A 230686-nucleotide genomic window follows, 5' to 3' on the forward strand; every position below is an offset into this window, starting at 1 on the left:
TTGATACCTGTAAACCATGTCCCCGGTCTCAAACGTAAAGGATGTACCCGGTCTTTACCCACCCTAACCCTCTCCCGGAGGGAGAGGGGACTGACCGAGGTGTTTGGGTGAGATGCACCAACTTGCAATACCGAGTTGAACTCCGACTTTGAAAAGCCCAAAAATCGGCTCCCTTTCCACTCTCCCTGAGGGAGAGGGCTGGGGTGAGGGGGAAAATCTCGACACCACCCAATAAAAAACGGCCCAAAAAAGGGCCGTTCTTCATCACACCAAAACCTTAAGCCCGCAACGTCCGCGTCATGCGCAACGCCAGCAAACTCCCGCCGACAATCACACCCGCCAGCAGATACAGCGCCGCATCGGTCGAACCGGTGCTGTCCTTGACCCAACCCACCAAGTACGGGCTGAGGAACCCAGCCATTTGCCCCATCGAGTTGATCAACGCCAGACCACCGGCAGCAGCACCGGCACTCAGCATCGCTGTCGGCACCGGCCAGAACATCGGCAAACCGGTCAGCGCGCCCATGGTCGCAATGGTCAGGCCAAGAATCGCAATCGCCGGGTTAGCCGCGAAATTCACCGCAATCACCAGACCGATCGCGCCCATCAGCATTGGCACCACCAAGTGCCAGCGACGTTCTTTGCGCAAGTCCGCCGAGCGACCGACCACCAGCATGAACACCGCTGCTAGCAGATACGGGATCGCGCTCAACCAGCCGATCACCAGGTTATCGCTGAAGCCAAGGTTTTTGATGATCGACGGCAGCCAGAAGTTGATCGCGTACACGCCGCTCTGGATGCAGAAGTAGATCAGGCCGAACGCCCAGATCGCCGGATTCTTGAACACTGCGAGCAACGAGTCGGACGTGGTCTTCGGCTTGTTCGCCAGATCTTCAGCCTGATCCGCCTCAAGCACTGCGCGCTCATGCGGGGTCAGCCACTTGGCGTTGGCGAAGCTGTCGCTCAACAGGAAGTACGCCAGCAAGCCGAGCACCACGGTTGGAATGCCTTGCAGCAGGAACATCCACTGCCAGCCGGCCAGACCACCTTGGCCGGCGGCGAAATGGTTGAGAATCCAGCCGGAGAACGGGCTGCCGAGCAAACCGGAAACCGGGATCGCCGACATGAACAGCGCCATGATCCGGCCGCGACGGAACGTCGGGAACCACTGCGAGAGATACAGCACGACGCCCGGGAAGAACCCGGCTTCGGCCGCACCGGTAAACAGGCGCAGGGTGTAGAACTCGGTAGGTGTGGTGACGAACAACAGGCAGGTCGACAGCGTGCCCCAGGTGATCATCATCACCGCAATCCAGCGCCGCGGACCGAACTTGGTCAGCGCCAGGTTGCTCGGCACGCCGCACAGCACGTAACCGATGAAGAAAATACCGGCACCGAGGCCGTATACGGTTTCACTGAATTTCAGCGCGTCGAGCATCTGCAGTTTGGCAAATCCAACGTTGACCCGGTCGAGGTAGTTGAACAAGTAGCAGATGAAGATGAAGGGGATTAAACGCAGGGTGATGCGTTTATAAACGGCATTTTTATCGTCGTCTTTGGTCTGGGTAGCTGCGGCGCTGTGCGACATAGCGGCTCTCTCTTTATTATGATTTTTTGCGATGCACAGGTTAACGTTGATCGCCCCGAGAGTCTCGGTCACCTGTGGCCGGATTGTCTTTGTGCCTGAGCACAGGGTTTGCCGTCAGACCCTGTGCGGCTGAACAACTGCCAGTGCCAGAAAATAAGGATTGCCGCCGTTATGTTCGAACTCGATCACGACCTTGCCCAGGACATCGTCGACCGGGCCATGGCCATTTTGCCCTACAACGTCAATGTCATGGACAGCCAGGGTCTGATTCTGGGCAGTGGCGAACCGGAGCGCATCAACACTCGTCACGAGGGCGCGCAACTGGTGTTGGCCAATGGTCGCGTGGTCGAAATCGATGCGCAGACGGCGGTGCATCTCAAGGGCGTGCAGCCGGGGATCAACCTGCCGCTGCTGCTCGATCAGCGTTTGATCGGCGTGCTCGGCATCACCGGCGAGCCGGAATTGCTGCGCACTTACGCCGAGTTGGTGCGCATGACCGCGGAAATGCTCGTCGGCCAGCGCAATCAGCAGGCCGAGCAGCAATGGCGGCGTCAGCGTTGTGATGATCTGCTGGCGTTGCTGTTGAGTGAGGCGGGGGATTCGCCGCGTCTGGTGGATGAGGCGCAGCAACTGGGGCTCAAACCGCAATTGACGCGGATACCGTATCTGTTCGAATTGGGTTTGGAGCACGGGCCGGGGCAAACAGTCGAGGCGCTGAGCGCGTGGCTGACCTCGCGCTATCCTGACAGTTGGTGCGTGAGTTCGGCGAAGACCTCGTTGCTGTGGTGTCGGCCGGCGAGCCAGAACGTCGAGCATGATCGCTTGCTGGAAAAACTCGATGGCCTCGGCTGGAAGGTGTTGCGCATTGCGGTCGGTGGGCAGGCGGACGGCCTTGGCGGGTTGCGGCGTTGTTATCGTCGCGTGGGAGATTTGCTGGCTTATGGTCGCGAGGTGTTGCCGCACTCGCGTTTGCTGACGCTCAATCGTTATCGATTGCCGGTGATGTTGTGGCGACACCGCAACGATGATGCGCTGGATGAGTTGCTCAAACCGCTGCGCAAGGTCATCGCCAAGGACGCAAACGGCCAGTTATTGGCGACGTTGCGCAGCTGGTGCGAGCACGACGGGCAGAGTCAGGCCTGTGCGGATGCGCTGGGGATTCATCGCAATAGTCTGCGATATCGAATGGAGCGGATTGCCGAGCTCAGTGGGGTTGATCCGCTGCGGCTGGATGGGATGTTGGCGCTTTATCTTGGGGTGCAGCTGCTTCCCCAAACTGACTCAAACCCTCTGTAGGAGCTGCCGAAGGCTGCGATCTTTTAAAAGCAAAATCAAAAGATCGCAGCCTTCGGCAGCTCCTACACGGGCGTATGCAACCTGCTTTTGTGAAAATGAACAATAAACGCCCGCGCCACTTGTGCAGCGGACAGGCGTCAATGCGCATGCCGACTGGCAGCATGAGGGGCATTGGAACTGGAGAATTCGCATGAAAATCGTCATCGCCCCCGACTCGTTCAAGGACAGCCTGAGTGCCCAAGGCGTCGCCGAGGCCATTGCCCTTGGCCTGGCGCAAGTCTGGCCGCAAGCCACTTTGGTCAAATGCCCGATGGCCGACGGTGGCGAAGGCACGGTCGAGTCGATTCTCGCTGCTTGCGAAGGCGAACTGCGCCGCACCCGCGTGCGTGGCCCGCTGGGCGCGCCGGTTGAGGCGGCGTGGGGCTGGTTGCCGCATAACCACACCGCGATTATCGAAATGGCCGAGGCCAGTGGTTTGCAATTGGTGCCGCCGGGGCAGCGCGATGCGTGCATCAGCAGCACGTTTGGCACCGGTGAATTGATTCGTGCCGCGCTGGATGCCGGCGCGCAACGGGTGATTCTGGCGATTGGCGGCAGTGCGACCAATGACGCGGGTGCCGGTGCGATGCAGGCGTTAGGCGTGAAATTGCTCAATGCGCAAGGACAGGCGTTGGTGCCGGGCGGTTTGGCACTGGCGCAACTGGAGCGACTGGATCTGAGTGACCTTGATCCGCGTCTGGCCGCTGTGCGTTTCGACATTGCCGCCGACGTGAACAATCCGCTGTGCGGCCCGCACGGTGCCTCGGCGATTTTCGGCCCGCAGAAAGGTGCTTCGCCGGCGCAGGTTCAGCAACTGGATCAGGCCCTCGGCCATTTCGCCGTATTGTGCGCGCAGGCATTGGGCAAAGACGTTCGTGATGAACCGGGCAGCGGCGCAGCGGGTGGACTGGGTTTCGCCGCCAAGGCATTTCTTGGTGCGCAGTTTCAGGCAGGCGTGGAGGTGGTGGCCGAACTGGTTGGTCTCGCCGAAGCAGTGAAAGGTGCGGATCTGGTGATCACCGGGGAAGGGCGTTTCGATGCGCAGACCTTGCGCGGCAAAACCCCGTTTGGCGTGGCGCGGATTGCCAAGCAGCACAGCGTACCGGTGATCGTGATCGCTGGCACCTTGGGCGAGGGCTATCAGGAACTCTACGGTCACGGCATCGATGCCGCATTTGCCGTGACCAGCGGCCCGATGACGCTGGAGCAAGCGTGCGCCGAAGCGCCGCGTTTGCTGCGTGAACGCGCGACCGATATCGCGCGCGTCTGGCAGATGGCTCACCGTAATTTCTAAACCGCAAAGAGAACCCCTGTGGCGAGGGGATTTATCCCCGTTCGGCTGCGCAGCAGTCGCAATACCTGTACGCGCGGTTTACCTGACAGATTGCTGGGGGCCGCATCGCAGCCCAACGGGGATAAATCCCCTCGCCACAGGGGTTGCGTTGGTGTTTCATTGCTGTAACACCCTGAAAAATATTTGCGCTTTACCCGCAACCTTCCTCAAGCCTGGCCGATATAGCTATCAGGCGAGCACAAGAATTCTAAAACAGTGACGCCGGACTGAAGCCCACCCCACGGGCCAGTGATCAGAGCATGGACGCTCGTCGCTTCTATCATCCGAGAGTCCAACTATGTCCTTGCGCAACTTGAACATCGCCCCGCGTGCTTTCCTCGGTTTTGCTTTTATCGCTTTGTTGGTGATCGTGCTCGGCGTGTTCGCCGTCAATCGCATGTCGATCATCCGTCAGGCCTCGGTCGACATGGACTCGACGCAGCTACCCAGCGTGACTCAACTCAGTGTGGTGACCGAAAACGTCCTGCGCCTGCGCATTCTGTCGTTCCGCGTATTGGTCAATCGCGAACCCAGCGGTTTGCAGGAAGCGCAAACGCGCATCGCGACACTGGTGGACAAGGTTCGTACCGCGCAGGCGAATTACGCCGCGTTGCCTGCCGGCGCCGAAGAACGTGCGTTGTATCAGACGTTCGCGACCACGCTCGACAACTACCTGCAAGCGCAGAACCAGATGATGGAGTTATCGCGTCAGGACAAACTCGATGAGATGCGCACCCTGATCAACACGCGAATCAAGGACGGCACCGATCAGATGGGCGAGCAGCTCAACAAATTGATCGCGATCAACGCGGCCGACGCCAAAGCTGCGGCGGTGCAGGCCGGTGAGTATTACGACAACGCCATCACGGGCATCGTCATCGTCGCCGTCGTGTCAGCCATGGCCACCATTTTGCTGGCGTTACTGTTGACCCGCAGCATCGTCACTCCGCTGAACCGTGCCGTTGCTGCCGCGCAAACCATTGCCAGTGGCGACCTCACCAAAGCCATCGAAGTCGACGGCAACGACGAATCCGCGCGGTTGCTCGAAGCCCTCGCGCTCATGCAAACCAACCTGCGCAAAACCATCGAACAGATCGCCGGATCCGCCACGCAACTGGGTGCGGCCGCCGAAGAACTCAGCGCGGTCACCGAAGAAGCCTCCCGTGGCCTGCAGCAGCAAAACAACGAAATCGAACAAGCCGCCACTGCTGTCAACGAGATGACCGCCGCCGTCGAAGAAGTCGCGCGCAACGCCGTCTCGACCTCCGAAGCCTCGAACCAGTCGACGCAAGCCGCCCGCGAAGGTCGCGATCAAGTGGTGAAAACCGTCGACGCGATTCAGACCATGACCCACGACGTGCAGAACACCGCGCACATGATCGAAGGCCTGGCCACGCAAGGACGCGACATCGGCAAAGTGCTCGACGTGATCCGCGCCATCGCCGAACAGACCAACCTGCTCGCGCTCAACGCCGCCATCGAAGCCGCCCGTGCCGGTGAGGCCGGTCGTGGTTTTGCCGTGGTGGCCGATGAAGTCCGCGCCTTGGCCCATCGCACCGCGCAGTCGACCCAGGAAATTGAAAAAATGGTCGCTGGCATCCAGAACGGCACCGGTGAAGCGGTCTCGTCGATGCAGCAAAGCAACCAGCGTACCCAATCCACCCTGGAAATGGCCCGCGCCGCCGGTGTAGCACTCGAGCAAATCACCCAGTCGATCCACCAGATCAACGAGCGCAATCTGGTCATCGCCAGCGCCTCGGAAGAACAGGCGCAAGTCTCGCGCGAAGTCGATCGCAACCTGGTCAACATCCGCGACCTCGCCACGCAATCGGCAGCCGGGGCCAACCAGACCAGCGCTGCGACGCATGAGCTGTCGCGTCTGGCGGTGGATTTGAATGCGATGGTGGCGCGTTTTGTGATTTAACAACGAAGTCTGTGAAAAAGGCTGAAGTCCGTTTGTGGCTTCAACCTATTTCGCCATTACGCAGTGATTTCAAGACAGGGCAACGACAATAAATTTGCTCTTTGAATTCGGCCCCTGATTATATGCGAGGTCATCCAGACTGTAATAAGTAAGGTGATTGCCGCTGCCTTTTTTACGGATCATTTCTCCAGAGAGGTGGACGGAAGTTGGTATGGTCGAATCGCTGACAGTTACTCGCGAAACTGGACCATCAATGAAGCTGCCAAAATAAAAAAGCACTGCATCACCTTTCCTTTGGTCGGAGTACACCGGAATTTGGACAAGCACTTCGTCGTTGTTTGATTCCAAATATTGGCGGGTAATCCCACCGTTAATGATCGCCTGTGGAAAAATCGGCGACTCTCCTGGCAGATTGCGGTTCGGAGCAGTTTTGTCAATTGTGAATTGATTGTTTGTTGAGTTTTGAGTGTTTCCCGCAATCTCGACCCTGTAGCAAACCTGGTAAACCCCTTCGAGTGCCAGATATTCAGCAGGAATCTCCCCTTTATACGGGAAATAAGTGAAATCCAGAGGCCCGTACAACGTATAGGTAGCAACGTCTATGAGGGGCTGTTGATCTCGGCCAAGACTGATGATCAGGATCATTGGCGCTGCTTTATCCGAGTCTGACCATTGCGGGATCCGTACCTCCATGGGATTCAGGTCAGTGATAGGCATCAGGTTATATTGACTGCCGGGAAAGTTGGGTGTCGCGTAGGGAATACTGGGTGCAGTCAGTTCAAGAATTGTTTCGTTGAGGCTGGTCATTCGGCAACACTCCGTTGTTGTATTTCAATCGTGAAACCTATGGCTGATAGCGACTATTTTATTAGCTACCCAAAGTCCGCGCGAGTCTACTGTCAGGTCTGACAGGTATTCAGCAGTCGATAAAACCGGCAATGTACGAGGTTGCCTGCTGGCGAGTTGGCTGATTTGAGATAGGGTGAAGGCTGGAATCCGCGCCATCAGGAGACGTACATGCGCTATTCAGCCTTGACCCAACGAATCGCCGGGGAGGGAGCCGCTGCCTGGCAGATTCACGACCGCGCGCTGGAGCTGCGCGCCGAGGGGGTCGATGTTTTGTTGTTGAGTGTGGGGGATCCGGATTTCGATACGCCGTTGCCGATCATTCACGGTGCCATCGACAGTTTGTTGGCCGGCGACACGCATTATTCCGAAGTGCGTGGTCGTACGGAGTTGCGCAAGTTGATTGCCGAGCGGCATCGTCGGCGCAGTGGTCAGGCCGTCGATGCTGACAATGTGATCGTCATGCCCGGTGCGCAATGTGCGGTGTATTCGGTGGCGCAATGTTTGCTCGATCCCGGCGACGAGGTGATTGTCGCTGAGCCGATGTACGTGACTTACGAAGGGGTTTTTGGTGCTTGCGGGGCGAAAGTCGTGCCAGTGCCGGTGCGGCCGGAGAATGGTTTTCGCGTGGATCCTGCCGATGTCGCTGCGCGCATTACACCGAAAACCCGCGCCCTGTTGCTCAACAGTCCGAACAATCCCAGCGGCGCGAGCCTGTCATTGCTGATCTGGCAGGAACTGGCGGCGCTGTGTATTCGTCATGATCTGTGGCTGATCAGCGACGAGGTTTACAGCGATCTGCTCTATGAAGGACAGCACGTCAGCCCGGCGAGTTTACCGGGCATGGCTGAGCGCACGGCGACGATCAATAGTCTGTCGAAATCCCATGCGATGACCGGGTGGCGCATCGGTTGGACGATCGGGCCTAAGTCTTTGGCCGAGCATTTGGTCAATTTGTCGTTGAGCATGTTGTTCGGGCTGCCGGACTTTGTGCAGAAAGCGGCAGAGGTAGCGCTGGCGACAGATTTGCCGGAGGTGACGCAGATGCGTGAGGAGTATCGCTTGCGCCGGGATCTGGTTTGCGATCGCTTGCGCGGATGCCCGGGTTTGCACCCGATCCGGCCGGATGGCGGGATGTTTGTGATGGTCGATGTGCGCCAGACCGGGTTGGGCGCGCAGGCGTTTGCTTCGCAGTTGCTCGAGGGTTATGGGGTTTCGGTGTTGGCCGGTGAAGCGTTCGGGCCGAGTGCGGCGGGGCATATTCGCATTGGGTTGGTGGTCGATCGGGTGAAACTGGCGGATGCCTGTGCGCGGATTGCGTTGTGTGCGGCGCAGCTTTTACAGGTGCGCAGTGCCTGATGGATGTGTGTGGTTTTTTCCGGCCTATTCGCGAGCAAGCTTTGCTCCTACAGGTGCAATGCTGATCTGCTTTTGTAGGAGCAGAGCTTGCTCGCGAAGGCGGCCTTGAAAACGCTACAAAACCTCAGCCCTGCCAGGCTGTTGGATTCACCCGCTGTTGCAGGTGCGCAGTGCCTGATGGATGTGTGTTGTTTTTTCCGGCCTATTCGCGAGCAAGCTTTGCTCCTACAGGTGCAATGCTGATCTGCTTTTGTAGGAGCAGAGCTTGCTCGCGAAGGCGGCTTTGAAAGCGCTACAAAACCTCAGCCCTGCCAGGCAGTTGGATTCACCAGATTCGCCGGTTTCTGCCCAGCCAATGCCGCGAGCAGATTCTCCACCGCACACCGCGCCATCGCTTCGCGCGTCTCATGCGTGGCTGAACCCATGTGCGGCGTTGCCACCACATTACTGAGCTGCAACAACGGCGAATCATGATTGAGCGGCTCACGCTCAAACACATCCAGCCCCGCCGCACGAATGCGGTTGTTGCGCAGCGCATCAATCATCGCCGTCTCATCAACCACCTTGCCCCGCGAGATGTTGATGAAAATGCTCTCTGGCCGCATCAACGCAAACTGCTCAGCACCGATCAAACCTTCGGTCTGCGCCGTCAGCGGCAAGGTCAGGCAAATGAAATCGGCTTGCTGCAACAAGTCTTCAAGGCTTCGATACTGCGCAGCAAATCGCGCCTCAACTGCCGGTTTACGTGAATTGCTGTGATAGATCACCGGCATGCCAAAACCGAAATGCCCGCGCTGCGCCAACGCTTCACCGATGCGGCCCATGCCGATAATCCCCAGCGTCTTGCCATGCACATCGGTGCCGAAATGCGCCGGGCCGATGTTGCGGCTCCATTGACCACCGCGCACCATGTTCGCCAGTTCCACCACGCGGCGGGCAGCGGCGAGGATCAGGGCGAAACCGGTGTCGGCGGTGGTTTCGGTGAGGACATCCGGGGTGTTGGTCAGCAGGATCTTTCGTTGGCTCAGGTAATCGATGTCGTAGTTGTCGACGCCCACCGAAACACTGGCGATGGCCTCCAGTTGCGGCGCCAGATCAAGCAGCGCCGCATCCAGTTTCAGACTGGCGCCGAGCAAACCCTGGGCGCGGGGCAGGGCATCGCGCAGTTGCATGAGGCCGTCGGCATCAAGGCTGTTGATCAGCGTCACTTCGCACTGTTCTTGCAGGCGCGCCATCAGCGCGGGCGACAGTTTTTTGTACAAGACGACGTGTTTTTTCATGGCAGAAATCTCTTCAGGAATGAGCCGGCACGGCGCGCGTGGCCACGGCTTTGGCGACGACGCGATCACTGGCGCCGGGCTTGAGGAAAATGGTCAGCACCACCGACAGCAGCAACGCGCCGCTCATCAATAGGTAGGAAGCGCCGGGCGAACCGGTGGAGCTGTTCAGGTAACCGACCAGGTACGAGCCGCCGAAAGAGCCGAGCGCACCCATGCTGTTGATCAACGCCATCGCGCCGCCCGCAACGTTGGCCGGCAGAATCTCTGGAACGATTGCGAAGAAAGGCCCGTAAGGCGCGTACATGCAGGCGCCGGCGATCACCAGCAATGTGTACGACCACCAGAAATGTTCCGCGCCCAAGGCGTAGGAACCGTAGAACGCAATGGAGGCAATCAGCAGCGGCGGCCAGACGAAACGTTTGCGCTTTTGCAGTTTGTCCGAGCCCCACGACACCACCAGCATGCCGATCACCGCGGCCAGATATGGCAGCGCCGACAGCCAGCCGGCCTCGATCATGTCCATTTCTGCGCCAGCCTTGAGGATCGACGGCAGCCACAACACAAAACCGTAGACGCCAATGCTCCAGCAGAAAAACTGCAGCGCGAGAATGATGACTTTTGGCGAACGGAACGCTTCGGCGTAGTTTTTCACCGCTTTGATGCCGACCTGTTCGGCGGCGAGGGCGCTTTCCAGATCGTGCTTTTCCTGGTCGCTGAGCCACTTGGCCTGGGACGGACGATCATCGGCCAGACGCCACCAGATAAATGCCCAAAGCACCGCCGGCAGACCTTCGATGATGAACATCCAGCGCCAGCTGAAATGCTGCACCAGATAGCCCGACACCACCGACATCCACAGCATGGTCACCGGGTTGCCGAGGATCAGGAAGGTGTTGGCGCGCGAGCGTTCGGCGCGGGTGAACCAGTGGCACAGGTAGACCAGCATCGCCGGCATGACAGCGGCTTCGACCACGCCGAGCATGAAGCGGATGACGATCAGCCAGTAAGCGTTGGAGACCACACCGGTCAACGTGGCGAGGCCGCCCCAGAGGATCAGGCTGACGAAAATCAGCTTCTTCACGCTGTGTTTTTGCGCGTAGATCGCGCCCGGCACCTGGAAGAAAAAGTAGCCGAGGAAGAACAGTGCGCCGAGCAGGGAGGACAGGCCCGGGGTGATCATCAGGTCAGCGGCCATGCCCGAGGCAGCGGCAAAACCGTAGTTGGCGCGATCGAGGTACGCCAGGCTATAGGTGATGAACACGATGGGCATGATGTACCACCAGCGGCGGGCGGCGAGGGTTGCGGTTTTCATGGCGTTGCTCCTGAGCTTGTTGTTTTTGTCGCAGCAGGTTCAAATTTATGTAGCGCTTATGCGGGCCTCTTCGCGAGCAGGCTCGCTCCCACAGGGGTTATGTGTTTGCCACAGTATTTGTGAGTAGCGCCGATCCCATGTGGGAGCGAGCCTGCTCGCGAATGGCGGTTTCAAATTCGACAGATAACTCCAGGCGTGTCGGCAAACCCTCCATATCCCCGCGACTCTGCACCGCTCGACTGCCAATCCAGTTCGCACGCTGCACTGCCTCGGCAAAACTCTGATGCTCGAGCAAAGCGCTGATCATCCCGACCGCAAAACCGTCACCGGCGCCGACCGTATCGACCACCTGAGCCACCGGCACACCGTCGACAAAACCCTGAGTCTGCTGCGTGCGGTAATAGGCACCCTGCGGGCCGAGTTTGATCGCTACAGCTTCTGCACCCTGATCGAGATAGAACGCGGCAATGTCCGCCGGATCATCAAACCCGGTGAGCAAACGGCCTTCGCTCAACCCCGGCAGCACCCAGTGGGCAAGGGTGGCGAGACGGTTGATCTCGCTGATCATCTCGCGCTCGCTGGCCCACAGGCTTGGGCGCAGGTTGGGATCGAACGACACGCTGCGCCCCGCATTGCGCATGCGCGTCATCAGTTCGAAGGACATTTCCCGTGCCGTGGCGGACAGCGCTGGCGGAATGCCGGTGGCGTGCAGATGGCGGGCACTGAGCAGCGTTTCGTTGATCGAACGCGGCGATAAGTGACTGGCCGCCGAACCGCGACGGAAGTACTCGACCTGCGGATCGCTGCCATCGTCACTGCGCGACTTGAACTGAAACCCGGTCGGGTGGTGCGGATCGACCGCGACATGGCTGCAATCCAGCCCTTCATTGGCCAGCGTCTGCACCACGAAGCGACCGAGCGAATCATCGCCGACACGGCTCAGCCACGCGACGTTGAAACCCAGCCGCGACAGGCCGATGGCGACGTTACTGTCGGCGCCGGCAATGCGCTTGTGAAACTGTTCGACGGTGGCCAGATCACCGCTCTGCTCAGCGACCAGCATCGCCATGGTTTCGCCGAACGAGAGAATATCGATCTCAGACATGAGCAGGCTCCAGACGGGATTGGCCGAGGCGGGCGAGGGCGGCGACGTGTTCAGTGGTCAGTTGCACCAGGTCTTCGCCTTGCAGCGGGTATTCAGCGGCGCGCATAACGCCTTGGGCCATGTGCCGCAGCAGTTGTTCCCACACGTTCAGGTCGGTGGCAGCGGGCGGCACGGCGACCAGTTTGCCGTCGGCGCGGCGGGCCACGGCTTTGCAATGCACGTAACCGACGTGGCGCCCGAGCAGACGCGCGGCGCTGGCGGCGGACTGGTCTTGCCACTGCCAGTTGCCGATGTCGAAGGTCATCTTGATCGGTAGGTTGTGCTGTTCGACGGCGGTGAAAAAACGTTGAAACGGCTCGATGCGACCGCCGTGCAGGGTTTGATCGTTTTCGACCAGCAGTTGCACCGGACTCTGTTGCAGGCGCTGGGCCAAGGCTTGCAGGTCGTTGGTGTCGGTGAAGTAACCGAGGGAGACCTTCAGCCATTTCGAACCGAACGCTTCGGCGTGTTGCAGCGCGTTGATCAGCTCCGGGTTGGGCTGCGCGTGGCCGGCGAGCCACAGTTCGGTCGGCGAGGAATAGATGCTTTGCAGACCTTGCGCCTGAGTGGCTTCGGCGAGTTGCGCGGGGTCTTCGCGGGTGAGCAATTCCTCGCGCCATTCGATGCGATCGGCACCAGCGGCGGCCAGAACGTCGATGAAAAAGTCTTGTCCGCGCTGGCGCACGAGCTCGGCACCGTAGCTGGACAGGCTGATGGAAACGGCGGAGTTATTCATTGTTATTGCCTCTGAAACCGGTTTCATTTTTGTTCAAAAAAAATATCAGGTGGTTTTTGTGCTGAGCCTTTAGGGCCTCTTCGCGAGCAAGCCCGCTCCCACATTTGAAATGCGATCCCCTGTGGGAGCGGGCTTGCTCGCGAAGGGGCCATCACATTCACCGCAAATCCCCTCGGGTCGACCCACGCTCAACCAGCACCGGCGCAAAATCCAGCACCCGCGCCGCCGCATCATCCCCACGCAAGCGCTTGAGCAAACAGTCAAACGCCCGCGCGCCAATCTCTTCAGTGGGCTGGGCCAGCGCAGTAATCCCGCTGCCCACCAACGGATACCAATCCAGATCATCCAGCGCGATCAGCCCGACATCCTCAAACAAGCGGCAGCCGATTTCCTTCAACGCGCGGGTGCTGGCCAACGCCGCCACGCCATTGGCGCAGAACAGCGCTTTAGGGCCGGCAGATGAAGTTTTCAAAAAGGTTTGCAGTTCGGCGGCAAGGTCGTCGGAGGTCTCCAGCACTGCGCCATTCAGCTTCGAGCGCTGGGCGATCTGTTGCTGAAAACTGCTGACTCGCTCGATCCGCGAACTGGTGCCGTCGTACGGCTCAGTCACCAGCAGCACCTCTTGATAGCCGCGTTGCTCAAGGTGGGTGAGGGCCATTTCCACGGCGTGCGGGTTGTTCAGGCCGACCATATCGCTGTCGAGCCCGTCGACTTTGCGATCCACCAGCACCATCGGCATTTCACGGTGCAGTTCGTGCAATTCGTCGCGATGATGACCCAGGGTGTTCACGATCAAACCTTCGATGTTGTAAGAGCGCAGCAGCGCCAGGTGCTGGCGTTCCTGCTCGTCATCGCGGTCGGTGTTGCACACCACCAGGCTGTAGCCGTGCGCACGGCAGGCGGTTTCCACCCCGTGCATCACGGCAATTGAATAAGGGTTGCGGATATCGGCGACGAGCATGCCGATCAGGCGTGTGCGTCCACGTTTCAGGCCGCGTGCCATTTGATTCGGGCGATAGCCGAGTTCGTCGATTGCCTGTTCGATGCGCAGGGCAATGGCATCTGAGAGCAGGGCCCGATCTTCGCCAATGAAGCGCGAGACACTGGCCTTGGAAACACCAGCGCGCTCGGCAACGTCAAGCATGGTCACGCGGCTGCGCTGGGCGGCGGAAAAGTCGTTCACGGTCTGAAACCTTGTTATTGGATTTATAGGTTCAGTCGCTGTGAGAGGCGCTGAAACCGGTTTCAGGAAACACCAGAATCAAATCGTCCGTCAAGTAAATGATCGCCGCGCGGTGTATGAGCACCGACGAGCGGCGCTTAAATCAACACGCTCAGCCATGCCGAACAGAGCAGCAGAACCGCCATCAAACGGTTGAACCGTTGCAACGCGCGCGGTGAGCGCAACCAACGTGCACTGCCTGCTCCAAGTAATGCCCAGACGCTCATACAAGGTAACGAGACCAGGAAAAACACCAGCGACAGGGTCAGCACATGCGTCAGTCGAGCCTCACCATCACCGGCAAATACACCGACCACTGCCAGCGCCATCATCCAGGTTTTCGGGTTGATCAGTTGCAGACTGGCGGCACTCGCCGCGCCCAATCGCGCACCTGTTTGTTGCGCATTCAATTCGACGGCGGGCGCACGAAATATCTGCCAGGCCAAGTAACTCAGCCAGGCCACGCCAATCCATTGCATGGCTTTTTGTACGCCGGGTAATTCAGTCAACGCCGAACCGGCGCCACTGCCGACCACCAACACCAGCAACGCCGCCGCTGCACAGGCGCCGAAAATGATTGGCAATGCGGCAACGAGACCGTAACGGGCGCTGTTGCTCAGCACCAGAATATTGGTCGGGCCTGGGGTGATCGAGGCGACAAACGCGAACAGCAAAAAGGGCAGTAACGTCGGGAAAGTAGAGAGCATCGCAGGCAAACTCCGTTGAAGATCGATAAGCCGATCTTCAGTGCTTGCCCGCTGCCATGTCTGGAAGATTTGAGCAGCGATTGCGATACATCGCCGGGGTCAGGCCGTAAGCGCGAACGAACCAGCGACCGAGATGGCTTTGATCAGAAAAACCCAGTTCCACCGCCACCGCAGCCGGTTGTTCGCCGCTGGCTAGCAGGCGCCGTGCCTTGGCCAGACGCAGTTGCACCAGATAGGCGTGGGGCGCCAGTCCATACGCAGCCTTGAAGGCGCGGGTCAGGCGAAAGCGGTCAACACCGGTAGCGGCCGCCACTTGCTCCAGGCCAATGTCCTGATGCGCATGGGCGTGCAGATAGTCGCGAGCCTTTTGCGCCACCAGCGGCAAGCGCGGGTCAGCGCCGTAACGCGTGCGCCAGTGCAAATGGCGGGTGAGTTGGCCAAGCAGATTGTCCAGCGCAGTCTGGCGGACAATTTTCAGTTCGCCACCGTGCAGCGTCTGGAAGGCCATTTGCGTGGCCTGCATCAGTTGCGGATCGGTGATCAAGGTATTGGCGAAACTCAACTGGCTGTTAAGCGGCGCATCCTGGAACAGGGCACTGAGTTCACGCGCCATCCACGCCGGATCAAGGTAAAGCATGCGATAGGTGAAGCCGCCCTCGGTAGGCGCATCGCCGTCATGGATATCGCCCGGCTCTAGCAGAAACACTTTGCCCGGCGTGCTCTGGTGCTTCGTGCGCCGACAGTTGAATTGCTGCACGCCTTGTTCGGTGATGCCGACCAGATAGCTGTCATGCCAATGCGGATCGTAGGCATGGCCCTTGAAATGCGCGCGCAGAGTCTCGATGCCTGTGTCGGCATCCTGGGCCAGATCGATCCAGTTTTGAGAGTCCATGCCGCACCTGTCGGGCAAAGTTTCGGGCAATTTAGCGTTGCTGTTGGCGAGTCGCCTAGAAGATTTGTGCAGCGCTCAACCAAACAGACCGGCAGCAATGTTGATCGAGAAACCCAGAATCGCTGTGTTGAACACGAAACCGAGTAACGATTGCAACAGCACGATCTTGCGCAACTGCCGGGTGGCCACGCCGACATCAGAGGTTTGCACAGCCACGCCGATGGTGAATGAGAAGTACAGAAAGTCCCAATAGTTGGGCGTGGTCAGCCCCTCGGCAAAGCGTAATGCCGGCTCCTTGTCTTTGCAGGTGTAATACAGGCGCGCGTAATGCACACAGAAAATCACCCCGATCAGCAGCCACGAACCGATCACCGTCAGCGCGGTGAAGGCGTAGTGAATTAACTTGCGGTTGGTTTCCAGATCCTTGCTGCCCGCCAGTTCGAAGGTGATGGTGGCAAGGCTGGCCATGGCGGCGATACACACGACGAACAACACCAGCGCGGCGTTCTCGTCTTCGACTTCGGCGATGCGCTGGACGTCAGGCGCTTTCGCACGGATTGTCAGCCAGAGCATCAGAACCAGATACGTCCAGACGCCGGCGTTCCAGCCGATAAGGATTTTACTGACGATGGAATCGGCGGGGGCCAGAAGTCCGGTAGCGAGACCGACCAGTGCGGCGGCGGACAGGCGAGGGTGGGTGCGGGCAAGAAAGCGCATGAGGACTCACGTTAGCGAACTGTCCCAGCACCATAGCGCACGCCAGAGGGCTTTTGTAGGAGCTGCCGCAGGATGCGATCTTTTGATCTTTAAAACCAAAGTCAAAAGATCGCAGCCTGCGGCAGCTCCTACAGGGGGTGCATTATTTTTTGGAGCGGTGTACGAGCTTCATGACGACAACGAAGAACACCGGCACGAAAATCACCGCCAACGTCGCCGTAATCATCCCGCCAATCACACCCGTCCCGATCGCCTGCTGACTCGCCGAACTGGCGCCGGTCGCAATCGCCAACGGCACAACACCGAGAATGAACGCTAGCGAGGTCATCACGATCGGTCGCAGACGCAGGCGTGCGGCCTGCAAGGTCGCGTCGATCAGGTCATGGCCATCGTCGTACAGGCTCTTGGCGAACTCGATGATCAGGATCGCGTTCTTCGCCGACAGACCAATAATGGTGATCAGACCGACCTTGAAGAACACATCGTTGGGCATGCCGCGCAACGTGACCGCCAGTACCGCGCCGAGCACGCCGAGTGGCACCACGAGCAACACCGAAGTCGGAATCGACCAGCTCTCGTAAAGCGCCGCCAGACACAGGAACACAATCAGCAGCGACAACCCGAGCAGTATCGGCGCCTGACTGCCAGACAAGCGCTCCTGCAACGACAGCCCCGTCCACTCCTGCCCCAAGCCTTTCGGCCCTTGCGCGACCAGGCGCTCAATCTCAGCCATGGCCTCACCGGTGCTGTGCCCCGGTGTCGGTTCGCCGGAAATCGCAATCGCCGGATAACCGTTGTAACGCGTCAACTGCGCCGGGCCCTGAATCCATTTGGCCTGGACGAATGCCGACAACGGCACCATTTTTCCGGCGTTGTTACGCACGTGCATTTTCAGCAGATCATCAACCTGACTGCGTTGATCACCTTCGGCCTGTACCACCACACGCTGCATACGCCCCTGATTGGGGAAGTCATTGATGTACGAGGAACCGACCGCCGTGGAAAGCACGTTGCCGATGTCGGCAAACGACACACCCAAGGCATTCGCCTGTTTACGGTCTACTTCAAGCTGCACTTGCGGAGCCTCGGCCAGTGCGCTTTCACGCACGTTCATCAGCACCGGACTTTTTTCCGCAGCAGCGAGCAACTCTGTCCGCGCCTGCATCAGTGTCGCGTGGCCGAGACCGCCGCGATCCTGCAGGCGGAATTCGAAACCGCTGGAGGTGCCCAAGCCATCAATTGGCGGCGGTAACACGGCAAACGCCATCGCATCCTTGATCTGGCTAAGGGCGGCGTTGGCGCGGTCGGCAATCGAACTGGCCGAGTCATCGCGGCCACGTTCAGACCAGTCCTTGAGTGTGCTGAACGCCAGCGCGGCGTTCTGCCCGCTACCAGAGAAACTGAAGCCGAGAATCACCACGCTGTCGCTGATCCCGGGCTCGCCGGCGTTGTGCGCCTCGAACTGCTCGGCCACTTGCACCGTACGGTTTTTGGTCGCGCCCGGCGGCAACTGGATGTCAGTAATGGTGTAACCCTGATCCTCAACCGGCAGGAACGAGGAGGGCAGGCGCATAAAGCACAGGCCCAGACCGACCAGCAGCACTACATAAATCAACAGATAACGACCGGTACGCTTGAGCGCATAGCCGACCCAGCCCTGATAACGCTCGGTCAGTTGCTCGAAGCGGCGATTGAACCAGCCGAAGAATCCGCTTTTCTCGTGATGCTCGCCCTTGGCAATCGGCTTGAGCAAGGTCGCGCACAACGCCGGGGTCAGGGTCAGGGCAAGAAACGCCGAGAACAGAATCGAGGTCGCCATCGACAGCGAGAACTGCTGGTAAATCACCCCGACCGAGCCCTGCATAAAGGCCATCGGAATAAACACAGCGACCAGCACCAGCGTAATGCCGATGATCGCGCCGGTGATCTGCGTCATCGCTTTGCGTGTGGCTTCCTTGGGCGATAAACCCTCGGTGGCCATGATCCGCTCGACGTTCTCCACCACCACAATGGCATCGTCGACCAGAATGCCGATGGCCAGCACCATGCCGAACATGGTCAGTACGTTGATCGAGAAACCCAGCGCCAACATGGTCGCAAAGGTGCCCATCAGCGCCACCGGCACCACCAGCGTCGGGATCAGCGTGTAGCGGATGTTTTGCAGAAACAGGAACATCACCGCAAACACCAGCAGCATCGCCTCGCCCAAGGTGTAAACCACTTTGGTGATCGAGACCTTTACGAACGGCGACGTGTCGTAGGGAATCTTGTATTCAACTCCGGCCGGGAAGTAGCGCGACAGCTCATCCATTTTCGCTCGCACCAGTGTTGCGGTGGCGAGCGCATTGGCGCCCGGCGACAACTGCACGCCGACAGCGGTGGACGGTTTGCCATTGAGGCGCGTGCCGAACTGGTATTCCTGACTGCCGATCTCGACCCGCGCCACATCGCCGATACGCACAGTGGAACCGTCCGGATTGGCCTTGAGCACGATGTCGGCAAATTCTTCCGGCGTCGACAATTGGCCTTTGACCAGAATCGTCGCGGTGATTTCCTGGCTCGACGGGTTCGGCAAATCACCAATGCTGCCAGCGGAGACCTGAGCGTTTTGCGCGGTGATCGCGGCGTTGACGTCCGCTGGGGTCAGGTTGAAGCCGATCAGTTTCTGCGGATCGACCCAGATGCGCATCGCGCGTTCGGCGCCATACAACTGCGCCTTGCCGACGCCGTCGAGACGCTTGATCTCGTTCATCACGTTGCGCGCGAGGTAATCGCTGAGCGCTACGTCATCGAGCTTGCCGTCGCTGGACGTCAGGGTGATCAACAGCAGGAAGCCTGAGGAAACCTTCTCCACCTGCAAGCCTTGCTGATTCACCGCTTGCGGCAGACGCGACTCGACCACTTTCAAGCGATTCTGCACGTCAACCTGTGCCAGCTCGGGATTAGTCCCCGGCTGGAACGTGGCTTTGATCGTCGCGCTGCCGAGGCTGCTCTGCGATTCGAAGTACAACAGGTGATCGGCACCGTTGAGTTCTTCTTCGATCAGGCTGACCACGCTTTCATCGACGGTCTGCGCCGAGGCGCCGGGGTACACGGCATAGATTTCGATCTGTGGCGGTGCGACGTCGGGGTACTGCGCCACCGGTAATTGCGGGATGGCCAGCGCGCCGGCCAAGAGGATGAACAACGCGACCACCCAGGCAAACACCGGGCGGTCGATAAAGAACTGCGGCATATGAAAGCGTCCTGCTTACTGACCAGAGGTCTGGGCAAGTGGAAGAGGGGTGTCGTCGATCTGCACTTTCTCGCCGGGACGGGCGTGCTGCAGGCCTTCGACGACGATGCGGTCGCCAGGCTTGAGGCCGCCGGTGACGATCCAGCGGTCGTTCTGCACCGCGCCCAGTTGCACCGGTTGCAAGGCGACGCGCATTTGCTCGTCAACCGTCAGCACCTGAGCGATACCGGCGCTGTCACGTTGCACCGCGCGTTGCGGCACGGTCAGGCCATTGGCAATGGTTGCCTGCTCCAGACGCACGCGGACAAAACTGCCCGGCAGCAAATCGAGATCCGGGTTAGGGAATTCGCTGCGCAGGATGATCTGGCCAGTGCCCGGGTCGACGGTGATGTCAGCAAACAGCAATTTGCCCGGCAGCGGATAAAGACTGCCGTCGTCCTGAATCAGCGTGGCTTTGACCTGATCCTGACCGACCTGCTGCAATTGCCCGGAGCGGAACGCACGGCGCAGTTCATTGAGTTCACGGGTCGACTGGGTGACGTCGGCGTGAATCGGGTTGAGCTGCTGAATCAGCGCCAATGGCGTGGTTTCGTTCTGCCCGACCAACGCGCCTTCAGTCACCAGCGCCCGGCCAATACGACCGGAGATTGGCGCAGTGACGGTGGCGTAACCCAGGCTCAGTTTCGCCCGCTCGACCGCTGCCTTGTTGGCGGCAACGTCAGCGGCGGTTTGTCGGGCCGTGGCGCGGGCGTTGTCGTAATCCTGAGCACTGATGGCCTTGTCGCCGATCAGCTGCGCATAACGCTGTTCCTGCAACTTGGCCTGAAACGCATTGGCCTCGGCCTTGCGCAGCGCGGCTTCGGCGCTGTCGAGGTCAGCCTTGAACGGCGCCGGGTCGATGCGGAACAGCACCTGACCTTTTTTGACGTCGCTGCCTTCGCGGAAGGTGCGCTCCAGTACCACGCCTGCCACCCGTGCACGCACCTCGGCGATACGCGGCGCGGCGATGCGGCCACTGAGTTCGCTGCTCAGGGTCAACGGGCGGGCTTCGAGGGTTTCGATGCGCACCGTGGCCGGCGGCGCCTGTTCTTCGGCGTTCGAAGATGAATCACACGCGCTCAGCGTCAGCGCCAATGCGATCAGGCCGAGCCCGGCCAGCAGTTTGTTCGACATGTACTACCCCCAATATTGATGCCCGCATCCTACGGACAGTCGCCGAGAGTAGCGGTGAAGCTTTGTAGGCGCTGTGTGAAATTGTGTAAGGGTTTTACTCAGGGACGGGTGAGGGCGTATATCCTTTAGCCCTTGAAATTTATTGCGACAGATGAACCGCCATCGCGAGCAGGCTCACTCCTACACTGTTCTGTGTTGACCACAAATCACTTGTAGGAGTGAGCCTGCTCGCGATTGGGATTTATCAGTCGCCACAGCACTTTTCTGGAACACCCATGCCCAACATCCTCCTGGTCGAAGACGACACCGCCCTCGCCGAACTGATTTCCAGCTACCTCGAACGCAATGGCTATAGCGTCAGCGTCATTGGCCGTGGCGATCACGTGCGTGAACGGGCGCGGATCAATCCGCCGGATCTGGTGATTCTCGACCTGATGCTGCCGGGGCTTGATGGCTTACAGGTCTGTCGCCTGCTGCGCGCCGACTCGGCGACGCTGCCGATCTTGATGCTCACCGCGCGCGATGACAGCCACGATCAAGTGCTCGGCCTGGAAATGGGCGCTGACGATTACGTCACTAAACCGTGCGAGCCGCGAGTCTTGCTCGCCCGCGTCCGTACGTTGTTACGGCGCAGCAGCCTCGGCGAACCGGTGACCGCCAACGACCGTATCTTGATGGGCAATCTGTGCATCGACCTGTCCGAGCGCACCGTGACCTGGCGCGATCAACCGGTGGAACTGTCCAGCGGCGAGTACAACCTGTTGGTGGTGCTGGCCCGGCATGCCGGCGAAGTGCTCAGCCGTGATCAGATCCTGCAACGCCTGCGCGGCATCGAATTCAACGGCACCGATCGCTCGGTGGACGTGGCGATTTCCAAGTTGCGTCGCAAGTTCGATGACCACGCCGGCGAGGCGCGCAAGATCAAAACCGTGTGGGGCAAGGGTTACCTGTTCAGCCGTTCGGAATGGGAATGCTGAGCTGATGTTTCGCATCCTGTTTCGCCTGTATCTGGTGACGATCATCTCGTACAGCGCGGCGATTTATCTGGTGCCGGATCTGGTGGTGATGGCGTTCCGCGAACGCTTTGTCACCTACAACCTCGATTATTCCCGTGGTCTGCAATCGTTGATCACCAAACAGTTCCGCGCCGTACCGCAAGATCAGTGGCCGGCGCTGGCGCAGTCGATGGACAAAGACTTTCAGCCGCTGCACATCGTCCTCGCCCGTATCGACAGCGCCGACTTCACCGCCATCGAGCAGGAACGCCTGCGCCGTGGCGAAAACGTCGTGCGCATCGGTGATTGGGGCTGGCGCACGCTGGCGGTAGCACCGCTCAATGACGACGTTGCGGTGCAAATGGTGGTGCCGCCGGATCCGATGGACGTCAACTTGTTGTACTGGAGCATCAACGTGCTGATCGGCGCGTCGTTGCTCGCGTGTCTGTTGCTGTGGTTGCGCCCGCACTGGCGCGATCTCGAGCGCCTCAAAGGCACCGCCGAACGTTTCGGCAAGGGCCACTTGAGCGAGCGCACGAAGATCGCCCGCAGCTCGAACATCGGCAGTCTCGCCAATGTTTTCGACACCATGGCTGGCGACATCGAAAACCTGCTCAATCAGCAACGCGATCTGCTCAATGCGGTGTCCCATGAGCTGCGCACACCGCTGACGCGTCTGGATTTCGGCCTTGCGTTGGCCTTGTCCGATGATTTGCCGGCAGCCAGCCGCGAACGTCTGCAAGGGCTGGTCGCGCACATTCGTGAACTTGATGAACTTGTGCTGGAGTTGCTCTCCTACAGCCGCTTGCAGAACCCGGCGCAGTTGCCGGAACAGGTCGAAGTCTCGCTGGATGAGTTTATCGACAGCATTCTGGGCAGTGTTGATGAAGAACTGGAATCGCCGGAAATCGTCATCGACGTGTTGTTGCACGGGCAGCTTGAGCGTTTTTCGCTGGATCCGCGCCTGACTGCCAGGGCGATCCAGAACCTGCTGCGCAACGCCATGCGTTATTGCGAGAAACGTATTCAGATTGGCGTGCAGGTCAAGGATGAAGGTTGTGAAATCTGGGTCGACGATGACGGTATCGGGATTCCGGATGACGAGCGTGAGCGGATTTTCGAGCCGTTCTATCGCCTCGACCGCAGTCGTGATCGCGCCACCGGCGGGTTCGGTTTGGGGCTGGCGATCAGTCGCCGGGCATTGGAAGCGCAGGGCGGCACGTTGACGGTTGAAGGCTCACCGTTGGGTGGTGCGCGGTTCAGGCTGTGGTTACCAAGTCTGGCGTGATTCCGATCAGTGGTAGCGATTCCGTCCTATACCTGTCAGGTCTGACAGTATCACTTCACTTGTCGACTCAGTTTAATGATGCATCGATGCAATGCGTTAGTGACTGCATCGATTAATTCAATAACTTGTGAGGACAAGAAAATGGATAAAAAAGAACTTAAAATCGAGACTGCCCCCTATCCAGCTATAAAGCCTATCAAAGGAACGGTCACGGAGATTTATAAACTGGTGATGGATGGGACTGATAATGTGCAGGTCGTTGTGAAGCTGGATGAAGGAGGCGGGACAAGAGAGTTTTCGGCCTCTAAAGACAAATATTCTGTTGGCGACAGAGTCGGTGATTAGTAACCAGAACCATGTCATCGCCGACCAATGCCCGCCAGTTATTCGATTTTGGCTAACGTCACTCAAGTGATTTTTTTTTGGGGGTTGACCGCTGGGTTTTTGAACACCCTGTCAGATCTGACAGTTGCGGCCTTCGGTGTTACGGGATTTGATACAGGGGACAGGTTCCTGCCCTGATCAATCCCGTCTCCTCGCAAAGGACTGAAGCCGATGGCCGCGCCAACTCTCGACAAGCCTATTGTTCCCGGAATGAAAGAGCCGGTGACCGCACCGCAACCGGTTGACGGCGCGGTGCAGCTTGCGTTGACTCAGCTCGATCCCCAAGGGGTCAAGGTTTTTATTGCCCCTTCAGCGAGTACTGCGGCGGGCGACAAGTTGGTGCTCCGCCTCAATGGTGTGGTGGTTGACACTAAAGTCATTGGTGCAGGGGAGGAAAGCCAGCAAGCGACGCTGTTTGTGCCGGCGAAGCAGTGGCAGGATGGCGTCAACACGCTTGAATATGGTTTTGAACGGGCCGGCGTCGAAAACGAAACCTCTCACCCACTGCCGTTGTGGTTCCACCGCATGCGTCCGGGTGGGGTGGACATGCTTCCTGGCAACGAGGGCCACTCGGAGTTGGCTCTGCAGATCGCGCAGTCGATCCGCGATCAAGGGGTCAATGCCGATCGAGCGCGCGATGGGGTTGAGGTCAGTGTGTCGTATCCGTTGATGAGGCCTTTCGACACGATCCTGCTCAATTGCAACGGCGTGATCTTGACCCACGTCGTCACCAAGGCCGAAGCCGACAGTGGCCTGCCCGTGGTCATGACCATCGATGAAGCGACATTCATTGCAGCGGGCGACGATCCGGATTTCCCGCTGAGTTACACCGTGTACGACTGTGCCGGCAATGGCCCGGACACCAACAATCCCCATTCAGCGGTTCAACACATCTATGTGAATCTCAAGGGCAATTGGTACGACCAGCCGATTGTCAGTGAGGATGCCAACGACGCCGAAGACGATCCCGATATCCTTGACCTCGACAAACTCGATGGCGCGCCGGCCATCGCGCAAATTTATGTGCCCCGCAGTTGGTTGAAGGGTGACGAAATTCATCTGACCTGCCGTTTCCGGGGGGCTAGTGGTGGCGAAGCGACTTTGATGCTGACCGATACGGTAAAAAACGCGCCGTTCCTGTACAAACTCCCGGTGCCGAACGATGCCCTTTCCGCCGCGACGGGGGGAACGGCCGTTTTTTTCTACACTCGGGTCAGTGGTGGCGTGCCACTGGAGCGCTCGGAAGCAACAACGGTCAGCATCGTGGGTGCCGCGACTTCCGATCTTCTGCCACCGACATTGGTCGGCAGTGGTGATGAACTTGATCCGCTGGACTTTCCTGAAGGGCTCATCGCTCGCATCGAGTATGCGGATGCACGGGATGGCGATCAGGCCAAGCTGCTGCTCGAAGGGGGGGCGGGGCTGGGCTCACCGGCCTACTCGCCGATCGACTTTACGGCGAGTCAGCGCGCCGACTTTCTGCTGACCCCGGCTGTACTCGCGGCCAACCACGGAAAAACATTGCGGTTGTCGTGGCAATTGTTGCGCGCTGGAGACGATCGCTTGTCGGACGAACGAGAGATCATCGTGCAGCCTATTAAACTCGCTGATTGGCGACTGCCAATCCCGGACATTCCTCAGGCGTTGGTCACTGCGTTGGATCTTAGTGTTTTTGACGGCGACGCCCAGGTCATCTGTAAACCCTGGCCGGCGATAGCGGTAGGGCAGAAGCGCTGGTTACGCGTACATGGCGTGGATCATGATGATGATCCGTATGAAATTATCGTCGCCAATGGCGCTCCGGTTACCGAATTTGAGAAAAACAATGGACTCGACAACACGTTGCCGCGAGACCTGTTAAAAAACTTCAAATCGGGTACGCCGTTGCACATCGAGTTGAAAGTGGCGTTTGATGGTGCCGCTGTCGTGCCCGCTGCGGTTGCTTTCAAAGTTCGTGATTATGAGGTGCTGAATTCGCCTTCCACACTGCTGGAAGACTTTGCCGAGGAACCCTATCAGTCCGTGAAAAAGGGCGGAGTGATGGAGACCAAGGCTCTAAAGATCACCTTCCAGAAGGGTGATGGCGAATGCGCGATCATGCCTCGCGAAGAAATCGGCGAATCGTTTCCCGGGCGGGTTGACGGGCCGGTGTTAAGCATCAGCCGCGATGCCTTTGGGGTCGAGCCGGTTATCGTCGAGCTGGAGCTAAAACGTACCTGTTCGCGAGTGAGTTTCTGGCAGGTCAGCGTTAACTACGAGGACTGCGCGGTGGAATATCTGTCTGCTGACAGAACATCGCTCGGCAGTCAGGTGCTGGGGGCTTCCCTCGATTTACCGGTGAATGTGGTATTTGCGGGAGCGGTGATCAAATTTCTGATCATCACGTGTCCGAAGGCCGACTGGTTCTCCCTGGACAACATCAGAGTTGATGACTGATCAGCGTCTGCGCCATGCCTTCGAGCTCGGAGGACGGGTTGTAACCGATGAGCATCCAGGCATGTTCGCGTTCGGTCCAATAGACGACGTTCATGTTGTGCCGGTGTTCCTGCGTGATTGGCCGACTGCCGCTGTTTGATCGCGTCACACACAGCGCCAGCGGCCCGTATCTGGCGTCTAGATAGACGATCTGCGCGATCGGCACGCCGTCGTATTCGAGCACTTGCGCGCGCCTGAATTCGGCACCGGACAGTTTCAGTTTTGCCGTTGAAAGGTTCAGACCCAATCGCTTGCCCACGGTCTGCAGTTGCGCCCGTTGCGTGGCGTCGTCGATGGGCAGGTGCGCGAGCGTTTGCGGCACGTACAGCGCCATGTAGTCACTGACCAGTTCACGCCAGTTGTGCGATTGTTTCGCTTGCCAACCGAGCACCAGGCGGTCAGCCAGTACGCCTGCGCCGACAAGCGCTGCCGCCGCCGCGCCGATGAACCAGCGTCGACTTATTCCCGGACGTTCTGGCGACGCGATCGCATCAAGCCGCGCCTGCAAACGCTCCGTCGGTGCTTGTTGTGCGAGTTCGTCGTAGGCGTTTTTGTACGGCAGGTTGCTGCGGGCGAGCCATTGCACGCGCAGATTGAGTAGCGGGTCGTTGGCGATAGCGTCGTCGAGTTGGCGCCGGTAGTCCGCGTCGAGTTCATCGTCCAGATAGGCGACGAGTTGCTCATCCGAAGGCGTGTTCATGGGCGATCTCCTTCGGTGGCTTTCGGTACGGCTTGCAGCGGCGGATATTCGGCGAGTTTCAGCCGCGCGGTGGCGAGGCGGCTCATCACCGTGCCAATCGGCACTTGCAGGATCTCGGCGACTTCGCGGTAAGACAAGCCTTCGACGTAGGCCAGATACACGGTTTCGCGCTGGGTTTCGGGCAACGCATCTACGCGGCGAATCACTTGCGCAGCCATCACATGCGTCTGCGCCGCGTACTCGCCATCAAACGCCAGTTGACCGTCGGCATCGACCTGGCCGGCGCCGTTGCGCACCCGACGCGCGCGCACTTCATTGAGCCAGATCGAATGCAGAATGCTCAGCAGCCAGCGATCCATGCGCGTGCCCGCCGCGTATTGAGCAGAACGCTCCAGTGCCCGCACACACGTTGCCTGCACCAGATCCTCGGCGACATGCCGATTGCGCGACAGCAGCAAACCGTAGCGCCACAATCGCGCCAGATGCTGTCCGAGTTCCGCTCTGAATGCCTGATCGCTGACGATGATGGCCTCCGCTTTGATAGGTCAGGTTTTTGATGAGTCGTTGATGGCTTGCGCCAGATCCTGATATTCCTCGCAAGACGTGCCGCAAATCGATTTGATCTGCTGCAACTGTTCTTGCGCCAGGTCGACGCGGCCTTTGATCACATAGGCTTCGCCGAGGTATTCGCGCACTTGCGCGTACTGCGGATCGAGTTTCACCGATTGCAGGTAATAGCTGATGCCTTCGTCGGTGCGCCCCAATTTGCGCGTGGCGTAACCGCGATAATTGAGGGCTTTGGCGGTGTTCGGTTGTTGCAGTGTGTCGAGCAGTGCCAGCGCTTCTTCGTAGCGCCCGTCCTTGGCCAGTCGATAGGCGTAGTCGGTGCGATCGGCGTCCGGCAACAGGCTGCTGGTTTGCAGCGCGCATTTCTGCGATTTGCTGTCCCAGACCTGGCCTTTCGGGCATTCGGGCTTCTTCACCGGCTCGTCTTCATCACCGTTGGCGAAGGCCAAATGGCTGGACATCGCGGCGACCAGCAGCAACGGGGCGGCGAACATAACGGAACGGATAGTCATGGGCAAGGCTCCACAGGAGGTTATGTTTCACTTTGAACACCACAGCGTGAAATTTTATTCATTGCTTTGTCAGTGACTGTTCAAGTGAGGCACAAATTCCGGCGCTATGCTCGTGAGCGTCTGCCGTTGATCCGAAGCTCTGCCATATAGGGGAACTGCCATGAACGATCAGCTCCATCACGCCACTGGCGGCTACAAAACCGCTGCCGATACCTACGTCAAAGGACGCCCGGATTACCCGCCTCAAGTCAGCGCCTGGCTGAGCGCAACGTTGGGGCTGGATAATCACCAAACCGTGATCGATCTGGGCGCCGGTACCGGCAAGTTCACTGGCCGGTTGCTAGCGACGGGCGCGCAGGTGATTGCCGTTGAACCGGTGGCGCAGATGCTGGAAAAACTCGCCGATGCCTGGCCGCAGGTGCTGGCCGTGCACGGCACGGCGACGGATTTGCCCTTGCCGGATGCGTCGGTGGATGTGGTGGTCTGTGCGCAGGCGTTTCATTGGTTTGCCAGTGCAGAGGCGCTGACGGAAATCGCTCGGGTACTTAAGCCCGGCGGCAGGCTCGGGTTGATCTGGAACCTGCGTGATACGCGAGTCAGTTGGGTGCCGAAGCTGGACGCCATTGTTAATGCGCTGGAGGGTGATACGCCGCGTTACTACACCGGTGAATGGCGCAAGGCGTTTCCGCATCCGGCGTTTGGGCCGTTGCAGGTGCAACAGTTTCACAATGGTCATACCGGGGCGGCGGAGGATGTGCTGTTCAACCGGGTGCGTTCGACCAGTTTTATTGCCTCGCTGCCAGAGGCGCAGCGGGCGAGGGTGGATGAGCAAATTCGCGCGTTGATTCAGTCTGAGCCGGAGCTGCGGGGCAGGAATGTGGTGACGGTGCCCTACGAAACCGCAGCCTTCGTGACACGAAAATCCCTGTAGGAGCTGCCGCAGGCTGCGATCTTTTGATGTTGTTTTTAAAAAGACAAGATCAAAAGATCGCAGCCTGCGGCAGCTCCTACAGGGTGGGGTGTTGCAGTACATTCCTTCAAGTCAGTCCCGCATTTGTCCGAACCGCCACCGTGATGCCTTGTTATAGTTCGGGCCTCATTTTCTGCCCGGTAAAGGATCACTGCCATGACTCAATACTCCGCCTTCAGCGTCGAACTGGCCGACAACATCGCCCATGTGCAGATCAATCGCCCGGAAAAGATCAACTCGATGAACGCGGCGTTCTGGAGCGAGATCGTCGAGATCCTCCAGTGGATCGACGACACCGACGAAGTGCGCGTGGTGGTGCTCAGCGGCAACGGTAAACATTTCTCCTCGGGCATCGATTTGATGATGCTCGCCGGCGTCGCCAATGAACTGGGCAAGGACGTCGGCCGCAACGCGCGCCTGCTGCGCCGCAAAATCCTCACCCTGCAAGCCTCGTTCAACGCCGTCGACAACTGCCGCAAACCGGTGCTCGCGGCGATTCAGGGTTACTGCCTGGGCGGTGCGATCGACCTGATCGCTGCCTGCGACATGCGTTACGCCGCCGAAGACGCGCAATTCTCGATCAAGGAAATCGATATCGGCATGGCCGCCGATGTTGGCACTTTGCAACGGTTGCCACGGATCATCGGTGACGGCATGCTGCGTGAGCTGGCTTACACCGGTCGTACCTTCGGCGCTGACGAGGCGCGCAGCATTGGCCTGGTCAATCGCGTCTACAGCGACAAAGACACGTTGCTCGAAGGCGTGCTCGACATCGCTCGCGAAATCGCCTCGAAGTCGCCGATTGCGGTCACCGGCACCAAGGAAATGATCAGCTACATGCGCGACCATCGCATCGACGACGGCCTCGAATACGTTGCCACCTGGAATGCCGCCATGCTGCAATCCACCGATTTGCGCGTGGCCATGGCCGCCCATATGAGCAAACAGAAACCCGAATTCCTGGACTGAGAAACCATGACAGCTCGCTGGACCACTGCAGTACTCGACACCGATCAACCGGGCGGCTGGGCCGTCGCGCGCAGCCCGGAAGGCTTTCTGTTCGATGACAACGGCGCGCTGTTCCCCCGGGAATGGCTCAAGCGTCAGGACTTGTCAGTCCTCACCGAGCACGGCATTGGCCATCTCGACGGCGAGCCGGTGTATCTGTTGGAGTTGCGCAGCGCCAGCGAGGTGCCGGGGTGCATCTGGAAAGGTCTGCGGGCGTTCATGCTCGAGGGCGATCACACGATCTACAAAGTGCTGGGTTACGCCGCGCAGATTGGCACCTGGGCGCGCGAGCATCGTTTCTGCGGCAACTGCGGACAGGCGATGACGCAAGTGCCGCGCGAGCGGGCGATGTATTGCCAGCCGTGCGACCTGCGCAGTTATCCGCGTATTTCGCCGAGCATGATCGTGCTGATCACTCGCGGCGACGAGATTCTGCTGGCGCGCTCACCGCGTTTCGTCAGCGGGGTTTACAGCACGCTGGCCGGGTTTGCCGAGCCGGGCGAGTCTGCCGAGGAATGCCTGATTCGGGAAGTGCGCGAAGAAGTGCAGATCGAGGTGAAGAACATCGAGTATCTGGGCAGCCAGTGCTGGCCGTTCCCGCATTCGATGATGCTCGGCTTCCATGCCGAATACGCGGGGGGCGAGATTGTCTGTCAGGAAGACGAGATCGAAGACGCCCAGTGGTTCAACGTGCACGACCTGCCGCCGTTGCCGGCGTCCAAGTCGATTGCCCGTTACCTGATCGACGTCTACGTGGCGCGGCGCTTAGGCCACGCTGAACCAGTGCTGCCAGGCTAGGCGCACGGTCAAACCGAGCACCACGGTTATGAACACCGGGCGAATGAACTTGGCGCCACCGCTGATCGCGGTGCGCGCGCCAAAGAACGCGCCGACCATCACCGACAGGCCCATGCTCAGGCCGATGATCCAGTCCACCTGCCCGGAAAACACGAACACCGACAGCGCCGCAATGTTGCTGACGAAGTTCATGCTGCGCGCCACGCCGCTGGCCTTGACCAGATCGATGGGGTACAGCAGCAGGCTGCTCACCGTCCAGAATGCGCCGGTACCGGGGCCGGCGACACCGTCGTAGAAACCGAGGCTGAAGCCTTGGGTCGATTGCCATTTCTTTTTGATCGGTGCATCGCTGTCCAGTGGCGCTTTTGGCGTGCCGCCGAACAACAGATACAGGCCGCAGGCAAAGACGATGACCGGGAGCATTTTGTTCAGCCATTCAGCCGGCAGGTAATGGGCGACGACGGCACCGGTCAATGCGCCGACCAGTGTGCCGACAATGGCGTGTACCCATTGCCGTGGATGGAACAACTTGCGGCGGTAGAAGGTGAAACTCGCGGTCGCCGAGCCGAATGTTGAACTGAGTTTGTTGGTGCCCAGCACCAAGTGTGGCGGCAGGCCAGCGGTCAGCAGCGCGGGTGTGGTCAACAGACCGCCACCGCCGGCGATGGCGTCGATGAAACCGGCAACGAAAGCGACAAGGGCGAGAATTGCCAGGGTGGTGAGGTCAACGCTGAGTTCGAAAGGCATGGAATCGGCTTATTCGGCAGGGCGCAGAACGGGAGCTGCGGGGAGGGCGGTTATGTTACCTGTATCCAACTGTTGCGGCGACCCATCGGACGCCTTCGCGAGCAGGCTCGCTCCCACATTTTGAAATGCACTCCACCCTGTGGGAGCGAGCCTGCTCGCGAAGGCATTCTTCATGCCGGCCCCAAACCAACTGTTGGCCACACAACAACCCACCAACAAATCCCCTTCCACAAAACATCTGCACAACCGATAAACCCAACAAAACCGGGCATTTTCAGGCTGGCACACTTGCTGCTCTACCTCTCCCATCTCCCAAAACATCCCGAGGACACGCCAATGAGCCAGCAACCCGTCAAATTTGCCTACTGGGTGCCGAACGTCAGCGGTGGGCTGGTGGTCAGCAAGATCGAACAGCGCACCGATTGGGGCATCGACTACAACCGCAAACTCGCGCAGATCGCAGAAGCCGCCGGGTTTGAATACGCGCTGACGCAGATCCGCTTCACCGCCGGTTACGGCGCCGAGTTCCAGCATGAGTCGGTTGCGTTCAGTCATGCACTGCTGGCCGCGACGACCAAGCTCAAAGTCATCGCCGCGCTCCTGCCCGGCCCGTGGCAACCGGCGCTCGCGGCCAAGCAACTGGCGACCATCGATCAACTCACCAACGGCCGCATCGCGGTGAACATCGTCAGCGGCTGGTTCAAAGGCGAGTTTCAGGCGATTGGCGAGCACTGGCTGGAGCACGACGAGCGTTATCGCCGTTCCGAAGAATTCATTCGCTGCCTGCGCGGTGTATGGAGTCAGGACAACTTCACCTTTCGCGGCGACTTCTACCGTTTCGACCATTACAGCCTGAAACCGAAACCGCTGGGGCGGCCGGAAATTTTTCAGGGCGGCAGTTCCCGCGCCGCGCGAGACATGGCCGCGCGGGTGTCGGACTGGTATTTCACCAACGGCAACAGCGTCGAAGGGATCAAGGCGCAGGTTGACGATATTCGTGCCAAGTCAGCGGCGAATAATCATTCGGTGAAGATTGGCGTCAATGCGTTCGTGATTGCCCGCGACACCGAAGAAGAAGCGCGAGCGGTGTTGGCGCAGATCATCGATCAGGCCGATCCGCAAGCGGTGAACGCGTTTGGCGATGCGGCGAAACAGGCGGGCAGGGCGTCGCCGGAGGGTGAAGGCAACTGGGCGAAATCAACCTTTGAGGATCTGGTGCAGTACAACGATGGCTTCAAGACCAATTTGATTGGTACGCCGTTACAAATCGCCGAGCGGATTGTGGCGTTGAAAGCGGTAGGCGTGGATCTGGTGCTGGCGGGGTTTCTGCACTTTCAGGAAGAAGTGGAATATTTCGGTGAGCGGGTGTTGCCCCTAGTTCGGGAACTTGAGGCTGAAACACAATCCACTGTGGGAGCGGGCTTGCTCGCGAAGGCGGTGTGACAGTGACATAAGGGTTAGCTGATACGACGCCTTCGCGAGCAAGCCCGCTCCCACATTTGGAACGGTGTTGGCTACAAGCCCAGGTCGGACAGGCCTGGGTGATCATCCGGGCGGCGGCCCAGTGGCCAGTGGAATTTGCGTTCGCTCTCTTTGATCGGCAGGTCATTGATGCACGCATAGCGCTGGAACATCAGGCCTTGCTCATCAAACTCCCAGTTCTCGTTGCCGTAAGAACGGAACCAGTTGCCCGAATCGTCGTGCCATTCATAGGCGTAACGCACCGCGATGCGCGTGTCGGAGTAGGCCCAGAGTTCTTTGATCAAGCGGTAATCCAGCTCTTTCGCCCACTTGCGCGTCAGAAAGGCTTTGGCTTCTTCGCGGTTGTTGGCGAACTCGGCGCGGTTGCGCCATTTGGTGTCGAGGGTGTAGGCCAGCGAAACCTTTTCCGGATCGCGGGAATTCCAGCCATCTTCGGCCAGACGCACTTTCTCGATCGCCGACTCGCGGTTGAAGGGTGGCAATGGCGGACGTACTTGCGCTGCAGTAGACATATCAGACTCCCGATAGGGTTTGCGGTTTAACAACAAGTCCGGCTTATAAAGGCATTACAGATCCAACAACTTTCGCGCCATGTTTTGCGCGTTATCGGCGGCACCGTGATCGCCCATCACCCGCGCGACGGTAATGGCGCCGTCAATCAGGATCAGCAGCTGTCTGGCCAGTTGCTGCGGATCCGCGACGCCCTGTTCGTTACATAGCTCAACCACGTAGTCGAGGAGCTTCTGTTTGTGTTCCTTGGCGATCAGACGCACCGGATTCTGTGGATCGCCCGTCTCGCCGCTGGTGTTGATGAAGGCGCAACCACGGAAACCTTCCGAGGCGAACCACTCCTTGAGCACGGTAAACAGGTTGAGCAGGCGATCGGCCGGGGTTTCGGCTTGATCAACGGCGTTTCGGTACCAGTGCATCCAGCGAATGTCGCGGCGTTGCAGAGCGGCGGCGACCAGTTGGTCTTTGTCCGCAAAATAACGGTAGATGCTTTTTCTCGAGACGCCGGCGGTTTTCACCAGGAGATCCATGCTGGTGGCAGCGATGCCACTTTTGTAGATCAGTTTTTCGGTGACGTCGAGGATGATGTCGCGGGTTTCGGTATTGATTGGTTCGTTCATGTGGCCGACAGTAGAACGGGCGTTCTCCTTTTGCAATTGTTTTTTAAGATCAAAAGATCGCAGCCTTCGGCAGCTGCTACACGGGCCAATGTAGGAGCTGCCGAAGGCTGCGATCTTTTGATCTGTTTGAGGGCTCTAACAAGACCCGAAGGATGCGATGGTGTAAGCTCTCGGGTTCTTCGGATTCGACCCATTGCGAGCCCTATGCCGTTGCTTTTCAAACGTTCCTTGCTGCCTAAACTGCGCAGCTTCCCGCTGACCGCCGAGGCCGTGACCATTCTGTCCGGCGCCGCCGAGTTCCGTCGTTGCCTGCTGGAAAAAATCGCCACGGCGACCCAGCGCATCTACATCGTCGCGCTGTATCTGCAGCAAGACGAAGCCGGTCAGGAAATTCTCGATGCTCTCCACGCCGCCAAGCTCAAACGTCCTGAGCTGGAAATCGCCGTGGTCGTCGACTGGCTGCGCGCGCAGCGCGGGCTGATCGGTGCCGGCAAGCAGCCGGGCAATTCCGCGTGGTACCAGGAAATGACCCGCACGCACCAGAGCGAAGTGCCGGTGTACGGCGTGCCGGTGCAGACCCGCGAGTTGTTCGGGGTGCTGCATTTGAAGGGCTTCGTGATCGACGATTGCGTGGTCTACAGCGGTGCAAGCCTGAATAACGTTTACCTGCATAAGTTCGACAAGTACCGTTTCGACCGTTATCACGTGCTGCAAAGCCATGAACTGGCTGACTCTATGCATCATCTGGTCAAGCATGGCCTGATCGAATCCAAAGCCGTGCATCGCCTCGATCTGCCGAACCTGCCGACTACGCGCAGCCTGCGCAACGACATTGGCGATCTGCGCAGCCGCCTCAAATATGCAACGTACGACACGGCCACTGGCAGCACCGCCAGAGACGGTCTGTCGGTGACACCGTTGCTCGGCGTCGGCAAGAACAACCCGCTGAACCGGGCGATTCTCGAACTGATCGCCAGCGCGCAAAAACAGCTGACCATCTGCACGCCATACTTCAACTTGCCGCTGGGCGTGATCCGCGAGATCAACCGCGCATTGGCGCGGGGTGTGAAGATCGACATCGTGGTCGGCGACAAGACCGCCAACGACTTCTACATCCCGCCGAGCGAGCCGTTCAAGGTCATCGCCGCGCTGCCGTATCTGTACGAGATCAGCCTGCGCCGCTTTGCCAAGCGGCATCAGCGCAATATCGACAGCGGCCAGTTGAACCTGCACCTGTGGCGTGATGGCGATAACACCTATCACCTCAAGGGTATGTGGGTTGATCAGCGTTATACGTTGTTGACCGGCAACAACCTTAATCCACGGGCGTTCCGTCTGGATCTGGAAAACGCGCTGCTGATTGAAGACCCGAAAGGCGAGTGGCTGGAACCACGGGCGAAGGAGCTGGAAGAGATTTTCCGCCATACCACGCGGATAGACAGCTTTCAGAATCTTGAGACGTTGCCGGAGTATCCGGGCGCGGTGGCGAAGTTTCTCAAGCGCGTGAGTCGGGTGCGGATTGAGCGGTTGCTGTACCGGATTCTCTAATCGGAATTATGTATTGCGGCTGATGTAGCCTTCGCGAGCAAGCCCGCTCCCACAGTTGGAATGCATTCCCCTGTGGGAGCGGGCTTGCTCGCGAAGGGGCCCGCCCAGACGCTACAAAGTCTTAGTTCAGACCCAACTTCCCACGCAACGTGGACAGGTCTTCAGCCAACGTATTCACCGGCCCGACCAGCGCTTTACGATCGTTATCCTTCACCTTGTCATACGTCTCGAATCCACCGTCCTTGGTCTTGTACTTGGCCAGAATCTTGTCGACCGTGGCGAAGTTCTTGTCGACCTTCGCGACAAATGCCTTGTCCTGCTTCTCGATCTGCGGACGGAACAAATCGACAATTTTCTTCGCGCCGTCGATGTTGCCCTGGAAGTCATACAGGTCGGTGTGGCTGTAACGATCTTCTTCGCCGGAGATCTTGGTTGCAGCGACTTCTTCCAGCAGCGCAGCCGCGCCACCGACTACTTTCTCAGGCGGGAAGGTCAGGCCGGCGACGCGGGTTTGCAGGTCTTTGACGTCGCTGTTGAGCTTGTCTGCCAGCTCGTTCAGGCCCTGGGTGCTTTTCTCCGAGAACAGCGTGTACTCGATGCGGTGAAAACCGGTGAAGTCATCAGCCTTCACGCCTTTCTCGTGGTCGTCGACGCGGGAGTCGATGGACGCATCGAGGTCACTGAACAGCTCGGCAATCGGCTCGATCGACTCGTAGTAAACGCGGGTCGGCGCGTAGAGCTTTTGCGCGGTGGCCAGGTCGCCTTTCTTCACGGCGTCGGTGAACTGTTGGGTGTGGCTGCCCAGTTCATCGAGTTGCTCAGTGACGTAAATCTTGTAGTCAGACACCGGCCCGACCAGATCCAGCGGCGCTGTCGCGGCGAACGCCGACAGCGGGGTGTTGAGCAAACCAAGGGTCAGCAATAACGCGAGTGGCGTCTTCTTCATGGGGGCGGCTCCAGTGTTGAATGTTGTTTTTAGGCAGCGGTTTTGGGTTGTGTGGCGTTGAGCAGCGAGCGACCGATGAAATCCTTGTCGCCCGTAACACCCGGAAGGGTGAAGAAGTAACCGCCGCCGACCGGTTTGAGGTATTCCTCAAGCGGTTCGCCGTTAAGGCGGGTTTGCACGGTGATGAAGCCTTTTTCCAGATCGGCCTGGTAACAGATGAATAGCAGGCCCATGTCGAGCTGGCCGTTCTTGTTGACGCCATTCGAATAGTTGAACGGCCGACGCAGGATCAGGTTGGCCTGGCTCGCGGCGGTGCGCGGGTTGGCCAGGCGAATGTGCGCGTCGAGTTTGGTCAGCTTGCCTTCCGGGTCTTTGTGATAGTCCGGGACTTCAGTTTCGTGTTTGCCACCGATAGGCGCGCCGGAGGTTTTCACCCGGCCAAGGATGCTTTCCTGTTCCTGCAACGGCGTGCGATCCCAGCGCTCGACGAAGTTGCGGATGATCCGCACCGCTTGGTAACTGCCATGCGCAGCCCAGGCCGGTTCGTCGCTGCCCGGTTGCACCCAGACGATGTTGTCCATGGCTTTCGCATCGTTGGAATTCGGGTTGGCCGAGCCGTCGCGAAAACCAAGAAAGTTACGCGCCGATTGCGCCGGCACACCGGGTTTCGCCGGGGCTTGCGGCGGCACGCTGCCTTCCTGTTTCCAACGCACCAGCAGCAGGTCGGGCAGGTTTTTGACGATGTCGCGCAAGGCGTGAATGTTGGTGTCGGTGGTGTTCGAGCAGAACTGCAAACTCAGGTCGCCGTGGCAGCAGTCAGCTTCCAGCGCATCGTTGGGGAAACCGACCATGCGTTGCAGGCGCTTGGGTTTGGCGTCGGCCAGACCGAAGCGCTCGTCGAACAGCGATTCGCCGACGGAAACGGTGATGGTCAGGTTGTCCGGCGTTACGCTGGGGCCGAGGATGCCGGAGTCCGGTGGCGGCAATTTCGGATCGATTTGCTCAACCGGGCCGCCCTTCATCAGGAAGGCGATGCGCTCGTTGAGGGTGCGGAACAGTCGCTCAAGGTCTTCGCGATCACTGGCCAACACGTCGAACGAAACGAGCATGCCCGACGCCGGGCGCGGGGTGACGATGCCGGTTTGATGCACGCCGTGGAAATCGTGGCGGTCTTCGGTTTTGTCGCTGCTCGGTGCTTCGGTGACTTGCGCCGGCGCGGCAGCCATGGCCGGGCAGCTCAGGGCTGATCCGGCGAGGGCGACACCGGCGGCGCCCATGCCCATCAGGACACGGCGACGTTGCAGGTTGAGGGTTTCCAAATCTTTCATCGCGAATTCGTCTTCTGCTTACAGGCCGGAGAGGCCAAGGGCGGGATCAATGCCATCAAGCGCGTCGGCCAGAGCCTGGGCCTTGTCGGCGATCTGCTTGCGTTGTTCGCCGCTGACGGAGTCGTAGCTGGCGTAGCCGTCCTTGATCTTGTAGCTGTTGAGTTGTGTGTCGAAGTCCGCCAGTGCCTTGTCGATTTTCGGCAGCAGGTCAGCGGCTGACTTGCTCAGCATTGGCCGCAGCAGATCGACGACTTTGTGCGCGGTTTCAGCATTCGCAGCAAAACCGTTGAGATCGCTGTGGCTGTAGCGTTCCTCTTCACCGCTGGCGGCGCGCACGTCGGCCAAGGTGTTGAGGTTGCGCACGACGATGTTCACCAGTTGCTCCGGTGGCAGCGATTGTGCGAGCAGTTGCTGTTTGAGCGTGGTGACGTCGCTGAGCAGGCGTTGGCCAATCGGCGTCAGTTCATCGAGTTTGCGCTGCTGGAAAAGGCCGAATTCGAGGCGATGGAAGCCGACGAAGGCCGGATCCTGTTCGCGTTTTTCGAAATAATCGGCGCGGGCATTGATGCTGTTGTCCAGCTCGGCCAAACGCTGCGCCGCCGGGGCCAGACGCTGATAAGCGGCACGCGCCGGCAGGTACAACGCCTGAGCCTGACTCAAATCACCGCTTTCAATCGCTTGATTGAGCGCGGTCACGGCTTTGATCAGCGCGCTGCTCTGGCTGGCCAGATAAACGCGGAATTCCGACAACGGCCCGACGAAAGCCACCATCGACGGCTTGGCTTTGGCGGCCGCATCAGACGCGGCAGTTGGCGTGACGTGCAAGGTGCCGCGCGGGTTGCTCAGCAGGCCGCAGGTAATCGCGTAATCGCCGGGTTGCAGATTGGCGTTGATCACCTGGCTCAGGCCCGGCGCGATGTTTTCGCGTTCTTCAACAACCAGCACGCCGTCGAGGATTTCCCATTCCACCGCGCGGTCGGAGCGGTTGACGATACGGAAGCTGGCGCGGCCGGCCGGCACGGTCAGCGCATTCGGTTCGCAACTGCCCGGATGGATATTCACCACCACTTCATCGTGATTGTGCTGGCGCTTGGCCGCAGCCATTTTCGAGGCGTACCAGAACAGGCCACCGGCGGCGATCATGATGACCACCGAACCGGCCACCGCCCAGCGCAAGGCGCGGGGAGGGGAGGCCTGAGGAGTATTAGGCTTTGACATGGATGCCCTTATTGGCTGGAAACGGAAGACGATTGCGCGGTGGGTTTGGGCGCGGGAGCCGGAACCGGGTAAAAGAACATCACCAGCGCCACCAGCAGATAAAGCAGATAGGCACCGAGGGTGCTGACGGTCGGTGCATCCTGATAACCGAACATGCCGGCCAGCACCGAGCCCAACGGGCCATCCATCGGCAGCGTCGCGCTGAAGTCGAACAGCACGGTTTGCAGGTGATTCCACAGCCCGGCTTCATGCAGCGCCTGCACCGAGTTGGCGAGAATCCCGGCGGCAACCACCAGAATGAACAGGCCGGTCCACTTGAAAAACGCCGAAAGATTGAGGCGCATGCTGCCGCTGTAGATCAGGAAGCCAACGATGATCGCCAGGATCAGGCCGAGCAGGGCACCGATCGGCGCGCCCGGGCCTTCGCTCTGCTGGAACACCGCGAGCAGGAAGAACACCGTTTCCAGACCTTCGCGGGCCACGGCAAAGAAGACCATGGCGATCAGCGCAATGACCTGATGCTTCGAAGAAGTCAGCGCGTGATCGAGTGAGGCTTGCAGCGAATGTTTGATCGAGCGCGCGACTTTGCGCATCCAGAACACCATCGAACTGAGAATCCCCACGGCGACCAGCCCGACGATGCCTTCAAACAGTTCCTGCTGCTTTTGCGGGAATTCGGCGCTGACCAGCTCCAGACCGCCACCAACCAACAGGGCGAGGGCGGCGGCGAGGAAAACGCCGATCCACACGGCAGGCATCCACTGGCCACGGCCGGTTTGCTGGAGGTAACTGGCGATGATGCCAACGATCAGCGCGGCTTCAATGCCTTCGCGCAGCATGATCAGAAAGGGAACGAGCATTAGGTGTCCAAGGAATCATTCTGAGGGGTTACAAGTTGTAACATAATGACAACCATTCTCACATGACAATCATTGACACAAACCTGAACAGAAGCTGAACAACCTCAATTTTCGCCTCACACAGATCACTGTGGGAGCGGGCTTGCTCGCGAAAGCGGTGGATCAGTAAAAGAGATTTTGGCTGACCCACCGCTTTCGCGAGCAAGCCCGCTCCCACAGGGGATTCGTCTTGAATTCAGATCCTGCGGTAAGATGCCGGTCACTCAAAAACAACAAGGTCTACCGCGTTCCATGTCGGAAAAAGACACCATCGCCGTTCAACTGGTGCGTGAAGCGCTGCTGCAAAGTTGCGCCCCGGGTGTGCCCACGGAGGAGGTCTTGAACAAGGTCGGGATTGATCCGGCGCTGCTGCAAACCGACAACGGTCGGGTGCCGGCCTCGCAGTACGCCAAACTCTGGCGCTTGCTGGCCCGGCGCGGTGACGACGAATTTTTTGGCATGGATCCGCGCCGGCTCAAGTCCGGCAGTCTGGAGTTCCTCTGCCGCAGCGCCATGGCGCAACCCACGCTGGCAGCGGGTTTGAGTACGGGTTTGAGTTTTCTCTCGCTGATGCTGGAGCGCATGCCGGCGCAGTTGGTGCACCAGCAGAGCCTTGCCGAAATCGTTCTGCTTGAGGATGACCCCGAACCGCGTCGCGCCTTCACCTATTTCACCTATTGGATGATCGTCCACGGCGTCGCCTGTTGGCTGGCCGGGCGGCGGATTCCGATTCTGGCGATCGAATTGCGTTGCGCTGAGCCGGATTTCACCGATGACTATCGGGTGATGTTTTCCGAGAACCTGCGTTTCGATCGACCACGCACGCGGATGATCTTCTCGGCGGATTGCCTCGATCTGCCGATCAAGCGGTCTGCCGAAGAGTTGAAACGCTTTCTGGCCCATGCGCCGGCGAACATTCTGGTGAAGTATCGCGACCCGGAGAGCCTGGCGAGTCGGATCAAGCAGGATCTGCGAGAGTTGCCGGCCGAGCAGTGGCCGGAAACCGAGGCCCTGGCGCAGCAATTGTGCATGTCGGCCTCGACCTTGCGCCGGCGCTTGGCGGAGGAAGGGCAGACGTATCAGGGGCTCAAGGACAGCGTGCGCAAGGAGTTGGCGATTGTTTGGCTGGCGGAGCCTTCGATCAGTTTTGTCGAGATTGCGGCGCGGTTGGGGTTTGCCGATGCGAGTTCGTTTTATAAGGCGTTTCGGAAGTGGTCGGGGTCGAATCCGGGGCATTACCGGACGCTGATTTTGAATGAGGTTGTCTGACCCGGCCTCTTCGCGAGCAGGCTCGCTCCCACAGGGGAATGCATTTCAAATTGTGGGAGCGAGCCTGCTCGCGAAAGCGCCAGTCCATGATGATCGTTCCCACGCTCCGCGTGGGAATGCCTCTAGGGACGCTCCGCGTTCCGGTTCTGAAGTGGACGCAGAGCGTCCGCGGCCGCATTCCCACGCAGAGCGTGGGAGCGATCGGTGTAGCAAGGCATGGCCAAACCAGTCAGCCACTTTGATGGCTTTGACCATTGCCCCATCCCCCGCACAGCGCGACTATCCCTCTGTTGTTTACGGTTCCCAGCCTAATAAAAACACAGAGGGATTCTGGCAATGCGCGATTACTTGTCTGCCACCGAACAGTTCAACTATCAGCACACCGTGGAAGCCGCGCTCAGCGGTACGCTGGAGGCGCTCAACGCCTGCGTCGAATGCTGCGACCGCCACGCCTTGCCCGGGCGCATTGCGCTGTTCTGGGAAGGTCGCGACGGCGCCAGTGCGACGTACACCTTCAGCGACCTGCAGGACAAAGCCGCGCGTTTCGCCAATTTCCTTCTCGCTCAGGGCGTGCAGAAAGGTGACAAGGTCGCCGGCCTGCTGCCGCGCAACATCGAATTGCTCATCACCGTGCTCGCCACCTGGCGCATCGGCGCGGTCTATCAACCGCTGTTCACCGCGTTCGGCCCGAAAGCCCTCGAACATCGCCTGAACAGCTCCGGGGCCAAAGTCGTGGTCACCGATGCGGTCAACCGTCCGAAACTCGCTGAAGTCGCCGATTGCCCAACCCTAGTCACCGTCGGCGGCGCCAAAGGCCAAGGCATCGTCCGTGGCGATTTCAGTTTCTGGGCCGAGCTGGCCAACTATTCCAACCTCTGCGAGCCAGTGCTGCTGACCGGCGAAGACCCGTTTCTGCTGATGTTCACTTCGGGCACCACTGGCCCGTCGAAAGCGCTGTCGGTGCCAGTCAAAGCCATCGTCGCGTTCCAGAGCTACACCCGCGATGCCGTCGATCTGCGCCCGGAAGATGCATTCTGGAACGTTGCCGATCCGGGCTGGGCCTACGGCATTTATTTCGGCGTCACCGGCCCATTGTCGATGGGCCACCCGATCACCTTTTACGATGGCCCCTTCACCCTCGAAAGCACCTGCCGGGTGATCAATAAATACAGCATCACCAACCTCACCGGTTCGCCGACGGCCTATCGTCTGCTGATTGCTGGCGGTGACGAGTTCGCCAAGTCGATCAAAGGCAAATTGCGCATCGTCAGCAGCGCCGGCGAGCCGCTGAACCCGGAGGTGATCCGCTGGTTCGCCGACAACCTCGGCGTGGTTATTCACGATCACTACGGCCAGACCGAATTGGGCATGGTGCTGTGCAACCACCACGGCCTCGACCACGCGGTACACATCGGCGCCGCCGGTTTCGCCTCGCCGGGCCATCGCATCGTCGTACTCGATGATCAGTACAACGAACTCGGTGTCGGCCAGCCCGGCATCCTCGCCATCGACCGCGCGCAATCGCCGATGTGCTGGTTCGGCGGCTACGAAGGCGCGCCGACCAAGGCCTTCGTCGGCGATTACTACTTGAGCGGCGACACCGTGGAATGGAACCCGGATGGCAGCATCAGTTTCGTCGGCCGCAGCGATGACGTGATTACCACCTCCGGCTACCGCGTCGGCCCGTTCGACGTCGAAAGCGCACTGATCGAACATCCTGCAGTGGTCGAAGCGGCGGTCGTCGGCAAACCGGATCCGGAGCGCACCGAGCTGGTCAAAGCCTTTGTCGTGCTGAGTGCGCAATACCGCGCCGCGCCGGAGCTGGCCGAAGAACTGCGGCAACACGTGCGCAAGCGTCTGGCGGCGCATTCGTACCCGCGTGAAATCGAATTCGTCAGCGAATTGCCGAAAACCCCAAGCGGCAAATTGCAGCGCTTTATCTTGCGCAACCAGGAAATCGCCAAGGCTCAAGAGGCCGCGGCGCATAACGTTTCAGCTTGAATCAGGAAAGACAGTCATGCAGATCGAGAACAAGGTTTTTATTGTCACCGGCGGCGCATCCGGCCTCGGTGCGGCCACCGCTGAATTGCTGGTGAATGCCGGCGCCAAAGTGATGCTGGTGGACATGAACGCCGAAGCGGTGGCCGCACAGGCTCAGCGTCTCGGTGCGCAAAGTGTGGTGGCCGACATCAGCAACGAGGCCGCCGCCGAAGCTGCTGTGCAAGCGACCGTTGCTGCATTTGGCAGCCTCAATGGTCTGGTCAACTGCGCCGGTATCGTGCGAGGCGAGAAGATCCTCGGCAAGAACGGCCCGCATGCGTTGAGCAGCTTCGCCCAGGTGATCAACGTCAACTTGATCGGTAGCTTCAACATGCTGCGTCTGGCCGCTGCGGCGATTGCCGAATCCGAAGCCAATGCCGACGGCGAACGCGGCGTGATCATCAACACTGCCTCGGTCGCAGCGTTCGACGGCCAGATCGGTCAGGCAGCTTACGCCGCATCCAAAGGTGCGATCGCCAGCCTGACTCTGCCCGCCGCCCGTGAACTGGCGCGTTTCGGCATCCGCGTGATGACCATCGCCCCGGGCATTTTCGAAACCCCGATGATGGCCGGCATGACCCCGGAAGTCCGCGACTCGCTGGCCGCCGGCGTACCGTTCCCGCCGCGTCTGGGCAAGCCTGCCGAATACGCTGCACTGGTTCGGCATATCATCGAAAACAGCATGCTCAACGGCGAGGTGATCCGTCTCGACGGCGCCTTGCGCATGGCCGCCAAGTAAGGAGGATTTGTCATGACTATTTCCAACGATCCGATTGTTATCGTCAGCGCTGTGCGCACGCCAATGGGCGGTTTTCAGGGCGAACTGAAAAGTCTCACCGCGCCGCAACTTGGCGCTGCGGCGATCAAGGCTGCGGTTGAACGCGCCGGTGTTGCCAGTGATTCGGTTGATGAAGTGCTGTTCGGTTGCGTGTTGCCCGCAGGTCTCGGCCAAGCGCCGGCACGTCAGGCTGCTCTGGGCGCGGGGCTGGATAAATCGACCCGCTGCACCACCGTCAACAAGATGTGCGGTTCGGGCATGGAAACCACCATTCTTGCGCACGACATGCTGGTCGCCGGCAGTGCCGATGTGGTGATTGCGGGTGGCATGGAGAGCATGTCCAACTCGCCGTATCTGCTGGATCGCGCTCGCGCCGGCTACCGCATGGGCCATGGTCGCGTGCTCGACTCGATGTTCCTTGATGGCCTCGAAGACGCTTACGACAAGGGCCGCTTGATGGGCACCTTCGCCGAGGATTGCGCCGAGACCAATAACTTCAGTCGCGAGGCGCAGGACGCTTTTGCCATCGCCTCGACCACTCGCGCGCAACAGGCGATTCAGGACGGCAGCTTCAAGGACGAAATCGTCCCTCTGACAGTGACCGTCGGCAAAGAACAGGTGCTGATCAGCAACGACGAACAGCCACCGAAAGCCAAACTGGACAAGATCGCCTCGCTGAAACCGGCGTTCCGTGAAGGCGGCACGGTGACGGCGGCGAACTCCAGCTCGATTTCTGATGGCGCGGCGGCGTTGGTGCTGATGCGTCAATCGCAAGCGCAGAAGCTGGGGTTGAAACCGCTGGCGGTGATTCATGGTCATGCTGCATTCGCTGACACCCCCGGTCTGTTCCCGGTGGCGCCGATCGGGGCGATCAAGAAGCTGATCAAGAAAACCGGTTGGTCGCTGGGTGATGTCGATTTGTTCGAAGTGAACGAAGCGTTTGCTGTGGTTGGCATGGCGGCGATGACGCATCTGGAAATCCCGCATGACAAGTTGAACGTGCATGGCGGTGCGTGTGCGCTGGGCCATCCGATCGGTGCTTCCGGTGCGCGGATTCTGGTGACGTTGCTGTCGGCCCTGCGCCAGCGACACCTCAAACGCGGTATCGCCGCGATCTGCATCGGCGGCGGCGAAGCCACGGCCATGGCCGTGGAATGCCTCTACTAAAACACCCACATCGCCAACTGTGGGAGCGGGCTTGCTCGCGAAGGCGTCGTATCAGACAACATTTACGGTACTGACCCACCGCTTTCGCGAGCAAGCCCGCTCCCACAGGGGGCAGGCGGTGTTACTTGAATTAAGGATTCACCATGATTCCCAACGAAGACCAGACCCAGATCCGCGACATGGCCCGGCAGTTCGCCGAGGAACGCCTCAAGCCGTTCGCCGCCGAGTGGGATCGCGAGCACCGTTTCCCCAAGGAAGCCATCGGCGAAATGGCCGAGCTGGGCTTCTTCGGCATGCTCGTGCCGGAGCAGTGGGGCGGTTGCGACACCGGCTACCTGGCGTACGCCATGGCTCTGGAAGAAATCGCTGCCGGTGACGGCGCCTGCTCGACGATCATGAGCGTGCACAACTCAGTCGGCTGCGTGCCGATCCTCAAGTTCGGCAACGACGATCAGCGCGAGCGTTTTCTCAAACCGCTGGCCAGCGGCGCCATACTCGGTGCCTTCGCGCTGACCGAACCGCAGGCCGGTTCCGACGCCAGCAGCCTGAAAACCCGCGCGCGTCTGGACGGCGATCACTACGTGCTGAACGGCTGCAAACAGTTCATCACGTCCGGGCAGAACGCCGGGATCGTCATCGTCTTTGCCGTGACCGATCCGAGCGCCGGCAAGCGCGGCATCAGCGCGTTTATCGTGCCGACCGATTCGCCGGGCTACAAAGTCGCGCGGGTCGAAGACAAGCTCGGCCAGCACGCCTCCGACACCTGCCAGATTCTCTTCGAAGACGTGAAAGTGCCGGTGGCCAACCGTTTGGGCGAGGAGGGCGAGGGCTACAAAATCGCTCTGGCCAACCTTGAAGGTGGCCGCGTCGGCATCGCTTCGCAATCGGTGGGCATGGCGCGTGCGGCGTTCGAAGCAGCGCGCGATTACGCCCGTGAGCGTGACACCTTCGGCAAGCCGATCATCGAGCATCAAGCCGTCGCATTCCGCCTCGCTGACATGGCCACGCAAATTGCCGTCGCCCGGCAGATGGTGCATTACGCGGCGGCCCTGCGTGACAGCGGCCAGCCGGCACTGGTCGAGGCGTCGATGGCCAAACTGTTCGCTTCGGAGATGGCCGAGAATGTCTGCTCGATGGCATTGCAAACCCTCGGCGGTTACGGTTATCTCAACGATTTCCCGCTGGAACGCATATACCGCGACGTGCGCGTCTGCCAGATCTACGAAGGCACCAGCGACATTCAGCGCATGGTGATCTCCCGTAATCTATAAACCCCACCCCGTGTGTAGGAGCTGACGAGTGCAACGAGGCTGCGATCTTTTGATCTTGAAAGCCAAAGTCAAAAGATCGCAGCCTGCGGCAGCTCCTACACAGGGAATGAATTGAGGAGTTATGTAATGAGCTACGAAACGATTCTGCTGGAAAACCACGGCCGCGTTGGCCTGATCACCCTCAACCGTCCGCAGGCGCTGAACGCCCTGAACGCGCAACTGGTCAGCGAAGTGAACCAGGCGCTGGATACGCTGGAAGCGGACGCGAACATCGGTTGCATCGTCATCACCGGTTCGAAAAAAGCTTTCGCCGCCGGTGCCGACATCAAGGAAATGGCTGAGCTGACCTACCCGCAGATCTACATGGACGACCTGTTCAGCGACAGCGATCGCGTGGCCAACCGCCGCAAGCCGATCATCGCTGCGGTGAATGGTTTTGCCCTCGGCGGTGGCTGTGAACTGGCGCTGATGTGCGACTTCATTCTGGCCGGCGACAACGCCAGGTTCGGTCAACCGGAAATCAACCTCGGCGTGCTGCCGGGCATGGGCGGCACCCAGCGTTTGACCCGCGCCGTGGGCAAAGCCAAGGCCATGGAAATGTGCCTGAGCGGGCGCTTGATTGACGCGGTGGAAGCGGAGCGTTGCGGGATTGTCGCGCGGATTGTGCCGAGTGATGAGCTGCTGGATGAAGCGCTGAAAGTCGCTGCGGTGATTGCGAGCAAGTCGTTGCCGATTGCGATGATGGTCAAGGAGAGTGTGAATCGTGCGTTTGAAGTGAACCTGACGGAAGGCGTGCGGTTTGAGCGTCGGGTGTTCCATGCGGCGTTTGCGACGCAGGATCAGAAAGAAGGGATGGCGGCGTTTGTGGCCAAGCGTGCGCCGGAGTTCAAGGGCAAGTGATTTGAATCGAGCTCAAAAGCCCCTCACCCTAACCCTCTCCCGGAGGGAGAGGGACTGAATGGGGGATGCCTGGGAGGTACGGCGACCTGCGCGAGGTTTGCTGAATCCATAATCGAGCTCTATCTCCCTCCGGGACAGAGCTGAGGGAAAGGCAAACGCAGGGCACACTATTGGCGGACTCGAGGGTGGCGGTCTAGGCTGAACTTTCAGGCGTGCGGGTCATGGCGGAATATGCCTGAACCGCCGTTGTGAAAATCTTCCGGGAGCGAAGGTCCGAGCGGGCCAGGAGTGGGATCCATGAAAGCCGGAACACCTGTTTTGTGCTTGTTCTTCAGCCTGATCCTCAGCCCCGTGGTGCACGCCGACGATCCGCCGGCAACCGACGACAGCCCGCCGGTCAACCCGCAGGTGGTCGACAAGCTCATCGACATGGGCAATTACCTGCGCAGCCTGCCGAAGTTTCAGGTCGATGCCGATGTGTCGCGGGACACCGTTCTGGAGTCCGGGCAGAAAATAAAAACCGAGTCGTCCAATACCCTGAAGGTCGTCGGCCATGACCGTATGTACGCCAAAACCGAAGGCGACGTGCGCACTCGCGAGTTTTTCTACAACGGCAAAAAACTCACTCAGTATTCGCCGTACCTCAAGTACTACACCACCGTCGATGCGCCGCCGAAGGTCGCCGAGGCGCTGCACATGATCGAGGATCACTACGGCGTGCAAGTGCCGATGGAAGATCTGTTTTTGTTCGGCAGCGACCAGTCGCAGATTGATGCGCTGAAAGCGGCGTTGTACGTCGGCCCGTCGACGATTAAGGGGCAACTGTGCGATCACCTGGCGTTTCGGCAGGAGGGCATTGACTGGCAACTGTGGATCACCCGCTCCGACAAGCCGTTGCCGTGCAAACTGGTGATTACCACCACCGACGACAAAAGCTCACCTGAATACAGCGCCGTGTACCGCTGGAATCTCAAGCCGACGATCGCGGATTCGATCTTCACCTTCAAACCAGCCAAGGGCGACGTGGCGATCGCGATGAAGAAAGCCAGCGATCAGGGAGGGCAGTGACATGATCAAGTCAATGTCGTGGAGTTTGTGCATCTCACTGGCGACCGCTGCGTTGCTGACTGCCGGCCTGATCGCTGAAGCGGACGCCAGACCCATGCGCGCCCAAGGGCATGCGCGAGCATCGGTCAACCGCGCACCTGCGCCGAATGTACATCGCGCGCAACGGATCAACCCGCCGCAGCGGGCGAATGTGAACGCCGGCAATCGGGCGCACGCGGGTAATCGGGTCAACTCGGGCAACCGGGTCAATGCCGGTAACAATGTCGGCAATCGCAATTACGTCAACAACAGCACACGCAATGTGAACGTCAATAACCACCGTGACGTCGACATCGACGTGGATGGCCACGGTCGCTACGGCTACGACGACCATTACCACCCGATAGCAACCGCCGCAGCGGTGACGGCCACCGTCGCGGTGACGGCAGCGGTAGTCGGTTCCATTTTTACCCCCGCGCAAATGCCCAGCAGTTGTACGCAGGTCATCCGTTACAACGTCGCCTACATGCAATGCGGCTCAACCTGGTATCAACCGCAGTATCAGGGCAGCGACGTGACCTACGTGGTGGTCAACGCGCCATAACCCATGCAAGAGCAAAGCGTGCCCGCAAAAAAACCGCCGTCCCGATCAAACGGAACGACGGTTTTTTAGCAGAAGCCCCTTCAACCCCCGTAGGAGCTGCCGAAGGCTGCGATCTTTTGATTTTAGAAAGCAAAGATCAAAAGATCGCAGCCTTCGGCAGCTCCTACAGACATCAAAAACGTCTACTACTCGATGCAAATTGGGCAGGCCATGACGGCCTCTTCGCGAGCAAGCCCGCTCCCACAGGTTTTGAGTACACCAAAAAACTTGATGTCCACCGCAAAACCACTGTGGGAGCGGGCTTGCTCGCGAAGGGGCCGGTTCATTCAGCGTCGATGTTGAATGACCGGATGCGTTCGCGAGCAAGCTATTTATGGAGGGCGGTATAGGACTGGCTCAAATCGCTGGCCCAGCCATCGAGCACCACTTTGATGTCATCGGCCTTGAGGATTTGCTTGTCATTGTCCAGCGGCACCCCGGTGCCTTTGCGCACGACTTCGGCAACCACTTCACCGGTCGAGCCGTCCTCAAACGACACTTCGGTGCTGATTTCACTGTCCTGATCGCGGATCCCGGTGGCTGTGCTCACGCCAGCGGCGACCAGAGTCACCGGCAACCATTCATAGAAGCGCAAACCCTGGGTGCTGGTCGCCACCCGGGTGATGGCGGGTCTGACAATTAACGTGTTCGGGCCGGGTTTGTTGACGATGTGCAGCACCTTGCCCAATTCGAGCCTGAGCGCCGCGTCGTAGTAATCGGTGACGCCGGCCAGCGTGCTGAGGGGTATCCGTTCAGTCGGGACGGCGTTGGGGTAAAACTGGCTCGGCGCCAGATAGACCTGGGTATAGCGCGCTCTGGCCAACGCCGGGCTGACCCAGCCCAGCACCGGTTGACCCGAAGGCGAGTGGCGTTCGGTCAGCACGCTGTAGCTCTGCAGAAATCCGCTTTTCGGTTCAACTTTGTTATTGCTGCAGGCTGACAGGCTCAGGGTGGTCGCCATGACCAGCGACAGTGAGCGAATGCGCATCATCAACGTGCTTCCTTTTGGTGAGGCGGGGTGTTGTCCGAGCACTCGATGTGCAGATGTCCGTGGCTCATGACCCACTCGATAAGGTCCGCGGTGGAAATGCTGTGAACGTACTCAACCCAGTGCGCATTGGTCGGGCTGAAGTGCTCGAAATAACGACGCAGGACGACCCGGGTCTGATCGTTGGAAACCCCCAGGCATGACTCCTGAAAAACGATCGGCGTATCGGGCCCGAGCGCGCCGGTGCGCTGGCTCAGGATCAATGGGTGATTGGCGTTGTGCTGCTTGGTGCTGTGGCTGCTGTTGAAGTCCGTCATGGCAAACCCCTTTGGTGGAATACGTGCAGATTGCCCGAGGGTTTTTGCCGGACGATGTCCGCTTGATGTCGCTCAAGACGAAATGTTGCTCGATTGAAATAAATGACCCGCAGCGGCAAATGGCTTTAGATTGGCGGCTTTCGGTCCATGGATTTTGCAACCGTGAGCAAATTGCTGTTCGTCGACGATGATGTGGAAATCCTCTCCTTGTTGAAGAAGTTCTTCACCCAGCACGGCTATGACGTCGACGTGGCGGAGAACGGTGAAGCCATGTGGGCGGCGATTGCGCTGGGGCGTCCGGACACGCTCATTCTCGACGTGATGATGCCCGGCGAAGGCGGCCTCAGCCTGTGCCAGAAAGTGCGGGCGCAGATGGGCATTCCGATCATCATGCTCACGGCGATGGCCGAACTGAGCGATCGCATCGTCGGCCTCGAACTGGGCGCCGATGATTACCTGACCAAACCGTTCGCCCCGCAGGAATTGCTTGCTCGTGTCCGCGCATTGCAACGTCGTGCCGGCGAACAGGCCAGCCCGGTTGAGCCGTCGCGACCGGTGATTGCCTTTGCCGGTTGGCATCTGGACATCACTTGCCGCGAATTGCGCTCACCCGAAAACGTGATGATTCCGCTGTCCGGCGGCGAGTTCGATCTGTTGGTGGTGTTCCTCGATCATCCGCAACGCATCCTCACGCGCGAACAATTGATCGACCTTACGCACGGCCAGGGTCACGATGCCTTTGATCGCAGTATCGATGTCCAGGTCAGCCGTTTGCGCCGCAAGATCGAGCCCGACTGCAAGCGTCCGGATCTGATCCGTACGGTGCGCAATGGCGGCTATATGTTCACTGCCAAGGTCAGCCGCACGTGATCGGGCGGCTACTGCGCGGCGACACGCTGCGGCGACGAATCGCCCTGACCATCGTCGCCGCGATGTTGGCATCGGTGGCGTTGAATGCTTTGTTTATTCAAGTCGCCGGCATCTGGGCGCGTCCGCCCATCGAACGCACCGGCCTGCTCGAGCAGATCGCGGTCACCTCGCGGCTGATCGAGGTCGCGCCCGCTGACTTGCGCCCGCAACTGGCGCAAGCCGCCAGCAGCGACATGCTGCAAGTCGTGTGGAAGGCGCAGCGCGCCGATTTTGGTTTGCCCAACGACGGCGCCCGCGTTGAAGCGAGTCGGGTGCCGGTGCTGGAGCAGTTGTTGGGGGGAGATCGAAACATCGAAGCGTTCAACCCCGGTGACTGGACGCGGGACAATCCTCAAGCGCATTACGCGGCGTTGGTGCAACTGGTCGATGGCAGCTGGTTGTCCTTCACTCCGCCTGAAAGGAGTTGGGGCCTGGAAATCGGCACGCGAATCGCGATCATCATCGCGCTAGGTTTGATCGCAACGTTTCTTGTTGCCTGGGTCGCTACCCGCCAATTGGCTAACCCACTGCAGCGCTTTGCCACTGCCGCGAGACGCTTCGGCACGGATTTGCGCGCACCGCCGATCAAGGTCGAAGGGCCGCACGAGATTCGTCAGGCCATCGTCGCCTTCAACACCATGCAGGCGCAGATTCAGCATTTCATTGCCGAGCGCACGCACATGCTCGCTTCGATTTCCCACGACTTGCGTGCGCCACTGACGCGCATGCGTCTGCGCAGCGAATTCATGGAAGACCTCGACCATCAGCGCAAACTGATCCGCGATGTCGAAGAGATGCAATCGATGATCAACGCGGCGCTGGAGTTCTTCCGCGAGGACACCCATCGCGAGGCGACAACGGCGTTCGATCTGTCGGAGTTGCTGCAAACCATCGTCGACGACTATCGCGACCAACACATTGATGTCGACTTCGACGGCCCGGCGCATCTGGTTTACAACGGCCGGCCGCTGGGCATCAAACGAGTGATCGTCAATCTGCTGGAAAACGCCGTGAAATACGCGCGCAACCCGCGCATCACTTTGAACCGTGATGATTACGCGATTCGCATCGAGGTCAGCGACGAAGGGCCGGGCATTCCGGAAGAGGCGCTGGAAAAGGTCTTCGACCCGTTCTTCCGTCTGGAGACTTCGCGCAACCGCAGCACCGGTGGCGTCGGCCTAGGACTGTCGGCGGCGCGAGCGATCATTCGCGAGCAGGGCGGTGATCTGACGTTGCGCAATCAGCGCCGCAAAGGCTTGGTGGCGTGCGTCGAGCTGGCCGTCGCGCCGACGCTATTGGGCTAACCACTCCAGCGCGATGCCGACGCGGGAGGATTGCCGGCGATCTAACGGCTCAGGTGCGTCGGTCTGGTTGCGATAGCCATTCGGGCTGGTTGCCAGATGCTTTTGGAAGGTGCGGCGCATGCGTTCCTCTCGGCCAAAACCGACGGTTTCGGCGATTCGCTTGATCGGTTCATGGCTGGTTTTCAGCAATCGGCAGGCCGCCTCAAGACGCAATTGTTCGACCGCTTGCGCCGGTGTCTGCCCGGTCGCGGCGACATAGGCGCGGGCGAAGTGCCGAGGACTCATGCCGAATTGCTCGGCCAGTCGTTCCACGCGCAAATCTTCGTTGAGGTGCCCGGCAATCCACGCGTGCAGCCGCGCCACACGCACGTCCGGATCGGTGCGCAAGGCACTCGATTGCGCATTGAGTGACGCGCTTAGCTGCGGTTGTTCCGCGCCGCGCCAGAGGAACACCGTGAAATAACGCGCCAGTGACAACGCCGCTTGCGCGCCCAAATCCTGTTCAACCAGCCCCAATGCCAAATCGATGCCCGCCGTCGCGCCGCCACACGTCCACAGATTGTCGTCGTGCAGGTACAGCGCGTCGGTCTGGCAGCGCACCGCCGGATAACGCGCCTGCAATTCAGCGGCGAATTTCCAGTGCGTCACCACTTGGCGCCCGTCGAGCAATCCGGCAGCCGCGAGGGCAAAGGTGCCGGTGCCAATCGAGCAGAGCCGGCGGATGTTTGCAGAGCGAATACGCAACCAGTCGCAAGCACGTTCGTCAGCCTCAAGTGCCGCCATGCCCGGGCCGCCGGCGACAATCAACGTGTCGATCTGCGGCGCCATTTGATCGATTTGCTCAAGCGAGCACGTGCTCACGCTGATCCCCGAAATCGACATCACCTGCCCACCCTGCGCTGAGGCGATCAACAGTCGGTAGGGCGGGCTGTCGATGAACGCTCCGCCGAGCACGCGCGGAATCGCCGCAAACACTTCCAGTGGCCCGGCCGCGTTAAGCAACAGCAAATCATCGAACGCCAACACCACCACGGTACGCACGGGCTGCGGCGCGATGTCCGGGATGGCAGGAAAGGAGGGGTGTTTGGCATGGAGCGGCACGGCGGGCCTCGACATACTGAATTCAACGCAAAAATGAGAGCACGACAATGCCGGTAAAACCTTCTGCTGCCAAGCCATCGCTCACTCTGAAAGCGCTGTTGTGCTGCGCTGCGTTGTTGATCGCACATCCGCTTTGGGCGGCGAACGACGGGCTGAAAGTCGGCGACCAGAGCGGTCTGACTCAGGCGCTGCTGCACGCCGCCGGCGAAGATGAGGGCATCACGTATTCGCTGTCGTGGCATCCGTTTCTCGCCGGCACGACGATGCTTGAAGCTCTGAGTGCCGGGGCCATCGACGTCGGCGTGGTCGGCAATGCGCCGCCGGTATTCGCTCAGGCCGGCGGCTACGATGTGCGCATCGTTGGTGTGGCGAGCGGCGCACAGAACAACAACGCGTTGCTGGTGCCGGAAGGCTCAACCGTCACGCAAGTCGCCGATCTCAAAGGTCAGCGCGTGGCCGTGGCCAAAGGCAGTAGCGGCCATTACTTGTTACTCGCGGCCCTGCAGCGTGCCGGGCTGACGTCGCGTGATGTAAACATTGCTTACGTCAGCCCGGTGGATGCGCAAAACGCTTTCGCCAGCGGCAAACTCGATGGCTGGGCGGTGTGGTATCCGTTTGTGGGGCAGGCCACTTCGCGCGGCGCCCGCGTGTTGGTCGACGGCAGTGGCTGGCCGGAAACCGGTCTGAACTTCACCGTCGCCGGGCTGCAAACGCTGAACGATCCGCAACGGGCAGCGCATCTTGGCGACCTGCTGGGCAGATTTGCCCGCGCTCAAGCCTGGGCCACCGCGCATCCGCAAGCGTGGGCTGAGGTGTTCGCGCAAACCACACGCCTGCCGGTCGCGCTGGTGCAAGAGATGCTTGCGCATCAGGATCTGCGTTATGTGCCGATTGAGAAAACCGTCATCAATTCGCAGCAGCATCTGGCCGACATGTTCGCCGCCGAGCGCTTGATTCCGCGACCGCTACAGGTCGAACAAATCTTCGACGACCGCTTTAACCGCTTGCTGCCCAACCCTCAATAACCCTTTGAACTGACCGTGCCGCGTTGCTCGCGGCCGGGATTTACTCGCCTGGAGAAAAGTCATGCCTCAACTGCATCCCACCACACTCAAGCGTCGCAAAACCGGCCTCATCGCCGTGGATCACGCCCGCAGCGCCGGCGGTTACACGCTGTTCGCACCGCAAACGGCGGACGGCAATGTGTTCCTCATCGACCTCGACGGCGAAGTCGTGCACCGCTGGAAACTCCCGCAACGCCCCGGTCGCGACGCGGTGATCTTGCGCAACGGCAACCTCGGCTACAACGGCAATCACCCGGATTCGCCGGATCTGTTCCCGGGCTGGTCGGTGTGGCACGGCGGCGCGTTCAGCGAAGTCACCCCGGACGGCGAAGTGGTCTGGCAGCACACCGATCTGCTGCATCACCACGATGCGCAATGGCTGGATAACGGCCATCTGCTCTACACCACCGCCGAGCCGTTGCCGCCGGAACTGGCGAAGCGCGTGGTCGGCGGCATTCCCGGCAGCGAGGCGCCGGGCGGGGTGATTTATGCCGACGTGGTCAAGGAAGTCGATCGCCAAGGCAACACGGTGTGGGAATGGCGCAGCTGGGAACACCTGCAACCCGAAGACTATCCGCTGCACGAAGCCTTCGAGCGGCATCACTGGCCGATGACCAACGCGGTGACGCCGGGCCGTGACGGCAAGGTGATTCTCAGCCTGCGCAGCGTGTCTTCGGTGATCGCTGTGCAACGTGGCAGCGGCGAGGTGTTGTGGCGTCTGGGCCACGATCTGGTTGCCCAGCAACATTGCCCGAGTGAATTGGAAAACGGCAACGTGCTGGTGTTCGACAACGGCATCTTCCGCCCGCATGTGAGCATGCCGCACTCGCGCATCCTCGAAATCAATCCGTCGACTCAGCGCATCGAATGGCAATACGCCGACACCCCCGGTTATGCGTTTTTCACCCCGTTCATGGGCGGCGCGCAGCGGTTGCATAACGGCAACACGCTGGTCACCGAGGCCAACTTCGGTCGGTTGTTTGAAGTGACACCGTCCGGTGAAGTGGTCTGGGAGTTCGTCAATCCACACTTCGCCACGTACCCCGATGCTGCCTCGCGCCGCTATCTGCCGGGGGAAAACAACGCGATCTTCCGTGCTCACCGCTATCAGCGCGAAGACCTGCCATGGCTGCGCGACTGAAAACCCATAAACCTCAACCGCAACGATCACGCTCACGCAGGCCACGCGCAGCGAAGTATCGATTCCTCTCAAAGAGCTGCTTGATGCAGCTCCAGGAACCACTGATGAATCTTCTTTATTCGCGCAATTTTTCTGCGAGCGCTCTGGGCTTGTGTTCGTTAATGCCGCTGCTGCCGGCGATCGCCAATGATTTACCCGGCAACAGCGATGTCTTGCAAACGGTAACGGTCGAGTCCCGTCGCCGTAGCGAAGACGCGCAACGAGTGCCCACGGCAATGAGCGTGCTCGGCGCGCAAACCCTTGAGGAACAACGTCTGTATCGCCTGCAGGATTTGCAGCAGGCGATGCCGAGCGTCAACGTCGCGTTTATGCACGCTCGGCAGTCGAGCCTGTCGATTCGTGGCTTGGGCAATAACCCGGCGAGCGATGGTCTGGAAGGCAGCGCCGGGATCTATCTGGACAACGTCTATCTCGGCCGCCCCGGCATGGCCGTGTTCGACTTGCTCGATGTCGAGCAGATCGAATTGCTGCGCGGCCCGCAAGGCACCTTGTTCGGCAAGAACACCACGGCGGGCGTGCTCAACATCACCACGCGCCGCCCCTCAGCGACTCCGCAAGGCACCCTCGCGACGTCGGTCGGCGAGGACGGTTACTCGCAGACTCAAGCGAGTTTTTCCGGGCCGTTGAATGACACGCTCACCGGGCGCATCGCCGCCTACAAGACCCATGAAAATGGCTACGTGAAAAACGAGTACGACGGCCATGAACTCGGCGGGGGCATGCGCCAAGGTGTTCGTGGTCAACTGCTGTTTCAGCCCAACGAGGAGTTCAATCTGCGCTGGCTGGCCGATTATCACGAGGAAGATTCCAGCGCCGGCACGCGTTCGCTGTTCAGCACCGGGCCGGTGATCAACGGCGTCAACCGTTACCAACAGCGTGCAGCGGCGGTCGGCGCGACGCTGGTGGACGGCCGTCGGGTCAATCTGGATGCCGATCAGAACGTCACGGTGTTTCAGGGGGGCACCTCGCTGGAAGCCAACTGGAATCTGGCCGGGGATTACACACTGACCTCGATCAGCGCCTATCGCTGGTGGGATTTCACCCCGCGCAATGATGATGAACTGAACGTCGACGTGATGCACAACGTCGGGCAATCCGCGCGCGACAAACAGTATTCGCAAGAGATTCGTCTGGCCTCACCGGTGGGTGAACATTTCGACTACGTGCTCGGCGCCTATTACTTCCGCCAGGAAATGAGCAACACCGTGTTCACCGATTACGGCCCGTTGGCGGACACGTGGAACGGTACCCCGCAGGGCGCGCTGAACAACGTCACCAGCGTCGGCCATGGCGAAGTCGACACCGACAGTTACGCCACGTTTGCCCAAGGCACCTGGCACTTGACGCCAACCGTGGATTTCAGCCTGGGCGTGCGCGGCACCTATGAACGCAAACTCGCAGAGGTGACCCGCAACGCGCCGCTCGGTGGCGATGCGGCCAGCGCCGCTGCATTGCGCGTCAGAGATGCGAGGGTCGGTGCTTACGATTCCGGCGACTTGAGCCTCTACAGTTTCAGCCCCTCGGCGCTGGCCAGTCTGGCCTGGCATGTCAGCGATCAAGTGCTGGCGTACGGCTCGTTGTCGCACGGCGAGAAATCCGGCGGCGTCAATCTCGGCGTGGCCAGCGCCCCCGTCGCAGGTGCCGACTCGTTGTTGATCGGCAGCGAACGCGCCAACGACGCCGAACTGGGCATCAAAACCACGCTGCTCGACCAGCGCTTGCTGCTCAATGCCAATCTGTTCTGGACGGTGGTGCATGGCTACCAGACCAACGCCTATGACGATGTCTCGCTCACCAGTTATCTGACCAACGCCGGCACGGTGCGCAGTCGAGGCCTGGAACTCGACAGCAGCTGGCGGCCGGTATCGGGTCTGACGATCAACGCCAACGGCTCGTTCAACGATGTGCGTTACCTGTCTTACGACGATGCACCGTGTCCCGCCGAAGTGGCTTTGCGTCCCGGCGCCCCGGCATCCTGCGACCTCAGTGGCCACGCGGTGGCGGGCGCGTCGAAATGGATCTTCAACACCAACGCCAGTTATCAATGGAATCTGGAGGGCGGCCTGCAACCCTACGTCAACGGTAACTACGCCTGGCGCTCGCATGCGGTCGGCACCGTTGATGATTCCAGTGAAGCGCAGTTGCCGGGTTATGGATTGGTCAACCTGTCCACCGGCGTGCGCGGTGATTGGGGCAAGGGTCAGTGGGACGTGTCGTTGTGGCTGAAAAATGCCTTCGACAAGACTTACTACACCACGCTGTGGAACTCGCCGAATGGCGCTTATACCGGGGTGTTGGGCACGCCGAGGACGATGGGGATGACGGCGCGTTACGATTTTTGAACCGGATAGCGTCACGTCGCCGACTACACTGCGAGCTATCACCGCAGGGACGCGCATCCGATGGCAACGCTTATGAAGCAAACGCTCAACTCAAACACACCGATTTTGGCGGTCGTTGATGCTCGACGTCTTCTGGTCAGAACGGTCAATTATTGCCGAACGCAGATCGACGATGCGGCAGAAGTGCGAGTGGATCGTCAGCTGCATGACGCTGGCGGCCGTGCGGTGAAACAGTGGGATCCGCGATTGTGGGCGTTGGCGGAGTCTGATGCAGAGACGCCGGCAAACCAGTCGACGGTTTGCTCTTTATCCGGTCAGGACTTGGCCAGCAGCAACGTCGACGCCGGCTGGCGGGTCAATCTGGTAAACGATTCCGGGCAGACGATCTGTCGTTGGGACGGCCGCAAAAATCAATCGCGCTTTGAGTACGACTTGCTCTTGCGGCCGGTCGCGGTGTTTGAACAAGTCCACGGCGAAAGCGAGCGTTGTGTCGAGCGTTTGCGTTATGCAGGCACTGAAGCATCCGCGAGCAATTTGTGCGGACAGTTGATGCGTCACGACGATCCTGCTGGTTCATTGCATATTCATGAGGCCAGCCTGCAAGGTGCAGTTTTGCGGCAATCACAGCACTTTTTGGCGCTGGCATCTGCTCCGGATTGGCCGAAGTCTGTGGCGCAATGCGATGCGTTACTGGAGCCAGGAGGCGGCGCAGTCACCCTTCAGCATTACAACGCACTGAATGATCTTCTTAGCCTGACCGATGCGCGGGGACATTGCCGCCGTTCTGCCTATGACGTGGCGGGTCAATTGCACCGAAGCAGTTTGCAACTGGCGGGTCAGGCTGAGGCGGTGTTGCTGTCAACGATCAGTTACAACACCTCTGGCCAGATCGAGCGGGAAGTCGCTGGCGATGCGGCCATCACCACGGCACGTTATTCGCCAATCAATGGTCGTCTGGAACAATTGCTCGCATTGAAGCCCGACGGCACTCGCCTTCAAGATCTGACCTACACCAATGACCCGGTGGGCAATATCCTGAGCATTGAGGACGGTGTACAAGCGGTGCGCTATTTCAATAACCAACGGATCGATTCCGTCAGTACCTACCGCTATGACAGCTTGTCCCAACTCATCGAAGCCAGCGGGCGAGAGGCTGCGGCATCCAGCCCCGATCAGTTCGCCAATTACACCCAACGCTACAACTACGATGCCGGCGGCAACCTGGTTCGGCTGCAGCATGTCGGCGCGCACTCCCATACCCGCGAGATGCAGATTGCGGCGTTCAGCAATCGCGGTGTCGTAAAAAATCAGGGTGAGCCAGACGCAGCGTTCGATGCCAACGGCAATTTGCAGCAATTACAACCGGGTCAGGCATTGGCTTGGGATCTGCGTAACCAGTTGCGGCAAGTCACACCGGTCAAGCGAACCGAGGCAGCCAACGACACCGAACGGTATGCCTATGACAGTGCAGGTCAGCGCGTTCGTAAAACTCGCTTTACCCAGGCTCGTAACAGAACTCACCAGGCCGAAGTGCGCTATTTGCCGGGCCTGGAACTGCGCACTAATACCGCGACTGGCGAAGTCCTGCATGTCATCAGCATCTCTGCCGGGCGCAGCGGGGTGAGGGTATTGCACTGGGAGAGTGAGCCGCCCGCCGAGATGACCAATGATCGATTGAGCTACAGCTTGAGCGACCATTTGGGCAGCAGCAGTCTGGAGCTGGACGGGGCAGGGCGATTGATCAGTCAGGAAGGTTATTACCCTGACGGCGCAACCGCTTGGTGGGCGAGTCGCAGCGAGGTCGAGACGTCGTATAAGACCGTTCGTTATTCGGGCAAGGAACGTGATGCGACAGGGCTGTATTACTTCGGATTCCGGTATTACGCGCCGTGGTTGAATCGCTGGATCAATCCGGATCCGGCGGGTGTTGTTGATGGTTTGAATCTGTTTCGGATGGTCAGGAATAATCCGCTGCGGTACCGGGATGGGGATGGGCGCCTGCCGGAGGAGTATTCAGAATATGCGCCCAGTGCGATGGTTTCGGGGTATCACCTGAATCCGAAAACATTCAGACGTCGTGACGTAACTGAGCAGACAGCAGCAGTGCGTGAGAAAGCAGTGGAGGACGGCTTCTCCCATAACATTCCATACGACGCGCACAGAATCGTCACTGACGAGGCCATTCGCTCCATACCTTATGGTTATTTTGAAAATGAGTATTTGCCGGGACGTTGGAGGATGCTTGAAAATTTTCGCAGTGCCGGCAATGGGCCCAATGCGACCGATGTGACTTGGTATCAATACAAGCAGGTTTCTAAACTAAATAATTTTTACGGGGTGATGCCGAAGGTCATCCTGCGTTGGAACGTGATCAATGAGGACGCTCTACGCGCTACCGAAAAACCAGAAGGCATACGCGAGCGTTTTTTGGCCAGTAAAGGAAATGGTCGATCAACACAGAGAATCATGGACGCGTTCGGCTTGCAGGCAACCAGAGTCGAGAGAGTAAATATTGAGCTTCCCGAGCCTATGAATGACAGAGTCCTTATTGCTGTGCATGTCGAGCCAAAACCTGAATATCGGGACTTGGCCTATGAAGCCTTGCATGCAAAGGTCGAGAAAGAACTGCGACGAGCAAGCCGCAACCCGATATCACGAGCCGCGCACGCGGTATGGCGAACCGCTAAACGGGCTGTATTGCCTGCACACTCCAATACGGGACACGGGTAGTCGCGGGCAACGCTAACAGTGAACGCAGATCACCTCCGAGACCCAGCGGTTTGACGGCTGCGGGTTGCTGATATGAAATTAATTCTGTAGATTTTCATGAAATTATAAAAAGATAATTTCATGAGGTCGCGAATGTTTCAGCAATCCACGCAGCACGTCGACAGCTATTACGCCCACAGTTGCGCCGATATTTTGCGTGAGCGATCTGCGCTGGAAGGTGAGCAGCACACCGACGTGGTCATCATCGGCGCCGGTTTCAGTGGGCTGCACACTGCGTTGCGTCTGGCCTTGGCCGGTAAACGCGTGACGTTGCTGGAAGCCAGTCGGGTGGCGTGGGCGGCTTCGGGGCGTAATGGCGGGCAGGCGATTCTTGGCTGGTCGTGCGACATGCCGCCGCTGGAAGCCGCGCTCGGCCATGAACGCGCCAAACGTCTGTGGGACGGTATGCGTTGGGCGGCGCAGGAGTTGCGTGAATTGCCGGGTCGTCATGGTTTCGATTGTGACTATCGGCCCGGCCATTTGTGGACGTCGGTGATGCCGCGCCGGGTTGGATTGCTGACCGAATGGCAACACGAGGCCAGCCACAAATGGGGCCACGATGCTTTGCAGTTCATTCCGCGTGAACAGTTGCCCGAGTGGGTGGCCAGCGATCGCTATCAGGCCGGGCTCTATGACCCGGAAGGCGCACACCTCAATCCTCTGAAATTGGCCCTCGGCCTTGCCGCCGCGATAGAACGCGCCGGCGGCCACATCTACGAACAAAGCAAAGCGCTGAGTTATCAGGAGGAGGGCGCAGGTTTTCGGGTCAACACTGCGCGCGGATCAGTTCGCGCTGATGTGTTGATCCTGGCCTGCAACGCTTATCTCGATGAACTCGATCCACAACTGGCCGCCTGCATTTTGCCGGTCGGCACTTATCAGGTCGCCACCGCGCCGCTGACGCCCGAGCAAGCCACGGCATTGCTGCCGAGCAACGTCTGCGTGACCGACAACCAATTCGTCCTCGATTACTTCCGCCGCACACCGGACAACCGTTTGTTGTTCGGCGGTGGCTGCACGTATCTGGGCGGCATGCCCAAGGATATTGCGGCGGCCACTCGGCCGTTTCTGCAGCGAGTGTTCCCGCAACTCAAAGGCGTCGAGGTGGAATTTGCCTGGGGCGGCCATATCGATCTGACGTTGAAACGCACGCCGGATGTCGGCGGCGAGGGCAACCGTTATTGGCTTCAGGGTTACTCGGGGCACGGCGTGTTGCCGACACTGGCCGCCGCCCGCGCGGTGTCCGATGCGATCCTCGGTCAGAGCGATGAATTGGCGTTGTACCAAGGCCTGAGCAACGGTCGTTTCCCCGGCGGTAAACATTTTGCCGCGCCGCTGGAAGCCATCGGCAAGGCCTGGTATCGACTGCGTGACAGCGTCTGATGCGTCACTTTCCGGAAGTTGAATCATGAACAAGCAAGAAGAAATCGCCGCACTGGCGATCCTCATCCATGACCTGCGCAAGCACAAGAAGTGGACCTTGAAGGAGTTGGCCGACAAGATCGGCCGCTCGGTGGGTTTTCTCTCGCAGGTCGAGCGCGGCCTGTCGCGGCCAACCGTGGCAGACCTCACCGCGATCAGCGAAACCTTTGGCGTGCCGACCACGTATTTCTACAGTTTGCCCAAGCCCAAAGAGCTGCCGTGGGTCACGCGCCCGGACGAGCGCCGTACTTTGTATTACGCCAACGGCATCACCGATATTCTGGTGTCGCCGCAGATGCGCGCCTCGTTCTCCATGCTTGAAAGTCATCTGGAAGCGGGCGCCAGCAGCGGCGATCGGCATATGACGGACAGCTCGGAGCAGGGCGGTTACGTGCTCGAAGGCGAGCTGACGTTATGGCTGGGCGACGACGAAGAGCCGGCAACGCTCAAGGCCGGCGACAGTTTCCAGTTCGACAGCCACACCGTTTGCCGCTACGGCAATCTCACCGATCAGCTCACACGCGTGCTGTGGGTCTACACCTGATAACAACAAATAAAGGATGAACACGATGGACGCTGTCTGCGCCGACCTGTTGGCTGAAGTGCGCGCGTTTCGCCAACAACACCCCGAAGTGCGTTATGTCGACCTGATATCTCTGGATATTCCGGGGCACTTTTATGGCAAGCGCTACCCGATCGACATGCTCGAAAAAGTCGCGGCGGGCAGCGCGCTCAAGTTGCCGCAAAACTGCGTGCTGCTGGGCGTGCAGGGCGGGTTGTTCAAAATTGGTGATTACTGCTTTAACGATGGCGATCCGGATGCCGTACGGCGTTTGGTGCCGGGCACTTTGAAGCCGGTGACCTGGGAAGCGCAGCCGCTGGGGCAGATGTTGATTACCTCGGACGGCACTGAAAAACCCATCGAATTCGAACCCCGTGAAGTGCTGGCGCAGGTGCTTGATCGACTGGCGCGTAAAGGCATTCACCCGGTGGTGGCGTTCGAACTGGAGTTCTATCTGTTCGATAAAAAGCTGCGCGACGGCCTCCCGCAATTCCCTCGTGATGACCTGACCGACGATGCCGATGATCAGCCGAACATGCACATCGAGCGCTTGTCGCGGTTTGCGCCTGTGCTCGATGAAATGGTTGAAGCGACGCGCGCTCAAGGCATCGACGCCACGGTGATCACCGCAGAACTCGGCCCCGGTCAGTTTGAAATCAACTTCGGCCATCTCGACGATGGATTGCGTGCTGCCGATTGGGCGGCGCTGTTCTGCCGCAGCACCCGTGGCGTGGCGCTCAAGCACGGTTACCGCGCCAGTTTCATGGCCAAACCGTATTTGCAGCACCCGGGCAGTGGCATGCATGTGCACGTCAGTTTGTACGATGCTGACGGCAATAATCTGCTGGCGGCGAATCAGCAACAGCCGTTGCGTCATGCGGTGGCGGGGTGTCTGGAATTGCTGCCGCACAGCATGCCGATCTTCGCCCCGAACCAGAATGCGATGCGCCGCTTGGGCGGTACGGTAAACACGGCGACCAAGGCAAGCTGGGGTTTTGAGGATCGTGATGCATGTTTGCGCATTCCTGAATCGGACGCGAAAAACCTGCGCATTGAATATCGACTGGCCGGCGCGGATGCCAATCCGTATCTGGTGTTGGCAGCGATTCTGGTGGGACTGGAACACGGCCTGGCAGCGGGCAAGGAACCCATCGCACCGCTGAATGAAGACCGTGACAGCGGTATCGGTTTCCCCACTGAAATGTTTGAAGCGGTAAAAACCATGCAGCAGCAGCCGCAATTGCGTGAAGGGCTGGGCGCCGAGTTTGTGGATGTGTATTGCGAGAACAAACGTCAGGATCATTTGGCGTTTATGCAAGAGATCAGCGCGCGGGAGTATCGTTGGTATTTGTGAAGATTTTTATGAATCCAGAAACATTCTGAAACATTCGCTCGATGGCAGGGGTCAACAGAGCACATCCCCTGCCAGAAGTCCCCATGAAAACACCCCGTCCCTCCGCACGCCTGGAAACCCTTTCGCAACTGCGAAATTTCAAGATGGCGAGGTCAGCGCATGCTTATGTTCGCGGCAGCACGGTGCAATTTTATGAATGGCTGCACAGCCAACCCGGCCGGCGCCTTCCCCACGGGCCTGCCGTGTGGATCTGTGGCGATTGCCACGCCGGCAATCTCGGGCCGACCGGGGATCTGAAAGGGCAGATCGACATCCATATCCGCGACCTCGATCAGACCGTTATCGGCAATCCCGCGCACGATCTGGTCAGGCTGGCCCTGTCATTGGCCACGGCGGCACGCGGTTCCGATCTGCCCGGTGTCGCAACCGCGCGCATGCTCGAAGAAATGATGCGCGGCTACGAGCAAGCCTTTGTCGACGACGTCGATAAAGAACCGCCACGCCCGGCGCAGGTCAAGGCGGGCATGCGCAGTGCGGTGCAGCGCACGTGGAAGCATCTGGCGCAGGAGCGTATCGAGAACACCAAACCGACGATTCCCTTGGGCAAACACTTTTGGTCGCTTTCGCGGGCAGAGCGTACGGCGCTGAAAACCCTGTGCGCGACCGACGATATTCATACGTTGGTGACGTCGTTGAAGGGCCGGTCGAAGGATGACCGGGTCAAACTGCTCGACTCGGCGTATTGGGTCAAAGGCTGCAGCTCGCTCGGATTGAAGCGTTACGCGGTGTTGTTGGGTGTGGGCGAGGGCGATGATCAGGACTTCTGCCTGCTCGATGTCAAAGAAGCGGTAACGGCTGCAGCACCGCGTGCGGCCAGGTCTTCGATGCCGCGCGATAACGGTAAACGTGTCGTAGAAGGCGCGCGGTTTCTATCGCCGGGGTTGGGTAACCGCATGATTGCGACGCGCGTGCTTGATCATGGCTTTTTTGTCCGCGAATTGTTGCCGCAGGACATGAAGCTGGAGCTCGATCAGTTGAGTCAGCGTGATGCGATGTTGGCGGCGGGGTATCTGGCACGAGTGGTGGGGATTGCCCACGCACGGCAGATGGATCTGGCGACGCGGTCAGCGTGGATCAGCGAGTTGCAAAACTGCCGCTCGAAGACGCTGGATGCGCCGTCTTGGCTTTGGTCGAGTGTTGTGCAGTTGGTTGGCAGTCATGAGAAAGGCTATCTCGAACACTGTCGCCGCTACGCCCTGCAACACTAAACCCCTTACACACTGCAACGCTGAATCTATTACACATACAACGCTGAACACTTGTAGGAGCTGCCGCAGGCTGCGATCTTTTGATCTTAAAAAACAACGTCAAAAGATCGCAGCCTGCGGCAGCTCCTACAAGGCGTGGTGTTAGAGCGAGGCTTTTACTTGCAGGCCCACGACCAGTGCGTTGTCGATGTCTTGCCCGGAAAACGCGCCTGGTTCGATGATGTATTGCACATTCGGGCGCAGCGTCAGCCATGGCGTGGCTTGATAGCCGTAACCCAGTTCGATCAATTGCTCGGCGCTGTCCAGATTCGGGAATGCGGTGCCATTGGCCAGTGCGGCGTTTTGCTGCACATCACGGCTGCGCGGGTTAGGCACGGCGCGACCGTAACCCAGCGCGACGGTGTCATGCGGGCGGCTGTCGAACGGTTTGTACAACACCACGCCAGTGCCATACCACTTGCTGAACGGCGAGGCCGCGTCGCTGGCCGCTGAATATTGGCCGAACGCATGCAGGCTGCGGCCGGTGGAAGTTTGCGAAGCCCACACCGCTTGATCAACCAGCAAATAATGACCGCCGCGACCGGACACTTCATCGTCGCTGCCGATGCGTTTCACGTCGGAGCTGTCGTAGTAGTAACCAACCTTGTATTCGCCAGGCAATTCGCCGCCGTGCTTGTACACCAGCTCAATCGGCACCACGGTACCGGTGGTGTGTTTCGGCCCAAGGTGCCAGGCGCGACTGGAGTTGCCGTTGCTTTGCGGGTCGACGTTGAACGCCGCCACGCGCAATTGCCAGGAGGACGACAGGTCGTGTTTCACCCGCACGCCCAAATGCGCGTTGGGGTAGTTGGTCCAGCCGCTGCCGCCGGACATGTTCAACGGATGACCGCAGAAACCGGCGTTCATGAAGTTGCAGAGAATGCCGCTGTCGAGGCCACCGAGGTCGTTGCCCATCGCCATGTAGCCGAGTTTCACATTGAGCGCCGGGGTAAACAGGCTGCGCTCGTAACTCAGTTCGGTCAGGCGCGTGTACAGGCCTCCGTAGTTTTCCTGAATCGGCAAACGGTTGCCGACAAGGTCTTCCGAAGCGCTGTTGCCGCGGCGGTCGTTGATGGTCAATTGCACTTTGCCGGCGTTGTCGACGCCGTACAGTTTGCTCAGATCGAACTGCACGCCGAGCTTGATGTTCTGCGAGTAACGCGCCGAACGGTGCAAGCCGCCGTCAGCGTTGTAAGCGGTTTCGCCGCTGTAATCGCCGGTGAATTTGACGCCTTGTTCATCCATCTGATGCCGCAATCCGCCCCAGTCGCCGGTGAGCGTGCTGCGGGTCAACAGATCGGATTCGCCGGCGGCCAGCGCGGGCAGGGCAGTGGTGCAGGAAAGGCCGATCAACAGGCCTTTGAACAGGTCGGAACGAGAAAAACGAACAGCCGATTGCATGTGAATCTTCCTGCTGGAATCTTGGGCAATGGAGCAAAGCAGCGCGGCACCCTAAGGTGCCGCGCTTGACTGGATGAGGTGACGACGGCTTACGGCAACGCGTAGGCCATGACGAGGTCACCACGATCGGTCGACTGACGAGCGCCGCCCGCGGTGATGACGATGTACTGCTTGCCGGTTTTCGGCGAGACGTAAGTCATCGGGCCGCCCTGGCTGCCCACCGGCAGACGCGCTTTCCAGACTTCTTCACCGTTGCCGCTGTTGAACGCGCGCAGGTAGAAATCCTGCGTGCCAGCGATGAAGATCAGGCCACCCTGGGTCGACAGCGTGCCGCCGAGGGTTGGCAGACCGATCTTGATCGGCAGGTGCATTCGGATACCCAACGGACCGGTGTCTTCAACCGTGCCGACTGGAACCTGCCAGGCGATTTTCTGCGTCTTCATGTCGATTGCGGTCAGGGTGCCGAACGGCGGTGCCTGGCATGGAATGCCGGCCACCGACAGGAAGCGGTTTTTGTTCACCGCGTAAGGCGTGCCCTTCAGCGGAACGGCGCCCATACCGGTGTTCAGTGCTTCGCCGCCGGACGTCGCCTGGCCTTTGTTCTGCGAAGGAATCATCTGAATCCACAGACCCAGACGCATGTCGTTGACGAAGATGAAACCGTGTACCGGGTCAGTCGAGATGCTGCCCCAGTTCATGCCGCCCAGCGAACCCGGGAAGCTCAACGATTTATCCATGCCCGGCGCAGTGTACAAACCGTCGTAACGCATGCCTTTGAAGTCGATGCGGCAGAGCAACTGATCGTACGGGGTGGCGCCCCACATGTCGGATTCGGTCAGGTGCTGCGCACCGATCTGCGGCATGCCCACCGATTTCGGCTGGGTAGGGGAGTACGGTTCGTTCGGGATGTTCGCCGCTTTGACCGGCACTTCTTTTACGTCGGTCAGCGGTTTGCCGGTGGCACGGTCGAGCACGTAGATCTGCCCGGCCTTGGTGCCGATGACCAGCGCCGGAACGGTTTTGCCGTCCTTGGTGAAGTCGATCAGGCTCGGCTGCATTGGCAGGTCGAAGTCCCAGAGATCATTGTGCACGGTCTGGAACACCCAGCGCTCTTCACCGCTTGTAGCGTCCAGCGCGAGAATCGAAGCACCGTAGGTGTGATCGAGTTTGCTGCGCTCGACACCATAAATGTCGGTGGACGAACTGCCCATCGGCAGGAAGACCGTGTTGGTCGCCGGGTCATACGACATCGGCGCCCAGCTGTTCGGCGTGCTGCGCACGTAGGTGCTGCCGTCTGCCGGCGCGTTACGATCCTGCGGGTTGCCCGGGTCGAACGCCCAGCGCATGGCGCCGGTCATCACGTCGAAACCACGGATCACGCCGCCCGGCATGTCGGTTTGCACGTTGTCAGCCACGCGACCGCCGACCACGACAGTGGTGCCGGCCATCAACGGTGCGGAGGACAACTGATAGTAGCTGTCCGGGACGTTACCCAGACCGGCCTTCAGATCGACCTGACCGTTGTTGCCGAAACCCTGACAGAACTCGCCAGTGTCGGCATCGACCGCGATCAGGCGAGCATCAATGGTGTTGGTCAGCAGACGACGCTGGCAATTGGCGGCCGGCACCGGTTTGGCTTCGATGATGCTCGAATTGCTCGGCTGGGCAATGGCGGCAGTCGCATCGAAATAAGCCATGCCACGGCAACGCTGCCAGACTTTCGACTGGGCGTTGATCGAGTTCTTCCACAGCTCTTTGCCGGTGTCGGCATCGAGGGCGATCAGGTTGTTGTGCGGGGTGCAGATGAACACTTTGTTGCCGATTTGCAGCGGGGTGAGCTGGTCTTCGGCGCCGTTGCCATCGCTCTCGGCAATGTCGCCGGTGTGATAGGTCCACGCGACTTTGAGCTTGTCGACGTTGTTGCGATTGATCTGATCCAGCGCAGCGAAGCGGCTGCCACCTTCGGTATTACCGTAGTGCGCCCAATCCTTCTGCGCCTTGTCCGGCTCAACCGGAGTGAGGCCCGGGCCAGTGCCGGTGGCGGCAACGGTCGGATGCGCGACAAACATGTTGCCGGCAGCGACGGCCAAACCGACCGCCAATACAGCGGCAACGCCGTAAGCGCCGCGACCCGCAACGCCACCGTTGGCGCGCTTGAGCATCGGGTAGACCAAGGCCACCACCAAGCCGATCGCGCTGAACATGAACAGTCGCGAGAACACCGGCCAGAACACCAGACCGGCATCACTGACCGCCCAGATCGCCGTCCCGACCAGGAACGCGGCGAACAACCAGGCACCGCTCAGCTTGAAGCGCGCGATCAACAGACCGGAAACGGCCATGATCAAGCCACCCACCAGGAAGTACCACGAGCCTCCCAGGCTGACCAACTTCACGCCGCCCGCAGCCAGCGCCAAGCCGAGCAGGGCGATGACGACGCCCAGCCCGACCAGAATGAATTTTGATATGCCCGAGAGGCGTTGACTCTGCTTCACGTTGAGTGTCCCGTTGAAATGAGGCGCGCATTATATAGTTAGGTAACTACCTAGTTAAATCACAAATTTCACCGTGAAGCGTAGTTCGCGGTTTTGGCTCATGCCTGAGGTGAAGCTTAGACGCTGAAATGTCTGTCGAAATATGCAAAAAAACGCTGTTATGTCAGCTCGATTGTGATTTGTGACAGACACTGAATGTCGCGCCGCAAGGCGTAAATCATTTGCGCCAGGTTGTAAATGCGACGAATAACCACCCGGTAGCCCGATCCAGAGCCGTCGGCGGACGCGTCGAGCTATATGGATATGCTTTTTTAATCTTGGAATTCCGATTCTTTTACCGCTCAACTGGCGCCTTTTTGATCGGTGACTATTTATGTCCGAGCGATGTGAGGTGCTGGTTTTAGGCTTGGGCGCGATGGGCGCCGCCACGGTTTACCAGTTGGCGAAAGCGGGGGTGAACGTCGTCGGAATTGACCGTCATCACCCGCCGCATAACCTCGGCTCCAGTCATGGCGATACCCGAATCACAAGGCTTTCGGTTGGCGAGGGCGCGCAATATGTGCCGATCGTGCGTAATTCGCATCGCATTTGGCGTGAGCTTGAGGCGTTGTCGGATGAGTCACTGTTCGAGCAGTCCGGGTTGCTGGTGCTGACGTCGAGCGCCGAGTTCGATCCTGCAGATCAGAACGACTTCACCTTGCGCACCATCGGTCTGGCGCAGACCTACGGCATCGAGCACGAAGTCTTGTCCGCCGAGCAGATTCGCCAGCGCTTTCCTCAATTCGCCAACGTGCACGACTCGGCCATCGGTTATTTCGAACCCGGTGGCGGCTTCGTGCGTCCGGAGCGCTGCATCGATGTGCAGCTCAAACTGGCCGAGCAGCACGGGGCGACGCTTTATAAAGGCGAGACCGTCACCGCAATCACCTCGGACGCGGACGGTGTCACCGTTACCACCGACCGCCGCACGCTGTTTGCCAACAAACTGGTGATCAGCGCAGGCAACTGGAGCGGCGAGTTGCTCGGCAAACCGTTTGAAAATCTGCTCAGTGTGTACCGGCAGAAACTGTTCTGGTTCGAACTGGCAGAGAACGCCGGACTGGTGGGCCATTCACCTACGTTTATCCTGACCCACGGCCGTGGCGACGACAAAATCAACTACGGCTTCCCCGCATTACCCGGCGAGGGCAGTTTGAAAATCGCCACCGCGCAGTACCACACCGCATCGGCGCCGCAGGCCATCGACCGCACGGTTTCAGCAGCCGAAGCGCAGGACATGTACGAGCAGCAAGTACACAAGCGCATCGCCGGCGTGACCGCAAAGGTCAGCAAGTCCGCCGTCTGCGCCTACACCGTCACGCCGGATCGCCACTTCATCATCGACGAGCATCCGTCGCTGCAACACACGCTGTTCGTGTCGGCGTGTTCGGGCCATGGCTTCAAGCATTCCGCGGCACTGGGCGAGGCGTTTGCACAGTGGTGCATGCGCGGCTCGACCGACCTGGATCTGTCCTCTTTCTCCCTGAAACGCTTCGAAGGAAAACTATCGTGAAACGTGTCGCGCTCTCCGTCGCACTGCTGGTCGCCGCCATGGGTTCTTTCTTAAACCTCAGCTTGCCAAAGAAGCGTGACATTCGACGTCAAAGTTTTCTCTGACGACATTCAGCCCGACCGGTGAAGCAGTTCATTCTTGAGCGTTATCACGGCGATGTAGTGCCGGCGTTCTGACCACGTCAGGCCGTCACGTTCGATTCGGCAAAATGCACTTCAGTGGCTGCGCGCCCCGCCAGCCACGCGAATACGGACGCGACGACCAGCACGGCAGCGCTCAGCTCGAAGGTGGCTTTGTAGCCGCTCAGATCAAAGGCCAGACCGCCGACGATGGCGCCGCCGGCGATCGCCAGTTGAACTATCGCCACCAGCATGCCGCCACCGGCTTCCGCATCATCCGGCAGCGTCTGCGCCAGCCATGTCCACCAGCCGACCGGCGCGGCCGTGGCGACCAATCCCCACAGTCCGAGCAGCACGGCCGTCAGCATTGCCGACTCGCCGAAGTTCACCAGCGCCAACGCGATGCCGGCCATGATCAACGGGATAACCGTGAGCGTGCGGTAGAGGCCGCGGCCCATGAATCTTTCGATCAGAAAGGTGCCGATAAACCCTGCGAGTCCCAGCCCCAACAGCATCAAAGACAGTGTTGAAACACTGACGCCGGTGACGCCCTCAAGGAACGGGCGCAGGTAAGTGAACAACATGAACTGGCCCATGAAAAACACGCTGACGGCGATCATGCCCAAGGCCACGGGCGGCTGACGCATCAGTTGCAGGGCGTTGGCGCCGCCGGCCCTGCGTTCGGCCTTGAAGGACGGAAGGCTGATCATCAACCACACCGCGGCCAGCGCTGCCACCGGCACCACACAGAAAAACGCACCGCGCCAGCCGATCAACGAACCGAGGAAGGCGCCCGCCGGGGCGGCGATCACCGTTGCGAGCGCGTTGCCACCGTTGACCATGGCCAGTGCGCGCGATACTTGATCAGGCGCCACCAGACGCATGGCGGTCGCCGCCGACAATGACCAGAAACCACCGATGGCGATGCCGATCAAGGCACGTCCGATCATGAATGACGGGTAGCCCGGCGCGAGCGCGACGATCGTGCCTGACACGATCATCAGCAAGGTCAGACTCAACAGCAATTTCTTGCGTTCAACGCGGGCAGCGATGCTTGCAATCAGCAGGCTGGTGATCAACGCGAACGCACCGGACACGGAAATGCCCTGACCCGCCTGGCCTTCGGTGATGTGCAAATCGGCGGCAATCGGCGTCAGCAGGCTGACCGGCATGAATTCTGAAGCGACCAGAGCGAACGCGGCCAGGGACATGGCCAGCACGGCGCTCCAGCCGCTTTTCTTTGTAAAAGGATCGGTAAGAGGGTTTGTCATGGAAACTACCTGTGTTGCGCGAAAAGCGTAGGAGGTGATGCGCAGGGGGTGAAGCGATGGATGCCTGCAAGGGCATGCCCCTGTAACAGTTCGACACATTCTCCCGGTCGATCCGCCGCTGCTCTAGTGCATTCCTCTTGAATGCTTGCCTGATCCTCTGAGGATGCAGGGTTGTGGATAGGAAAGCTCGGTTGCGCGGACTACAGTTCGGTCAACAGGAGTGACCGACCATGATCCACATCCCCCATCGCCATGAATCGCCGTTAGCGTTGCAGATTGACCCGCGCATCAGCGCACCGGGTGACTTCGCGACCTGCATACCCGGGCTGTCGCTGTTTCGCCGCGACCAGCCAGCGCCACCTGCCGTGTGCATGATCGAACCGAGCCTGATTCTGGTCGGCCGTGGCGAGAAACGCTTGTGGGTCGGCGGGGAGGGTTATCGTTACGACCCTTCGCGGTTTCTGGTCACGTCGCTGGATTTGCCCGCCAACTCCGAAGTGCTGCTCGCCAGCCCTGAGCAGCCTTGTGTCGGTCTGGTGTTGAAACTGGACATCGGCATGCTCGCCGAGGTCATCACCAAAAGTGGCTTGCCCGCCAAGCGGCAGCCATCCACAGGCACCGGCGCCGGCATTGGCAATGTGTCCTCGGCGCTGGAAGGCGCGCTTGATCGGCTGTTGGCCCTGCTTGATGAACCCGAGGCGATCCCGGTGCTGGCGCCGCTGATCCTGCGCGAAATCCATTACCGGCTCCTCAATACCGATCAAGGTTCACGCCTGCGGCAGATCACTGCGGTGGATGGTCAGGGCTATCGCATCGCCAAAGCCATCGACTGGCTGAAACTCAACTACACCGTTGCACTGCGCATCGACGATCTGGCCGCGCGGGTGCAGATGAGTGCGCCGACTTTTCACCTGCATTTCCGCCAACTGACCGGCATGAGCCCGCTGCAGTACCAGAAGTGGCTGCGGCTCAACGAGGCGCGTCGGCTGATGCTGGTCGAGCGTCTGGACGTTTCGCGCGCGGCGTTTGCGGTCGGTTACGAAAGTCCTTCGCAGTTCAGCCGTGAATATGGCCGCCTGTTCGGTACCGCGCCCAGTCGCGACATGGCGCTGCTGCGCGGGCAACCAATCGAAGCAGAAGCGGCAAGTTAAACCACAGACACGCTTTACCGGGGATGCGCCTCGCCGCGCGTCACCGTTCATAACAATGCACGTCAACCGATGATAGAGCGGGTGAGCCATGGAATTACGAATCAACCAGAAGACCTATCAGGTCGATGCCGACGCCGATACGCCCTTGCTGTGGGTGATCCGCGATGACCTCGGCATGACCGGCACCAAGTACGGCTGCGGACTGGCGCAGTGCGGCGCCTGTTCCGTGCTGGTCGACGGCAATGTGGTGCGTTCGTGCGTGACGCCGGTGGCCGGCGTGGTCGGCCGCGAAATCACCACCATTGAAGCCATCGAGGCTGACGAAGTCGGCAAACGGGTGGTCGCGACCTGGGTCGATCTCCAGGTGGCCCAGTGTGGTTACTGTCAGTCGGGGCAGGTCATGGCCGCCACGGCGTTGCTCAAGCAAAACCCGCAGCCAAGTGACGCGCAAATCGACGCGGCGATGGTCAATCTGTGCCGCTGCGGCACCTACAACGCCATTCATGCCGCCGTGCATGAGCTGGCCGGCAAGAGGGACGCCTGATGAGCATCCGTATCGATCCGTCCAGTGAGGCATCCGCGTTCGCGCTGCACGAGCCGATCAATGTCTCGCGCCGACGTTTTCTGACCGGTACCGCCGTCGGTGCGTTGGTGCTTGGCTTCGGTCTGCCGCTCGGTTCGACCCGCGTGCAGGCCGCAACGGCTGCGGCGACTGCCGAGCGTGGCACGCAGGTCCCGGCGTTTCTGGAAATTCGCCCGGACAACCGCGTGCGTCTGCTGTGTCCGTTCATGGAGGGCGGGCAGGGCACGTTCACCGCGATGGCGCAAATTGTCGGAGAAGAACTCGATGCCGCCCCGGCGACCTTCCTCGTCGAAGCCGCACCGCCCGGTGAAGCCTACGTGGTTTTGGAGAACGGCATGCGCATCACCGGCGGCAGCATGTCGGTGCGCATGAGTTACCCGGTGATGCGCCGCCTCGGCGCACTGGCCCGCGCCATGCTGTTGCAGGCCGGCGCGGAAAAACTCGGCGTGCCGGTCGGCGAGCTGACGACCGAACCCGGTAAAGTCCTGCATGCCGCGTCGGGCCGGTCGTTGACCTACGGCGAATTGGCCGGGCGTGCGATGGATCTGCCGGTTCCCGATCCCGCCTCAATAACACTACGAGATCCGAGCCAGTTCCGCTGGATCGGCAAACCGGTGAAGCGCCTTGATGCCTATGACAAGTCCACAGGCAAGGCTGTGTACTGCATCGATCTGAAGGTCGACGACATGCTGCACGCCGCCGTTCAGCATGCCCCGCGTTTGGGCATGACGGTGGGCAACCTGCGCAACGAAGACCAGGTCAAGGCGATGAAAGGCGTGCATTCCGTGCACCTTCTGCCGGGCGCCGTGGCGGTTGTTGCAGAGCGCTGGTGGCACGCGAAACGCGCGGTCGAGGCGATTCAGGTCGACTGGCAAGAACCATCAGCCGACAGCAAAGTCCGGCCGATGCCCGCCGACTTTTCCAGCGATGCCTGGCTCAAGCGCCTCGCTGAAGATAAAAGCCCCGCCAAAGATGATGAACATGAAGGCGACGTGGCGGGGATACTCAACGAGGCCAAGACGCGGATCGACGCCACTTACCACAATCAATACCTGAACCACGGTCAGTTGGAGCCGCCCTCGGCGCTGGCCAGATTCAATCCGGACGGTTCGCTGGAGGTCTGGTTGCCCAATCAGGCGCCGGACATGTTCCGCGCGGACATCGCCAAGCGCACCGGCCTGGATCCGTCGCGCATCACCTTGCATTCGCCGCTGCTGGGGGGCTTCTTCGGTCGGCATTTTCTCTACGATTCTGCCAGTCCTTATCCGCAGGCGATCGAGTTGGCCAAAGCGGTGGGTCGCCCGGTCAAACTGATCTGGAGTCGCGAGGAAGAGTTTCTGCGTGACGTGCTCCGCCCCGTCGCGGCGGTGAATTTCCGCGCCGCGCTGGACAAGGACGGCTGGCCGCTGGCAATCGAGGCGATCAGTGCCACCGAAGGCCCGACCGAGGCCCTCGCTGGCAAACAGGGCGAAAAACTCGACCCTACCGCGCTTGAAGGGTTGTCGGGCAAATCCTATGCAATCGCCAACAAGCGCATCGCGCAGATCTATGTCAAAGGCCCGGCGATGCTCGGTTATTGGCGTTCCGTGGGCAATTCCCTCAACGACTTCTTCTACGAATCGTTCCTTGATGAACTGGCCGATAAGGGCGGCAAAGACCCGTTCGAACTGCGCCTGCATTTGCTGCGCGACAACAAACGTTTGACCACCTTGCTGCAAGCGGCGGGTGAGTTATCGGGTGGCTGGAAGCGCGGCCCGTTTACCGCCGAGGACGGCAGTCGCCGTGCGCGTGGCGTGGCAATGGCTTCGCCGTTCGGTACGCACACGGCGGTGATCGCCGAGGTGTCGATCGAAAACGGCCAGGTCAAAGTGCATGACATCTGGCAGGCGATTGACCCGGGCAGCATCGTCAATCCGGCGATTGTCGAGGCGCAGGTCAATGGCGCCGTGGCGTTGGGGTTATCGCAGACACTGGTGGAAGAGGCCGTTTGGCTGGATGGCAAACCACGCGCGCGCAACTACGATTTGTACCCGATCCTGCCGCCTGCGCGGATGGCGCGGGTGCATGTGCGGGTTGTCGAGAGCGGGGAAAAAATGGGCGGCATCGGCGAACCACCATTGCCCGCCGTCGCGCCAGCCGTGGCGAACGCAGTGGCAACCCTGACCGGGCAACGGGTTCGCAGCCTGCCCATGAGCCGACACACCTTCACTTGATCAGCGCCGGAGCGTCCATGAATAACAGCCGATTCGCAAGAACCGCTGGCTGGCTGGCAGTGCCGTGCCTGGTCGCGGCAGGCCTGCTGGCCTGGTATGTCACCCGCGAGCCTGTCTCGCCTTTTGAAGATCACACGATCACTGCCGCCGACGTCGACCCGGCGCTGCTGGCTCGGGGCGAATACGTCGCCAGGCTCAGCGATTGCGTGGCTTGCCACAGCGTACCGGGCGCGGCACCGTTCGCCGGCGGCCTGGAAATGGCCACGCCGCTGGGCGCGATTCACGCGACCAACATCACCCCGGATCCTCAAACCGGGATTGGTCGTTACAGCCTGGCCGACTTCGACCGTGCCGTGCGTCACGGCGTGGCACCTGACAGTCGCCGTTTGTACCCGGCGATGCCTTATCCGTCGTACGCCAAGCTCAGTGACGACGATGTGCGTGCGCTGTATGCGTTCTTCATGAAAGGCGTGGCGCCGGTCAAACAAGCGAACATCCCGAGCACGATTCCCTGGCCGCTGAACCTGCGCTGGCCGATTGCCGTGTGGAACGGTGTGTTTGTCGACAGCGGATCCTACGAACCCAACTCGTCGCAGGATGAAGTATGGAATCGCGGCGCTTACCTGGTGCAGGGTGCCGGCCACTGCGGCAGTTGCCATACGCCTCGCGGTCTGGCGTTCAACGAAAAGGCACTGGATGAATCCGCTGCGCCGTTCCTCGCGGGCGCCTTGCTGGATGGCTGGTACGCGCCGAGTCTGCGTGATGACCACAACACCGGGCTGGGCCGATGGAGCGAGGCGGAAATCGTCCAGTTCCTCAAAACCGGTCGCAATCGCCACGCGGTGGTCTACGGCTCAATGACCGAGGCGTTCAACAACTCCACGCAGTTCATGAGCGATGAAGATCTGACGGCCATCGCCCGCTATCTCAAATCGTTGCCTGGCGACCCGCAGCGCGACGGCCAGCCATGGCAATACCAGGCAGTTTCGGCAGCGACGCGTCTGGATTCTCCGGGCGGGCACACCTACGTCACGCGCTGTGCCTCGTGCCACGGCCTCGACGGCAAGGGTCAAGCGCAATGGATGCCGCCGCTGGCAGGCGCCACTTCTGCACTGGCCAAAGAGAGCGCCTCGGCAATCAACATCACCTTGAACGGCTCGCAGCGCATCGTCGCTGCCGGTGTACCGGACGCCTACCGCATGCCGGCATTCCGTGAGCAGTTGTCGGATCAGCAGATCGCCGAAGTGCTGACATTCATGCGCAGCACATGGGGCAATCAGGCCAGCGCTGTTGATGCACAAGCCGTTGGCAAGCTGCGTGAACACACTGATCCAGCCAGCAGCAGCCCGATCATTTTGCACATGCGCTAGAGGAGTCAAACGTAGAACTCGCCGTCAGGCCAGCGGCACCTTCACCAAAAAAGTGGTGCCGTGCTCGGTGTTGGAGACAACCTCGATTGTTCCTTGATGTGATGCGACGATCTCGGAAGCTATGAACAGCCCCAGACCCAGCCCCTCTGAAGGCGGGTGATCAACGACCGAGCGTTGGGAAAAACGCCCCATGGGATTGAAAATAAACGGCAGTACATCCTCGGCAATAGGCTCTCCGCGGTTGTGCACGGTAAAGATTGCCGAGCGATCAGAGACCGCCAGATGCACTTCAATGGGCGTCTGAACATCGCCATGCTGGACAGCGTTGCCGATGATGTTGGAGAACACCTGCTCCATACGCGGCCCATCAAATTTGCCTGCAACCGGTGATTCCGCCGTGAAAACAACGTTGGCGTCAGGGTGAAACGCTCGTATTTCATCGACGATGCGTCCACACAGCGGCGCTAGATCCAACGCCGTTTTTTTAACAGGAATGCCTGGCCCCATCTGGCAACGGGTCAAGTCCAGCAAGTCGTCCACAATCTGATTCGCGCGTCTCACGCTGGTGAAAATCTGGTTCGCCAGTCGGGTACCGCGTTCTCCGACATCGGCAGACCGGCGCAGGCTGTCCGCACCCAGCAGAATGGCGCCTAACGGTGTGCGCAAATCATGGCCGAGGATGCCCAGAAAGATATTGCGCGACGCGTCCACGGCTCTTGAATAACTGGCAATGGATTCGGCGAGCGCCTGATCGATGGCTTCGTGGAAGCGGTTCATGTCGTCCGCATCGAAGGGCGTGCCGGACTTCACTTTGACCATCCACTGATTGAGCACGCTGGTTCTCAACGCCCGGTATTCCGACACCATCTGATCGATGGTAAACCCCGCCATCAACCGTGTGACGGCGTGGGTTTCGGCGGGCGTCTCTTCAGCGCTGCTGGGTCCATGCCCCAGAGATTTTGCGATTTGTTCCGAGCGTGTCTGTTGGGTGCGTAGATCTATAACGATGGCTTCGAGCATCTGGCCGGCATGATCGCGCAAGGCTTCACGATCCAGCGCCGCGCCGGGCGTCTCGATGGTTCTGGCGAAATCCTCCCACGCCTGAAGAATAGGCTCGATATGTTCAATGATGAAATCGGGGAGGCGCATGTCGGGAATCCTGGTGAGGGCTTATGAAAAGTCGCCGAGCGTTCGTTTCACAGCATGAACGATCCAGTATGCTCACTTTCGTCCGACACTGCGCACTCCGATCGCAGCATCCATCAGTCGGGTTTGATCCTGCTACTTTTCCAGGAACCGTTTCATGCGCTATCGACGACTCGATCTGAATCTTTTAGTGGCGCTGGACGCTTTGTTAAGTGAGTGCAGCGTCAGCCGCGCGGCTGAGCGATTACATCTCGGGCAGTCGGCGACCAGCTCGGCACTCGGGCGCTTGCGCGAGCATTTCAATGACCCATTGTTGGTGCAGGTGGGGCGGCGTTTGGAGCCTACTGCGCTCGGCTTGCAATTGTTGCCCAAAGTTCGCGAAGCATTGGCGCTGACGCGTGAGATTGTCGATGCCCCGGTGGAATTCGACCCCGCGACCTGTACGCGGCAATTCACGCTGGTGGCTTCTGATTACGTGATCGGCGTGCTGATGCCGGCGGTCAGTCGCGAACTTGCGCGCATCGCGCCCGGCGTACGGTTGAATCTGCGTGATTTGCCAGCACCGCGCGATGACGACGTTGTCAGCGAGGCGCTCGATTATCGGCGTAGCGATTGGGTGATCGTGCCCGAGCGGCGCCGAAACCCGGCTTATCCGCACGAAGCCATCCTTAGCGACCGGTTGTGCTGCATTGTCTGTGCGCAGCATTCGCGGTTTGTCGAAAGCCTGAACCTCGACGACTACCGCTCGGCCGAACATGTGGTGCGAGCCTTCGCCGACGGCCGAAACCTGTCGATGGACTCAGCTCACTTGCAGGAACAGGGCATTGAGCGGCACATCGCGGTATCGGTTGAAAGCTTTGCGCTGATCCCCGAATTCATCGTCGGCACGGCGCGGGTCGCTACCGTGTTTCGGCGTCAGGCGCAGCGTTTCGCTCAGCGCTATCACTTGCGCATCCTCGCCGCACCGCTGGTATTTCCCGAAGCAGTACAGGTGCTGCAGTGGCATCCTTATCAGGATCTTGATCCGGCAATGAGGTGGTTTCGCAGCCTGATATTGGAACAGGCCGCGTTACTCGATCAGCCTGTCACACAATCCCCGGTGTCGGCTTCAAGTCCTGCCTGAACGATCGCTTGCACGGCGCAGTGCTCATCATTGTCCGAGGTGTCGCCACTGATGCCGAGGGCGCCGAGGAGCTCGCCGTCGGCATTGCGAATCAGCACGCCGCCGGCCACAGGAATCACTTCACCGTCGGTGAGGCTGTTGATTGCAGCAAAAAACGCTGGCATCGCTTGCGCCCGCCGTGCCAGCTCACGACCGCCAAACCCCATGCCCAGACAACCACGGGCCTTGCCTGTGGCGATCTGTGGGCGCAGAAAACTGGCGTGCTGATCACGCAGCACTGCCAGCGGATGTCCTGCCACGTCGAGGACAGCGGCCGCCATGGGTTTGAATCCGGCTTGCCGGGCGATCTCGATGGCGTGGCTGGCGATAAGCGTGGCGGTGGTCAGGTCGATTGCTTGCATGTCGATCGTCCTCACAGGGTCCATTTGCCCAGTTGGGAAACGCGGTCTCGGGTATACAGGTCGGTCCATTTCAACGAGTTGAAATCTGACACTTGCTTGGGGTTGTAGGGACTTCGTTCCATGCGCATCGGCTGACCTGCCTTGTACACGGCTTTGAGACGCGAGCGATCCTGGAGGATGCGGATGTCCTGCAGCGGTGAGCCATCGAGCAACAGAAAATCCGCCTGTTTGCCCACCTCCAATGTGCCGAGGGTTTCGCCACGCGGCATGCAGCGCGCGCCGACGGCCGTGGCCGCATGCAGTGCTTCGGCCGGGGTAAAGCCGAGACGGGTCACCAACAGCTCCAGTTCGCGAGCGTGCCATTCACCATAAGGTGTCACCGCAAAACCGCTGTCACTGCCGCAGGCGAACGGTACTCCTGCAGCTTTGGCGCGCTTGAGTACCGCCGAACCGACCTCCAGCGTGCGTGCGCAATAACCCGCGTAACCGGTGGTAATCGCCGGGTCGTGGGGCTGGCAAAAGTCCACGGTGTTCTGTGGAAAGGTCATTGTCGGCGCCAGAATGCTGCCAGCTTCGAGCAACGCTTCGATGCAGGCGTCATCCATGTAAAAGCCGTGAAAGACCAGATCAACCTTGGCCAGCGCGGCGTACATCACCGCTTCGCGACCGTAGGCATGGGTGGCGACTTTGCAGCCGAGTCGATGCGCCTCGTCGACCATTTCGCGGGTTTCATCGGCGGTGAATGCAGCGATGATTTCACCATCGGGCCGGCGATGCGTGCCGTCCATGGCAATCTTGATCAGGTCGACGCCGTCCTTGGCCTGCTTGCGGATTTCCGCCAGCGCTTCACTGCGACTGGTGACGAGGCGGGCGGTGAAAAACTCCGGTGCGCCCATGCGACTCGGAAACCAGTCGTTGAGGCTCTGCCGATTGGTGATGACCCGGCTACTGGCGGCAATCCGTGGCCCTTCAAACAAACCGGCGCCGATCGCATTGCGCACGGCGATGCTCAGTTGGCCGCTGTCGCCGGGGCAGACCATGCTGGTGACGCCCGCCGCAAGGACATGCTGGGCGAAGAACATGCCCCGCAGCGCGCGAAATTCGTCGCTGGTCCAGATGTCGATGTCCTCTTCGCTTTGCGCATTGCCGAAGGCCAGATGGGTGTGCACATCCACCAGCCCGGGCATGACAAAAGCGTCTGCGGCATCCACCACGTTGTCGCCGGCGCGAGGCTGCGGCGCTGAAACGCTAGGGCCGACGTAGCTGAACAAGCCGTTCTCGACAATCAGCGTCTGCTGCTGGCGCGTGTCGCGGCCAGTGCCGTCGAACAAGGTCTGACATTTGAGGTGCAGGCTGCTCATGGTGATTTCACTTTGTTGTGTTTGTACCGACGAGGCTAGGGCGGGGGAGGTCGGCAGACCAACAGATTGCATCGATGGCCGGGTATTGATGGCGTCGATGATTTAACGGGGAATGGCGTTGGGCGGGACGCAAAAACGCCGGAGCAGCGCAAGGCTGTCCGGCGTTTCGGGTGAGCTTTGAAAACGTGTCAGGCCGTGCGACCACTGAGGGTTTCAGCAACCCAGTCAGCAATGTATTGCCCGGCATTGATGCTGTTGTCGAAGCTCGAATGCTGCACGCCACCTTCACGTTCGGTGAAGATTTTCAGTTCGCATTTTGGGCTGTTGACCAGTTGTTCGTAGGTGCGATGCGCCCACTTCAATGGGATCTGTGAATCCTGCTCACCATGGGTCACGAGGAAGGGCACCTTGATCCGGTCGAGCACGCCATCGAGGTGCACGTTTTCGGCGATGGTCATGAACTCTTCGACGTCCTTGGCGCCCCACACCCAGCAGACATGCGCCCAATAATGCGGCACCGGGAAGCTGCCTTCCTTTTCCAGTCGACGTTTTTGCACATCACGCCAGTCATGGTTGGCGCCCCACACGACGCCGCACGCGAAGCGCGGTTCGAATGCAACGGCACGCGGGCAGTAATAACCGCCCAACGAGACACCTTCCAGACCGATACGTTTGGCATCAACGTCGCTTCGGGTTTCCAGCCAGTCAACCACGCGACTGGCCCAGTGCTCACTGTCGAATCGTGCGGTCAGGCCATGCAGGCGCAGCGCTTCGCCGGTGCCGGGCTGGTCGATGATCAGCGAAGAGATGCCGCGTTTCGCCAGCCATGCTGGCAGGCCCACGCGGTATTTCATTTCTTTGGTCGAGTCCAGACCGTTGACCTGCACCAGAATCGGCGCAGGCCCCTCGACGCCTTCGGCGCGCACGAGCAAGCCGGAAAGATGTTTGCCCTCGTAAGGGATTTCCACCCGTTCGCAGTTTTCCCGCGACAGTTCGATGCCGCGCTTGAAGGTTTGCAGGAAGCGTTGATAGAGCTCGGTACGCCCCGGAGCGCCGTGGGCTTGCAGGCGCTCGCAGGTCAAATAATAGGTGGCGGCGCGGTTGTATTTTTCGCCAGCCGAGAGCATCCGGCCGTTGCCTTCGTCTTCTTCGGCCAGACCGCAGAGCTTGTCGGCCATTTTCGCCCAGGTTTCGCGAAAGGCACGGGTGCCGGCCGCGTCTGGCTGTTTCGCAGCCTCTTGCAGCGGGGCGCACATCTCTTCGATTTCACCCATGCGGGCGCCCATTTCAATGGCCAGGTCGACAGAGAGATTCCAAACGTAGTTGGTCGGGAAATAGCGAAACATGATTATTGTTGTCCTTATGGTTGCCTTGGCATTCCCAAGGCACGTTAAGGATCACCCGACTAATTGGCCAATCGTGACGGCGGATACGAGGTATCGCGAGATACGATGGGCACGTGTTGCAGATGCTGGATGGATTCGCTGATGCGTTCGCGCAGCCAGCGGTGCATCGGGTCGCCGTCAACGCTGCGGTGCCACAACATGTACTCGCGCATGACCGGAATTTTCACCGGCGGCGGCAGGATGCGCAGCGGCAGATAGTGCGCGTAGAGGTTCGCCAGACGCTGGTGCATCGTGGCGATGCGCTGCGTGCCGACAATCAGTTGCGGCAGGGTATTGAAGTCGCTGGTGATCACTTCAATGCGCCGATTGAAACCGTATTGATTCATGAACCATTCTTCGATGCTCATGTGCCGGGTACGGCCAAAGCCCACCGAGACATGGCCCATCTGCATGTACTGCTCAAGGGTCAGGGTGTCGCCGACTTGCGTATTGCCTTGCCACACTACGCACACATGTTCCTCCTCAAAGAGCAGGCGCGAAGGGTGGCCGTCAATGATGTAGCGCTCGGGAACAATCATCAGGTCGACTTCGCCACGCACCAGCAGTTCGCCGGAATTGTCGCTGGGGCCAAGCATTTCGAAGGTGATATTGGGTGCTTCCTGGTGAATGTTCTGGATCACCTGGGCGAACAGCACGCTGATCAGATAGTCCGAGGTCACCAAACGAAAATGTCGCTTGCTGGTGGTCGGGTCGAACACTGGTTTGGCGGTGATTGAGGACTGGATCGTCAGCAGGACTTCACGCACCGGTTTTGCCAGTTCTGTGGCATAGGGCGTGGGCTGCATCTTGCGTCCGACCTGGACCAGCAGCTCATCCTCAAAGTAGGTGCGCAATCGCGCGAGCACGCCGCTGGTGGCGGATTGGGTCATGTGCAGGCGTTCAGCCGCGCGGGTGATGTTCTGCTCTTCGAGCAATACATCGAGCGCGACCAGCAGGTTCAGATCCAGATGGTTGAAACGCATGGGCAGGTCCGTTCTTGTATTTATTTTCGCAATACATTCGAACGAATCCATCGGCACGTCAACCTTCGTCGCAGGTATCGCGTTTGCCGATAGGTCGCATCCCGACTCGCGATTAGTCAGGTGTCAGCCCTTGCGCCAATCTTCGCCGCAGTCGGCCCTGCAGCCGACACCACCACCGGTTTCCAGTCAGGCCCGGCGCGCTGTAAGGCGTCCATGGCGACAGTCACCGGATCATAATTTCAATGGAGTGGTAAGCCATGAACATCATTGGCCTTGATGCCCTGATTTTTGGCGTCGATGACATTCAAGCCTGCACCGATTGCCTGCGCGACTACGGCCTTGCGCCGGTCGGCGTTGACAGCAACGGCGGGCGTTTCGAAGCGCTGGACGGCACCGCCGTGATTATCCGTCGAGCCGACGACCCTGATTTGCCGGCGGCGATCGGCCCGGCGCCGTCGATTCGCGAGACGGTCTACGGGGTCGCTGCGATCAGCGATCTGGATGCCATCGAAGATGAGCTGGCCAGTGACCGCTCCGTCCGCCGCGATCAGCACGGCGTGTTGCACAGCGTTGACGACATGGGTTTCGCCATCGCTTTTCAGGTCAGCGTGCGCAAGCCATACAGCGCGCCGGATGACCTGACCAACGCCGCCGGCCATGCGCCACAGCGGCCACTTAACCAGCCTGGCATTACCCTCGATATGGGCGCCGTCCCGCGCACTTTGTCGCACGTGGTGTATTTCGTACCCGATGCGGCGAAAGCGGAAGCCTTTTACGCCGAGCGTCTGGGTTTTCGCACCACCGACACCTTCATTGGCGCCGGGCCGTTCATGCGCCCGGCCGGCTCTGACGATCACCATTGCCTGTTCATGATCCAGACCCCGCCGCACATGAAAGGCTGCGAACACTTCACCTTCCACATGGGCAGTGGCACCGAAGTGCTGCTGGCCGGGACGCGTTTCGAGCAAAAAGGCTGGACCAGTTTCTGGGGGCCGGGCCGTCACCTGTTTGGCTCCAACTGGTTCTGGTACTTCAACAGTCCGTTGGGCTGCCACATCGAATATGACGCTGACATGGACAAGCACGATGACGCCTGGGAGGCCCGTCGCGCGCCACTGTCGGCGGATAACTCGCAGCTGTTCCTGTTCAGCGCCAAAGAAAAATGGGCCCCCGGTGGGCCGCCACCGAAACTCGGTTGAGGCCGGCGCTGATCATGAGCGCTATTGCGCAGCCACTGTGTCGGCTGGACGAACTGGAGGAGGGCCGGGCGCGCGGGTTCGATCCGTTGGCGCAGGGCCGCGACAGCGTGTTTGCCCTGCGTCATGACCATCAGGTGCGGGTCTATCGCAACCGTTGTCCGCATCTGGACGTGCGCCTTGAGTATCGCAAGGACAAGTTCCTGTCCGCCGATGGCCAGTTGATCGTCTGCTACGCCCACGGTGCGCAATTTCTGCCGGCGACCGGCGAGTGCATCTACGGCCCGTGCCTGGGCCACACGCTGGAGGCGCTGCCGTTCTGCGAAAAGGACGGCTGGCTGCTGGTGCAAATGCCTGAAGGGGTGCCGCTGCCGGGATAAATCGAGGTATCGCGTACGGCGATACATCGCATCCTTACTCGCGATTAGTCAAATCCCTGCTTTGCCGGGAAGCTTCATCCAACGATGCCCTGCCCGACGCAGCATCGATCACAAGAATAAAAAGAGAGAACACCATGAGTGCAGTGAACAACGTTCTGATCGTGGGCGGTGGTATCGGCGGCTTGTGTGCGGCCATCGCCTTGCGGCGTAAAGGTATCGAGGTCGACCTGATCGAGCTCAAGTCCGAATGGACAGTCTATGGCGTCGGGATTATTCAGCAGAGCAACGTCGTCCGTGAAATGGCCAAGCTCGGCGTTCTCGACGGTTATCTGGACGCCGCTTATGCCTTCGAAGACGTCGCCATCTACGGCCCCGGCGGGCAGCAACTGGCGCGCATTCCGGGCCAGCGACTGGCCGGCCCGCAGTACCCCGCCAACGTCGGCATTTCTCGCCTGGCGCTGCACAAAGTCCTCAGCGAAACCGCGCTGCAACTCGGTGCCAACGTGCGTTTGGGCCTGAGCGTGGAAACGCTGGACGACAACGGCGCAGAGGTCGACGTGTTGTTTACCGACGGCAGTCGCGGCCGCTACGACTTGGTGGTTGGTGCCGACGGACTGTTCTCGAAAGTGCGCAGCCTGGTCTTTGGCGATGTCTACACCCCGCGTTTCACTGGCCAGTCGGTGTGGCGCTACAACTTTCCCCGAGCGCCACAGATTGACCATCTGGCCAACTATCAAAGCGCTGACGGCAACGCCGGGCTGGTGCCGCTGGCCGGCGACTTGATGTACCTGTTTCTGACGTCCCACGAGCCCTCCAATCCGTGGATGGATCCTGCCGATCTGGCCGCGCAGATGCGCCAGCGCCTGCAAGGCTTTACCGGGCTGATCGGCGAACTGCGCGAGCAAATCACTGACAACAGCCAGGTCGTCTACAAGCCGATGGAAGTGGTGTTCGTCGATGAGCCTTGGCATCGCGGACGCGTCCTGCTGATCGGCGATGCGGCCCACGCCACCACGCCGCACCTCGGTCAAGGCGCCGGCATGGCCATTGAAGACGCGATTGTGCTCAGCGAAGAACTGACTCACGAGCAGTCCGCGACCACCAGCGTCGAGCAGCAGTTGCAGCGCTTCATGGCGCGGCGCTTCGAACGTTGCAAGTACATCAGCGAAAGCTCGGTGCTGGCCGGCGACAAGGAGATGCAACACGACCGCGGCTTCGATCGCATTGGCCTGGTCAAGCAAATGCTCGCGCGCACTGCCGAGCCAATCTAAGCCCCACCGGCGACTCATCCACAGCAGTTACCACTATAAAAACAAGAGGTTAACGCGATGGTTAGTTCTACGACTGCGGCGCTCGCGCGTCGCCCGGTCTGCTCGTCTGCACCCTTTGGTTTGAGCGTCGCTGCGCTGCTGGTGCTGTGCAGCCAGGCCGCTTTCGCTTTCGACATCGATACCGGCAACCCGGATTTCAAGCTGCGCTGGGACAATACGATCAAGTACAGCGCTGCCTGGCGCACGCAGAATCCGAGCAGCAAGTTGACCGAGGGTCAGGTCGCGCTCAATCAGGACGACGGCGATCGTGCGTTCAAAAAAGGCCTGATCTCCAATCGCACCGACATCCTCTCGGAGCTGGATCTGTCGTTTCAGGATTTCGGCGCACGCTTGAGCGGTGCAGCGTGGTACGACAGCGAGTACCAGGGCAACAACGACAATAACGATCCATCCCGCGCCAACGCACGTTCGGTGGGCTACGACGAGTTCACCGATGACACCCGTCATTTGCACGGTGGTGACGGCGAAATTCTCGACGCGTTCGTCTACTGGAACGGTGAACTGGCCGACCGCGCAACATCGGTGCGCGCCGGCCGTCATGGCCTGATCTGGGGTGAAAGCCTGTTCTTCGGCGCCAACGGCATTGCCGGTGGCATGGCCCCGGTGGACGTGGTCAAGGCGCAGTCGGTGCCGAACACGCAGTTCAAGGAAATCACCCGTCCGGTCAATCAATTGTCGGGCACCTTCCAAGTGACCGATGACGTATCCCTCGGTGCGTTTTACCAACTGGAATGGGAAGAAACACGCTTGCCTGGCGCAGGCAGTTACTTCTCCACCAGCGACACCATCGGTGAAGGCAATGAACGTCTGATTGTCGGCGCGCCGTTTCCGGCGTTTCTGGGTGGCAACGCCAGCAGTCCGGCGGCGTTTTTCCATGGCAAAGACAAAGATGCCAAAGATTCGGGGCAGGGTGGCCTGCAACTGAAATACAGCGCAGAGACCGTGGAGTACGGTCTCTATGCCATTCAGTACCACGACAAGACCCCCAAGCTGTACCTCAGGCCTTCCACTGGCGCACCCAACTTCAGCACGGGCCAAATCGGCGATTACTACTGGGTTTATCCGGAAGACATCCGCGCGCTGGGTGCCAGTTTCTCCACCACCGTCGATGCCTACAGCTTTGCCGGTGAAGCCTCGATGCGCTGGAACATGCCACTGGTGTCCAACGGCGTCACGGTGCTACCGGGGGTTGCTGCCGACAACGACGACGATGCGCTTTATGCCGTCGGGCGCACCGCGCACATCAACCTCAACGTGATCGCTTCGTTCGGACCGAACTTCATTGCCAAGGAGTCCGGATTCGTCGGTGAGGTCGCCTGGAACCGTCTGCTCAGCGTCACAAAAAACCGTGCCGCACTAGACCCCAACGCCACCGATGATGGTCTCGGCTTCAAGATGGTTTACACCCCGACTTATCGGCAGTTTTTCCCCGGCGTGGATATCAGCATTCCGGTTGGCCTGAGCTATTTCCCGCTGGGCAAGTCGGCGGTTGTCAGTTCGTTCGGCGCGGATAACGGCGGTGACATGAATATCGGTATTACCGCGACCTACCTCGACCGTGTGACCGCCGGCCTGACATACACGCATTACTACGGCCCCGAGAACACCAACCTCAACGCGACCAGCCAATTCAATTTCCAGCAATCGCTGAAGGATCGGGATTACCTCGCCTTCTCCGTCAAGACCACGTTTTAAGAGGACTTGCGCATGACCTATAACAACAAAAATGCCGCGTTCACACCCAAAGCCTTGTGCTTCGCGTTGCTCGCAAGCCTGGCGATATTGAGTCAGGGTGTCGCAGCAGCCACGGCTGACGAAGCGGCGAAATTGAACAAGTCGCTGACGCCGTTCGGTGCCGAGCGCGCCGGCAATGCCGACGGCTCGATTCCAGCCTGGGACGGCGGCTACACCAAGGTCGATCCGGCCTTCAAGGAGGGCGGCAAACGTAGCGATCCGTTTGCGGCCGACAAGCCGCTGTTCAGCATCACCTCGAAAAATCTGGCGCAATACGCCGCCAAGCTCAGCGATGGCACCAAGGAAATGTTCAAGCGTTTTCCTGACACCTATCGCATCGACGTCTATCCGACCCGTCGCACGGCCGCCGCACCGCAGTGGGTGTACGACAACACTCTGAAAAACGCGACCCGCGCCAAGCTGGTCGACAGCAGCGCCGGACCGGTGCCCGAAGGTGCGTTTGGCGGTATTCCATTCCCGATTCCGCATAACGGCGCCGAAGCCATGTGGAACCACATCCTGAACTGGCGCGGCACGTCACTGGCCATGCATTTTCGCCATTACCTGATGACCGCAGACGGCAAACAGGTGATGACCACCGACGGCCAGGCGATTCAGGACATGCCGTATTACTACCAGGACGGCACGCCGGAAAGCTTCGCCGGTGATTACTGGCTGTTCCGCCTGCTGAACGTCGGCCCGCCGTTGCGTGCCGGTGAGCAAATCATGGGGCGCACCAATATCAACGGCGACAAGTCCCAGGCCCACGTCTATCTGACCGGCCAGCGCCGCGTGCGCAAGTTGCCGAATGCCTGCTGCGACACGCCGACGCCGGCCACCGCCGGGGTGATGTCGTTCGATGAATTGAGCGTGTTCCAGGGACGCATCGATCGCTTCGACTGGAAACTGGTCGGCAAGCAGGAAATGTACATCCCTTACAACACCAACAAAGTCCTGACGGCCGGCAAACCGGAAGACCTGTTTCTGGCTCACCACATGAATCCTGATTACGTGCGCTGGGAATTGCATCGCGTGTGGGTGGTGGACGCCGAACTCGCGCCGGGCAAGCGTCACCAATTGCCGAAGGGCCGTTACTACCTCGACGAAGACACCTGGCAGGCCATGCTCGGCGATCGCTGGGACGCCAACGGCCAACTCGCCAAAACCTTGTGGTCGCTGCCAGCCGTGCTGCCGGATCTGCCAGCGCAGGCGCAGCTGTCTTCGGGTTTCTACGACCTGACCTCCGGCGCCTGGTTTATCCAGAACGTCTACACCGGCCTGCCTGAGCAATACGGCGTGGTCGATCGCTACAAGGCGTCGGAATTCTCGCCGGCGGCGATGGCGGGTGCCGGGGTTCGTTGAATCGGGCCGGATCGCGACACGGTGTGGCGATCCGGTTTCACAGGTGGTTTCGAGGTCGGTATGAACAGAATCTGTCAGGTGCTCGGGCGGTTGTTAGCGCTGCTGGCGCTGCCTTGCGTATTACCCGTGAGCCAGGCTCAGGCCGCTGCCGTCGGTGATGTATTGAACACCCCGGCGATGCGCGCGCCGCAGGCCCGGCAAGCGGTCTTGCTTGATCTGGCGCGGGCAGGTGCGCGGTTGGTGGCAGTCGGCGAACGCGGCATCGTCTTGCTCTCCGATGACAACGGTATCGGTTGGCGGCAGGCGCAGGTGCCGGTGTCCGTCAGCCTTACCGCGGTGCAGTTTGTCGATGCGAACACGGGCTGGGCGGTCGGCCATGCCGGTGCGGTGCTGGTCTCCCACGACGGCGGTGAAAACTGGGCGTTGCAACTGGACGGCAATCGCGCGGCGCAACTGGAATTGCACGCCGCACAAGAGCAACTGCCGACTGCCACTGACCCCGACGCAGCGGCGGCACGCGTGCAAACCGCCGAACGGATGGTCAGCGAAGGCGCGGACAAACCGTTTCTCAGTCTCAAGTTCACCGATGCGCGTCACGGCCTGATCGTCGGCGCCTACGGCCTCGCGTTCACCACCGAGGACGGCGGCGTGAGCTGGCAGTCGCTGATGGGCCAGATCGACAATCCGATGGGCGCGCACCTGTATGCCATCGCGCAACACGGCGAGCGTTGGTTCATCGCTGGCGAGCAAGGCTATGTGGCCCGTTCCGAGGACGGTGGACAATCTTTCGTCGCGCTCGATAGCCCGTACAGCGGCAGTTTCTTCGCCCTGCAACTGCGCGATGACGGCGCGCTGCTGGCGGCAGGATTGAAAGGCAACGCGTTCATTTCTACCGACGACGGCAACAGCTTCGTGCCTGCGCCCGTACCGATGCCAGTGTCCTTCAGTGAAGCGATTCGCACCGCTGACGGCCAGCTGTTGGTGGTCAATCAGGCGGGCGCGATGTTTCGCACCACGGGCGACGCAACAACCCTGCAGCCTTTCGGCAAACCGCTGGGCAAACCGATTGCCAGCGTCGTGCAGGCCGCCGATGGCAGCCTGGTGCTGGCCGGTTTTACCGGGTTGACGCGCCTGGCGTCGCCCACCGCTACAGCTTCGGAGTGAGGTTATGAAACCATTCGACAACGCCACGGCCAGCCTGGCGAGTTTCGACCCGCGCTCCGGCTCGGTCGTGGAACGCACTTTGTTCAACCACCGGTTGTGGGTGTTGCTGGTGTGCCTGGTGACCACGCTCTTTTTGGGCTATCAGGCCACGCGCGTCGAGCTGAACGCCAGTTTCGAAAAGATGATCCCCACGCAACAACCTTACATCGCCAATTATCTGCAACATCAAAAGCAACTCAGCGGTCTGGGCAACTCTCTGCGCATCGTCGTCGCCAATCGCCAGGGTGATATCTACGACGCTGAGTATCTGAAAACCTTGCAGGCCTTGAGCGACAAGCTTTACCTGCTGCCCGGCGTCGATCGCGCCTACATGAAGTCGCTGTGGACGCCCGCAACCCGTTGGGTCGCAGTGACTGAAGACGGACTGGATGGCGGCCCGGTGATTCCGGACGATTATGCCGGCACACCGGCGAGTCTCGAGGCCTTGCGCCGCAACGTGCAGCGCTCCAACGAGCTCGGCCAACTGGTAGCGTTCGATCAAACCTCGAGCATCATTTACGTGCCGCTGCTGGCCACGACTGCCGACGGTCAGGCGCTGAATTACTCAGTGCTGTCCGAGCAACTGGAGGCGTTGCGCAGCCAGTATCAGAACGACAAGATCGACATTCACATCACCGGTTTCGCGAAAAAGGTCGGCGACCTGATCGCCGGGCTCAAGCAGATCTTGCTGTTTTTTGCCGTGGCAATCCTGATCACCACCGCCGTGCTGTTCTGGTACACGCGCTGCCTGCGCAGCACGTTGCTCGTGGTGTACTGTTCGCTGGTGGCGGTGGTCTGGCAGCTGGGTCTGTTGCCGTTGCTCGACTATCAACTGGATCCGTACTCGGTGCTGGTGCCGTTTCTGGTGTTCGCCATCGGCATGAGCCACGGCGCGCAGAAAATGAACGGCATCATGCAGGACATCGGTCGCGGCATGCACCGGGTGGTGGCCGCGCGCTTCACCTTTCGACGGCTGTTTCTGGCCGGGCTGACGGCTTTGCTGTGCGACGCAGTGGGTTTTGCCGTGCTGATGCTGATCAAGATCCAGGTGATTCAGGATCTGGCCGTGATCGCCAGTATCGGTGTGGCGGTGCTGATTTTCACCAACCTGATTCTGCTGCCGGTGTTGCTGTCCTATGTCGGGGTAACGCCGCGTGCGGCGCAATTGAGTCTGAAGAGCGAGCAGAACGATCAGGCCGGCGCGCGGCGTCATGGCTTCTGGCGTTTTCTTGATCTGTTTACCCAACGTCGCTGGGCCAGCCTGTGCATTGTCATCAGCCTGGCGCTGGCGGCATTGGGCTTTGTGGTCAGCCTGCAATTGAAGATCGGTGATCTGGATGCCGGCGCGCCGGAGCTGCGGGCCGACTCACGCTACAACCAGGACGATGCGTTTCTGACCCGGCATTACGGCGCCAGCAGCGATTTGTTCGCGGTGATGGTCAAAACCCCGGCCGGGCAATGTGCGCGTTACGACATCCTTGCCAAGGTTGATGCGCTGGACTGGCAACTGCGTGCGCTGCCGGGGGTGGATTCGACCAACTCGCTGGCCTTGCTCAACCGGCGCATGCTGGTTGGCCTCAGCGAAGGCAGCGCCAAGTGGTACGAGCTGCAGAACAATCAGGCGATGCTCAATATGATCACCGCCAGTGCGCCACGCGGTTTGTACAACGAGGATTGCAGCCTGCTGACGCTGTACGCCTACCTCACCGACCACAAGGCTGAAACGCTGACGCGGCTGGTCGAGCACGTCGAGCAATTCGCCGCTGCCAATAACAACGATGATGTGCAGTTTCTGCTGGCAGCGGGTAATGCCGGCATCGAAGCAGCGACCAATATCGTGGTTAAGCAGGCCAATCGCGAGATGCTGTTCTGGGTCTACGGGGCGGTGATCGTCCTGTGCCTGATCACCTTCCGTTCGTGGCGTGCCACGCTGTGCGCGGTGATTCCGCTGATGGTCACCTCGATCCTCTGCGAAGCATTGATGGTCTGGCTGAACATCGGCGTGAAGGTCGCGACGTTGCCGGTCATCGCGTTAGGTGTCGGCATTGGCGTCGACTATGCGTTGTACGTGATGAGCATCCTGCTAGGTCATCTGCGCCAGGGCGCGAGCCTGTCAGAAGCCTATTACCGCGCGCTGGTGTCCACCGGCAAAGTGGTGATGCTCACCGGCATCACGCTCGCCATTGGCGTGGCCACGTGGATCTTCTCGCCGATCAAATTCCAGGCTGACATGGGCGTGCTGCTGGCGTTCATGTTCGTCTGGAACATGGTCGGCGCACTGGTGTTGTTGCCAGCGCTGGCGTACTTCCTGCTGCCTGCACGGCGCACGAACACCGACGCAGAAATGCCGGCGGAGGCAGTCGATGTGGCCGTGCCGTCGCGAGCCGTGGCGGTAGATATTCACCAAGCGCGCCACCGGGAGACCTGTCATGGCCGTTGAGTCTTCACTTGAAAACAGCGGCCGTCGCGCCGGTTTGACGCAATCGTTGCTATTGCTGCTCGGCAGCTGTCTGCCAGTGCTCGGCGCGGTATTGCTCGCACCGGTATTACCGCGCATGCAGGCACATTTTGCCGAGGTCGCCGGCAGCACCGTGCTGGTGCCGATCGTGCTAACCCTGCCGGCATTGATGATTGCACTACTGGCGCCGTTTGCCGGGGTCATCGCCGACCGGCTCGGGCGCAAACCGCTGTTGTTGGCGAGCATGGCCCTGTACACGCTCTGCGGTGTGTTGCCGCTGTGGCTGGATTCGCTGCCGGCGATTGTCGCCAGCCGCGCCGGTATCGGTCTGGCGGAGGCGGGGATCATGACCTGCTGCACAACGCTGATGGGCGACTACTACAGCGGCGCCCGACGCGAGCGCTTGTTCGCCTTGCAGATGGTCGCGACGTCGCTCTCTGCTGCGGTGTTTATCGCGCTGGGTGGTTTTCTCGGCCAGGACGACTGGCGCACACCGTTTGCGCTGTACGCGGTCGGGCTGATTTTCCTGCCGCTGATGGCGTGGAAACTCTGGGAGCCGCAACCGCGCGTGCAACCGACAGCAACATTGCCGGTGCCAGCCCTGCGTGCTTTTCCGTGGCGCGCACTGACGCCCCTGTATGCGTTGTCGCTGCTCGCGGGCCTGAGCCTGTTCATCGTGCCGGTGCAGGCCGGCTACTTGCTCAACTTGTTACACGTGGATGCGCCGCAGCAGATCGGCATGACCATGGGCGCCAATCAACTCGGTGTGCTCGCCGGGGCCTTGAGTTTTCGTCTGTTGAGCGGTCTGCGCAGCCAGCATGTGCTGCTGATTGCCTATGGCCTCGCGGGTATCGGCGGCCTGTTGATGGCCGCTGCCGGCAGCCACGCGCAAGTGGTGGTCGCGGTCTTGGTCAACGGGCTGGGCATCGGCCTGATGTTGCCGACGTTGATCACCTGGATCATGGCGCAAGTCGGTTTTGCTCAGCGTGGGCGAGCGGCGGGGTGTTTCACCGCGGCGATTTTCGCCGGCGAGTTCATCAGCCCGCTGGTGGTACTCGCCATCACTTCCGGGGCTTCCACGGCGTTGCCTCAAGCACTGGCCATGATCGGTTGGCTGCAACTGGTTGTGGCGCTGTTTTGTCTGTCCGTGCCGAGGCTCGGTGGACTGTTGACCCGCACCCATGTCGGCGGTCACGACTCCATCGGCAACGGCCATTGAACGAGGATATTCCATGCAAGCGCTTCCCCCATTCAAACGCGTGGTCACCGGGCATGATGCCCAAGGCCGTGCGGTCGTCGCCAGTCTCGGAGCAACCGCTAACGTCTTCGCACTGCAAGCGGTGCCTGGCACGGTGTTTCATGAGATATGGAACAGCAGCGGCAGTCCGGCCCTGCTCGACAATGCCGATGATCCAACCAGCAAACCCTTACAACTGAGCCCCGGCCCGCTAGGCAGTGTGATTCGTGTCGTCGACATTCCGCCGGACAGCGTGCAGAACCAGGTCAGCGCTGCCGATGCAGCGGCCGCATTTGCCGAAATTGGTCAGGCGCATGCCGGTACCGGTCAGGCGAACTCGCGGCACAAACTGATGCACCGCACCGAAACCCTCGATTACGGCATCGTCACCGAAGGCGAAGTCTGGCTGGTGCTCGACGATACAGAAGTCCACCTCAAACGCGGCGATGTAGTGGTTCAGCGTGGCACCAATCACGCGTGGAGCAACCGTACCGAGGCCATGGCGCGCATGGTGTTTATTCTGCTGGACGGGCGTTTCGCCGCTGAACTGCAGGACTGCCCGGGAGAAAAAGCATGAAGCTCGCAACCCTGAAAAACGGCAGCCGTGACGGCCAACTGGTGGTGGTTTCACGTGACATGGCCCGGGCTATCGACGCCCGTTTGGTGGCGCCGACCTTGCAGCAAGCCATCGAAAACTGGGCTGAAGCCGAGCCGCGGTTGCAGGCCCTGGCGCGTGAGCTTGAAAACCACGATTGCCGCGAAGCCTTTGCCTTCGACCCCGCGCAGGCGATGGCACCGTTGCCGCGTGCTTATCAATGGTGCGATGGCTCGGCGTTTCTCAGTCACGGCGCGCTGATGCAGAAGGCGTTCAACCTCGACCCGATCGAAGGCGCTGACCGTACGCCGTTGATGTATCAGGGCGCCGGTGATGACTTCATCGGCGCACACGATGACATCGAACTGCCGAGCGAAAGCCAGGGCATCGATTTCGAAGGCGAATTTGTCGTGCTGGTCGATGATGTGCCGATGGGCTGTTCGGCCGAAAACGCGTTGCAGCACATCAAACTGATCCTGCAGATCAACGATGTCAGCCTGCGTGCGCTGGCACCGCGGGAAATGCGCACCGGGTTCGGTTTCCTGCAAGCCAAACCGTCCTCCAGTTTTGCCCCGCTGGCGATTACCCCGGACGAACTCGGCGAAGCCTGGCGCGATGGCCGCGTGAATTTGCCCCTGCAAGTGCAGTGGAACGGCGAGTGGTTTGGCCAGCCGCAGGGCGAGCAGATGAACTTTCACTTTGGCCAACTGATTGCCCACGCAGCGTTAACCCGACGCTTGCGCGCCGGCACCCTGATCGGTTCCGGCACGGTGTCGAACGCCGAGCGCAACGTCGGCTCGGCGTGCATCGCCGAACGTCGGGCCATTGAGATGATCGAGCAGGGCGCTCCGGTGACGGGTTTTATGCGTTTCGGTGATCGCGTGCGCATGGACGTTACCGGTAGCGATGGTCAGTCGCTGTTCGGCGCGATCGACCAGCGCGTCGTCAAGGCCCACGGCTGAGGAACGCCCATGCGTGTACTGATTACCGGAGCCAATGGCTTTGTCGGCCGCGAACTGCTGCGTTGTCTGCTTGCGCGCGGCAGTTTGCGCGGGCAAGTCATTCGTTCGTTGCTGGTGCTGGACACTGATGTCCAAGGCCTGCCAGACGATCCGCGCCTGCGTCGGCACAGTGGCAGCGTGACGGATGCGGCGTTGATGCGCCGGGTCTTGGCTGATGGCATCGATGTGGTGTTTCACTTGGTCAGCATCCCCGGTGGGGCGGCGGAGGCGCATTACGAATCGGGTTATCAGGTCAACCTGCTGGCCAGCCTTGAACTGCTCGATCAACTGCGCAACAAGGCGCGACCACCGGTGTTGGTGTATGCCAGCAGCGTAGCGGTGTACGGCGCGAATCTGCCGGCGAAGATGAACGAGCAGGCTGAATTGCATCCGCAACTGTCGTACGGCACACACAAGTTGATGGTCGAGCGCGCGTTGATCGATCTGGGTCGGCGCGCTGAAGTCGACAGCCGCGCGGTGCGCCTGCCGGGCATTGTCGCGCGCCCGCGTGAACCCAACGGTTTGCGCTCGGCCTTCATGAGCGACTTGATGCGTGCTTTTGCCGAGGGCGCTGACTATTGCTGCCCGGTGTCGCCGCAAGCAACAGCGTGGTGGATGTCGGCACGCTGTTGCGTGAACAACCTGATCCACGCCGCCGAACTGGACGACGCCGCCGCGCAACAGCGGGTCTGGCAACTGCCGGTGCTGCATTTGTCCATCGCCCAGGTCATCGATGCGCTGGCGGCAACTTACGGCGAGCAACGCCGTGGGCTGATCAGTTTCGCCGCTGACCTTGACCTCGAAACCCTGTTCGGGCGCATGCCGCCCTTGAAAACCCCGCAGGCCCGCGCTGCCGGTTTCTGCCATGACGGCAACGTCGCCACGCTTATTCGCAACGCTCTCAACCCAGCCCCTTATCGGCATCTGCCGTTGAACGGAGACACGCCTCATGTCACAGCCCATCCAGCGTAAACGTCGTCTGGTCGACCTTTCGGTGACCCTCGATAACAACCCGTATACAGACCCGCCGCCGCTGTTGCCGAAAATCGATTACATGGATCACCAGCAAGGCTGGCCCGAGATGGCGGCGATGTTTCCGGGTTTGCAGCTTGAGCAGATGCCCGGCAATGAATCCTGGGCTGCCGAGCGCTTGCAGATCACCACCCACAGCGGCACGCACATGGATGCGCCGTGGCATTACGCCTCGACCACCGATGGCGGCGAGCCGGCATTTGGCATCGATGAGTTGCCACTGGACTGGTGCTTGCAGCCGGGGGTCAAACTGGATTTTCGCCATTTGCCCGACGGTCACGTGGTGACGGCAGAAGAGGTTGAAGCGGAACTGGCGCGTATTGAATACGCGTTGCAGCCGCTGGATATCGTGCTGGTCAACACACGCGCCGGGGCGTTGTTTGGCCAGCCGGGGTATCTCGATGCCGGCATCGGCATGGGCCGCGAAGCGACGATGTATCTGCTGGAGCGTGGCGTGCGCGTGGTCGGCACGGATGCCTGGAGCTGGGATGCACCGTTCAAATACACCCGTGAGCGTTTTGCCGCCAGCGGCGACGCCTCGATCATCTGGGAAGGGCATAAGGCCGGGCGCGATATCGGCTATGGGCAAATGGAAAAACTGGCCAACCTCGAATCCCTGCCAGCGAGCGGCTTCACCGTCTCGTGCTTTCCCTACAAGATCCGGCATGCGTCTGCAGGTTTTGTGCGCGCGGTGGCTATTTTCGACGAGTGATCGGGCTGTTCGAGGCATTCCTTCAACGACAATAAGAGAAAACCGATGGCTCTATCGCGATTACCGCTGACGGCACTTTTCTGCGCCCTGACTCTGGCCAGCGGCGTGACCCTGGCGGCCAGCCAACCGAATATTCTGCTGATCGTGGCGGACGATCTCGGCTACTCGGATCTGGGCAGCTATGGCGGCGAGATTCACACGCCCAGACTGGATGAACTGGCGCAACAGGGCGTGCAATTTACCAGCATGTACGCGGCGCCGACCTGTTCCATCACCCGCTCGATGTTGCTGTCCGGCACTGACAATCACCTTGTCGGGCTGGGCACCATGGCCGAAGCATTGCAACCGTTTCAACGGGGTAAACCGGGGTATGAAGGGTATCTGAACGGGCGCGCCTACTCGGTTGCCGAACTGCTCAAAGCGGGCGGATACAACACACTGATGGTGGGCAAATGGCACTTGGGTCTGGAGGCCGATCAGGGCCCGGATCGGCGTGGTTTCGAGCAGTCGTTCACGTTGCTGGAAGGCGGGGCGACGCACTTCAAACCCGCCAGCGTTGCACCGACGCCGTTGGAGCAAGTGCATTACCGTGAAAACGGCCAGTCGGTAGAGGTTCCCGAGACGTTCTACTCGACAGACTTTTACACCGACAAGCTGATTGGCTATCTGCAAAACACCCAACGTGAGGGCAAACCGTTTTTTGCCTATGCCGCCTACACGTCACCGCACTGGCCGTTGCAAGCGCCCAAGGAATACCTCGACAAATACCGCGGCCGCTTCGATCAGGGCTACGACACCGTGCGCTCGTCGCGCATTGACCGGCTGAAAAAACTTGGGCTGGTGGACAAGGACTTTCAGCCAGCGCAACCGTTGCCTGTGAACCCACGGCTGCCCGGTTGGCAGCAACTCACGGCCGAGCAGCAGAAAGTCGAAGCGCGCAAAATGGAGATCTACGCGGCAATGGTCGACAACCTCGATCACAACATTGGCCGGGTCATCGACTACCTGCGCCAAAGCGGCCAGTACGACAACACGGTGATCGTGTTCATGTCCGACAACGGCGCGGCGGCGGAAAACCACGCGCAGTTCTATCCACCCGGCGCGAACACGGATAACAGCCTGGCCAATCTGGGCCAGCCCGGCTCGCAGATCGACTATGGTTTGCGCTGGGCGGAAGTCAGTGCCGCGCCTTTTCATTTGTTCAAGGGCACCACGGCTGAAGGCGGAATCAGTGTGCCGGCGATCATCCAACTGCCCAATACACTGCGGCGTCAGGGTGTGGAAAGAGGCGTCGCGCGGGTGGATGATCTGGCGCCGACATTCCTTGATTTGGCGGGTATCGCTTTGCCGAGCGAAGCGGACAAACACCCGATTACCGGCCGATCCATCCTGCCAATGCTTGTAGGCAAGGGCAGCCCTCATGACGCTGAAAGTCTGGCCGGAGAGTTGTTCGGCAATGCTTATTATCGTGAGGGCAATCTCAAATTGTTGGGCATGCGCCCGCCAGCAGGTTTCGCCGATAACACGCAGCCGCCGCAATGGCAGTTGTTTGATGTTGCCCAGGATCGTGGTGAAACCCATGACCTGGCGGCGGCTCAACCGCAGACGGTTCAACGGCTTAAAGCCGCGTGGCTCAAATATGCCGAGCGGGTCGGCGTCGCTTTTCCGCCGCGCTAGCACAGCAGAGGCTTTGAACCCAGTGGACGGCGTTTGCCGCCGCCACTGTGTTGCGCCCATCAACTTGTCGGATTGCGCAGTCGCTCGATGATTCTGCGGGCACGATTGGCACCGACGTCGACATGAATATCAATCATCGGGCGCGTACCGAACCGGCATATGTTCTGGTACTGCGCTTCGATCACCACTTTGTCTTCGTCGAACGTCAATCGCGTCTGATGCAGAACTTTGGCTGTGACGGCCTCGGGATCATGCTCAGGGTTGGTCGCCATGGTCCAGAAATAGTGGCTTGTGGTGTCTGTTTCCGGCGTCACACCGTGAAAGCCGCGCATGTGGAAACCACCTCGATCCGGGTTATGCAGATCGTCCGTGCCTGCGTCTATCGCGCCGGTCCAGATACGCAGGTGATTGAAGTGAAATTCGATCTCCTGCCAGCGGTCGATGTTGCCTTTGAACGGGTAGGCGGCGGTGTAGGTCGGCGGCGGGACGGAATCGGGCATGTGTCGAACCACGCGAACCATCGAGTCATCGCCGTCCACGCTCATCTGCGCGTTCATGTGAATGCTGGCGTTGCCGCCAATGGTGTGCAGATGGACGTAACCCAGATGACTGAGATCCATCAGGTTGTCGTGGATGAGTTGATAGGGCGCGTCGTAGTGGTAGACATCACCGTCGAACAGGTACTTACCGCTGCTGTGCACGTCGTAGACCGGTGGCGCGAATGTCGGCTCTGGATGCTCTGCGCTGCCGAACCAGATCCAGATGATCTGATCCTGCTCCCGGACAGGGTAAGCAGGGACTTTGGCTTTGCTCGGGATCTTGTCCTGGCCCGGAATTTCGATGCATTTACCGCCCTCATTAAATAGCAGGCCGTGGTAACCGCAGCGCAAGCCGCGTTCCTCCACCGTGCCACCGGACAGCGGCAGTGCGCGATGGCAGCAGCGGTCTTCCAGCGCGGCGACCTGGTTATCCGCCGTGCGAAAAAGCACCACCGGTTTATTCAGCAACGTGCGGCCAAGGGGCTGGTCTTTCAGTTCCCGGCTCAAGGCCGCGACGTACCATTGATCGAGTGGGAAACTTGGCACATTGGCCGGGGCAATTTCGTGTGCGAGGGGTTGGGCAGCGGTCGTCATGATGTTCTCCGGCGAGCGGTCAAGGCTCGGTTCAGGTCAAAGGTCCAATACCAGGCGGGGCGATTTGGCACGTGAGCAGCAGGGCGTGAAACGGTCATTGGCCGCGTGTTCGGCGGCGGTCATGAACTGGTCGCGGTGATCGCCAATGCCTTCGAGCAAGCCCGTGACACAGGTGCCGCAGACGCCTTGCTCGCAGGATGATTCGATGGCAATCCCGGCCTCATCGAGCACTTCGAAAACAGTGCGATCGGCGGGGATGTAATAAATCCGTCCCGTGCTCGCCAGCTGAACTTCGAAAGGCGAATCAGCGCTTGCATCGACAGCTGCGGCGGCGAAGAACTCTCTGTGCACGCGATCTTCAGGCCAGCCAGCGATCTGCGCGGTGTCGAGGATGAAATTCATGAAACCGGCCGGGCCACAGACGTAGAGGTGAGTCACGTTGTCTGGCGCGGCGGCGAGGAGGGCGGGCGCATCGAGCTTCTGTGCGGGCGATCCGCTGTCGTCATGCAAATGCACGTGGCTGGCGAAGGGTGCTTGCCGCAGGTATTGGATAAATGCGGCGCGTTCGCTGGATCGAAAGCTGTAATGCAGCTCGAAATCCGCGCCTTGGTGATGAAGTTCGTGGGCCATTGCCAGCATCGGCGTAATGCCGATGCCGCCGCCAAACAGCAGGTGGCGCTTGGCTGAATCAGCGAGTGGGAAGAGGTTGCGCGGCTCGCTGATGCTGAGTTTCTGGCCCTCGCTGACGGTGTCGTGCATCGCGGTAGAACCGCCGCGGGAGGCAGGATCCTTCAGCACACTGATCACGTAGCGATGACGCTCTTTGGAGTCATTGCACAGCGAGTATTGCCGGGTGAGGCCGCCGCCAATGTGGATGTCGATGTGAGCACCGGCGTTGAACGGTGGTAACGGGCTACCGTCTGCTGCGCACAACTCGAAACTGCAAATACCCTCGGCCTCAACGACTTTGCGGGTGACGTTGACTTCAAGCATGACTTCTCCCTCCACATTGAAGTGGCTGCTGAAAAACGAACGGAAAAAAGGCTGCGAGCGAGTGACGAATCAGCCGGGCGCGAGGAAATAGAGTGGATCGGTAAGCACGGGTACCAGGGACGGGCACGACTGGCGGAGGTTCATAAGCAAGACCTGATAATTATTTTTTTGAGGTTGTGCTACGGCGTATCATGCGGCGCATTGTCCGCAATGGTTGGCTGAGTGAATCCTCAGATAAATTGGTTGCGGTGTCAACCAAATTGCCAGATCTTCGATCTACGGTGTTTTCTCGATGGCTACCGATACACAACTGAACCTGTCGCGTTATGTACCTGGCCTGGTGACATTCCTGGCGAACAAACTCGCCACCGGAGCCTCCCAGTGCTACCGCAAACACTTCGGCATCGGCGTGGTTGAATGGCGGATGCTGTCAATGCTCGCGGTTGAATCCGACATCACCGCCAACCGAATCTGCCAGGCGATCGGGCTCGACAAGAGCGCTGTCAGTCGTTCATTGCAAACGCTGGAAGCGGCGGGGCGGATCACCAGTCAGCTGGATCCCAAGGACGCGCGGCGTTACACCGTGCGATTGACGGCCAGCGGCAAGGAGCTGCATGACCGTGTGCTTAAAGTGGCACTGGAGCGCGAGTCGCGTCTGCTCAGCGGATTGACCCCGGGCGAGGTCGACACGCTGGTTGACCTGCTTGGGCGCCTGCATCTGCAGGTGCCCAATGTGAACAGTTATGACCCGAGTGACGATCAAGTCTGACCACCGCTGGCACACGCAGCGATCGGCGGGTCGCACTTATATCGCAGGTTTCATATCGCGCTCGTTCCGCCCGGTGAACGTCAGCCAGAACAAAATAAACACCGCGATGGCGAAGGCTGCCGGAAACAGCCAGATGCTTCGCCAGTCGTGAACGCCCGCTGTCGAAAAGTGGTCGGTCACCTGACCCGCTACCCAGAATCCGATCAGCATGCCAAAGCCGTAGGTGGCCAGTGTAATGAGTCCCTGCGCGGAACTGCGAAAGCGTTCGGAGGCTTTGGCGTCGGTGTAGATTTGCCCTGAGACGAAAAAGAAGTCATAGCAGACGCCGTGCAAGGCGATGCCGGCCAGCAGCATCATGGCTTGATCACCGTTACTGCCATAGGCGAACAGCAAATACCGCAATGCCCACGCCGACATCCCGATCAACAGTGCGATTTTGATGCCGAAACGATGGATGAACAGCGGCAGCAGCAACATGAAAAGCACTTCGGACACCTGCCCGATAGCCATTTTTGCGGTGGGGTTTTCGACACCGATTTCGGACAGAAACGGATTGGCGTTCTGGTAGTAAAACGCCAGAGGAATACAGATCAGAATCGAGGCGATGAAGAAGATCAGGTAGCCTCGATCCTTCAGCAAACCTAGAGCCTCCACCCCCAGCAGCTGTTTGAGCCCACCGGTATTTTCACCGTGCTCGAGCGGCGCGGTCGCGGGCAAAGTGAAGCTGTAGAGACCAAGGATCAACGAGGCGACGGCGGACATCAGAAACGTGTTGCGCAGCGCTCCCTGCGCGATTGCCTGTTGAGAGTCCCAGGCAAAGCCGAAGCTGATCACCAGCCCGGCGATAATCCAGCCGATCGTTCCCCAAACGCGAATCCGCGAAAACTCCAGCGCGGGATCTTTCATTTGCCTGAACGCGACGGCATTGACCAATGCCAGGGTCGGCATATAGACCATCATGTAGGCGAGGACGTAAGGGTAAAACGCGCTGAAATCATCAGCGAGATAGAGCTGATAGAGCAGGGCGGCGCCCAGTAGATGCAGCACCGCCAGAATGCGTTCCGCGTTGAAAAAGCGATCAGCAATCAGGCCAATCACGAACGGGGCGAAAATCGCTCCCCACGATTGCGTGGAGAAGGCCATGCCCACCTGACCGCCGCTGGCAGCCAGCGTCGTGGTGAGGAACGTCCCGAGGGTGACGAACCAGCCACCCCAGATAAAAAATTGCAGAAACATCATCGCGCTCAGTCGCGCGTTAATTCCAGGCATGTCAGTCACCCTATTATTCTTATTGGATAGACGTTATTGGATAGACGTTAGTGGCCAGCCGCTGTGGCGTCAGTCAGCGCCCAGGCCGAGCAGTCGTCGGTTGGATTGCTGATCGGCCGTCACACGGGCGAAATCGTCGAAAGCCTTGTCGGTCTTCTTGATCATGTGTTGCTCAATGAACGCCGCGCCTTCTGCGGCGCCCTGGGCGGCGTCCTTCAGGCAGCATTCCCATTCCAGCACGGCCCAGCCGCAGAAATCGTATTGGGTCAATTTGCTGAAGATCGACTTGAAATCGATCTGGCCATCGCCCAGCGATCTGAATCTGCCGGGCCGATCCATCCAGCCCTGATACCCGCCGTACACGCCAGAGCGGGCGTCGGGACGGAACTCGGCATCCTTGACGTGGAACATGCGGATGCGCTCGTGATAGCGATCGATGAAACCCAAGTAGTCCATTTGTTGTAAAAGCAGATGGCTTGGATCGTAGAGAATCGCCGCGCGCGGGTGATGATTCACCGCTTCGAGAAAGCGTTCGAACGAGGCCCCATCGTGCAGATCTTCCCCAGGATGGATCTCGTAGCAGAGATCAACGCCCGCTGCTTCAAAGCAATCGAGGATCGGTAACCAGCGCCGCGCCAACTCGGCAAACCCCTCATCGACAAGCCCGGCCGGGCGTTGTGGCCACGGGTACAGAAACGGCCAGAGCAAGGCGCCGGAGAATGTCGCGTGAGCCGTCAAGCCTAAGCGTTGACTGGCGCGGGCGGCGAGTTTGAGCTGGGAAATTGCCCACTCTGTGCGAGCCTTGGGCTGGCCGCGTAAATGTTCAGGGGCGAAGTCGTCGAAGACGGCGTCGAACGCGGGATGCACGGCGACCAACTGGCCTTGCAGGTGCGTCGACAGTTCGCTGATCACCACGCCGGCTCGCGCACAGGTGGCGATGAGTTCGTCGCAGTAATCCTGACTCTCGGCTGCTCGCTCAAGGTCGATGAATTGCGTGCCGAGGGTCGGTATCTGGATCGCCTTGTAGCCTTGGGAAGCGGCCCATTGCGCGATCTCGGATAACGTATGGAACGGGCTCTCGCTGGACATGAACTGGGCGAGAAAAATACCCGGCCCGCGCATGCCTTTGGTCTGTCGCAACTCAGCGTTCATCTGAGGACTCTCCTGCGGTGTAGGTGTCGGGGATTTCGCTCCACTTGGCGTCACCCCGATGGTTGGCGATGGCCGTCTCGATGAACGCCATGCCGCGTAAACCAACGTTGATTCCGGGAACGCCCGGCGCATCGTGGCCAGGCACTTTGTGCAAAATCGATTGCGCCAGTGCGCGATAAAGATTGGCCATGGCTTCGAGATAACCCTCCGGATGCCCGGCGGGCAGGCGCATCCGCGTTAAGGCGTCGGCGCACAACCAGGGTTGCCCGACGCCTGAGCGCAACAGGCGGATCGGCTGGTCAATCGAGCGATGGATCAGGCTGGCCGGGTCTTCCTGACGCCACTCCAGCCCGCCTTTGTCACCGTAGAGGCGGATCTTCAGCGGGTTTTCCTCTCCCGCGCAGACCTGGCTGGCGATCAACACGCCGCTGGCGCCATCGGCCATTTTGAACAGCATCGAGGCGTCGTCATCCAACTGACGGTTATCGAAGTGAGCGCTGAGCATTGCGCTGACGTACTGAATTTTCTGGTCGGCGACAAACTCCGCGAGAGAGAAGGCGTGAGTGCCGATATCACCGATGCAGCCACCGATGCCGGACTGCGCGGGATCATCTCGCCAGTCCGCCTGTTTATTGCCGCGTCCGGAGACATCTTCGCTGAGCCAGCCTTGAGGATATTCGACCAGCACCTTGCGCAGGCGGCCGATCACACCGCTGCGAACCATTTCGCGGGCCTGCCAGACCATCGCATAGCCGAGGTAGGTGTGAGCCAGCCCGTAGATTCGATCGCTGTGGATGACGTCGTGTCGGAGCGACTGCAGTTCAGCAAGATCCAGCGCAGCAGGTTTTTCACTGAATACATGGAAACCGGCGCGCAGCGCTTTACTGGCAATCGGTGCATGCAGATGGTTTGGCGTGACGATCACCAGCAATTCCATGCGCTGCTCAGGCGCAAGCACACTTTCGGCGTCGAGCATCGTCTGCCAGGTGTCGTAACAGCGTTGGGCAGGCACACCCAGTGCTGCAGCGGTGCGCTGGTTATTTTCAGGCGTGCGACTGAAGGCACCACAGACCAGCTCGAACTGGCCATCCAGGCGTGCCGCCTGCCGATGCGCCTGAGCAATGAAGGCGCCTTCACCGCCGCCGACAAAACCCATTCTTATTTTTCGACCTGCTGAACTCATGTCACTCGTCTCGGTGGGGTAATTGTTCACTATGCTTGAGTGGTGATGTAACCGGTTACATCTGCCCGGAAATTTAGGCTTCAATTCCGGCAGTGTCAAATCCTGCGACGATGTGGAGTGGACATTTCCGCCTGTCGCGACGTGCGGTAAGCTGCCGCACTCGATCTTCCGAACACGCGAGGCGTTTGTGTCAAATATCCGTGAGGTGGCTCGACTGGCAGGTGTATCCGTGGCGACGGTGTCCAGAACACTGAAATCACCGGAGAGGGTGCTCCCCGAAACCCGCGACAAGGTCAACGCTGCCGTCGAACAAGCCAACTACCGGCCGAACCTGATGGCCGTGCAGTTTCGCTCGCGAAAAACCGGCAACCTGGTGATCCTCGTTCCGGCAATCGCCAATACATTTTTCGCACGGGTGATCAGTGGGGCGCAGAAGGCGGCGCAGGCGGCCGGGTATCGGCTGCTGCTTTGCGATACTCAAGGGCAAGAAGCCGTCGAGCGGCAATTCGCCGAACTGGTGTATGCCCACCAGGCGGATGGCGTGATTCAACTGCGCGCGTTTGATCCCTTTGATACCGCGGCTTCGAGCGCGGATCTGCCGCCGATCGTCAATGCCTGCGAAGTCATCAGTGACGGGCGTCACGCCACCATCAGCCTGGATAATTTCGCGGCCGCCAAGGCAATGACGCAACACCTTATCGCGCTGGGACATCAGCGGATCGGGCTGATCAAAGGCTCAAGAAGCAGTCCTCTGACACGCGACCGACTGGCCGGGTATCAGGCCGCTTTGCGCGAAGCCGGAATCGGTTTCGACGAGGAATTGGTCTGCCATGGCGATTTCACTCTGAATGCCGGGTTCGTCGGCGCCTCGAAAATGCTCACGATGGCCACGAAGCCAACTGCGCTTTTCTGTGAAAACGACGAGATGGCCATCGGTGCCTTGAAACGCATCAAGCAAGCGGGTTTGCGCGTGCCTGAGGACATTTCGCTGGTGGGCTTCGACGATATTTCGATGGCCGCCTACTGCGATCCACCCCTGACGACCATCTCGCAACCCGCTGAGGCGTTCGGTGAGAAAGCCGTGCAAATGCTGATCATGCTGATCGATAAGAAACCTCTGCCCAAGCGCCACGTCGTGCTGCCGTTCGAGTTCACCGGCCGCGCCAGTTCAGGCCCTTGCGCGGCTAGCAAAACGCAGCCGGTTTAAGAAGGCTTCAAGCAATTTCACCGTGCCGGCGCACGTCGCCCAACGAATCGCGTTGCATCGACTGCAGGTTTTTCTCGATGGTTTCGCACAACGCTTCCATCTGAATCTGATGCTCGCTGTGGCGAAACGGACTTTGCAGATCGGTGCCAATCCGCTCGATGGCCAGCAACATAAACCCGACCACGGTCGAAGCCAGCGGCGTGAACCAGCCCAGCGACTCCACCAGGCCCACCGGCACGATCAGGCAGAACAACGAGATAAACAGCCGCGGAAAATACACATAAGGGTAGGGCAGCGGCGTATTCGCGATCCGCTCCATACCGCCCTGACTGTTCGATAGATCCACCAGCGTCGACTCCAGCCGCGCCAGACGAATGCTGTCCAGACGCCCGGCCTTGTATTCCCGCGCCAACAGCGCAGCGGAGCCGGTGAGAATGTCGTTGGCGAAGTTATTGGTCGTGCCGCTGCGGGCGAATTCGTCAGCAGGAATAAATGCCCGGACTTCCTCAGGGCAAGGCAAACCTTGCAGATGCGCCGCCAAGCAATTCACGTAAGCAACGTGACGACGCAGCAACGTCGACTTGACCGGATTCACCTCGGTGCCGGGATCATCCAGCAACGTCAGCACCTGCCGGGCAAAACTGCGCGAACTGTTGATCATCGAACCCCACAGCGTCCGCGCTTCCCACCAGCGGTTGTAAGCGCTGCTGTTACGGAAACTGATCAACACGATCAATGCCGAACCCAATAACGTCAGGGGCATCAGCGGCAAATTCAGCTTGGCGTTGAGAAACAGCATGAAGTCGACCGTGACGGCGATGTCCCACAACAACAGCCAGAACAAGGCCCAGCCGACATAGCCCAGGGTCTTGATGATCAAACGGTATTTTTTGACGATGGCAGCTTTCAAACGGAAACCTCGTGGCGAGCGGGAAGCATTGATGCCTTAGCTCGGACGGTGTTTTCGCTGCAAGGTTCGATGAGGGCGGCGGGGGGCATCATGGAGAGTGGAAGGCAGGATCAGCGGGCTACGTTTTTTTACCGTTTACCCGCCTTGGGGACGTCCGGACATGGCGCTGTTCAAGTTCACCGAAGCGATCCTCGGCGGCCTGCGGATTGATATTTACAACCATGGCCAGATGGCGCGGGACTTCACCTACGTCGATGACATTGTCGAAAGCATCGCCCGACTGTGTCCAAAGCCGCCGTTGCCAGCCAAGGACGCCGCAGGCGTCAACCGTATTTTCAATATTGGGCGCGGCAGCCCGGTCGCGTTGCTGGACTTCGTCGATTGCCTGGAGAGGGCCTTGGGCAGAAAAGCTCAGCGCAACTTTTTGCCGATGCAGGCGGGCGATGTCGTCAAGACCTGGGCTGATGTTTCGGCACTGGCCGAGTGGATCGGCTTTTCTCCGCAGGTGGAAGTCGAGGCGGGCGTGGGGGAGTTTGTCAGGTGGTATCGCCAGTTTTATAAGGTTTGAGTCTTGGCGGTGATGCTGTTCATTAGCGGTCGTACGCTTAATGCAGCGACTGTTCCTCGAGGCAGGCGCGATGTTTCAAGGCGAACGCTCCTGTTCGCCAGTCGCGTTATGTTTGATGATGTCCATGACGGCAGCGGTCATGATTGCCGTGGAAACACCGAACATAAGAATGCCATTAGCCGCCTCCAGCGGGCTGAGCAAGCGCCATTGCGGGCTCAGAACCACATCGCCATAGCCCAACGTGGAGAAGGTCACGCCAGAAAAATACAGCGCGCTGGTGAAGTCTTTGAACTCGCCTAGCAGCAGGAACAGCAAGGCCCACAGGGCTATTTGCACATAGTTGCCGATGAGCATCACCACCATGACCATCGACAACAAACGCACGTCATCTGTCTTGGAGTGGCACAGCTTCATCTTGCGCCGCTGCGACGCATAACGCCGCGCACACAGGGCCAGGAACACCGCCTGCAAAACCACGCAGAGCACGATCACCGGCAGGCCCACGAGGAAATTGATCAGCATGTGCGATCCTCTGTAGAGGTTGGGTTAGAGGCGTTGCGACGTTGCCGGCGATTATCAAGCAGATAAACCATCGCACAGGCATACAGCGTGACCAGAATGAACAGCCCCATGCGGATCGCGAAGGCGGTATAGACATCCTTGCCGGCGGCGCTGTCCTGCACCGACTGGCCGAGCAGAATGATCATGGTCATCAGGCTGTTGAGCCAGAAACCCGGCGTGTAGCGGCCAGGGCTCAGCCCATAGAGTTTTCGGGCCAGTAGCAGCCCGAACAGCAGCATCCACAGGAAGAACATCCACAGATTGACGAACAGGCCCAGGGCGAACCAGAAGACAATCGCCAGCAGGCCGCCGAGCAGGGTTGAGCCGAGCAGTTCCCGCCCGGCAGATCGCGCGCTGGTAACGGTGCTCTGTTGGCCGAGGTTGACCGACTTCATGATGATCGGCATGTAGCTGGCCGGATCGATCAGCGCCAACAGGAAGGCAGGCATCACCACCAGCGCGGCGCGCAACGCCAGCCAGTTGACCTCATCTGCCGACAGGGTCGGTGCGGGGGCGGGTGGTCGTGTATCGATGGGATCCGGGAACAGCCAGTGGCTGATCGACACCGCCGTGAGCGCCAGCAGCATGCCTTTGACCAACGAGACCACCACCTGCAGGGCCAGGTCGAAGTCGGTGGCGCCGGCCGCGCTGATCATCGTCAAGCCAACCACCATGAAGGTGGCGACCAGCGCGCTGCCGCCTCGCATGCCATAGCGGAACACCAGAAACAGGCCCAGGCAAACCAGCATCACGCCGACCGCCGCGTAATACTGCAACAACGGTATCAGCAGCAAGCCGCTGCCGGTGGTGATCATCAGCACCAGGGCCAGGCCCAGGCTGGCCTTGAACGGCAGCGGTCGGTTCATCGCCGCCAGGATCGTCAGCGCCAGCATCGGTGCGATAAAAGGGATAGGGAGTGCCAGACCGAAGCTTGCGGCCAGGCAAAGCGCCGAACCCGTGGCCAGGCGCAGGGCACGCCGGGCGCGGATCTGTTGCTCAGTAGGCATACGACATCCAGCTCATCACACGCAGAAACAGGCGACCGAGAACGTTCAGCGGATTGCCCTCGTTGGGAAACGCCATCACCTCGGCCTGGCCACCGACACGGATGCCACTGATATCGCTCAACTGGCCTGGCTCAAGCTCAATGATCACCGGAAAGCGCTGGGCCGGGCGCAGCCAGTCACGGCTGTTCTGCACCGTGGGCAAGGTGCCGGCTGGCGTGCTCTGACCCGTACTGACGCCATAACCGACGCTGCGCACATGGCCTTCGAATACGCTGCCGGGCAGTGCGTCCAGCACGATGCGCACCGGGGTGCCGGGCCTTACCTGCCCGAGGTTGTTCTCCGTCATATCCGCCGAGACCCACGCGTCGTGGATGGCGATCAAAGTCATCAAGGGCGCTCCAGCGGTGGCGAACTGGCCGACATCGGTGCGCAGGTCGGTGACCAGACCGTTGGAGCGGGCCCGCACGACGCTGTTGGCCAGATCCAGTTCGGCCTTGTCCACCGTGGCGATTGCGCTGAGCAACAGCGCATTTTTTTCGTCGCCGCCCCCTTGGGTTTCGCGGGCGCGTTCGACCTCTGCCCGCGCCGCCGCGACATGGGCGACGGCCGCATCCAGAGTGGAACGGGAAACCTCCAATCGACGCAGAGAGATGGTTCCGGCGTCTTCCTTGTATAAACGCTCAAGGCGTTGCAGATCCTGGCGGGACATGACTTCGTTAGCCTGGGCCGCTTTCAGCGACGCCGTCTTGGAGTCGATGCCAGCAGTGTTGGCGCCGATCTGCCTGCGGGTGGTCTGTAAGTCAGCACGCGCCCGGTCGACAGCGATCTGGTATTGCTGCGGGTTCACCTCGAACAACACGTCGCCAGCCTTGACCTCCTGGTTGTTGCGCACGTTGACCTTGGTGACCCGGCCTGCGACTTCCGCCGCCACCGGAACCACAAACGTCTGTACCCGTGCCTGCTGCGTATAAGGTGTGTAGCGGTCGGCCATCAGGTACCAGACCAGGCTCAGGAGAATGAGCGCGGCAACAGCGCTGACAGCTTTTTTTGCCGGATCCGCCGCGGGCGCGGGCACGGCTTGTACTATCTCGTTTTGGCGGTCACTCAATTGACACCTTCCTTCCCTTCATCAAGCAAGTTGCCCCAGTCGGTGCGTTGTTCCATCTGTTGGCGGGTGGCGGGATCGATCAGCGGACGGTCGCTGTACCAACCGCCGCCGACGGCCTTGTACAGCGCGATCAGGCTGTTGATGGCCGTGTTGCGATTGACCAGGTAGTTATCCTGTTGGGCGAAGAGGGCGGCCTGGGCATCGAGTACCCGCTGGAAATCCGAATAGCCTTCGCGGTACTGGGTATTGGCCAGAGACACCGAACGCCTGGCTGCAATCGACGCTTCGCTGAGGATCCGGTCGCGCTCCAGCGCCTTGATCAGGCCGGTCGCCGCATCGTCGGCCTCGCGCGCCGCCTGGCGAACGCTGTCCTGATAGACGACGATCAACTGCTGCAGACGGGCATCCTGAACGCGCACGTTGTTGGTGATCTGGCCATGGTCAAACACGTTCCAGCGCAGGCTCGGGCCGCCGATCAGATCCAGTGTATTGGACGTGCTGTCCAGGGAATTCGCGGACCAGACGATGCTGCCGAACAGGCTGATAGAAGGATAAAGGTCGGCCTCGGCGACACCGATCAGCGCCGACTGGGCCGCGACCTGGGCTTCTGCGCTACGGACATCCGGACGACGCAATAACAGGTCAACCGGCACGTCTTGCAGCACAGCACGATCAACCAAAGGCACCACGCCAGTGTTGGACTGCAGTTCAGCCATTGCGCCCGGTGGGCGACCGATCAGGGTGGCCAAGGCATTGCGTGTGCTGGCGACTTGCGCTTCGAAATCGGGAATGGTGCTGAGGGTCGCGAGGTACTGGGTTTTGGCCTGTTGCAGATCAAGTTCGGCATTGTTGCCGCTGAGAAACAGGCGCTCGGTAATCTCATAGCTGCGCTTCTGCAGTGTGGCGTTGTTCTTGGCGATCAGCAGGCGCGCCTCGGCGGTACGCAGTGCGTAATAGGTCTGCGCCAATTGCGCGTGCAGCAGCACCAGCGCGTTTTCATAATTGCTCTGCGCGGCGAACCAGGCCGCATCAGCCGACTCGATGGCGCGGCTGAACCGGCCCCAGAAATCCAGTTCCCAGCCGACGTCGAACCCCGCACTGTGTTGCCACAGATGGCTGTCCTGCGGATTGTCGCCGCCCCATTGGCGACGCTTGACATAAGCGCTGTCGGCGCTGACCTGTTGCACTTGCGGGTAGCGACCACTTAGCGCGATGCCCAACTGCGCGCGCGCCTCCATCACCCGCAGGCCGGCGATTTCGAGGTCGGCGTTGTGGGCGTCCGCCTCGGCGATCAAGTGGTCGAGCACCGGGTCGCTAAACACGTGCCACCACTGCCGGCTATCAGGTTGCGTCTGTTGCTGGCTGGCAACCGCCAAGGCCGGCGTATTCCAGTGCTCGACCCAAGGCTGGGTCGGTGACTGGAAGTCCGGGCCCAAGCGCACACAGCCACTCAGGCCCACGGCGGCACACAGCAGTAACCGGGCAGGATATGCCTTCAAGCGCATGCGCCTCAGACCGGCGGGAGCTCGTTCGCTGACCCACGTTGCGGTGGCTCAACGCTCAATAGTTCATCCAGGACCTCGATGTGCGGCTGGTCGTCGATCCACTGCCAGAACAGTTGATAGGCGACCGCCAGCATCACCGGCCCAATGAACAGACCGATAAACCCGCCGCTGACCATACCGCCCAGCGCACCGATCAGAATCACCGGCATCGGCACGTCGACGCCGCGACCGAGCATCAATGGCTTGAGGACGTTGTCGGACATGCCGGCGATCAGGCTGTAAATGCAAAACACGACGGTACCGAGTGTGGTGCCGTCAGTGGCGAAGACATAGGCGATTACCGGCACCGTCACGAGGATTACCGGCAACTGCATGATCCCCATCAACAGCGCAACCATGGCGAGCAGTCCGGCACCGGGCACCCCCATAAGCACGAAGCCGACGCCCACCAGCAGCATCTGGATAAAGGCGATACCCACCACGCCCTGAGCTACCGCGCGGATGGTCGCGGTGCACAGTGTCGCAATGCGTCGGCCGCGTTCCGGGCCGGAAAGGCGGGTGGCGATGGCGATGGCGCTGCGTTCGCCGTTGTCGCCGTAGGCCATCAGCACACCGGCGATGATCAGGGCACCGATAAACAACAGAAAGCCCACGCCAACCCCAGCCATCTTGCCCAGCAAGGTCAAGCCGATTGTTTTAATGTACGGCATCAACTTCATCACCACGCTGCTCATGTCGGTCGCCGACTGCAACCAGAAGGCATAGAGCCGTTCGCCAATGAGCGGCAGGGTGGCAATTTTTTCGTTGGGCAGCGGAATGGTCACGGTGTCGGACTTGAGAATTGCCAGGGCGCCTTCGACCGATTCAGTGATTGAGGTGCCCAGCAGATAAATCGGTACCATCAGCAAGGCCAGGGCGACCACGACGATCAGCGTGGCGGCGCGGCCATCTTTACTGCCCAATTTGCGCTTAAGCAGGGTGTGCAGCGGGTACAGGGTGATCGCCAGGATCACTGCCCAAAGCATCAGGTTGAGGAAGGGTTCAAAGATCTGAAAGCAGAACAGCACCAGTACCGTGATCAGTCCGGCGCGAATCAACACATCGAGCAAACCACCGGATAGCGCCCTTGCAGAAATGTTTGTGTTTAACATTGCCTAATCCCTTGCTGTTCGTCGCGTGGAAGCAGTATAGACGCTGATTTTTCGAAGGTTGGGCGATCAGAAAACCATCCCCATGACCGCAGATTTGAAAACCGCCGGGGGGATCGCTTGAGTGTTTTTTTAAAGGAATACCGCAGACCTTATGCCCCCTCATAGCGGGGTGATCCCGCTACTGAACGTTTTGGAGGCTCATACCCGTGTTTCGCTACGAGGGCCTTTTATTGCCCAGATGATCAGGCCGATCACTGGCAGAAGCGCGACCAGCGCCACCCATAAAACTTTCTTCGGTGTTTCTGCCGAGCTTTTCACCACATTGATGATTGCCCAGATATCCAGAACGAAAATGACGAAGGCGATAAGGTCGTACAAGAAAGAGCCCATGCATGCAGTCCTGCGAGTGAAGTTACGCTTCAAGATAGGCCATAAAACGCAACGAAGTGTCGGGCCTGCAAAAAAAACGGGTCAAGCTTTTTGCTTCTCGCGTAAATGGGCATGACAGACCTGCGCGGCTCTGCTTCTGGCCGAAAACAGCCGCGAATAAGTAGGTGCTTTCGGCGAATGGGTTCCTTTACTTCATCAAACCGACCTTCAAATCACTAACTGGCAATTACAGTTTTTCTGGTTACGCTTACCGGCAAGAATGGCGTAAATCCGCCCGTTCAATAATTGTCTGGCAAGGGAGCCAACAACCATGGATAGCACTCAGGGCGTTTATCCATCAGCGACCGTGCTGGTGGTCGACGATACCCCCGACAACCTGATGTTGATCGCCGAGTTGCTGAAGGACAAATATCGGGTCAAGGCCGCCAATAGCGGCGAGAAGGCCTTGCGTCTTCTGCAGGCGGATCCACTGCCCGACCTGATCCTGCTGGACATCATGATGCCGGGCCTGTCCGGTTATGACGTTGCCGAGCAGCTCAAACGTGATGCGCGCATTCGCCACATACCGATCATTTTCCTTACCTCTATGGCCGCCACGGAGGACGAGATTCGCGGCCTGAGCCTAGGGGCTGCGGATTACATTACCAAACCGATCATTCCCCCCGTGCTCATGGCCAGGGTCGAGACGCAGATCAAGCTCAAGTCCGTTGCCGATTTCCTGCGCAATCAGAACGAATTTCTCGAGCAGGAAGTGCAGCGCCGCACCCGGGAGGTGATCGCCATCCAGGATGTCACGATCCACGCCATGGCCTCGCTGGCGGAAACCCGTGACAACGAAACCGGCAACCACATTCGTCGAACCCAGCACTATGTGAAACGGCTGGCTGAACTGTTGCGCAATCACCCGCGCTTCCGGCACTTCCTTGACGACGAGACCATCAAACTGCTGTTCAAATCGGCGCCGCTGCACGATATCGGCAAGATTGGTATTCCCGATCGCATTCTGCTCAAACCGGGACGCCTGACCCCGGAAGAATTCGAGGTCATGAAGACCCACACCACGTTAGGGCGCGACGCCATCCAGCATGCTGAGGATCAATTAGGTATCAACGTCGACTTCCTTCATTTGGCCAAGGAAATTGCCTACGGCCATCAGGAAAAGTGGGACGGCAGTGGCTATCCGCAAGGCGTGGCCACCGACGACATCCCGATCAGCGCCAGGTTGATGGCGGTGGCAGATGTCTACGATGCACTGATCAGCCGCCGCGTGTACAAGCCCGGCATGTCCCATGAGCAAGCGGTGGCAATCATCCGCGAAGGCCGGGGCTCGCACTTTGATCCGGACATCTGCGACGCGTTTCTCGCCAATGCCGAGCAGTTCCGCACCATTGCCGAACAATTTGCCGACAGCGACCAGGACATGGCCAGGCAGTTAGCCCTGCTTGAGCAGATCGCCGACCGTCCCTGAGCCCCACGCATCCGTTTGCACATTCCGTTGAAAGAGGCCGTTTATGAACAGACTGTTCGAGATGCTCGAGCGCCTGTCTCTGCGCAGTAAATTGATCATCGGCTTCGCTGCGCTGCTGATATTGATCCTGATATTGGGTGTGCAAAGCCTGCGCACTCAGTATTCGCTCAAAAATGAAATGCAGCAGTTGTACCAGCAGGATCTGGTGGGTATTCAGCATGTGCAGGAAGTTCGGGTGCAGTTGCCGCATCTGTTGCTCGCCATGCAACGTGCAATCGCTACCAACAACGCGGACATCCGTATCAGCGCCAGAGCCCAGATGGATATCGCCCAACAGCGACTGCATGAAGCGCTCGAGCAGGTTCGTCCGACACTGCGCCGACAGAGCAGCATCAGCAGCCTGGTGGAATTCGAAGTGTTATTACAGCGTCTGCAAAAAAATGGCGATGAGGCACTGGAACTGGCCGGCAAGGGCTCCTTGGGACAGGCCTTGATGTTGCTCAACAGTAAGGATTTTCTTGCGCTGGAGCAGGGCGGCGACGGGCTGCTCTCGCAGATCGAGAAAAACAAGGAAACCGACATCCACGATACGGCGAAGAACCTGGCGGAATACGCAGAGCGCAGTACTGCGATCACGTACATTTTGCTGCTGGGTGGTTCGGCGCTGGCCTTGCTGTTGACCTGGCTGGTCAGTTATTCGATTCGCGTGCCGTTGAATCGCGTCCGCGTGGCGGTGGACGAATTGGCGTCCGGCAAGCTGGACGGCCAGATCCCGCACACCGATCTTCGCAACGAAACCGGAGACCTGGCGCGTGCTATCGCCACGCTGCAGCTGGAAGCTTGTCAGCTTGAGCGCCAGCGTTGGGTGAAAAACCACACCTCACTTCTGCAAGTGGGCCTGCAACAGGCGGAGACGCCGCAGCAGTTGGCCCAGGCTTTTTTCAGCCACATCGCGCCGCAGTTGGGCATGTGCCAGGGAGCGCTTTACGTTCTCTATGAAGGCGCGGCACGCCTGCGCCTGGTGGGCGGTTATGCGGTGGACAGTGCTCACCCGCTACCCACAGAACTCGATCTCGGGGAAGGGTTGCTCGGCCAGTGCGCGCTGGATCGCCAACCTCGTCAGCTTGAGGGTCTACCCGAACCGTTTTGGCATGTGCGCACGCCGTTGGGCGCAGCGCCCGCCAGCGTCCTGTTGGTTCAGCCCGTGTTGCGTGGCGAACGCCTGCTCGGGGTTATGGAAATGGCCGGTTTTCGTCAACTGGAAGAGAACGAAGCGCTGCTGCTGCAAGAAGTCCTGCCCAGACTGGCCGGTGCCATGGCCATTATGGAGCGCAGTGAGGCAGCCCAGGCGCTGCTCATGGAAACTCGCCGTCAGGCAGACGAAATGGGCGCGCAAGCCTTGCAACTGGAACATCAGGCCAGCGAGCTGGAGGCCCAGCAGGCCGCACTGCGCGCCACCGAGGCCTGGTATCGCGGCATCATCGAGGCCGCACCGGACGGCATGCTGGTGCTGGGCGCCGATGGCCGCATCCTGATGACCAACCCGCAAATGGACACCTTGTTTGGCTACGCCCCCGGCGAGCTGATTGGCGCCAGCATTGAGCGTCTGGTACCGCAGGCTGCCCGCGAGCGGCATGTCAAGTTACGCGACGGCTTCATTGCCAGCGGCGGAACCCGGCAGATGGGCGGCGATCTGGACGATCTGAGCGGCGTGCGCAAGGACGGCAGCCTGTTCTCCGTGGAAATCGGCCTTTCCCACTTGCCCCGTCTGGAGGGGCGTGGCGTCTGCGTGTGCGCCTCGGTGCGCGATGTCAGTGAGCGCAGGGCGATGGAAGCCAAGTTGCGTACTGCCAGCGATCGCCTGAACCTGGCACAGGAGTCGGGTGACATCGGTCTGTTCGACGTCGATCTGGTCAGCGGCACAAACTATTGGACTCCCCAACTCGAAACCCTGTTTGGTCTGGAGCCTGGTGGCTTCGGTGGCACGCTGGCGCACTGGCAGGCGCTGGTGCATCCCGACGATGTCGCACGGGTCAGCAGCACCTTCGAAAGTGCCGTCCAGAGTGGCGATGATCGGGCCGAATTCGACTTTCGCATCGTGCGCAAAAATGATGGTCGGGTGCGCACGTTCCGCTCGCTCAACCGTTTTTCACGCACGCCGGACGGCAAGCCATTGCGCGCAACCGGGATCAACATCGACGTGACGGCTCTGGCGGAGGCTCGAGCAGCGGCCGAAGAGGCCACTCAAGCGAAGAGTGAGTTCCTTGCCAACATGAGTCATGAGATCCGCACGCCGATGAACGCCATCATCGGGATGAGCCATCTGGCGCTGCGTACTTCGCTGGACAATCGCCAGCGCAATTACATTGAAAAAGTCCATCGCTCGGCGGAGAACCTGCTGGGCATCATCAACGACATTCTCGACTTCTCAAAGATCGAAGCCGCCAGGATGAGTCTCGAACAGATCCCGTTCCGTCTGGAAGATGTACTCGACAGCTTCGCTGCCATGATCGGCCTGAAGACCGAGGACAAGGGTCTGGAATTGTTGTTTCAGATCCCGCCTGACCTGCCCACAGCACTGCTTGGCGATCCCCTGAGACTGGGGCAAGTGCTGATCAATCTGGGCAACAACGCGGCCAAGTTCACCGAACACGGTGACATCGTGGTCGGCGTTGAAGAAATGGCTTCTGACAACGAACACGTGCAGCTGCACTTCTGGGTGCGCGACACGGGCATCGGCATGACCGTCGAGCAGTGTTCACGTTTGTTCCAGTCGTTTAGTCAGGCTGACAGTTCGATCACGCGCAAGTACGGAGGCACCGGGCTGGGATTGTCTATCTCGAAGAAGCTGGTGGAACTGATGGCCGGCCGAATCTGGGTTGAAAGCCAACCGGGAGTCGGCTCCACGTTCCATTTCCAGGTGCAACTCGGCGTGCAGCAAGGCCTGCAACCGCGTCGTATGTTCAAGGCCGGCGAACTGCTCGGCATGCGGGTTCTGGTCGTGGATGACAACGCAAGTGCCCGTGAAATTCTCTCGGGCATGGCGCGCAGCTTTGGCCTGGAAGTGGATGTCGCGCAGAGCGGTAGCACGGCGCTGCGCATGCTGGCCGACGCCGAGCATAAGGCGCTGCCTTACGATCTGGTTTTGATGGACTGGCGGATGCCGGGCATGGATGGCATGGAAGCCGTGAGCAGAATGCATTCTGCGAGTCTGATGCGCACACCATCGGTGATCATGATTACCGCTTTCGGCCGCGAAGAAGCCCGCGAAGAAGCCGAACGCCAGGGCATCCAGTTACCGGTGGTACTGACCAAACCGGTCACGCCGTCTTCATTACTCGAAGCCATCGGTGTCGTTCTGGGCAGAGACACCCACAGCGATACGCGGGCTGGCGAACGCTCACAACAGAATGCCAGTACCGTTGCCAGTCTCAACGGCGCCCGGCTGCTTTTGGTCGAAGACAATGAGCTGAATCAGGAACTGGCCAGCGAGCTGCTGGAAAGTGTCGGCATCCGCTTGCGACTCGCCACGCACGGCCAGGAGGCCCTGGATATCCTCGCCGAGGATGGCGACTTTGATGGCGTGCTGATGGATTGCCAGATGCCGGTGATGGATGGCTACACGGCCACGCGGAAAATTCGCCAGCAACCGCGCTTCAGTACGCTGCCAGTGATCGCCATGACCGCCAACGCAATGGACGGCGACCGCGAGCGCGCGCTCGAATGCGGGATGAACGACCATATCTCCAAGCCGCTCAATGTCGAAAGCATGTTCGCCACAATGGCAAAGTGGATCAAACCTAGAGCGGCTAAACCATCGTTGAACGCAGGTTCCGTCGATGGATTGCCAGACCGTCTTGAGGGCATTGACTTGGCTGCGGGGCTCGCCACCTGCATGGGGCGGCGGGATCTCTACTTACGTCTGCTCTGCAAGTTTCGCGACACGCAGACAGACTTTGCCGAGCAATTCCAGGCCGCACAAACCGATCCGGATCCTGCCGCCGCCGTACGACTGGCGCACAGTTTGCGCGGCACCGCCGGCAACATCGGCGCCAAGGACGTGGCGCATGCCAGCGCTTTACTCGAGCAGGCCTGCCAGGACGGCGAGCCCGCTACGGTGCTGAAGACGCTGGCGATGCAGGTCGAGCATTGCTTGCTCCCGACCTTGGCGGCTCTGGCCGACCTTAAGGCGGACACAGTGGCCTCCACTGAGGGTTACCTGCCGGACGACTCGGCAATCGGCGAGCAACTGAATAGGCTGATCAGACTATTGGAGGAGGGGGATACGACGGCTTTGGACGTACTGGCGGCACTGCGCAATATGCCACTTGATCGCGCCTTGGCAGAACGTCTGACACTCGCCGCGGCGCAGGTGGAATTGTTCGACTTTGATCGCGCCTTGAAGCTGCTTCAGTAAATATGAGTTGGGTTAGCAGAGCGTGCCATTTTTAGATTTTTCTTTCGGCTGGGTGTCGGGCTTCGACAGCCACCTCTGTCGCATCGTGCCCACAAAGCCACGCAATAGAGGAGCAACCATGTACTTCAGGAAAAACAAAGAGATCAACCAACTCGTGCAAGAACTGATTCAGTTTGGCTGGAGCTACGCTAAAGGCCGGCAGTACAAGGTCTTTCCACACGATAGCCGCGGCATGTTTATCGTGACCGGCACGCTTGGGGATCGACATGCTTTTCAGAATTTCCGCCGCGATATGGGACAGCGCCTACGCGGCTTTGCTGAGCGATATCGGGACGCTCGCCAGGAGCTGATGCCATGAGGCCGGTAATCTTGATTTCACTGGATTGGCGTCGACCACAAGACGGTAAAACTGGATTAGGTATCGCATCTATAGCTGCGGCTTTGCGCGCAGCAGATGTGCCATTTCAGATTATCGACGCACAAGTTAATAGCCCGGGTTTCTTACTAGAACACGTGCTCGCTAGTTTGCTGCAGGCGATCAAGCAGGCTGGCCCTGGCTGTCTGGTTGGCTTCGGTACTTTTGTATGGAATGACTCTGAGGTTCGCATTCTGATTCACTTGATTCAGGGCACCGGTGCAGTGGTTGTTCTTGGCGGGCCGCAAATCTCTTATATGGCCAAGGGTCAACTCGAAAACACTTACCCGCAAGCGAAGTATTTCGTTCGTGGCCAGGGCGAGATGGCCATGGTTGCACTGGCCTGCGGTACCACATCCGATGACTGCGGCATCCATGTCGCCGGCACTCCCGATAATGGCAGCAAAGCTGATCACGATCTGCTGACCTTGCCCTCACCTTACCTGTATGAAACAGCTGAATTGCAGAGCAACATCCGCTGGGAAACTCAACGCGGATGCCCTTTCAAGTGTTCCTTTTGTCAGCACCGTGAGCCAGGGAAGCGCCTCAAACATCAGTGGTTTGATGGTCGTCGTCTGGAAAAAGAACTGGACATGTTTGCCGCAGCGAAGGTGAAACGCATATCTGTGCTGGATCCGATTTTCCATACTGATGCAGAGCGCGCCATTCAAATCCTGAATAGCATTAAAGCGGCGGGTGTAACGGCGCATCTTTCTTTGCAATGCCGCTTCGAGACCTGTAGCCCGGACTTTCTGGATGAGCTTGAGGGGCTCAATGTCACGCTGGAGTTCGGACTGCAGACCACAGTAGAGGCTGAATACCTGGCAATCAAAAGACCCAACCATCTGGATATCATTTGCAGCCGCATTCGTCAGTTACATGAACGGCAAATAGACTTTGAGGTTTCACTGATTTACGGCCTGCCCAATCAAACACTGGACAGCTTCCGTAGCAGCGTTGAATGGTGTGTGCAGCGGCGAGTGCCTCGCCTAAGAGCCTGGCCACTGATGCTCCTGAGGGGGACGCCTCTATACGAGCAGAAACAGCTCTATGGCTTCAAGGAAAGCGACGATCAGGCTATTCCTATTGTGGTCTCCAGCAATAGTTTTTCTAAAACGGAGTATGCCGAAATGGCTCGCATCGCTACGTTGCTGGAGGAGAACTGAAATGGCGGGATTTGTTGCTATTGAGGGCCTCGACGGCGTAGGAAAATCCACGGTGCTGAACAAGCTGGCCGAACGCTTCTCCGGCCACGCACTGAGTACCCCTGGGACAGCACTGAGTAGCAGCCGCCCAGCCATATTAGAGGCCTTTGCCCATGATGAGCTTGCCAAGGCGCTGTTCTATACGGCAAGCGTTTCCAGCCAAGGAAGGCATGCACGCAGCCTGGTTGAACGTGGCGAGTGGGTATTTATGGATCGCTATTGGGCCTCGACACTGGCTTATGCAAAAGCTCGCGGTGTATCGGCCGAGCTGGCGCTTTTGGGCCAAAGCCTGATCAAGCCGGACATAACTATATTGCTTCTGCTTGACGAGCCTGACCGCCAACAACGCCTTCTTGCTCGTGGCCCAACAGCAGAGGATAAGGAAACGTTTGATCCCGTCTTTCGCGGGTGCGTAATGGACGAGCTAATGGCGCATGCAGACATCTCACTGAACACAACTCACTTTACCGCGGACGCTTTGGCTATTGAGCTGGAGCAGATGATAAGACGCCCGTCCTGTAGTTGACCAAACATGGTCGTGGCCGGATCGCTGATCATCAGTAAACACAGGGCATGCCAAGCAAATCTTTCGGTGAACTGCTGCCAGCCCCTCTTGGGAAAACTTCAGTCGCGCCACCCATAGAAAACTGACTGGATGGACTCAAAGCAGCTCACCCAAGGCGTGAACCCACCCGAATTTAGTAGGCACTCTTATTGATCCACTTTTGGCCGGAAACGGCCGCTCTGAGCGACCGCTTTATTCTGCAATGGATACGTGCTGCGAGACCGATGAAGTCTCAATCAACCATCACCTCATCCAGCGCCTGCTCAAGCGTGCTCACCGTACGCTCGATATTGTGCAGCTTCTCCAGCCCGAACAACCCGATGCGGAAGGTTTGAAAGTCGGCCGGCTCGTCGCATTGCAACGGCACGCCGGCGGCGATCTGCAGACCGTGGTTGGCAAATTTCTTGCCGTTTTTGATGTCGGAATCGTCGGTGTAACTCACCACCACGCCCGGGGCCTGAAAGCCTTCAGCGGCCACGCTTTTGAAGCCTTTGCCGGTCAACATCGCGCGTACCCGATCGCCCAGCGCCTGTTGCTCGTCGCGAATCTTGTCGAAACCGTAGGCCTTGGTTTCTTTCATCACGTCGTTAAACCGCGCGAGGGAATCGCTGGGCATGGTCGCGTGGTAGGCGTGGCCGCCCTGTTCGTAGGCTTGCATGATTTGCAGCCACTTTTTCAGATCGCAGGCGAAGCTGCTGCTTTGCGTGTGCTCGATGCGCTCAAGGGCCAAAGGGCTGAACATCACCAGTGCGCAGCAAGGGGAGGCGCTCCAGCCTTTCTGCGGGGCGCTGATCAGCAGGTCGACGGCGCATTTGTGCATATCAACCCAAAGCGTGCCCGAGGCGATGCAGTCCAGCACGAACAGACCACCCACCGCATGCACGGCGTCGCCGACGGCCCGCAGGTACTCGTCGGGCAGGATAATCCCGGAGGACGTTTCAACGTGGGGAGCGAAGACTATCTTCGGCTTCTGCGCGGCGATCGCTGCCAGCACTTCGTCCAGCGGCGGCGGGGCGTACGCAGCCTGGTGACCGGCATCGACGGGGCGAGCTTTGAGCACCGTGGTGGCCGCCGGGATGTTGCCCATTTCAAGGATCTGGCTCCAGCGATAACTGAACCAGCCATTGCGTATCACCAGGCATTGCTGGCCAGTCGCAAACTGCCGCGCCACCGCTTCCATACCAAAGGTGCCGCTGCCCGGCACCACGGCAACGCCTTGGGCGTTGTAGACCTGCTTGAGGGTCTGGGAAATGTTCTTCATCACCGCTTGAAAGGACTGCGACATGTGGTTCAGCGAGCGGTCGGTGTAGACCACGGAGTACTCGACCAACCCCTCGGGATCGATACTGGGATAGAGCTTCGACATGGCGTAATTCCTTTGGCAGAGATGTCAGTGGATTCGACCGTGCCTCAAGTGTTGGTAAATGACAAGATTGCCTTGGCTAGAATCGCGACTTCGGTCGATTGGCTGGCATTACCTATGGGCGGCGAGGGACTTTAACGAGGCAGAGCTTTCACAAATGTCATTCGTTATCCAAAATCAGCTCTAGGCTGTGAATCCATACCTCAGAGGCTGAGTACTTCGCGTAATAATGGCTTCTTTCCGCCGGGTTAAGTGTTGAAAAGAATGGAAAGAAGTAATTGTCATTGTAGAAACCTTGAGCCCCCTGCATGTCACCACCCCACCAAGACGCCTCGTACCCTTCGAAGACAACCCATGGAGGAGGAACTGCAAATTTTGTTTCACTCAACAGACTTAAGATTTCCGAGCTATTGGTGACTAGCCGAATCGTTGCGCAGTTAAATTCCTTGTCAGAAACACAAAATAGAAGGTGTTCATTTTTATTTCGATGTTGAAAGTGAGTGACGGTTAGCTCATTGAAAAGCCTTTCATCTAGCATTAGCAAACGTTCATCAATCATCCGTTGCAGAAAAACAACATCGGCCTTGTCCATAATGAAGCACGAGTAATAAGCCTGAATGCCAGCAGGTTCCAATATTGAAACAGGAGGGTAGTCCAATTGTTGTTTGATTGGAGGAAGCTCAGCGCCTCCGAACATAGTGTTTAGCTCTGAAGGTGAATAGCCTAGAACTTGCTCATTAGGGGCGTTTCTAAAAAAACTGTTTACGCGGTCAAGTGAGCGCATGTGTTTTCTCACTTTTGCAGGTAATGCAGGACGCAGGATCGGTAATGCGAGCGGCTGGTTTGCCTGACATCTTAAACATCCTTGTAAAATTAGAATCGGCTGAAGTTTGGCATAAAAGGCAAGCCGCCAACCATACACGCACGGATTCAGGCAGAACGCCTGTTTCAAAAGTAGCCGATACGGAGGTTGGGCCGTAGCTCGATAAGCGTCTGGCCAATTCATCCCATTTGGCAAGGAAGTGTATGCACACATCAATACGGTTAAAGTGCTCACCAATGTCTCCACCAACGTGTGAACGATGAATCCCGCGCTGTTTATTTCTCTCGATGGCCCCAAAGGCACCGGCAAAACCACATTGTTGGAAGCCGTGACGGCAGCCCTGAGGGCCGACAACAAGAAAGTCATTCGCCTGTGCGAGAGAAAAAACGATCCAGACAGGGCTGGCACCATGGCCCTCGTCAATCAACTCGCGAGAGACCCCTCCACGGATCTGGAGTGGGCTATTTGTCAGCGTCTGGCGGATAGCCGCAGCTGGATTTCACAGCAGGTGCTGCCCAAGCAACCGCTGGACAGCATCGTCCTGATTGACCGTTGGTACCCGTCAGACGCGGCGTTTCGCCGAACCGTCCCGTTCGCGGAGATTCTCCAACTGAACATGACGCGAGACGTGCGCGTACCGGATCTGCATGTCGGCGTCGTGACCGATCCTGATATTTCCTGGGCAAGGGCGGCGGCACGCTCCCGGGGGCTGGGCAGCACGGTGATCCACAAGCGCGAAGAACACGTGGCGTGTACCGAGGCGTTCGCGCGAGCGGTGGCGGATCAGGGTTGGGTGTTGTGCCGCAATGAAGGGACGATTGAAGAGGCCGTGGCGCAGGTGGTTGGCGAGATCTATCGGGTTCTTCGGCAGCGCTCCGAGCAGTAGCGCACTTGCTCCCAGCAGCGCGCCCATTTCTTTCTCCAAGTGAACGGAAGGCCGCAGGTCACGCAGGTTTTGACCGGCATCTCGCTCTTTTTCACAACGACTCACCTTGATCGAGTTTGGCGAGCAAGAACTCGCCGCGTTGCCACAGCGCCTGCTGCTTGGCGTCAGGCATGCGGTCGAGGTTTTTATAGAGCATGCCCATGCGCTGATTGCCGCGCAGAAGGTCGCCGTGGCGCATGAGGAAGTGCCAATACAAAGAATTGAAAGGGCAGGCGTCGTCGGTAATGCTTTCGCTCACTTTGTAGGCGCAACCACGACAATAGTCAGACATGCGCTTGATGTACTGGCCGCTCGCACAATAGGGTTTTGAACCCAGATAACCACCATCGGCGTGCATGACCATGCCCAGTGTATTGGGCAGTTCCACCCAGTCGAAGGCATCCATGTAGATCGCCAGATACCAGTCGCATATCTGGCTGGGCGCGATACCCGCGAGCAGGGCGAAATTGCCGGTGACCATCAGCCTTTGGATGTGGTGCGCGTAGGCATGTTCCAGGCTCTGTCCGATGGCCTGGCGCATGCAGTTCATCTGCGTTTTGCCGGTCCAGTAAAACTCTGGAAGCACGCGGGTGTTGCCGAAGACATTGCCTTGCGCGTAGTCGGGCATCTTCAGCCAGTAGACGCCATGGACGTACTCGCGCCAGCCGATCAGTTGCCGAATAAAACCTTCAGCCGCGTTGAGCGGAATGCCGCCCGACCAATAGGCTGATTCGACATCGCTGCAAATCTGCCGAAGATCCAGCAGACCAATATTGAGCGCGGCGCTGATCCGCGCGTGGAACAGAAAGGGTTCGTTGCTGGCCATGGCGTCTTGATAATCGCCGAACGCGGCCAGACCCCAATCGAGAAAGTACTCCCACAATGCCTGTGCGTCGGCGTGCGTCACCGGGTAATCGAACGTCTCGAGCGCGCCGTAGTGGCTGGCGAAGTGTTCGGCCACCAACGCAAGCACCTCTTGGGTAACGGCGTCGGGTTTGAAGCGCACGGGAGGAGGGGGCCGAACGCCCTTGGGCAAGGCTTTGCGATTGTCGGCGTCGTAGTTCCAGGCGCCTCCGACCGGGCTGCCGTCACCGTTGAGTAACAGCCTGCTTTTGCGGCGCATCTCACGGTAAAAGAACTCCATGCGCAGCTGCTTTTTGCCCTGCGCCCAGTCGGAAAATTCGCTCCGTGTGCAAAGAAAGCGAGCATCGCTGTGCCACTGGATGGGCAAGCCGCAATCCTTGATCGATTGCTCGAGGCGCCAGTCACCGCACTCTGTCAGGTGAATCTCACTGGGATTAAGCAGTGCGTGCCAGCGCTGTAATTCGTTCGGCACCGATCCGCTGTTGTCCGGATCCGTCAGCGTGACGTAGTGCACGCGAACGCCACGCTGACGCAAAGCCTCGGCGAAATGCCGCATGGCACTGAAGATCAGCACGATTTTTTGCGGATGGTGGGGGACATGGCTGGCTTCCTCCATCACCTCGACCAGCAGCACTGCATCGTGATCCTGATCGAGGCCTTGCAGGGAGGCGAGGTCGAAAGACAATTGGTCGCCCAAGACCAGGCACAAGCGCCGCGTCGCATTCATCAATCGGAGTCCGTTAAGTTCGAGGTCATCGCCAGGCCGGCAATAAGTTATACAAGGGTAGTCTTCTGTATAGGTATTTGCGAGTCCAGCACGAGGTCAGCAAACAGTGGTTTTCGGCTGCTGAAGCTCATCTCGATGGAACCAATCACCACGCCCGTTCCCCTAATGCTCTGCAGATAGCCTCTCGGCACACGCTCAGGTCGATTCTGAACTCTCCACTTACAGACGAAGGTTTGATGAATTATGAAAAGTGAACAAGTTGAAGGCGTTGCAGAAAAACTTGCTGGCAAGGCGCAGAGCGCAGTCGGGAAATTGATCGGTGATTCAAGGCTGGACGCTGAAGGCGCTGCACGTCAGGCCTCGGGCCAACTGACTAAAACCTACGGCGACACGTTGGACAACGTCTCGACGTTTGTTAAAGAAAAACCAGTGGCTGCACTCGCCATCGGTGCGGCAGTGCTGCTGTTGGTCAACCGCTTTCTGCGTCGTTGAATCACGTAAGGCAGACATAGCGGCTCTTCGGAGCCGCTTTCGTTTTATGATCTCAGCTAACCGAATTGACGGAATCACCCGCGCCCCATGCTCACGAACCTCTGGTATGTCGTTCTGCCCTCGTCGCAATTGACTGGAGGATTGATCCCGGTGCAATTGCTCGGGCAACCGTTTGTGGCGTTCCGTGATGAGGCGGGCGTCGCGCATCTGCTTTCAGATGTGTGCGTGCATCGCGGCGGTTCGCTGTCGGCCGGCAGTAAGGTTGGCAACAGCGTGCAGTGTCCGTATCACGGCTGGCGGTTTGGCGCGGACGGGATCTGCACGCACATACCCGCGCAGCCAGACCTGCGGATTCCGGCGAAGGCTCGCGTCGACGCCTATCCAACGCTGGAACGCTATGGCTGGATCTGGGCGTTTTTAGGTGATCTTCCAGAAGCGGAACGTCCGCCTCTACCAACGCTCGACTGGATCGACGATCCGGCCATTCGGGTGGTCAGTGGTCATTTCGATTGGCAGGCCAGTTGGGATCGAATTATCGAAAACGGCCTTGACTTCGCCCACGCTCCCTTTGTGCATGGCTCGACCTTCGGTGATCCCGATCATCCCGAGATTGAATCGTTCGATGTCGACAGCAACGCGTGGAGCGGCAGCGCACAAATGCTCATGCGCAGGCCCGCGCGCAAGGGGCTGTTGAGGCGCAAATCTTCCACCGAGTTTGTCAGTGTGGTCACTGTTCCGGGTTTTCATTTGTCCGGGCCGTGCACAACGCTGGAGCTCGAATTGCCCAATGGCTGGCGGATCTACATCGTCTCGGCGCACGTGCCGACTGATGCCAACCGCACGCGAACCTGGTGGATGATGGGCAGAACATTCCTGCGCTCGAGGCTGCTGGATCGCCGGTTTATTGCCAGCAATATTCGAATCTTCGAACAAGATCATGCGGTGCTGAAAAACGTACGGCCCGAGCGCGTGCCGGACTCCTTTCAGCAAGAGGTCTCGTTGAAATCCGACGCGCTGCAAATCGCCTTTCGTAAAGACGTGCAGGCACTGGAGCAGCGCGGCTGGCGCATTGATGAAGAACGTCTCGCGCGAATATTTACCGGGCGCAAGGCTTGTGCGGTACCGAGCCCCGAGCGTCGTCAAATCCGCGCCTGGGCAATCGAGCCGATCCCGCTGGTGGACATTACCCACGAGCAGGAATAGCGACTCCTGAAGGCATACATCTTGCTTTGCTAGCAATCAACATAACGATCACTAGCAAAGAGAGAGCCCGCCACCATGATCGCAACCTCCAGCCGTGCGGTGATCTGTACGCCTCATGCCGATGCCAGCGCCGCCGGCCTGCGGATTCTCGACGCGGGCGGCACGGCCATTGATGCCATGCTCGCCGCCAGTGCGATGCTTGCTGCGGTTTTTCCGCACATGACCGGTCTGGGTGGCGATGCCCTATGGATGATCCACGACAGTCAGGTGCGCACCATCGTGGGGATTGGCCAGGCCGGGCAACGTTTGCCCGAGGGCGGAATCATCACCGTGCGCGGCCCGGCGTCGGTCGCCAGCACGGCGGGCGCGATGGCCAGTTGGCAGACGGCGGCGAACATCAGTCGGCATGAATGGGGCTCGCGGCTCGGCTGGGCTGATCTGTTAAGTGACGCCGCGAGCGTAGCCGATGCCGGTGTGCAGGTGTCGCGCTCGCAGCTGTTCTGGCAAACCCTGCGCCAACCCCTGATCGAGCAATTGCCGGATCTGCATCGCCTGTGCAAACACGAAGGACACTGGTTACGCGAGGGCGATACGTTGCGCCAGCCCGAGTTGGCCAACACCCTGCGGCATCTGGCGAAACACGGCGTCGAGGATTTCTACCACGGCGAACTGGCCGAGGCGTTCGGGGCTGCGTTTGATCGCTTGGGCTGCGGTTTGACGACGGCCGATCTGGCGGCAACTCGCGCACCCGAAGTCGCACCGATTTCGGTACGTTATCGCGATGGTCGGCTCTACAACGTCGCACCACCAAGCCAGGGGTTGTACACGCTGCAAGCCATGGCCGCGCTGCAACACAAACCACTGGCGGACGTCGGTAATGGCAGCGCGCTTTACTATCACTATCTGGTCGAAGCGATCAAACAGGGCCTGCTGCGACGCAATGCGCAGTTGTGCGATCCGCTGAGCCAAGCGTGGGATTTCGCCGCCAGTCTTGAAGATGCGCAGATTAAAGCTTATGCCGATGCCATCGACGATCAGCGCGCGGCGCCGTGGAACGAGCCGGGACGCCCGGCCGATACCATCTGGATGGCCGCGACCGATGCGCAGGGCCGTACGGCTTGCCTGATTCAGAGTCTGTTCCATGACTTCGGGTCGGGCTGCATCCTCGGTGACACCGGCGTGCTGTGGCAAAACCGCGCGGCCGGATTTAACGCCAATCCCCAACACGTCAACGGCTGGGCACCGGGCAAGCGTCCGGCGCACACGCTCAACCCGTCCTGCTATCTGGCTGACGATGGCCGCCGCTGGTTCTTCGGCACGCAGGGTGGCGATGGTCAACCGCAAACGCAGATGGTGCTGGCGACGCAACTGATCGACTATCAGCAACCGATTGATCAGGCGTTGCACGCGCCGCGCTTTCTGTTGGGCCGCAGCTTTTTCGACAGCACGGATAACCTCAAACTCGAAGGCGATATGGCTGCGACCACGATTGAAGGCCTCGGCATGCTGGGCCATGAGGTGGAAATCATTCCAGTGCGCAGCCCCATGACCGGCCACGCCGGGATTATTGCGATTGACGCCGAGGGTCGGCGCAGCGCCATGCACGATCCACGGGGGGAGGGCACCGGGCTCGGTCAACCGGACTGATCCTTGCAGCGCACATTTGCCGGGCTCGGGCGGCTGGCGGATAATGCCGCCGATTGCCCGCCAGACACATTGTTGTGGATTGGCCTGCGGCGTTCTGAAAAACAGAGGAAAGGATGGGCTTGAGCACTGTCACCGCCAAACAGCTTGAGGTGCAACGGATCGTCGATGCGCTGTTCAAGGCTATCGCCCAGCATCGCCTGCCGCCCGGCACGCGATTGATCGAAGCGCATATCGTCGAAACCCTGCAAGCCAACCGCAATCATGTGCAGGTGGCGTTGCAGCGTCTGGCGATGCAAAAAGTGGTGACCATCGAAGCCAATCGCGGCGCCATGGTTGCCCAGCCGACGGCACGCGAAGCGCGGGATATTTTCAGCGCCCGGCGCGCCATCGAGCGCGCAATTGTCGAGGCGATCACGCCGCAAACCATGCGCACGCAGCGTCAGCGTATCGCCCAACACATGAACAACGAACGCAAAGCCACCAACGACACCGATCGCCGCGCCATCGTCCGCGAGCTGAGCGAGTTTCACCTGCTGCTCGGCGAGATCAGTGGCAACACGGTGCTCAGCGACATCCTCGCCAATCTGATGGTGCGCAGCTCATTGATCGTCGCGCTGTATCAGCGCAATGACGTGCCGTCGTGTGCGTCCGATGAGCACCAGGAGATCATCACCGCGCTGGAAAATGGCGATAACGCCAAAGCCGTGGCGGTGATGATCGAGCATCTGGATGAACTGGAAGCGCAGCTGGCGCTGGAAGAAACTGCGCCCGCCGAGTTCAACCTCAAGCAGGCGCTGATTGATTAACGCGGTTTGATCAACGTTGCTACTGGGCGACTGAACGTCTGGCGCCCGCCCTTGAAGCCCATCAACGGCGCGCTTATTTCAGCGATCACCGCCGCTGGCGAGGGCGCGTCGAACACGATGAAATCGGCGCGGCAACCTGGCCGCAAGCCGTAATCCTGCAATCGCAGCATCACCGCCGACTCGCTGGAGACCCACGCCAGGCATTGCAGCAGTTCCGCCACCGTGCCCATCTGACTGACGTTGGCGAACAGGTTGGCCTGACGAATCAACGACGCATCGCCATACGGCGTAAACGGGTTACCGATGTTGTTGGTCGAGACCGAGCAGGTCACGCCGCACGCATGCAAATGCGCGAGTGGCGCCAAGCCTCTGGGTTTGTTGTGGAACGCCTCGCGGCCGAGCAAAAACAGATCGGTGCTCGGCAGGCAAGTCACCTGCACGCCTGCTTTGGCCAGATGCAGAGCCAGCACCGTCAGTGGCTCACGGGGCAGCGTCGACAACTTGGTCGCGTGCCCGACGGTGACGCGTCCGCCCCAGCCGTGCAGCTGCGTGCAGCGTGCGACTTCCATGACGGTCATGCCTTCGGTGTTCAGGTCGAAATCCAGGTGCAGATCGAGGTCGCAGTCGTAACGCACCGCCAGCTCAAACAGACGCTGGATCTGCCCATGAGGGTCGCTGTCCATGTACGGGCAGCCGCCAAGCACGGTTGCGCCGCTTTCCAGTGCCTGACACAACAGCGCCTCAGTCCCCGGATTGTTCAGCAGACCCTCCTGGGGAAACACGCAGATTTCCAGACTGATGGCCCAGGCGTAATCAGCCTGCAAACGGCGAATCGCGTTGAACCCGGTCAGACCGATCTGCGGATCCAGCTCGACGTGGGTGCGCATGTGCGTCGTGCCTTGCACGATTGCTTTGTCCAGCACCTGCGCACCACGCTGATAAACATCGTCTTCAGTGAATTCGGCTTTCGCCGCGCGGGTTTGCGTGACGGCTTCAGCCAGGGTGCCTTCCTGCAAATGACAGCGCTGCATGATGCAGGCCTTGTCCAGATGGATATGGGTTTCGATCAGCCCCGGCATCATCATTTGACCGTGCAGATCAAGGATTTCCCAGTGGCTCGCATTCGGACTGAAGCCGTCGACAAAGTAACCGTTCTCAACGTAGAACTCGCTCACGCGGTGATCGCTTCCGAGCCGTGCATTGATGATTTTCAGGGCGCTCATGCGCTGGCCCCTTCACCCAGATAAGCCGCAGCCAGCGCTTTGTCGGCGCGCAGTTCTGCGGAGCCGGCGGCTTTGACGATGATGCCGGTTTCGAGAACGTAAGCACGATCCGCCACTTGCAGCGCGAGGTTGGCCATTTGATCCACGAGCAGGATGGTCACGCCTTCGTCGCGCAGCGCCGCCAGTGCGTCGTACAACTCGCCGATCATCGCGGGCGAAAGACCCAGTGACGGCTCATCGAGCAGCAGGATTTTTGGCTTGGCCATCAGGCCACGGCCCACAGCGACCATTTGTTGTTCGCCGCCGGAAAGCAGCCCGGCAGGGTTGTCGATGCGATCTCGCAGGCGCGGGAAGCGCTTGAGGATGGCCTCGATTTCAGCCTCGGCATCGAAGCTGTCGCGGCGCGAATAGCCGCCGAGCAACAGGTTGTCGCGCACACTCAGATACGGGAAAACCTGACGGCCCTCCGGCACCAGTGCCAGACCTTTCGCGGCGATGGTGCTGGCGTTGGCCAGTTCGATGTTTTCGTTGTCCAGCAAAATACTGCCGCCGCTGGCGCGATGCAGTCCGGCCAGACATTGCAGGATGCTCGATTTGCCCGCGCCGTTCGCGCCAAGAATTGCCACCAGTTCGCCCGGATTAACCAGCAAATTGACCTTGTCGACCACGGCTGACGCGCCGTAATCGATGAGCAGATCCTTGACGTACAAACGCGCATCGCGGCTGCCATTCCACACCTGCTCGCGAGGCGTGGCTTGATACTCGGTACCGCCCAGATAAGCAGCGATGACTTGCGGGTTTTGTCGAATTTCAGCCGGCGGCCCCGAGGCGATAGGCTTGCCGGCGTCGAGCACCAGCAGATGTTCGGACACCGACATGACCAGCGCCATGTCGTGCTCGACCAGAATCACTGTCAGGCCAAAGTCCGCCAGTTTGCGCAGCAGTACCGCCAGATCATCCGTATCACGACGACTGAGGCCCGCGGCCGGTTCATCCAGCAATAACACCGCAGGCGCCGTCGCCAGCGCCCGGGCAATTTCCACCAGACGCCGATCCACATGCGGCAGATCTTCGGCGGAAATATTCACTTCACCGCGATAGCCGACCAGTGCCAACAGATCCAGCGCCAGACTGCGCTGCTCGACTGTGGAAAGGCTGAACGGCAGGCCCATGCGACCCTGCTGCATCGCCACCAGAAGGTTGTCCAACACCGACATTTCGCCGAACAGCAGAGTGGTCTGATACGTGCGGGCAATTCCGGCCCGGGCGCTTTTCCAGGCAGGCAGCCCGGCGAGCGGCTGTTGCAGTTCAATCTGTCCAGAGTCCGGCACATAGAAGCCGCTGATCATATTGAGCACAGTGGTTTTGCCCGCGCCGTTAGGGCCGATGATGCTGGTGATGCTGCCGGCGGGGGCATACAAACTGACGTGTTGCGCGGCCTGTACGCCGCCGAAACGAATACCGATGTCAGTTACCCGCAAGCCTGAGTTCACGCCACGGCTGCGCAGATGCGCGGCGATACGTTGCTCATTGAACTGCGTGGGCGGCAGCAAACGCGTGGGTATGATCCAGCGCCGGGCGAGGGCGCCCAGCAGGCCATTCGGTGCGATCCACAGCACCAACAGCAGCAACGTGGAAAAAATCAGCAACCGATATTCGGCGAAATCCGAGAGCAGTTCCGGCACCAGCACAATCAACAACGCGCCAATCAGCGGCCCGAAGAGCATGCCGCTGCCGCCGACGATCACTGCCAGCACAAACAAAATCGACTGCGAAAACGGAAAGGATTCCGGGTTGATGAACATCAGCAACGGCGCGAGCAAACCACCCGCCAACCCGGTCAACGCCGCCGACAAAGCAAAGGCGAGGGTTTTGCTGATGACCGGATTGAAGCCCAGCGAGCGCGCAGCGATTTCTGAAGCTTTCACCGCGCGCATGGCTTTGCCCCAGCGGCTTTGGCTGAGGCGCTGATAGAAGAGCAGGGCGCCAATCATCAACGCGGCAGCCAACAGGGCAAGCAAAACTGACGGATCAAGCCCGGCGAATTCCGGCATCGGAATGCCCATCAAACCGTTTGAGCCGCCCGTGACGTCACGCCATTCGATCAAACTGTGATGCACGACAAACGCAAAGGCGATGGTGATCATCGCCAAATATGGGCCGCTAACCCGAAGGGCAGGAATCGCCAACAGCGCGCCAATCACCCCAGCCGCGACACCGGCGAGCGGCAGGGCCAGCCATAACGGCCAACCCGCCAAGGTCAGCAGTGCCGACACATAGGCACCGAACGCGTAGAAGGCAATGTGGCCAAAGGAAATCTGCCCGCTCAGGCCGATCAGAATATTCAGGCTCACGCCAACCACTGTCGCCAGCGCGCACAGGGTGAAAACCAGCAGGGAATAGCTGTCCAGCGTGAACGCCATGACCCCAGAAACGACCGCGAGGACGGCGATCAGCAAGGAGGAAAGGTTCTTCATACTTTCACCAATGCCCGGCTGCCGAACAGACCGTTGGGACGAATCGCCAGTGCGACAATCACCAGCGCAAACGTGAATATCTGGGTAAAAGCCGAGCCGAAATACATGGTGATCAGCGCTTCCGTCAGACCAAACAGCAACCCCGCCGTGAACACGCCGCCAGCGCTGGTGATGCCGCCAAGAATCGCCACCGCAAAGGCTTTCAGACCAAACAACATGCCCATTTCCGCGTTGACGCTGAACAGCGGCGCAATCAACAAACCGGCGACGGCGGCAAACACTGTCGAGATCGCAAAAGCGATGGCGACCACACGATTGACGTTGATGCCCATCAGCATCGCTGCACGAGGATTCTGCACGCAGGCTTCCAGCACTTTGCCCAGCCGGGTGTAACGCCGCACCAGATACAACGCCAGCGCAATCGCCGCGCCCGCCAGCGGAATCAGCAATTGCAGGGCACCGACGTTGCTGCCAAACAACTCGACATTCAGATTGGCGAGGCTGCTTTCAAACTGCCGAGGTTCCTTGCCGAAGGTGAACAACGCCAGGTTATCGACCAGAATCCCGCCGGCCACCGTCGCCATCAGCCACGCCTGTGAGCCGCGACTGTGAAACGGCCGCACCAGCCAGCGCTCGATGGCCAAGCCATACAGCGCACAGAGCATCAACGTCAGCGGCAGCGCAAACCACAGCGACCAGCCCCAGTTGATGCAAAAGGTGTAGCCCAACACCGCGCCGACCATCATGGCGCTGCCCTGAGCAAAGTTGACGGTGCGCGAGACGACGTAGGTCAGGTGAAACCCTAACGCCAGCAACGCGTACATGCTGCCGAGGCCCAGCCCGGAGATGATGGCGGCGGTGTACATGGCTTACTCCTTAGGCGCGAGCGGGACGATTTGATCGTTGACGAAATGCGTGAACAGGTAATCGTCCGGCCCTAACGCGTCATGCTTGGTCGGGGTAAACGGTTGCTTGTAGTCCTTGATCAAACCGTCGTATTCGCTGATGGCGTAAAAGCCGTCGCGGATCGCTTTGCCGTCGGTGCTATCGGCTTTTTTGATCGCTTCAACGGCGAGGTGCAGCCCGTCATAAGCATTGGCGATGCCCACCGCCGGGGTGACGTCAGCCAGGGTTTTGATCTGCGGGTAGGCGGTTTTCAATGCGGCCAACAAGGCATCGCCCTTGGCGCTGTTGTGCTCGGTGAACACGTAGGTCTGGATGAAATGCACGCGCCCGGCGTTCGGCCCCGCGAGTTCGCCGAAGCGGCCACCGGCCGGGCCCCAGTGCGAAACGACCGGCACGTCCCAGCCCATGCGATCCAGAGACTTCACGACTTGCGCGGAAGGGCTGACATTACCGACGAGGAGGAGGGTGTCGGCACCGGCGTTTTTCAAGCGAGTGAGTTGCGGAACGACGTCGAGATCGCTGTCCTGAATCCGCTCGACACCGGCGTTGGCCATGCCGCGTTTTTCCAGCGCAAGCTTGAAGCCCGCCTCGTTGGACTCGCCCCACGGATTGTTGATGAGGATCATCCCCGGCTTCTTCATGCCGTGGTCGACGCCATATTTCACCAGCGCCTCATCCACCAGTTCATCGACAGCGGAAACCCGGAACACATAGTTATCGGCCGCGCCGTTCTCAGTGATTTTCGTACCCGCTGCCCAGATGCCCATGAACGGCACTTTCATCTGATTAACCAGCGGCACTATCGCCAGCGAAACCGGCGTATCGAGACCACCAAACAGTACGGCGACTTTCTCGCGCTGCACCAGTTCGCGCGCGGCGAGGATGCCCTTCGACGGATTGCTTTCATCGTCGCGACGCACCAATTCCAGCGGACGGCCGAGCACGCCGCCGCTGGCATTGACCTCATTGATCGCCATGGTCAAACCCCGGGTCAGGGCTTCACCGGATTTGGCCGACTGCCCGGAAAGGGCGGCGACCAAACCGACCTTGATCGGCGGCTCGGCCGCTTGCGCGCCACCGAACATTGCCATATTGAGCGTGACTGCCGCAGCCACGGGAAACAGCAGACGTTGCAGGTTTTGAAACCGAGTTGCCATGGGTGATTCTCCTGATTGCTAGCAGTTACGGATTTATTGCTAGCAAGGAGGGTGCCACTCGGATTTTCCTTGGAAACTACAATGTTTACGGGGTGCTCACGGAGTGATTGCGCTCCAAATGAAGGCGAATTGCACCATGGCGAGGCGCCGGGCCATTTGGCTATTTGATTTTTCCGACCTGTCTGGGGGATCGAGGCGCCTTCGCCAAGACCAATGCAACGAAATCCACCTCCGGGCCTCATACATAAATGAATCGGGCGGTGTCGCTGTGCTGGATGCAAGGCCCGATCGCAGGCTCACTCCAATGAGAGGCAATGGTTTTCATGACGACGGCTGAACAGAACCAAGTGGCGTGGTTGGTCGAACAATCCATGCTTCATGCCGCAAGGCAGCGGGCCAAACTCTATTCGGGACAGGGCCGCTTGTGGCAGCAGCCCTACGCCCATACCCGGCCTCGGGACGCTTCGGCTTTGGCTTCGGTCTGGTTTACCGCGTATCCGGCCTCCATCGTCACCCGTGAAAACGGCACCGTGCTGGAGGCCTTGGGCGATGAAGTTTTGTGGCACCTGCTCTCGAAAATCGGCATTCAGGGCATCCATAACGGGCCGCTGAAAAAGTCCGGGGGCCTGCGGGGCACTGAGCACACGCCGACCATCGACGGCAATTTCGACCGCATCAGTTTCGACATCGACCCGCAACTGGGCACCGAGGCGCAGCTGCAGGCGCTGACCCGCATGGCCGCTGCGCACAACGCCGTAGTCATCGATGATGTGATCCCGTCGCATACCGGCAAGGGCGCGGATTTTCGTCTGGCTGAGATGGCCTATGAAGATTATCCGGGCCTCTATCACATGGTCGAAATCCGTGAGGAGGACTGGCCGCTGCTGCCTGATGTGGCAGAGGGGCGTGACGCGCAAAACCTCAGCCCGCAGCAGGTTGATGCGCTGCGCGACAAGCATTACATCGTCGGCCAGTTGCAACGGGTGATCTTCTTCGAACCGGGAGTCAAGGAAACCGACTGGAGCGCGACGTCGATCGTCATGGGTGTCGATGGCAAGCCGCGCCGCTGGGTGTACTTGCATTATTTCAAGGAAGGCCAGCCGTCGTTGAACTGGCTGGATCCGACCTTTGCCGCGCAGCAGATGATCATCGGCGATGCGCTGCACGCCATCGACGTGATGGGCGCGAAAATCCTCCGTCTCGATGCCAACGGTTTTCTCGGTGTGGAGCGCAAGCTCGACGGCACTGCGTGGTCGGAAAGCCATCCGCTGTCGATCACCGGCAACCAATTGCTGGGCGGGGCGATTCGCAAGGCCGGCGGCTTCAGCTTTCAGGAATTGAATTTGACGGTTGACGACATCGCTGCCATGTCTCACGGCGGCGCCGATCTCTCCTACGATTTCATCACCCGGCCGGCCTACCAGCACGCGTTGCTGATGGGCGATACCGAATTCCTGCGCCTGATGCTGCGCCAGATGCACACACTCGGCATCGACCCGGGCTCGCTGATCCATGCCTTGCAGAACCATGACGAACTGACGCTGGAACTGGTGCATTTCTGGACGTTGCATGCCCACGACACCTATCTGTTCCAGGGCCAGACATTCCCCGGCAACATCTTGCGCGAACACATCCGTGAACAGATGTACGAACGCCTGACCGGCGAACACGCCCCCTACAATCACAAGTTCGTGACCAACGGCGTGTCCTGCACCACCGCCAGTATCATCACCGCCGCCCTTGGCATTCGCGACCTCGATGCAATCACCGCTGCGGATATTCAGCAGATCAAACAAATCCATTTGCTGCTGGTGATGTACAACGCGATGCAACCCGGGGTGTTCGCGTTGTCGGGGTGGGATCTTGTCGGTGCACTACCTTTGCCGGCAGAGCAGGTCGAGCATCTGATGGGCGATGGCGATACCCGCTGGATTCATCGTGGTGCCTACGATCTGGTGGATCTGAACCCGGAGGCGTCGCTGTCAGCGGGGCTCATGCCGCGTTCGAAATCCTTGTACGGCAGCCTGCCTGCGCAAATGCAGGATCCGGATTCGTTTGCCTCGCAACTGCAGCGAATTCTCTCGGCGCGCCGGGCCTACGATATTGCCGCCAGTCGGCAGATTCTGGTTCCGGACGTTGAACACCCGGGGTTGCTGATCATGGTTCACGAACTGCCTGCGGGCAAAGGCACGCAGATCACCGCCCTGAACTTCGGCGCGACACCGATTACTGAAACCCTGCACTTGCCCAACATTGCCCCGGGGCCGGTGGTCGACATCATCAACGAGCGGGTCGAAGGTGACCTTACGCCCGAGGGTGAATTCACCATTGTTCTCGATGCCTATGAAGGCTTGGCGCTGCGGGTCGTTAGTAGTTCGCCGATGATCTAGGACTTTGCCGCTAGCGGGTGTTGTCGGGTGTTCGGCAACACCCGCCGGCTATCGGGCCTTGACCGTCCACAGCTGATTGACCTTGGTCGTGTAGCTTTGGCTCATCAGGTCTCGACGCATCCCCCAGTCAGGCGCGGCGGGCACACTGGCCACCCGAAGGACTCCCTTGCCCCAGCGGCCATTGATCTCATCGAGAACGCTCATGACCTTGTCAGCCATCACCGGTTGCGAATGGGCGAACAGGTCATCCGTGAATTCACCCGGCTGCCGCAAATCCATCAGCAGCACTTCGGCCTTGCTGTATCTGAAACCCGGGCGAAACAGCCGATTGACCGCTTCCGTGGCCGCCTTCGTCATCAGGCGCACATCGTTGGTTGGGTAGGGCAATTCCACCAGCGCGCCATTGGCATATTTCGCCTCTTCAGGATTGAACATGCCGGTGCGAATGCTCACGCGGATCTTCTTGCACAGCGAGTTTTGCGCGCGGAGTTTTTCGGCCGCACGCTGGGTGTAGGTCGCGACGGCTTCCTTGATCGGCTCGATCTGCGTGAGTCGGGTGCCGAACATTCGGCTGCAGCAGATTTCCTGCTTCGGCGGGTCAGCTTCTCCCAGTTCGAGGCATGACGTGCCGGCGAGCTCGCGTGCGGTCTTCTCGATCACCACGCTGAATTTCTGCCGAAGCATCCACGGGTCGGCCTTCGCCAAGTCCATGGCAGTGTTGATGCCCATGACTTCCAGGTGAGCTTTCATACGCCTGCCGATGCCCCAGACCTCGCCGACATCGGTATTGCGCAGCGTCCAGTCACGTTTGAACGGATCGCAGAGATCGACCACGCCGCCGGTGATGTCCAGCAGCCTTTTGGCGGTATGGTTGGCGAGCTTGGCCAAGGTTTTGGTGCGGGCAATGCCCACACCGACAGGAATGCCCGTACGTTTGAGCAGTGCAGAACGCATCTGCCGACCAAACGCGGACAAGTCACCGGCAATGCCCGTCAGATCGGCAAACGCCTCGTCAATGCTGTAGACCTCAAGCGCAGGCACCAGCGATTCGATGATGGTCATGACGCGCTCGCTCATGTCGCCATATAACGCGTAATTACTGCTGAACGCGACGATGCCGTTACGGCGCAGATGATCCTTGATCTGGAAGTACGGCTGGCCCATTTTCACAAACGGTTTGGCGTCGTAGCTGCGCGCAATCACGCAGCCATCGTTGTTGGACAGCACCACGATGGGCGTCTTCGCCAGGTCGGGCCGGAAAACCCGCTCGCAACTCGCATAAAACGAGTTGCAATCAATCAGGGCGAAGACCGGTTCAGGTGTTGTCATGATCGCGCACGCTGTATTTCACCACACCCCAGATCACCAACTCGTCGCCCTCCATGACATGTCTTGCCGGGTATTTCGGGTTCTCCGACAAAAGCATCACGGCGTTCTCGCGCAGCAGCAGACGCTTGCAGAAGGGTTCGGAGTTCAACGCGGCGATGACGATATCGCCGCTGACCGCATCAATACTTCGATCAACGACCACCAGATCCCCTGAATAGATGCCGGCGCCCTGCATGCTGTCGCCGTCAATCCTCACCAGGTACACGTGCGGCGCGCGGATGTCGAACAGCTCATCGAGGGAAATGTGCTTTTCGATGTGATCAGCCGCCGGGGAAGGGAAGCCCGCTGGCACCCGGGATGAGTAGAGGGGCAGCTTCTGGCCGCCGGTCGCGAGTGGGCCGAGGAGGGTGATGCTCATGATGCAAGCCTTATCAGATTAACTGTACATGCATACAGTTAACGATTTGCTTGGCTTTTGGTCAATCTCAGGACAAGGCAATTCGACGGGTGACCGTATTGGCGGGGGCTAGTCAGTTCCTTTGCAGAGCGTTTCATACCATTGCGCGTAAGGCGTATTGGAAACTTGATGCCTGTTTAGATCAGGACTGCCATCGTCCCACCACACCGGGCCTCGTTCTCCGAGTGCAACTTTTGCAGCATGGACGCGTGCTCTTACTGCTTTCAATTGCTGCGGATCACTGGCGGCTTTTGCAACTTTTACGTCCCGTCGGGCGGCCATGAGTTCGTTTACAAGTTGCTGTCGCAGATCTTCTTGCAGCGAGGGATTGGTGCATCGCCATAGCTGCCCTTTGACAACAAAGTAGCGACCGTCAGGCGTCACTGGGTGCATTGCTCATCTCCGATCGTCCAAAGAATGCTCGATGGACGATTGTCGAAGTATCGGGAACAGGAGGGCGGTTCGTAGTTAATTCCTGAAGATCTACTGGCTGGAAACGCCCGGCACGTCCATGTTGATCTTGCGCCAGCACGCTTCAGAAAAACTGTAGACCGAAAAGGCAATCAGCCCCAAGGCCATCACCATCAAAATCAGCCATCCTGCGGGCAGATTTTGCAGCGCGTCCAAGGCCTCTTTCATTCCGGGAGGATCCATCGCCTGATAAGCGGAACCGCTGACGACCAGCAGCAATGCGATCTCTATAAACACCACGCCACGGGCAATCAGACCAAATCGGGACACCGGGCGGACATAGCGCATGACGTCTTCGTCGGCCTCGAAATACTTTTCAAACGAGGCCTTCCAGCCCTTGATGATGTGAGCAATACCAACACCCAACGGAATAAGCGCGATCAGGTAAACCAATAAATTCGAGTATTCCCACGACAACAGGTGCGCCAGCCAGTCTTTGGTTTGCCCTCCGGAACTGCCCGAACTTTTGATCCCGCTCACAAGCAGGCTCAAGGCAAATAGCGCGAGCGCGCCATTGACCAAACCGCCCGCCAAAAGACCCGCGCGAATTACCAAACCTTTGAGTTGGGTGCCGTGGTGATCAACATCACGCGCGGCTTGCAGTACACGCCAGGCTGCGAACGCGAGCAGACCTGCCACCACAAGTCCTACTAAAAAATAGCCAAATGGCTGGGCCAACAAAGCTTCGAGACTTTTGTGACTGTCTTTGGGTTTGGTTGAATCATGGGCGGCGAGTAACGCGAAGATACCGATGATCAAATAGAGCACGCCTCGAGCGGCGTATCCACCTCGAGCGAGTATTACAAGGCTACGGTGCGCGGACATCGGATCAATTCCTGAGAGTAATAAGGAACAGACCGTTGCGGTTCGGAGGGGTTCTACTGCAATTTACTGGGTGGGGAATCCAGGTTTAGAGGCGCTAGTTGCCCAGAGAGGCGGAGCACTAAGGCTCCGCACAGGCACTTCAGACTTTATTAGCGTTGAGCTTGCGCAGCTCTTCGTAAGTCGCCGACTGGACGAACCAGAAACCGGAAACGATGCACCAAACCAACGTGCCGGCCACGAAAATCCCCAGCGCAGGCAAGAAACCGGCGGTGAACAGGGACACGATAGCGACCAGCCAGATAACGGCCAGGGAAACGTAGAGGACGAGGTTGTTGACGCTGATGACGAAGTCTTTCACAGGGCGTGTTCCTTACGGGAAGTGATAAAGCCCCCAATCCGGGGGGTGCGCATGCTATCACCAGCCGCCATGACTTTGAACAACAAGGCCCGTTGAAAGAGCGTGATCATCTGAAACGAATTTATCGAAGCCGTGATGCAGAGAGCTAGTGAGCACCATTCCGTAATACATGATTTAACATAATATACATTACACGTAACAAAGTATTACGAAGTTGGGGTGGTTGGTTGCGCACAGCATTTTAATCTCCAGCATAGCCATCTGAATCTCTAGCGCTCTGAAGTAAAAGTTTGAAATTTTGGGAAGTAAATGTTTGAAACGATGGTTTCGTCTCCATTAAAAAAAATTACTTCCTCGTGGTCTAGCCCGCGCATTTAGCATTCTATCTGATGAGTTTAGGGTCAGTACGATCGCCCGATGATCTGCACTGGTTCTCCATACCGTGTTCATTTTTGTCTCCATTAATACTCGCGGTCTCCGTTTAAAGGTTTTACTTGCTGGGCCCGCGCGGGTCTATTTCCCAAAACGACGCTGCGTGAAATCTGAAGCCTGCAGCGCAGAGTTGATGCTCGGATTTCACCGGTTGTCTCTCGTGGTAAGGATCAACGGCTGAGACATTCCATTCAGTTAAGGTCATAGAGCTAGTGCGATTACCTGGCAGCCTAGGGGCTGCAATGCTTACGACACATCCCCACCTGCAATCACGTCGCTGTGTGAAATCTGTAGCGTTCAGCATGGAGTTGGTGCGCTGGTTTCAAGGGCAGCCACTACCGGTATGGGGAAAAGGCAAACGTCGGCCGAATTACATGCAGATACGGAGGGTTTTGCGGTGTTCACCTTGCGCTTGAGGGTTGTGCAGCTTTCCTGCCACCAAATATCCTGGAAGCTCGCCAGAATTCGGCAGATTCAAAAGCTCAGCAAATTGATAGTCCCGTACCGCTGTAAACCACAATTTTGACTTGTTAACTACCGTAGTTAACAAGTCAAAAAACGAGTTAACAGAATGGTTCTGAGCCTGCGTACAAGCGTTGATTTGCCTAGCGCCGCTGGGGTTTCAATGCTCTGTATCGCTGCTCGAACTTTTGGGGTTCGCGTTGAGATGGTTAGATCTATTATTGCTTTTGATGCACTGTCGATGATGACCGTAATCATCGGTTTCGGTAGGTGTTGTCCCTCTTCATCGACCATTAAAATATCAAGGAGAAACGTATCAATCACTACGGATTTTTCCAGTTTTGCTACTCCGCAAGATTAGGTTGATGCCACATCAGAGCACATAGCGCAAGTTGCCTGATGGGTGATTTTTGCTCTTGAAGCTAGACTATGTACTACCAGTCGTGATGCCTTCCTAACAACCTCAATGGTAAAGTCATTTGCCAACTCAACTAAACATCTATTTAGTGTAGTTAAGTATCTCGCCATCCCCAGACGCTCTCTCCAACTGAATTCAGGCAAAAAAAACCTCACAAAAGGGAGGCGAAGAATGAGAAGAGCCACAAGTCAACGTCCAATAGACTGGCTGCACACGCTAAGCGTACGCAGTGCCCGAATCTGTAGGCTATTTCCGTAACGGTTTGTATTTCTCAACCCTTCACCCTCACTGAGGTGATGTGTAATTTTCGGCGTTGATCCTTCTCTATGGGTTGCCATCTACCTTAAAGACAAGGATTTACCATGAATTCTCCCGCCCTCCTTCGCCTGCTCTCGAACGACTTTGAAATCAAGTTGATGCGCTGGGCTTTAATACTGATCTTCGCGATATTTGGCTATGCCAAATGGTTTCCCTATGAAGCTGAGGGTTTGGTGCCTTTGCTCAGTAACAGCGCAATCCTCGGCTGGATGCACAGTGCGTTCGGGATACAAGGTGCCAGCTACGCCTTGGGTGTGGCGGAATGGATCATCGGCCTGGGTCTGATTCTGGGTATCTGGTTCCCACGAATTTCGGTGCTGGCATCCGCCGGTTCGGTGATCACTTACCTGACCACCCTCACCCTGATTTTCACCACACCGGGCGCCTGGGAAGCGTCGGCTGGCGGCTTTCCGGCGATGGGCGGTGCGACCAGTTTTCTGATCAAGGATGCGGTGTTGCTGGCCGGCTCGGTGGTGTTGCTCAAGCACAGCCTGCTGACGGTGTTGAGAAACTCAAAAGGCAACGTCGCCTGCCAGAACCCGCTGGCCCCGGTTGAAGAGCACAGCGGACTTTGAATCTATTCTGATCAGAACAATCATGCGCCCGGTTATACCGGGCGTTTTCATATCAGAAATCCACAGTGGCCGAGAGCAAATAAGTCCGTGGCGTCGACAGCGTCAACCCCGGTTCACTGTCATCTGACGCTCCTGCCGAACTCCAATAACGCTTATCCAGCACGTTCTCGATATTGCCGCGCAAGGTGATGGTCTTTTCATCCAGCTTGAACGTGTATCGCGTGCCGACATCGAAGCGCTCCCAGGAGTCGATCTCCTTCTGGTTTGACTGATCCAGATACTGCGAGCTCGAATAGATCCCGCGTCCAGTCAGCGTCAGCCCCTGCACAGTTGGCACATCCCACTCTGCCCCCAGATTGACGTTGTACTTCGGCGTCGCCGGCGCACGATTGCCGTCAAACGTGCCGTTGGTGGTTTCAGTCAACTCGCTGTCGATGTACATCACACCGCCGAGCAAGCGGAAGCCTTTCAGCGGTTCGCCAAACACGCTGAGCTCAACACCATTGTTCTCGCGTTTGCCATTGGGCCCGAACACGCGCGTGGTGGCGTTGGTCTCATAAGCCGGTTGCTTGATGCGGAAAACCGCAGCGGTCAGCGCGTAGGCGCCGGCATCGTACTTGGCGCCGACTTCGACCTGACGGCTAATGAACGGCGGGAAAATCTCATCCTCGTTCACCGACGTCGACGGCGCGATCTTGCCTTGGCTCAGGCCTTCCATATAGTTGGCGTACAGCGACAGTTTGTCGGTCGCCTTGAACAGAATGCCGCCGGATGGCGAAACTTTTTCCTCGTCATACGCGGTGTCGCCCTTCACGTCATCGCTCCAGTCATCGACTTTGACCCGCTGCCAGCGCGCACCGAGGGTCAGCAGTAAACGATCATCGAAGAAACCCAAGGTGTCCGAGAGCGCCACGCCGCTGAAACGGTTTTCGGTATAAACCTTGGCGTCGTAGCGCGTCGGCGTTCCGGGTTTCGCCGTTTCCACCGGGTTATAGAGGTTGCTGCGCCCTGCCGCATAACGCGCGCCGCCGTTCTCGAAATCCATGTAGAAGTAGCTGGCCGCGAGGTTGACCTCGTGGCTCACCGGCCCGGTGTGGAACCAGTTGCGCACGCCCGCCGTCGCCGTGCGCACGTTTTCGTCGCGGGTGAAGTCGCGCGGCAGAACGCTGAAATCACCGGCATCGTTGGTCACGGAAACGGCGTGACGCAGGAAGTCATGATTACTTTTGCGCGCGCCGACGCCGCCGTACAGCATCGCCGAATCATTGACGTCGAATTCGGCGTTGACCGTACCAAACGTGTCCTCGGTTTTCGCCTGGCTCCACGGTTGCGCGTAGTTGCGATGCACGTCGTTGGCGCTCGGCACCTTCGCATTGGCGGCGACTTGCACGCGTTCCTGCGGCGCATCGGTATCGCGTTCGGTGTGGCCGACATCGGTGGAAAGCCGCAAGCGCTCACCGCGAAAATCCAGCCCCAGTACCGACATGTCGCGGTCGACACTCTGATGATCCCATTCAGTGTCGCCGGACTGTTTGACGCCGTTGAAGCGCAGACCGAATTTATTGTCCTCACCGAAACGCCGGCCGACATCCACCGCGCCGCCAAGCTGATTGTTCGAAGCGTAATTGGCGGTCAGCGAAGTGACCGGTTGGTCGGTAGCATGCTTGGGCACGATGTTGATCCCGCCGCCGACACTGCCGCGTGGCGAGATCCCGTTGATCAGTTGGCTCGGGCCTTTGAGGATGTCGACGCGATCGGCCATTTCCATGTCGATGGTGTACGTCGGCAACACACCGTAGAGCCCGTTGTACGAAACGTCGCTGTTGAACAAGCTGAAACCACGGATGGTGAATTGCTCATAGCGGCCACCGGCAGGGTTGGTCGCGCGCACCGAGGGGTCGCTGGAAATCAGATCGCCCAAGGTGCGCGCTTGCTGATTCTTCACCGCCTCGCTGGTGTACGTGGTCATGCTGAACGGCGTTTCCATAAAGTCTTTCGACCCCAGCAAGCCCTGCGAGCCACGCCGAGCAACCTGGCCGCCAGCAAACACATCGGCATCGCTCGATCCGGTGGCGCCGAGAATCGAGGTCGGCGCCAGTTGCAGGCTGCTGCCATCGGCCGCCGGAATCAGCGTATAAGCGTGATCGCCCACCGGTTGCAGTTGCAGACCAGAGCCCAGCAACAAACGGTTGAAGCCCTCCTCCACGCCAAATTCGCCGGACAAACCGTTGCTGTTGCGGCCACTGACCAGCGCCGGATCCACCGACAGATTGACCCCGGCCAACCCGGCAAAGCGAGTCAGCGCAGCACTCAAACTGCCGGCGGGCACCGAATAACTGCGGCGGGCCGCGTCATCGGCCCAACTGGATTGAATCAACACAGGGCTGGCACTCAGGCTCAGCAGGAGGCTCAACTGCAACAACGGACGCAAACGACTTGGGAATACTGCGGGCATTGGAAGAAGCTCTCGATTTTGTTCACTTACCTGCAATGACCGGTGAGGCGAATAAAAGGGACAGGCTTCAGACGATATTTTTTCGCGGCATCAACGTGACCCAGAAACGCGTGCGCGAATGCACCTCCAGCGGCAGGCTCGCGGCAAGCAATGCGAGCACTTTATCGGTATTGTCGAGGCGGAAACTGCCGGTGATGCGCAGGTTTTCCAGTGCAGGATCCCAGCGCAGCAAACCCGGGCGATAGCGGCTCAACTCACGCAGGAAGTCGCCTAGTGGCTGGTTTTGCGCCATCAACACACCGTCGCGCCAACCGGGCATTTTCGTGTCGTAAGGCGTGACCAAACCGGCGCCTGAGGCTTGCAGGTTAATCTGTTGCCCGGCATTCAGTTGCAGCAAAGGCCCGCGCAACGGCTGCAATTGCACCGAACCGCTGAGCACCGATACGTTGCAATCACGCTCGTTAAGACGCACGCAGACTTCGCTGCGGCTGACGATGATCCGGCCGTAAGGCGCATTGATCGTCAACGCCGCGCCGCCACGGACGTTGAGCGCCATTTCGCCGCGTACCAAGGTCAGTTCACGGCTGGTGAGATCGACATTCACCGCACTCGCCGTGTTCAGCTGCAAGGTGCTGCCATCGGCCAGCAGCGTCTGTTTGTGTTCGCCGGTGCTGGTGTGCAAATCGGCGCGCCAGACGTCCAACGGTAATTGGCGACTGATCAGCCACGCCGTCGGCACCAATGCGGCCAGAGCCAGCGCCCGTTTCAGTGCCGCACGCCGCGCCAGATCCGGTCGATCGAGGGTGGCCATGGCCAACTCTGTGGGCAGATTGGAAAATCGCTGGCGTAATAACTGAATCTTCTGCCAGGCGTTTTCGTGGCGGCTGTCGCTTTCACGCCAGGTCTTAAGCCGTGAGTGATCGGCTTCGCTGGCCTCACCGGACTCGAGCAACGCCAGCCATTGCGCGGCAGCCCGCGCCACTTCCCGCGCTTCATTACCGGGCGCTATTCTCATCATAGATCTAGCATCAAACAATGCTCGTAAGCCGTTGCCATATAACGTTTTATGGTTCGCTCAGAGACTTGCAAGCGCTCGGCAATCTCGCGATAACCCAGGCCTTCGAGCTGACTCCATAAAAACGCCTTACGCACCGCTCGCGGCAAGCCGTCGAGTAATTCGTCCAGCGCTTGCAGTGTTTCCAGCAGCAGCCAACGCTGCTCAGGCGACGGCACGCACTCTTCGGGCAATTGCGCGAGGGCTTCGAGGTAGGCTTTTTCGAGACTGCGGCGAGTGTAGAAATTGCTCAGCAGACGTTTGCCGACCGTAAGCAAATAGGCCCGCGGCTCACGCATGTCGACGATGGGTTGCGCGCTGCACAGCACGCGCATGAAGGTGTCCTGACTGAGATCCGCCGCATCCCAGGCATTGCCCATGCGCCGCCGCAACCAGGTTTCGAGGAAGCCACGATGGTCGCGGTACAGCTCGTGCAGGTGCTGCTGCGATGGCGTCGCTGCTTCAGTCATCTCGAGAGGCCCTGCGCGAAGTAAGAATTCAAATGAGACTGATTCTAATTAACTTCACTCAGGAGACAAAGGTCTTTTTCGCCGCTACAGCATTCATTAACGCTTGAGCGTCTCGCTCGGCAACTCGTTAAACAACGCCCGATAACTGCTGGAAAACCGCCCCAAATGCCAGAACGACCACTGCATGGCCACCTCGGCCACCGTGGTTTCCGTGGGTCTGCGCTTGAGCAATTCGCGGTGGGCACTGTTCAACCGGCGCAAACGCAACCAGTGGCTGGGCGTCATGCCGGTGTAAGCCTTGAATGCTTGCTGCAATTGTCGCAACGACACGCCGGCAACATTAGAAAGCTCGAGCAGATTGACGGTGTCTTCCGGTGAATCTGCGGCCCACTCCCCTACCCGTTTCATGATGCTTCGCTCTTCGGCGCGGCGCTGCAATCCGCCGCCGTCGAGACACACGCGTGCGTTGTCGAGGATGAACAAGCAGTCCTCAAGCAGCTGTTTTGTCAGTACGTCTTTTTCATCTATATCAAGCGGTTGCGTCAACTTCGTGAGAGTTGAGCTTAACCAGCGACTGAACAGGGCGTTCTGTCCGCAGTTGAGCTGGGTCATGAACAAACCTTCGAGTTTCGCCACGTCCAGACCGTGCTGACGGACAAACTCAGGGCCGAACACCACGGCGATTTCCTGGTAATTCTCCGGGGTGATCCAAATGTTGCGGCTGTCTTCGTTGAGCAGGTACAGCGCGTTATCACTGCGATCAAAACAAAACGCCAAAGCACCCGACGGTGCGCTGAAATTCTGCTCGACGCGGGTGTTCATCTGCTCTTCGTAAACCTCGACACCCTGCAGATCCAGATAGCGAATCTGCCCGGCGAAATGGCCCGGCGACATCTGTTGGTAATGCTGTACCCAGCCCGGCGTGGCGCGGACTTGCTCGGCCACGTCGGCGGTGTTGAACGCTTGAACCTGGAGCGGATTGCACGTTGTCATGGGATGACCTTGCGCACTCTTTTGGTGCGCTTTGGTGCTGCTTAAAGTGGATAGATGGAACTGCAAGGCTCGCCCAAGATAGTCGTCAACGCGCCACAGGGGAAGGGGCGGAAGATGAAACCCGCCCTCCCCGGCGTCTATAAAACCAATAACGAGGTCTTTATGAATGCCCCTTTCGATCAGCTGTTCACGTGGCTGAAAGATCACAAGATTACCGAAGTTGAATGTGTGGTCAGTGACCTGACCGGCATTGCCCGCGGCAAGATCGCACCGACCAACAAGTTCCTGCATGAGCGAGGCATGCGCCTGCCGGAAAGTGTGCTGCTGCAAACGGTAACCGGGGATTTTGTCGACGACGACATCTACTACGACCTGCTCGATCCTGCCGATATCGACATGGTCTGCAAGCCAGTGGCTGACGCGGTCTACGTGATTCCATGGGCGATCGAACCGACCGCCATCGTCATCCACGACACCTTCGACAAGTTCGGCAACCCGATCGAACTGTCGCCGCGCAACGTTCTCAAGAAAGTCTTGCAGCTCTACACCGACAAAGGCTGGAAGCCGATCGTTGCGCCGGAAATGGAGTTCTACCTGACTCAACGCTGCGAAGACCCGGACTTGCCGCTCAAGGCACCGCTGGGCCGTTCGGGCCGTGCGGAGAGCGGTCGTCAGTCGTTCTCCATCGATGCCGCCAACGAATTCGATCCGCTGTTCGAAGACGTCTACGACTGGTGCGAACTGCAAGGTCTGGATCTCGACACGCTGATCCATGAGGACGGCCCGGCGCAGATGGAAATCAACTTCCGTCACGGCGATGCACTGGATCTGGCTGACCAGATCACCGTGTTCAAACGCACCATGCGTGAGGCTGCGCTCAAGCACAACGTCGCCGCGACGTTCATGGCCAAGCCGATTGGTGATGAGCCCGGCAGCGCCATGCACATTCACCAGAGCGTGGTTGAAATCGCCACCGGCAAACCGATCTTCGCCAATGAAGACGGGCAGATGAGCGAGCTATTCCTCAATTACATCGGCGGTTTACAGAAGTACATCCCGAAAGTGCTGCCGATGTTCGCGCCCAACGTCAACTCGTTCCGCCGTTTCCTGCCGGATACCTCGGCACCGGTCAACGTCGAATGGGGCGAAGAAAACCGCACCGTCGGCCTGCGTGTGCCGACCTCCAGCCCTGAAGCGATGCGTGTGGAAAACCGTTTGCCGGGCGCCGATGCCAACCCGTATCTGGCCATCGCCGCGAGTTTGCTCTGCGGTTACATCGGCATGGTCGACAAGGTGCAGCCGAGCGCTGCCGTGGAAGGTCGCGCTTATGAACGCCGCAACCTGCGCCTGCCGATCACCATCGAAGAAGCGCTGACGCAAATGGAAGAGTGCGAAACCGTTGCGCAATACCTCGGCGACAAATTCGTGCGTGGCTACGTCGCGGTGAAACGCGCCGAGCATGAAAACTTCAAGCGCGTGATCAGCTCGTGGGAGCGCGAGTTCCTGCTGCTGAGCGTTTAACCCCAAACCTGCACAAATCCCTGTGGGAGGGGGCTTGCTCCCGAAAGCGTCGGCACAATCACTATGGATGTCGACTGATACACCGCTTTCGGGAGCAAGCCCCCCTCCCACAAGGGAAATAGCGAAACGCCTGAAAAATCCAATAAATTTAAGAGGTGTCGATATGCGTCTGTTGAAATCCGTAATCCCGGTGGCCCTGAGCGTTCTGTTCAGTGCCGTAGCCCACGCCCAGCCCACCGTCAGCGTCTACAACTGGACCGACTACATCGGCGAAACCACCCTCGCCGACTTCCAGGCCAAAACCGGGATCAAGGTGATCTACGACGTTTTCGACTCCAACGAAACACTTGAAGGCAAACTCCTCGCCGGCCGTACCGGCTATGACGTGGTCGTGCCGTCGAACCACTTCCTCGCCCGTCAGGTAAAGGCCGGCGCGTTCCTAAAACTGGACCGCGAGCAACTGCCGAACTTCAAGAACCTCGACCCGAAACTGCTTGAACTGCTGCAGAAAAACGACCCGGGCAACGAGCACTCGGTGCCGTACCTGTGGGGCACCAACGGCATCGGTTACAACGTCGACAAGGTCAAGCAAGTGCTGGGCATTGATCACATCGATTCCTGGGCCGTCCTGTTCGAGCCTGAAAACCTGAAAAAACTCACCCAGTGCGGCGTGTCGATGATGGACTCCGCCGACGAAGTCTTCCCCGCGGTGCTCAACTACATGGGCATGGACCCGCGCAGCGAAAACCCGGAAGACTATAAGAAAGCAGAAGCCAAACTGCTGAGCATCCGTCCGTACATCACCTACTTCCATTCCTCGAAATACGTGTCGGATCTGGCCAACGGCGACATCTGCGTAGCCTTCGGTTATTCCGGCGACGTGTTCCAGGCCGCCAACCGCGCCAAGGAAGCGAAAAACGGTGTGAACATCGCTTACGCCATCCCGAAAGAAGGCGCCAACCTCTGGTTCGACCTGCTGGCGATTCCGGCCGATGCGAGCAACACCAAAGAAGCCCACGCCTTCATCAATTACCTGCTCGATCCGCAAGTGATCGCCAAGGTCAGCGCTTCGGTCGGTTACGCCAACCCGAACCCGGCCGCCAAGCAGTTCATGGATCCGGAGCTGGTCAACAATCCTGAGGTGTATCCGCCACAGGAAGTGCTCGACAAGCTCTACATTTCTACCACCCCGCCCCAGGCGATCATGCGTCTGATGACCCGCTCCTGGAGCAAAGTGAAGTCGAACAAATGAATCAGTACACCCAAGAACACGCCCGATCCTATTACGCCGCTTCGGCTCGGGCGACTGCACCTTATCCGCAATTGGAAGGTGATCTGAGCGCCGATGTCTGTGTGATCGGCGGCGGGTTCACCGGGGTGAACACCGCCATTGAACTGGCGCAGCGCGGGCTCTCGGTGATTCTGATCGAGGGCCGGCGAATCGGCTGGGGCGCCAGCGGGCGCAATGGCGGCCAGTTGATCCGTGGCATCGGCCATGACGTCGACGGGTTCGCCAAATACGTCGGTCAGGAAGGCGTGCGTTATTTGCAGCGCGCCGGCATCGATTCGGTGGAGCTGGTGCGCAATCGCATCGGCGACAACGGCATCGAGTGCGACCTGCGCTGGGGTTTCTGTGATCTGGCCAACACGACCGCGCAGTTCGATGCCTTCAAGGACGAACTGCTCGACCTCGCCGAACTGGGCTATGCCCACGAAACCCGTCTCATCGGCCCGGAGCAGATTCGCCAGCAAGTGGTTAACTCCGACATCTATGCCGGCGGACTGGTGGACATGGGCTCAGGCCACCTGCATCCGTTGGATCTGGTGCAAGGCGAAGCACGGTTGGCGGCTTCGCTCGGCGTGCGGATTTTCGAGCAAAGCCAGGTACTGGAGATCATCCACGGCGCCACCGTTCAAGTGCGTTGCGCCAATGGCAGTGTGCGTGCAGGCAGTCTGGTGTTGGGTTGCAACGCGCATCTGGATGAACTCGAACAGCAACTCAGTGGCAAAGTGCTGCCGGCCGGCAGTTACATCATCGCCACCGAACCGTTGTCCGAGGAACGCGCCGCGCAATTGATTCCGCAGAATCTGGCGGTGTGCGACCAGAAAGTCGGCCTCGATTATTACCGGCTCTCGGCGGATCGGCGTTTGCTGTTTGGCGGGGCCTGTCACTACTCCGGACGCGATCCGGCCGACATCGCCGCTTATATGCGGCCGAAAATGCTCAAGGTCTTCCCGCAACTGGCCGATGTGAAAATCGATTACCAGTGGGGTGGCAAGATCGGCATCACGGCCAACCGTTTCCCGCAGGTCGGGCGCCTCAAACAGCATCCGAATGTGTTCTATGCGCAGGGTTATTCCGGCCATGGCCTGAACGTCACGCATTGGTGCGCAAAACTGCTCGGCGAAGCGATTCACGCCGGCCACAGCCAAGGCATGGACGTGTTCAGCGGTGTGCCGCACATGACCTTCCCCGGCGGCCCGGCGCTGCGCTCGCCGTTATTGGCTCTGGGCATGTTCTGGTATCGCCTGCGCGAACTCATCGGCTAACATCCCTCCCCTGTAGGAGCTGCCGAAGGCTGCGATCTTTTGATTCTGTTTTTAAGATCAAAAGATCGCAGCCTTCGGCAGCTCCTACATTTTCAATGACATATGGGTTGTTCACATTTGCTCTATCGCGAAGCACCTCTATATTAATGAGGTGCTTTTGCGTTACTGACGCTCAGTGCCCAATAAACCGAGGAGGACATGGATGAAGTCGTCAGCCGTCGACGAGCCGCGAACACCAGGCCAGGCACCGATCAAGACCCGCCGTTTTGGCGTGTCATTGGTCTGGATTGTGCCGATTGTTGCTGTATTGGTGGGTATTTCGCTGGTCGTGCACAACATCATGCAGGAAGGTCCGACCATTACGGTCACCTTCAAAACCGGTGACGGTCTCACCGCCAACAAGACTGAAGTTCGCTACCGCAATGTGGTCATCGGCCATGTATCGGACGTGGAGTTGAGTGACGATCAGAAGAACGTCAACGCCACCATCAAACTGGCCAAACAGGCCGAGACCTTCACCCGCGAAGACTCGCAATTCTGGGTCGTGCGTCCGCGTATCGGCGCTGGCGGCGTGTCGGGCATCGATACCCTGTTGTCGGGCGATTACATCGGTGCCGACATCGGCCAGTCGAACACCCGTGCAAAGAATTTCAAAGGCCTGGAGAACCCGCCGCCAATCACCTATGGCGAGCCGGGCAAGCGCTTCAGCCTGCACACTCAAGACCTCGGTTCGCTGGACATCGGTTCACCGGTTTACTACCGCAAGATCCCGGTGGGCCAAGTTGTGGCCTATGAGCTGGACAAGGATGGCAAAGGCGTGAACATCGAAGTGTTCATCCATGCCCCCAACGATGCTTACGTGACCGAAAACACCCGTTTCTGGAACGCCAGCGGCATTGACGTCAACGTCGGCGCCAACGGTTTTGCGGTGAAAACCGAATCGCTGTCGACCCTGTTGGTCGGCGGTATCGCCTTCCGTGCTCCGGAATACAGTCCCAACGACACGGTCGCCGCTGATGACCGTAATTTCGAACTGTTCGACGATCAACAGTCCGCCCTCGCCCCGCCCAACGGCAAGGCGCAGTACCTGAGTCTGCGTTTCGAACAGCCTATGCGCGGCCTTAAGGTCGATGCGCCGGTGGAGTTTTCCGGCATTGAGATCGGGAAAGTCGTGGCGATCAATCTCGACTTCGATGCGAAGAAACAAACCTTTCCGGTCAATGTCGGCATCGTCATCTACCCGCAGCGTCTTGGCCAGGCTCACGCCAAAGTGCTGAAAGCCTTCAACCACAACCCCGACGACGAAGCCGCCGGCGTGCGCCTGATCGGCACCTTCGTCGAGAATGGTTTGCGCGCGCAGGCACGCAGCGGCAACTTGCTCACCGGCCAGTTGTACATCGGTCTGGATTTCTACCCGAAAGCGCCGAAAGTACCGTTCGACGTCAGTGCACGACCGGTCAGCATACCGACCATTCCGGGCAGCCTCGAACAGTTGCAGGAAAAACTCGAAGCGATGCTCAACAAGATCAACGCGCTACCGGTGGAACGTATCGCCAGCAATCTCGATGGCAACCTGATCGAGTTGCGCAAAGGCCTGACGCAGTTCAATGCGAAGACTTTGCCGGGCGTGCAAAAAACCCTCGGCGATGTCAGCAAAACGCTGGAGTCGGCCAATTCAACGTTGGCCGAAGATTCGCCACAACGCGAAAAACTCGGCGAAACGCTCGAAGAACTCGGACGCATGTCACGCTCGCTGCGTGAGTTGTCGGATTACCTGGGCCGTCATCCGGAATCGCTGATTCGCGGTCGCCCCGATAACGCCGCACCACTGGACCTTAAAGGCCCGCCACGCAATTGAGCACAGGAGCTGAAACCATGGCATTACCGTTGAAGACCACCGTGCTCGCTGCGTGCTTGTTGCTCGGCGCCTGCCGCAGCGACCCGATCAGCTTCCACACCCTGACGCCGGTGCAGCCCGGTGCCGGCCGCAGTGGCGCAGACATTGCCATCGAAGGCATTACCGTACCGCCGCAAGTCGATCGAGCGCAAATCGTCATTCGCGAAGGCAACAGTGGTCTGGCAATTCTGGAAACCGAATGGTGGGGCGCTAGCCTCGCCGATGAATTGCGCAGTGCGCTGGTCGATCAACTGAGCAGCGCGGCCGGGCAACAGCGGTCATCGGTGCGGATTGAAGTGCAACGTTTCGATTCGATTCCGGGCCAGTACGGCTTGATCGACGTGAAATGGCGCTTGCGTCCGCTGGGGGCAACCGACAGTGGCTTGCTGACGTGCCGTTCAGTTCTGCAAACGCCATCCGGGCCGAGCATCGACGAACTGGTGGCCGCGCAGCAAAACAACGTCAAACGCCTCGCGGCGCAAATCACCCAGGCTGCCGGCAGCTCACGCGGCTGCCCACCCTCCTCCTGACCCCCACTCGCCCTGATTAGAGGTCGAAGCGATCCACGGCGCGGCGACGTTCATTGTCGTCGCGCACGTCGTAATTGGCAGTGGTTTGAATGTTGCTGTGATGCGCCAGTTTCTGCGCGATCGACAGATCATGCTCCTCGATCACCCGCGTAATGAACGAGCGACGGAAGTCGTGGGGCATGATCTTCACCCCAACCTGTGTGCCGCGCTGACGGGCGATGTAATAGATCGCGTGTTTGGTGATGCGCTCGCGGGTGATGTGGCTACCACGACGGATGCGATTGAACAGAAACGCATCATCGCTCTCGCCTTCCTTGAGCTGCTCGCGACGGAATTCCAGCCAGGCATTGAGCTTGGCGAACGCCCAGGTCGGCGCGTACTTGATCAGTTGTTTATTGCCCTTGCCGGTAACGGTCAGGCTGCGCTCGCGGAAGTCGACCTGGTTTAAATCCAGATCCACGGACTCCGACTTGCGCATGCCGGTGCCATACAACAAGGCAATCACGGCAGCATCACGCAGACCCTGCGGGCGTGGATCCGCAGCGCAGACTTCCATCAACTCGTGAATCAATGTGCGTTTGAGATTGCGGCCCTGCGATAACCGCGTGCCAGCGATGCCTTTGACCGAACGCATCTTCAACAGATGATCCTGCGTGATCAGGCTCATGCGCCACGCTTCGTTCATCACACCGCGCACGGCATTCACATACAGCGAAGACGTATTCGGTGCGTAGTTGTCGGCGCGCAATGCTGCCACCAACGCGATGACATCCTCAGGCTGCAGTGCATGCCAAGGGATTTCCTCGATGTTCACTTCTTCGAAACCGAGGCGGTCAGCCGCATCTTGCAAAACATAACGCATGGTCAACTGGCTGGAAGGCGCCAGCCGTGCCAGATACAACGTCAGCGGATTAGTGTTGGACGGGGTGGATTCAATACTCGACAAGTCAATCAAACGAAACGGCCTTGAATAGAAAACGGTTCAACAAAACAACTTAAAAGTGCAAAGAGACTTATATAAGGAACGACTCTTCCGTAGGACTTTTCTATTAAAAGTGCCGATGAATGGAAGAAGTCTGAACGGCGGCTGTACGGCTCAAAGATAGACGATTTGCCGACCGCTTTTTGATGTTCCTTTCACAAAAACCGGCATAACCTTAATTACAACAGGTTGCCCCGAAAGGCCTACAACCTGCCGTCCGTGGGCATAAAAGTCAATCAGGCATTCCCCGGACGGTCTTCCAAACCATTGAAATCCCGTGTTTTTCAGACAATTGGCTGAAGGATGGCTGTCGCCTCGAGGTTCTTATGAGTCAAGCGTTTCTGCCGTTTTCGCGTCCGAGTATCGGTGAAGAAGAAATAGCCGCCGTCGAACAAGTATTACGTTCGGGCTGGATAACCACCGGGCCTGAAAACCAGGCTTTGGAAGAACAGTTCGCAGACTATGTCGGTTGCCGTCACGCCGTTGCACTTTCCTCGGCCACGGGTGGCATGCACATCGCTTTACTCGCGTTAGGCATCGGCCCGGGTGATGAAGTGATTACGCCTTCGCAAACCTGGGTGTCGACCGCCAACATGATTTCGTTGATTGGCGCCAAACCGGTGTTTGTCGACGTCGACCGCGACACGCTGATGACCGACGCCGCGCGCATCGAAGCCGCCATCACCCCGCGCACCAAAGCAATCATCCCGGTGCATTACGCCGGCGCCGCATTCGATCTCGATCCGCTGTACGCCCTGGCTGAAAAGCATGGCATCGCGGTCATTGAAGACGCCGCCCACGCGGCGGGCACTCGCTACAAAGGTCGTCATGTCGGCTCGCACGGCACAGCGATTTTCTCCTTTCACGCGATCAAGAACATGACCTGTGCCGAAGGCGCGATGTTCGTCACCGACGACGAAGCGTTGGCCAGCCGCGTGCGCATGCTCAAGTTCCACGGTCTGGGCGTTGACGCCTACGATCGCCTGACCGGTGGCCGCAAGCCGCAGGCACAAGTGATGGAGCCGGGTTTCAAATACAACCTCGCCGACATCAACGCCGCGATTGCGCTGGTACAGCTGCAACGGCTGGACGAAATCAATGCACGACGCACTGAACTCGCTGCGGCTTACCGGCAAAAACTCGAAGGCCTGCCGGTGCAGCCACTGGCCCTGCCCACTTACGCACAACAGCACGCCTGGCACCTGTTCATCCTGCGCATCGACAGCGAGCGCTGCAGCATGGATCGCGAAGCCTTTATGAAGGGCTTGCAGGATCAGGGCATCGGCACCGGCATCCATTTCGTCGCCACCCATCTGCACACCTGGTATCGCCAGCGTGACCCTGATTTGTACCTGCCCAACACCGAATGGAACTCGGCACGGCTGTGCTCGATTCCGCTGTTCCCCGACATGAGCGATCAAGACCTTGATCGCGTGGTCGGGGCCATCGCCACCCTCATGGATAAACGCCTGTGAAACCCTATTCGATTCGCTGCGTGTCGATCGTCATCCCGGTCTACAACGAACAGGACAGCCTCCCGGAACTGCTGCGCCGCACCGAAGCGGCGTGCCGGATGCTGCGTCACGACTACGAAATCGTTCTCGTCGACGACGGTAGCCGGGACGAATCCGCCAACATTCTTGAGGAAGCCGCGACCCGCGAAGACAGCCCGTTCGTGGCGGTCATTCTCAACCGCAACTACGGCCAGCACGCGGCAATCATGGCCGGCTTCGAACAATGCAAAGGCGATGTGGTGATCACCCTCGACGCCGACTTGCAGAATCCGCCGGAAGAAATTCCGCGTCTGGTCGCCGAGGCGGAAAAAGGTTACGACGTGGTCGGCACCGTGCGCGGTAATCGTCAGGATTCGGCATTGCGCCGCTACCCCTCGAAGCTGATCAACCTCGCCGTGCAGCGCTCCACCGGCGTCGCCATGAGCGACTACGGCTGCATGCTCCGCGCTTACCGCCGCACGATCATCGACGCGATGCTCGCCTGCCGTGAACGCAGCACGTTCATCCCGATTCTGGCCAACAGCTTCGCCCGCCACACCACCGAAATCGTCGTCGCCCACGCCGAGCGTGAACACGGTGATTCGAAATACAGCCCTATGCGTTTGATCAACCTGATGTTCGACTTGATCACCTGCATGACCACCACCCCGCTGCGCCTGTTGAGCATTGTCGGTTTCGCCATGGCCGGTCTCGGCGTGGCGTTCGCCGCTGCATTGATCGTGTTGCGTCTGGTGTTCGGTGCCGGATGGGCCGGGGACGGCATGTTCGTGCTGTTCGCGGTGCTGTTCGTGTTCACCGGTGGCCAGTTCATCGGCATGGGCCTGCTCGGCGAATACCTGGGGCGCATGTACAGCGACGTGCGCGCCCGCCCGCGTTTCTTCATTGAAAAAGTCCTGCGCGGCCAACCGGCCATGCCGCCGCGCGCCATCACCGTCGACGGTCTCTCCTCCTCCAACGATCAGGTTCTCTCATGAGCGCAAAAACTGTTGTATTCGCTTATCACGATATCGGCTGCGCCGGCATTCAAGTCCTGTTCGACAGCGGCTACGACATTGCCGCCGTGTTCACTCACGCTGACGACCCGAAAGAGAACGCTTTCTACGCCTCGGTCGCGCAACTGTGCGCCAGCAAAGGCATCCCGGTGCATGCGCCGGAAGATGTTAACCACCCACTGTGGATCGAGCGGATTGCCAAGCTCAACCCTGAGTACATTTTCTCCTTCTACTACCGCAACCTGCTGAGCGAGCAACTGCTGGCCACCGCGAAAAAAGGTGCGTTCAACCTGCACGGTTCGTTGCTGCCAAGCTACCGTGGCCGCGCCCCGGCGAACTGGGTGCTGGTCAATGGCGAAAGCGAAACCGGCGTCACCCTGCACCGCATGGTCAAACGTGCCGATGCCGGTGCGATCGTCGCGCAACAACGCGTGGCCATCGAGCGCAGCGACACCGCGCTGAGCCTGCACGGCAAACTGCGTATCGCCGCGACCGATCTGTTGCGTGACACCCTGCCAGCGATGCTGCAAGGCAAGACCAGCGAAACCGCGCAGGACGAATCGCAAGCCACGGTATTCGGTCGTCGCACGGCGGCGGACGGCAAACTGGTCTGGGCCAAACCTGCTGAGCAACTGTTCAACCTGGTACGCGCCGTCACTCAGCCATACCCAGGCGCGTTCTGCGCCGTGGGCGAGCACAAGCTGATCGTCTGGAGTGCCGAAGTCGTCAAAGGCAACGACGGTCAGGCGCCGGGCCGGGTGATCAGTGTCGATCCGCTGCGCATTGCTTGCGGTGAAGACTCGCTGGTGATTCTCTCCGGCCAGCGCAACGACAACGGCCTGTTCCTCAGCGGCCCGCAGCTGGCCAGTGAGTTGGGTCTGGTCGACGGTTCGCTGCTGCGCGGCGCTGAATCCGGTCGTGCGCCACGTCGCACGCGCGTGCTGATCCTTGGGGTCAACGGCTTTATCGGCAATCACTTGTCCGAACGTCTGCTGCGTGATGATCGCTACGAAGTCTATGGTCTGGACATCGGTTCCGACGCCATCGATCGTCTGCGCAGCCACCCGCATTTCCACTACGTCGAAGGCGACATCAGCATTCACTCCGAGTGGATCGAGTACCACATCAAGAAGTGCGACGTGGTCTTGCCGCTGGTGGCCATCGCCACGCCGATCGAATACACCCGCAACCCGCTGCGCGTGTTCGAGCTCGACTTTGAAGAAAACCTGAAACTGGTGCGCTACTGCGTCAAGTACAACAAGCGCGTGATCTTCCCGTCGACCTCGGAAGTCTATGGCATGTGCCAGGACAAGCATTTCGACGAAGACACCTCGAACCTGGTGGTCGGCCCGATCAACAAGCAGCGCTGGATCTACTCCGTGTCCAAGCAACTGCTCGACCGCGTGATCTGGGCGTACGGCGCCAAGGGTTTGAATTTCACCCTGTTCCGTCCTTTCAACTGGATGGGCCCGCGCCTTGATCGTCTGGACTCGGCACGTATCGGCAGCTCCCGCGCCATCACCCAATTGATCCTCAACCTGGTCGAAGGCACGCCGATTCGTCTGTTCGACGGTGGCGAGCAAAAACGCTGCTTCACCGACATCGCTGACGGCGTCGAAGCACTGGCGCGGATCATCGATAACGACAACGACGTCTGCAACGGCCAGATCATCAACATCGGCAACCCGCACAACGAAGCGAGTATTCGCCAGTTGGGTGAAGAGTTGTTGCGCCAGTTTGAAGCGCATCCGCTGCGTTCCAACTTCCCGCCGTTCGCCGGTTTCCGCGACGTCGAGAGCAAGGCGTTCTACGGCGCCGGTTATCAGGACGTCGAGCACCGCAAGCCAAGCATCGCCAACGCCAAGCGCCTGCTCGACTGGACGCCAACCGTGGAAATGCGCGAGACCATCGGCAATACACTGGATTTCTTCTTGCGTGAAGCCATGCTCGAAATCGCGGACAAGCATTGATGCAGGCCGGTCTACGCATCGACGTCGACACCTTTCGCGGCACCCGTGAAGGTGTGCCGCGCTTGCTGGAAATGCTCGACGAAGCGCAGATCAAGGCAACGTTTTTCTTCAGTGTCGGCCCGGACAACATGGGCCGGCATCTGTGGCGCCTGATCCGCCCGCAGTTCCTCTGGAAGATGCTGCGTTCCAATGCCGCCGGCCTGTATGGCTGGGACATTCTGCTGGCCGGCACCGCGTGGCCGGGCAAACCGATTGGCCGCGAACTCGGGCACCTGATGCGTCAGGCCCGCGACGCCGGGCATGAAGTTGGTCTGCACGCGTGGGATCACCACGGCTGGCAAGCGAATGCCGGGCGCTGGAGCGACGCGCAACTGGCCGAGCAGATTCGTCAGGGCGTCGACACCTTGAGCGACATTCTTGGCGAGAAAATCACCTGTTCGGCCGCCGCCGGTTGGCGTGCGGATGAGCGCGTGATCGAAGCCAAGCAAGCGTTCGGCTTTCGCTACAACAGCGATTGCCGGGGTTCGCAGCTGTTCCGTCCGTTGTTGGCGGATGGCACGCCCGGCACGCCGCAGATACCGGTGGATCTGCCGACCTTCGATGAGGTGGTCGGCCCCATCGTTGCCGCGCAGGATTTCAACGCGTTCATCCTTGAGCGGTTTCGCCCGGAAATGCTCAACGTCTACACCATTCATGCCGAAGTGGAAGGGATTCTGATGGCTGAGGATTTTCGTCACTTGCTGGCCGATGCGCGCCAGCGAGGTATCGACTTCAAACCGCTGGGCGACTTGCTGCCCGAGTTCTTCAACACCTTGCCCGTGGGTCGCGTACAGCGCGGCACTCTCGATGGCCGTGAAGGCTGGCTGGGAGTGCAAGGCGCATGACTAAACGCTGGGCATTGCCGCTGCTGTTGTTGGGAATCTGCTTGCTGGCGTATCTGCTGCCATTGGGCTCGCACGGTTTGTGGATTCCCGATGAGACGCGCTATGCGCAAATCAGTCAGGACATGTTGCTGAGCGGCAACTGGGTGTCGCCGCATTTTATGAGCCTGCGCTATTTCGAGAAGCCGATTGCCGGCTACTGGATGATCGCGCTCGCACAGAATGTGTTCGGACAGAACCTGTTCGGCGTGCGTTTCGTTTCGGCGCTGAGCACCGGGTTGAGCGTGTTGCTCTGTTATCTGATCGCTCGGCGTTTGTGGAATGAACCACGCAAAAGCTTCGCCTGCGCCCTGCTCTACATGAGTTTCACCATCGTTGCCGGCCAGGCGGGATACGCCAACCTCGACCCGCAGTTCACCTTTTGGGTCAACCTGAGTCTGGTGGCGTTGTGGTTTGCCGTCGACAGCAAAACCAGCGGTAAACGCATGCTGGCCTGGGCAGTGCTGGGGCTGGCGTGCGGCATGGGTTTTATGACCAAGGGTTTTCTCGCGTGGTTGTTGCCGGTGTTGATCGCCCTGCCGTGGATCCTCTGGCAAAAGCGCTGGCGGGAACTGCTGACATACGGCCCGGTGGCGATTGCCATCGCGATCCTCATCAGTTTGCCGTGGGTGCTCTCGGTGCATGCGCAAGAGCCCGACTTCTGGCGGTTCTTCTTCTGGCATGAACACATCCGCCGTTTTGCCAGTGACGACGCCCAGCACGATGCGCCGTGGTGGTTTTACCTGCCGCTGCTGCTGGCGTTCAGTCTGCCGTGGGCCGGGTTGATCCCTACAGCGTTCAAGCAGACATGGCACGCGCGCGCCCAGCCCCCCGTGGTGTTTCTGTTGCTGTGGCTGCTGATGCCGCTGCTGTTTTTCAGCCTGAGCAACGGCAAGTTGCCGACCTACATTCTGCCGTGCCTGCTGCCGATGGCGCTGTTGTTGGGCAATGCGTTGGCCGACCGTTTGCGGCTGGAACAGGGTCGAGCATTGGGTCTCAATGGCCTGCTCAATCTGCTGCTAGGCATCGTCACGCTGATCGCGCTGGTGTACCTGCAACTGAACCGGCCGCTGTACGACCACGAACTGCACAGTCTGGTGCTGGTGTTTATCGGGCTGATCGGCTGGATCATCGCCAACCTGCTGCAAGCCTTTCTACCGCTGCAATGTTGGGCCGCGCCGGCGTTCGGCAGCCTGTTGCTGATCGCGCTACTGCCGGCGGCGCTGCCGAAATCGGTGGTCGCCAACAAGATGCCTGATCAATTTATTCGTCATCACGTCAGCGAACTGGCCGAAACCACGCACCTGTTGAGCAATGATCTTGGCGCTGCGTCGGCGCTGGCCTGGCGTCTGAAAACCCCGCAAGTCGCGTTGTACAACACGATAGGCGAATTGAAATATGGCCTTGCCTATCCTGACGGCATTCAACAACGGGTCGATCCCGATCAAGTGCAACAGTGGATGCGCGAGGCGCGCCGCAGCGGTTCGGTCGGCGTGGTGATGCGCGTCAAGGGGCAGGACGAACTGGACGAAATCGACAGATTGCCAAAGGACGGCGTCCGCTACGAACAGGGCAACCTGGTGATCATGATTCTGCCCAAGGAGGCGTCATGAGCCTGTTGCTGCTGTTGGCCGCGTGCCTGCTGACCTGTCTGGGACAGGTCGCGCAAAAGTACGCCGTGGAGAGTTGGCGCGGCGTCGACGCTTCGTTGACCGCCAAACTGCGCTCGCCGTGGTTATGGCTGGCCCTGCTCGCCCTCGGCTCGGGCCTGTTGGTCTGGCTGCTGGTGTTGCAGCGCCTGGAAGTGGGCATCGCTTACCCGATGCTCAGCTTCAACTTCGTGCTGATCACCCTGATCGCCCGCTTCGTCTTCCGCGAACCCATCGACCGCCAGCATTGGTTGGGCGTGGCGTTGGTGATCGGCGGGGTGGTGTTGTTGGGGCAACAATCATGAACGCGCGTCGCGGAATCACCTTCGCCCTCGGCAGCGTTTTGCTGGTCAGCGCCGCGCAACTGGCAATGCGCTGGAGCATGACGCGCCTGCCCGTGCCCAAACAATGGCTGGCATTCGACAACCTCGACCTGCGTGCCCTGGCCGTAGTTGTCGCAGCGATCTTTGCCTACGCCTTCTCGATGTTGTGCTGGCTGCTCGCCTTGCGCGACTTGCCGCTGGGCCGCGCCTATTCGCTGCTGAGCATCAGCTACGCGCTGGTGTATCTGTTGGCGGCCAGTCTGCCGCTGTTCAACGAATCCTTCAGTTTCACTAAATCGCTGGGCGTGGCGTTGGTCATGCTCGGGGTCATCACCATCAACACGCGTCCGGCTCGTGCGCCTGCACTCAGGAGTGCTCCATGAAAATCACAGTATTTGGCAGCGGTTACGTCGGTCTGGTGCAAGCGGCGGTATTGGCCGAGGTTGGCCATGATGTCGTATGCATGGACGTCGACCAGAAGAAGGTCGATCTGTTGCGTCAGGGCCACGTGAGTATTTTCGAACCGGGGCTGGCCAGCCTGGTGCGCGAAGGCCTCGATTCCAAACGCCTGCTATTTACCACCGATGAGAAACTCGCGGTGCAGCACGGTCGGGTGGCGTTCATTGCCGTGGGAACGCCGTCCCGCGAGGACGGCTCGGCGGATCTGCGTTACGTGCTCTCGGTGGGCGATGCGATTGCCCGGCACCGTGAGCAGCCGCTGATTCTGGTGGAGAAATCCACAGTACCGGTGGGCACCGGCGATACCTTGCGCGCGCACATCGAGAAGGCGCTGATCAAGGTCGGTCGGCTGCTGCAGTTCGATATCGTTTCCAACCCTGAGTTTTTGAAGGAAGGCTCGGCGGTTGCTGACTGCCGCCGCCCGGATCGCATCGTCATCGGCTGTGAAGGTGATGACGTACGCGACGTGATGCGCGATCTGTACGCGCCGTTCAACCGCAACCATGACCGCATCATGTTTATGGATCTGCGCAGCGCCGAGCTGACCAAATACGCCGCCAACTGCATGCTGGCGACCAAGATCAGCTTCATCAACCAGATCGCTGAACTCGCCGAACACTTAGGCGCCGACATTGAGTCGGTGCGTCAAGGCATCGGTGCCGACACGCGCATCGGTTATCACTTCATCTATCCGGGTTGCGGTTATGGCGGTTCGTGCTTCCCGAAAGACATGCGCGCACTGATCCACAGCGCCGATGAAGCGCATTGCTCCAGCGATTTGCTGCAAGCGGTCGAGGCGATCAATCAGCGGCAGAAACACAAGTTGTTCGAACGCATCAATGCGTTCTATCAAGGCGAACTGCGCGGCAAGACGTTCGCCCTGTGGGGCCTGGCGTTCAAACCGAACACCGACGACATGCGCGATGCGCCGAGCCGTGTGTTGCTGGAGGAATTGTGGGCGGCTGGCGCCAGCGTGCGCGCGTTCGACCCGGAAGCCATGCAGGAGACCCAGAACCTTTACCCTGACGAATCGAAACTGATGCTGATGGGCACCCCGGAATCGGTATTGCCGGGCGCCGACGCACTGATCATCTGCACCGAATGGCAGCAGTTCAAGGCGCCGGATTTCGACCTGATCAAACAGCGTCTGAACAATCCGGTGATCTTCGATGGTCGCAACCTGTACGACGCCGAGCGTCTGGAGCGCAACGGCATCCAATACTTCCCGATGGGCCGTGGCGAATCGCGCAAATTGCCGATCCCGTTTTCAGCGGTAGCTTTCACCAACCCGATGAGATCCTGCAATACATGAACCCCTTGCAGGAGCTGCCGCAGGCTGCGATCTTTTGGCTTTCTTTACAATCCAGATCAAAAGATCGCAGCCTGCGGCAGCTCCTACATGTCCCTAACGTTTACTGTGCGTCGTGCCGTATTGGCTGACGCGGCCGCCCTTCCCGCTATTGAACGCTCGGCTGCCGAGTTGTTTCGGCTTGATCCTTCGTTGGGTTGGTTGGCCGAAACCGAGGTGCCGGAGGCTGCTCAGCATCTGCTGGCGATAGAGCATGCATTCGTCTGGGTCGCTGAAAACAGTGATCAAGAAGTGGTCGGGTTTCTTCGCGCGTTGGAAATCGACCAGCAACTGCACATTGAAGAGCTCTCCGTCAGTCAGCTTTGTCAGGGGCAAGGGCTTGGCCGTGCTTTGGTGCTGGTCGCTATAGAACACGCACGTCAACAGACCTTGCGCGCCGTGACGCTAACGACCTTCCGCGACCTGCCGTGGAATGCGCCGTTCTATCAGCGTCTGGGATTTAACGTGCTGGACGCTACCCCAATCGATCAACACCTGATTGAGGCACTGCAAGCCGAAATCGCCATCGGCTTCCCCGGCGAACGCCGCTGTGCCATGCGCCTGCCAATTCCCTGAAACTACCACAAGCCCCTGTGGGAGCGGGCTTGCTCGCGAAGCTTTTGACAATTTCGAGACCGATGAAGTTTTAGCCCGCATTCACCACCGTAACACCTATTTCTGTCATCCACGGACTGTTGGGCTTGGGACTCAGCACTTGCCATGCGGTCACCCTGATAAAGCGCAGCGGCAGATTTTGAGTCACTGCCTCCCAATACCCCTTCTTGTTAACCACTGCCTCACACAGGACGAAATTACCATTTGTAACGTCGCGCACTTGAATCTTGGCCTCGGGGAATCCACGACCGTGCATCGTCGTCAGTGGCGCGATCTGTTCGCCATTTAAATGACTTTCGAGAGTCGGCGCAGGCAATGCATCCACCACCGTCACCGTGACACCCGAGCTGAATTTAGAGTTCTGTCCATCCAGCGTTTGCCTTACCGTATAAGTGAAGTTTCCGAGGGGCACTGACTGAGCCATGCATAACTGAAAATCACCGTAGGGGTCGACGATTACTGTGCCGTACAAAATGTTGCCGTTATTGAAGTTGCGGACCTCCACTTCGGCACCGGGCATCCCCTTCCCCTTGATCCAGAAACGAGTATCCACCGTTTCACCGGCCGCCGGACTGACCACCGTAGGCGCATCAAATTGGTCGATGACTTGAATCACCTTAAACGTCGGAGGCGTTGCGTCCTCAGACCAGTACCCATGACGGGCCTGAACCACTCGCAGCGTCGTCGGTCCCAACGCAAGCTCGGGAAGAGGCGCAGCCCAGCATCCGTTCGCACCAACCAGGGCCTGACACAACTCCTTGCCACCAAAAAATATATAAACCACCGCACCGACTACGCCGATCCCCGCCAGCCAGGGTTTACGGCCTACCTGCGCTCCCGGATAGGGGCGTAGGACATACGGCCGCATGAAACCGCTAAGCGGCGACTCAACCATGAATCGACCGCTGCGTACCCAAGGTGACTTTTTGCCGTCCTTGCTTTGCTGCGCCACCACCCAGTGTGGTCCTTTGGTAAAGTCTTTATAGCTGAGAGTTGACCACTTACCGTTTTCATCCACGATTGCATTGGGTGCGAGCGCATTCTGCGGATTGAACGCATCAGTTATCCAAATCGTCGCACCTGGAATGCCCCAGCCACTGAACAGCATAGTCGAGATGTGTACGAGCCCCGCGAAGGGATACACAAACCTGGGCACCGCCAGATCTTGCAGATTAATGACTTTCGTGGCGCTATGGTCTCCTCCAATAGGACCTCGACCGCTGTAGGCGTAAACCGGAAATTGCGTATCGCCTTCTAATGTTTTTATATGCATCGACCACTGCTGATCTTCATTCACGACCGTTGAACCGAGGTTCTCATGGGTGTCCGCGCGACGAATGAAAACGGTATCGTCGGGGTGACCATGCCCGGCGAAGAATGCGTTCCGGGGATCGACCCAAGCGCCGCTCTCAGGGCTTTCAACGTCGGGTGCGTTGGGTCCTGTAATAAAAGTAGTTTCATCAGTTTTGCGTGTGCCCCCCGCGTAAGTCTGGCTAATTTGAAGCGTTTTTACACCCACCTCCGATTGATAGACCGCGACTTTCCAATTGCCATTCTCGTCAACCACAACATCCTCTGGCGTTTCATAAATGGCCCCATTAATAATCAGTTTCACCACAGCCCCGACGAGCCCTTTACCCTCGAACTCACTGTATCGGGCGTAGTAATTTTTGCCCGAAGGAGTGAGCGTCGGCACCGGGACCATCACGTTAAACCGTACAGAAACACTGCGCTCGGAGGCCTGTGTTTTGAAAGTCTGCAGGGTATAAATATCCTGCTCTCCCAAGGCCAGCTCATTGACAAGCTCTACTATCCAATCACCCGATTCGGGCACGATAGTTTCGCCTAGCGCCGGACCTGTCACCTTGCTGTCGAACACTGCGACGGTGGCGCCCGGGTAACCGTTGTTCCCTTTGATTTCGGGGCGGAAGTCTGTTTCCTGTTGATTGACTGGAGAGGTGATCTTGGGTTTTGGTGTGGCAATGTTGAATGGAACCGGGCCAGCATGTGGAGATGTTTGTTCAGAAAAAGTCTGGGTAACCGTAACGTTGTAGCCACCCGGCTGCGGTGCAACGGTCGATCTCCATTTACCTTCCGCAGTACTGGATGCCGGAATCGCAACCTCGAGGTCGCCGGGTTTTAATAGAAGCAATAGTGAAGCACCTGGCCAGCAACTCCCGGAAACTTCTGCGGACAGACCATTGGGTACCGCAAGGACGTTTGCCGGTGCCAATGGCTTAATGATCAAAGAGTCTTTCAATTCGATAGGTAACGAATAAACACCGTTCATCAATTGCAAAACGGTCACTTTATAGCTTCCCGGAGCAATCGCCTGACTGGCTTTTAGTAACCACGTGCCGTTGCTGGCCACTGAGATTCTCGGCAATGCGCTGTGAGTTGCACCATCGAGCCGAATCTCAATCTGAGCGTCGGCATGACCTGTCCAAACATGGCCTGTACCGCCGAAGCTAGGTCTTTGTGCATCCGGTATTGGCGAGTTAGCGACAGGAACGGGGGTTGGCATTTTGAAAGACGGAGCATCGCGGTGGTACAACGAATCAATTTTTCCGCCAGCACCGTCTGAAATGAACTGGCGAGCCCCCCAACCTGCACCGGTTCTGCCCGGGAGCAACATGATGGGTCCCGTTTGGAATTTGCCGTCGGCACCTACCACCCCAGTCGCATTGGGAGAACCTGAACCTGGGTGAATCTGAACCGTGGCAGACGGATGTCCTATGCCGTTGAATACAATGTACGCGCCTCTGTATTCAACTGTTTGAATGACAGGCGGGGCTGTGCGAATGTGCAGCGTAATACTCGGACCGCGGACTGACAAATTATTGTAGTAGTTTAGAAGGGGCTGCACTTTATGAGCGCCCGGCTGTAGAACGTTGTTAATCGTCCCGGTCCAACCATTCGGCCCAGTAGTGCCACCACCTACTTTGGTAGTGTCCAAGTCTCTGTAGATATCAACTTGAATGCCCGACACCCCTGTAGAGTGTGTGCCGTTGATAGGAGACAATACATCTACAACGCCGGGCTGGTTTATCGAAGGCGGTGACAGTTGTGCAAACAATTTACTGTCCGCCCAGACCGACTGGACATTTTGCATCACTTGTCGGCATGTCAAGTAAATTGGATTCCTTGGCAAAGGCTTGTCAAGCACAACAGCCCAGGCACCACTGGGGGTTACAAATGCCTTACCATATACTGTGCTGCCATCATTGTTCTCATGTATTCGAATTTCTGCTCCGGGGCAGCCACCGGTGCCGCGGATAGTGAGTGTGTTTCCGAAAATAATACCGTCCTGCGGTCGGGTGATAATTACCTTGCCCAGTAAATACAACGTATGGGTTGCGGTTGAGTGACTGGAAGTAATTCCATTTGAGGTTTGTTGGGTTACAAAGGGGAGGATTCTGTTCGTCCGGTTGGTGATGGTCACATTCCAGAAACCATTACCGTCGGCCGGAATGTTTTGCTTTACCTCTTCGCCGCCGGGGATATGAAGATGAACCAGCGCATTTGGCAAAGCTTTGCCACTGATAACAAAACCTGGTGAAGTCACCACGGAATTGTTAGCAGGCGATGTAACTGTGGGAGGCCAACTCACATCCAGCATAATATCAGGCGAACGACTTTCTACTTGCCAATACTGCCCAGAGCCTGCCAGATAAGCGCCGTAGGTACCGAAGGGAAGTCTCAATGGCATAACCCACGTGCCGTTATCCTGTACAGTTACCCAGTCGCTTAAATTGGTATTGTCAGAGGCGCGACGGAGTTGCACTGTAGAGTTAAATCCAACATCTCCTGTACCAGAAAAATCTTTATTGACTCGTATGACGGCGCTATCCCCTGCTGGGTACGTGAGCGCAGGCCCTTTGGCGACCCAGTAATAGCCTGAGTTATACCAATCGCTTTTACTCATATTGGGTCGTCTATAGCGCCAAACTGCCGCATTTCGACCCAGAGGGGTATTAGACGGCATCGGAACGTCGACAACGCTACCACTCATAGAGTGAACCGGCGTCGCATACTCACTTTGCGAGTTATAAAACTTGAATTCCACCTGATTCGCACTTTCCTCAAGTTGCCTTCTGATTCTGGAGCCACGTGGTACAACGAGGTTTTCCCTAGGCGGATTGAATTCATGCTTTTCCAGTAACACGCCCTTATCTTTTTGGTTTTTTTTTGTCTTTTTCGAAGACTTTGGATGCTGAATCGGAAAGTCGTCTTCGGTCATATCGTGTTCCTTTCGCGATGATTTGGAGTAAGTTTTTATTCAAGCGCCAATCCAATCCCGCTGCCTACCTGTAAAATCTGACAGTCCCGACAAACGGTCGCAGTCTTCGGTGTATCACTGACACCCTTCAATGACATCTCAAACTTGACCGCTGGCTATTGCCCATTGAGGATGAACTCCGCCCGCGCCGCCGAAATCAAGGAAATTCCCCGCCGTGCCCACCTACTCCCCCCTCATCCGCCGGCTAATGATCGCGTCCCTGACCGTCGTCATCAGCCGCGCCCTTATCAGCCCTTTACTCACGCTCTTCCTCAGCAACAAACTCGGCCTCAACCCCCAGGACGTCGGACTTCTGCTGGGCATCGCCGTATTCAGCGCCACACTCCTGTCGCTCTACGGCGGCTACGTCATCGACCGCCTCGACAAGCGTCAGCTGCTGATCCTGACCATGCTCTCCAGCGGCATCGGTCTGATGCTTTTGACCTTCGCGCAGAACCTTTATCTGGTCACCTTGGTGCTGATCATCAGCGAAACCGCGTCAGCACTGTTCCTGATTTGCTCCAAGGCGATGCTCAGCGAAAACCTGCCGGTGGGCCAACGGGTCAAGGCGTTTTCGCTGAACTACACGCTGACTAATATCGGCTACGCGGTTGGTCCGATGCTGGGCGTGGTCATTGCCGGCGTTCAGCCGTCGGCGCCGTTTATCGTTGCCGGAGCGATTGCCATCGGCAGTATTTTTCTGCTGCTGGGTGCCAGAAAGGAGGCAAGCACGGAGACTTCCGCCAGCCCGCCGCAAAGTTTTTTAAACACCCTGATGATCCTGAAAAACGACCGGACGATGATCCTCTTCACCCTTGGCTGCCTGCTCAGCACATTGGTGCACGGGCGCTTCACCCTGTACCTGTCGCAATACCTGCTCGTGACGCACACCCAACAGCAGACGCTCGATACGATGGCCGCCCTGCTCGCTTGCAACGCGATCACAGTGATTTTGCTGCAGTACCAGATCGGCCGATTCCTCAAGCGCGAACACCTGCGTCACTGGATAGCCGGGGGCACGGCGCTGTTCATCGTCGGGTTGATCGGTTTCAGCCTCGCCGACAGCCTGGTGGGCTGGTGCATAGCGATGTTTATCTTCACTTTGGGCGAGATGATTATTTACCCGGCGGATTTCCTCTTCGTCGATACCCTCGCCCCGGAAGAACTGCGCGGCAGCTATTACGGCGCGCAGAATCTGGCGGCACTCGGTGGCGCGGCGAGTCCAGTGATGTGCGGGTTTCTGCTGATGCACACGCCAGCACCGAGCATGTTCTACGCGTTGAGCGCATTGGCAGCGCTGGGTGGTTATTTGTGTGTAATCAGCGGACGTCGTGTCGCTTCAGTTCAAAAGTAATGCACTGAAACTGCATTTATATGAATTTGTCAGCATCGAAATAGAACGGCACACTGTGCGCGTTCCTCCCCCAATGTTGGAACACTTCGAGGGCTTTCCGGATTGCCGGACGAGTCCTTTTTTTTGCCCGCAATTTGTAGAAGGATCGGTTTTACATGCTCGCTCGCTGGTTGCCCGCCGCCATCAATACCCGCCCCACCGAATGGAGCCGCGCCGCGATCGGCATGGCGCTCGGCACGCTGTTCAGTGTGTGGCTGTGCGCGCAGGTGTTTGGTCATGAAGTCGCTTATCACTTGATCGGCCCGTTGGGTGCTTCGGCGGTGTTGCTGTTTGCCGTATCTTCCGGCGCCCTCGCCCAGCCTTGGTCGATTCTCGGCGGTTATTTCTCTGCCGGCGTTGTCGCTTTACTGGTGGCTCATGTACTCGGGCGAACCCTCGGCAGTGCGTGCCTGGCAGCGGGCATGGCGCTGATTCTGATGTGCTGGCTGCGTTGCCTGCATCCACCGGCGGGTGCGTTGGCGTTGACGTTGGTGCTGGCCGATCCCGCAACGATCGCCTTGGACTGGAAAGCCATGGAGCCGGTGATGCTCGGCGCCGCGTGCATGCTGCTGAGCGCGTTGGCCTACAACAATCTGACACGGATCCGTTACCCGAAACGCCCGGCGGAACCGGCGCCGCTGGTTGCCCCCGTCGACACCCAGGCAATCACCGCCGCAGACCTGAAACTGGCGCTGGCCGACATGGAAGCCTTCATCGACATCACCCCCGAAGACCTCGAACAACTGATCCACGCCAGCGAACTGCACGCCAAGCGCCGCAGCATCACCGCGACCTTCAAATGACCCCCTGTAGGAGCAAAGCTTGCTCGCGAAGACGTCTGTACATTCAACATCTTCATTGACTGAACCACCGCTTTCGCGAGCAAGCTTTGCTCCTACGGATCTCTCGCCGGTACACGAAACTTCGCACTGCCCTACCACTGCAAATGCAGAATTAAGGCAAAAACGCAGACAGCCCCTGCACATATCCCCGTTGTACACGGCAAATTTGCACTGTTACGATCCGGTAACGCTCGCGCGCGAGCTTCTCGAATAAAGACAATAAAAGCAGGGAGTTACTGATGACAGCTCAGGCTTCATCCCCGCGGACTCAGTCCATGGATGCCACGCAAAACGAAGTGCTGGCCGAGGTTCGCAACCACATCGGGCACCTGACCCTCAACCGCCCCGCCGGCCTCAACGCCATCACCCTCGACATGGTGCGCCTGCTGCAACAGCAGCTCGACGCCTGGGCGACCGATGCCGACGTCCACGCCGTTGTCCTGCGCGGTGCCGGCGAAAAAGCCTTCTGCGCCGGCGGCGATATTCGTTCCCTGTACGACAGTTTCAAAAGCGGCGACACGCTGCACGAAGATTTCTTCGTCGAGGAATACGCCCTCGACCTGACGATTCATCACTACCGCAAACCGGTGCTGGCCTTGATGGACGGTTTTGTCCTCGGCGGCGGCATGGGCCTGGTGCAAGGCGCGGATCTGCGCGTGGTCACCGAGAAGAGCCGTCTGGCGATGCCGGAAGTGGCGATAGGTTATTTCCCGGACGTCGGCGGCAGCTATTTCCTGCCTCGGATTCCCGGTGAACTGGGGATTTATCTGGGCGTCAGCGGCGTGCAGATTCGCGCCGCCGATGCGCTGTATTGCGGCTTGGCTGACTGGTATCTGGACAGCAGCAAACTCGCACTCCTCGACGAAAAACTCGACGCGATGGAATGGCAGGACACGCCGCTCAAATCGCTGCAAAACCTGCTGGCGAAACACGGCGTGCAAACCCTGCCCGACGCACCACTCGAAAAATTGCGTCCAGCCATCGACCATTTCTTCGCCCTGCCGGACGTGCCGAGCATGGTCGAGCAATTGCGCGCAGTGACCGTTGCCGACAGCCACGAGTGGGCAGCCACCACGGCTGATCTGCTGGAAACCCGCTCGCCGCTGGCCATGGCCGTCACCCTGGAAATGCTCCGTCGCGGTCGCCACCTGAGCCTGGAAAACTGCTTCGCCCTGGAGCTGCATCTCGATCGTCAATGGTTCGCTCGCGGCGACCTGATCGAAGGCGTGCGCGCCCTGCTGATCGACAAAGACAAGTCCCCACGCTGGAACCCGCCGACCTTCGCCGCGCTGGACGCTGCGCACGTTGCGAGTTTCTTCCACGGTTTTGATGAGAGCGGGAGCTGAGCCATGCACGATCTCGAACTGACTGAAGAACAAGTGATGATCCGCGACATGGCCCGGGACTTTGCCCGTGGCGAAATCGCGCCGCACGCACAAGCGTGGGAAAAGGCAGGCTGGATCGACGATGCGCTCGTGGCGAAGATGGGCGAGCTCGGTTTGCTCGGCATGGTCGTTCCCGAAGAATGGGGCGGCACCTACGTCGACTACGTCGCTTATGCCTTGGCGGTGGAAGAGATTTCCGCTGGTGACGGCGCGACCGGCGCATTCATGAGCATCCACAACTCGGTCGGCTGCGGCCCGGTGCTCAATTACGGCAGCGAAGCACAAAAGCAAACCTGGCTGGCGGATCTGGCCAGTGGCAAAACCATCGGCTGCTTCTGCCTGACCGAACCGCAGGCCGGCTCCGAAGCGCACAACCTGCGCACCCGCGCCGAACTGCGCGACGGCCAATGGGTGATCAACGGTTCCAAGCAATTTGTCAGCAACGGCAAGCGGGCGAAACTGGCGATTGTGTTTGCGGTGACGGATCCAGAGCTGGGCAAGAAAGGCATCTCGGCGTTTCTGGTGCCGACCGATACCGCTGGTTTTATCGTGGATCGCACTGAACACAAGATGGGCATTCGTGCGTCGGACACCTGCGCGGTGACGCTGAACAACTGCAGCATTCCCGAGGCCAATCTCCTCGGGGAGCGTGGCAAAGGTTTGGCGATTGCCCTGTCCAATCTCGAAGGTGGACGTATCGGCATCGCGGCTCAGGCATTGGGCATTGCCCGAGCGGCGTTTGAAGCGGCGCTGGCGTATTCGAAGGATCGCGTGCAGTTTGACAAGCCGATCATCGAGCACCAGAGCATCGCCAATATGCTCGCCGACATGCACATGCAAATTAACGCGGCACGGCTGCTGATCTTGCACGCTGCGCGGCTGCGTTCGGCGGGCAAACCGTGTTTATCGGAAGCTTCGCAGGCCAAGTTGTTTGCTTCGGAAATGGCCGAGAAGGTGTGTTCGTCGGCGATTCAGATTCATGGCGGCTATGGTTATCTGGAAGATTATCCCGTGGAGAAATACTACCGCGACGCGCGGATTACCCAGATTTATGAAGGGTCAAGCGAGATTCAGCGGATGGTGATTGCGCGGGATTTGAAGAACTATCAGTTGTAACTTTGTTGGCCCCTTTTCCCTCACCACAGCCCTTCTTTGGAGGGAGATGGGGCCGATCGAGCGCACGCCGTTCATTGTTTCAACCCGAAGTGTGTATCCCGGCCGACTTCAGAAATTCAAGCTGACTCACCTGAACCTCATGCGAAAGCTCTGAGAGTTCGTTGTAAGACGCATTGATTTTGGTCAGCAACTTAACCCCATCAAAGTTGCCCCTCTTCTGGATATAGCGCTTCACCCATAAATAATAAGCCGCTTCCGTCTCGTAGTAGTGCACCAGCGCCTGGGAAAACCCTCTGGCGTGCGCACTGCGCGGAATGTTGTCGATACCGGCCATGGCTTCCCGCGCTGCATCGCTCAAACGTTGCATCTTGCGATATTTCAGCGAGTAGTAATCGAAGGTGAACTCTCCGCTTTCGACACTTTGCTGTACGTCATCCACCTTGGCCCGGTGGGCGAGGTATTGCGTCATGACGTGTTCGTTGTACGCGAAATCTTCATCGCCGCTGCAACCCGCCAGCATTACAAAAAGCAAGGCAGCGAGAAGTCGAGCCCCCATCAAAACCATTTCCTGCGGCATGCCATCTTAACGTTCACTCCTGTAAAGCCCTGCTGCTGATATCCGAAATTCTCCGAATGCGTTTGTTGCGCGCGCCTGACCCTACACACCCGCCAACGACTTGGCCAACCCAATCCGCCTCTGCACCGGGGCCAAATTCGACAAACTGGAAAATCGCAAGAAAGCCCCTACGCTGAATCTGTTCGTAATGGACTTGATACGAACTAATTTCTGACCACGCAGTTAGAGGTATGGAAACGATGCAAGAGTCACCACGTTCGCAGTTTGGCGCGCATTTACGGCCTCAACGTCAGGCACTTGCATTGGAGCCACGGATTCTCTTTGACGGCGCCGCCGCGTCTGCGGCTGTCGACCAGCATCACAGCGACCCGGCCGCACCGCCGGCGGCAGTTGATGCGCAAGTCCCCCACGCCACGCCCACCGAAGCCCGCGCCACGCCGGAACAGGCGCCTTCTGCCGCGCGCAGCCTGTTGGTGATCGACAGTCGAATCGAAAACCGCGACCAACTGCTGGCGCAATTGCCCGGCAATGTCACGGCGATTGTGGTCAACGTCGGCGAGGACGGTCTCGCCGCCATTTCTGCCGCTTTGGCGCAACTGGGCAAGGTCGACTCAATACAAGTGATGTCCCACGGCGCATCCGGCCAGTTCACCCTCGGCAATCGCACCATTACCTCGGACAACGTCGACTCCCTCAGCAAAACCCTCGAACAATGGCGCGGCAACCTGACCCAGGGCGCGGACATTCAACTGTACGGCTGCGACGTTGGTGCCGGTGCTGCCGGGCAAACCCTGGTCACCGAACTGGCGCGCTGGACCGGTGCCGACGTCGGCGCCTCCAGCAATGACACCGGCAGTGCCAAGGCTGGCGGCGACTGGACGCTGGAAACCAAAGTCGGCGACATCGACAAGAGCATCGCCATCAGCGGCCTGGCCATGAGCCACTTCGATGGCTTGCTGGCCGACGCTGCGCCCACTGCGACCGTCACCACCGCCGGCACCGATGTACTGATCGGCGAGCGGTTTACCTTTACCGTGAATTTCAGCAACACCTCGGGCCAGACCGGTTTCGCGCCCTTCATCAACCTGGCCATGCCGGCCACCGGCAAGGATGGCGATGACGGCGTCAACTTCATTTCCGCCACGTTCCTTGGTCAGAACCTGACCGCCCAAGTGTTGACGTTTGACGCTAATGGCAACGCGACCCACCCGCTGGCAAAAGACGCCAGCGGCAACTTTCTGATCATCAATGCCGCCAGCTACGGCATGCGCGCCGGCGACAAACTGGTGGTGATCGAACTGCCGTTTGCCAGTGTTACCAACCAGCAACCGCTGATCAGCGTGCAGGTCACCGCCAGCCTGAGTAATCTGGCTGACACCTCGTTTTCCAACGGCACGCCTGACCTGACTTTACGCGCGAGCGGTGGCTTCGAGTTCGGTAACGATGCGCTGGACAATCCGACCAACGACCCAAGCCTGATTCAGGCCGGTACCGCAGCGTTTGTCGTGCATCCGACGGTCATCACCGTCAGTGAAATCATCAATGCTCCCGAAGGCGAAACGGTCAGCGGCCCCAACTACGCGCGCACGCTGACGTTGTCCGCCACACCCGCACCGGGGCAGACCCTGACCAATGTGGTCATCACCCAACCGCTGCCGGACAACATTCAGGTCAATTCGATTACCCCCGGTGCCGGTGGCCGTCTCGCGTCGATCACCCTGCACGACGGCACCGTGGTCAGCAATCCTGCGCAAATTGCCGTGTTGCTGGCCGCGAACGACGTGTACATCAATTCGTTCACCGTCGAGTACGCCACCCTCACCGGCAAGACCGACACCGTGGTCGCGTTTTACGTGCCAGAAGTCGATGCCAACGGTCAGCCAGTGATCAACCCGGTCACGGGTGATGCTGTGACGATCACCATGGGCCCTCCCACCGCTTCCGGGCAATGGACGCCGCTTGATCCGCGTGACGTGACCGCACCGAACACCACCATTGATTTCAGCGGCACCGGCCTGGGCACACAGTTTGTGGCCAAGTCGATCACGCTGCTGAAAACCGTGTCGATGCAAACCGATATCGGTCACGTCGGCATCAGCCCCGGCGACACGCTGCAATACAGCCTCAATGTGGCGATTTCCGACTACTTCGCCTTTGGCAAGGACTTCTTCAACGAAGGCCAACTCGTGGTGCGCGATCAACTCAGCGACGGCCAGACCCTGAGCGGCACGCCGACCGTCACCGTGACCATCAATGGCGTTGCGCAAACCATTAACCTAGTGACCACGCCAGTGGCCAACGCTGACGGCAGCACCTCGATCGTGTTCGACATCGGCCAGTCGCTGCGTAATTCATCGAATAATATTCGCGGCTGGCTCAACGGCGATCTGGCCTTCGACGACACGCTGCAAGGCGCCGTGCTCGCGGTGTTGAGCTATTCAGCCGTGGTCGGTCAGACCTACAAGCCACCGTCGGGCAACCCGCAACCGGACATCAATGAAGGCGATGAGCTGGGCAACACGGCCACTGTCGATGGCACGTTGCTGGTGGATCAGTTCAACCTGACCGGTCAAAGCGAAACCGACGGTTCCTCGACGACTAGCGTGATTCCGACCAGTACCGTCGACATCAGTCTGGTCGAGGTCAATAACGGCACACCACCCGGCAACGGCGAACTGCGTCCGGGCGATGAAGTCACGTTCGAGTTGAGCTATGACCTGGTCACCGGCGACTACGAGCAATTCAAACTCACCGCGTATCTGCCATTGCCGCTGTTCAATGTAAACGGCGTGACCTGGGGCAGCGGCAGCGATGTCGGCCAGTGGCAACTGGGCCCGGGCAATACCAACGCCGGCGGCGTCGTCAGCGTGACCAGCGCCAATGGCAATTCCGTGGTGTTCGACTTCGGCAGTTTTGCCACCAACACCACCACCGGCAGCCGCATCGTCATTCGCTTTACCGTGCGCGTCGGCGATCAACCTTTTGCCGACCAGCGTTCGCTGGATGTACTGGCGCAATCGACCCAGCAAACCACCCTCACCGACCGCACGTTGATTTCCTCGGACGTGGTGGCGATCGTCTCCGTCGCAGAGCCAGTGTTGAACATCAAACACGGCGTGGTTTCAGGCACCAACGGCACCGTCACCGGCACCACCGGCAGCTGGAATCCACCGGGCAGCACCGGCGTACCGTTCAATGGCAGCGTCACCGATCTGAGCGCCGTGGATGGCAACATCAGCAACATTGACGGCGCTGATCGCCTGCGCCTGGTCACCGCGATTGAAAACACCGGTGGCGGCGGCGCGTTCGATGTCGGCACCAGCATCACCCTGCCCACGGGGCTGAGTTTTGTTGGCGGCAGTCTGGCCGCGGCCAATCTGCAGATTTATCGCGGTGACGGCACCCTGTTGGTTCTTGGCACCGATTACAGCGTCAGCGGCAACCAGATTACCTTCCTCGATGCCGGCGGGCAGGCGACTCTGCTCGCCGGACGCGCCGGCACCGCCGCTGACACCAGCGGCGCCAACGTCGTGGTGATCAGTTATGACGTGGTGGTCAGCAGCACCATCGAAGCCAATCGCACCCTGCAATCGAGTGCGACCCTGAACAACTACGCGAGCGTCAACAATGGCACCGATTTCACCCCGACCGATCTGACCGATCTGGCCAACCAGCAAGTCGCCGCGCCAGTGATCAAAAAAGGCTTCGCCGACGGTTCCCTCGACAACGGCGATTCCAGCGCCACACACACCACCGGCAGCGATCTGGTGGTCGGCGAAAGCATGCGTTACGACATCGTCATCAGCCTGCCCGAAGGCACTACGCAGAACCTGCGCATTCAGGATCTGATTCCACCGGGCATGCGTCTGGACACCAGCTTCAACGGCGGCCTCGGTTATCAGATCATCACCACCCGCGCCGGCAGCGGCGCACTTGGAGCCGATTTTGCCGGTAGCGTGTTGATCAGCGGATTCGCCGGTGTCGGCGGCGCATTGGGCGCTGACGGTGTCGATGCGCGCTGGACGTTCAGCGTATCGAGCGTTTCGGCCGACAACGTGACTGGCAACAACACCTTTGTGATTCGCCTGCAACTGGTGGCCAATAACGTCATCGCCAACCAGGCCAACGTCTCCCTGCAAAACAATGCGCAACTGACCTACAGCGACCCTGATGGCAGCACGCCGAATGGCACGGTCGCGCAGGATCGTAACGTCGCGCTCACTGGTGGCCAGCCCACTGTGACCGTGCGCGAACCAACGCTGCAGATCAACCAGGTGATCACCTCGACCTCTGGCCTCGGTGGTTACGATCAGGGCGATACGGTGACATTCACCATTACCATCAGCAATGGGAATGGCAGCAACGATTTCACCGCGTTCGATATCAGTTTCCTCGACAACCTGCCGACCCAATTGAGTAACGTGACGCTGGTGGGCGTGTTGTATCAGAACGGCGCCACCAACAACGGCGGCGTCGATTTCCAGATCATCAATGGCCAGTTGGTGACCGCCAACGGCGCCAATATCGACATCGCCAAGGGTGGCAGCATCGTCTTGCGCCTGTCGGGCGTCGTCAACGCCAGCGCTGCCGCGCAATCGAATATCGCCAACGTCGCCAGCGTGCAGTGGACCAGCCTTGATGGCGCCAATGCCGGCGAGCGCACCGGTGTCGACGGCACACTCAATGGCGGCACACTCAACGATTACCGCAACCTCTCGACATTGATTATCCCTGTGGCCCAGGCCATCGAGATTTCCCGGGTCGGCGGTCTGCCGGACACCGCCGCACCTTCGCCGACCACGGCAATCGTCGAGCAAGTGACGGTCGGCGAAGTCATCCGCTACCGTGTCGTGGTGGTCGTGCCCGAGGGTGACAACCCCAATTACCAGATACAGATCACCCTGGCCAACGGCTTGCAATTCATCTCCCCGGACGCCTTGGTCAATGCGCTGCGCATCGCCTTTATTTCCAACGGTGGGCTCAGCAGTGATGCCAACCTGATCGTCGGGGGCACGCTGAATATCGATGGCAACGAAAACAGCCCGGAAGCCCTGCCGATTACCGCCAACCTTTCAGGTGCCGCCCCGCAAGGCATGTTCGACCCGAGCCGCGTGACCGTGATCACCAATCCCGACGGCAGCCAGGTGGTGACGTTCAACCTTGGCAACGTGGTCAACGCCGGCGACGACGATGACCTGGAAGGTATTTCCATCGAGTTCAACGTACGCGTGACTAACATTGCCGCCAACGTCGCCGGCGTGCAATTAGGGGCGACCGCGCGGGAAATCGTCAACGGCGGCGGACGGGCCGTCAGCGATACGGTGCTGGAGCGCATCGTCGAGCCAAGCTTCAGTGGCCTCGACAAACAGATCGTTGCGTTCGACCCCAATCCGACCGCCACCACCGGCAACGCCACGGTGCAACTGAGTTTCACCCAGAACGGCGGCCTGCCGGCATTCGACGCGCAAGTCAGCGACAGCTTTGCCGGCGGCAGCAACTACACGCTGGTGAGTATCAGCATTAACGGCGTGACCTACGGCCCGGGTAATTTGCCGGCCGGTGTGAGCTTCAGCACCAGCGGCGGTTTGAGCGTGAATTTCGACCAGCTCGACGTCGGCGCGCAGATTCAAGTGCGCTATCAGGTCACCCTGCCCAACTCGACCATCGTCGCCAGCAGCAACGCAACGCTGACCTGGAGCAGCCTGCCGGAAGATTTCACCAGTTGGGGCGGCAACAGCGTCGGCGTTGACGGCACCACCACTGGCGAACGCACCGGCAGCACGGTTGGCCCGAACCAATACATCCTGCGCGACAACGCCGGGCTCGGCGTGATCAGCGGCACCTTGTGGAACGACACCGCCAGCCCGACCACCAGCGCCACACCGGACGGCGCAGGCCTCGCCGGACAAACCGTGACCCTGACGTGGGCCGGTGCCGACGGCAATCTGGCGACCACTGCCGACAACCTGATTTTCTCCACCCTCACCGATGCCAACGGTCAGTACCGTTTCGGCGTGCTGCCGCTGGGCGTATTCCGCATTGATGTGCCGGCCGGTCTGGTCAGCTACCCGCAACCGATCGGTGATTTGCGCGTGCGTGTCGACAGTGATGCCGGCACTCTTGGTCAGATCACCATCAGCCTCGGCGATGCTGCCGCGCAAAGCGCCAATGCCGGTTATGTCGAACAGAACGACGCGCCGGTCAACACCCTGCCTGGCACGCAAAACGGTCAGGAAGATATCGTGCTGGCGATCGGCGGCATCAGCGTTGCCGACGTCGACGCCAACCGCGATCCGAACGTCAACGACCGTGCGATCAGCGTGACCCTGCAAGTCACCCAAGGCACCTTGTTCCTCGGTGCAACCGTGCCGGGCGTGACCGTCACTGGCGCCAACACCGCCAACCTGACCCTGACCGGCAACCTCGCCGACATCAACACCGCGCTGGCCGGTTTGCGTTATCTGGGCAACGCCAACTTCAACGGCATCGACACCCTCACCGTGATCAGTAATGACCGTGGCAATTACGGCGATGCGGATGGCGACGGTATTCCCGGTACAGCAGCGGATGCGCTGACCGACACCGACACTCTGCAAATCGTCCTCGCTGCGGTCAACGACAACCCGGTCGGTGTCAACGACAGCGCCACAGCCGTCGAGGCCGGCGGCACCAATAACGCCTCGGCCGGCGTCGACCCGCGCGGCAATGTGCTGGACAACGACATCGACGTCGACATCGCCACCAACGCCGATTCACTGCAGGTAGTGTCGGTTGGCCCCGGCGCCGGGATCCCGATACCGAGCAACGGCGTGGTAGTCGTCAACGGTCTGTACGGCCAATTGCTCATCGGTAGCAACGGTTCCTACGAGTATGTCGTCGATAACAACAATGCCACCGTGCAGGCGCTGCGGCTGTCCGGCCAGACCCTGCAAGACACCTTCAATTACGTGCTTGCCGACCTTGCCGGGGCGACGTCAACCGCCGTGTTGACCGTAACCCTTCAGGGCGCCAACGACACGCCGCTGGGCATCAATGACGACGGCGTGGCGGTTGAGGCTGGCGGCATCAACAACGGTACCCCCGGCAGCCCTGCCGCCGGCAATGTGTTGACCAACGATCAGGACGTCGACAGCGTGGCCAATGGCGAAACCCGCACCGTGACGGGTATCCGTGCGGCGGCCGAAGCGGGCTCGGGTGATTTCACCGCGGTCAGCGGGCCGACCAATATCATCGGCGCGTACGGCACGTTGACCATCAACCCCAATGGCACTTACACCTACGTGATCAACAACGCCAACACCACCGTGCAGCGCCTGAGTGCCGGCGAACAACTGATCGAATTCTTCAGCTACCGCCTCACCGACACCGGCGGTCTGGATGATGTCGCGCAACTGCGCATCACGATTCAGGGTGCTAATGACAACCCGGTGGCCAGCGATGATGCTGCCGAAGCGCAAGCGGCATCGACCAACCCCAACTCCGCGGAGAGCAATCCGAGCGGCAACGTCATTCTTTTTCCAAGTCGTCCCGGCACCATCAATCAGCCCGGCGGCAACGGCGTCGACCAGGACGTTGATGACAACGATCGTCCTAGCAGCCAGTTAATTGTCAATGGCGTCATCAACAAAAGTGAAGCCAGCTACAACCCCGCCGTCGACGTACTGAGTACCGTGAGCACCGGCACCACGTCGGCCAACGGTACTGTGGTCGTCGGGCTCTACGGCACGCTGACCATCGGCGCGGACGGCTCGTATTTCTACGATGTCGACAGCACCAACGCAGCGGTTCAGGCCTTGGGCCCCGGCCAGACGCTGACTGAATTTTTCACCTATCGCATCACCGACACCACCAGCCTGACCGATACCGCGCAACTGGTGATTACCGTGCGCGGCATCAACGACCCACCCGTAGCACAGAACGTCGTGGCCATCGCCACTGAGGCCGGCGGTATTGCCAACCAGACACCGGGGGGCAATCCGAATGGAGATGCAACGGCCAACGACTTCGATCCTGACGGAGACCCTCTGACCGTCACGCTGATCAAGGCAGGCCCCGAAGGCAGTGCGGGCATTGATCAGGCTGTCGATGCTAGTGGCACTGAGATCCTCGGCCAATACGGCACGCTGACGATTTTCCCGGACGGTAGCTACGTTTACGAACTGGACAACAGCAACCCTGACGTTCAGGCATTGCGCCGGGGCGTCGATCTACTGCTGGAGCGCTTCACCTACACCATCAGCGATGGCGTCGGCGCGACCCCGGAAACCGACTCGGCGGAAATCATCGTGTTGATCCGTGGGCAAAACGACAACCCGGTAGCGAACGATGAAAGCGGTCTGGCCATCGAGGCCGGTGGCGTCAACAACTCGCTTCCAGGCCAGGATCCGGTCGGCAACGTGCTGGACAACGACACCGACGTTGACGGCGGCGAAGTGCCTGGCGATCTGCCCAACCATGACTATGGCGAAACCAAAGCGGTCGCCTCGGTGCGCACCGGCAGCGAACTCGACACCGGCACCGCCGGCGCCTTGGGCACCGAACTGCGCGGCACTTATGGCTGGCTGACCCTGAATGCCGACGGCAGCTACAGCTATCGCCTCGACAACAACATGGCTGAAGTCCAGGCCTTGCGGGCTGGCAACAGCCTCCTCGACTCGTTCAGCTACGAGGTCGTCGACAGGACAGGCGCCACTGATCGCGCCACGCTGAATATCAATATTCAGGGGCGCAACGACGCGCCGGTGGCGCAGAACGATACCGCCACGGCCGTCGAAGCCGGAGGATTGAACAACGCCACGCCGGGCGTCAACCCGACCGGCAACGTATTGACCAACGACACCGATGTGGATGGCAACGGTGAAGTCATTAGCGTGATCGGCTTCAATCAGGGCAGCTCGGTGGGCCTGGTCGGCAGTGCCTTGAATGGCACCTTCGGCAGACTGACCTTGAATGCCGACGGCAGTTACAGCTATCTGGTCGACAACTTCAATCCGCAGGTTCAGGCACTGCGCAGTAACGCCGACACCCTCAGCGAAACGTTCACCTACCAGATCCGCGACCTCGCCGGCGCTACCAGCACCGCGTCGCTGACCATCACCATTCGCGGTGCCAACGACAACCCGCTGGCAACCGATGACAGCACCGTTTCGGTCGAGGCCGGTGGCACGTTCAATGGCACGCCGGGGGTGAATCCAACCGGCAATGTGCTGACCAATGACAACGATGTCGATGCCAACGACGCGATGCTGGTCACTGGCATTCGCAGTGGTACCGAAGCGGCGGGCGGGACGTTCACCACCATTGGCGTCACGCAATCGTTCGCCGGTTTGTACGGCACCCTGACCATCAACGCCAACGGCACTTACAGTTACGTGCTAGATAACAATCTGGCGGCGGTTCAAGCATTGAAGGCTGGCGATTCGCTGGTGGAAACCTTCACTTACCGCATGCGCGACATCGCCGGTGCCACTGATACCGCACAACTTAGCATTCGTATCGACGGCGCATGGGATGCACCGGTCGCGGCAGACGATCTGGCTGTCGCCGTGGCCGATAATGGCAATGACAACGGGGTCAACCCGAGCGGCAACGTGCTGCCCAACGACACCGATGTCGATCAGGGTGACAGCAAAACCGTCACCGGTATCCGCTTCGGTGCTGAAGGGGCCAACGGCACCCTGACCGACGTCAATGCCGAGACCGACAACAGCAACGGCACGTTGATCAACGGCCTCTACGGTCAGTTGATCATCGGCGCTGACGGCAGCTACACCTACAACCTCGACTCCAGTAACCCGACCGTTCTGGCGCTGGGGCCACTGCAATTTCTCAACGAGCGTTTCACTTATCAGGTCACCGACAGTGGCGGGCAGAATGATCTGGCGGAAATCCAAATCATCATTCGCGGGCGCAACTCGGCACCGGTGGCCAATGGCGACACAGCGACGGCGGTCGAGGCCGGCGGCGTCAATAACGGCCAACCCGGGGTCAACCCGAGCGGCAACGTCCTCAACAACGACACCGATGCTGAAAGCGATCCGCTGACTGTGATCGGCATCCATACCGGCACCACCAGCGACATCGGCACGGTCGGCACTGTGGGCACAACCTTGCAAGGACAGTACGGCACACTGTTGCTCAACGCCGATGGCGGCTACACCTATACCGTCAATAACAGCCTCGCCGCCGTGCAAGCCTTGCGTCAAAGTGGCCAGACGCTGTCGGAGGTGTTCACTTACACCATCGTCGACAAGTGGGGTGAAACCAGCACCGCCGAATTGCGCGTGACGGTGGATGGTCGCAACGACACGCCGACTGCCGTCGATGATGGATCCGTGGCCGTCGAAGCCGGCGGCGTCAACAACGGTACTCCAGGCAGCAACGCCACTGGCAACGTGCTCGACAACGACAGCGATGTCGACAGCGTCGCCAATGGCGAAAGCAAACACGTCTTGAGCGTCAGCAATCAGGCCGGTCAGTCAGCAGGCGCCGGGCAGGTATTGATGGGCCTTTATGGGCAACTGACGATCAATGCCGACGGCAGCTACACCTACGTCATCGACAACAACAATCCGCTGGTTCAAGCCCTGCGCACGGCCGGTGAAACCCTCAGCGAAACCTTCACCTACCGCATGGTCGACACCGCCGGTGCAACTGCCGACGCGCGTTTGACCGTGGTCATTCAGGGTGCCAACGATGCGCCGATCGCGCGCAACGACAGCGGCTTCGCCAGCGATCAGATCGCCGGGCCACAAACCACTGGCAACGTGCTGCCCAACGATGGTGACATCGATGCCAATGACAGCTTGGTCGTGGTTGGCGTACGCACCGGCGCCGAAGCGGGTTCAGGCGCGGACGGTGTGATCGGTCAACCGATCAAAGGCCTCTACGGCACGCTCGTACTCAACGCCGACGGCAGCTACACCTACACCATCGATCAGAGCAACCCGGACGTGCTCGCCGCAGCCGGACTCGGCCGGGTACTGCGTGACGTGTTCACCTACACCATCAATGACCGCGCCGGTGCCAGCGATCAGGCCGAACTGGTGATAACCCTGGACATCGCCACGCCGTTCATTCCGGCACCGGATGGCGGCAACCGTTTCAGTCGCGACAGTGATCTGGATTCCAGCGATTTCCTGATCCCCGATCCGCAACCAGCAATCTTCATCACCCCGGTGGTCGAGCGTTACGCCGAGGTCAACGAGCTGACCAGCTACGGTGTCGATGGCAGTAATTTGCGTCTGGCCTCGGTGGGGGAATTCGAGGTTGATTCGTTGGGTAACGGCTTGGGTCTGGTGCCGGGGCAATTCGTGGCGCAAGCGGTGCGCGAAAGTCGCCGCGCGAGCGAGTTCGACCAGCTCTGGGTGCAAGGTCGGCAGGGTCGCACCAATTTGAGTGCCGACGGTTTGCTCAGTGATCCATCGTTGTTTGCGCTCGATCCGGCAAACATGACGAAACACCCGATCCACGCGGAAAAACCCGCAGAAACGCGTCACGGCAAAGGCTTCTCGGCGCAGCTGCGACACGCGGCCAAGCGCTTGCATACCAGCAATCCCAGCGGTAACAGCAGCAGATCCGAATAAATTCCAAGAATGCAAAGGAATGAACATGCGTAAAAACGCGACCCGGCTTCTCAGTACCGCCATCGCCTCCGCACTGCTGCTCAGTGCCTGTTCGTCGACGGAACCAAAACCTTCCACCGACGAGGAAAACCGCCAACGCATCATTGCCGATCAGTCGCGCATGTACTCCGGGCAGGAACCGGTCACAGCGCCGATCACCTTTTACGACGCAGCAGCCCGAGCGCTGAAATACAACCTCGACTATCGACTGAAACTGATGGAGAGCGCGCTGGCCTCAGACCTGCGTGATGTGTCCAGCCATGAAATGCTGCCAAAACTGGTGGCCTCGGCCGGTTATGCCGGACGAAACAACGACTCCGGCGGCACCTCGATCGGCATCGAGGATCGTCAGGTCAGCTTGCGGCCATCGACGTCAGAGGAACGCTACCGCGAAGTCTACGGCCTCGGTCTGAGCTGGAGCCTGCTGGACTTCGGCGTCGCCTATTACCGCACGCAACAGAAATCCGACCAGATTCTGATGGCCGAAGAACGCCGGCGCAAAGTCGCGCAAAACGTCCTGCAGGATGTGCGCAACGCGTACTGGCGAGCACTCGGCGCGCAACGTTTGATGCCGGAAGTCGACAAGCTGTTGATGCGCACCCACACCGCGCTGACCTCCGCGCGTGAAGCGGAAACCCGGGGCCTGTTGCCGCGTCAGGAGATCCTCGCCTATCAGCGCGCCCTCCTCGACTCGATCTACCTGCTGACCGTGCGCCGTCAGGATCTGGAGTTCGCCCAGGCCGAATTGTCGGCGCTGATGTCGCTGCCACCGGGCTCGAAAATGGTGCTGGCTGACGTGCCCGATCCACCGCTGCCGGAAGTGCGTCAGAGCATGGCGCAGCTTGAACAGCTGTCGCTGGAGAACCGCCCGGAAATCATGGAAGAGTGGTACCGCAAACGCGTCAACCAGAAGGATCTGGAGATTGCCAAGGCGCAGTTGTGGCCGAACGTCAGCGTCGATTTCGGCTACAAGTACGACTCGAACAAATACCTCTACAACAACGACTGGATGAGCACCGGCCTGCAAGTGTCGACCAACCTGCTGCGCCTGCTGCAACTGCCATCGCTCAACGCTGCGGAAAAATCCCAGAGCGAAACCGATGACACCCGCCGCGTGGCGCTGTCGATGGCGATTCTCACGCAAGTGCGCGTTGGCACCCTGCGCTATCAACTGGCGCGTCAGGAAGTGGAGTTTGCTGAAGACAGCCTGCGCGTCGACCGCAGCCTGCTCGACTATGCGCAAGCCGCAAAGACCGGCGCACTTGGCTCGGAGCTGGAAGTGATCCGCTCCGAGGGCCGTTATCTGCTCTCGCGTTATCAGCGTGAAGCGGCGTTCTCCAGTGCCCAAGCGGCGTGGGGTCGCATGTACAACTCGGTCGGCCTCGATGTACTGCCGAAGGAAATCCAACAACACGACATCAAAACCCTGTCGCGGGAAATCCAGCGCACCCTGAACCAACAAGAACAGCAACGCCTGCTCGTCACTTCGCAAGGAACGCCGAATGCGCAAAATCGCCCTTGAGCCCCGTTTCGGGGTTCTGTTGTTGGCCAGTCTGATCCTCAATGCCCACGCCGAAGACGCACCTTCGGCACCGTCCCTGGAAAGCGCGAGCGCCATTCGTGTGTTGCTCGCTTCGGAGCTGGAAACCACGCTGTCGAGCCAAATGAGCGGCACCCTCGGTGAACTGAAAGCCGGGTTCGGCGAACAGGTCGGCAAGTCCGAACTGCTCGCCCGCTTTAACTGCAACGAGGCCGAAGCACGGGCCAAAGTCGCGGCGGCAGAACTGGCCATGGCCAAACAGAATCTGGAGGCAAAAAAACAACTGCGCCAACTCAATGCCGTTGGCGATATCGAAGTGTCGATGGCCAACACCGAAGTGCAAAAAGCCGACGGCGCGCGGGCCATGGGTGCGGCGCAAAGCAGTTATTGCCAAGTGCTCGCACCGTTTTCCGGGCGTGTGGCCAAGGTGTACGTCAAGCCGTACCAGACCGTCACCGCCGGTACGCCATTGTTTGATCTGGTCAGCGATGGCGCGCTAAAAGTGCGTTTGAACGTGCCGTCCAATCTGCTGAAAAATCTGAAAACCGGCCTGCCGCTGCAAGTCAGCATTCATGAGACCGGCAAGACCTATCCCGCGCATGTCAGCGGGATCAACTCGCGCGTCGATGCGGTGGCACAAACCGTCGAACTCGAAGCGCGTCTCGACAACAAATATCCCGACCTGATGGCGGGCATGAGCGGCACGGCGCAATTTGATCAAGCTGCGCAACCATGACCATGAACGAGCAACTGCCGCACCCTCACCTGCTGCTCGAACTCGACGCGCTGCGCGACAAGGCCATGGCGGCCGACTCGCTCAACGCGTTGGCATTCAGCATGGCCAACGACTTGTATCCGTTGTTGCAATTTCATCAGGCGCTGGTGTTTGCCCAGCGTGAATCATCACTGGAGTTGTTGAACGTCTCGGGATTGTCCCGGCCCAGTGAAGACTCGCCGTACCTGGTGTGGCTGCGCCGCGCCAGTCGCTGGATCGCCACGCAAGTCCCTGCTGGCGAACCGGTGTGGCTGACACAGGAAACGGTCGACGCACCGGCCGACATCGCCGAAGGCTGGGGCGAATGGTGGCCGTCGGGCGTCTGGTGCGTGCCGATTCAGGATCGCGATGAGCAGCGCCTCGGTTTGCTGCTGTTGCTCCTGGAGCAGGAACCGCCGGCGGTGTTGTGGCAGCACCTTAAAGGTCTGGTCGGTACCTGGGCGTATTGCTGGGCGGCGCTGACCAAGCGCAAGCGTTTCAATCGCTGGCGGCCCAGTCGCAAGCAATTGCTGCTGACCGCGATTGTGCTCGGTGCCCTGCTGCTGTTGCCGGTGCGGCAAACCGCGCTGGCGCCGACCGAAATCGTCTCGCGCCAGGCACAGATCATCAGTTCGCCCATCGATGGCGTGATCGAGAAGATCGAGGTTCGCCCCAATCAACCGGTCGATGCTGGCACGCTGCTGTTTTCCCTCGACGAAACCACGTTGCGCAGTCGCGCCGAAGTGCTCGGCAAGGAAGTCGCGGTGGCCGATGCCGAGTTGCAGGCGGCCAGTCAACGCGCGTTCGACAACCCGCAAAGCAAAAGCGAATTGACCCTGCTCGAAGGCCGTTCGCAACAACGTCGCGCAGAACTGGCGGCGGTCACCGCGCAGTTGAAGCGCACCAAAGTCCTGTCGCCTCGAGGCGGCGTTGCGGTGTTCAGCGATCCCAACGATTGGCTGGGCAAACCGGTGGTGACCGGCGAACGCATCATGCAAGTCGCTGATCCGACGCAACCGGCGATGCTGATTCAACTGGCCGTAGCCGACGCGATTGCGCTGGAGCCAGGCGCCGAAGTGACGCTGTTTTTGACCGCTTACCCACTGACGCCGCTCAAGGGCAAAATTCTCGAAACCAGTTATCAGGCGCGGCCGAGTGACGAAGGCGTGGTCGCCTATCGCTTGTTGGCGAGCATCGACGGCGCACCGGAACACGCGCGACTGGGCTTGCACGGCACCGCGAAACTCTACGGCGGTCGAGTGATGCTCGGTTATTACTTGCTGCGTCGACCACTGGCGACAATGCGGGCGTGGAGTGGCTGGTAATGCTCGATCCGGCCGATCTGCCCCTGCCCCCGCTGCGTGAAGACCTGCGCCTGAGCGAGGCTGCCGATGGCAGCAACGGTGAACCGGCGTGGGTGATTCAAGACACGGTGATCAATCGTTTCTACCGCATCGGCTGGCTGGAATTCGAGTGCCTGCTGCGCTGGGGCCAATCACCCCGGCAGATCAGCGAGCAGATAGCTGAAGGCACGGCGCTCAAACCCGACGTCGAACAGATTCTCGATTTCCGCCAGTTTCTTGAACAGCATCAGCTGCTGCGTGCTGGCCCGGCGGCGCTGGAAAAGCTCAAAGCAAAAAGCGAAGAAGGCGGCTGGCTGACCTGGCGCTGGTGGCTGCACCATTACCTGTTTTTCCGCATTCCGCTGCTTCGCCCGCAACAACATTTACAGCATCTGGCGAAGGCGCTGGGCTGGCTGTTTCATCCGCTCACCGGCATGCTCGTGCTCGGTTTGAGCCTGCTCGGCATCGTCCTGGTGTTGCAGCAGTGGGACACGTTTACCAGCGCGGTGGTCGAGTCGTTTTCCACCGAAGGCCTGTTGAGTTTTGCCTTGGCGTTGATCGTCGCCAAGACTCTGCATGAACTCGGCCATGCCTTGGTCGCGACGCGGCTGGGCTTGCGCGTCGGGCACATGGGCATCGCGTTTGTGGTGATGTGGCCGATGCTCTATACCGACACCGGCGAGAGCTGGAAACTCAGCCGTTCGCGGCAGCGTCTGGCGATTGCCTCGGCGGGGATCATCACCGAACTGTCGCTGGCCGGTCTGTCGACGCTGGGCTGGGCGGTGTGCGATCCGGGGGCGCTGCGCAATGCCCTGCTGTATCTGGCGACCACCAGTTGGTTGCTGTCACTGGCGTTGAATGCCAGTCCGTTCATGCGTTTTGACGGCTATTTCATTCTTTCCGATTTGCTTGATTTTCCCAATCTGCACGAGCGTGCATCGGCACTGGCGCGGGTGACGTTGCGGCGCAATCTGCTCGGTTTGCGCGAGGACTGGCCGGAGACGTTTCCGACCGGTCAGCGGCGACTGTTGGTGACGTTTGCGATCTTCACCTGGGTTTATCGTCTGGTGCTGTTTCTGGGGATCGCGCTGGCGGTCTATCTGTTCTTCTTCAAGGTCTTGGGGATTTTCCTGTTCATGGTCGAACTGTCGTGGTTTATCGCCCTGCCTGTCATGCGCGAACTCGGTCACTGGTGGAAACACCGCGCGGCGGTGCCGAGCCGGCGCAAGGTGCAACTGTATCTGGTGTTGCTGGCGATTCTGGCGGGGCTGGCGATCCCTTGGCGCACGCAGATCGATGCGGTGGGCGTGGCGCGGGCCGAGCATCAGATGCGCGTTTACGCGCCCTACCCGGCGCGGCTGCAATCGATTCACGCCGATGGCCCGGTCGAGGCTGGCACCAATCTGGTGGTGCTGGATGAGCCGGACATCGCCTCGCGGGTACGCAGCAGTGAAGCCAATGCACGTAGCTATGAGGCCCGGCTGTCCGGGCTGATCGCCGATCCCGGTGGGTTGGCTGAGGATGCTGTGACCCGTCAACGCCTCAACGTGCAATTCGAAGAAGCCCGCGCGGCGCGTTCGGAAATCGCCAGGCTGAATCTGCAAACACCGTTTGCCGGGGTGTGGCTGGACGTCAACCCGGACTGGAAACCGGGGCAATGGGTCGGTCGTCAAGAATCGCTGGGCATGCTGGTTGACCCGCGCAGCTGGCAGGTGGATGCGTATGTCGCGCAGGATCAAGTGCACCGCATGGCCATCGGCGACCACGTGCGCTTCTACCCCGACGGCCAGACCACGCCACGTAGCGGCCGTGTTTTGCAGGTCGGCAGCACCCGCGCGAGCCAGTTGTCCCACCGCATGCTTTCGTCACGCTTCGGCGGCCCGGTACCCACCACGACTGCCGAGCACTCGTTGATCCCGAGCAGCGCGTTGTTTCAGGTACTGATCCAACTCGACGAACCCATGCCCACCCTTCGCGAAACCCGTGGGCATCTGAAAATCGAAGGCGAACGGCGCAGTTTGCTGGCCGATGGTGCAACGCATGTATTGGCGGTGTTGATGCGCGAAAGTGGCTTCTAACCCCCAAGCTCTCAGTCCATCCCCCTCACCACAAGCAAAGGCTGTCCTCCAGACACACCCCAACCCTTGAGAACACATCCAACCCTGTGGCGAGGGGATTTATCCCCGATGGGCTGCGAAGCAGCCCCAAAACCTACAATTCCAGTACATCAGACACACCGCATGCACTGGATTCACGACTGCTACGCAGCCGAACGGGGATAAATCCCCTCACCACAGGGGAATGGGGGTCACCTCAGAAAACTGCACTTCTGCGAACCCCAACCAGCCATCAACCCCATCCCAACTGACACACCACAAACCCATTCCAACTGACACACCACAAACGCATTCCAACTGACACACTACAAACCCTGTGGCGAGGGGATTTATCCCCGATGGGCTGCGAAGCGGCCCCAAAACCTGCAGTCCCGGTACACCAGACACACCGCATGCAATGGATTTGCGACTGCTACGCAGCCGGTCGGGGATAAATCCCCTCACCACAGTGGAATGGGGGTCACCTCAGAAAATTGCACTTCTGCGAAACCCAGCCAGCCATCAACCCCATTCCAACTGACACACCACAAACCCTGTGGCGAGGGGATTTATCCCCGATGGGCTGCGAAGCAGCCCCAAAACCTGCAATCCCGGCACACCAGACACACCGCATGCAATGGCTTTGCGACTGCTGCGCAGCCGAACGGGGATAAATCCCCTCGCCACAAGGAAAGTGGGTTACCCAGGAAAATCTGCACTTCTGCTGACCCCAGCCAGCCATCAAATCCAATTCCACTGACACACCACAGGGAATGGGGAGCTTCAAGGTGGTGTGTAGGTAGCTCCGGGGAAATTCAGCCCGCCACCACAAAGATGATGATCGGCCCGCACACCGCCAGCAGCACATTGGAAATTGCATAACACACGGTGAAGCCAATCACCGGTGTATTGCTGCCGGACTGCTCAATGATCTTGTTCATCGAAGCCGCCTCTGTCTGTGCCCCAGCCAATGCGCCAAAAAGAATCATCGGGTGCAAGCGCAGCACGTAGCGACCGAAGTACAGTGCCACCAGCGGCGGCACAATCGTTACCACGGCGCCGGACAGCAACAACGCCAGCCCTTGCTCTTTCATCGCCGCAAACGCCGCTGGCCCTGCAAGCAAGCCGACCACCGCGCCAAACGCAGTCAGACCGAATTCGGAAAACGCACATTGTGCCGCCGGCGGCAAGGCGCCGATTTCCGGGTGGCGCGAGTTGTACCAGCCGATCACCAATGCCGCGACCAACACCCCGCCGCCAATACCCAGCTCCACCGGGATCATGCCGATGTGCGTCGACAGCAACCCGATCAACGAGCCCACGACCATCCCCAGCGTGTGCATGGCGATGTCACTTTTGTAATTGTTCTTGCGAATGCGCCCCAGCCGTTTGGCGATCCTTTCGACGCTTGCGGTGCGCCCGGTCAACGTAATCACATCCCCCCGGCGCAACACCGTGTTCGGCAACAGAGGCAAGTCATAGCCCTGACGCGTGATGTTGTTGACGAAGCAGCCCAGGCGCTTTTCATTGGCTAAACGGCTTTTCGCCTGATGAATCGTCTTGCCGGCGAACTCCGCCGAGGTCAGCACAATGTCCACCTCGCGGGTCGGAAACGACAGCGATTCAGGATGATCGATCTCCGGCCCGACCCAGTGGCTCAACGTGCCCACCGCATCGCGCAAGGCATACACACCGACCACATCCCCCGCCATCAACACAAAATTTTCATCGCGCTCGATCACCTGACCGGCCCGCACCACCCGCTCGACCGTCAGCGATTCGTGCAGCTTTTCGATGTCGACAATCCGTTGCCCATCGGCCTGACCATTGCTGGCGACCTGATGCGCACGCACAACGATCCTCGTGTACGGCACGGTGATCGCCTCTTCTTCCTTGGCAATGCCCAGTTCCAGCTCCAGTTCACGCGCGGACTCGCGCAGATTCACACCAAGCAACTTCGGCGCAATGCTGCCGACAAACACGATCAAACCAATGGTGCCGAACAGGTAGGTGATCGCATAGGCAATCGCCATGTGGCTGTTGAGTTTCGCCACGGCTGCCGCGTCGAGATTCAACTCATTGATCGCGCTGGTCGCGGTGCCCATGATCGCCGTATCGGTGAGCGCACCGGCACCGAGTCCGGCGGTGAAACCGGCGTCGAAATCAAACAGCCAATACATCGCCAGAATCGCCACCAATGCCGTCGCGCACAACACCACCGACAACAACACCAGTTTCAGCGTGCCGCGATTGAGGCTGCCGAAAAACTCCGGCCCGCTCTTGAAGCCGACGGCGTAGATGAACATCACAAAGAACACAGACTTCAAACCCGTTGGCACTTCCAGACCGATTTGGCCGATCAGCAAACCCATCAACAGCGCGCCGGCCACCGAGCCCAAATGAAAGCTGCCAATGTGAATGCGCCCGACAAATACGCCCAGCGCGATCGCCAGAAACACGGCGATTTCCGGATCAGCGCGTAATGCGTGGAGGACAAAATCGAGCATGGTGCGGACTCCCTTGCAGCGACGGTCACTGATCCTTCGGTTCTTGCGCCGGCGAGGTGAACCATTTCTCTCGCGGCACCCACTTCTCGCCCTGCGGATCGCCCAGATAATGCGGCGACATGATCTGCACGCCGTACTCGTTGAACACGTCCTGAATATTGGCGTGGAGCATGCTCAACAGCACCGCCCGTGGCCGTGGCTGACTCGGGATCGCCTGCGCCACCAATCGATACTCTGGATAGAAATCCGACAACGCAGTCTGAAACACCTGCGCCGGCGGGTCTTCGAGAATCCCCGGCGTGCGTTTGGCCGCCTCCAGCAACATCGCTTCTACTTGCCGCCACGGCGTGTCGTAGCCGATCGTCACCACCGTGTCGACTACGTAACCCGGGCCTTGCACGGTGCGCGAGTAGTTTTTGGTAACGGTGCCGGTGATCAGCGAATTGGGCAACGTCAGCACCTCGCCCAACCCGGTGCGAATGCGCGTCGTGAACATGCCCAGCTCGGTGACGGTGCCCTCGTATTCTCCAATCTTGACGAACTCGCCCGGTCGCAATGTGCGTGTATAGGTGAGGATCAAACCGGCGGCGGCCTGCCCGACCACGCTGGTCGCACCGAGGGAAATCATCAGACCGATCAACACCGACAAGCCCTTGAACGCATCGGTACCGGCGCCGGGCAGATACGGATAAGCCATCGCCAGGGCGAACAACCAGATCGCCAGCGACGTCAGCCGCTGGGTCGGTTGCAAGGTTTCCTGATTAAGCCAACTGAGCGTGCCCGGCATCGACATGCGCCGCAGCATGCGCCGGGTAAACGCAGTCGCCCCCCGCGCGATAAAGAAAATCGCCAGCGCCACGCCGAGCCCCGGAACGGCACCAACAATGCCCTGCAGCAGATAGTCAGCGAGTTCGAACAGGTAGTTATTGAGGCTTTCTCCCCACGGCCGGGTATAGGGAAAACGCGACAGGACAAAACCCAGCCACTCGTACGTCAGCAGCAAAATCACCAGCCAGCGCAGCAGCCACAACACGCGACTGACCAGCGGATACAGGTAGTTGGCGTCGATCACCTGCACACGGCCGACCTTCAATGCCTTGGTGTGGCGGTCCATCAGTTCGGGGAGTTTTCGCAGCAATCGGCGGCGCATCCACCCCATGGCCCACAACAGCGCGACATAAATCAGCGTCGCCACGGCGGCCACCAGCAGCGACCTGACGATCAGGTCCATGCTGCGGGCCTCGCGCGTTTCGGAGACGACCTGGCGCAATTTTTCGGCGGCCCCTTCGGCGGCTTGCTGCACCGAGGAATATTGCAGGGTGTCGACATCATTGGGTGAAACGATGAACGCGCGCTTATTGCCGAGCAGCACCATGTAACTGTTCTGGATCGAATCGATACTGATGTTCAGTTCGACATCTTCATCGAGCGCCTCACTGATGACCATTTTCGCCCGTTTGACCCGCGATGCCGGCGGCTCGCCCAGAATTGTTGCGCGAAACGTCATGATGCTGCGGTTCGCGACCTTCAGGTCGACCGCTTCACTATCGGTTTGTGCGGGAGCATCGAGCGCCCAGCCAACCCCGCACCAAAGCGTTGCGAAAACCACCATCAATACCGCCAGCAGCCTGCTTCGCATGCGCCTTTTTCCTTACACCACAGAGGTTTGTGAGGGATACGTAAGGCAGCGTAGTTGAGCGATGAACGGTTGTCAGATTTGCGCTGCGGACAGGGTCAACTTGCGGCTACGGTTTGCCGAATCACTGTCAGGAGGAGCGATCTTCAAGTGTTTGCGTCAGCGGCACGGTCGTATTGGCCGAGTGATACACCCAACCGATGAACAGTTCGTAGCCGATGGCCAGAATCACCGGGCCGGTAAACAGGCCGATGATGCCGCTGGTGATCATCCCGCCGAACGCACCGATCAGCACCCCCGGCATCGGCACGGCCACCCCGCGCCCCAACAGCATCGGTTTGAGGACGTTGTCAGACAGCCCGGCGATGATCATCCAGATCGCAAAAATGACTGTGCTGGCACTGACACCGCCCTGCGCAAACGCGTAAACCACCACCGGCAGCGTAATCAGCAGCACCGGCAATTGCATGATGCCCAACAACAGCACCATCAAGGCCAGCACGCCTGCCGCCGGGATGCCCATGATCACCAGCGCCACACCGATCAACAGCATCTGAATAAACGCGATGCCGACCACGCCCTGCGCCACGGCACGAATCAGGATCACCAGCCCGAGAATCACCAGAATCACTGCAGTCCAGCCGTTACGCCCACCCAGCCTGGCGCCGAGCATCTGATTGAGTGGACAGAGCGCGATCTGATTTATCGCCAAGCCAGCCAATCAACCATTACTCGTGACCACGCCTCAGCAACACCCGCGTCACTCGTCGCTCCTCGACGGCCACAACGGTCATCTGCCAGCCCTCATGCTCCAGACGATCGCCGACCATCGGCAAGCGGTCGAGCAGGCTCATCACCAAACCCGCCAAGGTCTGATAGTCCTCGGTGGGCTCGGCACCAAATCCGGTGCGCTGACGTACGCGGGTCAGGTTCAGTGCGCCGCTGACCATAAACCCGCCCTGCTCCTCGACCACGTCCGGGCCTTCGATTTCGCTGGCGTCGGGTAACTCACCGGCAATCGATTCGAGAATGTCGGTCATGGTCAATACACCGACAAAATCACCGAATTCGTTGACCACAAAGGCAATATGCGTCGATGCGGCGCGCATCTGTTCCAGCGCATTGAGAATCGAATAGCTGTCGAGCAGGTTGATCGTTTTACGCGCCAGGTGCTCAAGGTTCGGCTCCTCACCGGCCAGATACACCTTGAGCAACTCCTTTTTGTGCACAAAGCCCAACGGCTCATCCACCGCGCCATCACGGATCAACGGCAAACGCGAGTAGGACGAATGCATCAGGCGCGTGCGAATCGCCTCGGCATTGTCCGCCAGATCAATGCAGTCAACATCGGCACGCACGGTCATCAAGGCGCGGATCGGACGCTCGGCCAGTTGCAGCACGCCGCTGATCATCACGCGCTCGCGACGGTCGAACAATTCCGTGCTCGGCGCTTCACCGTTGTCGAGCAGGTCGGAAATCTCTTCACCCACCTCCTCCACCGCCAGTTTGCGACCGCCCAACAAACGCAGCACCGCATGGGCCGTGCGCTCACGCATCGGGCGCAAACCCTGCATCGAGCGCTTGCGACGCGCACGGGCAATCTGGTTGAACACCTCGATCAGAATCGAGAAGCCGATGGCCGCGTACAGATAGCCTTTCGGGATGTGGAAGCCCAGACCTTCGGCAGTCAGGGCGAAACCGATCATCATCAGAAAGCCCAGACACAGCATGATCACTGTCGGGTGCGCATTGACGAAACGCGTCAGCGGCTTGCTCGCGACAATCATCAGGCCGATCGAGATGATCACGGCGATCATCATGACCGCCAGCTCATCCACCATGCCCACGGCGGTAATCACCGCGTCCAGCGAGAACACCGCGTCGAGCACGACGATCTGTGCAACGATCGGCCAGAACAGCGCATAAGCGGTGTTGGATGTGCGCTCGCCGACATGCCCTTCCAGCCGTTCGTGCAGCTCCATGGTGGCTTTGAACAGCAAGAACACACCGCCGAACAACATGATCAGGTCGCGGCCGGAGAAGCTCTTGTCGAACACCTCGAACAGCGGCTGCGTCAGGGTCACCAGCCAGGAAATACTCGCCAACAGGCCCAGACGCATGATCAGCGCCAGCGACAGGCCGATGATTCGTGCACGGTCACGCTGATGCGGCGGCAGTTTGTCCGCCAGAATCGCGATGAACACCAGGTTGTCGATGCCCAGCACCAGCTCCAGCACGATCAAAGTCAACAAGCCTAACCAGGCCGTGGGATCCGCTAACCATTCCATAAAATATCTCGATCTCTCTTCAGTAAATTCAGGCTGCCGGACACGGCGAAGTGCAACGCGAAAGCTCTGGAGCTGCGTTGTCTACGATACTCAGGTGTCGGTAAACCGGATGCTGCGAGTGCGTCAAGACCGCGCCGAGGCGCAAGGGAAGCGGATAACTGGGAGGCTCCGAGAGGGTGTTCATGTAAATCCTGAATGGAAAAAGGCCTTGAAGCGTACAGGCAGACGCCAGCCTTTCCCCAGCCGCAAAGTATTTCAAAATCTGTAAAGCACAGCTCCAATGGGCTGCCGAAGTCGATCCGGCAGCCGATTTAGTCCACCGATAAACCTAGAATCCGGCCAGCCGTTGCAGCTGTTCCAAAGTGGGTGTCTCCAGTGCGATGCCGTACTTGAGCGACTTCTCGCGCTGCAAATGCCGGCGGTCACCCGGTAGGCGCTTGAGCCCCACGCCGTGCATTTGCCGCACCAATTCATGACTGCGCTCGGCAAAACTCTGCCCCGCGGATTTCGCCGGATCGATGACAATCAGCAACTGACCAGTCCACGGTGTTTTCGCGCCGGGATGATTGTCCCAGTCGAACTCGAAGGAGAAATTGCCGCCGGTCAACGCCGCCGCCAGTAATTCCACCATCATCGACAACGCCGAGCCCTTGTGTCCGCCGAACGGCAACAACGCACCGCCCTCAAGGATGGCTTTCGGGTCCTGCGTGGGCTGCCCGAGGCTGTCGACACCCATGCCCGGCGGCAAACGCTCGCCATTGCGCGCGGCAATTTGCACGTCACCATGAGCGATGGCACTGGTGGCCAGATCGAAGACGATCGGCGCGGCCCCGGCCTGTGGCGCAGCGAACGCAATCGGGTTGGTGCCGAACAAAGGCCGATCCGCGCCATGGGGCACCACGCAGGTCATGCTGTTGACCACACTGATGGCCACCAGACCTTCCTCGGCGAACGGTTCGACATCCGGCCACAGCGCAGCGAAATGATGGGAGTTGCGGATCGCCAGCGCAGCGATTCCGGCGCTGCGGGCCTTCTCCACCAACAACGGACGCGCCGCCGCCAACGCGGGCTGGGCAAACCCGTTGCCGGCATCGACGCGGACAAACCCGCTGGCGACATCCTCCACCTGCGGCACAGCCTGACCATTGACCCAGCCACTTTGCAGGGTCGACACATAACCGGGAATGCGGAACACGCCATGACTGTGGGCGCCATCGCGCTCGGCGCCGGCGCAGTTGGCGGCCAATGAACGAGCCACCTCGGCAGATGTGCCGTGGCGCAAAAAAATCGTTTCGAGCAATTGCGTCAGTTCTTCGAGCGACAGCGTGGACATGACAGCAGCGGACACATGATCGGATGGCGCAGACATCTGAAGCTCCAGATTAATTATTGGAGGGAACAACAGCGTACGAACTCGCGAATCGATTAATCACGCCGCCGAGGCAGCGTGTCAACCCTTGCCGAGGGCAACGGCGTCACAGACTGGCACATTTCCAGACATCCGGTGCGGTAACTATGTACCACCTGCCGCCGCTCTTCGAGCCATAACCTAGAGCCTCATTCCATCGGCGCCTCCATGCGCTCTGTCGAGACTCGTCAATGCCTGCAACCCATTCCCCCTTGTTGTTTCCTGAAACGTTGAAGTCGCCCGGCCTCTGGGGTGAGTTGGGCCGCATTCATGGCTTGTCACGCAAGGATTTCGACTGGCTGGCTCACACCCAATTGGCCACACAGCAACTGCGAAGCCGGCAATCGCCGCCGATGTTGGCGCAGCGTGTACTGCTCAATGCCACGGGTTTGCGCGCCTTGCCGTTGGCGGGCAGTTTTGTGCTCAGCGCCACACCCGATGACCACGGGGAAATTCTCTACACCCCCTACGAAGGCATCAAAAAGCACCACAACCGAGCTGATCTGCTCGAACAACTGGAACATCGCCTGAATACCCCGGCAGATGCCGAACGGTTATTGGCATTCCTGCCGATATACCGACGCAAACAATTGCTGGAAGCAGGCGCCATTCGCGTCAGCCTGGAAACGATTACCGGCGATATTTTCGATGATCAGCAGGCGCTCATCGTCCAGGCTCAACAGCTCAACGGCGAAGCGCTGCTGGTCGAGTTGCAGCAGTTGCCATCGCTTGGCGCGATGATCGACCGTGTCATGGATCAGTTGCTGCAAACTGCGTTTGGCGCGATGCAGCAACGCGACACCCGCGTCAGTTTCTACCTCAGCCCCGATCACGGCGTGACCCACCACTGGCTGGAGTCCATGAGCCTGAGCGATGCCGTGTTGATGTATTACCGCCATCAACGCTGGCCCGCGGGTCAACTGCACGAATTCTCCAATCCGGGTAAAAACCCCCAGCTCGCGGATCAAGTTCATTGGGAGAACGCCGTGATCAGCGCGTCCAGCAAACTGGCGGCGCTGTTGTTCGAGCAGCTTGAAGACTTCTGGCAAGCCCCTTGCGCGGACGGATCGACGCGCCGCGATTTTTTCGCACAAGCGCTGGCAGATCAGGCCCGTGCCGAGCTGCTGCTCAAACGTGAAGCGCACATCATCGACGCCGGGCAGTTTGTCACGCTGCATCAAATGATCGCGCCGCTGCCCTCCGCCCTGCGCTTGCCGACCATCGAAACCGTACGAATGTGGGAGTACCAGGAAAATTACGTGGAGCTGGCCGGCTCGTTGATGATCAGCCACGACAATGCCTACCTCTACACGCCCACTCAGGGCCTGCAAGTGCTCAGGGACTATCAGGATCTCAAGGAAACCCTGCTCAGGAAGTTCAAGCACGCCGGGCACGAAGACGAGCTGTATGGCCTGCTGAACCTGGAAGAACGCAATCGCTTCGTCGGCTACGACCGCCCACAGGTGACGGGAGAAGTTGTTTCGGGCGAAATCTTCCAGGTGCTGTTCGAATTGATCATCACCAAACAGCGGCAAAACGTCGACTATGCCTTGCAAGTGTTTCACCACAGCGACGGCGTCACGGATGTCCATGCGCTGGTCGACAAGGCACTGGACATCCGCACGATGCTGCGCGAGCAGTTGCTCACGCTGGATGCCGGCGGGCGCTGGAGCACACGTCCGGTCCTGATTGGCCGCACACAACCGTCGTGGGTCCTCGCCGATAAAACGACACTGGCGATCAAATCGTTCGCTGATGTCCGGGCCCCTCTCGACGCAGAATTCGCCAACCAGCCGCTCTCGCCCGCGAGCGCCCAGCGCAGCTATCTGCAACAGATGAAACCGGAATTGGCACAGGCGCTGTTTGTGGGGGTGGCCGCCGAAGCAGAGCTGCGGGTTATCCTCGGCACGCTACAGAAGGCGCAACGGGCCATCGTCGATAGCGTATTCAACGCCGATCAGCCGACGCGCAATGACCGTCGCGCGCTCAACGGCTTTCGTCCGGATGCGTGGGCGCTGACCGTCAAATGCGCAGATGAAGCCGAACCGCTGCCACTGGATCAGTGCCTGTTGTTGACCGAGCGCGGCGGCCTCGACGAGGAGCATTCCGGCCGGGTGATGCTGTGGACGCCCGGTTCAGGGCTGGAGGCATTTGACGACCTTGTCAGTGCCCGGAGGACACTGAACCGGCGCCTGCTCGACAGCGTGCAGCGCCTGTCACTGTTGGAAAACCTGCGAGCACCGCAACAGTTGCTCCACCGCCAATACGCGCTGGGCCCTCTGCACCTTATCGAAGCCAACGTGCTGGAAACGTGCATGCAAGCGGCGATCGAGCACCGTCTGGCCCGCTGCGAACAATTGCGTGCACGGCTGAAGGATTCGGCCCGACTGCACACGGCCATGACTTTACTGAGCCAAACCCCGCTGGAAACCAATCTGCAGCGCGCCACTGATGTCGCTCAAGCCATCAGGCAACAGCAAACGCTGCCGGCCTGGCTCGGCATGGCGCCCGTTGCCGAACAACAACTGCACCTTGAGTTATTGGAGCAATGGCGGCACAGCGTGGTCGACGATAAAGACTACCTGCACGGCATCGCGCCGTTATCGCGGTATGTGCACGAGCGGCTGAAAGCCATGCTCGACGCTCGCTTCCCCGGCGCCGCGCTTGATCCTGAGCAAATAGAAATCACGCCCAACCTGGCCCTCGCCGGCCCTGCCCGCAACCTCGCCGAATTCGCTCTGAACCACGTCAATATCGCCCAAGGCACGGGCTTTCGCGGCGCCTTGAAAAGCGCCCGGCCATTGCCGTCGGGACTCAATCAGCAAACGGTTCGTCAGATGCTCACGTCGCTGGCGATCGCCTCTGATTACGCGAAAACGGTTACCACCGAACTCACACAATCCGGCCCCGAGGCGGACTTGCGTAAACAGCGCTTTATTCGCCAGATACCCTGGCAACTGCTGCAACATGCCCATGCCTTGAAACTGCAACAACATCTGTCGGCGAAAGCATTTGATCTGCTGTGTCAGGTGCTGGACATGCCGGATGGCAAGGCTCGCGCGACCGTTCAAGGTGCCCGCGCCACTGTTTTTCCTCTGTCGCTGATCAAGACGCCGCGTGCGGCGCCGGTCGAGACGCTCGGCATGTATGTGATCAGTGCTGACGATGGCCAGCAGGGTCCCTGCGTGCTTTACATGCCCTACGCCGCCGAAGTGTTCCGCGAGTTTGCAAACGACGCAGACCTTATCGCCGCGCTGAACACCCCTGGCAGCTTGCAGGATTTGCTTATCCGACGTTCGCCGGAAAACCAGCAGGCGTCGTTGCGGGGAGTGTTGCAATCGAGTGTGGGTGAAGTCAGCGAAATGACGCTCGCGAGAAACCCGCTCACGGGCAATGTCTTGCACCGACTGTATGACGACAACATCAAATTGCTGCCGCACCTGCTGGCCAGTCAGCTGGAAAGCGCGGCGCAGACTGACTGGGACGCGGCCAGACATCTTTTCGATGGCGGTCTGAAACTGGCCTCTGGCTTGCTGCCGGGCAAGCTCGCTTACGTGTCATTCCTCTGGCAAAGCTACAAAGACTTCAAAGATTCGGCCGAGGACTTGCAGGACCATCACTGGAAACGCGCGGTGCACGCGTTCATTGCCGGTGCGCTGCAAATGATCAGCATGGGCCGTGTATCGATCGAGTCGTCCGCGGAATCGGTGGCGGAATCTGAGGCCGCGCGACAACAAACCTCACTCACTGCCCCGTCCCGCGAGCAGATCCCCCCAACGGCCCCTACTCGCACTGAACTGCGCACTTTCGAATCCACGTCGGTTGCGCTCGAAGACCTTAGCCACGAGCCCCACAGCGGGACTTACATCAACTCCGCCGACAGGCTCAGGTATGCCGCCGTTGCCGGCAAGGTCTACCGCGTCGACAAGCCCGGCGCGGTATGGCGAATGGTCAATGCGGAAACGTTTGGCCCGGCATTGCGTAAAGACGGCACGCAACTGGTGCTCGACCCGGATCGACACACCATTCATTACGGCAAGGCCATGTCGAAAATGTACAACCGCTTCGCGACCCACCGCGAGCGACGTCTGGTGCTGAACATCGAAGCCCACGGCATGGAAGACATTCGCAGCAAACACCCGGAAAAAGCGCGAATACTGGTGCAGGCCGTGGATGTCGCCCGCTATTACGCGTTCAACAGTCTGCATAATCTGGTGCAGCTCAGAAAATCGCTGCCTGGTAGCCGGCTGGACCGTTTCCTCAGAGGTTTTTTTGACGTGAACCAGATCAACGACGCCATGCTCGCCAAGCTCAAAGAAGCGATCGTGCCGCTGTGCACGGCACTGGTAGACCCCACGGAAGACCTGATGAACACCGACCGTTTCATCATTGGTTCGAACAAATACCCCGGCGCGAATCTGATCGCCTTCGTACTGGACGACGACGAACAACGCAAAGTGCACTTCACCGAAAACTTCTTCGCGCAGCAACTGGACTGGTACAAATCCTCTTTGACGGAACCGTTCAACGTTGACGGCCATGCTCAGGCATCCATCCTGATCCACGAATTTGCCCATCAATTTTGTAACGCGGTGGACATTGCTTCGCTGGAAGCGCGGCGACCGTTCAGCGATTTGATCGAGACCATCACCGGTCAAGGCATTGCGATGAAAAACAGCCAGCAAACGTTCCAGCGTGAGGCCTTGTCGCTGGCAACTCCGCGACAAGAGCTGTTTTCGCGCTGGAGTGAAAAGCAGCAGGCGTGGCTCAGCTTCGATCAATTTCCGGACATGGCCGTTGTCAGCCAACAGATTCTGGAGGCCACTGTCAGCCCGACCCTGGAGGCCGCCCGCAATGCGTTTCTCGATCAGCACACCCCGCAAGCGCGGATCGAAACGATATTGCGCAACGCCGATTCGATTGCTTTCCTGATTTGCGAAATGGGCCGGCAGCTTGATCCGGCCCCAGCGGACTCGCCGTAAACAGGCAAAAAAAAGCGCAGGCCTGAGCCTGCGCTTTTGCGAGGGGCGGATCAGTCTTTCTGATCCCGCAACACATTGCCCGACGCACCGTCGATGCGGAATTCGTAAACAACGCCATCGGCTTTGCGACCTTCACCCTTCCAATAACCGTTGTTGTCCGCTTCGATTTCATACACCTCAACGTAACCGGCCTTGGTTTTGACGATTTCGATGGCTTTTTCAATGGTGACCCAGCCCGCGCCAGGTTTATCCGCCAGTGCAGCACCCGCGCTGAGCAAGCTGGAGGTGGCAATCAGGGCGGCTAAAGTTTTTTTGATCATTTTTTCACTCCGTTTGTGGATAGTGCTCATGGGTGTCCTGTTTTTTGGGCGCTTGTGGGAAAAATAAGTTCCACTTTGATGGGTAATTGCCATGACGGATGTTCTCGGCAACTGACCGTCGAGGTTAGAATGTGCGAAATCAGGACGAGTCAATGACCCAAGACACTCTCTCAGAAGCCGAATACGATGCGATCACCGATGCCGCCGCGCATTGGTGCATGCGGTTGCACGCCGCTGATTGCACGGACGAAGAGCGGCGCACGTTCGAACAATGGCACGATGCCCATCCCCTGCACGCGTTCGAATATGAAGCCATGCTGGAAATCTGGGACGTCGCCGAACACTTGCCGCGTCCCGAAGTCGATGTTGGCGTACCGATCAGCCGCCCGCCATCACGCTCGTGGCGGCATTACGCAATAGCCGCTGGCGTCTGTGCTCTCGCGTTACCGTTGGGCGCAATAGCCGGCTGGAACCTCGGCTGGCTGCCAAACAGCTACGAGCATTTCGCCGCCACCGACAGCGTGCGCCAAGTCACCCTCGGCGATGGCAGTCAAATCGAGCTGAACCTCAACACTGACCTGACCTTCAGCAACTACAAGGATGAACGCCGCGTCACCCTGAAAAAGGGTGAGGCGTTCTTCACCGTCAGCCACGACATGCGACACCCGTTCATCGTTCGTGCTGGCGAAGGCAAAATCCGTGTGACCGGTACCCGTTTCAACGTCTGGATGTATGAGGACCAGGTGCGGGTCAACCTGATCGAAGGCTCCGTACTGGTCACCAGCAACACCGCATTGTCGGGCGATGGCTTGCGCCTCGGGCCGTCCATGCAGGCACGCTACAAGCATGGCGACTACATGCCGCAGATCAGCCAGACCTACCCCAACGACACCGCGCTGGCGTGGCGCAGTGGCAAACTGGTGCTCGACAATCTGTCACTCAACGATGCGTTGCCGCTGATCAACCGTTATCTGGACAAGCCGTTGATGCTCAACGATAGCGCCACCGGCTCTATCCGCGTTGGCGGCATCTACAACATCAAAGAAATGCACAACTTGGCAAGCACGCTGCCCAAAGTGCTGCCCGTCTACCTGACGCGCAACCATGAAGGCAATCCCGTCATCAACTCGATGCCGCAACAACCGCCAAAAAGCTGAAGGCCGCCCCCTTGCGGGAAGCGGCCTTCATGTCTGACGCAGTCAATAGCAGCGCTTACTGCGCGGCAACCTTCCCGGCCTTGTCCAACCCTTCGCGAACCGTCTGCACCTGATACTGCGGATCTGCCTGGATCTGCTGTGGGGTAAACGGCAGCACACTCCACTGTTTCTTCGAGAATGCCTGCGTCTGATCCCGCGAGTACTTCGACGCAGGATCGCTGGACAACGAGAACGCCAACAAGCCCTGCGCGTGCGGCCCTTTGTCGTCAAACGTCACCACCTGCAGGTAGCTGGTGCCACTGACAACCTCCAGTTTGCCGTCATCGCGCGGTACGCTTTGAATCGCGTTATAGATGCCCAAGGTGCCCGGCCCGCCATGAATCGGCGTCTGTTGACCACCGCTGCTGACCACCTGAACATCGCCCCAACGTGTATCAGGTTTGAGGCCCATTTTTGTGCTCAGCTCCACGGAAGCCAACATGGCTGCGCGCACTTCCCTGGCAACCGCTGGCTGCTCAATCGCCAATCCCCGCGGGGTGTTTTGCGCATCCTTTGGATCAAACACCACGCGCCAGATATCCGGTGACGCCTGCAGCGTTTGCATGATGTTCTGCAAATGCACCAAACCCATACCCGAATCCAGATTGGCCCGACCGTCCCACGCCTTGAGGCTGACACACACCGGTTTCAGCGCGGCTGCGTCGGTAGCCAATTCGGTTGCGCAGAACTTCAGCAGATCCGGCACCACCTGGCGTGCCGCATACACCTGATCGTCCATCACCATCTGTTGCAAATCCTTAACCGCCACCGTGCCTTTGGTAATCAGGCTGGCGAGGCGATCCAGAGCAAAACGCGAGCGCAGGCCCAACGGTTGACCTTCCTGACTGATCAGCGGCGAGAACCCGGTCAAGGGTTGCGCCGGATTCGCCAGCCATGCCGAATCGTTGGAGTGCTGCACGAAATCCCTGCGCGACAACTGCGGCAACTGGCTGGAAGCAAAGATGCCTTTTTGCGCCGCGCTCGGATCGATGTCCCAGGCACAATCACTATTGGAACCGTCGAGAACAATCATCTGCAGACCGATAAGCGGATCACTGCATTTGGCCAGTTTGTCGGCGCTGACGTTCGGCACCACCGAGAGGTTCATGTACAGCGTCTGCCCTTGGTCATCCACCGCCAGGGTGTTCACCCAAGGGATACCCTGAATTTTGTGCACTGAATCCTGCAAATCCTTGAGGCTGGCCGCTTGATTCATCGCATACCACTGCGTAAGCACTCGATCGTTGTCGAGGTTGGCATCACGCAGGCTGTAAGCGTACTGATTGTCCCAATCGAGCTTGCCCGGCCACTGCACCACCGGGCCGAACTGCGAGCTATAGATGTCGCGCGTGACGGGCACCACTTGGCCATCGGCCTGTTTGACCTGCACAGTCACCGTTTGCTTGCTCATCGGCAAGGATTTGCCGTCGAGCAAGTAATGCGTCGGGTCTTTCGGGTCGAGTTGCAGACGATACAAAGTGAAATGTTTCGACGAGTCGACAGTATGAGTCCAGGCCAGATGCTGGTTGAAGCCGATGTTGATCATCGGCAGGCCGGGCAAAGCCGCACCCATTACGTCGAGTTTTCCGGGAATGGTCAGGTGCATCTGGTAGAAACGCATGCCGCCGACCCAAGGGAAATGTGGGTTGGCCAACAACATGCCGCGACCATTGAACGAGCGCTCGCTGCCCACTGCCACGGCGTTGCTGCCACGATCCAGCGCAAAACGTTGCTGACGCGCGTCAGCCATTTGATAGGCATGGCGATCAGGCGCAATACCTGCGCTGGCCTGCGGCGGAGTGGCCCCGGCCAGCGCTTCGGCGAATTGACCGACGCCACCTTCAACCAACAACCGGCGCGTGAGCTTCACCAGATCTTCAGCAGCAATGTCACGCACCCATTCGCCCTGGCACTGCTGCGGCAGACCTTGTTGACGACGTTCGGCCAGATATTGGTTGTAGCCGGCGGCGTAACCTTTCACCAGATCCTGCACTTGGGACGTCTGCGCCTGCCAGAACGTGTTGACCGCTTCAGGCGTGTTCAGCCAATTGAAGAACACGTCGCTGACACGATTCTCGCGCTCTTCGATGGTGAACTGATCCGGGCCGAAATAGCGTGAGCGCTGGCCATTGACCGTCACGATCTCATTGGCCAGCAGGCACAGATTGTCCTGCGCGTAGGCGTAGCCGATGCCGAAACCCAAGCCGCGTTCGTTCTCGGCGCGAATATGCGGAACACCAAACGCGGTGCGCCGGATGTCAGCGCTCGCGCCGGTGGCGGGACTGAATGCCTGAGCCGAAACACTCAGCCCGAGAAATACCCCGGCAAGGGTCAGTCCGGTTAACTGCCTGGAAATAATCACGCTCGCTCCTGATCGAAATGCCGAAGAGCGGATCAGGCCTGCCCACGAGAAAAGGTTGGCCAAGGATCCGCTCTGAAAACACCCACGCGTCCACGCGCAATGAGCCTTTTCAAGTAACGAAGCCAGGAAAAAAAATTTAGCCCGCCGAACACCGATCTGGAGCCGTGATTACGGAGAAACGACGAATTTCCGACAAAATTTCTACATATTTTCTTTCATGATTTGTCGTGCTGATTCGTCTTGTTTAGAGAGAGCACAAAAACCTTTCCCGATCTGGCTCTGAAAAGGAGTAATCGCATGTACAACTCGCAACTACCATCGGACGGTAGCCAGGCGCCACAAGGGGCTTCCATGAGTTCCCTCACGAGCGATTTCGGGCAGCGCGTCGAACGTCACGGTAACGAACGTATCCGTCTGCTGCTGAAAAGTTTTGGCCTGCGCACCAGCCTGATCCGCCTGAAGGTCATCGACGCCCTGCTGGTCGCGGCACAAACCGATCGTCGTCTGGGCGTTCGCGGTGTCCATAGCCAATTGCTGGATCTGGACATCCCGCTGTCGTTTCTCAGCGTCCGCGAAGTCCTCAAGCGCCTGTGCGCCGAAGGTGTCATCACCTTCAACGCAGACAAAAGTTACAGCCTGCACCCCCAGGCTGCGGCGGTCCTCAACGAGTGAACCGCACAACCATCGCCGTCAGGATCTGACCTTGCGGCGCATCACGGCGTTGATAATCACCACGATCACCGCCACCGCGATTGCAATGTACTGAAACATCTTTTCAGTGATCATCCCGGCGTTTTGCGCCCAGGACAGGCCGAGCATGATCGCCAGTACCGAAACGGCGATCAGAATCGAGTAAATCAAACGTTGCTTATGAGTCATTGCGAGTTCCTGAAACTTTGGAATGTATCCGGTTTGTATCTGTTTGCATGCCATGCACTTACCGTTTCACGGGGATGCGCCGCTGCAATCGGGGTCTCATGTTACAGCCGATGAAGAGTTTTGGCTTCATGACGGCATCACCATGAGGACTTTTCAAATGTTGCGTCGAATCACCTGGCTGATTCCCGTTCTTGCCCTGCTCACCCTGAGTGGTTGCATCATCTTCCCCCACGGCGGCTGGCATGACGATCACCATCGTTACTCCCAGAGTGGTCCTGGTTATTACCCACATCGTTAAAACCACTGCAACCGATGCCCGCGCCCACGCGGGCATTTTTGTTTGCGCCCCTGCGCCCGCCCCTGCGCATTAACACGCCGCAAGAATTTGAAATCTGTTGTCGCAGCAAACCGTTAGGCCACCGGATTTTCTGCGCCTAGGCTTTGAAAATTCTCTCTCGAGTTGCAAACAAGGATGTTTATGCAAAGGACATTAATAACGCTGCGGCGCCGACAAGCGATCGGATTCTGTCTGGCCATCACCGCGTTCGAACTGCTCACCTACATGGCCAGCGACATGATCATGCCCGCCATGCTGGCGGTGGTCACGGAACTCGACGCTGACGTTCGCCATGTGCCGAATGCCTTCAATCTCTATCTGATAGGCGGTGTCTGCCTGCAATGGCTCATCGGGCCATTGTCGGATCAATGGGGACGACGGCCGATGCTGCTGTTCGGTAGTGCCCTGTTCGGTACGTCCTGCGCAGTTGCCTTCATGACCGACAGCATCGAGATGTTCAACCTGTTGCGGCTGGTACAAGGGATGGGCCTCGGCTTTGTGGTGGCGGTCAGCTATCCCGCCCTGCAGGAAGTGTTCTGCGAGGCGGATGCAGTGCGTTTGATGGCGTTGCTCGGCAATGTCGCACTGCTGTCACCGTTGCTCGGGCCACTGCTGGGCAGTCTGCTTCTCGAATGGGTGAACTGGCGCGAAGTGTTTCTCGGTCTCGGCATTGTCGCCGCCCTAGTGTGGCTGGGCCTTTTTACCTGCATGCCCGAGACCGTTGGCGTCGTGCGCCGCGACGGTCAACCGCTGCTGCCCGTGGCATTCTCCTGGGACAACACCCGCCGACGTTATCTGGCACTGCTGACCAATCGCAGGTTTCTCGGCGCGAGTCTCGCGCTGGGCCTGATGAGCCTGCCGCTGATTGCCTGGATCGGGCTCGCCCCTTTGTTGCTGATGCAACTGCAAGGCCTGACCACCTTCGAATATGGCCTTTGGCAGATACCGATTTTCTCGGCCGTCATTCTGGGCAATCTGATCCTTGATCGCCTGTTGCTGACCCACTCCATACCTCAGTTGATTCGTTTGGCGCTCTGGCCATTTTGCCTGGGGCTTCTGACGCTTATCGGCTGCGCAGCGTTTGCTGCAAATACCGGCACCTTGGTCGCCAGCCTTTCGCTATACGCGGTCGGGCTGGGCATGAGCAACGCCGCGTTATATCGATTGGCACTGTTCGCCAGTGATGACAGCAAAGGCTTGGTATCCGCCATGATCGGCATGATTTCGATCGCCGTAATGGGCCTCGGCGGCTCGGTAATCGCCCTCAATGGTGGTGGCACCCGCCTTGAACTCTTCGCCCTGTGGTCAGCCTTCGCCGGCTTGCTGTGCCTGCCTCTGCTCCATGGTTTTTTACGAGACGCGGACACCGCGCTCACCCCACCTCAATAAAGGAATATTGATGCCTTACTTACCCCATAGCGACGCGCTGTGTGCGTTGCCGCACCCCTATTGTCGAAATTCGGCCCCCGCTGAACTGTTCAATCAAGCGATGGCCGAGATCAGCCGCTTTCATTGCCGACACACGCCAGGTTATGAACCTTGGCTGAACAGCAACGGCGTGCACGCCGATGACCTTGACAGCCTTGAAGACTGGTCGCGGCTGCCGCCGATCTTCGCCAGTTACTTCAAACGTCACCTGCTTCTGAGCAGTACCGGTGAGGACGCACTGGAACTGACGTCCTCTGGCACCAGCGGTGAAAAAAGCCGCATGCGTTATGACGAGCGCAGCATGGCCGGCGCCCAGTTCATGGTCGAACGAATATTCGATCATTACGGCTGGAACACGCCTGAGACGCCCTGCAATTACCTGCTGCTGAGCTACGAGCCGCAAGATCGCATCACATTGGGAACCGCTTACACCGACCAGTTCCTGTGTCGCTTCGCGCCGGTCAATCGCGTCGCGTACGCCCTTCGCAACACCGGTGCCGGTCATCAGTTCGATGTATTCGGGGTGATCGCCGCCCTGCAATCCTTCGCTGAAGAAGGTTTGCCAGTACGTATTTTCGGTTTCCCGGCCTTTCTCTGGCAGGCCCTGCAAAGGATGCAAGCCACTGGCGTGGCGGACTTGCAGTTGCCGGCACATTCGTTGGTGTTTTTCGGCGGCGGCTGGAAAACCCAGGCTGCAGAGGAAATTCCGAAAGCGCAGTTGTACGCGCAGATCCACCGACAGTTGGGCATTGAACCGTCGCAGTGCCGCGATGGCTACGGCGCCGTCGAACACGCCGTGCCTTATATCGAATGCGCCGAACATCACTTCCATGTGCCGGTGTATTCCCGAGTTTACGTGCGCGATCCGGGCGATTTCTCCGTTCTGCCCTATGGCCAGCAAGGCTTGCTGGGTTTTGTCTCGCCGTATATCTCGTCCAGCCCGGCCCATGCGGTGGTGATGAGCGATCTGGCCACCTTGCACCCCGGCGCCAGCTGCAACTGTGGATTGGACAGTGACTGGTTTGAATTGCATGGCCGCGCCGGCACCACTGTCGGCCGGAGCTGCGCGATGGCTGCCGCCGAATTACTGGGAGGCCACTGATATGTATTTGATCAATGGACAACTGAGCAACCCTTCCAGCCTGGATGAGGCACTGCACGGCCTCTATCAGGATTTGCCGCAACAGTTGAGCACTCCGCTCTGCGCGACCACGGTGATCAACGCAGCGCTGCAATTCGCGGAAAAACTGCACAGCAACACAGCACTCACGCTGGATGCCGAGCAGCGCCAAGCCCTGTTCGACTTCTGCCAGGCCGATGCGTTGCGTTACAAACTGGCGCGCGAACTTGGCAATCAGCCGACATCGCTGCGGCGCATCGATTATCGCCAATCACGTTTCGAAGGCTGGCGCGCGTTGGGGCTGGTCATACACATCACGCCAGGCAATGCGCCGTTACTGGCGTTTTGCGCGGTCATCGAAGGACTGCTGGCTGGCAACGTCAATTGGCTGCGCCCCAGCAGCAACGATCAAGGACTGACCGCACGCCTGCTCCACGCACTGGTGCAATGCGACGCCAGCGGGCAACTCGCTGGCCACATCGCGGTAATACCGGTAACCACCGCGCAAATCGGTCAATTGTGCAAACGGGCCAACGGCGTCGCCGCCTGGGGTGGCGAAACCGCGCTACACGCCATCCGCCAACAGCTACCGGCCGGTTGCCGCTGGATCGATTGGGGCCATCGCATCAGCTTCGTGTACCTCACACCGCAGGCCGCCTCGGCGCAAGCACTGGATGCGGTCGCCGACGAAGTCTGCCGTCTTGATCAGCAAGCATGCTCCAGTCCGCAATGGTTGCTGGTGGACAGCGACGACCCTGCCGTCCTGCGGGGTATCGGCGCGCGCGTTGCCGAAGCGTTCGAACGCCGGGCCGGGCATTGGCCAGCGTTACAGCCGACGCCGCAAGAAGCCTCGCAAATCACCACACACACGCAGATGACGCGGTTGGCGCAGAGTTTTGCCGGGCAGATCGGCCATGTCTGGCAGGGTTCGGGCTGGCAAGTGACGTGGGCGCATCAGCGGCAATTGAACCCCTCTCCGCTGTTTCGCAGCTTGATGCTGATCCCGGTGCCCAGGGCGCTGCTCAGTCAAACCCTGCTGGACTGGCGCAACGTTTTGCAAAGCTGTGCGCTGGTCTGTGAAGACGCGCAAATCTGCGAACTGACGCAATCGTTGATCAGCGCCGGCGTCACCCGGCTGGCCCCGATCAATGCGATTCACGACGGTTACGACGGTGAGCCCCACGATGGTGTCTATGCGTTGCAGCGGCTCAGTCGCAGAGTGTCGGTCAGCCTCGCCGCCGCCGCGCTGCCCACCCATGCCACTCTCGATCCCCCACCCTTGGCGATCCGACGCAACGATCAGCCGATCATGAGCAAGGAAACCTTCCTCGCCCAGCCGATCAACCCGAGCGCGCAACTGTATTTCCGCTCCGGTGGCAGCAGCGGCACCCCCGCTCTGGCAGGCTTCAGCCATCGCGACTTCGAGCAGCAGATGCGCGCGACCGCGGACGGTATGTTCGCGGCGGGTCTCGACCCGAGTCGCGACCGGGTAATGAACCTGTTTTTCAGCGGCGGCTTGTACGGCGGATTCTTCAGTTTCAGCAAAGTGCTCGAACTGCTTGACGCCACACACCTGCCGATGGGCGCCCCGAACGATGATGACTACGCTGACATCGCGCAATTGATCATTGATCAGCGGGTGAATGTGCTTATCGGCATGCCAAGCACCCTGCACCGTTTGTTCCTTCAACAGAAGGAGCGCCTACAAGCTTACGGCAAGGTCGAAAAAATCTTTCTCGGAGGCGAACACCTCAGCGAACCCAGCCGGCAATTGCTGCAAAGTTGCGGCGTGACCAGTATCCGCTCAGCGCTCTATGGCAGCGTTGACGCCGGTCCGCTGGGGCATGCCTGTAAAGCAAGCGCCGACGGCGTGTTTCATTTGTTGAGCGATGTCCAGCAACTGGAAATTGTCGCGTTCGATAAAGACGTTGCCGTGGTCGCCGACGACGTCGGGCGGCTGATCTTCACCTCCACCGCCCGCGAGGGCCAGGTCGTTCAACGTTACGACATCGGCGACAGCGGTCGCTGGGTACACGGCGCCTGTGCCTGCGGGCTGCAATCGCCGCGGTTCGAGCTGTTGCAACGTCACGGCAAACTGATACGCATCGGCACCGACTTCATTTCCCTGAGCGAATTGGCCGAGCGCCTGCAATGCCCTTGTCAACTACTGCTGGATCACGCGCCCGACGGCATTGAACGCATGCGTCTGCGCTGCGAACTGCCCTCGGCAGACGTACTGACGCGTCTGGCCAACTATTCGACGCTGTCCACATTGGTGCAAAGCGGATTGTTGGTAATTGAGGTTGAAACCTGCGCGCTCGAACACTTTACGCGCCTTCAGCACAGCGGCAAGACGCCTGCACTAATTGACTCGCGGCGTTAATGGCCGATCCAATGACAAGAGAAATCAACGTGAAAACACATCATCAACTGAATGAGCTGCTGACCTTCGCGCGCCAACATTCGGACTATTACAAACAGCTTCTGGTCAATGTCGAGGGCCAGGTCAGTTCCTTGTCCGAGTTGCCTCTGACAGACCCTGCCGAGTACTGGAATCACAGTCATGATCTCGATCAGTGGCCTGTACTTACCGGGCCCGCCGTTAAGGGGATCGTGTTCAAAACCGGCGGATCGACCAGCGCCGGAAAACTCTCCGTTTATGCCCGGGATGAATGGAATGCACTGGTGAGGGATTTTGGTAACAGCCTGACCGCGCAGTTCTCACCGGGAGATCGCATAGCCAATCTGTTTTTTGCCGGCGATTTGTATGCCAGTTTTCTGTTCATTCACGACGCGCTCGCCCATGTCCCGAGCGACATTATCGAGTTCCCTTTTGCTGGCAATGTCGAATCCAGCGCTCTCGCCGAAGGCATCGTGCAGCACCGGATCAACGTTCTGGCCGGAGTTCCAGCGCACCTGCTGACATTTGCCGCCTGGCTGAGCCGCAACGGGCAGGTCCTGGAAAATATCGACACGGTGCTCTTTGGCGGCGAGAGCCTGTTCGCTGCACAACGACAAACACTCGCGCATGTGTTTCCAAATGCCCGCATTGCTTCCATCGGTTACGCCAGCGTCGACGCCGGTTTCATTGGGGCCAGCACCCTCGACTGCGCCGACGGCGAACATCGAACGCCGGATGATCACGCCGTTATCGAGATCATTGATGAGGTATCCGGTGCAGTGATCAGTGATTGTGATCGCCCGGGACTGTTGGTACTGACCAACCTCAATCGCCGCTTGATGCCTTTGCTACGTTACCCGGTAGGTGACCGCGCCAGTTGGCGAGAACCCGTCGGTACCGCCATGCGCAAATTCGTTCTCAAGGGGCGCAGCGCCAGCAGTCAGCGGGTGCGTGTCGGCATACTGTCGCTGATGCCAAGCGAGCTCGGCGACCTCGTTCACCACACCGTCGCCAGTGACGACTGGCAATTGGTGATCGGGCAGACAGCCCTCAAGGATGTGCTCACCCTCAAGTGGGTAGCGTCCGGCAATAGCGCCGAGACGGATGACGCCAGTCAACAGCTGAAAAGGCGACTGATCGAACGCTACCCGCTGATCGAAAAGCTACAAGCAGACCAATTGCTCGACCTGCAGATTCAATGCTGCAGCAGCGAAAACCTGCACCGTCACCCTCGCTCTGGAAAATGCCTGCGTGTGCTTGATCAACGCGTGTATGAACATCCCCTCGCGGAGCCTGCGTGATGGAGCCACTGATTTTACGCAACTACCGCGATACCGATGCGAGCGCGGTCAGTCAACTGTTCAGAGAGGTTTACGGCGACCACTATGTGCAACCTCATGTGTATCTACCGCACATGATCAGTCAGAACCATGCCGATCAACGCTGGCATTCGCTGGTCGCCGAAGTGGATGGACACCTCCTCGGCCACGCCACGCTGTTTCGTGAATCCGACTCGCACAGTGCCGAACTGGCATTGAGCGTTGTGCACCCGCAAACCCGTGGCCAACAGATTGCCACTCGCCTGGGCGATCAGTTGCTGACTCATGCCCAGGCGCTGGGCTGCCGCAACGTGACGATCAAGCAAGTGACGCACCACCCGTACACGCAACGCATGGCCGACAGTTTGGGTTTTCATAACACTGGGCTGCTGCCCGATTACGTGCCATCACCCTTCGGTGCGAGCACGCCGGAGTCGATTGTCATTGGTTGCCGTGTGGTTGCGGGCTACCAACAACCGCTGCCGAATCAACGCTGGCCCGCCAGTTGTGCGGCGTTCATGGCGCATCTGAGCCACGTGTTCGGCGTGCGCGATCAAATGCCGCGCTGGTGCGGCGCGCCAGTGCATTTGGAAAAGCAGGCAAACCGCTATGACCTGTTGCTGAAAAAGATCGGCACGGGGCTGCTCAGGCAGTTGGGCGAGCTGCCGGCACACTGGCTGGTGTCGATAAAACTCAGGCTGTCCAGGCAATTTGCGCTTGATCTGAGCAGGCTCGCCGACATCGGTTTCGTATTTACCGGGTTGGCGCCGGGGCACGGCAACTATGAGGGATGGTTGGCGTTGTTTCATCGAGGAATGTGCCAGCGGCCATTGCAACTGCACTGCCCGCGCATGCAGCGCTTGCATGAAATGACCCAAATACATCCGAACGCACTGATTGATCGTTAGCTGAAGCGATCGCCTGTGGTCTGTGAACCTGCACCAGACCACAGGAATACCGCATTCATGCTTTGGCTGTGACGCCTTTGTCCGAAGGTGGCAGCGGCGCGTTGCCGTCACCGTACGTCTTCAGATTCTGCAGCACATAAATCGCTTTTTTGAATTCGGGAATCAGGCTTTTGCCGTAGAAATTGCCGTTGAGGCTATTGCTCTGGATGGTATCCAGTTGCGTGGCGAAATACTCCAACGCGTTAAAGCGTGCGTCCGGGTCTTTCTGCACACCAAAACGATCGAACTTATCGCCAGCATTGAGCAAGGTAATAGAGGTCACTTCGGAAATCAGTCCTCGGCCACGCAGAAACTCACTCAAATTACCCAATTGCTTTACCGATACGTTGGCCGGATCAAAACCTTTGATCTGCTTGCGTAACCCTTGCTTGTCCATCTCGGCCACATTCAAAGCGTTGGGATCGTTGCCGACCAGCGTGAGCATTTGCTGCACCTTGACGCTCTGAGCCACCTGTTTCTTCGCACCCGTGTCGCGAACCAGGATGCCGGCCTTGCTTTGCCAGGTCCCGGTAATGCCGATAGTCATGCGAAAACTCCTTGAAGAATGACCATGAAATGTCCTTGTTGAGCGACTTGTATGCCCGAGAGTATCGGCCGGCAAACTGATGGCACCAACTTATTTATGGTTTTTTTACATATTCCGTACATTTTCGATACAAACCAGCAAAGCCTTACAAACACTGGGCCGTCTGTACCGCTCAACATTGCGAAACGTAGATTTATTGCTCTAATGAACAGGCTGGTTAGTTTCTGTGTATCACGGCCGATACATACCTTCAGTCGGTTATGCAGACTCTTGTACGAAAGTACCTAAAGCTTCCTTTCGCCGCGACGATACGTAGGGATACCCGCACTGTTTTCCATCCCTGCCCCCACAAAAACAATCGCAGCTCAAGGACCGGTTTCCATGCCCGCATTCCGCACCATTCAGGCTCGCTACACGCTGTTTCTGGTTCTGTTCATTCTGCTGTTGTCAGTGCTGACCGTGGTCGGCATCAGCCAATTGGTCGCGCCCAAATTGCGCCATACCGAAGAGCAAGTCGTGCTCAACCGCATCGCCGAAGTTGCTGAACAGATTCAGGGCGAATTGAACAAAGTTCAGGCACAGCAACGCAGCATCACCCAGACCATTCCCCTGCTCGACAGCGCGGCAATCGACACCGTGTTGCCGGGACTGGTTGACCAGTACGGCGAATTGAAAGTCTTTGGCGGCGGTATCTGGCCGCTGCCCGGCCAACGTGAAGCCGGACGCAACAAGTTCAGCACTTTCTGGCACCGCGACGCCTCGGGAAAACTGGCGGTAAACACCTTCTGGAACAGCGACGCCGCGCCCAATTACTACGACCAGAGCTGGTACAAGGGCGGCATGCAAACCCCGCGCGGCCAGTGCGCCTGGGCCGCTGCCTATAAAGACGACGCCAGTGCCGAACCGCGCACCAATTGCGTCATGGCCATCCAGAAAAACGGCGTAGCGTGGGGCGTGTCGACCATCGACGTGACCCTCGGCTTTTTCAATGATCTGGTGGCGCGCAAGGAAAAAGACCTCAACGCCGAAATGCTCATCGTCGAGGCAGACGGCAAGATCATCAGCAACAGCTCGCGAATCAGCGGCCCGATCGTGCTGAAGAACATCAGCGAACTGGCGGGCAACCTGCCGTTCGCCAAGCAGGTCAACGCTGGTCTGCAAAACCGCGAGCAATCGCAACGCATCGAGTTCGACAACAACGGTCAGGACAGCACCTTCTTTATGCGTCCGATCGAAGGCACGCCGTGGTTCCTCGCCACCGCCCTGCCGACCAAAATGCTCACCGCCCAGCGTGATGACGTGCTCAGCACCTTGAGCCTGTTGCAGATTCCGTTAGTGATTCTGTTGGTGCTGCTGCAGGTCTACGCGATTCGTCAGTTGATCTCGCGCATGAAGGCGTTGAAGGCCAACATTGATTTGCTCTCCAGCGGCGATGCCGACCTGACCAAGCGCATCACCATTCGTGCCGAAGATGAACTCGGCGCGATCGGCCATTCGATCAACACGTTTATCGCGTATCTGCAAAACATGATCGGCGAAGTGACCCACGCGACCGGTGCCATGGCCTCGAGCCTCGACAACCTGCAACGCACCTCGGCGCACACCAGTCAGATCCTGCTGCGCCATGCCTCGGAAACCGATCAGACGGTTACCGCGATCACCGAAATGAGTTCGACCGCCGAAAGCGTCGCGCAAAATGCCGCTGAAACGGCCGCGTTCACCCAAAAAGCCAATGAAAACGCCGACCGCTCGCGGGTGGTGGTCGGTGAAGCGACCAACAGCGTTGTAGCGCTGATCGACGAAGTGGCCAGCGCCACGCACAAAGTTGAAAACATGCAGCAGGACGCTCAACGCATCACCGAGATTCTTGGGGTGATTGGCGCGATTGCCGGCCAGACCAACCTGTTGGCGCTTAACGCTGCGATCGAGGCAGCGCGCGCCGGGGAACAGGGTCGTGGTTTTGCCGTGGTGGCTGACGAAGTCCGCGCCCTCGCTGCTCGCACTCAGGCCAGCACCTCGGAAATCAACGAAATGTTGACTCGCCTTACACAAGGCGTGAGCTCATCGGTTGCGGCGATGGAAAACACCCAGGCCAGTTGCCAGTCGGCGGCCGACGCCACGGCGCGGGTCAACACCGGTCTGGATGAAATGGCCGGTTCGGTCAGCCACATCAACAGCCTCAGCACACAAATCGCCACCGCCGCCGAACAGCAAAGCGCCGTGACCGAAGAGATCAACCGCAGCATGGTGCAAATCCGCCACATGGTTGAGGAACTGGTACACAGCGGACAGGCCAGCGAGTTGAATACCCAGCAATTGCTGGAGGCTAATAGCCGGGTGAGTGCGATTATGGGGCGCTTTAAAGTCAGCTGAACCACCAAAGTGACGCCCCTGTAGGAGCTGCCGCAGGCTGCGATCTTTTGATTTGGCGTTTAAGGGGCAAGATCAAAAGATCGCAGCCTGCGGCAGCTCCTACAGGGAGCGAGGCGTTCCGGTCTTGTAGCAACTGGAAACACTCCGTTGATTTCAGGCAGTAAAAACCGGTCAAAATACGTTCTTTTTCGACCGCCACTCGACTCGAGAACCTGTCATGCGAACCTCTCTGCGTCTGCTCACCCTGAGCGCTCTGTTCATTTCTTCTCTGGCGCAAGCCGCCGATCTGATCCCGATCGAAGTTCACCGCGACGCCAATTGCGGCTGCTGCAAGAAGTGGATCAGCCACCTCGAAGCCAACGGTTTCAAAGTTGAAGACCATGTTGAAAGCGACATGAGCAGCTTCAAACAACAACACGGCGTGCCACCGCGTCTGGCGTCGTGCCACACCGCGATCATCAATGGCAAATTCGTCGAAGGCCATGTGCCGGCCGATCAAGTGCTGGCCCTGACCAAGCGCTATGATCTGCTCGGTGTCGCCGCGCCGGGCATGCCGATGGGCTCGCCGGGGATGGAAATGGATGGCATGAGCGATGCTTATCAAGTGATCGGTTTGAAGAAGAACGGCACTGACGTCGTGGTGGCGGACTACCCGGCTCATTGATGGGTGCAGCATACGTCGGGCTGTTCTTTGCCGCGTTCGGTGCGGCAACGTTATTGCCGTTGCAGTCCGAGGCGTTACTGGTCGGGTTGATCGTCAGCGAACGTTACTGGCTGTGGGGGTTGTTGGCGGTAGCGACGCTGGGCAATGTGCTCGGCTCGCTGGTCAACTGGTGGCTGGGGCGCGGGATCGAGCGCTTTCAGGAGCGCCGCTGGTTTCCGGTCAGCGCCAAACACATGGCCACGGCGCGCAAGCACTATGAGCGTTACGGTCATTGGTCGTTGCTGCTCAGTTGGTTGCCGATTATCGGTGACCCACTGACCCTGATCGCCGGCGTCATGCGCGAACCCCTCGGACGCTTTCTGCTGATCGTCACACTCGCCAAAGGTGCGCGCTATGGCGTGCTGGCCCTGCTGACCCTCGGCTGGCTCGGTTGAACCATCAGCCGCCGACATTGCCTGTGTGTTTAACGTCGCCGTAATGCGGCCACTCCAGCATCGGCCGATTTCCATGGAGTTTGTCCCTATGTCCAACTCGTTAAACCGCTGGTTGCCCGGCCTGTTCCTCAGCGCCGCCCTGCCCCTGTTTGCCCATGCCGCCACTGAAACCGCGCCCGCCGAAGGCCCGGCGTATGGCCCGGAACTGCAGGGCTTCGAATACCCTTACACGCTTAAACACTTCGCTTTCCAGTCCCAAGGCAAATCCCTGCAAATGGGTTACATGGACGTCGCCGCTCACGGCAAGGCCAATGGCCGCACCGTGGTGTTGATGCACGGCAAGAATTTTTGCGGCGCGACCTGGGACAGTTCGATCAAAGCCCTGAGCGAGGCCGGTTACCGGGTGATCGCGCCGGATCAGATTGGTTTCTGCTCCTCCAGCAAACCCGACAACTATCAGTACAGCTTCCAGCAACTGGCGACCAACACCCAGCAACTGCTGAAAGCGCTGGGCATTCAGAAAGCTACGCTGCTCGGCCACTCCACCGGCGGCATGCTGGCCACGCGTTATGCGCTGCTGTTCCCGGAGCAGGTCGATCAACTGGCGCTGGTCAACCCGATCGGTCTGGAGGACTGGAAAGCCCTTGGCGTGCCCTATCGCAGCGTGGATCAGTGGTATGAGCGCGAACTGAAAGTCTCCGCCCAAGGCATTCGCGACTACGAACGAACGACTTATTACGATGGCCGCTGGAAGCCTGAATTTGATCGCTGGGTCGATATGCTCGCCGGCCTGAGCAAAGGCCCGGGCAAGACCCAAGTCGCCTGGAACTCGGCGCTGATCTACGACATGATTTTCACCCAGCCGGTGTACTACGAGTTCAAGAACCTGAAAATGCCGACGCTGTTGTTGATCGGTACCTCCGACACCACGGCCATCGGCAAAGACATTGCGCCACCCGAAGTGAAGGCGAAGATCGGTCACTACGACGTGCTAGGCAAACAAGTGGCGAAACTGATCCCGCAGTCGACGCTGGTGGAATTCCCCGGCATGGGCCACGCGCCACAAATGGAAGAACCCGAGCAGTTCCACAAAGCGCTGCTGGGCTGGCTGAGCAAAACCAATCCCGTTCATTGATGAGGTAAGGCTGATGGCGGTGCAGATTGCGGTAATCGATGACTGGCAAGACGTGGCCCGCGACGTGGTCGACTGGTCTGTGCTGGACGGCATCGGCGAAGTCACGTTTGAACATGATTACCCGGCGGACAACGCCACTTTGGCGCAACGTCTGGGCCGCTATCAGGTGATTTGCGTGATGCGCGAGCGCACGCGTTTCGATGAGGATTTGCTCAAGCGTCTGCCCAATCTGAAGCTGCTGGTCACCGGCGGCATGCGCAATGCGGCGCTGGACATGTCAGCGGCAGCCAAACTCGGGATCAAGGTCTGCGGCACTGATAGCTACAAACACGCAGCACCGGAACTGACCTGGGCGCTGATCATGGCGGCCACACGAAATCTGGTGAACGAAGCCAATTCCCTGCGCGCCGGGCAGTGGCAGCAGGGTCTGGGTGGCGACCTGCATGGCAAGACGCTGGGCATTCTCGGCCTCGGCAGCATTGGCCAGCGTGTCGCGCAATTTGGTCAGGTGTTTGGCATGCGCGTTATCGCTTGGAGCGAGAATCTCACGGCTGAGCGAGCTGAACAGGTCGGCGTGACGTACGTCAGCAAGCAGGCGCTGTTCGAGCAGGCGGATGTGTTGTCGGTGCATCTGGTGCTCAGCGAGCGCAGTCGCGGCTTGGTCGATGCGCAGGCGCTGGGCTGGATGAAACCGACGGCGCTGCTGGTGAACACCGCGCGCGGGCCGATTGTTGATGAAGCGGCGCTGATCAAGGCGTTGCAGAAACAGCAGATTGCCGGGGCGGCGCTGGATGTATATGAGCAGGAGCCGTTGCCGAACATGCACCCATTTCGCACGCTGGATAATGTGCTGGCGACGCCGCATGTCGGGTACGTGAGTCGGCAGAATTATGAGCAGTTCTTTTCGCAGATGATCGAGGATATTCAGGGCTGGGCTGCGGGGGAGCCGATTCGGTTGTTGAATTGAGTCATATCCTGATTGCGATGGTGAAGGTGCCATCGCCTTCGCGAGCAAGCCCGCTCCCACATTTTTGACCGCGTTCCTTCAGATGGAACGCGATCAACCTGTGGGAGCGGGCTTACTCGCGAAGGGGCATTAACTGTCCCTACACCAACAAACTGCCCGCACCACAACAGTGCAACCCCTACCTTCCCCAGCACAAAATTGTGACTGCTCAGTCACCGTTTTAGCCCCCCGCCTCAAAAAAACCTGCACTTCGTCGGTGCGTTTACCCCTGAAAACTCCGGTTACCGATTAAAGCAAACCGATTGTCGAACAATTTACCCATTTGCCCTCGCCCGCTCTAGGATCTGGCCTAGACTGGTTTTCGGGGCACGAAACCGGTTGGTCACATTCCGGAAAAAAAGTCGAAACTTTTGCACGACGCGGCGGGTCATCACAAAGGTAGGGCCGAAGCGGCTGGTGCAATCCTTGCAATAGCCCAAACACCCATTCTGCTTGCGCGTGTTGGGTAGCGTTTGCTCACCGATGCGTGGCGCGTTTGCGCTTGCCGTACGTAGGAGCTGCCGAAGGCTGCGATCTTTTGATCCTTTAAAAGCCAATGATCGCAGCCTTCGGCAGCTCCTACAGAGAGAACACAAGAATCAGATCAACAACACGGGAGATTCATATGATCAGTGCGGCATTGGATATTCAGGGAGAGCGTGCTCACCAATCGATGGGTGAATCGAGCACCATCAGCGTTCCCGGCAGCCGACAGATCAACGTCCCCGGCACCAAAACGCTGACGCCAGTAGCAAGTCAGAATCCCAACAAGAAGAAAGTGTTGTTCGTGACCTCGGAAATCGCCGACCTGGTGAAAACCGGCGGTCTGGGTGACGTGTCTGCCGCCCTGCCCCGTGCCATGGCCCATTTGCACGATGTGCGCGTGTTGATCCCCGGTTACCCGCAAGTCATGCACAGCGAGAACCCGATCCACATCATCGGCGAACTCGGCGGTCATGCTGCGCTGCCTCCGTGCAAGATCGGGCGCATGGACATGCCTGACGGTCTGGTGATCTACGTGTTGATCTGCCCGGAACTGTACGAGCGCGAAGGCTCGCCGTATGGCGCCAACAACGGTCGCGACTGGCCGGACAACCATATCCGCTTCGCCCGTCTCGGTCTGGCCGCTGCCGACATCGCCGCCAACCTCGCACAAATTCACTGGTGCCCGGATCTGGTGCACGCCCACGACTGGCCGGCCGGTCTGGCCCCTGCTTATATGCACTGGCGCGGGCAGCGCACGCCGACCCTGTTCACCATTCACAACCTCGCCTATCAAGGCGTGACCAGCCTCGGCTCGTGCCCTGAACTGGGCATTCCCAACCATGCCCTGCAACAGGAAGGCATGGAGTTTTACGGCAAGATGTCGTTTCTCAAGGCTGGCATGGCCTACTCGAGCCACATCACCACGGTCAGTGCCACCTACGCGCAGGAAATCACCACCCCGGATTTCGGCTGCGGCCTCGACGGTTTTCTCGCCGCCAAGACCCAGCAAGGTTTGCTCAGCGGTATCCCTAACGGTATCGATGAGAGCTGGGACGCCGCAACGGATCCGCACCTGTTCGCGCCGTTCGCCATTGGTGACTGGGAAGGCAAAGCCGTCAATGCCGCCCACGTTCGCGAGCTGTTTGAACTGAATGACTCCGAAGGCCCGCTGTTCGCCGTGGTGTCGCGCCTGGTGTATCAAAAAGGTCTGGATCTGACTGAAGCGGTGTCCGAGTACATCGTGCAGAACGGCGGCCAGATCGCAATCATTGGTCGTGGCGAGCCGGAAGAAGAGCAAGCCATGCGCGAACTGGCCTTGCGCTTCCCGGGCCAGATCGGTGTGCGCATCGGCTTCAACGAAACCGACGCCCGTCGCATGTTCGCCGGCAGCGATTTTCTGTTGATGCCTTCGCGTTATGAACCCTGCGGTCTAAGCCAGATGTACGCCCAGCGCTTCGGCTCATTGCCGGTTGCGCGCAACACCGGTGGGCTAGCCGACACCATTGAAAATGGGATTACCGGTTTCCTCTTCGACGAATCCACTGTTGAAAGCTATCAAGAAGCCTTGAGCCGTGCGTTCAAAGTCTTCGCCTATCCTGATTTGCTCAATGCCATGCGTTGCCGGGCAATGGCGGCACCGTTCAACTGGTGCAAAGCGGTTGAACCGTACGCCGAACTCTACGAACAACTGGTGGCCAAGGCCTTGGGTAAAGCAATCCACAAGTAACCGATCCACAAGGAACAAGGAGGTTGTAAACGATGCCGTTCCGGTCTATTGAAACCTGGCCCCACGGCGCGATCATGCTGGATGCCGAGCACACGCAATTTGCGCTGTGGGCGCCAGATGCGTTTTACGTCAGTGTCGAACTCGAAGACGGCCAGTCCCTGCCAATGCTGCCTCAGGCAGACGGCTGGTTTGTGATCAAGGCACGCTGTGCGGCGGGTACCCGCTACCGCTACAACATCGACGGCGAACTGGAGGTGCCCGACCCGGCCTCCCGCGCGCAGGACGGTGGCCTCGACCGCCACAGCGTGGTGGTCGATCCGCTGGCCTATCAATGGCGACACAGTGCCTGGCACGGTCGCCCGTGGAGTGAAGCAGTGATCTACGAGTTGCACGTCGGTGCGCTCGGTGGTTTCGCTGAAGTCGAACAACATCTGGCGCGCCTCGCAGGTTTGGGCGTTACCGCCATCGAACTGATGCCGCTGGCGCAATTCCCCGGCGAGCGCAATTGGGGTTACGACGGGGTTCTGCCCTACGCCCCGCAAGCCTCCTATGGCACCCCGGAACAACTTAAACATTTGATCGACAGCGCCCACGGTCATGGGCTGGCGGTGATTCTCGACGTGGTCTACAACCACTTCGGCCCGGACGGCAATTACCTGCACCGTTACGCTAAAGGCTTTTTCCGCGAAGACAAACACACGCCATGGGGCGCGGCGATCGATTTCCGCCGCAGCGAAGTGCGCGAGTTCTTTATCGAAAACGCCCTGATGTGGTTGCTCGAATACCGCTTCGACGGTTTACGCCTCGATGCAGTGCATGCCATCGAAGACCCCGATTTCCTCACGGAAATGGCCCAGCGCATCCGCGCGCAGATCGACCCGACCCGCCATGTCTGGCTGTCCGTTGAAAACGAACTCAACCAATCCAGCCTGCTCGAATACGACTACGACGCGCAGTGGAATGACGACGGCCACAACGCCCTGCATGTTTTGCTCACCGGTGAAACCGACGCCTATTACGCCGACTACGCCGCGCAACCCACCGAGCAATTGGTGCGGTGCCTGAGCCAGGGTTTTGTCTTCCAGGGCCACATCACCCGCCATGGCGAGCCGCGCGGCGAACCCAGCGAACACCTGCCGTCCACCGCGTTCGTGCTGTTCCTGCAAAACCACGATCAGATCGGTAACCGCGCATTCGGCGAACGCCTGCATCATCTGGCCGACCCGCGCGCCGTGCAGGCAGCGACCGTGCTGTTGCTGCTGTCACCGATGATTCCGCTGATGTTCATGGGCGATGAATTTGCCGCCGAACAGCCCTTCCAGTTTTTCACCAGCCACCATGGCGAACTGGCCGAACTGGTGCGCGAAGGCCGACGCAATGAATTCGCCGCGTTCAGCGCCTTCGCCGATCCGCACAAACGCGAGCAAATCCCCGACCCGAATGCCGAAAAAACCTTCCACGATTCGCAGCCAAGGCTGATCGGCAATGGCAGCGTCAAACAGCAGGAAACCCTCGCGCTGTACCAAAAGCTGCTGCAATTTCGCCATCAATACATCATTCCGCATCTGTCCGGCACCCAGGCACTCGGCGCGCACATGCTCGGTCACGCGGCGGTCAGTGCACGCTGGCGATTGGGCAATGGCAGTGAGCTGCGAATTGACCTGAACCTCAGCGACACGCCAGTGGTCAACCCTCCACAGACCGAGGCCGTGTGGTTGTTTCAACAGCCACCCACCGTCGATCTATCGGAATCGGGCCAACTGCCCGCGTATTGCGCGCTTGTCAGCCTCACGGCCGCAACCCCTTTGCAACCTCTGGATGGAGAGCGCCTATGAGCGATGCGCAACTGGAAATTCTTGCCAGCCGAGCCGGCCTTGCCGTCGACTGGATCGACGCCAACGGCCGCCCGCAAAAAGTCGCCCCGGCGGTACTGCGCAATGTCCTGATCGGCCTCGGCCACCCGGCCAGCACCGCGCAGGAAATCGACGCCAGCCTGCTGGAATTGCAAGCCGTGCAACAAGACCGTCATTTGCCGCCGCTGCTGACCAGCGATGTCGGCGTCGGCGTCGATTTGGCGCGTTACTTCGCGCCGGAGACCCCGTGTGAAATCGTTCTTGAAGACGGCTCGCGACTGAACCTGAAACTGGACTCCGAGGCAGTGCTGCCCGGTCTGGTGCCGGTCGGTTATCAGCAGGTGCACATCGCCGATCAATTTTTCACCCTCGCCGTCGCGCCGGAACGCTGCTTCAGCGTCGGTGATGCGGTGGACAATCCGATCCCCCGCGCCTGGGGCCTGAGCGTGCAGCTATATTCGCTGCGGCGCTCCGGCGATGGCGGTTTCGGTG

176 protein-coding genes and 3 pseudogenes (1 of these 179 cut by a window edge) are annotated in these 230686 nt (G+C 59.3%); 105 read left to right on the plus strand and 74 right to left on the minus strand.

The features are described 5' to 3' along the window. Positions 1 to 277: 277 nt before the first annotated feature. A complete protein-coding gene (locus ACIP1X_RS00005) occupies positions 278 to 1588 on the minus strand; it encodes an MFS transporter (protein ID WP_400748035.1) in 1311 nt (436 codons plus the stop codon). 171 nt (positions 1589 to 1759) lie between these two features. Here ACIP1X_RS00005 and ACIP1X_RS00010 point away from each other — a divergent pair, with 171 nt between their 5' ends. From ACIP1X_RS00010 to ACIP1X_RS00020, 3 genes are all read left to right on the plus strand, one after another. Beyond that, positions 1760 to 2884, plus strand: coding sequence for a sugar diacid recognition domain-containing protein (locus ACIP1X_RS00010; RefSeq protein ID WP_159812346.1), 1125 nt, complete (start codon positions 1760 to 1762; stop codon positions 2882 to 2884). Between the two features lie 190 nt (positions 2885 to 3074). Further along, on the plus strand, positions 3075 to 4217 hold the full coding sequence (locus tag ACIP1X_RS00015) for a glycerate kinase (RefSeq protein WP_400748037.1): 1143 nt from the start codon (positions 3075 to 3077) through the stop codon (positions 4215 to 4217). Between the two features lie 337 nt (positions 4218 to 4554). Next, a complete protein-coding gene (locus ACIP1X_RS00020) occupies positions 4555 to 6180 on the plus strand; it encodes a methyl-accepting chemotaxis protein (protein WP_400748040.1) in 1626 nt (541 codons plus the stop codon). Between the two features lie 69 nt (positions 6181 to 6249). On the opposite strand, the gene ACIP1X_RS00025 is transcribed toward ACIP1X_RS00020, so the two are convergent. Further along, on the minus strand, positions 6250 to 6987 hold the full coding sequence (locus ACIP1X_RS00025) for a hypothetical protein (protein WP_400748043.1): 738 nt from the start codon (positions 6985 to 6987) through the stop codon (positions 6250 to 6252). A gap of 210 nt (positions 6988 to 7197) precedes the next feature. On the opposite strand from ACIP1X_RS00025, the gene ACIP1X_RS00030 reads away from it, so the two are divergent. Further along, a complete protein-coding gene (locus tag ACIP1X_RS00030; protein ID WP_400748046.1) occupies positions 7198 to 8385 on the plus strand; it encodes a pyridoxal phosphate-dependent aminotransferase in 1188 nt (395 codons plus the stop codon). Positions 8386 to 8687: 302 nt separating this feature from the next. Here ACIP1X_RS00030 and ACIP1X_RS00035 read toward each other — a convergent pair whose 3' ends face one another. The 10 genes from ACIP1X_RS00035 to ACIP1X_RS00080 all read right to left on the minus strand — a co-directional run bounded on the left by ACIP1X_RS00035 (position 8688) and on the right by ACIP1X_RS00080 (position 20803). Beyond that, positions 8688 to 9665, minus strand: a complete 978-nt coding sequence (locus tag ACIP1X_RS00035) for a 2-hydroxyacid dehydrogenase (RefSeq protein ID WP_400748049.1) — start codon at positions 9663 to 9665, stop codon at positions 8688 to 8690. Positions 9666 to 9678: 13 nt separating this feature from the next. Next, entirely contained in the window at positions 9679 to 10977 is a 1299-nt protein-coding gene (locus ACIP1X_RS00040; protein ID WP_400748051.1) for an MFS transporter, read from the minus strand. A 97-nt stretch (positions 10978 to 11074) separates the two neighbouring features. After that, positions 11075 to 12082, minus strand: coding sequence for a sugar kinase (locus ACIP1X_RS00045; protein WP_400748054.1), 1008 nt, complete (start codon positions 12080 to 12082; stop codon positions 11075 to 11077). Beyond that, positions 12075 to 12857, minus strand: a complete 783-nt coding sequence (locus tag ACIP1X_RS00050; RefSeq protein ID WP_400748057.1) for a sugar phosphate isomerase/epimerase family protein — start codon at positions 12855 to 12857, stop codon at positions 12075 to 12077. Before ACIP1X_RS00050 ends, ACIP1X_RS00045 begins: the two co-directional genes overlap by 8 nt. Before the next feature lie 157 nt (positions 12858 to 13014). Beyond that, complete coding sequence (locus ACIP1X_RS00055; protein WP_400748059.1) at positions 13015 to 14040, minus strand: LacI family DNA-binding transcriptional regulator; 1026 nt, start codon at positions 14038 to 14040, stop codon at positions 13015 to 13017. Positions 14041 to 14177: 137 nt separating this feature from the next. Next, a complete protein-coding gene (locus tag ACIP1X_RS00060; RefSeq protein ID WP_400748062.1) occupies positions 14178 to 14786 on the minus strand; it encodes a LysE family translocator in 609 nt (202 codons plus the stop codon). A 37-nt stretch (positions 14787 to 14823) separates the two neighbouring features. After that, complete coding sequence (locus ACIP1X_RS00065; RefSeq protein WP_400748065.1) at positions 14824 to 15678, minus strand: AraC family ligand binding domain-containing protein; 855 nt, start codon at positions 15676 to 15678, stop codon at positions 14824 to 14826. Positions 15679 to 15753: 75 nt separating this feature from the next. Further along, positions 15754 to 16395: a DUF1345 domain-containing protein gene (locus ACIP1X_RS00070; RefSeq protein ID WP_053120314.1), complete on the minus strand. Its 642-nt coding sequence runs from the start codon at positions 16393 to 16395 to the stop codon at positions 15754 to 15756. A gap of 142 nt (positions 16396 to 16537) precedes the next feature. Further along, complete coding sequence (locus ACIP1X_RS00075) at positions 16538 to 19630, minus strand: multidrug efflux RND transporter permease subunit (RefSeq protein WP_400748068.1); 3093 nt, start codon at positions 19628 to 19630, stop codon at positions 16538 to 16540. Positions 19631 to 19645: 15 nt separating this feature from the next. Next, positions 19646 to 20803, minus strand: coding sequence for an efflux RND transporter periplasmic adaptor subunit (locus tag ACIP1X_RS00080; RefSeq protein WP_400748071.1), 1158 nt, complete (start codon positions 20801 to 20803; stop codon positions 19646 to 19648). 275 nt (positions 20804 to 21078) lie between these two features. Here ACIP1X_RS00080 and ACIP1X_RS00085 point away from each other — a divergent pair, with 275 nt between their 5' ends. The 4 genes from ACIP1X_RS00085 (at position 21079) to ACIP1X_RS00100 (ending at position 25906) form a co-directional block, all read left to right on the plus strand. Beyond that, positions 21079 to 21780, plus strand: a complete 702-nt coding sequence (locus ACIP1X_RS00085; RefSeq protein WP_053120306.1) for a response regulator transcription factor — start codon at positions 21079 to 21081, stop codon at positions 21778 to 21780. 4 nt (positions 21781 to 21784) lie between these two features. Beyond that, a complete protein-coding gene (locus ACIP1X_RS00090; protein WP_400748074.1) occupies positions 21785 to 23086 on the plus strand; it encodes an ATP-binding protein in 1302 nt (433 codons plus the stop codon). Between the two features lie 141 nt (positions 23087 to 23227). Then, positions 23228 to 23431: a hypothetical protein gene (locus ACIP1X_RS00095; protein ID WP_400748077.1), complete on the plus strand. Its 204-nt coding sequence runs from the start codon at positions 23228 to 23230 to the stop codon at positions 23429 to 23431. Positions 23432 to 23641: 210 nt separating this feature from the next. Next, positions 23642 to 25906, plus strand: coding sequence for a hypothetical protein (locus ACIP1X_RS00100; protein ID WP_400748080.1), 2265 nt, complete (start codon positions 23642 to 23644; stop codon positions 25904 to 25906). Here ACIP1X_RS00100 and ACIP1X_RS00105 read toward each other — a convergent pair. The 3 genes from ACIP1X_RS00105 to ACIP1X_RS00115 all read right to left on the minus strand — a co-directional run bounded on the left by ACIP1X_RS00105 (position 25890) and on the right by ACIP1X_RS00115 (position 27724). Then, positions 25890 to 26645: an anti-sigma factor family protein gene (locus ACIP1X_RS00105; RefSeq protein ID WP_400748083.1), complete on the minus strand. Its 756-nt coding sequence runs from the start codon at positions 26643 to 26645 to the stop codon at positions 25890 to 25892. The genes ACIP1X_RS00100 and ACIP1X_RS00105 overlap by 17 nt on opposite strands. After that, a complete protein-coding gene (locus ACIP1X_RS00110) occupies positions 26642 to 27127 on the minus strand; it encodes a sigma-70 family RNA polymerase sigma factor (RefSeq protein ID WP_371262375.1) in 486 nt (161 codons plus the stop codon). The genes ACIP1X_RS00105 and ACIP1X_RS00110 overlap by 4 nt, the downstream gene beginning before the upstream one ends. A 63-nt stretch (positions 27128 to 27190) precedes the next feature. Next, entirely contained in the window at positions 27191 to 27724 is a 534-nt protein-coding gene (locus ACIP1X_RS00115) for a tetratricopeptide repeat protein (RefSeq protein ID WP_400748086.1), read from the minus strand. Positions 27725 to 27884: 160 nt separating this feature from the next. Here ACIP1X_RS00115 and ACIP1X_RS00120 point away from each other — a divergent pair, with 160 nt between their 5' ends. The 3 genes from ACIP1X_RS00120 to nudC all read left to right on the plus strand — a co-directional run bounded on the left by ACIP1X_RS00120 (position 27885) and on the right by nudC (position 30500). After that, positions 27885 to 28655, plus strand: coding sequence for a class I SAM-dependent methyltransferase (locus ACIP1X_RS00120; protein ID WP_400748089.1), 771 nt, complete (start codon positions 27885 to 27887; stop codon positions 28653 to 28655). A 195-nt stretch (positions 28656 to 28850) separates the two neighbouring features. Next, positions 28851 to 29663, plus strand: coding sequence for a crotonase/enoyl-CoA hydratase family protein (locus tag ACIP1X_RS00125; protein WP_400748092.1), 813 nt, complete (start codon positions 28851 to 28853; stop codon positions 29661 to 29663). Positions 29664 to 29669: 6 nt separating this feature from the next. Continuing rightward, the gene (nudC, locus tag ACIP1X_RS00130) at positions 29670 to 30500 is read left to right on the plus strand and encodes an NAD(+) diphosphatase (RefSeq protein ID WP_400644992.1); all 831 of its coding nucleotides are present in this window, start codon (positions 29670 to 29672) and stop codon (positions 30498 to 30500) included. On the opposite strand, the gene ACIP1X_RS00135 is transcribed toward nudC, so the two are convergent. Then, positions 30468 to 31247, minus strand: coding sequence for a TSUP family transporter (locus tag ACIP1X_RS00135; RefSeq protein WP_053120291.1), 780 nt, complete (start codon positions 31245 to 31247; stop codon positions 30468 to 30470). The genes nudC and ACIP1X_RS00135 overlap by 33 nt on opposite strands. A 336-nt stretch (positions 31248 to 31583) precedes the next feature. Here ACIP1X_RS00135 and sfnG point away from each other — a divergent pair, with 336 nt between their 5' ends. Next, entirely contained in the window at positions 31584 to 32690 is a 1107-nt protein-coding gene (sfnG, locus tag ACIP1X_RS00140) for a dimethylsulfone monooxygenase SfnG (protein ID WP_400748095.1), read from the plus strand. A gap of 71 nt (positions 32691 to 32761) precedes the next feature. Here the strand turns inward: sfnG and ACIP1X_RS00145 are convergent, their stop codons facing one another. Then, positions 32762 to 33241 carry a DUF1348 family protein gene (locus ACIP1X_RS00145; protein WP_400748098.1) on the minus strand — a complete coding sequence of 160 codons (480 nt, stop codon included), beginning with the start codon at positions 33239 to 33241 and terminating at the stop codon, positions 32762 to 32764. A 54-nt stretch (positions 33242 to 33295) separates the two neighbouring features. After that, positions 33296 to 33859, minus strand: a complete 564-nt coding sequence (locus tag ACIP1X_RS00150; protein WP_400748101.1) for a TetR/AcrR family transcriptional regulator — start codon at positions 33857 to 33859, stop codon at positions 33296 to 33298. Between the two features lie 204 nt (positions 33860 to 34063). On the opposite strand from ACIP1X_RS00150, the gene pssA reads away from it, so the two are divergent. Next, positions 34064 to 35407, plus strand: coding sequence for a CDP-diacylglycerol--serine O-phosphatidyltransferase (gene pssA / locus ACIP1X_RS00155; protein WP_400748104.1), 1344 nt, complete (start codon positions 34064 to 34066; stop codon positions 35405 to 35407). Between the two features lie 121 nt (positions 35408 to 35528). On the opposite strand, the gene efeO (ACIP1X_RS00160) is transcribed toward pssA, so the two are convergent. From efeO (ACIP1X_RS00160) to efeU, 4 genes are read right to left on the minus strand one after another with little or no spacing between them, the layout of a single operon-like run. Then, a complete protein-coding gene (gene efeO / locus ACIP1X_RS00160) occupies positions 35529 to 36353 on the minus strand; it encodes an iron uptake system protein EfeO (RefSeq protein ID WP_277757771.1) in 825 nt (274 codons plus the stop codon). Between the two features lie 29 nt (positions 36354 to 36382). Next, a complete protein-coding gene (efeB, locus tag ACIP1X_RS00165) occupies positions 36383 to 37681 on the minus strand; it encodes an iron uptake transporter deferrochelatase/peroxidase subunit (RefSeq protein ID WP_400748107.1) in 1299 nt (432 codons plus the stop codon). 18 nt (positions 37682 to 37699) lie between these two features. Then, positions 37700 to 38899, minus strand: a complete 1200-nt coding sequence (efeO, locus tag ACIP1X_RS00170; protein ID WP_400748110.1) for an iron uptake system protein EfeO — start codon at positions 38897 to 38899, stop codon at positions 37700 to 37702. Between the two features lie 8 nt (positions 38900 to 38907). Further along, entirely contained in the window at positions 38908 to 39759 is an 852-nt protein-coding gene (gene efeU / locus ACIP1X_RS00175) for an iron uptake transporter permease EfeU (RefSeq protein WP_400748113.1), read from the minus strand. Between the two features lie 291 nt (positions 39760 to 40050). Here efeU and ACIP1X_RS00180 point away from each other — a divergent pair, with 291 nt between their 5' ends. The 8 genes from ACIP1X_RS00180 (at position 40051) to ACIP1X_RS00215 (ending at position 48874) form a co-directional block, all read left to right on the plus strand. Beyond that, entirely contained in the window at positions 40051 to 41067 is a 1017-nt protein-coding gene (locus tag ACIP1X_RS00180; protein ID WP_400748116.1) for an AraC family transcriptional regulator, read from the plus strand. A 336-nt stretch (positions 41068 to 41403) separates the two neighbouring features. Then, complete coding sequence (locus tag ACIP1X_RS00185; RefSeq protein ID WP_400748118.1) at positions 41404 to 43068, plus strand: AMP-binding protein; 1665 nt, start codon at positions 41404 to 41406, stop codon at positions 43066 to 43068. A 16-nt stretch (positions 43069 to 43084) separates the two neighbouring features. Beyond that, the gene (locus ACIP1X_RS00190; protein WP_053120266.1) at positions 43085 to 43846 is read left to right on the plus strand and encodes an SDR family NAD(P)-dependent oxidoreductase; all 762 of its coding nucleotides are present in this window, start codon (positions 43085 to 43087) and stop codon (positions 43844 to 43846) included. Between the two features lie 12 nt (positions 43847 to 43858). After that, positions 43859 to 45052, plus strand: a complete 1194-nt coding sequence (locus tag ACIP1X_RS00195) for an acetyl-CoA C-acyltransferase (RefSeq protein WP_400748121.1) — start codon at positions 43859 to 43861, stop codon at positions 45050 to 45052. 143 nt (positions 45053 to 45195) lie between these two features. After that, positions 45196 to 46323 carry an acyl-CoA dehydrogenase gene (locus ACIP1X_RS00200; RefSeq protein WP_400748124.1) on the plus strand — a complete coding sequence of 376 codons (1128 nt, stop codon included), beginning with the start codon at positions 45196 to 45198 and terminating at the stop codon, positions 46321 to 46323. A gap of 126 nt (positions 46324 to 46449) precedes the next feature. After that, positions 46450 to 47223, plus strand: a complete 774-nt coding sequence (locus ACIP1X_RS00205) for an enoyl-CoA hydratase (RefSeq protein ID WP_400748126.1) — start codon at positions 46450 to 46452, stop codon at positions 47221 to 47223. Between the two features lie 297 nt (positions 47224 to 47520). Then, positions 47521 to 48291: a DUF2092 domain-containing protein gene (locus ACIP1X_RS00210; protein WP_400748129.1), complete on the plus strand. Its 771-nt coding sequence runs from the start codon at positions 47521 to 47523 to the stop codon at positions 48289 to 48291. Between the two features lies 1 nt (position 48292). Further along, positions 48293 to 48874 carry a hypothetical protein gene (locus tag ACIP1X_RS00215; protein ID WP_400748132.1) on the plus strand — a complete coding sequence of 194 codons (582 nt, stop codon included), beginning with the start codon at positions 48293 to 48295 and terminating at the stop codon, positions 48872 to 48874. 367 nt (positions 48875 to 49241) lie between these two features. Here ACIP1X_RS00215 and ACIP1X_RS00220 read toward each other — a convergent pair whose 3' ends face one another. After that, entirely contained in the window at positions 49242 to 49904 is a 663-nt protein-coding gene (locus tag ACIP1X_RS00220; RefSeq protein WP_400748135.1) for a DUF3313 domain-containing protein, read from the minus strand. Further along, positions 49904 to 50218: a hypothetical protein gene (locus tag ACIP1X_RS00225; RefSeq protein ID WP_400748138.1), complete on the minus strand. Its 315-nt coding sequence runs from the start codon at positions 50216 to 50218 to the stop codon at positions 49904 to 49906. The genes ACIP1X_RS00220 and ACIP1X_RS00225 overlap by 1 nt, the downstream gene beginning before the upstream one ends. Before the next feature lie 147 nt (positions 50219 to 50365). On the opposite strand from ACIP1X_RS00225, the gene ACIP1X_RS00230 reads away from it, so the two are divergent. After that, positions 50366 to 51088, plus strand: a complete 723-nt coding sequence (locus tag ACIP1X_RS00230; RefSeq protein WP_053120109.1) for a response regulator — start codon at positions 50366 to 50368, stop codon at positions 51086 to 51088. Beyond that, on the plus strand, positions 51085 to 52431 hold the full coding sequence (locus tag ACIP1X_RS00235; protein WP_400748139.1) for an ATP-binding protein: 1347 nt from the start codon (positions 51085 to 51087) through the stop codon (positions 52429 to 52431). The genes ACIP1X_RS00230 and ACIP1X_RS00235 overlap by 4 nt, the downstream gene beginning before the upstream one ends. On the opposite strand, the gene ACIP1X_RS00240 is transcribed toward ACIP1X_RS00235, so the two are convergent. Further along, complete coding sequence (locus tag ACIP1X_RS00240; RefSeq protein WP_400748141.1) at positions 52420 to 53532, minus strand: GlxA family transcriptional regulator; 1113 nt, start codon at positions 53530 to 53532, stop codon at positions 52420 to 52422. The genes ACIP1X_RS00235 and ACIP1X_RS00240 overlap by 12 nt on opposite strands. Positions 53533 to 53579: 47 nt before the next feature. Here ACIP1X_RS00240 and ACIP1X_RS00245 point away from each other — a divergent pair, with 47 nt between their 5' ends. The 8 genes from ACIP1X_RS00245 (at position 53580) to ACIP1X_RS00280 (ending at position 65514) form a co-directional block, all read left to right on the plus strand. Further along, positions 53580 to 54557, plus strand: coding sequence for an ABC transporter substrate-binding protein (locus tag ACIP1X_RS00245; RefSeq protein WP_400748144.1), 978 nt, complete (start codon positions 53580 to 53582; stop codon positions 54555 to 54557). 61 nt (positions 54558 to 54618) lie between these two features. After that, positions 54619 to 55737: an aryl-sulfate sulfotransferase gene (locus tag ACIP1X_RS00250; protein WP_400748147.1), complete on the plus strand. Its 1119-nt coding sequence runs from the start codon at positions 54619 to 54621 to the stop codon at positions 55735 to 55737. Between the two features lie 104 nt (positions 55738 to 55841). Then, on the plus strand, positions 55842 to 58139 hold the full coding sequence (locus ACIP1X_RS00255; RefSeq protein ID WP_400748150.1) for a TonB-dependent receptor: 2298 nt from the start codon (positions 55842 to 55844) through the stop codon (positions 58137 to 58139). Positions 58140 to 58211: 72 nt separating this feature from the next. Beyond that, positions 58212 to 60869, plus strand: coding sequence for an RHS repeat-associated core domain-containing protein (locus tag ACIP1X_RS00260; RefSeq protein ID WP_400748153.1), 2658 nt, complete (start codon positions 58212 to 58214; stop codon positions 60867 to 60869). Between the two features lie 132 nt (positions 60870 to 61001). Beyond that, positions 61002 to 62291, plus strand: a complete 1290-nt coding sequence (locus ACIP1X_RS00265) for an NAD(P)/FAD-dependent oxidoreductase (protein WP_400748155.1) — start codon at positions 61002 to 61004, stop codon at positions 62289 to 62291. Positions 62292 to 62316: 25 nt separating this feature from the next. Continuing rightward, positions 62317 to 62874 carry a helix-turn-helix domain-containing protein gene (locus ACIP1X_RS00270; RefSeq protein ID WP_053120121.1) on the plus strand — a complete coding sequence of 186 codons (558 nt, stop codon included), beginning with the start codon at positions 62317 to 62319 and terminating at the stop codon, positions 62872 to 62874. Between the two features lie 25 nt (positions 62875 to 62899). Further along, on the plus strand, positions 62900 to 64246 hold the full coding sequence (locus ACIP1X_RS00275) for a glutamine synthetase family protein (RefSeq protein WP_053120123.1): 1347 nt from the start codon (positions 62900 to 62902) through the stop codon (positions 64244 to 64246). Between the two features lie 83 nt (positions 64247 to 64329). Further along, positions 64330 to 65514, plus strand: a complete 1185-nt coding sequence (locus ACIP1X_RS00280) for a DUF2252 family protein (protein WP_400748158.1) — start codon at positions 64330 to 64332, stop codon at positions 65512 to 65514. Between the two features lie 141 nt (positions 65515 to 65655). Here ACIP1X_RS00280 and ACIP1X_RS00285 read toward each other — a convergent pair whose 3' ends face one another. Both ACIP1X_RS00285 and ACIP1X_RS00290 read right to left on the minus strand, forming a co-directional pair. Then, complete coding sequence (locus ACIP1X_RS00285; RefSeq protein WP_400748160.1) at positions 65656 to 66954, minus strand: carbohydrate porin; 1299 nt, start codon at positions 66952 to 66954, stop codon at positions 65656 to 65658. An 89-nt stretch (positions 66955 to 67043) separates the two neighbouring features. After that, entirely contained in the window at positions 67044 to 69449 is a 2406-nt protein-coding gene (locus tag ACIP1X_RS00290; RefSeq protein WP_400748163.1) for a glucose/quinate/shikimate family membrane-bound PQQ-dependent dehydrogenase, read from the minus strand. Between the two features lie 373 nt (positions 69450 to 69822). Here ACIP1X_RS00290 and solA point away from each other — a divergent pair, with 373 nt between their 5' ends. Next, entirely contained in the window at positions 69823 to 71001 is a 1179-nt protein-coding gene (solA, locus tag ACIP1X_RS00295; RefSeq protein ID WP_400748166.1) for an N-methyl-L-tryptophan oxidase, read from the plus strand. A 181-nt stretch (positions 71002 to 71182) separates the two neighbouring features. Here the strand turns inward: solA and ACIP1X_RS00300 are convergent, their stop codons facing one another. Further along, a complete protein-coding gene (locus ACIP1X_RS00300) occupies positions 71183 to 72391 on the minus strand; it encodes an MFS transporter (protein ID WP_400748169.1) in 1209 nt (402 codons plus the stop codon). A gap of 230 nt (positions 72392 to 72621) precedes the next feature. Between ACIP1X_RS00300 and ACIP1X_RS00305 the strand changes: the two genes are divergently transcribed. The 4 genes from ACIP1X_RS00305 (at position 72622) to ACIP1X_RS00320 (ending at position 77708) form a co-directional block, all read left to right on the plus strand. Continuing rightward, positions 72622 to 73542: an AraC family transcriptional regulator N-terminal domain-containing protein gene (locus tag ACIP1X_RS00305; protein ID WP_400748172.1), complete on the plus strand. Its 921-nt coding sequence runs from the start codon at positions 72622 to 72624 to the stop codon at positions 73540 to 73542. An 88-nt stretch (positions 73543 to 73630) separates the two neighbouring features. Continuing rightward, positions 73631 to 74086: a (2Fe-2S)-binding protein gene (locus ACIP1X_RS00310; protein ID WP_282351718.1), complete on the plus strand. Its 456-nt coding sequence runs from the start codon at positions 73631 to 73633 to the stop codon at positions 74084 to 74086. Then, positions 74086 to 76338, plus strand: coding sequence for a molybdopterin cofactor-binding domain-containing protein (locus tag ACIP1X_RS00315; RefSeq protein WP_400748175.1), 2253 nt, complete (start codon positions 74086 to 74088; stop codon positions 76336 to 76338). Before ACIP1X_RS00310 ends, ACIP1X_RS00315 begins: the two co-directional genes overlap by 1 nt. A 17-nt stretch (positions 76339 to 76355) precedes the next feature. Then, the gene (locus ACIP1X_RS00320) at positions 76356 to 77708 is read left to right on the plus strand and encodes a c-type cytochrome (RefSeq protein ID WP_400748178.1); all 1353 of its coding nucleotides are present in this window, start codon (positions 76356 to 76358) and stop codon (positions 77706 to 77708) included. 24 nt (positions 77709 to 77732) lie between these two features. Here the strand turns inward: ACIP1X_RS00320 and ACIP1X_RS00325 are convergent, their stop codons facing one another. Beyond that, positions 77733 to 78857, minus strand: coding sequence for an ATP-binding protein (locus tag ACIP1X_RS00325; RefSeq protein ID WP_400748181.1), 1125 nt, complete (start codon positions 78855 to 78857; stop codon positions 77733 to 77735). A gap of 154 nt (positions 78858 to 79011) precedes the next feature. On the opposite strand from ACIP1X_RS00325, the gene ACIP1X_RS00330 reads away from it, so the two are divergent. Then, positions 79012 to 79977, plus strand: coding sequence for a LysR family transcriptional regulator (locus tag ACIP1X_RS00330; RefSeq protein WP_400748184.1), 966 nt, complete (start codon positions 79012 to 79014; stop codon positions 79975 to 79977). Here the strand turns inward: ACIP1X_RS00330 and ACIP1X_RS00335 are convergent. The 4 genes from ACIP1X_RS00335 to ACIP1X_RS00350 all read right to left on the minus strand — a co-directional run bounded on the left by ACIP1X_RS00335 (position 79932) and on the right by ACIP1X_RS00350 (position 84107). Continuing rightward, entirely contained in the window at positions 79932 to 80378 is a 447-nt protein-coding gene (locus ACIP1X_RS00335) for a heme-binding protein (protein WP_400748187.1), read from the minus strand. The genes ACIP1X_RS00330 and ACIP1X_RS00335 overlap by 46 nt on opposite strands. 11 nt (positions 80379 to 80389) lie before the next feature. Further along, positions 80390 to 81739 carry an amidohydrolase family protein gene (locus ACIP1X_RS00340; RefSeq protein WP_400748189.1) on the minus strand — a complete coding sequence of 450 codons (1350 nt, stop codon included), beginning with the start codon at positions 81737 to 81739 and terminating at the stop codon, positions 80390 to 80392. A 188-nt stretch (positions 81740 to 81927) separates the two neighbouring features. Beyond that, the gene (locus tag ACIP1X_RS00345) at positions 81928 to 83085 is read right to left on the minus strand and encodes an alpha/beta hydrolase family protein (protein ID WP_400748192.1); all 1158 of its coding nucleotides are present in this window, start codon (positions 83083 to 83085) and stop codon (positions 81928 to 81930) included. 59 nt (positions 83086 to 83144) lie between these two features. Further along, the gene (locus ACIP1X_RS00350) at positions 83145 to 84107 is read right to left on the minus strand and encodes a LysR family transcriptional regulator (protein ID WP_400748195.1); all 963 of its coding nucleotides are present in this window, start codon (positions 84105 to 84107) and stop codon (positions 83145 to 83147) included. A gap of 257 nt (positions 84108 to 84364) precedes the next feature. Between ACIP1X_RS00350 and ACIP1X_RS00355 the strand changes: the two genes are divergently transcribed. The 13 genes from ACIP1X_RS00355 to ACIP1X_RS00415 all read left to right on the plus strand — a co-directional run bounded on the left by ACIP1X_RS00355 (position 84365) and on the right by ACIP1X_RS00415 (position 100025). Then, positions 84365 to 85306 (plus strand): VOC family protein, encoded by a 942-nt coding sequence (locus tag ACIP1X_RS00355; RefSeq protein WP_400748197.1) that lies wholly within the window; start codon positions 84365 to 84367, stop codon positions 85304 to 85306. A gap of 14 nt (positions 85307 to 85320) precedes the next feature. Then, positions 85321 to 85683, plus strand: a complete 363-nt coding sequence (locus tag ACIP1X_RS00360; RefSeq protein WP_400748199.1) for a Rieske (2Fe-2S) protein — start codon at positions 85321 to 85323, stop codon at positions 85681 to 85683. A gap of 134 nt (positions 85684 to 85817) precedes the next feature. After that, positions 85818 to 86954, plus strand: coding sequence for an FAD-dependent oxidoreductase (locus tag ACIP1X_RS00365; protein ID WP_400748201.1), 1137 nt, complete (start codon positions 85818 to 85820; stop codon positions 86952 to 86954). 57 nt (positions 86955 to 87011) lie between these two features. Beyond that, positions 87012 to 88709 (plus strand): DUF1302 domain-containing protein, encoded by a 1698-nt coding sequence (locus tag ACIP1X_RS00370; RefSeq protein ID WP_400748203.1) that lies wholly within the window; start codon positions 87012 to 87014, stop codon positions 88707 to 88709. A gap of 12 nt (positions 88710 to 88721) precedes the next feature. After that, on the plus strand, positions 88722 to 90110 hold the full coding sequence (locus tag ACIP1X_RS00375) for a DUF1329 domain-containing protein (protein ID WP_400748206.1): 1389 nt from the start codon (positions 88722 to 88724) through the stop codon (positions 90108 to 90110). Between the two features lie 60 nt (positions 90111 to 90170). Further along, positions 90171 to 91274 carry a WD40/YVTN/BNR-like repeat-containing protein gene (locus ACIP1X_RS00380; RefSeq protein ID WP_400748209.1) on the plus strand — a complete coding sequence of 368 codons (1104 nt, stop codon included), beginning with the start codon at positions 90171 to 90173 and terminating at the stop codon, positions 91272 to 91274. 4 nt (positions 91275 to 91278) lie between these two features. After that, positions 91279 to 93753, plus strand: a complete 2475-nt coding sequence (locus ACIP1X_RS00385) for an RND family transporter (protein WP_400748212.1) — start codon at positions 91279 to 91281, stop codon at positions 93751 to 93753. Next, positions 93743 to 94990 (plus strand): MFS transporter, encoded by a 1248-nt coding sequence (locus ACIP1X_RS00390; RefSeq protein WP_400748215.1) that lies wholly within the window; start codon positions 93743 to 93745, stop codon positions 94988 to 94990. Before ACIP1X_RS00385 ends, ACIP1X_RS00390 begins: the two co-directional genes overlap by 11 nt. Before the next feature lie 13 nt (positions 94991 to 95003). Further along, entirely contained in the window at positions 95004 to 95585 is a 582-nt protein-coding gene (locus tag ACIP1X_RS00395; protein ID WP_400748218.1) for a cupin domain-containing protein, read from the plus strand. Then, positions 95582 to 96565 (plus strand): fumarylacetoacetate hydrolase family protein, encoded by a 984-nt coding sequence (locus ACIP1X_RS00400; protein ID WP_400748221.1) that lies wholly within the window; start codon positions 95582 to 95584, stop codon positions 96563 to 96565. Before ACIP1X_RS00395 ends, ACIP1X_RS00400 begins: the two co-directional genes overlap by 4 nt. Before the next feature lie 9 nt (positions 96566 to 96574). Beyond that, entirely contained in the window at positions 96575 to 97576 is a 1002-nt protein-coding gene (locus tag ACIP1X_RS00405; RefSeq protein WP_400748224.1) for an NAD-dependent epimerase/dehydratase family protein, read from the plus strand. Further along, positions 97554 to 98348 (plus strand): cyclase family protein, encoded by a 795-nt coding sequence (locus tag ACIP1X_RS00410; RefSeq protein WP_400748227.1) that lies wholly within the window; start codon positions 97554 to 97556, stop codon positions 98346 to 98348. Before ACIP1X_RS00405 ends, ACIP1X_RS00410 begins: the two co-directional genes overlap by 23 nt. A gap of 45 nt (positions 98349 to 98393) precedes the next feature. Beyond that, a complete protein-coding gene (locus tag ACIP1X_RS00415; protein WP_400748230.1) occupies positions 98394 to 100025 on the plus strand; it encodes an arylsulfatase in 1632 nt (543 codons plus the stop codon). A gap of 59 nt (positions 100026 to 100084) precedes the next feature. Here ACIP1X_RS00415 and ACIP1X_RS00420 read toward each other — a convergent pair whose 3' ends face one another. After that, positions 100085 to 101158: a Rieske 2Fe-2S domain-containing protein gene (locus ACIP1X_RS00420; RefSeq protein ID WP_400748233.1), complete on the minus strand. Its 1074-nt coding sequence runs from the start codon at positions 101156 to 101158 to the stop codon at positions 100085 to 100087. 36 nt (positions 101159 to 101194) lie between these two features. Then, positions 101195 to 102151: a PDR/VanB family oxidoreductase gene (locus ACIP1X_RS00425; protein ID WP_400748236.1), complete on the minus strand. Its 957-nt coding sequence runs from the start codon at positions 102149 to 102151 to the stop codon at positions 101195 to 101197. A gap of 292 nt (positions 102152 to 102443) precedes the next feature. Here ACIP1X_RS00425 and ACIP1X_RS00430 point away from each other — a divergent pair, with 292 nt between their 5' ends. Next, positions 102444 to 102920 (plus strand): MarR family winged helix-turn-helix transcriptional regulator, encoded by a 477-nt coding sequence (locus ACIP1X_RS00430; protein WP_400748239.1) that lies wholly within the window; start codon positions 102444 to 102446, stop codon positions 102918 to 102920. Positions 102921 to 102956: 36 nt separating this feature from the next. Here the strand turns inward: ACIP1X_RS00430 and ACIP1X_RS00435 are convergent, their stop codons facing one another. The 3 genes from ACIP1X_RS00435 to ACIP1X_RS00445 form a co-directional block, all read right to left on the minus strand. Then, positions 102957 to 104189 (minus strand): nucleoside permease, encoded by a 1233-nt coding sequence (locus ACIP1X_RS00435; RefSeq protein ID WP_400748242.1) that lies wholly within the window; start codon positions 104187 to 104189, stop codon positions 102957 to 102959. 69 nt (positions 104190 to 104258) lie between these two features. After that, positions 104259 to 105311: a sugar phosphate isomerase/epimerase family protein gene (locus tag ACIP1X_RS00440; RefSeq protein WP_400748952.1), complete on the minus strand. Its 1053-nt coding sequence runs from the start codon at positions 105309 to 105311 to the stop codon at positions 104259 to 104261. 19 nt (positions 105312 to 105330) lie between these two features. Next, positions 105331 to 106524: a Gfo/Idh/MocA family protein gene (locus tag ACIP1X_RS00445; RefSeq protein WP_400748245.1), complete on the minus strand. Its 1194-nt coding sequence runs from the start codon at positions 106522 to 106524 to the stop codon at positions 105331 to 105333. Positions 106525 to 106711: 187 nt separating this feature from the next. On the opposite strand from ACIP1X_RS00445, the gene ACIP1X_RS00450 reads away from it, so the two are divergent. After that, positions 106712 to 107731 carry a LacI family DNA-binding transcriptional regulator gene (locus ACIP1X_RS00450; protein ID WP_400748955.1) on the plus strand — a complete coding sequence of 340 codons (1020 nt, stop codon included), beginning with the start codon at positions 106712 to 106714 and terminating at the stop codon, positions 107729 to 107731. A gap of 7 nt (positions 107732 to 107738) precedes the next feature. Here ACIP1X_RS00450 and ACIP1X_RS00455 read toward each other — a convergent pair whose 3' ends face one another. Next, entirely contained in the window at positions 107739 to 108641 is a 903-nt protein-coding gene (locus ACIP1X_RS00455) for a bestrophin family protein (RefSeq protein WP_053120153.1), read from the minus strand. Positions 108642 to 108747: 106 nt separating this feature from the next. Here ACIP1X_RS00455 and ACIP1X_RS00460 point away from each other — a divergent pair. Continuing rightward, positions 108748 to 109209 (plus strand): annotated as a pseudogene (locus ACIP1X_RS00460) (NAD-dependent epimerase/dehydratase family protein); the annotation flags it as partial. A gap of 75 nt (positions 109210 to 109284) precedes the next feature. Here ACIP1X_RS00460 and ACIP1X_RS00465 read toward each other — a convergent pair. The 6 genes from ACIP1X_RS00465 to ACIP1X_RS00490 form a co-directional block, all read right to left on the minus strand. After that, positions 109285 to 109731, minus strand: a complete 447-nt coding sequence (locus ACIP1X_RS00465) for a potassium channel family protein (RefSeq protein ID WP_400748248.1) — start codon at positions 109729 to 109731, stop codon at positions 109285 to 109287. After that, positions 109725 to 110777, minus strand: a complete 1053-nt coding sequence (locus tag ACIP1X_RS00470; protein WP_400748251.1) for a DUF2955 domain-containing protein — start codon at positions 110775 to 110777, stop codon at positions 109725 to 109727. The genes ACIP1X_RS00465 and ACIP1X_RS00470 overlap by 7 nt, the downstream gene beginning before the upstream one ends. Beyond that, the gene (locus tag ACIP1X_RS00475) at positions 110767 to 111885 is read right to left on the minus strand and encodes an HlyD family secretion protein (protein WP_400748254.1); all 1119 of its coding nucleotides are present in this window, start codon (positions 111883 to 111885) and stop codon (positions 110767 to 110769) included. Before ACIP1X_RS00475 ends, ACIP1X_RS00470 begins: the two co-directional genes overlap by 11 nt. Next, entirely contained in the window at positions 111882 to 113384 is a 1503-nt protein-coding gene (locus ACIP1X_RS00480; protein WP_400748257.1) for an efflux transporter outer membrane subunit, read from the minus strand. The genes ACIP1X_RS00475 and ACIP1X_RS00480 overlap by 4 nt, the downstream gene beginning before the upstream one ends. Before the next feature lie 11 nt (positions 113385 to 113395). Next, positions 113396 to 114541, minus strand: coding sequence for an AI-2E family transporter (locus ACIP1X_RS00485; RefSeq protein ID WP_400748260.1), 1146 nt, complete (start codon positions 114539 to 114541; stop codon positions 113396 to 113398). A gap of 198 nt (positions 114542 to 114739) precedes the next feature. Beyond that, on the minus strand, positions 114740 to 114931 hold the full coding sequence (locus tag ACIP1X_RS00490; RefSeq protein WP_102899049.1) for a PLD nuclease N-terminal domain-containing protein: 192 nt from the start codon (positions 114929 to 114931) through the stop codon (positions 114740 to 114742). A 310-nt stretch (positions 114932 to 115241) separates the two neighbouring features. Here ACIP1X_RS00490 and ACIP1X_RS00495 point away from each other — a divergent pair, with 310 nt between their 5' ends. The 5 genes from ACIP1X_RS00495 (at position 115242) to ACIP1X_RS00515 (ending at position 122962) form a co-directional block, all read left to right on the plus strand. Further along, positions 115242 to 116399: a two-component system response regulator gene (locus ACIP1X_RS00495; RefSeq protein ID WP_400748263.1), complete on the plus strand. Its 1158-nt coding sequence runs from the start codon at positions 115242 to 115244 to the stop codon at positions 116397 to 116399. A 43-nt stretch (positions 116400 to 116442) separates the two neighbouring features. After that, positions 116443 to 120816 carry a response regulator gene (locus ACIP1X_RS00500; RefSeq protein ID WP_400748266.1) on the plus strand — a complete coding sequence of 1458 codons (4374 nt, stop codon included), beginning with the start codon at positions 116443 to 116445 and terminating at the stop codon, positions 120814 to 120816. A 118-nt stretch (positions 120817 to 120934) separates the two neighbouring features. After that, positions 120935 to 121174 carry a hypothetical protein gene (locus tag ACIP1X_RS00505; protein ID WP_282351772.1) on the plus strand — a complete coding sequence of 80 codons (240 nt, stop codon included), beginning with the start codon at positions 120935 to 120937 and terminating at the stop codon, positions 121172 to 121174. Further along, on the plus strand, positions 121171 to 122397 hold the full coding sequence (locus ACIP1X_RS00510) for a B12-binding domain-containing radical SAM protein (RefSeq protein ID WP_282351774.1): 1227 nt from the start codon (positions 121171 to 121173) through the stop codon (positions 122395 to 122397). The genes ACIP1X_RS00505 and ACIP1X_RS00510 overlap by 4 nt, the downstream gene beginning before the upstream one ends. Position 122398: 1 nt before the next feature. Next, a complete protein-coding gene (locus ACIP1X_RS00515) occupies positions 122399 to 122962 on the plus strand; it encodes an AAA family ATPase (RefSeq protein WP_282351776.1) in 564 nt (187 codons plus the stop codon). A 271-nt stretch (positions 122963 to 123233) separates the two neighbouring features. Here the strand turns inward: ACIP1X_RS00515 and ACIP1X_RS00520 are convergent, their stop codons facing one another. Then, a complete protein-coding gene (locus ACIP1X_RS00520; RefSeq protein WP_400748271.1) occupies positions 123234 to 124367 on the minus strand; it encodes an aminotransferase class V-fold PLP-dependent enzyme in 1134 nt (377 codons plus the stop codon). Positions 124368 to 124524: 157 nt separating this feature from the next. Continuing rightward, positions 124525 to 125421 carry a hypothetical protein gene (locus tag ACIP1X_RS00525; RefSeq protein ID WP_400748278.1) on the minus strand — a complete coding sequence of 299 codons (897 nt, stop codon included), beginning with the start codon at positions 125419 to 125421 and terminating at the stop codon, positions 124525 to 124527. 25 nt (positions 125422 to 125446) lie between these two features. Here ACIP1X_RS00525 and ACIP1X_RS00530 point away from each other — a divergent pair, with 25 nt between their 5' ends. Continuing rightward, complete coding sequence (locus ACIP1X_RS00530; RefSeq protein WP_400748280.1) at positions 125447 to 126073, plus strand: dTMP kinase; 627 nt, start codon at positions 125447 to 125449, stop codon at positions 126071 to 126073. Here the strand turns inward: ACIP1X_RS00530 and ACIP1X_RS00535 are convergent. Together ACIP1X_RS00535 and ACIP1X_RS00540 are read right to left on the minus strand one after the other, a co-directional pair. Next, positions 126040 to 126168 carry a DUF2256 domain-containing protein gene (locus ACIP1X_RS00535; RefSeq protein WP_400748282.1) on the minus strand — a complete coding sequence of 43 codons (129 nt, stop codon included), beginning with the start codon at positions 126166 to 126168 and terminating at the stop codon, positions 126040 to 126042. The genes ACIP1X_RS00530 and ACIP1X_RS00535 overlap by 34 nt on opposite strands. Continuing rightward, the gene (locus tag ACIP1X_RS00540; protein WP_400748285.1) at positions 126165 to 127703 is read right to left on the minus strand and encodes a cryptochrome/photolyase family protein; all 1539 of its coding nucleotides are present in this window, start codon (positions 127701 to 127703) and stop codon (positions 126165 to 126167) included. Before ACIP1X_RS00540 ends, ACIP1X_RS00535 begins: the two co-directional genes overlap by 4 nt. A gap of 243 nt (positions 127704 to 127946) precedes the next feature. On the opposite strand from ACIP1X_RS00540, the gene ACIP1X_RS00545 reads away from it, so the two are divergent. The 4 genes from ACIP1X_RS00545 to ACIP1X_RS00560 all read left to right on the plus strand — a co-directional run bounded on the left by ACIP1X_RS00545 (position 127947) and on the right by ACIP1X_RS00560 (position 131851). Further along, positions 127947 to 128195: a CsbD family protein gene (locus ACIP1X_RS00545; protein ID WP_053120194.1), complete on the plus strand. Its 249-nt coding sequence runs from the start codon at positions 127947 to 127949 to the stop codon at positions 128193 to 128195. An 87-nt stretch (positions 128196 to 128282) separates the two neighbouring features. Next, positions 128283 to 129398 carry a Rieske 2Fe-2S domain-containing protein gene (locus ACIP1X_RS00550; protein ID WP_400748288.1) on the plus strand — a complete coding sequence of 372 codons (1116 nt, stop codon included), beginning with the start codon at positions 128283 to 128285 and terminating at the stop codon, positions 129396 to 129398. A 75-nt stretch (positions 129399 to 129473) separates the two neighbouring features. Continuing rightward, complete coding sequence (locus ACIP1X_RS00555) at positions 129474 to 131045, plus strand: gamma-glutamyltransferase family protein (protein WP_400748291.1); 1572 nt, start codon at positions 129474 to 129476, stop codon at positions 131043 to 131045. A 113-nt stretch (positions 131046 to 131158) separates the two neighbouring features. After that, complete coding sequence (locus tag ACIP1X_RS00560; protein ID WP_053120200.1) at positions 131159 to 131851, plus strand: GntR family transcriptional regulator; 693 nt, start codon at positions 131159 to 131161, stop codon at positions 131849 to 131851. Here the strand turns inward: ACIP1X_RS00560 and ACIP1X_RS00565 are convergent. Genes ACIP1X_RS00565 through ACIP1X_RS00580 form a run of 4 tightly spaced genes read right to left on the minus strand, consistent with a single transcriptional unit; the run spans position 131848 to position 137614 of the window. Next, positions 131848 to 133074: an amidohydrolase family protein gene (locus ACIP1X_RS00565; protein WP_400748294.1), complete on the minus strand. Its 1227-nt coding sequence runs from the start codon at positions 133072 to 133074 to the stop codon at positions 131848 to 131850. The two genes, ACIP1X_RS00560 and ACIP1X_RS00565, sit on opposite strands and share 4 nt — an antisense overlap. Next, entirely contained in the window at positions 133071 to 135551 is a 2481-nt protein-coding gene (locus ACIP1X_RS00570) for an ATP-binding cassette domain-containing protein (RefSeq protein WP_400748296.1), read from the minus strand. Before ACIP1X_RS00570 ends, ACIP1X_RS00565 begins: the two co-directional genes overlap by 4 nt. Further along, entirely contained in the window at positions 135548 to 136417 is an 870-nt protein-coding gene (locus ACIP1X_RS00575) for a branched-chain amino acid ABC transporter permease (RefSeq protein WP_400748299.1), read from the minus strand. The genes ACIP1X_RS00570 and ACIP1X_RS00575 overlap by 4 nt, the downstream gene beginning before the upstream one ends. Positions 136418 to 136420: 3 nt before the next feature. Beyond that, positions 136421 to 137614 carry an ABC transporter substrate-binding protein gene (locus tag ACIP1X_RS00580; RefSeq protein ID WP_400748302.1) on the minus strand — a complete coding sequence of 398 codons (1194 nt, stop codon included), beginning with the start codon at positions 137612 to 137614 and terminating at the stop codon, positions 136421 to 136423. 323 nt (positions 137615 to 137937) lie between these two features. On the opposite strand from ACIP1X_RS00580, the gene treS reads away from it, so the two are divergent. After that, positions 137938 to 140004, plus strand: coding sequence for a maltose alpha-D-glucosyltransferase (gene treS / locus ACIP1X_RS00585; RefSeq protein WP_400748957.1), 2067 nt, complete (start codon positions 137938 to 137940; stop codon positions 140002 to 140004). A gap of 48 nt (positions 140005 to 140052) precedes the next feature. Here treS and umuC read toward each other — a convergent pair whose 3' ends face one another. The 5 genes from umuC to ACIP1X_RS00610 form a co-directional block, all read right to left on the minus strand. Next, the gene (gene umuC / locus ACIP1X_RS00590) at positions 140053 to 141333 is read right to left on the minus strand and encodes a translesion error-prone DNA polymerase V subunit UmuC (RefSeq protein WP_400748305.1); all 1281 of its coding nucleotides are present in this window, start codon (positions 141331 to 141333) and stop codon (positions 140053 to 140055) included. Then, positions 141320 to 141751: a LexA family transcriptional regulator gene (locus ACIP1X_RS00595; RefSeq protein ID WP_053120212.1), complete on the minus strand. Its 432-nt coding sequence runs from the start codon at positions 141749 to 141751 to the stop codon at positions 141320 to 141322. Before ACIP1X_RS00595 ends, umuC begins: the two co-directional genes overlap by 14 nt. Before the next feature lie 108 nt (positions 141752 to 141859). Beyond that, entirely contained in the window at positions 141860 to 142183 is a 324-nt protein-coding gene (locus ACIP1X_RS00600) for a hypothetical protein (protein ID WP_212549517.1), read from the minus strand. Positions 142184 to 142273: 90 nt separating this feature from the next. After that, the gene (locus ACIP1X_RS00605) at positions 142274 to 143086 is read right to left on the minus strand and encodes a DUF1206 domain-containing protein (protein WP_400748308.1); all 813 of its coding nucleotides are present in this window, start codon (positions 143084 to 143086) and stop codon (positions 142274 to 142276) included. 139 nt (positions 143087 to 143225) lie between these two features. Then, positions 143226 to 143444, minus strand: coding sequence for a hypothetical protein (locus tag ACIP1X_RS00610; RefSeq protein ID WP_053120216.1), 219 nt, complete (start codon positions 143442 to 143444; stop codon positions 143226 to 143228). Positions 143445 to 145118: 1674 nt separating this feature from the next. Here ACIP1X_RS00610 and ACIP1X_RS00615 point away from each other — a divergent pair. Beyond that, on the plus strand, positions 145119 to 145649 hold the full coding sequence (locus tag ACIP1X_RS00615; RefSeq protein ID WP_400748310.1) for a YkgB family protein: 531 nt from the start codon (positions 145119 to 145121) through the stop codon (positions 145647 to 145649). 52 nt (positions 145650 to 145701) lie between these two features. On the opposite strand, the gene ACIP1X_RS00620 is transcribed toward ACIP1X_RS00615, so the two are convergent. The 4 genes from ACIP1X_RS00620 to ACIP1X_RS00635 form a co-directional block, all read right to left on the minus strand. Further along, positions 145702 to 148104: a TonB-dependent siderophore receptor gene (locus tag ACIP1X_RS00620; RefSeq protein WP_400748313.1), complete on the minus strand. Its 2403-nt coding sequence runs from the start codon at positions 148102 to 148104 to the stop codon at positions 145702 to 145704. A gap of 67 nt (positions 148105 to 148171) precedes the next feature. Then, complete coding sequence (locus ACIP1X_RS00625) at positions 148172 to 149122, minus strand: FecR domain-containing protein (protein WP_400748316.1); 951 nt, start codon at positions 149120 to 149122, stop codon at positions 148172 to 148174. Beyond that, positions 149119 to 149628: a sigma-70 family RNA polymerase sigma factor gene (locus ACIP1X_RS00630; protein ID WP_400748319.1), complete on the minus strand. Its 510-nt coding sequence runs from the start codon at positions 149626 to 149628 to the stop codon at positions 149119 to 149121. The genes ACIP1X_RS00625 and ACIP1X_RS00630 overlap by 4 nt, the downstream gene beginning before the upstream one ends. Before the next feature lie 96 nt (positions 149629 to 149724). Beyond that, positions 149725 to 150621, minus strand: a complete 897-nt coding sequence (locus ACIP1X_RS00635; protein ID WP_400748322.1) for a helix-turn-helix domain-containing protein — start codon at positions 150619 to 150621, stop codon at positions 149725 to 149727. Between the two features lie 162 nt (positions 150622 to 150783). Between ACIP1X_RS00635 and ACIP1X_RS00640 the strand changes: the two genes are divergently transcribed. The 5 genes and pseudogenes from ACIP1X_RS00640 (at position 150784) to ACIP1X_RS00660 (ending at position 157119) form a co-directional block, all read left to right on the plus strand. Continuing rightward, positions 150784 to 152142, plus strand: coding sequence for a glutamine synthetase family protein (locus tag ACIP1X_RS00640; RefSeq protein WP_053120225.1), 1359 nt, complete (start codon positions 150784 to 150786; stop codon positions 152140 to 152142). 163 nt (positions 152143 to 152305) lie between these two features. Beyond that, on the plus strand, positions 152306 to 153394 hold the full coding sequence (locus ACIP1X_RS00645; protein WP_159812248.1) for a polyamine ABC transporter substrate-binding protein: 1089 nt from the start codon (positions 152306 to 152308) through the stop codon (positions 153392 to 153394). After that, positions 153352 to 154692 (plus strand): annotated as a pseudogene (locus tag ACIP1X_RS00650) (NAD(P)/FAD-dependent oxidoreductase); the annotation flags it as partial. The gene ACIP1X_RS00645 and the pseudogene ACIP1X_RS00650, both read left to right, overlap by 43 nt. A gap of 202 nt (positions 154693 to 154894) precedes the next feature. Next, complete coding sequence (locus tag ACIP1X_RS00655) at positions 154895 to 156550, plus strand: intermembrane transport protein PqiB (protein WP_400748324.1); 1656 nt, start codon at positions 154895 to 154897, stop codon at positions 156548 to 156550. Between the two features lie 17 nt (positions 156551 to 156567). Further along, complete coding sequence (locus tag ACIP1X_RS00660) at positions 156568 to 157119, plus strand: membrane integrity-associated transporter subunit PqiC (protein WP_400748327.1); 552 nt, start codon at positions 156568 to 156570, stop codon at positions 157117 to 157119. A 16-nt stretch (positions 157120 to 157135) separates the two neighbouring features. Here ACIP1X_RS00660 and xerC read toward each other — a convergent pair whose 3' ends face one another. After that, on the minus strand, positions 157136 to 157981 hold the full coding sequence (gene xerC, locus ACIP1X_RS00665) for a tyrosine recombinase XerC (protein WP_256671833.1): 846 nt from the start codon (positions 157979 to 157981) through the stop codon (positions 157136 to 157138). A 446-nt stretch (positions 157982 to 158427) separates the two neighbouring features. On the opposite strand from xerC, the gene arnB reads away from it, so the two are divergent. From arnB to ACIP1X_RS00710, 9 genes are all read left to right on the plus strand, one after another. After that, complete coding sequence (gene arnB / locus ACIP1X_RS00670) at positions 158428 to 159576, plus strand: UDP-4-amino-4-deoxy-L-arabinose aminotransferase (protein ID WP_400748330.1); 1149 nt, start codon at positions 158428 to 158430, stop codon at positions 159574 to 159576. Further along, complete coding sequence (gene arnC / locus ACIP1X_RS00675; RefSeq protein ID WP_400748333.1) at positions 159573 to 160589, plus strand: undecaprenyl-phosphate 4-deoxy-4-formamido-L-arabinose transferase; 1017 nt, start codon at positions 159573 to 159575, stop codon at positions 160587 to 160589. Before arnB ends, arnC begins: the two co-directional genes overlap by 4 nt. After that, a complete protein-coding gene (arnA, locus tag ACIP1X_RS00680) occupies positions 160586 to 162577 on the plus strand; it encodes a bifunctional UDP-4-amino-4-deoxy-L-arabinose formyltransferase/UDP-glucuronic acid oxidase ArnA (protein WP_400748335.1) in 1992 nt (663 codons plus the stop codon). Before arnC ends, arnA begins: the two co-directional genes overlap by 4 nt. Then, positions 162577 to 163461, plus strand: coding sequence for a 4-deoxy-4-formamido-L-arabinose-phosphoundecaprenol deformylase (gene arnD / locus ACIP1X_RS00685; RefSeq protein WP_400748337.1), 885 nt, complete (start codon positions 162577 to 162579; stop codon positions 163459 to 163461). The genes arnA and arnD overlap by 1 nt, the downstream gene beginning before the upstream one ends. Then, positions 163458 to 165110: a lipid IV(A) 4-amino-4-deoxy-L-arabinosyltransferase gene (arnT, locus tag ACIP1X_RS00690; RefSeq protein WP_400748340.1), complete on the plus strand. Its 1653-nt coding sequence runs from the start codon at positions 163458 to 163460 to the stop codon at positions 165108 to 165110. The genes arnD and arnT overlap by 4 nt, the downstream gene beginning before the upstream one ends. Then, positions 165107 to 165451, plus strand: a complete 345-nt coding sequence (gene arnE / locus ACIP1X_RS00695) for a 4-amino-4-deoxy-L-arabinose-phosphoundecaprenol flippase subunit ArnE (protein WP_400748342.1) — start codon at positions 165107 to 165109, stop codon at positions 165449 to 165451. Before arnT ends, arnE begins: the two co-directional genes overlap by 4 nt. Further along, entirely contained in the window at positions 165448 to 165852 is a 405-nt protein-coding gene (gene arnF / locus ACIP1X_RS00700; RefSeq protein WP_400748345.1) for a 4-amino-4-deoxy-L-arabinose-phosphoundecaprenol flippase subunit ArnF, read from the plus strand. The genes arnE and arnF overlap by 4 nt, the downstream gene beginning before the upstream one ends. Beyond that, a complete protein-coding gene (locus ACIP1X_RS00705) occupies positions 165849 to 167240 on the plus strand; it encodes a UDP-glucose dehydrogenase family protein (RefSeq protein WP_400748348.1) in 1392 nt (463 codons plus the stop codon). The genes arnF and ACIP1X_RS00705 overlap by 4 nt, the downstream gene beginning before the upstream one ends. An 87-nt stretch (positions 167241 to 167327) precedes the next feature. Then, a complete protein-coding gene (locus ACIP1X_RS00710; RefSeq protein ID WP_400748350.1) occupies positions 167328 to 167852 on the plus strand; it encodes a GNAT family N-acetyltransferase in 525 nt (174 codons plus the stop codon). A gap of 70 nt (positions 167853 to 167922) precedes the next feature. Here the strand turns inward: ACIP1X_RS00710 and ACIP1X_RS00715 are convergent, their stop codons facing one another. Continuing rightward, positions 167923 to 172131, minus strand: a complete 4209-nt coding sequence (locus ACIP1X_RS00715; RefSeq protein ID WP_400748352.1) for a hypothetical protein — start codon at positions 172129 to 172131, stop codon at positions 167923 to 167925. 214 nt (positions 172132 to 172345) lie between these two features. Here ACIP1X_RS00715 and ACIP1X_RS00720 point away from each other — a divergent pair, with 214 nt between their 5' ends. The 4 genes from ACIP1X_RS00720 (at position 172346) to ACIP1X_RS00735 (ending at position 176906) form a co-directional block, all read left to right on the plus strand. After that, the gene (locus ACIP1X_RS00720) at positions 172346 to 173524 is read left to right on the plus strand and encodes an MFS transporter (protein ID WP_400748355.1); all 1179 of its coding nucleotides are present in this window, start codon (positions 172346 to 172348) and stop codon (positions 173522 to 173524) included. Between the two features lie 155 nt (positions 173525 to 173679). After that, entirely contained in the window at positions 173680 to 174366 is a 687-nt protein-coding gene (locus tag ACIP1X_RS00725; protein WP_400748357.1) for an HPP family protein, read from the plus strand. A gap of 278 nt (positions 174367 to 174644) precedes the next feature. Further along, complete coding sequence (locus ACIP1X_RS00730) at positions 174645 to 175751, plus strand: enoyl-CoA hydratase/isomerase family protein (protein ID WP_400748360.1); 1107 nt, start codon at positions 174645 to 174647, stop codon at positions 175749 to 175751. A gap of 3 nt (positions 175752 to 175754) precedes the next feature. Beyond that, the gene (locus ACIP1X_RS00735) at positions 175755 to 176906 is read left to right on the plus strand and encodes an acyl-CoA dehydrogenase family protein (protein WP_282357726.1); all 1152 of its coding nucleotides are present in this window, start codon (positions 175755 to 175757) and stop codon (positions 176904 to 176906) included. Positions 176907 to 176985: 79 nt separating this feature from the next. Here the strand turns inward: ACIP1X_RS00735 and ACIP1X_RS00740 are convergent, their stop codons facing one another. Further along, entirely contained in the window at positions 176986 to 177483 is a 498-nt protein-coding gene (locus tag ACIP1X_RS00740; protein WP_400748363.1) for a hypothetical protein, read from the minus strand. A gap of 239 nt (positions 177484 to 177722) precedes the next feature. Here ACIP1X_RS00740 and ACIP1X_RS00745 point away from each other — a divergent pair, with 239 nt between their 5' ends. Genes ACIP1X_RS00745 through ACIP1X_RS00765 form a run of 5 tightly spaced genes read left to right on the plus strand, consistent with a single transcriptional unit; the run spans position 177723 to position 194822 of the window. Beyond that, on the plus strand, positions 177723 to 189068 hold the full coding sequence (locus ACIP1X_RS00745; RefSeq protein WP_400748366.1) for a VCBS domain-containing protein: 11346 nt from the start codon (positions 177723 to 177725) through the stop codon (positions 189066 to 189068). 25 nt (positions 189069 to 189093) lie between these two features. Beyond that, positions 189094 to 190629 (plus strand): TolC family protein, encoded by a 1536-nt coding sequence (locus ACIP1X_RS00750; RefSeq protein ID WP_212549491.1) that lies wholly within the window; start codon positions 189094 to 189096, stop codon positions 190627 to 190629. Beyond that, a complete protein-coding gene (locus ACIP1X_RS00755) occupies positions 190610 to 191383 on the plus strand; it encodes an efflux RND transporter periplasmic adaptor subunit (RefSeq protein ID WP_400748369.1) in 774 nt (257 codons plus the stop codon). The genes ACIP1X_RS00750 and ACIP1X_RS00755 overlap by 20 nt, the downstream gene beginning before the upstream one ends. Further along, a complete protein-coding gene (locus ACIP1X_RS00760; RefSeq protein ID WP_400645565.1) occupies positions 191380 to 192726 on the plus strand; it encodes an efflux RND transporter periplasmic adaptor subunit in 1347 nt (448 codons plus the stop codon). The genes ACIP1X_RS00755 and ACIP1X_RS00760 overlap by 4 nt, the downstream gene beginning before the upstream one ends. Next, entirely contained in the window at positions 192726 to 194822 is a 2097-nt protein-coding gene (locus tag ACIP1X_RS00765) for an HlyD family efflux transporter periplasmic adaptor subunit (RefSeq protein WP_400748372.1), read from the plus strand. Before ACIP1X_RS00760 ends, ACIP1X_RS00765 begins: the two co-directional genes overlap by 1 nt. Before the next feature lie 833 nt (positions 194823 to 195655). On the opposite strand, the gene aspT is transcribed toward ACIP1X_RS00765, so the two are convergent. The 5 genes and pseudogenes from aspT to ACIP1X_RS00790 form a co-directional block, all read right to left on the minus strand. Further along, on the minus strand, positions 195656 to 197347 hold the full coding sequence (aspT, locus tag ACIP1X_RS00770) for an aspartate-alanine antiporter (RefSeq protein WP_400748375.1): 1692 nt from the start codon (positions 197345 to 197347) through the stop codon (positions 195656 to 195658). A 25-nt stretch (positions 197348 to 197372) separates the two neighbouring features. Beyond that, positions 197373 to 198986 (minus strand): mechanosensitive ion channel family protein, encoded by a 1614-nt coding sequence (locus ACIP1X_RS00775; protein ID WP_400748378.1) that lies wholly within the window; start codon positions 198984 to 198986, stop codon positions 197373 to 197375. Positions 198987 to 199113: 127 nt separating this feature from the next. Beyond that, a pseudogene (locus ACIP1X_RS00780) lies at positions 199114 to 199581 on the minus strand (AI-2E family transporter); the annotation flags it as partial. Positions 199582 to 199711: 130 nt separating this feature from the next. Continuing rightward, complete coding sequence (locus ACIP1X_RS00785; RefSeq protein WP_400748381.1) at positions 199712 to 201271, minus strand: transporter associated domain-containing protein; 1560 nt, start codon at positions 201269 to 201271, stop codon at positions 199712 to 199714. A gap of 328 nt (positions 201272 to 201599) precedes the next feature. Next, on the minus strand, positions 201600 to 202640 hold the full coding sequence (locus ACIP1X_RS00790) for an Ldh family oxidoreductase (RefSeq protein WP_400748384.1): 1041 nt from the start codon (positions 202638 to 202640) through the stop codon (positions 201600 to 201602). A gap of 230 nt (positions 202641 to 202870) precedes the next feature. Here ACIP1X_RS00790 and ACIP1X_RS00795 point away from each other — a divergent pair, with 230 nt between their 5' ends. Continuing rightward, positions 202871 to 207661 (plus strand): dermonecrotic toxin domain-containing protein, encoded by a 4791-nt coding sequence (locus ACIP1X_RS00795; protein ID WP_400748387.1) that lies wholly within the window; start codon positions 202871 to 202873, stop codon positions 207659 to 207661. Positions 207662 to 207711: 50 nt separating this feature from the next. On the opposite strand, the gene ACIP1X_RS00800 is transcribed toward ACIP1X_RS00795, so the two are convergent. Further along, complete coding sequence (locus ACIP1X_RS00800) at positions 207712 to 207981, minus strand: PepSY domain-containing protein (protein WP_400748390.1); 270 nt, start codon at positions 207979 to 207981, stop codon at positions 207712 to 207714. A 152-nt stretch (positions 207982 to 208133) separates the two neighbouring features. Between ACIP1X_RS00800 and ACIP1X_RS00805 the strand changes: the two genes are divergently transcribed. Then, positions 208134 to 209138, plus strand: a complete 1005-nt coding sequence (locus ACIP1X_RS00805) for a FecR family protein (RefSeq protein ID WP_400748392.1) — start codon at positions 208134 to 208136, stop codon at positions 209136 to 209138. Positions 209139 to 209193: 55 nt separating this feature from the next. Here ACIP1X_RS00805 and ACIP1X_RS00810 read toward each other — a convergent pair whose 3' ends face one another. Then, positions 209194 to 211539 (minus strand): acylase, encoded by a 2346-nt coding sequence (locus tag ACIP1X_RS00810; protein WP_400748395.1) that lies wholly within the window; start codon positions 211537 to 211539, stop codon positions 209194 to 209196. A gap of 297 nt (positions 211540 to 211836) precedes the next feature. Between ACIP1X_RS00810 and ACIP1X_RS00815 the strand changes: the two genes are divergently transcribed. Then, positions 211837 to 212211: a fe2+ zn2+ uptake regulation protein gene (locus tag ACIP1X_RS00815; protein ID WP_400748398.1), complete on the plus strand. Its 375-nt coding sequence runs from the start codon at positions 211837 to 211839 to the stop codon at positions 212209 to 212211. Between the two features lie 18 nt (positions 212212 to 212229). Here ACIP1X_RS00815 and ACIP1X_RS00820 read toward each other — a convergent pair whose 3' ends face one another. Beyond that, the gene (locus ACIP1X_RS00820) at positions 212230 to 212418 is read right to left on the minus strand and encodes a hypothetical protein (protein WP_400748400.1); all 189 of its coding nucleotides are present in this window, start codon (positions 212416 to 212418) and stop codon (positions 212230 to 212232) included. A 157-nt stretch (positions 212419 to 212575) separates the two neighbouring features. Between ACIP1X_RS00820 and ACIP1X_RS00825 the strand changes: the two genes are divergently transcribed. The 6 genes from ACIP1X_RS00825 (at position 212576) to ACIP1X_RS00850 (ending at position 219931) form a co-directional block, all read left to right on the plus strand. Next, positions 212576 to 212716, plus strand: coding sequence for a hypothetical protein (locus ACIP1X_RS00825; protein ID WP_400748403.1), 141 nt, complete (start codon positions 212576 to 212578; stop codon positions 212714 to 212716). 180 nt (positions 212717 to 212896) lie between these two features. Further along, positions 212897 to 214144: an MFS transporter gene (locus ACIP1X_RS00830; protein WP_400748406.1), complete on the plus strand. Its 1248-nt coding sequence runs from the start codon at positions 212897 to 212899 to the stop codon at positions 214142 to 214144. 10 nt (positions 214145 to 214154) lie between these two features. Continuing rightward, a complete protein-coding gene (locus ACIP1X_RS00835; RefSeq protein ID WP_400748409.1) occupies positions 214155 to 215285 on the plus strand; it encodes an acyl-protein synthase in 1131 nt (376 codons plus the stop codon). A gap of 1 nt (position 215286) precedes the next feature. After that, complete coding sequence (locus ACIP1X_RS00840) at positions 215287 to 217686, plus strand: acyl-CoA reductase (protein WP_400748960.1); 2400 nt, start codon at positions 215287 to 215289, stop codon at positions 217684 to 217686. 29 nt (positions 217687 to 217715) lie between these two features. After that, positions 217716 to 219005, plus strand: a complete 1290-nt coding sequence (locus ACIP1X_RS00845; RefSeq protein ID WP_400748962.1) for a phenylacetate--CoA ligase family protein — start codon at positions 217716 to 217718, stop codon at positions 219003 to 219005. Then, entirely contained in the window at positions 219005 to 219931 is a 927-nt protein-coding gene (locus ACIP1X_RS00850) for a GNAT family N-acetyltransferase (protein ID WP_400748412.1), read from the plus strand. Before ACIP1X_RS00845 ends, ACIP1X_RS00850 begins: the two co-directional genes overlap by 1 nt. A gap of 55 nt (positions 219932 to 219986) precedes the next feature. Here ACIP1X_RS00850 and ACIP1X_RS00855 read toward each other — a convergent pair whose 3' ends face one another. After that, positions 219987 to 220517, minus strand: coding sequence for a hypothetical protein (locus ACIP1X_RS00855; RefSeq protein ID WP_400748415.1), 531 nt, complete (start codon positions 220515 to 220517; stop codon positions 219987 to 219989). Between the two features lie 381 nt (positions 220518 to 220898). Here ACIP1X_RS00855 and ACIP1X_RS00860 point away from each other — a divergent pair, with 381 nt between their 5' ends. From ACIP1X_RS00860 to malQ, 8 genes are all read left to right on the plus strand, one after another. Beyond that, positions 220899 to 222890, plus strand: a complete 1992-nt coding sequence (locus ACIP1X_RS00860; RefSeq protein WP_400748418.1) for a methyl-accepting chemotaxis protein — start codon at positions 220899 to 220901, stop codon at positions 222888 to 222890. A 217-nt stretch (positions 222891 to 223107) separates the two neighbouring features. Next, a complete protein-coding gene (locus ACIP1X_RS00865; protein ID WP_400748421.1) occupies positions 223108 to 223554 on the plus strand; it encodes a DUF411 domain-containing protein in 447 nt (148 codons plus the stop codon). Continuing rightward, positions 223554 to 223988 carry a YqaA family protein gene (locus ACIP1X_RS00870; RefSeq protein WP_282358015.1) on the plus strand — a complete coding sequence of 145 codons (435 nt, stop codon included), beginning with the start codon at positions 223554 to 223556 and terminating at the stop codon, positions 223986 to 223988. Before ACIP1X_RS00865 ends, ACIP1X_RS00870 begins: the two co-directional genes overlap by 1 nt. 88 nt (positions 223989 to 224076) lie before the next feature. Further along, entirely contained in the window at positions 224077 to 225123 is a 1047-nt protein-coding gene (locus tag ACIP1X_RS00875; RefSeq protein WP_400748423.1) for an alpha/beta fold hydrolase, read from the plus strand. A gap of 13 nt (positions 225124 to 225136) precedes the next feature. Next, on the plus strand, positions 225137 to 226090 hold the full coding sequence (locus tag ACIP1X_RS00880) for a D-2-hydroxyacid dehydrogenase family protein (RefSeq protein WP_400748426.1): 954 nt from the start codon (positions 225137 to 225139) through the stop codon (positions 226088 to 226090). A 664-nt stretch (positions 226091 to 226754) separates the two neighbouring features. Then, complete coding sequence (glgA, locus tag ACIP1X_RS00885; protein ID WP_212550726.1) at positions 226755 to 228341, plus strand: glycogen synthase GlgA; 1587 nt, start codon at positions 226755 to 226757, stop codon at positions 228339 to 228341. 32 nt (positions 228342 to 228373) lie between these two features. After that, positions 228374 to 230176 (plus strand): malto-oligosyltrehalose trehalohydrolase, encoded by a 1803-nt coding sequence (treZ, locus tag ACIP1X_RS00890; RefSeq protein WP_400748429.1) that lies wholly within the window; start codon positions 228374 to 228376, stop codon positions 230174 to 230176. Beyond that, positions 230173 to 230686: the start of a 4-alpha-glucanotransferase gene (gene malQ, locus ACIP1X_RS00895; protein WP_400748432.1), read on the plus strand. It continues 1565 nt past the right edge of the window; the window shows 514 of its 2079 coding nt (coding positions 1–514); it begins with the start codon at positions 230173 to 230175; its stop codon lies beyond the right edge, outside the window. The genes treZ and malQ overlap by 4 nt, the downstream gene beginning before the upstream one ends.

The sequence above is a fragment of the Pseudomonas sp. NPDC088885 genome (genome assembly GCF_044750025.1).
GTDB lineage: Bacteria > Pseudomonadota > Gammaproteobacteria > Pseudomonadales > Pseudomonadaceae > Aquipseudomonas > Aquipseudomonas rustica.

Bases quoted from the DNA above. Each gene is read 5' to 3' on its own strand.
- ACIP1X_RS00005 (WP_400748035.1), bottom strand. From the start codon at position 1,588: ATGTCGCACAGCGCCGCAGCTACCCAGACCAAAGACGACGATAAAAAT.
- ACIP1X_RS00010 (WP_159812346.1), top strand. From the start codon at position 1,760: ATGTTCGAACTCGATCACGACCTTGCCCAGGACATCGTCGACCGGGCC.
- ACIP1X_RS00015 (WP_400748037.1), top strand. From the start codon at position 3,075: ATGAAAATCGTCATCGCCCCCGACTCGTTCAAGGACAGCCTGAGTGCC.
- ACIP1X_RS00020 (WP_400748040.1), top strand. From the start codon at position 4,555: ATGTCCTTGCGCAACTTGAACATCGCCCCGCGTGCTTTCCTCGGTTTT.
- ACIP1X_RS00025 (WP_400748043.1), bottom strand. From the start codon at position 6,987: ATGACCAGCCTCAACGAAACAATTCTTGAACTGACTGCACCCAGTATT.
- ACIP1X_RS00030 (WP_400748046.1), top strand. From the start codon at position 7,198: ATGCGCTATTCAGCCTTGACCCAACGAATCGCCGGGGAGGGAGCCGCT.
- ACIP1X_RS00035 (WP_400748049.1), bottom strand. From the start codon at position 9,665: ATGAAAAAACACGTCGTCTTGTACAAAAAACTGTCGCCCGCGCTGATG.
- ACIP1X_RS00040 (WP_400748051.1), bottom strand. From the start codon at position 10,977: ATGAAAACCGCAACCCTCGCCGCCCGCCGCTGGTGGTACATCATGCCC.
- ACIP1X_RS00045 (WP_400748054.1), bottom strand. From the start codon at position 12,082: ATGTCTGAGATCGATATTCTCTCGTTCGGCGAAACCATGGCGATGCTG.
- ACIP1X_RS00050 (WP_400748057.1), bottom strand. From the start codon at position 12,857: ATGAATAACTCCGCCGTTTCCATCAGCCTGTCCAGCTACGGTGCCGAG.
- ACIP1X_RS00060 (WP_400748062.1), bottom strand. From the start codon at position 14,786: ATGCTCTCTACTTTCCCGACGTTACTGCCCTTTTTGCTGTTCGCGTTT.
- ACIP1X_RS00065 (WP_400748065.1), bottom strand. From the start codon at position 15,678: ATGGACTCTCAAAACTGGATCGATCTGGCCCAGGATGCCGACACAGGC.
- ACIP1X_RS00070 (WP_053120314.1), bottom strand. From the start codon at position 16,395: ATGCGCTTTCTTGCCCGCACCCACCCTCGCCTGTCCGCCGCCGCACTG.
- ACIP1X_RS00075 (WP_400748068.1), bottom strand. From the start codon at position 19,630: ATGCCGCAGTTCTTTATCGACCGCCCGGTGTTTGCCTGGGTGGTCGCG.
- ACIP1X_RS00080 (WP_400748071.1), bottom strand. From the start codon at position 20,803: ATGTCGAACAAACTGCTGGCCGGGCTCGGCCTGATCGCATTGGCGCTG.
- ACIP1X_RS00085 (WP_053120306.1), top strand. From the start codon at position 21,079: ATGCCCAACATCCTCCTGGTCGAAGACGACACCGCCCTCGCCGAACTG.
- ACIP1X_RS00090 (WP_400748074.1), top strand. From the start codon at position 21,785: ATGTTTCGCATCCTGTTTCGCCTGTATCTGGTGACGATCATCTCGTAC.
- ACIP1X_RS00095 (WP_400748077.1), top strand. From the start codon at position 23,228: ATGGATAAAAAAGAACTTAAAATCGAGACTGCCCCCTATCCAGCTATA.
- ACIP1X_RS00100 (WP_400748080.1), top strand. From the start codon at position 23,642: ATGGCCGCGCCAACTCTCGACAAGCCTATTGTTCCCGGAATGAAAGAG.
- ACIP1X_RS00105 (WP_400748083.1), bottom strand. From the start codon at position 26,645: ATGAACACGCCTTCGGATGAGCAACTCGTCGCCTATCTGGACGATGAA.
- ACIP1X_RS00115 (WP_400748086.1), bottom strand. From the start codon at position 27,724: ATGACTATCCGTTCCGTTATGTTCGCCGCCCCGTTGCTGCTGGTCGCC.
- ACIP1X_RS00120 (WP_400748089.1), top strand. From the start codon at position 27,885: ATGAACGATCAGCTCCATCACGCCACTGGCGGCTACAAAACCGCTGCC.
- ACIP1X_RS00125 (WP_400748092.1), top strand. From the start codon at position 28,851: ATGACTCAATACTCCGCCTTCAGCGTCGAACTGGCCGACAACATCGCC.
- nudC (WP_400644992.1), top strand. From the start codon at position 29,670: ATGACAGCTCGCTGGACCACTGCAGTACTCGACACCGATCAACCGGGC.
- ACIP1X_RS00135 (WP_053120291.1), bottom strand. From the start codon at position 31,247: ATGCCTTTCGAACTCAGCGTTGACCTCACCACCCTGGCAATTCTCGCC.
- sfnG (WP_400748095.1), top strand. From the start codon at position 31,584: ATGAGCCAGCAACCCGTCAAATTTGCCTACTGGGTGCCGAACGTCAGC.
- ACIP1X_RS00145 (WP_400748098.1), bottom strand. From the start codon at position 33,241: ATGTCTACTGCAGCGCAAGTACGTCCGCCATTGCCACCCTTCAACCGC.
- ACIP1X_RS00150 (WP_400748101.1), bottom strand. From the start codon at position 33,859: ATGAACGAACCAATCAATACCGAAACCCGCGACATCATCCTCGACGTC.
- pssA (WP_400748104.1), top strand. From the start codon at position 34,064: ATGCCGTTGCTTTTCAAACGTTCCTTGCTGCCTAAACTGCGCAGCTTC.
- efeO (WP_277757771.1), bottom strand. From the start codon at position 36,353: ATGAAGAAGACGCCACTCGCGTTATTGCTGACCCTTGGTTTGCTCAAC.
- efeB (WP_400748107.1), bottom strand. From the start codon at position 37,681: ATGAAAGATTTGGAAACCCTCAACCTGCAACGTCGCCGTGTCCTGATG.
- efeO (WP_400748110.1), bottom strand. From the start codon at position 38,899: ATGTCAAAGCCTAATACTCCTCAGGCCTCCCCTCCCCGCGCCTTGCGC.
- efeU (WP_400748113.1), bottom strand. From the start codon at position 39,759: ATGCTCGTTCCCTTTCTGATCATGCTGCGCGAAGGCATTGAAGCCGCG.
- ACIP1X_RS00180 (WP_400748116.1), top strand. From the start codon at position 40,051: ATGTCGGAAAAAGACACCATCGCCGTTCAACTGGTGCGTGAAGCGCTG.
- ACIP1X_RS00185 (WP_400748118.1), top strand. From the start codon at position 41,404: ATGCGCGATTACTTGTCTGCCACCGAACAGTTCAACTATCAGCACACC.
- ACIP1X_RS00190 (WP_053120266.1), top strand. From the start codon at position 43,085: ATGCAGATCGAGAACAAGGTTTTTATTGTCACCGGCGGCGCATCCGGC.
- ACIP1X_RS00195 (WP_400748121.1), top strand. From the start codon at position 43,859: ATGACTATTTCCAACGATCCGATTGTTATCGTCAGCGCTGTGCGCACG.
- ACIP1X_RS00200 (WP_400748124.1), top strand. From the start codon at position 45,196: ATGATTCCCAACGAAGACCAGACCCAGATCCGCGACATGGCCCGGCAG.
- ACIP1X_RS00205 (WP_400748126.1), top strand. From the start codon at position 46,450: ATGAGCTACGAAACGATTCTGCTGGAAAACCACGGCCGCGTTGGCCTG.
- ACIP1X_RS00210 (WP_400748129.1), top strand. From the start codon at position 47,521: ATGAAAGCCGGAACACCTGTTTTGTGCTTGTTCTTCAGCCTGATCCTC.
- ACIP1X_RS00215 (WP_400748132.1), top strand. From the start codon at position 48,293: ATGATCAAGTCAATGTCGTGGAGTTTGTGCATCTCACTGGCGACCGCT.
- ACIP1X_RS00220 (WP_400748135.1), bottom strand. From the start codon at position 49,904: ATGATGCGCATTCGCTCACTGTCGCTGGTCATGGCGACCACCCTGAGC.
- ACIP1X_RS00225 (WP_400748138.1), bottom strand. From the start codon at position 50,218: ATGACGGACTTCAACAGCAGCCACAGCACCAAGCAGCACAACGCCAAT.
- ACIP1X_RS00230 (WP_053120109.1), top strand. From the start codon at position 50,366: ATGGATTTTGCAACCGTGAGCAAATTGCTGTTCGTCGACGATGATGTG.
- ACIP1X_RS00245 (WP_400748144.1), top strand. From the start codon at position 53,580: ATGCCGGTAAAACCTTCTGCTGCCAAGCCATCGCTCACTCTGAAAGCG.
- ACIP1X_RS00250 (WP_400748147.1), top strand. From the start codon at position 54,619: ATGCCTCAACTGCATCCCACCACACTCAAGCGTCGCAAAACCGGCCTC.
- ACIP1X_RS00255 (WP_400748150.1), top strand. From the start codon at position 55,842: ATGAATCTTCTTTATTCGCGCAATTTTTCTGCGAGCGCTCTGGGCTTG.
- ACIP1X_RS00260 (WP_400748153.1), top strand. From the start codon at position 58,212: ATGAAGCAAACGCTCAACTCAAACACACCGATTTTGGCGGTCGTTGAT.
- ACIP1X_RS00265 (WP_400748155.1), top strand. From the start codon at position 61,002: ATGTTTCAGCAATCCACGCAGCACGTCGACAGCTATTACGCCCACAGT.
- ACIP1X_RS00270 (WP_053120121.1), top strand. From the start codon at position 62,317: ATGAACAAGCAAGAAGAAATCGCCGCACTGGCGATCCTCATCCATGAC.
- ACIP1X_RS00275 (WP_053120123.1), top strand. From the start codon at position 62,900: ATGGACGCTGTCTGCGCCGACCTGTTGGCTGAAGTGCGCGCGTTTCGC.
- ACIP1X_RS00280 (WP_400748158.1), top strand. From the start codon at position 64,330: ATGAAAACACCCCGTCCCTCCGCACGCCTGGAAACCCTTTCGCAACTG.
- ACIP1X_RS00285 (WP_400748160.1), bottom strand. From the start codon at position 66,954: ATGCAATCGGCTGTTCGTTTTTCTCGTTCCGACCTGTTCAAAGGCCTG.
- solA (WP_400748166.1), top strand. From the start codon at position 69,823: ATGTCCGAGCGATGTGAGGTGCTGGTTTTAGGCTTGGGCGCGATGGGC.
- ACIP1X_RS00300 (WP_400748169.1), bottom strand. From the start codon at position 72,391: ATGACAAACCCTCTTACCGATCCTTTTACAAAGAAAAGCGGCTGGAGC.
- ACIP1X_RS00305 (WP_400748172.1), top strand. From the start codon at position 72,622: ATGATCCACATCCCCCATCGCCATGAATCGCCGTTAGCGTTGCAGATT.
- ACIP1X_RS00310 (WP_282351718.1), top strand. From the start codon at position 73,631: ATGGAATTACGAATCAACCAGAAGACCTATCAGGTCGATGCCGACGCC.
- ACIP1X_RS00315 (WP_400748175.1), top strand. From the start codon at position 74,086: ATGAGCATCCGTATCGATCCGTCCAGTGAGGCATCCGCGTTCGCGCTG.
- ACIP1X_RS00320 (WP_400748178.1), top strand. From the start codon at position 76,356: ATGAATAACAGCCGATTCGCAAGAACCGCTGGCTGGCTGGCAGTGCCG.
- ACIP1X_RS00325 (WP_400748181.1), bottom strand. From the start codon at position 78,857: ATGCGCCTCCCCGATTTCATCATTGAACATATCGAGCCTATTCTTCAG.
- ACIP1X_RS00330 (WP_400748184.1), top strand. From the start codon at position 79,012: ATGCGCTATCGACGACTCGATCTGAATCTTTTAGTGGCGCTGGACGCT.
- ACIP1X_RS00335 (WP_400748187.1), bottom strand. From the start codon at position 80,378: ATGCAAGCAATCGACCTGACCACCGCCACGCTTATCGCCAGCCACGCC.
- ACIP1X_RS00340 (WP_400748189.1), bottom strand. From the start codon at position 81,739: ATGAGCAGCCTGCACCTCAAATGTCAGACCTTGTTCGACGGCACTGGC.
- ACIP1X_RS00345 (WP_400748192.1), bottom strand. From the start codon at position 83,085: ATGTTTCGCTATTTCCCGACCAACTACGTTTGGAATCTCTCTGTCGAC.
- ACIP1X_RS00350 (WP_400748195.1), bottom strand. From the start codon at position 84,107: ATGCGTTTCAACCATCTGGATCTGAACCTGCTGGTCGCGCTCGATGTA.
- ACIP1X_RS00355 (WP_400748197.1), top strand. From the start codon at position 84,365: ATGAACATCATTGGCCTTGATGCCCTGATTTTTGGCGTCGATGACATT.
- ACIP1X_RS00360 (WP_400748199.1), top strand. From the start codon at position 85,321: ATGAGCGCTATTGCGCAGCCACTGTGTCGGCTGGACGAACTGGAGGAG.
- ACIP1X_RS00365 (WP_400748201.1), top strand. From the start codon at position 85,818: ATGAGTGCAGTGAACAACGTTCTGATCGTGGGCGGTGGTATCGGCGGC.
- ACIP1X_RS00370 (WP_400748203.1), top strand. From the start codon at position 87,012: ATGGTTAGTTCTACGACTGCGGCGCTCGCGCGTCGCCCGGTCTGCTCG.
- ACIP1X_RS00375 (WP_400748206.1), top strand. From the start codon at position 88,722: ATGACCTATAACAACAAAAATGCCGCGTTCACACCCAAAGCCTTGTGC.
- ACIP1X_RS00380 (WP_400748209.1), top strand. From the start codon at position 90,171: ATGAACAGAATCTGTCAGGTGCTCGGGCGGTTGTTAGCGCTGCTGGCG.
- ACIP1X_RS00385 (WP_400748212.1), top strand. From the start codon at position 91,279: ATGAAACCATTCGACAACGCCACGGCCAGCCTGGCGAGTTTCGACCCG.
- ACIP1X_RS00390 (WP_400748215.1), top strand. From the start codon at position 93,743: ATGGCCGTTGAGTCTTCACTTGAAAACAGCGGCCGTCGCGCCGGTTTG.
- ACIP1X_RS00395 (WP_400748218.1), top strand. From the start codon at position 95,004: ATGCAAGCGCTTCCCCCATTCAAACGCGTGGTCACCGGGCATGATGCC.
- ACIP1X_RS00400 (WP_400748221.1), top strand. From the start codon at position 95,582: ATGAAGCTCGCAACCCTGAAAAACGGCAGCCGTGACGGCCAACTGGTG.
- ACIP1X_RS00405 (WP_400748224.1), top strand. From the start codon at position 96,575: ATGCGTGTACTGATTACCGGAGCCAATGGCTTTGTCGGCCGCGAACTG.
- ACIP1X_RS00410 (WP_400748227.1), top strand. From the start codon at position 97,554: ATGTCACAGCCCATCCAGCGTAAACGTCGTCTGGTCGACCTTTCGGTG.
- ACIP1X_RS00415 (WP_400748230.1), top strand. From the start codon at position 98,394: ATGGCTCTATCGCGATTACCGCTGACGGCACTTTTCTGCGCCCTGACT.
- ACIP1X_RS00420 (WP_400748233.1), bottom strand. From the start codon at position 101,158: ATGACGACCGCTGCCCAACCCCTCGCACACGAAATTGCCCCGGCCAAT.
- ACIP1X_RS00425 (WP_400748236.1), bottom strand. From the start codon at position 102,151: ATGCTTGAAGTCAACGTCACCCGCAAAGTCGTTGAGGCCGAGGGTATT.
- ACIP1X_RS00430 (WP_400748239.1), top strand. From the start codon at position 102,444: ATGGCTACCGATACACAACTGAACCTGTCGCGTTATGTACCTGGCCTG.
- ACIP1X_RS00435 (WP_400748242.1), bottom strand. From the start codon at position 104,189: ATGCCTGGAATTAACGCGCGACTGAGCGCGATGATGTTTCTGCAATTT.
- ACIP1X_RS00440 (WP_400748952.1), bottom strand. From the start codon at position 105,311: ATGCGCGGGCCGGGTATTTTTCTCGCCCAGTTCATGTCCAGCGAGAGC.
- ACIP1X_RS00445 (WP_400748245.1), bottom strand. From the start codon at position 106,524: ATGAGTTCAGCAGGTCGAAAAATAAGAATGGGTTTTGTCGGCGGCGGT.
- ACIP1X_RS00465 (WP_400748248.1), bottom strand. From the start codon at position 109,731: ATGCTGATCAATTTCCTCGTGGGCCTGCCGGTGATCGTGCTCTGCGTG.
- ACIP1X_RS00470 (WP_400748251.1), bottom strand. From the start codon at position 110,777: ATGCCTACTGAGCAACAGATCCGCGCCCGGCGTGCCCTGCGCCTGGCC.
- ACIP1X_RS00485 (WP_400748260.1), bottom strand. From the start codon at position 114,541: ATGTTAAACACAAACATTTCTGCAAGGGCGCTATCCGGTGGTTTGCTC.
- ACIP1X_RS00490 (WP_102899049.1), bottom strand. From the start codon at position 114,931: ATGGGCTCTTTCTTGTACGACCTTATCGCCTTCGTCATTTTCGTTCTG.
- ACIP1X_RS00495 (WP_400748263.1), top strand. From the start codon at position 115,242: ATGGATAGCACTCAGGGCGTTTATCCATCAGCGACCGTGCTGGTGGTC.
- ACIP1X_RS00500 (WP_400748266.1), top strand. From the start codon at position 116,443: ATGAACAGACTGTTCGAGATGCTCGAGCGCCTGTCTCTGCGCAGTAAA.
- ACIP1X_RS00505 (WP_282351772.1), top strand. From the start codon at position 120,935: ATGTACTTCAGGAAAAACAAAGAGATCAACCAACTCGTGCAAGAACTG.
- ACIP1X_RS00510 (WP_282351774.1), top strand. From the start codon at position 121,171: ATGAGGCCGGTAATCTTGATTTCACTGGATTGGCGTCGACCACAAGAC.
- ACIP1X_RS00515 (WP_282351776.1), top strand. From the start codon at position 122,399: ATGGCGGGATTTGTTGCTATTGAGGGCCTCGACGGCGTAGGAAAATCC.
- ACIP1X_RS00520 (WP_400748271.1), bottom strand. From the start codon at position 124,367: ATGTCGAAGCTCTATCCCAGTATCGATCCCGAGGGGTTGGTCGAGTAC.
- ACIP1X_RS00530 (WP_400748280.1), top strand. From the start codon at position 125,447: ATGAATCCCGCGCTGTTTATTTCTCTCGATGGCCCCAAAGGCACCGGC.
- ACIP1X_RS00540 (WP_400748285.1), bottom strand. From the start codon at position 127,703: ATGAATGCGACGCGGCGCTTGTGCCTGGTCTTGGGCGACCAATTGTCT.
- ACIP1X_RS00545 (WP_053120194.1), top strand. From the start codon at position 127,947: ATGAAAAGTGAACAAGTTGAAGGCGTTGCAGAAAAACTTGCTGGCAAG.
- ACIP1X_RS00550 (WP_400748288.1), top strand. From the start codon at position 128,283: ATGCTCACGAACCTCTGGTATGTCGTTCTGCCCTCGTCGCAATTGACT.
- ACIP1X_RS00555 (WP_400748291.1), top strand. From the start codon at position 129,474: ATGATCGCAACCTCCAGCCGTGCGGTGATCTGTACGCCTCATGCCGAT.
- ACIP1X_RS00560 (WP_053120200.1), top strand. From the start codon at position 131,159: ATGGGCTTGAGCACTGTCACCGCCAAACAGCTTGAGGTGCAACGGATC.
- ACIP1X_RS00565 (WP_400748294.1), bottom strand. From the start codon at position 133,074: ATGAGCGCCCTGAAAATCATCAATGCACGGCTCGGAAGCGATCACCGC.
- ACIP1X_RS00570 (WP_400748296.1), bottom strand. From the start codon at position 135,551: ATGAAGAACCTTTCCTCCTTGCTGATCGCCGTCCTCGCGGTCGTTTCT.
- ACIP1X_RS00575 (WP_400748299.1), bottom strand. From the start codon at position 136,417: ATGTACACCGCCGCCATCATCTCCGGGCTGGGCCTCGGCAGCATGTAC.
- ACIP1X_RS00580 (WP_400748302.1), bottom strand. From the start codon at position 137,614: ATGGCAACTCGGTTTCAAAACCTGCAACGTCTGCTGTTTCCCGTGGCT.
- treS (WP_400748957.1), top strand. From the start codon at position 137,938: ATGACGACGGCTGAACAGAACCAAGTGGCGTGGTTGGTCGAACAATCC.
- umuC (WP_400748305.1), bottom strand. From the start codon at position 141,333: ATGACAACACCTGAACCGGTCTTCGCCCTGATTGATTGCAACTCGTTT.
- ACIP1X_RS00595 (WP_053120212.1), bottom strand. From the start codon at position 141,751: ATGAGCATCACCCTCCTCGGCCCACTCGCGACCGGCGGCCAGAAGCTG.
- ACIP1X_RS00600 (WP_212549517.1), bottom strand. From the start codon at position 142,183: ATGCACCCAGTGACGCCTGACGGTCGCTACTTTGTTGTCAAAGGGCAG.
- ACIP1X_RS00605 (WP_400748308.1), bottom strand. From the start codon at position 143,086: ATGTCCGCGCACCGTAGCCTTGTAATACTCGCTCGAGGTGGATACGCC.
- ACIP1X_RS00615 (WP_400748310.1), top strand. From the start codon at position 145,119: ATGAATTCTCCCGCCCTCCTTCGCCTGCTCTCGAACGACTTTGAAATC.
- ACIP1X_RS00620 (WP_400748313.1), bottom strand. From the start codon at position 148,104: ATGCCCGCAGTATTCCCAAGTCGTTTGCGTCCGTTGTTGCAGTTGAGC.
- ACIP1X_RS00625 (WP_400748316.1), bottom strand. From the start codon at position 149,122: ATGATGAGAATAGCGCCCGGTAATGAAGCGCGGGAAGTGGCGCGGGCT.
- ACIP1X_RS00630 (WP_400748319.1), bottom strand. From the start codon at position 149,628: ATGACTGAAGCAGCGACGCCATCGCAGCAGCACCTGCACGAGCTGTAC.
- ACIP1X_RS00635 (WP_400748322.1), bottom strand. From the start codon at position 150,621: ATGACAACGTGCAATCCGCTCCAGGTTCAAGCGTTCAACACCGCCGAC.
- ACIP1X_RS00640 (WP_053120225.1), top strand. From the start codon at position 150,784: ATGAATGCCCCTTTCGATCAGCTGTTCACGTGGCTGAAAGATCACAAG.
- ACIP1X_RS00645 (WP_159812248.1), top strand. From the start codon at position 152,306: ATGCGTCTGTTGAAATCCGTAATCCCGGTGGCCCTGAGCGTTCTGTTC.
- ACIP1X_RS00655 (WP_400748324.1), top strand. From the start codon at position 154,895: ATGAAGTCGTCAGCCGTCGACGAGCCGCGAACACCAGGCCAGGCACCG.
- ACIP1X_RS00660 (WP_400748327.1), top strand. From the start codon at position 156,568: ATGGCATTACCGTTGAAGACCACCGTGCTCGCTGCGTGCTTGTTGCTC.
- xerC (WP_256671833.1), bottom strand. From the start codon at position 157,981: ATGCGTTATGTTTTGCAAGATGCGGCTGACCGCCTCGGTTTCGAAGAA.
- arnB (WP_400748330.1), top strand. From the start codon at position 158,428: ATGAGTCAAGCGTTTCTGCCGTTTTCGCGTCCGAGTATCGGTGAAGAA.
- arnA (WP_400748335.1), top strand. From the start codon at position 160,586: ATGAGCGCAAAAACTGTTGTATTCGCTTATCACGATATCGGCTGCGCC.
- arnD (WP_400748337.1), top strand. From the start codon at position 162,577: ATGCAGGCCGGTCTACGCATCGACGTCGACACCTTTCGCGGCACCCGT.
- arnT (WP_400748340.1), top strand. From the start codon at position 163,458: ATGACTAAACGCTGGGCATTGCCGCTGCTGTTGTTGGGAATCTGCTTG.
- arnE (WP_400748342.1), top strand. From the start codon at position 165,107: ATGAGCCTGTTGCTGCTGTTGGCCGCGTGCCTGCTGACCTGTCTGGGA.
- arnF (WP_400748345.1), top strand. From the start codon at position 165,448: ATGAACGCGCGTCGCGGAATCACCTTCGCCCTCGGCAGCGTTTTGCTG.
- ACIP1X_RS00705 (WP_400748348.1), top strand. From the start codon at position 165,849: ATGAAAATCACAGTATTTGGCAGCGGTTACGTCGGTCTGGTGCAAGCG.
- ACIP1X_RS00710 (WP_400748350.1), top strand. From the start codon at position 167,328: ATGTCCCTAACGTTTACTGTGCGTCGTGCCGTATTGGCTGACGCGGCC.
- ACIP1X_RS00715 (WP_400748352.1), bottom strand. From the start codon at position 172,131: ATGACCGAAGACGACTTTCCGATTCAGCATCCAAAGTCTTCGAAAAAG.
- ACIP1X_RS00725 (WP_400748357.1), top strand. From the start codon at position 173,680: ATGCTCGCTCGCTGGTTGCCCGCCGCCATCAATACCCGCCCCACCGAA.
- ACIP1X_RS00730 (WP_400748360.1), top strand. From the start codon at position 174,645: ATGACAGCTCAGGCTTCATCCCCGCGGACTCAGTCCATGGATGCCACG.
- ACIP1X_RS00735 (WP_282357726.1), top strand. From the start codon at position 175,755: ATGCACGATCTCGAACTGACTGAAGAACAAGTGATGATCCGCGACATG.
- ACIP1X_RS00740 (WP_400748363.1), bottom strand. From the start codon at position 177,483: ATGCCGCAGGAAATGGTTTTGATGGGGGCTCGACTTCTCGCTGCCTTG.
- ACIP1X_RS00745 (WP_400748366.1), top strand. From the start codon at position 177,723: ATGCAAGAGTCACCACGTTCGCAGTTTGGCGCGCATTTACGGCCTCAA.
- ACIP1X_RS00750 (WP_212549491.1), top strand. From the start codon at position 189,094: ATGCGTAAAAACGCGACCCGGCTTCTCAGTACCGCCATCGCCTCCGCA.
- ACIP1X_RS00755 (WP_400748369.1), top strand. From the start codon at position 190,610: ATGCGCAAAATCGCCCTTGAGCCCCGTTTCGGGGTTCTGTTGTTGGCC.
- ACIP1X_RS00760 (WP_400645565.1), top strand. From the start codon at position 191,380: ATGACCATGAACGAGCAACTGCCGCACCCTCACCTGCTGCTCGAACTC.
- ACIP1X_RS00765 (WP_400748372.1), top strand. From the start codon at position 192,726: ATGCTCGATCCGGCCGATCTGCCCCTGCCCCCGCTGCGTGAAGACCTG.
- aspT (WP_400748375.1), bottom strand. From the start codon at position 197,347: ATGCTCGATTTTGTCCTCCACGCATTACGCGCTGATCCGGAAATCGCC.
- ACIP1X_RS00775 (WP_400748378.1), bottom strand. From the start codon at position 198,986: ATGCGAAGCAGGCTGCTGGCGGTATTGATGGTGGTTTTCGCAACGCTT.
- ACIP1X_RS00785 (WP_400748381.1), bottom strand. From the start codon at position 201,271: ATGGAATGGTTAGCGGATCCCACGGCCTGGTTAGGCTTGTTGACTTTG.
- ACIP1X_RS00790 (WP_400748384.1), bottom strand. From the start codon at position 202,640: ATGTCTGCGCCATCCGATCATGTGTCCGCTGCTGTCATGTCCACGCTG.
- ACIP1X_RS00795 (WP_400748387.1), top strand. From the start codon at position 202,871: ATGCCTGCAACCCATTCCCCCTTGTTGTTTCCTGAAACGTTGAAGTCG.
- ACIP1X_RS00800 (WP_400748390.1), bottom strand. From the start codon at position 207,981: ATGATCAAAAAAACTTTAGCCGCCCTGATTGCCACCTCCAGCTTGCTC.
- ACIP1X_RS00805 (WP_400748392.1), top strand. From the start codon at position 208,134: ATGACCCAAGACACTCTCTCAGAAGCCGAATACGATGCGATCACCGAT.
- ACIP1X_RS00815 (WP_400748398.1), top strand. From the start codon at position 211,837: ATGTACAACTCGCAACTACCATCGGACGGTAGCCAGGCGCCACAAGGG.
- ACIP1X_RS00820 (WP_400748400.1), bottom strand. From the start codon at position 212,418: ATGACTCATAAGCAACGTTTGATTTACTCGATTCTGATCGCCGTTTCG.
- ACIP1X_RS00825 (WP_400748403.1), top strand. From the start codon at position 212,576: ATGTTGCGTCGAATCACCTGGCTGATTCCCGTTCTTGCCCTGCTCACC.
- ACIP1X_RS00830 (WP_400748406.1), top strand. From the start codon at position 212,897: ATGCAAAGGACATTAATAACGCTGCGGCGCCGACAAGCGATCGGATTC.
- ACIP1X_RS00835 (WP_400748409.1), top strand. From the start codon at position 214,155: ATGCCTTACTTACCCCATAGCGACGCGCTGTGTGCGTTGCCGCACCCC.
- ACIP1X_RS00840 (WP_400748960.1), top strand. From the start codon at position 215,287: ATGTATTTGATCAATGGACAACTGAGCAACCCTTCCAGCCTGGATGAG.
- ACIP1X_RS00850 (WP_400748412.1), top strand. From the start codon at position 219,005: ATGGAGCCACTGATTTTACGCAACTACCGCGATACCGATGCGAGCGCG.
- ACIP1X_RS00855 (WP_400748415.1), bottom strand. From the start codon at position 220,517: ATGACTATCGGCATTACCGGGACCTGGCAAAGCAAGGCCGGCATCCTG.
- ACIP1X_RS00860 (WP_400748418.1), top strand. From the start codon at position 220,899: ATGCCCGCATTCCGCACCATTCAGGCTCGCTACACGCTGTTTCTGGTT.
- ACIP1X_RS00865 (WP_400748421.1), top strand. From the start codon at position 223,108: ATGCGAACCTCTCTGCGTCTGCTCACCCTGAGCGCTCTGTTCATTTCT.
- ACIP1X_RS00870 (WP_282358015.1), top strand. From the start codon at position 223,554: ATGGGTGCAGCATACGTCGGGCTGTTCTTTGCCGCGTTCGGTGCGGCA.
- ACIP1X_RS00875 (WP_400748423.1), top strand. From the start codon at position 224,077: ATGTCCAACTCGTTAAACCGCTGGTTGCCCGGCCTGTTCCTCAGCGCC.
- ACIP1X_RS00880 (WP_400748426.1), top strand. From the start codon at position 225,137: ATGGCGGTGCAGATTGCGGTAATCGATGACTGGCAAGACGTGGCCCGC.
- glgA (WP_212550726.1), top strand. From the start codon at position 226,755: ATGATCAGTGCGGCATTGGATATTCAGGGAGAGCGTGCTCACCAATCG.
- treZ (WP_400748429.1), top strand. From the start codon at position 228,374: ATGCCGTTCCGGTCTATTGAAACCTGGCCCCACGGCGCGATCATGCTG.